Source organism: Bradyrhizobium barranii subsp. apii, from assembly GCF_011516635.5.
In the GTDB taxonomy this organism is placed as follows: domain Bacteria; phylum Pseudomonadota; class Alphaproteobacteria; order Rhizobiales; family Xanthobacteraceae; genus Bradyrhizobium; species Bradyrhizobium barranii.
On sequence record NZ_CP096255.1, the window covers coordinates 4,185,251 to 4,413,148 of the forward strand.

At 62.9% G+C, this 227,898-nt stretch carries 219 protein-coding genes and 7 pseudogenes (2 of these 226 only partly in view); 102 read left to right on the forward strand and 124 right to left on the reverse strand.

Going from position 1 to position 227,898, the window contains the following annotated elements:
• Positions 1–1,297, reverse strand: partial view of a TRAP transporter large permease gene (locus tag HAP41_RS19710; protein WP_206706228.1) — the 5' portion only. It extends 614 nt beyond the left edge of the window; only the first 1,297 of its 1,911 coding nucleotides appear in the window; the start codon lies at positions 1,295–1,297; its stop codon lies beyond the left edge, outside the window.
• A gap of 5 nt (positions 1,298–1,302) precedes the next feature.
• On the reverse strand, positions 1,303–2,319 hold the full coding sequence (locus HAP41_RS19715) for a TRAP transporter substrate-binding protein (protein WP_166097649.1): 1,017 nt from the start codon (positions 2,317–2,319) through the stop codon (positions 1,303–1,305).
• Between the two features lie 136 nt (positions 2,320–2,455).
• Here HAP41_RS19715 and HAP41_RS19720 point away from each other — a divergent pair, with 136 nt between their 5' ends.
• A complete protein-coding gene (locus HAP41_RS19720) occupies positions 2,456–3,511 on the forward strand; it encodes a LacI family DNA-binding transcriptional regulator (protein ID WP_166097642.1) in 1,056 nt (351 codons plus the stop codon).
• 307 nt (positions 3,512–3,818) lie between these two features.
• Here HAP41_RS19720 and HAP41_RS19725 read toward each other — a convergent pair whose 3' ends face one another.
• A complete protein-coding gene (locus HAP41_RS19725; RefSeq protein WP_063984375.1) occupies positions 3,819–4,550 on the reverse strand; it encodes a DUF3750 domain-containing protein in 732 nt (243 codons plus the stop codon).
• A 121-nt stretch (positions 4,551–4,671) separates the two neighbouring features.
• On the opposite strand from HAP41_RS19725, the gene HAP41_RS19730 reads away from it, so the two are divergent.
• Positions 4,672–4,932: a hypothetical protein gene (locus HAP41_RS19730; RefSeq protein WP_166105903.1), complete on the forward strand. Its 261-nt coding sequence runs from the start codon at positions 4,672–4,674 to the stop codon at positions 4,930–4,932.
• Positions 4,933–5,077: 145 nt separating this feature from the next.
• Here the strand turns inward: HAP41_RS19730 and HAP41_RS19735 are convergent, their stop codons facing one another.
• Positions 5,078–5,278 carry a hypothetical protein gene (locus HAP41_RS19735; RefSeq protein WP_166097637.1) on the reverse strand — a complete coding sequence of 67 codons (201 nt, stop codon included), beginning with the start codon at positions 5,276–5,278 and terminating at the stop codon, positions 5,078–5,080.
• Here HAP41_RS19735 and HAP41_RS19740 point away from each other — a divergent pair.
• Positions 5,277–8,381 (forward strand): DEAD/DEAH box helicase, encoded by a 3,105-nt coding sequence (locus HAP41_RS19740; RefSeq protein ID WP_166097633.1) that lies wholly within the window; start codon positions 5,277–5,279, stop codon positions 8,379–8,381. The genes HAP41_RS19735 and HAP41_RS19740 overlap by 2 nt on opposite strands.
• 7 nt (positions 8,382–8,388) lie before the next feature.
• Here HAP41_RS19740 and HAP41_RS19745 read toward each other — a convergent pair whose 3' ends face one another.
• The 12 genes from HAP41_RS19745 to HAP41_RS19800 form a co-directional block, all read right to left on the reverse strand.
• Positions 8,389–9,363 (reverse strand): tripartite tricarboxylate transporter substrate-binding protein, encoded by a 975-nt coding sequence (locus tag HAP41_RS19745; RefSeq protein WP_166097625.1) that lies wholly within the window; start codon positions 9,361–9,363, stop codon positions 8,389–8,391.
• Between the two features lie 26 nt (positions 9,364–9,389).
• Positions 9,390–10,103, reverse strand: a complete 714-nt coding sequence (locus tag HAP41_RS19750) for a GntR family transcriptional regulator (protein ID WP_063984371.1) — start codon at positions 10,101–10,103, stop codon at positions 9,390–9,392.
• A gap of 23 nt (positions 10,104–10,126) precedes the next feature.
• A complete protein-coding gene (locus HAP41_RS19755) occupies positions 10,127–10,867 on the reverse strand; it encodes an SDR family oxidoreductase (RefSeq protein ID WP_166097621.1) in 741 nt (246 codons plus the stop codon).
• A gap of 24 nt (positions 10,868–10,891) precedes the next feature.
• On the reverse strand, positions 10,892–11,662 hold the full coding sequence (locus HAP41_RS19760; RefSeq protein ID WP_166097615.1) for an SDR family oxidoreductase: 771 nt from the start codon (positions 11,660–11,662) through the stop codon (positions 10,892–10,894).
• Positions 11,663–11,677: 15 nt separating this feature from the next.
• Positions 11,678–12,058 (reverse strand): carboxymuconolactone decarboxylase family protein, encoded by a 381-nt coding sequence (locus HAP41_RS19765; protein ID WP_014496467.1) that lies wholly within the window; start codon positions 12,056–12,058, stop codon positions 11,678–11,680.
• A gap of 35 nt (positions 12,059–12,093) precedes the next feature.
• Positions 12,094–13,329 carry an ABC transporter substrate-binding protein gene (locus HAP41_RS19770; protein ID WP_166097609.1) on the reverse strand — a complete coding sequence of 412 codons (1,236 nt, stop codon included), beginning with the start codon at positions 13,327–13,329 and terminating at the stop codon, positions 12,094–12,096.
• Positions 13,330–13,363: 34 nt separating this feature from the next.
• Positions 13,364–14,614 carry an ABC transporter substrate-binding protein gene (locus tag HAP41_RS19775; RefSeq protein ID WP_166097606.1) on the reverse strand — a complete coding sequence of 417 codons (1,251 nt, stop codon included), beginning with the start codon at positions 14,612–14,614 and terminating at the stop codon, positions 13,364–13,366.
• 33 nt (positions 14,615–14,647) lie between these two features.
• Positions 14,648–15,355 carry an ABC transporter ATP-binding protein gene (locus tag HAP41_RS19780; protein ID WP_166097603.1) on the reverse strand — a complete coding sequence of 236 codons (708 nt, stop codon included), beginning with the start codon at positions 15,353–15,355 and terminating at the stop codon, positions 14,648–14,650.
• Positions 15,342–17,114, reverse strand: coding sequence for a branched-chain amino acid ABC transporter ATP-binding protein/permease (locus tag HAP41_RS19785; RefSeq protein ID WP_175618103.1), 1,773 nt, complete (start codon positions 17,112–17,114; stop codon positions 15,342–15,344). Before HAP41_RS19785 ends, HAP41_RS19780 begins: the two co-directional genes overlap by 14 nt.
• Positions 17,115–17,116: 2 nt before the next feature.
• Positions 17,117–18,052, reverse strand: coding sequence for a branched-chain amino acid ABC transporter permease (locus HAP41_RS19790; RefSeq protein ID WP_166097596.1), 936 nt, complete (start codon positions 18,050–18,052; stop codon positions 17,117–17,119).
• Positions 18,053–18,164: 112 nt separating this feature from the next.
• A complete protein-coding gene (locus tag HAP41_RS19795) occupies positions 18,165–19,559 on the reverse strand; it encodes an MmgE/PrpD family protein (RefSeq protein WP_166097593.1) in 1,395 nt (464 codons plus the stop codon).
• A 30-nt stretch (positions 19,560–19,589) separates the two neighbouring features.
• Complete coding sequence (locus HAP41_RS19800; RefSeq protein ID WP_166097589.1) at positions 19,590–20,483, reverse strand: NAD(P)-dependent oxidoreductase; 894 nt, start codon at positions 20,481–20,483, stop codon at positions 19,590–19,592.
• 251 nt (positions 20,484–20,734) lie between these two features.
• Between HAP41_RS19800 and HAP41_RS19805 the strand changes: the two genes are divergently transcribed.
• The 10 genes from HAP41_RS19805 (at position 20,735) to HAP41_RS19850 (ending at position 29,850) form a co-directional block, all read left to right on the forward strand.
• Entirely contained in the window at positions 20,735–22,087 is a 1,353-nt protein-coding gene (locus HAP41_RS19805; protein ID WP_225048757.1) for an MmgE/PrpD family protein, read from the forward strand.
• A gap of 28 nt (positions 22,088–22,115) precedes the next feature.
• On the forward strand, positions 22,116–22,502 hold the full coding sequence (locus HAP41_RS19810; RefSeq protein ID WP_027575101.1) for a carboxymuconolactone decarboxylase family protein: 387 nt from the start codon (positions 22,116–22,118) through the stop codon (positions 22,500–22,502).
• 21 nt (positions 22,503–22,523) lie between these two features.
• Positions 22,524–23,885, forward strand: a complete 1,362-nt coding sequence (locus HAP41_RS19815; protein WP_166097578.1) for an FCD domain-containing protein — start codon at positions 22,524–22,526, stop codon at positions 23,883–23,885.
• 245 nt (positions 23,886–24,130) lie between these two features.
• Positions 24,131–24,892 carry an ABC transporter substrate-binding protein gene (locus HAP41_RS19820; protein WP_248577215.1) on the forward strand — a complete coding sequence of 254 codons (762 nt, stop codon included), beginning with the start codon at positions 24,131–24,133 and terminating at the stop codon, positions 24,890–24,892.
• Between the two features lie 5 nt (positions 24,893–24,897).
• Positions 24,898–25,653: an ABC transporter permease gene (locus HAP41_RS19825; protein WP_166097568.1), complete on the forward strand. Its 756-nt coding sequence runs from the start codon at positions 24,898–24,900 to the stop codon at positions 25,651–25,653.
• Positions 25,632–26,438 (forward strand): ABC transporter ATP-binding protein, encoded by an 807-nt coding sequence (locus tag HAP41_RS19830; protein WP_224580799.1) that lies wholly within the window; start codon positions 25,632–25,634, stop codon positions 26,436–26,438. Before HAP41_RS19825 ends, HAP41_RS19830 begins: the two co-directional genes overlap by 22 nt.
• Before the next feature lie 7 nt (positions 26,439–26,445).
• Positions 26,446–27,243, forward strand: a complete 798-nt coding sequence (locus HAP41_RS19835; protein ID WP_166097561.1) for an ABC transporter permease — start codon at positions 26,446–26,448, stop codon at positions 27,241–27,243.
• A gap of 9 nt (positions 27,244–27,252) precedes the next feature.
• Positions 27,253–27,912, forward strand: coding sequence for a polysaccharide deacetylase family protein (locus HAP41_RS19840; protein ID WP_166097557.1), 660 nt, complete (start codon positions 27,253–27,255; stop codon positions 27,910–27,912).
• Positions 27,913–27,915: 3 nt separating this feature from the next.
• A complete protein-coding gene (locus HAP41_RS19845; protein WP_166097552.1) occupies positions 27,916–28,770 on the forward strand; it encodes a fumarylacetoacetate hydrolase family protein in 855 nt (284 codons plus the stop codon).
• A 36-nt stretch (positions 28,771–28,806) separates the two neighbouring features.
• Complete coding sequence (locus HAP41_RS19850) at positions 28,807–29,850, forward strand: 5-methyltetrahydropteroyltriglutamate--homocysteine methyltransferase (RefSeq protein WP_206706229.1); 1,044 nt, start codon at positions 28,807–28,809, stop codon at positions 29,848–29,850.
• 162 nt (positions 29,851–30,012) lie between these two features.
• Here HAP41_RS19850 and HAP41_RS19855 read toward each other — a convergent pair whose 3' ends face one another.
• A complete protein-coding gene (locus HAP41_RS19855; RefSeq protein ID WP_175618449.1) occupies positions 30,013–31,020 on the reverse strand; it encodes an alpha/beta fold hydrolase in 1,008 nt (335 codons plus the stop codon).
• 299 nt (positions 31,021–31,319) lie between these two features.
• Between HAP41_RS19855 and HAP41_RS19860 the strand changes: the two genes are divergently transcribed.
• Positions 31,320–32,183: an alpha/beta fold hydrolase gene (locus tag HAP41_RS19860; RefSeq protein ID WP_166097549.1), complete on the forward strand. Its 864-nt coding sequence runs from the start codon at positions 31,320–31,322 to the stop codon at positions 32,181–32,183.
• 158 nt (positions 32,184–32,341) lie between these two features.
• Here HAP41_RS19860 and HAP41_RS19865 read toward each other — a convergent pair whose 3' ends face one another.
• The gene (locus HAP41_RS19865) at positions 32,342–33,100 is read right to left on the reverse strand and encodes an SDR family NAD(P)-dependent oxidoreductase (protein WP_166097545.1); all 759 of its coding nucleotides are present in this window, start codon (positions 33,098–33,100) and stop codon (positions 32,342–32,344) included.
• 170 nt (positions 33,101–33,270) lie between these two features.
• On the opposite strand from HAP41_RS19865, the gene HAP41_RS19870 reads away from it, so the two are divergent.
• The 6 genes and pseudogenes from HAP41_RS19870 to HAP41_RS19895 all read left to right on the forward strand — a co-directional run bounded on the left by HAP41_RS19870 (position 33,271) and on the right by HAP41_RS19895 (position 39,134).
• Positions 33,271–34,533, forward strand: a complete 1,263-nt coding sequence (locus tag HAP41_RS19870; RefSeq protein ID WP_166097542.1) for an extracellular solute-binding protein — start codon at positions 33,271–33,273, stop codon at positions 34,531–34,533.
• 2 nt (positions 34,534–34,535) lie between these two features.
• Positions 34,536–35,474, forward strand: a complete 939-nt coding sequence (locus tag HAP41_RS19875; protein WP_071915383.1) for a carbohydrate ABC transporter permease — start codon at positions 34,536–34,538, stop codon at positions 35,472–35,474.
• Complete coding sequence (locus tag HAP41_RS19880) at positions 35,467–36,315, forward strand: carbohydrate ABC transporter permease (RefSeq protein ID WP_085403202.1); 849 nt, start codon at positions 35,467–35,469, stop codon at positions 36,313–36,315. Before HAP41_RS19875 ends, HAP41_RS19880 begins: the two co-directional genes overlap by 8 nt.
• Before the next feature lie 22 nt (positions 36,316–36,337).
• A pseudogene (locus HAP41_RS19885) lies at positions 36,338–37,433 on the forward strand (Gfo/Idh/MocA family protein).
• Positions 37,434–37,443: 10 nt separating this feature from the next.
• Complete coding sequence (locus HAP41_RS19890; RefSeq protein WP_166097478.1) at positions 37,444–38,088, forward strand: ThuA domain-containing protein; 645 nt, start codon at positions 37,444–37,446, stop codon at positions 38,086–38,088.
• On the forward strand, positions 38,085–39,134 hold the full coding sequence (locus HAP41_RS19895; RefSeq protein ID WP_038934164.1) for a LacI family DNA-binding transcriptional regulator: 1,050 nt from the start codon (positions 38,085–38,087) through the stop codon (positions 39,132–39,134). Before HAP41_RS19890 ends, HAP41_RS19895 begins: the two co-directional genes overlap by 4 nt.
• Before the next feature lie 71 nt (positions 39,135–39,205).
• On the opposite strand, the pseudogene HAP41_RS19900 reads toward HAP41_RS19895, so the two are convergent.
• A pseudogene (locus HAP41_RS19900) lies at positions 39,206–39,409 on the reverse strand (NAD(P)H-dependent oxidoreductase); the annotation flags it as partial.
• 90 nt (positions 39,410–39,499) lie between these two features.
• Between HAP41_RS19900 and HAP41_RS19905 the strand changes: the two are divergent.
• Positions 39,500–40,446, forward strand: a protein-coding gene (locus tag HAP41_RS19905) for an IS630 family transposase (RefSeq protein ID WP_166097476.1) whose coding sequence is annotated in 2 segments (ribosomal slippage) — positions 39,500–39,839 and positions 39,839–40,446 — 948 coding nt in all. Because the reading frame shifts where the segments join, the coding sequence is not laid out codon by codon here.
• A 14-nt stretch (positions 40,447–40,460) separates the two neighbouring features.
• On the opposite strand, the pseudogene HAP41_RS19910 reads toward HAP41_RS19905, so the two are convergent.
• The 20 genes and pseudogenes from HAP41_RS19910 to HAP41_RS20005 all read right to left on the reverse strand — a co-directional run.
• A pseudogene (locus HAP41_RS19910) lies at positions 40,461–40,886 on the reverse strand (FMN-dependent NADH-azoreductase); the annotation flags it as partial.
• A gap of 3 nt (positions 40,887–40,889) precedes the next feature.
• Complete coding sequence (locus HAP41_RS19915) at positions 40,890–42,464, reverse strand: isochorismatase family protein (RefSeq protein WP_166097474.1); 1,575 nt, start codon at positions 42,462–42,464, stop codon at positions 40,890–40,892.
• A 22-nt stretch (positions 42,465–42,486) separates the two neighbouring features.
• A complete protein-coding gene (locus tag HAP41_RS19920) occupies positions 42,487–43,335 on the reverse strand; it encodes an N-acyl homoserine lactonase family protein (RefSeq protein ID WP_166097472.1) in 849 nt (282 codons plus the stop codon).
• A 30-nt stretch (positions 43,336–43,365) separates the two neighbouring features.
• Complete coding sequence (locus HAP41_RS19925; RefSeq protein ID WP_166097468.1) at positions 43,366–44,250, reverse strand: amidohydrolase family protein; 885 nt, start codon at positions 44,248–44,250, stop codon at positions 43,366–43,368.
• The gene (locus tag HAP41_RS19930; protein ID WP_166097464.1) at positions 44,247–45,368 is read right to left on the reverse strand and encodes a vWA domain-containing protein; all 1,122 of its coding nucleotides are present in this window, start codon (positions 45,366–45,368) and stop codon (positions 44,247–44,249) included. The genes HAP41_RS19925 and HAP41_RS19930 overlap by 4 nt, the downstream gene beginning before the upstream one ends.
• Entirely contained in the window at positions 45,365–46,246 is an 882-nt protein-coding gene (locus HAP41_RS19935; protein WP_063984347.1) for an AAA family ATPase, read from the reverse strand. Before HAP41_RS19935 ends, HAP41_RS19930 begins: the two co-directional genes overlap by 4 nt.
• Positions 46,247–46,254: 8 nt before the next feature.
• Positions 46,255–47,277, reverse strand: coding sequence for a xanthine dehydrogenase family protein molybdopterin-binding subunit (locus tag HAP41_RS19940; RefSeq protein WP_014496431.1), 1,023 nt, complete (start codon positions 47,275–47,277; stop codon positions 46,255–46,257).
• Complete coding sequence (locus HAP41_RS19945) at positions 47,277–48,869, reverse strand: xanthine dehydrogenase family protein molybdopterin-binding subunit (RefSeq protein ID WP_166097462.1); 1,593 nt, start codon at positions 48,867–48,869, stop codon at positions 47,277–47,279. The genes HAP41_RS19940 and HAP41_RS19945 overlap by 1 nt, the downstream gene beginning before the upstream one ends.
• Positions 48,870–48,880: 11 nt before the next feature.
• A complete protein-coding gene (locus HAP41_RS19950) occupies positions 48,881–49,357 on the reverse strand; it encodes a (2Fe-2S)-binding protein (RefSeq protein ID WP_166097460.1) in 477 nt (158 codons plus the stop codon).
• Between the two features lie 6 nt (positions 49,358–49,363).
• Positions 49,364–50,182: an FAD binding domain-containing protein gene (locus HAP41_RS19955; protein ID WP_166097458.1), complete on the reverse strand. Its 819-nt coding sequence runs from the start codon at positions 50,180–50,182 to the stop codon at positions 49,364–49,366.
• A gap of 2 nt (positions 50,183–50,184) precedes the next feature.
• Entirely contained in the window at positions 50,185–50,628 is a 444-nt protein-coding gene (locus HAP41_RS19960; RefSeq protein WP_166097456.1) for an SRPBCC family protein, read from the reverse strand.
• 5 nt (positions 50,629–50,633) lie between these two features.
• A complete protein-coding gene (locus HAP41_RS19965) occupies positions 50,634–51,071 on the reverse strand; it encodes an SRPBCC family protein (RefSeq protein WP_014496426.1) in 438 nt (145 codons plus the stop codon).
• A gap of 9 nt (positions 51,072–51,080) precedes the next feature.
• The gene (locus HAP41_RS19970) at positions 51,081–53,996 is read right to left on the reverse strand and encodes a flotillin family protein (protein WP_248577216.1); all 2,916 of its coding nucleotides are present in this window, start codon (positions 53,994–53,996) and stop codon (positions 51,081–51,083) included.
• Positions 53,997–54,021: 25 nt separating this feature from the next.
• Positions 54,022–54,855: a phosphoenolpyruvate hydrolase family protein gene (locus tag HAP41_RS19975; protein ID WP_038955857.1), complete on the reverse strand. Its 834-nt coding sequence runs from the start codon at positions 54,853–54,855 to the stop codon at positions 54,022–54,024.
• Between the two features lie 3 nt (positions 54,856–54,858).
• On the reverse strand, positions 54,859–57,069 hold the full coding sequence (locus tag HAP41_RS19980; protein ID WP_166097451.1) for an ABC transporter permease: 2,211 nt from the start codon (positions 57,067–57,069) through the stop codon (positions 54,859–54,861).
• Complete coding sequence (locus tag HAP41_RS19985; RefSeq protein ID WP_028147232.1) at positions 57,062–57,844, reverse strand: ABC transporter ATP-binding protein; 783 nt, start codon at positions 57,842–57,844, stop codon at positions 57,062–57,064. Before HAP41_RS19985 ends, HAP41_RS19980 begins: the two co-directional genes overlap by 8 nt.
• Positions 57,837–58,946, reverse strand: coding sequence for a branched-chain amino acid ABC transporter permease (locus tag HAP41_RS19990; protein ID WP_166097450.1), 1,110 nt, complete (start codon positions 58,944–58,946; stop codon positions 57,837–57,839). Before HAP41_RS19990 ends, HAP41_RS19985 begins: the two co-directional genes overlap by 8 nt.
• 1 nt (position 58,947) lies before the next feature.
• Complete coding sequence (locus HAP41_RS19995; RefSeq protein WP_071915371.1) at positions 58,948–59,958, reverse strand: branched-chain amino acid ABC transporter permease; 1,011 nt, start codon at positions 59,956–59,958, stop codon at positions 58,948–58,950.
• Positions 59,959–60,197: 239 nt separating this feature from the next.
• Complete coding sequence (locus HAP41_RS20000; protein ID WP_166097448.1) at positions 60,198–61,025, reverse strand: helix-turn-helix domain-containing protein; 828 nt, start codon at positions 61,023–61,025, stop codon at positions 60,198–60,200.
• Positions 61,026–61,161: 136 nt separating this feature from the next.
• Complete coding sequence (locus HAP41_RS20005; protein ID WP_166097446.1) at positions 61,162–62,412, reverse strand: ABC transporter substrate-binding protein; 1,251 nt, start codon at positions 62,410–62,412, stop codon at positions 61,162–61,164.
• 452 nt (positions 62,413–62,864) lie between these two features.
• Between HAP41_RS20005 and HAP41_RS20010 the strand changes: the two genes are divergently transcribed.
• Complete coding sequence (locus tag HAP41_RS20010; RefSeq protein ID WP_166097444.1) at positions 62,865–65,135, forward strand: MHYT domain-containing protein; 2,271 nt, start codon at positions 62,865–62,867, stop codon at positions 65,133–65,135.
• A 205-nt stretch (positions 65,136–65,340) separates the two neighbouring features.
• On the opposite strand, the gene HAP41_RS20015 is transcribed toward HAP41_RS20010, so the two are convergent.
• A complete protein-coding gene (locus tag HAP41_RS20015; protein ID WP_063984337.1) occupies positions 65,341–65,892 on the reverse strand; it encodes a hypothetical protein in 552 nt (183 codons plus the stop codon).
• 1,031 nt (positions 65,893–66,923) lie between these two features.
• On the opposite strand from HAP41_RS20015, the gene HAP41_RS20020 reads away from it, so the two are divergent.
• The 3 genes from HAP41_RS20020 to HAP41_RS20030 all read left to right on the forward strand — a co-directional run bounded on the left by HAP41_RS20020 (position 66,924) and on the right by HAP41_RS20030 (position 71,881).
• Positions 66,924–68,294: a RodZ family helix-turn-helix domain-containing protein gene (locus tag HAP41_RS20020; protein ID WP_175618100.1), complete on the forward strand. Its 1,371-nt coding sequence runs from the start codon at positions 66,924–66,926 to the stop codon at positions 68,292–68,294.
• Between the two features lie 207 nt (positions 68,295–68,501).
• Entirely contained in the window at positions 68,502–70,343 is a 1,842-nt protein-coding gene (locus HAP41_RS20025; RefSeq protein ID WP_166097440.1) for a type I secretion system permease/ATPase, read from the forward strand.
• Positions 70,343–71,881 carry an HlyD family type I secretion periplasmic adaptor subunit gene (locus HAP41_RS20030; protein WP_224580798.1) on the forward strand — a complete coding sequence of 513 codons (1,539 nt, stop codon included), beginning with the start codon at positions 70,343–70,345 and terminating at the stop codon, positions 71,879–71,881. Before HAP41_RS20025 ends, HAP41_RS20030 begins: the two co-directional genes overlap by 1 nt.
• A 102-nt stretch (positions 71,882–71,983) precedes the next feature.
• On the opposite strand, the gene HAP41_RS20035 is transcribed toward HAP41_RS20030, so the two are convergent.
• The 4 genes from HAP41_RS20035 to HAP41_RS20050 form a co-directional block, all read right to left on the reverse strand.
• On the reverse strand, positions 71,984–72,670 hold the full coding sequence (locus HAP41_RS20035) for a N5-glutamine methyltransferase family protein (RefSeq protein ID WP_166097437.1): 687 nt from the start codon (positions 72,668–72,670) through the stop codon (positions 71,984–71,986).
• 61 nt (positions 72,671–72,731) lie between these two features.
• Positions 72,732–73,229 carry a hypothetical protein gene (locus tag HAP41_RS20040; RefSeq protein WP_166097434.1) on the reverse strand — a complete coding sequence of 166 codons (498 nt, stop codon included), beginning with the start codon at positions 73,227–73,229 and terminating at the stop codon, positions 72,732–72,734.
• 119 nt (positions 73,230–73,348) lie between these two features.
• Positions 73,349–74,371 (reverse strand): TAXI family TRAP transporter solute-binding subunit, encoded by a 1,023-nt coding sequence (locus tag HAP41_RS20045; protein WP_166097432.1) that lies wholly within the window; start codon positions 74,369–74,371, stop codon positions 73,349–73,351.
• Between the two features lie 47 nt (positions 74,372–74,418).
• A complete protein-coding gene (locus tag HAP41_RS20050; RefSeq protein WP_166097429.1) occupies positions 74,419–76,842 on the reverse strand; it encodes a hypothetical protein in 2,424 nt (807 codons plus the stop codon).
• 215 nt (positions 76,843–77,057) lie between these two features.
• Here HAP41_RS20050 and HAP41_RS20055 point away from each other — a divergent pair, with 215 nt between their 5' ends.
• Complete coding sequence (locus tag HAP41_RS20055) at positions 77,058–77,594, forward strand: DsrE family protein (protein WP_166097427.1); 537 nt, start codon at positions 77,058–77,060, stop codon at positions 77,592–77,594.
• 131 nt (positions 77,595–77,725) lie between these two features.
• Here the strand turns inward: HAP41_RS20055 and HAP41_RS20060 are convergent, their stop codons facing one another.
• From HAP41_RS20060 to HAP41_RS20150, 19 genes are all read right to left on the reverse strand, one after another.
• Positions 77,726–80,458, reverse strand: a complete 2,733-nt coding sequence (locus tag HAP41_RS20060) for a non-ribosomal peptide synthetase (protein WP_166097424.1) — start codon at positions 80,456–80,458, stop codon at positions 77,726–77,728.
• A gap of 138 nt (positions 80,459–80,596) precedes the next feature.
• Complete coding sequence (locus HAP41_RS20065; RefSeq protein WP_166097422.1) at positions 80,597–82,474, reverse strand: GumC domain-containing protein; 1,878 nt, start codon at positions 82,472–82,474, stop codon at positions 80,597–80,599.
• 10 nt (positions 82,475–82,484) lie between these two features.
• The gene (gene asnB, locus HAP41_RS20070; RefSeq protein WP_166097419.1) at positions 82,485–84,473 is read right to left on the reverse strand and encodes an asparagine synthase (glutamine-hydrolyzing); all 1,989 of its coding nucleotides are present in this window, start codon (positions 84,471–84,473) and stop codon (positions 82,485–82,487) included.
• 3 nt (positions 84,474–84,476) lie between these two features.
• A complete protein-coding gene (locus HAP41_RS20075; protein ID WP_166097416.1) occupies positions 84,477–85,733 on the reverse strand; it encodes an O-antigen ligase family protein in 1,257 nt (418 codons plus the stop codon).
• Positions 85,730–86,953, reverse strand: coding sequence for a glycosyltransferase (locus HAP41_RS20080; RefSeq protein WP_224580797.1), 1,224 nt, complete (start codon positions 86,951–86,953; stop codon positions 85,730–85,732). Before HAP41_RS20080 ends, HAP41_RS20075 begins: the two co-directional genes overlap by 4 nt.
• Before the next feature lie 239 nt (positions 86,954–87,192).
• Positions 87,193–87,855, reverse strand: coding sequence for a helix-turn-helix transcriptional regulator (locus HAP41_RS20085; RefSeq protein ID WP_166097414.1), 663 nt, complete (start codon positions 87,853–87,855; stop codon positions 87,193–87,195).
• A gap of 289 nt (positions 87,856–88,144) precedes the next feature.
• Entirely contained in the window at positions 88,145–89,416 is a 1,272-nt protein-coding gene (locus HAP41_RS20090) for a polysaccharide biosynthesis/export family protein (protein ID WP_085401006.1), read from the reverse strand.
• Positions 89,417–89,481: 65 nt separating this feature from the next.
• The gene (locus HAP41_RS20095; RefSeq protein ID WP_166097412.1) at positions 89,482–90,522 is read right to left on the reverse strand and encodes an NAD-dependent epimerase/dehydratase family protein; all 1,041 of its coding nucleotides are present in this window, start codon (positions 90,520–90,522) and stop codon (positions 89,482–89,484) included.
• Between the two features lie 12 nt (positions 90,523–90,534).
• Positions 90,535–91,272, reverse strand: a complete 738-nt coding sequence (locus tag HAP41_RS20100; protein WP_166097410.1) for a sugar transferase — start codon at positions 91,270–91,272, stop codon at positions 90,535–90,537.
• Positions 91,269–92,408, reverse strand: a complete 1,140-nt coding sequence (locus HAP41_RS20105; RefSeq protein ID WP_071915351.1) for a DegT/DnrJ/EryC1/StrS family aminotransferase — start codon at positions 92,406–92,408, stop codon at positions 91,269–91,271. The genes HAP41_RS20100 and HAP41_RS20105 overlap by 4 nt, the downstream gene beginning before the upstream one ends.
• 45 nt (positions 92,409–92,453) lie before the next feature.
• Positions 92,454–93,170, reverse strand: a complete 717-nt coding sequence (locus tag HAP41_RS20110) for a nucleotidyltransferase family protein (RefSeq protein WP_166105892.1) — start codon at positions 93,168–93,170, stop codon at positions 92,454–92,456.
• 341 nt (positions 93,171–93,511) lie between these two features.
• A complete protein-coding gene (locus HAP41_RS20115; RefSeq protein WP_166097407.1) occupies positions 93,512–93,790 on the reverse strand; it encodes an acyl carrier protein in 279 nt (92 codons plus the stop codon).
• 50 nt (positions 93,791–93,840) lie between these two features.
• Positions 93,841–95,403, reverse strand: coding sequence for a class I adenylate-forming enzyme family protein (locus tag HAP41_RS20120; protein ID WP_166097404.1), 1,563 nt, complete (start codon positions 95,401–95,403; stop codon positions 93,841–93,843).
• Positions 95,400–97,427, reverse strand: coding sequence for an asparagine synthase (glutamine-hydrolyzing) (asnB, locus tag HAP41_RS20125; RefSeq protein ID WP_166097402.1), 2,028 nt, complete (start codon positions 97,425–97,427; stop codon positions 95,400–95,402). The genes HAP41_RS20120 and asnB (HAP41_RS20125) overlap by 4 nt, the downstream gene beginning before the upstream one ends.
• 5 nt (positions 97,428–97,432) lie before the next feature.
• Entirely contained in the window at positions 97,433–98,443 is a 1,011-nt protein-coding gene (gene nadE / locus HAP41_RS20130; protein ID WP_166097395.1) for an NAD(+) synthase, read from the reverse strand.
• A complete protein-coding gene (locus tag HAP41_RS20135; RefSeq protein ID WP_223153623.1) occupies positions 98,397–99,299 on the reverse strand; it encodes a thioesterase domain-containing protein in 903 nt (300 codons plus the stop codon). The genes nadE and HAP41_RS20135 overlap by 47 nt, the downstream gene beginning before the upstream one ends.
• Entirely contained in the window at positions 99,292–99,450 is a 159-nt protein-coding gene (locus HAP41_RS20140) for a hypothetical protein (RefSeq protein ID WP_223153622.1), read from the reverse strand. Before HAP41_RS20140 ends, HAP41_RS20135 begins: the two co-directional genes overlap by 8 nt.
• A gap of 56 nt (positions 99,451–99,506) precedes the next feature.
• Positions 99,507–100,811, reverse strand: a complete 1,305-nt coding sequence (locus HAP41_RS20145; RefSeq protein ID WP_166097390.1) for a lipopolysaccharide biosynthesis protein — start codon at positions 100,809–100,811, stop codon at positions 99,507–99,509.
• A gap of 259 nt (positions 100,812–101,070) precedes the next feature.
• The gene (locus HAP41_RS20150) at positions 101,071–101,988 is read right to left on the reverse strand and encodes an FkbM family methyltransferase (RefSeq protein WP_166097388.1); all 918 of its coding nucleotides are present in this window, start codon (positions 101,986–101,988) and stop codon (positions 101,071–101,073) included.
• A 358-nt stretch (positions 101,989–102,346) separates the two neighbouring features.
• On the opposite strand from HAP41_RS20150, the gene HAP41_RS20155 reads away from it, so the two are divergent.
• Positions 102,347–103,345, forward strand: coding sequence for a glycosyltransferase family 2 protein (locus HAP41_RS20155; RefSeq protein ID WP_166097385.1), 999 nt, complete (start codon positions 102,347–102,349; stop codon positions 103,343–103,345).
• An 18-nt stretch (positions 103,346–103,363) separates the two neighbouring features.
• Here the strand turns inward: HAP41_RS20155 and HAP41_RS20160 are convergent, their stop codons facing one another.
• Both HAP41_RS20160 and HAP41_RS20165 read right to left on the reverse strand, forming a co-directional pair.
• Positions 103,364–104,611 (reverse strand): hypothetical protein, encoded by a 1,248-nt coding sequence (locus HAP41_RS20160; protein ID WP_071915345.1) that lies wholly within the window; start codon positions 104,609–104,611, stop codon positions 103,364–103,366.
• A 314-nt stretch (positions 104,612–104,925) separates the two neighbouring features.
• Entirely contained in the window at positions 104,926–105,732 is an 807-nt protein-coding gene (locus HAP41_RS20165; RefSeq protein ID WP_166097380.1) for a LuxR C-terminal-related transcriptional regulator, read from the reverse strand.
• Positions 105,733–106,353: 621 nt separating this feature from the next.
• Here HAP41_RS20165 and HAP41_RS20170 point away from each other — a divergent pair.
• Positions 106,354–107,007, forward strand: coding sequence for a LuxR C-terminal-related transcriptional regulator (locus HAP41_RS20170; protein WP_248577217.1), 654 nt, complete (start codon positions 106,354–106,356; stop codon positions 107,005–107,007).
• Between the two features lie 115 nt (positions 107,008–107,122).
• Here HAP41_RS20170 and HAP41_RS20175 read toward each other — a convergent pair whose 3' ends face one another.
• Positions 107,123–107,359: a DUF6894 family protein gene (locus tag HAP41_RS20175; protein WP_028147263.1), complete on the reverse strand. Its 237-nt coding sequence runs from the start codon at positions 107,357–107,359 to the stop codon at positions 107,123–107,125.
• Positions 107,360–107,751: 392 nt separating this feature from the next.
• Positions 107,752–108,759 carry an NAD-dependent epimerase gene (locus tag HAP41_RS20180; RefSeq protein WP_166097372.1) on the reverse strand — a complete coding sequence of 336 codons (1,008 nt, stop codon included), beginning with the start codon at positions 108,757–108,759 and terminating at the stop codon, positions 107,752–107,754.
• Positions 108,760–109,135: 376 nt separating this feature from the next.
• On the opposite strand from HAP41_RS20180, the gene HAP41_RS20185 reads away from it, so the two are divergent.
• From HAP41_RS20185 to HAP41_RS20195, 3 genes are all read left to right on the forward strand, one after another.
• Positions 109,136–110,122 (forward strand): aldo/keto reductase, encoded by a 987-nt coding sequence (locus HAP41_RS20185; RefSeq protein WP_175618099.1) that lies wholly within the window; start codon positions 109,136–109,138, stop codon positions 110,120–110,122.
• A 300-nt stretch (positions 110,123–110,422) separates the two neighbouring features.
• Entirely contained in the window at positions 110,423–112,246 is a 1,824-nt protein-coding gene (gene glmS / locus HAP41_RS20190; protein ID WP_166097367.1) for a glutamine--fructose-6-phosphate transaminase (isomerizing), read from the forward strand.
• A gap of 467 nt (positions 112,247–112,713) precedes the next feature.
• Positions 112,714–112,914: a hypothetical protein gene (locus HAP41_RS20195; RefSeq protein ID WP_166097364.1), complete on the forward strand. Its 201-nt coding sequence runs from the start codon at positions 112,714–112,716 to the stop codon at positions 112,912–112,914.
• A gap of 120 nt (positions 112,915–113,034) precedes the next feature.
• Here HAP41_RS20195 and HAP41_RS20200 read toward each other — a convergent pair whose 3' ends face one another.
• Both HAP41_RS20200 and HAP41_RS20205 read right to left on the reverse strand, forming a co-directional pair.
• Complete coding sequence (locus HAP41_RS20200) at positions 113,035–113,436, reverse strand: hypothetical protein (protein ID WP_166097362.1); 402 nt, start codon at positions 113,434–113,436, stop codon at positions 113,035–113,037.
• A gap of 283 nt (positions 113,437–113,719) precedes the next feature.
• Positions 113,720–113,968 (reverse strand): hypothetical protein, encoded by a 249-nt coding sequence (locus tag HAP41_RS20205; RefSeq protein ID WP_071915339.1) that lies wholly within the window; start codon positions 113,966–113,968, stop codon positions 113,720–113,722.
• 232 nt (positions 113,969–114,200) lie between these two features.
• Between HAP41_RS20205 and HAP41_RS20210 the strand changes: the two genes are divergently transcribed.
• The 7 genes from HAP41_RS20210 (at position 114,201) to HAP41_RS20240 (ending at position 123,034) form a co-directional block, all read left to right on the forward strand.
• Positions 114,201–114,380 (forward strand): hypothetical protein, encoded by a 180-nt coding sequence (locus HAP41_RS20210; RefSeq protein WP_166097357.1) that lies wholly within the window; start codon positions 114,201–114,203, stop codon positions 114,378–114,380.
• Between the two features lie 77 nt (positions 114,381–114,457).
• Complete coding sequence (locus HAP41_RS20215; protein WP_014496376.1) at positions 114,458–115,138, forward strand: response regulator transcription factor; 681 nt, start codon at positions 114,458–114,460, stop codon at positions 115,136–115,138.
• A 59-nt stretch (positions 115,139–115,197) separates the two neighbouring features.
• Positions 115,198–116,460, forward strand: coding sequence for a sensor histidine kinase (locus tag HAP41_RS20220; RefSeq protein ID WP_248577218.1), 1,263 nt, complete (start codon positions 115,198–115,200; stop codon positions 116,458–116,460).
• A gap of 352 nt (positions 116,461–116,812) precedes the next feature.
• Positions 116,813–117,733 carry an RNA polymerase sigma factor RpoH gene (gene rpoH / locus HAP41_RS20225; RefSeq protein WP_166097351.1) on the forward strand — a complete coding sequence of 307 codons (921 nt, stop codon included), beginning with the start codon at positions 116,813–116,815 and terminating at the stop codon, positions 117,731–117,733.
• A 138-nt stretch (positions 117,734–117,871) separates the two neighbouring features.
• Positions 117,872–121,054, forward strand: a complete 3,183-nt coding sequence (locus tag HAP41_RS20230) for an efflux RND transporter permease subunit (protein WP_166097348.1) — start codon at positions 117,872–117,874, stop codon at positions 121,052–121,054.
• Complete coding sequence (locus tag HAP41_RS20235; RefSeq protein WP_166097346.1) at positions 121,051–122,322, forward strand: efflux RND transporter periplasmic adaptor subunit; 1,272 nt, start codon at positions 121,051–121,053, stop codon at positions 122,320–122,322. Before HAP41_RS20230 ends, HAP41_RS20235 begins: the two co-directional genes overlap by 4 nt.
• A 10-nt stretch (positions 122,323–122,332) precedes the next feature.
• Positions 122,333–123,034, forward strand: a complete 702-nt coding sequence (locus HAP41_RS20240) for a hypothetical protein (protein ID WP_166097344.1) — start codon at positions 122,333–122,335, stop codon at positions 123,032–123,034.
• Positions 123,035–123,121: 87 nt separating this feature from the next.
• On the opposite strand, the gene HAP41_RS20245 is transcribed toward HAP41_RS20240, so the two are convergent.
• Positions 123,122–124,285 carry an ABC transporter substrate-binding protein gene (locus HAP41_RS20245; protein WP_206706230.1) on the reverse strand — a complete coding sequence of 388 codons (1,164 nt, stop codon included), beginning with the start codon at positions 124,283–124,285 and terminating at the stop codon, positions 123,122–123,124.
• A 124-nt stretch (positions 124,286–124,409) separates the two neighbouring features.
• Positions 124,410–127,298: an ATP-binding protein gene (locus HAP41_RS20250; RefSeq protein ID WP_166097338.1), complete on the reverse strand. Its 2,889-nt coding sequence runs from the start codon at positions 127,296–127,298 to the stop codon at positions 124,410–124,412.
• Positions 127,299–127,878: 580 nt separating this feature from the next.
• Here HAP41_RS20250 and HAP41_RS20255 point away from each other — a divergent pair.
• Positions 127,879–128,772: a helix-turn-helix transcriptional regulator gene (locus tag HAP41_RS20255; protein ID WP_166097334.1), complete on the forward strand. Its 894-nt coding sequence runs from the start codon at positions 127,879–127,881 to the stop codon at positions 128,770–128,772.
• Positions 128,773–129,479: 707 nt separating this feature from the next.
• On the opposite strand, the gene HAP41_RS20260 is transcribed toward HAP41_RS20255, so the two are convergent.
• Together HAP41_RS20260 and HAP41_RS20265 are read right to left on the reverse strand one after the other, a co-directional pair.
• Positions 129,480–130,751 (reverse strand): ABC transporter substrate-binding protein, encoded by a 1,272-nt coding sequence (locus HAP41_RS20260; RefSeq protein ID WP_166097332.1) that lies wholly within the window; start codon positions 130,749–130,751, stop codon positions 129,480–129,482.
• 356 nt (positions 130,752–131,107) lie between these two features.
• The gene (locus HAP41_RS20265) at positions 131,108–131,350 is read right to left on the reverse strand and encodes a hypothetical protein (RefSeq protein WP_063984300.1); all 243 of its coding nucleotides are present in this window, start codon (positions 131,348–131,350) and stop codon (positions 131,108–131,110) included.
• Positions 131,351–131,663: 313 nt separating this feature from the next.
• Between HAP41_RS20265 and HAP41_RS20270 the strand changes: the two genes are divergently transcribed.
• Both HAP41_RS20270 and HAP41_RS20275 read left to right on the forward strand, forming a co-directional pair.
• Positions 131,664–131,945 carry a hypothetical protein gene (locus HAP41_RS20270; protein WP_166097330.1) on the forward strand — a complete coding sequence of 94 codons (282 nt, stop codon included), beginning with the start codon at positions 131,664–131,666 and terminating at the stop codon, positions 131,943–131,945.
• 127 nt (positions 131,946–132,072) lie between these two features.
• Complete coding sequence (locus HAP41_RS20275) at positions 132,073–134,925, forward strand: ATP-binding protein (protein WP_224580793.1); 2,853 nt, start codon at positions 132,073–132,075, stop codon at positions 134,923–134,925.
• Positions 134,926–135,280: 355 nt separating this feature from the next.
• On the opposite strand, the gene HAP41_RS20280 is transcribed toward HAP41_RS20275, so the two are convergent.
• Positions 135,281–135,604, reverse strand: coding sequence for a tetratricopeptide repeat protein (locus tag HAP41_RS20280; RefSeq protein ID WP_224580792.1), 324 nt, complete (start codon positions 135,602–135,604; stop codon positions 135,281–135,283).
• Positions 135,605–135,645: 41 nt separating this feature from the next.
• On the opposite strand from HAP41_RS20280, the pseudogene HAP41_RS20285 reads away from it, so the two are divergent.
• The 4 genes and pseudogenes from HAP41_RS20285 to HAP41_RS20300 form a co-directional block, all read left to right on the forward strand.
• A pseudogene (locus tag HAP41_RS20285) lies at positions 135,646–135,840 on the forward strand (oxidoreductase); the annotation flags it as partial.
• The gene (locus HAP41_RS20290) at positions 135,837–136,319 is read left to right on the forward strand and encodes an aromatic-ring-hydroxylating dioxygenase subunit beta (RefSeq protein ID WP_166097326.1); all 483 of its coding nucleotides are present in this window, start codon (positions 135,837–135,839) and stop codon (positions 136,317–136,319) included. The pseudogene HAP41_RS20285 and the gene HAP41_RS20290, both read left to right, overlap by 4 nt.
• A gap of 7 nt (positions 136,320–136,326) precedes the next feature.
• Positions 136,327–137,943, forward strand: a complete 1,617-nt coding sequence (locus HAP41_RS20295) for an ATP-dependent acyl-CoA ligase (protein WP_166097324.1) — start codon at positions 136,327–136,329, stop codon at positions 137,941–137,943.
• A 2-nt stretch (positions 137,944–137,945) separates the two neighbouring features.
• Entirely contained in the window at positions 137,946–138,674 is a 729-nt protein-coding gene (locus tag HAP41_RS20300; protein WP_166097322.1) for an SDR family NAD(P)-dependent oxidoreductase, read from the forward strand.
• 81 nt (positions 138,675–138,755) lie between these two features.
• Here the strand turns inward: HAP41_RS20300 and HAP41_RS20305 are convergent, their stop codons facing one another.
• The 4 genes from HAP41_RS20305 to HAP41_RS20320 all read right to left on the reverse strand — a co-directional run bounded on the left by HAP41_RS20305 (position 138,756) and on the right by HAP41_RS20320 (position 143,603).
• Entirely contained in the window at positions 138,756–139,238 is a 483-nt protein-coding gene (locus tag HAP41_RS20305) for a MarR family winged helix-turn-helix transcriptional regulator (RefSeq protein WP_063984247.1), read from the reverse strand.
• Positions 139,238–139,732: a MarR family winged helix-turn-helix transcriptional regulator gene (locus HAP41_RS20310; RefSeq protein WP_166097319.1), complete on the reverse strand. Its 495-nt coding sequence runs from the start codon at positions 139,730–139,732 to the stop codon at positions 139,238–139,240. Before HAP41_RS20310 ends, HAP41_RS20305 begins: the two co-directional genes overlap by 1 nt.
• Positions 139,733–139,887: 155 nt before the next feature.
• The gene (locus HAP41_RS20315) at positions 139,888–141,447 is read right to left on the reverse strand and encodes an indolepyruvate oxidoreductase subunit beta family protein (protein WP_166097317.1); all 1,560 of its coding nucleotides are present in this window, start codon (positions 141,445–141,447) and stop codon (positions 139,888–139,890) included.
• On the reverse strand, positions 141,444–143,603 hold the full coding sequence (locus tag HAP41_RS20320) for a thiamine pyrophosphate-dependent enzyme (RefSeq protein ID WP_166097315.1): 2,160 nt from the start codon (positions 143,601–143,603) through the stop codon (positions 141,444–141,446). The genes HAP41_RS20315 and HAP41_RS20320 overlap by 4 nt, the downstream gene beginning before the upstream one ends.
• A gap of 386 nt (positions 143,604–143,989) precedes the next feature.
• Between HAP41_RS20320 and HAP41_RS20325 the strand changes: the two genes are divergently transcribed.
• The 4 genes from HAP41_RS20325 to HAP41_RS20340 are packed head-to-tail and all read left to right on the forward strand — an operon-like array spanning position 143,990 to position 147,189.
• Entirely contained in the window at positions 143,990–145,096 is a 1,107-nt protein-coding gene (locus tag HAP41_RS20325; protein WP_166105890.1) for a cupin domain-containing protein, read from the forward strand.
• Positions 145,097–145,139: 43 nt separating this feature from the next.
• On the forward strand, positions 145,140–146,048 hold the full coding sequence (locus tag HAP41_RS20330) for a fumarylacetoacetate hydrolase family protein (protein ID WP_166097312.1): 909 nt from the start codon (positions 145,140–145,142) through the stop codon (positions 146,046–146,048).
• On the forward strand, positions 146,048–146,485 hold the full coding sequence (locus HAP41_RS20335; protein WP_166097310.1) for an acyl-CoA thioesterase: 438 nt from the start codon (positions 146,048–146,050) through the stop codon (positions 146,483–146,485). Before HAP41_RS20330 ends, HAP41_RS20335 begins: the two co-directional genes overlap by 1 nt.
• The gene (locus tag HAP41_RS20340) at positions 146,482–147,189 is read left to right on the forward strand and encodes a hypothetical protein (protein WP_166097308.1); all 708 of its coding nucleotides are present in this window, start codon (positions 146,482–146,484) and stop codon (positions 147,187–147,189) included. The genes HAP41_RS20335 and HAP41_RS20340 overlap by 4 nt, the downstream gene beginning before the upstream one ends.
• Positions 147,190–148,075: 886 nt before the next feature.
• Here HAP41_RS20340 and HAP41_RS20345 read toward each other — a convergent pair.
• Positions 148,076–148,468, reverse strand: coding sequence for a cupin domain-containing protein (locus HAP41_RS20345; RefSeq protein WP_166097305.1), 393 nt, complete (start codon positions 148,466–148,468; stop codon positions 148,076–148,078).
• 209 nt (positions 148,469–148,677) lie between these two features.
• Between HAP41_RS20345 and HAP41_RS20350 the strand changes: the two genes are divergently transcribed.
• The 16 genes and pseudogenes from HAP41_RS20350 to HAP41_RS20425 all read left to right on the forward strand — a co-directional run bounded on the left by HAP41_RS20350 (position 148,678) and on the right by HAP41_RS20425 (position 160,216).
• Complete coding sequence (locus tag HAP41_RS20350; protein WP_321576416.1) at positions 148,678–148,956, forward strand: dodecin family protein; 279 nt, start codon at positions 148,678–148,680, stop codon at positions 148,954–148,956.
• Between the two features lie 145 nt (positions 148,957–149,101).
• Positions 149,102–149,407: a hypothetical protein gene (locus HAP41_RS20355; RefSeq protein ID WP_071917568.1), complete on the forward strand. Its 306-nt coding sequence runs from the start codon at positions 149,102–149,104 to the stop codon at positions 149,405–149,407.
• Between the two features lie 152 nt (positions 149,408–149,559).
• Positions 149,560–149,739 (forward strand): hypothetical protein, encoded by a 180-nt coding sequence (locus HAP41_RS20360; RefSeq protein ID WP_063984236.1) that lies wholly within the window; start codon positions 149,560–149,562, stop codon positions 149,737–149,739.
• A 149-nt stretch (positions 149,740–149,888) separates the two neighbouring features.
• A complete protein-coding gene (locus HAP41_RS20365) occupies positions 149,889–150,530 on the forward strand; it encodes a glutathione S-transferase family protein (protein WP_166097303.1) in 642 nt (213 codons plus the stop codon).
• 82 nt (positions 150,531–150,612) lie between these two features.
• A complete protein-coding gene (locus HAP41_RS20370; protein ID WP_085401706.1) occupies positions 150,613–150,942 on the forward strand; it encodes a GcrA family cell cycle regulator in 330 nt (109 codons plus the stop codon).
• Between the two features lie 391 nt (positions 150,943–151,333).
• Positions 151,334–151,657, forward strand: a complete 324-nt coding sequence (locus tag HAP41_RS20375; protein WP_044591834.1) for a PadR family transcriptional regulator — start codon at positions 151,334–151,336, stop codon at positions 151,655–151,657.
• Positions 151,658–152,230, forward strand: coding sequence for a DUF1700 domain-containing protein (locus HAP41_RS20380; RefSeq protein WP_166097296.1), 573 nt, complete (start codon positions 151,658–151,660; stop codon positions 152,228–152,230).
• Between the two features lie 45 nt (positions 152,231–152,275).
• Positions 152,276–153,175, forward strand: a complete 900-nt coding sequence (locus HAP41_RS20385) for a GIN domain-containing protein (RefSeq protein WP_224580791.1) — start codon at positions 152,276–152,278, stop codon at positions 153,173–153,175.
• A 45-nt stretch (positions 153,176–153,220) separates the two neighbouring features.
• The gene (locus tag HAP41_RS20390) at positions 153,221–154,207 is read left to right on the forward strand and encodes an alpha/beta hydrolase family protein (RefSeq protein ID WP_166097291.1); all 987 of its coding nucleotides are present in this window, start codon (positions 153,221–153,223) and stop codon (positions 154,205–154,207) included.
• A 319-nt stretch (positions 154,208–154,526) separates the two neighbouring features.
• Positions 154,527–154,969, forward strand: a pseudogene (locus tag HAP41_RS20395) (tyrosine-type recombinase/integrase).
• 234 nt (positions 154,970–155,203) lie between these two features.
• On the forward strand, positions 155,204–155,404 hold the full coding sequence (locus HAP41_RS20400) for a DUF6494 family protein (RefSeq protein ID WP_027548237.1): 201 nt from the start codon (positions 155,204–155,206) through the stop codon (positions 155,402–155,404).
• Between the two features lie 248 nt (positions 155,405–155,652).
• Positions 155,653–156,108 carry a glycosyltransferase family 2 protein gene (locus tag HAP41_RS20405; RefSeq protein WP_224580790.1) on the forward strand — a complete coding sequence of 152 codons (456 nt, stop codon included), beginning with the start codon at positions 155,653–155,655 and terminating at the stop codon, positions 156,106–156,108.
• 36 nt (positions 156,109–156,144) lie between these two features.
• Positions 156,145–157,419 (forward strand): IS256 family transposase, encoded by a 1,275-nt coding sequence (locus HAP41_RS20410; RefSeq protein WP_166064748.1) that lies wholly within the window; start codon positions 156,145–156,147, stop codon positions 157,417–157,419.
• A gap of 317 nt (positions 157,420–157,736) precedes the next feature.
• Positions 157,737–158,057: a hypothetical protein gene (locus tag HAP41_RS20415; protein ID WP_224580789.1), complete on the forward strand. Its 321-nt coding sequence runs from the start codon at positions 157,737–157,739 to the stop codon at positions 158,055–158,057.
• Between the two features lie 463 nt (positions 158,058–158,520).
• Positions 158,521–159,561 carry an IS110 family RNA-guided transposase gene (locus HAP41_RS20420; RefSeq protein WP_166097282.1) on the forward strand — a complete coding sequence of 347 codons (1,041 nt, stop codon included), beginning with the start codon at positions 158,521–158,523 and terminating at the stop codon, positions 159,559–159,561.
• A 178-nt stretch (positions 159,562–159,739) separates the two neighbouring features.
• Positions 159,740–160,216, forward strand: coding sequence for a hypothetical protein (locus tag HAP41_RS20425; protein ID WP_224580788.1), 477 nt, complete (start codon positions 159,740–159,742; stop codon positions 160,214–160,216).
• 403 nt (positions 160,217–160,619) lie between these two features.
• Here HAP41_RS20425 and HAP41_RS20430 read toward each other — a convergent pair whose 3' ends face one another.
• The 3 genes from HAP41_RS20430 to HAP41_RS20440 form a co-directional block, all read right to left on the reverse strand.
• A complete protein-coding gene (locus HAP41_RS20430; RefSeq protein WP_166097278.1) occupies positions 160,620–161,186 on the reverse strand; it encodes a hypothetical protein in 567 nt (188 codons plus the stop codon).
• 27 nt (positions 161,187–161,213) lie between these two features.
• Positions 161,214–161,582 carry a hypothetical protein gene (locus HAP41_RS20435; RefSeq protein WP_166097275.1) on the reverse strand — a complete coding sequence of 123 codons (369 nt, stop codon included), beginning with the start codon at positions 161,580–161,582 and terminating at the stop codon, positions 161,214–161,216.
• A 165-nt stretch (positions 161,583–161,747) separates the two neighbouring features.
• Positions 161,748–162,719, reverse strand: coding sequence for an alpha/beta hydrolase family protein (locus tag HAP41_RS20440; RefSeq protein WP_166097273.1), 972 nt, complete (start codon positions 162,717–162,719; stop codon positions 161,748–161,750).
• Between the two features lie 120 nt (positions 162,720–162,839).
• On the opposite strand from HAP41_RS20440, the gene HAP41_RS20445 reads away from it, so the two are divergent.
• Entirely contained in the window at positions 162,840–163,649 is an 810-nt protein-coding gene (locus tag HAP41_RS20445) for a LytTR family DNA-binding domain-containing protein (RefSeq protein WP_166097269.1), read from the forward strand.
• A gap of 139 nt (positions 163,650–163,788) precedes the next feature.
• On the opposite strand, the gene HAP41_RS20450 is transcribed toward HAP41_RS20445, so the two are convergent.
• Positions 163,789–164,178, reverse strand: a complete 390-nt coding sequence (locus tag HAP41_RS20450; RefSeq protein WP_166097267.1) for a DUF805 domain-containing protein — start codon at positions 164,176–164,178, stop codon at positions 163,789–163,791.
• 278 nt (positions 164,179–164,456) lie between these two features.
• Here HAP41_RS20450 and HAP41_RS20455 point away from each other — a divergent pair, with 278 nt between their 5' ends.
• Complete coding sequence (locus HAP41_RS20455; protein WP_224580787.1) at positions 164,457–165,215, forward strand: ThuA domain-containing protein; 759 nt, start codon at positions 164,457–164,459, stop codon at positions 165,213–165,215.
• A 25-nt stretch (positions 165,216–165,240) separates the two neighbouring features.
• Here the strand turns inward: HAP41_RS20455 and HAP41_RS20460 are convergent, their stop codons facing one another.
• The gene (locus tag HAP41_RS20460) at positions 165,241–166,128 is read right to left on the reverse strand and encodes a haloalkane dehalogenase (protein ID WP_166097264.1); all 888 of its coding nucleotides are present in this window, start codon (positions 166,126–166,128) and stop codon (positions 165,241–165,243) included.
• A gap of 317 nt (positions 166,129–166,445) precedes the next feature.
• Here HAP41_RS20460 and HAP41_RS20465 point away from each other — a divergent pair, with 317 nt between their 5' ends.
• Positions 166,446–169,313, forward strand: a complete 2,868-nt coding sequence (locus tag HAP41_RS20465; protein ID WP_166097262.1) for an ATP-binding protein — start codon at positions 166,446–166,448, stop codon at positions 169,311–169,313.
• A gap of 224 nt (positions 169,314–169,537) precedes the next feature.
• On the opposite strand, the gene HAP41_RS20470 is transcribed toward HAP41_RS20465, so the two are convergent.
• Positions 169,538–170,188: an FMN-dependent NADH-azoreductase gene (locus HAP41_RS20470; protein ID WP_166097260.1), complete on the reverse strand. Its 651-nt coding sequence runs from the start codon at positions 170,186–170,188 to the stop codon at positions 169,538–169,540.
• Between the two features lie 128 nt (positions 170,189–170,316).
• Here HAP41_RS20470 and pdxR point away from each other — a divergent pair, with 128 nt between their 5' ends.
• From pdxR to HAP41_RS20495, 5 genes are all read left to right on the forward strand, one after another.
• Positions 170,317–171,543 (forward strand): MocR-like pyridoxine biosynthesis transcription factor PdxR, encoded by a 1,227-nt coding sequence (pdxR, locus tag HAP41_RS20475; protein WP_224580786.1) that lies wholly within the window; start codon positions 170,317–170,319, stop codon positions 171,541–171,543.
• Between the two features lie 36 nt (positions 171,544–171,579).
• Positions 171,580–172,854: an IS256 family transposase gene (locus HAP41_RS20480; RefSeq protein ID WP_166080342.1), complete on the forward strand. Its 1,275-nt coding sequence runs from the start codon at positions 171,580–171,582 to the stop codon at positions 172,852–172,854.
• Positions 172,855–172,950: 96 nt separating this feature from the next.
• Positions 172,951–173,250 (forward strand): hypothetical protein, encoded by a 300-nt coding sequence (locus HAP41_RS20485; protein WP_206706231.1) that lies wholly within the window; start codon positions 172,951–172,953, stop codon positions 173,248–173,250.
• A 127-nt stretch (positions 173,251–173,377) separates the two neighbouring features.
• Entirely contained in the window at positions 173,378–173,833 is a 456-nt protein-coding gene (locus HAP41_RS20490) for a carboxymuconolactone decarboxylase family protein (protein WP_166097255.1), read from the forward strand.
• A 108-nt stretch (positions 173,834–173,941) separates the two neighbouring features.
• On the forward strand, positions 173,942–174,262 hold the full coding sequence (locus tag HAP41_RS20495; protein WP_063984222.1) for a DMT family transporter: 321 nt from the start codon (positions 173,942–173,944) through the stop codon (positions 174,260–174,262).
• A 210-nt stretch (positions 174,263–174,472) separates the two neighbouring features.
• On the opposite strand, the gene HAP41_RS20500 is transcribed toward HAP41_RS20495, so the two are convergent.
• On the reverse strand, positions 174,473–175,546 hold the full coding sequence (locus HAP41_RS20500; protein ID WP_414643386.1) for a cupin domain-containing protein: 1,074 nt from the start codon (positions 175,544–175,546) through the stop codon (positions 174,473–174,475).
• A 255-nt stretch (positions 175,547–175,801) separates the two neighbouring features.
• Here HAP41_RS20500 and HAP41_RS20505 point away from each other — a divergent pair, with 255 nt between their 5' ends.
• The 4 genes from HAP41_RS20505 (at position 175,802) to HAP41_RS20520 (ending at position 180,590) form a co-directional block, all read left to right on the forward strand.
• On the forward strand, positions 175,802–176,662 hold the full coding sequence (locus HAP41_RS20505) for a tyrosine-type recombinase/integrase (RefSeq protein WP_029085027.1): 861 nt from the start codon (positions 175,802–175,804) through the stop codon (positions 176,660–176,662).
• A gap of 20 nt (positions 176,663–176,682) precedes the next feature.
• Positions 176,683–177,909, forward strand: coding sequence for an IS91 family transposase (locus HAP41_RS20510; RefSeq protein WP_166061603.1), 1,227 nt, complete (start codon positions 176,683–176,685; stop codon positions 177,907–177,909).
• Between the two features lie 718 nt (positions 177,910–178,627).
• Entirely contained in the window at positions 178,628–179,902 is a 1,275-nt protein-coding gene (locus tag HAP41_RS20515) for an IS256 family transposase (protein ID WP_166064748.1), read from the forward strand.
• Positions 179,903–180,401: 499 nt separating this feature from the next.
• Entirely contained in the window at positions 180,402–180,590 is a 189-nt protein-coding gene (locus HAP41_RS20520) for a hypothetical protein (protein WP_166050582.1), read from the forward strand.
• Between the two features lie 3 nt (positions 180,591–180,593).
• On the opposite strand, the gene HAP41_RS20525 is transcribed toward HAP41_RS20520, so the two are convergent.
• Positions 180,594–181,868: an IS256 family transposase gene (locus tag HAP41_RS20525; RefSeq protein WP_166064748.1), complete on the reverse strand. Its 1,275-nt coding sequence runs from the start codon at positions 181,866–181,868 to the stop codon at positions 180,594–180,596.
• On the opposite strand from HAP41_RS20525, the gene HAP41_RS20530 reads away from it, so the two are divergent.
• Together HAP41_RS20530 and HAP41_RS20535 are read left to right on the forward strand one after the other, a co-directional pair.
• Positions 181,867–182,970 (forward strand): L,D-transpeptidase family protein, encoded by a 1,104-nt coding sequence (locus HAP41_RS20530; RefSeq protein WP_175618097.1) that lies wholly within the window; start codon positions 181,867–181,869, stop codon positions 182,968–182,970. The two genes, HAP41_RS20525 and HAP41_RS20530, sit on opposite strands and share 2 nt — an antisense overlap.
• 944 nt (positions 182,971–183,914) lie before the next feature.
• Positions 183,915–184,172, forward strand: coding sequence for a hypothetical protein (locus tag HAP41_RS20535; protein WP_166097253.1), 258 nt, complete (start codon positions 183,915–183,917; stop codon positions 184,170–184,172).
• Here HAP41_RS20535 and istB read toward each other — a convergent pair.
• From istB to folE, 16 genes are all read right to left on the reverse strand, one after another.
• Complete coding sequence (istB, locus tag HAP41_RS20540) at positions 184,157–184,909, reverse strand: IS21-like element helper ATPase IstB (protein ID WP_166057122.1); 753 nt, start codon at positions 184,907–184,909, stop codon at positions 184,157–184,159. The two genes, HAP41_RS20535 and istB, sit on opposite strands and share 16 nt — an antisense overlap.
• A gap of 14 nt (positions 184,910–184,923) precedes the next feature.
• Entirely contained in the window at positions 184,924–186,435 is a 1,512-nt protein-coding gene (istA, locus tag HAP41_RS20545; RefSeq protein WP_166105319.1) for an IS21 family transposase, read from the reverse strand.
• A 110-nt stretch (positions 186,436–186,545) separates the two neighbouring features.
• Positions 186,546–188,033 carry an IS701 family transposase gene (locus HAP41_RS20550; RefSeq protein WP_166105878.1) on the reverse strand — a complete coding sequence of 496 codons (1,488 nt, stop codon included), beginning with the start codon at positions 188,031–188,033 and terminating at the stop codon, positions 186,546–186,548.
• 83 nt (positions 188,034–188,116) lie between these two features.
• Positions 188,117–189,661: a phage tail sheath subtilisin-like domain-containing protein gene (locus HAP41_RS20555; protein ID WP_166097252.1), complete on the reverse strand. Its 1,545-nt coding sequence runs from the start codon at positions 189,659–189,661 to the stop codon at positions 188,117–188,119.
• Positions 189,662–189,708: 47 nt separating this feature from the next.
• Positions 189,709–190,269: a hypothetical protein gene (locus HAP41_RS20560; protein ID WP_166097249.1), complete on the reverse strand. Its 561-nt coding sequence runs from the start codon at positions 190,267–190,269 to the stop codon at positions 189,709–189,711.
• Positions 190,266–190,619 (reverse strand): head-tail joining protein, encoded by a 354-nt coding sequence (locus HAP41_RS20565; protein ID WP_166097246.1) that lies wholly within the window; start codon positions 190,617–190,619, stop codon positions 190,266–190,268. Before HAP41_RS20565 ends, HAP41_RS20560 begins: the two co-directional genes overlap by 4 nt.
• Positions 190,620–190,680: 61 nt before the next feature.
• Complete coding sequence (locus HAP41_RS20570) at positions 190,681–191,691, reverse strand: major capsid protein (protein ID WP_166097243.1); 1,011 nt, start codon at positions 191,689–191,691, stop codon at positions 190,681–190,683.
• A 53-nt stretch (positions 191,692–191,744) separates the two neighbouring features.
• A complete protein-coding gene (locus HAP41_RS20575) occupies positions 191,745–192,284 on the reverse strand; it encodes a head decoration protein (RefSeq protein WP_166097242.1) in 540 nt (179 codons plus the stop codon).
• Positions 192,285–192,434: 150 nt separating this feature from the next.
• Positions 192,435–193,463, reverse strand: a complete 1,029-nt coding sequence (locus HAP41_RS20580) for a head maturation protease, ClpP-related (RefSeq protein ID WP_166097241.1) — start codon at positions 193,461–193,463, stop codon at positions 192,435–192,437.
• 12 nt (positions 193,464–193,475) lie between these two features.
• Positions 193,476–195,050, reverse strand: a complete 1,575-nt coding sequence (locus HAP41_RS20585; RefSeq protein ID WP_166097240.1) for a phage portal protein — start codon at positions 195,048–195,050, stop codon at positions 193,476–193,478.
• Between the two features lies 1 nt (position 195,051).
• Positions 195,052–195,336, reverse strand: a complete 285-nt coding sequence (locus tag HAP41_RS20590; RefSeq protein WP_166097239.1) for a phage head-tail joining protein — start codon at positions 195,334–195,336, stop codon at positions 195,052–195,054.
• Positions 195,296–197,218 (reverse strand): terminase gpA endonuclease subunit, encoded by a 1,923-nt coding sequence (locus HAP41_RS20595; protein ID WP_248577220.1) that lies wholly within the window; start codon positions 197,216–197,218, stop codon positions 195,296–195,298. Before HAP41_RS20595 ends, HAP41_RS20590 begins: the two co-directional genes overlap by 41 nt.
• A gap of 25 nt (positions 197,219–197,243) precedes the next feature.
• Positions 197,244–197,831 carry a hypothetical protein gene (locus HAP41_RS20600; protein WP_224580785.1) on the reverse strand — a complete coding sequence of 196 codons (588 nt, stop codon included), beginning with the start codon at positions 197,829–197,831 and terminating at the stop codon, positions 197,244–197,246.
• Entirely contained in the window at positions 197,828–198,481 is a 654-nt protein-coding gene (gene queE, locus HAP41_RS20605; RefSeq protein WP_166097237.1) for a 7-carboxy-7-deazaguanine synthase QueE, read from the reverse strand. Before queE ends, HAP41_RS20600 begins: the two co-directional genes overlap by 4 nt.
• Positions 198,481–198,900: a 6-pyruvoyl trahydropterin synthase family protein gene (locus HAP41_RS20610; RefSeq protein WP_166097236.1), complete on the reverse strand. Its 420-nt coding sequence runs from the start codon at positions 198,898–198,900 to the stop codon at positions 198,481–198,483. The genes queE and HAP41_RS20610 overlap by 1 nt, the downstream gene beginning before the upstream one ends.
• The gene (gene folE / locus HAP41_RS20615) at positions 198,891–199,586 is read right to left on the reverse strand and encodes a GTP cyclohydrolase I (RefSeq protein ID WP_224580784.1); all 696 of its coding nucleotides are present in this window, start codon (positions 199,584–199,586) and stop codon (positions 198,891–198,893) included. Before folE ends, HAP41_RS20610 begins: the two co-directional genes overlap by 10 nt.
• Before the next feature lie 123 nt (positions 199,587–199,709).
• Between folE and HAP41_RS20620 the strand changes: the two genes are divergently transcribed.
• Together HAP41_RS20620 and HAP41_RS20625 are read left to right on the forward strand one after the other, a co-directional pair.
• Entirely contained in the window at positions 199,710–200,207 is a 498-nt protein-coding gene (locus tag HAP41_RS20620) for a hypothetical protein (protein ID WP_175618096.1), read from the forward strand.
• Positions 200,208–200,648: 441 nt separating this feature from the next.
• Positions 200,649–201,041 carry a hypothetical protein gene (locus tag HAP41_RS20625; RefSeq protein ID WP_166097234.1) on the forward strand — a complete coding sequence of 131 codons (393 nt, stop codon included), beginning with the start codon at positions 200,649–200,651 and terminating at the stop codon, positions 201,039–201,041.
• Between the two features lie 222 nt (positions 201,042–201,263).
• On the opposite strand, the pseudogene HAP41_RS20630 reads toward HAP41_RS20625, so the two are convergent.
• From HAP41_RS20630 to HAP41_RS20650, 4 genes and pseudogenes are all read right to left on the reverse strand, one after another.
• Positions 201,264–202,120 (reverse strand): annotated as a pseudogene (locus HAP41_RS20630) (IS5 family transposase).
• 359 nt (positions 202,121–202,479) lie between these two features.
• The gene (locus tag HAP41_RS20635; RefSeq protein ID WP_166097233.1) at positions 202,480–202,743 is read right to left on the reverse strand and encodes a hypothetical protein; all 264 of its coding nucleotides are present in this window, start codon (positions 202,741–202,743) and stop codon (positions 202,480–202,482) included.
• 529 nt (positions 202,744–203,272) lie between these two features.
• Positions 203,273–203,728 (reverse strand): hypothetical protein, encoded by a 456-nt coding sequence (locus HAP41_RS20645; RefSeq protein ID WP_166097232.1) that lies wholly within the window; start codon positions 203,726–203,728, stop codon positions 203,273–203,275.
• A gap of 130 nt (positions 203,729–203,858) precedes the next feature.
• Positions 203,859–204,206: a hypothetical protein gene (locus tag HAP41_RS20650; RefSeq protein WP_166097231.1), complete on the reverse strand. Its 348-nt coding sequence runs from the start codon at positions 204,204–204,206 to the stop codon at positions 203,859–203,861.
• Between the two features lie 223 nt (positions 204,207–204,429).
• On the opposite strand from HAP41_RS20650, the gene HAP41_RS20655 reads away from it, so the two are divergent.
• A complete protein-coding gene (locus HAP41_RS20655; protein WP_166097230.1) occupies positions 204,430–204,711 on the forward strand; it encodes a hypothetical protein in 282 nt (93 codons plus the stop codon).
• Between the two features lie 98 nt (positions 204,712–204,809).
• A complete protein-coding gene (locus HAP41_RS20660) occupies positions 204,810–205,022 on the forward strand; it encodes a hypothetical protein (RefSeq protein WP_144030618.1) in 213 nt (70 codons plus the stop codon).
• A 268-nt stretch (positions 205,023–205,290) separates the two neighbouring features.
• Here HAP41_RS20660 and HAP41_RS20665 read toward each other — a convergent pair whose 3' ends face one another.
• From HAP41_RS20665 to HAP41_RS20725, 14 genes are all read right to left on the reverse strand, one after another.
• Positions 205,291–205,500 (reverse strand): hypothetical protein, encoded by a 210-nt coding sequence (locus HAP41_RS20665; RefSeq protein ID WP_135216245.1) that lies wholly within the window; start codon positions 205,498–205,500, stop codon positions 205,291–205,293.
• Positions 205,501–206,028: 528 nt separating this feature from the next.
• The gene (locus HAP41_RS20670; RefSeq protein WP_166097229.1) at positions 206,029–206,379 is read right to left on the reverse strand and encodes a hypothetical protein; all 351 of its coding nucleotides are present in this window, start codon (positions 206,377–206,379) and stop codon (positions 206,029–206,031) included.
• Positions 206,376–207,275, reverse strand: a complete 900-nt coding sequence (locus tag HAP41_RS20675; RefSeq protein WP_166097228.1) for a hypothetical protein — start codon at positions 207,273–207,275, stop codon at positions 206,376–206,378. Before HAP41_RS20675 ends, HAP41_RS20670 begins: the two co-directional genes overlap by 4 nt.
• Positions 207,268–208,074, reverse strand: a complete 807-nt coding sequence (locus HAP41_RS20680; RefSeq protein ID WP_166097227.1) for a ParB/Srx family N-terminal domain-containing protein — start codon at positions 208,072–208,074, stop codon at positions 207,268–207,270. The genes HAP41_RS20675 and HAP41_RS20680 overlap by 8 nt, the downstream gene beginning before the upstream one ends.
• A 158-nt stretch (positions 208,075–208,232) precedes the next feature.
• Positions 208,233–208,484: a hypothetical protein gene (locus HAP41_RS20685; RefSeq protein ID WP_166097226.1), complete on the reverse strand. Its 252-nt coding sequence runs from the start codon at positions 208,482–208,484 to the stop codon at positions 208,233–208,235.
• Between the two features lie 3 nt (positions 208,485–208,487).
• Positions 208,488–209,078, reverse strand: coding sequence for a hypothetical protein (locus HAP41_RS20690; protein ID WP_166097225.1), 591 nt, complete (start codon positions 209,076–209,078; stop codon positions 208,488–208,490).
• Complete coding sequence (locus HAP41_RS20695; RefSeq protein ID WP_166097224.1) at positions 209,065–209,367, reverse strand: hypothetical protein; 303 nt, start codon at positions 209,365–209,367, stop codon at positions 209,065–209,067. The genes HAP41_RS20690 and HAP41_RS20695 overlap by 14 nt, the downstream gene beginning before the upstream one ends.
• A gap of 310 nt (positions 209,368–209,677) precedes the next feature.
• Positions 209,678–209,809, reverse strand: coding sequence for a hypothetical protein (locus HAP41_RS50060; protein ID WP_256478598.1), 132 nt, complete (start codon positions 209,807–209,809; stop codon positions 209,678–209,680).
• Positions 209,810–209,845: 36 nt separating this feature from the next.
• On the reverse strand, positions 209,846–211,912 hold the full coding sequence (locus tag HAP41_RS20700) for an AAA family ATPase (RefSeq protein WP_166097223.1): 2,067 nt from the start codon (positions 211,910–211,912) through the stop codon (positions 209,846–209,848).
• An 11-nt stretch (positions 211,913–211,923) separates the two neighbouring features.
• On the reverse strand, positions 211,924–212,361 hold the full coding sequence (locus HAP41_RS20705; protein ID WP_166097222.1) for a hypothetical protein: 438 nt from the start codon (positions 212,359–212,361) through the stop codon (positions 211,924–211,926).
• Between the two features lie 90 nt (positions 212,362–212,451).
• Positions 212,452–212,982, reverse strand: coding sequence for a hypothetical protein (locus HAP41_RS20710; protein WP_166097221.1), 531 nt, complete (start codon positions 212,980–212,982; stop codon positions 212,452–212,454).
• A 5-nt stretch (positions 212,983–212,987) separates the two neighbouring features.
• Positions 212,988–213,500: a hypothetical protein gene (locus HAP41_RS20715; protein WP_166097220.1), complete on the reverse strand. Its 513-nt coding sequence runs from the start codon at positions 213,498–213,500 to the stop codon at positions 212,988–212,990.
• Positions 213,478–213,870: a ParB N-terminal domain-containing protein gene (locus tag HAP41_RS20720; protein WP_166097219.1), complete on the reverse strand. Its 393-nt coding sequence runs from the start codon at positions 213,868–213,870 to the stop codon at positions 213,478–213,480. Before HAP41_RS20720 ends, HAP41_RS20715 begins: the two co-directional genes overlap by 23 nt.
• Positions 213,870–214,238 carry a hypothetical protein gene (locus HAP41_RS20725; protein WP_166097218.1) on the reverse strand — a complete coding sequence of 123 codons (369 nt, stop codon included), beginning with the start codon at positions 214,236–214,238 and terminating at the stop codon, positions 213,870–213,872. The genes HAP41_RS20720 and HAP41_RS20725 overlap by 1 nt, the downstream gene beginning before the upstream one ends.
• A gap of 539 nt (positions 214,239–214,777) precedes the next feature.
• Between HAP41_RS20725 and HAP41_RS20730 the strand changes: the two genes are divergently transcribed.
• The 18 genes and pseudogenes from HAP41_RS20730 (at position 214,778) to HAP41_RS20815 (ending at position 225,285) form a co-directional block, all read left to right on the forward strand.
• A complete protein-coding gene (locus HAP41_RS20730) occupies positions 214,778–214,969 on the forward strand; it encodes a hypothetical protein (RefSeq protein ID WP_166097217.1) in 192 nt (63 codons plus the stop codon).
• A gap of 2 nt (positions 214,970–214,971) precedes the next feature.
• Positions 214,972–215,217 (forward strand): hypothetical protein, encoded by a 246-nt coding sequence (locus HAP41_RS20735; protein ID WP_166097216.1) that lies wholly within the window; start codon positions 214,972–214,974, stop codon positions 215,215–215,217.
• Positions 215,214–215,507 (forward strand): hypothetical protein, encoded by a 294-nt coding sequence (locus HAP41_RS20740; RefSeq protein ID WP_166097215.1) that lies wholly within the window; start codon positions 215,214–215,216, stop codon positions 215,505–215,507. Before HAP41_RS20735 ends, HAP41_RS20740 begins: the two co-directional genes overlap by 4 nt.
• Positions 215,419–216,351 (forward strand): PD-(D/E)XK nuclease-like domain-containing protein, encoded by a 933-nt coding sequence (locus tag HAP41_RS20745; protein ID WP_166097214.1) that lies wholly within the window; start codon positions 215,419–215,421, stop codon positions 216,349–216,351. Before HAP41_RS20740 ends, HAP41_RS20745 begins: the two co-directional genes overlap by 89 nt.
• Positions 216,352–216,498: 147 nt before the next feature.
• A complete protein-coding gene (locus tag HAP41_RS20750) occupies positions 216,499–216,642 on the forward strand; it encodes a hypothetical protein (RefSeq protein WP_166097213.1) in 144 nt (47 codons plus the stop codon).
• A gap of 1 nt (position 216,643) precedes the next feature.
• The gene (locus HAP41_RS20755; protein ID WP_166097212.1) at positions 216,644–217,576 is read left to right on the forward strand and encodes a hypothetical protein; all 933 of its coding nucleotides are present in this window, start codon (positions 216,644–216,646) and stop codon (positions 217,574–217,576) included.
• Complete coding sequence (locus HAP41_RS20760; protein WP_166097211.1) at positions 217,576–217,752, forward strand: hypothetical protein; 177 nt, start codon at positions 217,576–217,578, stop codon at positions 217,750–217,752. The genes HAP41_RS20755 and HAP41_RS20760 overlap by 1 nt, the downstream gene beginning before the upstream one ends.
• Before the next feature lie 5 nt (positions 217,753–217,757).
• The gene (locus HAP41_RS20765) at positions 217,758–217,904 is read left to right on the forward strand and encodes a hypothetical protein (RefSeq protein ID WP_176400459.1); all 147 of its coding nucleotides are present in this window, start codon (positions 217,758–217,760) and stop codon (positions 217,902–217,904) included.
• 10 nt (positions 217,905–217,914) lie between these two features.
• Positions 217,915–218,169, forward strand: coding sequence for a hypothetical protein (locus HAP41_RS20770; protein ID WP_166097209.1), 255 nt, complete (start codon positions 217,915–217,917; stop codon positions 218,167–218,169).
• Between the two features lie 13 nt (positions 218,170–218,182).
• On the forward strand, positions 218,183–218,521 hold the full coding sequence (locus HAP41_RS20775; RefSeq protein WP_166097208.1) for a hypothetical protein: 339 nt from the start codon (positions 218,183–218,185) through the stop codon (positions 218,519–218,521).
• Positions 218,505–218,912, forward strand: a complete 408-nt coding sequence (locus tag HAP41_RS20780; protein WP_166097207.1) for a hypothetical protein — start codon at positions 218,505–218,507, stop codon at positions 218,910–218,912. Before HAP41_RS20775 ends, HAP41_RS20780 begins: the two co-directional genes overlap by 17 nt.
• A 278-nt stretch (positions 218,913–219,190) precedes the next feature.
• Entirely contained in the window at positions 219,191–219,478 is a 288-nt protein-coding gene (locus tag HAP41_RS20785; protein ID WP_166097206.1) for a helix-turn-helix transcriptional regulator, read from the forward strand.
• A gap of 37 nt (positions 219,479–219,515) precedes the next feature.
• Entirely contained in the window at positions 219,516–220,664 is a 1,149-nt protein-coding gene (locus HAP41_RS20790) for a tyrosine-type recombinase/integrase (RefSeq protein ID WP_176400460.1), read from the forward strand.
• Between the two features lie 215 nt (positions 220,665–220,879).
• Positions 220,880–221,715 (forward strand): annotated as a pseudogene (locus HAP41_RS20795) (IS5 family transposase).
• Between the two features lie 51 nt (positions 221,716–221,766).
• On the forward strand, positions 221,767–223,359 hold the full coding sequence (gene fliK, locus HAP41_RS20800; RefSeq protein ID WP_166097204.1) for a flagellar hook-length control protein FliK: 1,593 nt from the start codon (positions 221,767–221,769) through the stop codon (positions 223,357–223,359).
• Positions 223,356–223,619, forward strand: coding sequence for an EscU/YscU/HrcU family type III secretion system export apparatus switch protein (locus HAP41_RS20805; RefSeq protein WP_028151179.1), 264 nt, complete (start codon positions 223,356–223,358; stop codon positions 223,617–223,619). Before fliK ends, HAP41_RS20805 begins: the two co-directional genes overlap by 4 nt.
• Before the next feature lie 88 nt (positions 223,620–223,707).
• Positions 223,708–224,565: a class D beta-lactamase gene (blaOXA, locus tag HAP41_RS20810; RefSeq protein ID WP_414643288.1), complete on the forward strand. Its 858-nt coding sequence runs from the start codon at positions 223,708–223,710 to the stop codon at positions 224,563–224,565.
• A gap of 63 nt (positions 224,566–224,628) precedes the next feature.
• Entirely contained in the window at positions 224,629–225,285 is a 657-nt protein-coding gene (locus HAP41_RS20815; RefSeq protein ID WP_166097202.1) for a carboxymuconolactone decarboxylase family protein, read from the forward strand.
• A 158-nt stretch (positions 225,286–225,443) separates the two neighbouring features.
• Here the strand turns inward: HAP41_RS20815 and HAP41_RS20820 are convergent, their stop codons facing one another.
• From HAP41_RS20820 to HAP41_RS20830, 3 genes are all read right to left on the reverse strand, one after another.
• A complete protein-coding gene (locus tag HAP41_RS20820; protein WP_166097201.1) occupies positions 225,444–226,439 on the reverse strand; it encodes a dienelactone hydrolase family protein in 996 nt (331 codons plus the stop codon).
• 73 nt (positions 226,440–226,512) lie between these two features.
• Positions 226,513–227,106 carry a hypothetical protein gene (locus tag HAP41_RS20825; protein ID WP_166097200.1) on the reverse strand — a complete coding sequence of 198 codons (594 nt, stop codon included), beginning with the start codon at positions 227,104–227,106 and terminating at the stop codon, positions 226,513–226,515.
• 144 nt (positions 227,107–227,250) lie between these two features.
• Positions 227,251–227,655: a DUF4260 domain-containing protein gene (locus HAP41_RS20830; RefSeq protein WP_166097199.1), complete on the reverse strand. Its 405-nt coding sequence runs from the start codon at positions 227,653–227,655 to the stop codon at positions 227,251–227,253.
• 149 nt (positions 227,656–227,804) lie between these two features.
• On the opposite strand from HAP41_RS20830, the gene HAP41_RS20835 reads away from it, so the two are divergent.
• On the forward strand, positions 227,805–227,898 hold the start of the coding sequence (locus HAP41_RS20835) for an acyl-CoA carboxylase subunit beta (RefSeq protein ID WP_166097198.1). It continues 1,439 nt past the right edge of the window; the window shows 94 of its 1,533 coding nt (coding positions 1–94); it begins with the start codon at positions 227,805–227,807; its stop codon lies off the right edge, out of view.

Consider the following 227,898-nt stretch of genomic DNA (forward strand, 5'->3'; position numbering starts at 1 on the left):
TGGCGGGCAGGGCGATCATTGTGAGCTTTGTGATCTCGCGCTTCGAGGCCCGCCGCACATGGCTCAGGTCCTCGTTCCGGTAGCGCCGCCACACCACGACGCAAAGCGCGGTGCCCACGACCAGGGCCGGCAGCAGCCCGCCCGTGAACAGCGCCGCGATCGAGACACCGGTCACCGAGCCGATGGTGATCAGCACGATGCTCGGCGGAATGGTCTCGGTCTGCGCGCCGGTGGCCGACAGCAGCGCGACGAGGTCGCCGGGCTTGGCGCCGCGCCGCTGCATTTCCGGCAGCAGCACCGGCGCGATCGCGGCCATGTCGGCGATCTTCGAGCCGGAGATGCCGGAGACCAGATACATGGCCCCGATCAGCACGTAGGACAGGCCGCCCCTGACATGCCCGAGCAGGCTGGCCAGAAACTGGATCATGGCCCGCGCCATGCCGGTCATTTCGATCAACGCGCCGAGGAAAATGAACAGCGGCACCGCGAGCAGGATCAGGTGCGACATGCCTTCATCGAGACGGCCGACCATCACCATCATCGGTACGCTGGTTGTCAGCGCCAGATAGCCGAAGGTCGCGAGCGCAAAGGAGAAGGCGATCGGTACGCCGGCGAACACGTTGGCCGCGACCACGCCGACGAAGAAAATGATGAGGTTGTAGCGTCCGAGCGGGGCGAGCAGCGGTCCGGCAAGCCAGAATGCGGCAATCAGGAGGGCGGTGGTGACGAGGGCCGCGACGACCAACGCGGGGCGGTGATGTGTCGCGAGCCGGATTGCGGCGACGACGGCCATCAGGGTCATCCCGACGGGAATTGCGGCTGCGCGCCAGGCGTTGCTGATCTCCAGCGCCGGGGTCACGATGACCTGTTCCTCGCTCGCATAATCGAAGGCGGGATGCAGGATCAGCGCCAGCAGGGCTAGCGGCGCCACCGCCGCGATCGTGTCGAGAAAGGCGCGCGCGCCCGGGCCGACATGGCTGACGAGCCCTGTCATGCGCATGTGCTCGCCCCGGCGCAGCGCGATCACCGCGCCCAGCATCGAGAGCCAGAGAAACAGGATCGAGGCCAGCTCGTCCGACCAGATCAGCGGGCTGTGGAAGACGTATCGCATGATGACGCCGGCGAGCATGATGCCGATCTCGACCAGCACGACAGCGGCCGCGGCGGTCTCGACCACCGCACCGAGCCAGCGGTCGACGGTGCCCAAGGCGCTCGCAAGCTTGCGCGTCCCCGCAGCGGAAGCAGGGTGCGCGGCCGCCGCCAGATAGTCCGTCATCTGATGCTCTGCGATCGTCATCGCGCTCAGGCCAGCTTGCCGACTGCGCCTTCGAGCAGCGCCCAGGCTTCGTCGCCGAAGCGGCCCTTCCATTCGCCGTAGAAGCCGGAGTCGCGCAGTTTTGCGCGGAACGAGTCCGGTGAAGGCGTGGTGAATTTCATTCCATTGCTCTGGAGATCGGCCTGCACGGTCGCATTGAACGTCTTGATGTCCTCGCGCTGCTTCAAGCCGGCATCGTTGATGGCGTTGCTGACGATGGTCCTGAGATCGGCGGGAAGGGCGTTGAAGGCGCGGGCGTTGGCGATGAACCAGAAGCCGTCCCAGATGTGGTTGCTGATCGCGCAGTACTTCTGCACCTCGTAGAGCTTCGCCACCTGGATGATCGGCAGCGGATTTTCCTGCGCGTCGACAATGCGTGTCTGCAGCGACGAATAGACCTCGCTGAATTGCAGGCTGGTCGGCGAGGACGAGAGCGCCTTGAACATGGAGATGCTGAGCGGAGACACGGGCACGCGGATCTTGAGGCCGTCCATGTCCTTGGCGCTCTCGATCGGCTTGGCGCCGCTGGTGATCTGGCGGAAGCCGTTGTCCCACATCTTCTCGAACGTATGGAGGCCGACCTTGGCCATGGCGGCACGGATATGCGCGCCGAGCCCGCCGTCCATTGCTTTCCAGACCTGATCGTAATCGGCAAAGGCAAAGCCGACCGCATTGATCGCGGCGATCGGCACCAGGGTCGCGACCACGAGCGCGGAGGGCGTGAAGAAGTTCAGCGCGCCGTTACGCACCTGGGCGAGCATGTCGGTGTCGCCGCCGAGCTGGTTGTTCGGGAAGATGGCGATCTCGACCCGGCCATTGCTCTCCTTGGCGACGCGGTCGGCGGCTTCCTGGGCGCGGATGTTGAGGGGATGCGTCAGCGGCAGGTTGTTGCCGTATTTCAGCGAGAACTCGGCCGCCCGGGCCGGGCGCGAGAGACCGCCCATCAAGCCCGCGGCGGGGAGGGCGGACAGGGCTTGCAGGGCGCGCCGACGGGTCAGGGACATGGGCTTCTCCTCCAACAGCGATTTGATGTTATTTGATGTCTCTGCGACAATGTTGATGCGAAAATTGCGACTTTAAGCTAGCATGTCAAACGATAAAGATGATGGTTTTTGAGGTATTCGACGATTGGGCCCCGGAATGAATAAACCAGTGGTTCCTTCGCTGAGCCGCATCGTTGACGTGGCGCGCCGGGCCGGCGTCTCCACGGCGACGGTCGACCGCGTGCTGAATCGTCGGCCCGGTGTGCGGGCGATTACGCAGCAGCGGGTGCTCGCCGCTGCGTCCGAGCTCGACTACATGCCGGCCGAGAACATCCTGGCGGCGATGCGGCCGAAGCCGATGCGGCTCCTGTTCCTGCTGCCGGCCGGCACCAACCGCTTCCTGTCCACGCTCGGGCAGCTGATCGCCCATTCCGACGGCCGGCTCGCGCCCTTCAACGTCCATTGTCAGGTCGACACCATCAAGGGCTTCAATCCCGACCTGCTGGCACGTCAGCTCTGGCGGGCCCGCGACAAGGCTGACGGCATCGCTTTCATGGCGCTCGAGCATCCCGTCGTGAGGGAAGCGGTCGACCGATTAGCGGAGCACGGCGTGCCGACGGTGACGCTGATCTCGGATATCCTGAATGCGCGCCGCGCGGCCTATATCGGACTGGACAATCGCTCGATTGGGCGCACCGCCGGCTATCTGATCGCGCGCTTTCTGGGCGAGCGTCCGGCCAAGGTCGCGATGATCGCGGGCAGCCGCAGCTACCGCGCGCACGAAGAACGCGAAATGGGCTTTCTGCACGTCTTCGAAGAACTATTCCCGGCCATCAAGGTCGTGGGCCTGCGCGAAGGCCATGATGACGCCGACCGCAACTATCGCCAGACGCGCATGCTGCTGGGCCAGCATCCGGATCTTGCCGGAATCTACAACATCGGCGGCGCCGCCGATGGTGTCGCTCGCGCCCTGAACGAAATGAACCGGGCGCGTGACGTGGTCTTCATTGGCCATGGTCTGACCTCGGATACGCGCAGCTTTCTGCTCGATGGGACGATGGATGCCGTCATCACTCAAAATCAGCTCAACACGATGATGAGCTGTGTCGGCATCTTCGACAATTTGCGCGCCGGCCGCAGCGCCATGCACGGCATCGAGGCGCCGCGCAGCGAGATCATCTTTCGCGAAAATATTCCGGCGCTTGGGGGCTAGGATTCAAGGAGGCTTGCTGGACCCATGGTCGGCCTGGTCGAGCGCATCCTTGGCCTGATTGCCACGATACAATTTTGCCAGTGTTTTGCCCGACGAGTCAAATGACCGGCGTCTGAAGACATCGGGCTCGTCGAGCAGCCCACCGTGCGTTGCAGGAGAGATGCCTCTCGTTCTGCGCGCGCAAGGCAATTCACCCAAGCCTCTTCTCGACTTAAGCCGCGCCACCGCGACCAACCGGCCAGGGGCGGTTCTACTGTGCATGGGGTTGTTTTTCAGTTTTTTGTTTGGCGATGCGCCGGCAGGCGCTCTACAGGCCGGCCGCGACGCCCAGGCGGCCGATGCCGGGGAGCTTGAGCGCCGGCCGCCGGATGTCGATCCCCAGCACCGCGCCGAAGAAATTGATCTCGAACCCTTCGACCCAGCCGACCGTCATGCCGAGGTAACCCGACAGCGAGGCGTAGGCGCCGGTGCGGGAAGGGGTGATGCCGGCCCAGCGTCCGCTGTACGGATAGTCCTTGCCGACCGCGGTGGGTGGAAGGACGGCACGAAGCTCGGGAACGGCGTCCAGCGCCGCCTGCACGAAGGTGTTGGAATTCGGTCCGGGCCAGGCGCTGTAATCGCCGTAGGCGCGGAACTTGTAGGTCTCGACGACGTGGCGGATCTTGGGGATCAGCGCTTCGGCCCGCGCGCCGTCGACCGCCACGACGGTTTCGGGCATGGCGCCGAACCAGCGGCCGTCGGGTGCAAATCCGTTGCTCCGGATCGGGTCGCCCCACGCCGTGTAGTCGTATCGGCTGTAGGTGCTGGCACCTTTCTCCTTGACGACGATCCAGCTGTGGACGGCGAAAATGCTGCGCCACCGCACCGTGCGCGCGGCAAAGACCCGGATCAGCGCGTCCGGATTGGCCGATGCCGGCGGCAACAGGCCGGCGCTCGAGCGATCCGCCGTCTGCCAATTGCCCCGGCCATCGCCGAACAGATAATAGCGTCCGGCCGACAGTCCTATCGGCACGGAGACCAGCAGCAGGAAGAGAATCAAGAGTTTCCTCAAGGGCAGACGGGGGCAGGCGGGACAACACGATTAATATAGTTCGCCCGGCGGGTCGCGCCAGCACGCTTCTGCTCTTGCATTTGGGAGGTGCGCCCCCATGTTCCCGATTATGATGAAACTGTCCCTCATCGAAGACCAAGCCATCCAGGCGCGAATCGCGGGCATCGCGGGCGCCGAGACGTTTGATCGTCTTTTTGCCGGTATCCGATTCGACGAGATCGACGGCAATCTGCTGTTCGCCATTGCCAGGGACGAAGACTGCGCGAGCGAGATCGAGGACGAGTTCTCGCATCACCTCGCGGTGGTTGCGACTCAAGTCCTCGGGCAGAGCGTCGACGTGGTCGTGGTGCTGCCGAAGGTCCTGCAATAGGCCTTATTTTGGCGTGCAGGCCGGTCGTCCGGGCTTGCGTCTCTGCTTTTCAACGCAATCGCGAAATTGTAATGACGTCATTGGGCGCCTAGGCCCGATGTGCGTTATCGACCGAGCTCACGGGAGGGCTCGTCGGCGCACGCCTCTATTTGCGAAACAAAGTTGGATACAAATTGGCGCCCACCAGGAAAGCCCGGGCTGCGACCGGCGCGAAAAAGACAAAGGCCAGCTCTAAGAGCAAGAGCTCTAAAAGCCAGAGCCCGAAAAGCCGGAGCTCAAAGAGCAAAGGCTCGAAAGGCAAGAGCTCGTCGCGTTCTACGGTTTCGTCCACATCGCCGCTCGGCATGCTGGCGCTGCATCTGCGCGAGCAGTGGGAGAAGTCCGGACGCGACGGCCTCGTCTTCCTCTGTGACAATGAGAACAGGGCGGAGCGGCTGGGTGGCGTGATCCACGCGCTCGACCCTTCGGTCGACGTGCTGGTGTTCCCGCGACTGAACAATCTGCCATTCGATGGTCTGGAGCCGTCGCGCGAGATCGCGGGCAGGCGGAGCTCGGTGTTGCGGCGCCTTGCCAAGGCGAGGAAGCCGGTCTTCCTCGTATCGACCGCAGAAGCCATCATGGAGCGGCTGCCGCTGCCGGCGAGCTGGTCAAAGACCAGCCTCAGCCTGAAAGTGGGCGCGGCTTATTCGGAAGCCGAGCTGGAGCGCCGCCTGGAAGCTCTCGGCTACGACCTCGACGAAGAGGCGGAATATCCGGGCGGCGTCCTGTTCCACGGCAAGACGTTCGAGGTGTTCCCCGCGGGCGGACTTGGTCCTTTCAGGATCGAACATTCCGACGGTGTTATCCGTAAGATCGTTGCCGTCGATCCGGTCGAGCATGAGGTCGTCTACGAGACCAGGGAATTGCTGATCGATCCGATGTCCGAACAGATTGCGCTCGGAGGCAAGCGCGGGCAGCGGGCGACGTTGCCGGATTATTGCGCTCGCGCACGGTGGATCGTGGATGCCGGCGTACCGGGCCATGCCGATATCTGGCTGGGCACCATCGAGGAGGCCGCTGGCCGCAGGGATGCGGAGCGCGAGTATCTCGGACGGGCGGATTGGAAGCGGATGAAGAAGCGCATCAGCGTGCTTCCGCAAAAATCGGCCTTCACACCGACGCCCGATTTCTCGAAAGCCTCATCGCCAAGAAAGATCCTCCGCGCATTTATTGACGACATGCAACGCGCCGGGTCGCGGGTGCTGTTCGTCGCGGCCGTCGAGGATGACCTTCGCGCGATGGAGCGGATGAGTGGCATCAAGGCGGAGCGCTGTGCCGATTGGAGCGAGGCGACAGAGGGACGGGATCGCGAAACGGCGTTCCTGGCCGACTTCGATGCCGGCTTCGTCGGGGCCGGCCGCAAGCCTCTCGTCATCGTCACCGCGTCGGACGTGCTCGGCAGCAGAGCCCATCATCCGCAGCCGATGGCGAGAGCCTGGACGGCCGCGTTCGATCATCCCGACGTCCCGGAGCGCGGCGCGGCGGTGGTCCATTTGCAGCGTGGGCTCGCTCTGCTCGACGGCTTGCAGACCCTCGCGATGGGGACGGGATCGCGGCGCGAGATGGTCAGGCTTGCGTTCGCGGGAGACAACGCCGTTCTCGTGCCGCCGGCCGATCTTGCCTTGATCTGGCCGTATGCGGCCGAGCCCGGCAAGCTGGCACGGGACAAGGCGGACGGGAGCACATGGTGGGCGCGGCGGACCGAGGCCGAGGCGGAGATTCAGGTCGCCGCCAAGGCGCTCGCAAAGCACATCAGCCAGCGCCACCGCCGCCGCGCGCCGAAACTGGCCGCACCCGGGCCGCTCTATGAAAGGTTCGTTGCGCGTTTTCCGTATTTCCCGACCGTCGATCAAGCGAAGGCCATTCAGGACGTGCTCGATGATCTCGCGGCAGGTCATCCCATGGACCGGGTGGTGTGCGGCGACGTCGGATTTGGAAAGACCGAGGTCGCGTTGCGCGCGGCAGCCGCCGTGGCGCTGTCCGGGAAACAGGTGGCGATCGCGGTGCCGACCACGGTCCTGGCGCGGCAGCATGTCGAAACCTTCCGCAAGCGCTTCGGTCCTCTCGGTATTGACGTCGGAAGCCTGTCGCGAGCGACCTCCGGCCCGGAGACGCGAGGGATCAAGGAGGGCTTGCGAAGCGGCAGGCTGAAAGTCGTTGTCGGCACGCAGGCGCTCTCTGCACAGGATGTGAAGTTCGCCGATCTTGGCCTCGTCATCATCGACGAAGAGCAGCACTTCGGAGCGGCGGAGAAGGCGAAGCTTTCTGGGCTGGCAAAGAATGCCCATACGCTCTGGATGAGCGCGACGCCCATCCCGCGCACGCTCGCTGCTGGTCTTGCGGGCTTCCGGGATCTCAGCGTGATCGCAACGCCGCCGGTTCACCGGCTTCCGATCGTGACCAAGATCGCTCCGCTTTCGGATGCGGCCATTGCCGGAGCATTGCTTCGCGAGCGGCGGCGGCATGGACAGAGTTTTCTGATCTGCCCGCGCATCCAGGATCTGGAGCCGATGCTGGCGCGCGTGCAATCATTGGCGCCCGACCTCCGCATCGTCTGCCTTCATGGCAAGATGCCCGTCGACGATCTCGACGACCGCATGATGAGTTTCGTCGATGGCGAAGCGGACGTCCTCCTGGCGACCAACATCGTGGAAAGCGGTCTCGATATCCCGCGCGCGAATACCATCGTGGTGTGTTGGCCCGAAAAGTTCGGCCTCGCACAGCTCCATCAGCTCAGGGGGCGGGTGGGACGCGGCGGAACGCGCGCCTTCGCCTATCTGCTGACGGAGTCGACCTCGGAACAGTCCGAGAAGCGTTTGGCCGTTCTCGAGGAGTTCAGCAAGCCCGGCGCCGGCTTTGCCATCAGCGAGCGCGACCTGGACCTCAGGGGCGCCGGCGACCTGTTTTCCGAACAGCAGTCCGGGCACGTGCAGGTGTTCGGACCGGTGCTCTACAGTCATCTCCTGAAGCTCGCCTCGGAAAGAGTGAACGACTCGGGCGCCTTTCTGTGGGTGCCGGATCTGAATCTGCCTGTCGGCGACATGTTGCCTGAAGGCTATGTGCAATCGGAAGCAATGCGGCTCGAGATCTATGGTCGCGCCGCCAGATGCCGGAGCGACGACGATCTGGAAGACCTGGAGGAGGAGACCTCGCGCCGTTTCGGCAGGCTCCCGCCGGAGGCGCGCGATTTTTTTGCGGCCGCCAGGCTCCGGATCGATTGCAAGCGGCGTGGCATCGTCAGGCTCGATGTCGGGCCCGAGGCCGTTGCTGCCACTTTCCTCCCCGGGCGGCTGCGGAAATCGAGAGCGCGATCGCTCCAGCGCGACGGCGATCGCGTCGTCTGCGCCGCCCGCGGGCATGCGGATCCGTTCGGCCGGATAGAGGAATTCCTGGAGCTTCTGGACGAGTGAGGCAGGCCTACTGCGGCTCGATTCCGGCTGCCTTGATGATCCGGCCCCATTTGGCGATCTCCGCCTTCAGGAAGGCTTCGAGCGCAGCCGGCGTCGCGCGCTCGGCCTCAACCGGAGCCATGCTGAGCTCGGCAAAGCGGCTGATCAAAGCAGGGTCTTTGAGCGCCGTCTGCAGCGCACCGACGAGCTGGTCGACCACGGGCTTCGGCGTGCCGCGCGGCGCGTAGAGGCCATACCAGGTCGTCACATCGAATTCGGGAACGCCGGCCTCGGCCGAGGTCGGCACGCCGGGGAGTGTCGCGACGCGCGTCTTGCTGGTGATCGCGTAGCCCTTGATCGTGTTCGACTGGATATAGGGCGTCGGTCCCGTCGCGGGATCGCAATAGACGTCGATATGGCCGGCGATGACGTCGTTCAGTGCGGGCCCACCGCCCTTGTAGTAGATTTGCGAGAGTTTCGTGTCGGTGGTGCTCATGAACATCAGGCCGCAGAGCTGCGAGGCTGAGCCGAGGCCGACATTGCCGAAAGTCATCTTGTCGCCTTCGCTGCGGATGCGCGCGATCATCTCGCCGAGGTCCTTGGCCGGGAAATTCGGCCGGGCCACCAGGATCATCGGGACATCCGTGACGAGCCCGATCATGGCGAAGTCGCCGACGGGATCGAACGGCAGTTTTGCGTAAAGCGCGGGCGCAGTGGCCTGGCCGACATGCATCAGGAGCAGCGTGTAGCCATCAGGCGCGGCCTTGGCGACGCGGTTGGTGCCGAGTGTGCCGCCGGCGCCGACGACATTCTCGATGACGATGGACTGCTTCAGCGTCGCGCTCATGGCGTTGCCGAGAATTCGCGCGATGACGTCGCCGGGGCCGCCGGCGGAGAACGGCACGATCATCGTGACCGGGCGGGTGGGGTAGTCGTCTGCGATTGCCGCGCCGCAGGGCGAGAGCAGGAGACACAGGATCAGCGATCGTACCAGAGACAACATCGAACACTCCCTGAATTCTTGTTTTTCTAGTCGTCGGAGGACGTCGCCTCCTTGGCGGCGTTTCGTTCAATCATGTCGAGCGCGGCCACCGCAGCCGCATTGATGTGATCGACGCAGCAGCGCTCGGCGAGATCCGGATCGCCGTTCTGGATCGCGCGCCAGATCGCGGTGACCTCGCGCAGGCTCTTGTTGATCCGTTTCGGCTGCGACATCGACGTGATCCGCAACAGTTGGATCCGGTCGTGCAGCGGCTTGAGCATGCGCTCGATGAAGGCGTTGCGGCAGCCGCCGATCAGCGCGGCGTAGAAGTCGGTCTTGGCTTCGAGGCTCCCGACGAGGTCCTGCTTGGCTGCGGCCGCCTTCAGCCGTGCCAGGGCTTCCCCGATCCGTCGAGCCACTTCCGGATCGTGGAGCCTGGCGCATTCGCGGCCGGCGAAACCTTCGAGCACCGCGCGCGCCGCGTAGAGCTGCCGGGCTTCCTCGAGGCTGATCGTGGAAACCACGGGGCCGCGGTGCGGGACGATGTTGACGAGGCCGTCGGCTTCGAGGGCACGCAGCGCTTCACGGATCGAGGGCCGGCTGACGCCCATCATCTCGCAAAGCTCGCGCTCGACCAGGCGCTGGCCCGGTTTGAGTGTTCCGGACATGATCGCCTCGCGCAGCTTTTGCGCGACCATCGCCCGGACGGTCGGGACGTCCTCGATGCGGAGTGTCGACTGCAATTCGCTACGTCTTTCCATGTCCGGACCCTGGTTGGGAAAAGTCAGTACCGGTTTACAGGCAGAATCATCATTTCGGCAATTTGAACGTGCGCGGGCTGGTCCAGGGCGAAGACGATCGAGCGGGCAATATCGGCAGGCTCGAGCGCCATCCTGAACTGGTCGAAATAGTCCTTTTCCTTCTGCCTGTCGCCGCGGTAGCGGGTCAGGATGATGTTGGTCCGGGTCAGGCCTGGCTGGAGTTCGGTGACCCGGATCGCGGTTTCCGCCAGCTCGCCCCGCAGCGTCTCGGTGAACATGTGCACGCCCGCCTTGCTGGTGCTGTAGGCGGCCATGTCAGGGACGATCCGGACGGCGTTGATGGAGCTGATGTTGACGACATGGCCGGCGTTGCGCCTGACCATGTCGGGCAGAATCGCGCGGGTGACGCGCATCAGGCCGATCAGATTGGTCTGGATGATGTTGGACCAGTCGTCGGCGGAGCCGGCATCGAACCGCGTCCGCCCGCCGATATCGTGCCCGGCGTTGTTGATGAGGACGTCGACCGGCTTGAACTGCGCGGGAATGGCGTCCGGCAGGCGATCCACGGCCTGCCCATCGCTAATGTCGAGCTGGATCGGAAACACCGCGTTGCCCGCCGTGGACGCGAGTTCCTGAAGCGCCTTGGCGTCGCGATCGACCAGCACGACGCGGCGGCCGCTTTCCAGCAAGGCCTTGGTGATGGCGCGTCCCATGCCGCCGGCGGCACCCGTCAGCACGACACTCTGGCCCGATTGTTCAGTCATCACAACGCTCCCATTCCGGTGTTCTCATGCAACCGACCAGCCGCCGTCGATCGGCAGGCTGGCGCCGGTGATATCGTTTGCTGCGGGCCCACAGAGAAAGACGACCATGGCGGCGACCGCATTCATTTCGATGAAACGTTGCGTCGGCTGGCGCTCACCGAGATATTCCTTGGTCACTTCGTCGACCGGACGGCCGCTGTTCGACGCGATCGTTGCGATCTTGTTCAGGATCGCGGGCGTCGGCAGGGTGCCGGGGCAGAGCGTGTTGCAGGTGATGCCGCTCCGCGCCGTCTCGATCGCCACCGCGCGGGTCATGCCGAGGATCGCAGTCTTGGTGGTGACGTAGTCGATGCGGTCCTCGACCGCGCGGCTCGAATAGATCGAGCCCATGTTGATGATCCGGCCCCAGCCGCGCTGCTTCATGGCCGGCAGCGCCAGGCGGATCAAATGGAACGGCGCCGACAGGTTGACGGCCAGCGCCTGCTCCCAGCGATCGGGCGGAAACTGCTCGATGGCGGAGAAATGCCTGACCACGGCGTTGTTGACGAGGATGTCGATGGCGCCGCAGCGGTCGAGCAGATCGGCCATCATGGCCTCGATCGCCTCGCGCCGGGACAGATCGACGCCCGCAGCGACAACCTCGACGCCGAAGCGGGCGCGGAGGTCATCCGCCGCCTGCTTCGGCGCGACGAGATCATGAAGGACGATATTGGCGCCCGCGCCGGCAAGGCCTTCCGCGACGGCGAGGCCAAGGCCCGCGGTCGCACCGGTCACGAGTGCCCATTTGCCCTTCATCGTCGTCACGCTCCGTTATTTCTTGTCGAGCTCGGCGAAGACTTCCTTCGCGTTCCGGAACGCATCCACGCCGGCCGGCACGCCGCAATAGATCGCGACCTGCATGAAGACCTCGCGGATCTCCTCCTTGGTGGCGCCGTTGGCGAGCGCGCCGCGGACATGCGTCTTCAGCTCATGCGGGCGGTTGAGCGCGCAGAGCATCGCCAGATTGAGGAAGCTGCGCGTCTTGCGCGTCAGGCCGTCGCGGCCCCAGACGTAGCCCCAGCAATACTCCGTGGTGAGGTCCTGCATCGGACGGTTGAACTCGTCCGCGGATGCGATCGCCTTGTCGACGAACTCGTTGCCGAGCACGCTCTTGCGGATTTCGAGCCCGCGGTCGTAGGTCGCCTTGTCCATGTTGTTCTCCGTTTCTCTTTTGGGCGTTGTCTAGGTCAGTTCTTGGGCCAGAATGGCTGCGCCAACGCGAGCTGGGGCGGGAACACCGTCAACGGCACGCCGGACTGCCACTGCACGATGGTCATGCCGGCGCCGACGCGGCGGCCCTTCTCGTCGAACTTGATCTCGCCCAGCGGATAGTATTTCGAGGGGCCGGCATCCATGGTGCGCAGCGCCTCGCCGACGGCGACGCGGTCGGCCTTGCCGGCCTTCTCGAGCGCGTCCTTGATCACCCACATGTCGCCATAGGTGGAGATCGCGTTCTGCGTCATCCACGGCTCCTTGTAGCGGGTCTTCAACTCGGCGATCAGCGCCTCGTGGCCCTTGGCGCCCCAGCTTGCGACGCAGGTCAGCACGCCCTGGAGGAGTTCGGGACTGACGGTTTGCAGCATGTCGGGCTCGGCGATCGCGATGCCGAACGAGATGGTCGGAATCTTGCCCTGGCCGAGGCCGAACTCGTTCATTTTCTCGAGCAGCAGTTTTGCGTCCGAGATCACCGTCGGCAGGAAGAACAGCAGATCGGGTTTCGCCGAACGGATTTTCTGCACCAGCGACGTCGCATCGGCCAGCGGCGGCGTGAACGTCTCGTCGACGATCAGCTGCAACTGGTTCTCCGCCAGCAGGCCCTCGCGCATCGCCTTTGCGGAAGCGATCGAGGCCCCCGTGTTGTCGGTCAGGATCGCGACCGTCTTCGGCCGCTTGCCTGAGGCCGTCTCCGCCAGCTTGATGATCTGGGGCAACGCCTGCCGTGCCTGCGAGCCTGCGGTGGCCGCGGTCTGGAACACGTATTTGAAGCCGCGGTCGGTGATGAGGTCGGAATAGGAGAGGGTGAGGACGGGCAGGCTGGCGCGCTCGGTCACTTCGGTCACCGCGAGCGTGAACGAGGACAGGTATGCGCCGCTGGCCGCAACCAGATCGGTCTCCTGCGCGACCATGCGCTGGGCGGCGTTCTTGGCCTTTTCCGTGGTGTCGCCGGAATCGAGCACGACCAGCTTCAGCTTGGCGCCGCCGAGCGCCTTGATGCCGCCTTGCGCGTTGATGTGGTCGACCGCCATCTCGGCGCCCTCACGCATCACCGTTCCCGGGCGGGCGTAGAGGCCGGAGATCGGCACCAGCAGGCCGACCTTCACCTCGGAAGGTTGCTGCGCCCAGGCGCGGGATGCGATCAGCGTGCCGGAGGCACTGGCAAGCAATGTTCGCCGCGAGATCGTGATTTTGCTCTTTGCAGTCATGACAATTCTCCTCCCTGAAAAAGATCGCGACGCCTTATGATTTCTTCGGCCAGAACGGCTGCGCCTGCGCGAGTTCGGGCGGATAGACGGTGACAGGCACGCCCGATTGCCATTGCACGATGACGACGCCGGCGCCGACGCGGCGGCCCTTCTCGTCGAATTTGAGCTGGCCGCCCGGATAGTATTTCGACGGGCCGGCATCCATGGTGCGGAACGCCTGCGCGACCGAGTTGCGGTCGGCCTTGCCGGCCTTCTCCAGCGCTTCCTTCATCAGCCACATGTCGCCGTAGGTCGAGATGACGTTCTGCGTCATCCAGGGCTCCTTGTATTTGGCCTTGAGCTCGGCGATCAGCGCCTCGTGACCCTTCGAGCCCCAGTTGGCGACGATGGTCATGATGCCCTGCACGGTCTCCGGGCTCACGCTCTGGAGCATGTCGGGTTCGGCGATGGTGATGCTGAACGACACCGTCGGGATCTTGCCCTGGCCGAGGCCGAACTCGCTGATCTTCTCCAGCCCCAGCTTGGCATCCGACACCGCATTCGGCATGAACAGGAGCAGATCGGGCTTGGCCGAGCGGACCTTCTGGATCAGCGGGGTGGCATCCGACAGCGGCGGGGTCCAGACTTCCTCGACGACGAGCTGGAGGCCTTCCTGTGCGAGCAGTTTTTCCTTGAGCGCCTTGGCGGTGGCGACGGATGTCGCGGTGTTGTCCATCAGCATCGCCACGGTCTTGGGCTTCTTGCCCGACGCGTTCTCGGCGAGCTTCATCAGCGTCGGCAGGCCCAGCTCGGACTGACGGCTCGCGGTCGCGGCGGTCTGGAAGATATATTTGAAGCCGCGGTCGGTCAGCAGGTCCGAATAGGACAGTGTCAGCACCGGTAGTTCGGCGCGCTCGGTGACCTCGGTGACGGCGAGGGTGAAGGAGGAGAGATAAGAGCCGGTGGCGGCGACCAGATCGGGTTCCTGCGCCACCATGCGTTGCGCCGCGTTCTTGGCCTTCTCGGTGGTGTCGCCGCAGTCGATCACCACCAGCTTCAGCTTGGCGCCGCCGAGTGGCTTGATGCCTCCTTGCGCGTTGATGTGCTCGATGCCCATCTCGGCGCCCATTTTCATCACCTGGCCGGGGCGGGTGTAGATGCCGGACAGCGGCACGATCAGTCCGACCTTGACCTCCGCCGGCGCCTGCGCGCGTGCCACGCCGGCGAGGCCGACGGCGGCAGCGCCCGACAGCACGGTCCGGCGCGTCAGTCCTTTTGATATCCTGCCCTTCGATGTCTTGTTCATTTTGTTGTCTCCCTGCTCTTTGTTTTTTGTTCGTCACATGCCGAGATCGGCTTTGCGCACGCGATCATCGGCGCGCAGCGTGTCGTTGTTGCCTTCGAGCACGACGTGTCCGGCTTCGAGGACGTAGCCGTGGTCGGCGGACTCCAGTGCTTCCGCCACGCGCTGCTCGACCAGCAGCATGGTCAGCCCGGACTGACGCCGGATATCGATCAGCCGCTCGAAGATGAAGTCCGCGGTCGACGGCGCGAGCCCCATCGAGGGCTCGTCCAGCATCAGCAGCTTCGGCGAGGAGGCGAGGCCGCGGCCGATCGCGAGCATCTGCTGCTGGCCGCCGGACATCGTGCCGGCGAATTGGTTGCGGCGTTCCTTCAGCACCGGCAGCCATTCGAAGATGCGCTCGATGTTGGTTTGCCAGTCGCGCCGGCCGCTTTCGGTCATCGCGCCCATTTCGAGGTTCTCCATCACCGTCAGCGATGGGAACACCTGGCGGCCCTCGGGGACATGGGCGATGCCGAGATGGGCGCGCTGCGGCGGCGGCACGGCAAGAAGGTCGACGCCGTCAAACGTAATTCCTCCGCCGCTCGGCTTCACGATGCCGGAGATCGTCTTGAATAGCGTCGTCTTGCCGGCACCGTTAGGCCCGACGATCGCAACGAACTGGCCCGCGCCGACATTGATCGACACGTCGTTCAGGACGGGCTTGGCCGAATAGCCCGCGCTCAATCCGTCAATTCGCAGCATGGCCCACCCACTTCTTGCCGAGATAGGCCTCGATTACCCGGTTGTCCCGCGTCACCACTTCCGGCAGGCCCTCGGTGATGACGGCACCGTGGTCGAGCACGAGGAATCTGTCGACCAGGCGGACCATCGCCTGCATGGTGTGCTCGATGATGGCAATGGTCGTGCCGTCGCGTGCGAGCTGTTGGATCACGGCGACGACCTCGTCCGCCTCGCCGTGGCCGAGGCCCGCAAGCGTCTCATCGAGCAGCAGGATGCGGGGCTGGCCGGCGATCGCGCGGGCGAGCTCCATCAGCCGCAGCTCCTTGGTCGAGAGTTCGCCGGCGACACGGTCGGCCACGGCGGAGAGCCCGACGCGGGCGACCGCGTCGGCGGCAAGCTTGCGTGCCTCCGCGTCGGAGCCGGCGCGCACATAGGCTCCCACCACGACATTGTCGAGGATCGACATGCGCAGGAATGGGCGCATGACCTGGAAAGTTCGCCCGATGCCGGCCTCGCAGATCACGTGCGGCCGTTGGCCGGACATGTCGCGGCCGTCGATCAGCACCTCGCCCTCACTCGGTTTCAGGAAGCCGTTGAGGAGGTTGAACAGCGTGGTCTTGCCGGCGCCGTTCGGGCCGATGATGCCGAGGATCTCGTTCTTGTGCAGCTTGAAGCTGACGTCCTGAACGGCTTTGAGGCCGCCGAAGGAGCGCGAGAGGTTGCGAACCTCGAGCACCACTTCGCCGGTGGCCGCACGCTGCCGCGCGGCGGGCTTCAGCGCCGTGACGTTGGCGATGGCCGTTTCCGAAGTGACGCTAGCCGTGCCCTTGGACGCATTTCGCTTGCGCAGGAGATCGCGCAGTTTCCAGAACAGGCCTTCCGGCGCGAGCAAGATGACACAGACGATCGCCAGGCCGAAGATGACGCCCTGAATGCCGGGGATGCGCGCACCGGCCTCGGCGTGCAGGATCTCGGCGAGTGGGATCAGGATCACGGAGCCGATGACCGGTCCCCACACCGTGCCGACGCCGCCGAACATCGCGACCGTGAGCGCCTGTGCCGACACCAGCATGCCGAACACCGATTGCGGGGTTACGACCAGCAGCACCTGCACATAGAACCCGCCGATGGCGGCGGCGATCGCGCCGCTCAACGTGATCGCGCGCAGCTTCCAGGCCAGCGTGTTGATTCCGGCCGCTTCTGCCGCAGCCTCGTTCTGCTTGATCGCGAGCAGCGCCATGCCGAAACGGGATCGCTCGATCACCTGCGTCAGCACGATGGTGGCAAGCATGATGGCCAGCCCCAGCAGCGTGTAGATGTGGGGATCGGAGAACTGCATATAGGCGATCGGCGCGTCGCGTTTGATCGGAAGCGTGACCTCCTGGAAGCCGAGCCACTCGAACACGTAGAGAATGGCGAGCGGGTAGGCGAGCATCGCGAGCGCAAAGTAGTGACCCTGGAGGCGGAAGGTCGGAAATCCGATCAGCAGCCCGGCGATGCCGCCGAGCATGGCGGCGACCGGGATCAGCAGCCAGGGGGAGATGTCGAAATAGATCTGCCCCAGCGCGGTCGCATAGGCGCCGATCCCAAAGAAGGCGGCGTGGCCGAACGAGATCAGCCCGGTGTAGCCGCTGAGCAGATTCCAGGACAGGCCGAACACCGCCCACACCGGCACCAGCGTCAGGATGAGCTGGTAGTAGGAGTTGGTGACGCCGAGTGATATCCCGGCGTAAGCGAGCGTGAAGAGCAGGGGAGGCAGCAGTGAACGCATCCGGAGCATGGTCACGTCCTCTCGACCATGCGCCCGAAGAAACCTTGCGGACGGAAGAAGATGATGAGGAGGAACACGGCGAAGATCGCGGCGTTCTGCAATTGCGTCGGCAGGATCAGCGTGGACATCTGCTGCACGAGGCCGATCGTCATGCCGCCCCAGAAGGCGCCGATGATGCTGCCCATGCCGCCGAGCACGACGCCGGCATACATGACGATCACGTATTCGAGGCCGACGAAGGGGTGGAACGGATAGTTGGTCGCGAGCAGGCCGCCGGCAATCGCGGTGATGCCGCAGCCGAGCGCGAAGGCCGTGCGGTGCGCGCGGTCGACGTCGATGCCCATGTAGGTCGCGGCGGTCGGATTGTCGGCCGCGGCGCGCAGCGACTTGCCGATCCGGGTCCGCGTGATCAACAGCGAGAGCAGAATCATGATCGCGAGCGAAACGATCGCGTCGATGCTGCGCGCCTTGTTGAGGAAGATTCTGATGTCGAAGAAGGGAACGAACTCCCAGGCCGAGCTCGACAGCGGCGTACGGATCGAGGCCAGCACCGATCCGAAAACGATGAGGCCGCCATTCTGCAGGATCAGCGCGATGCCGAGCGTCAGGATCAGCTGGGCGTAATGGCCTTCGGCTTCCAGCGAGGCGGTGCGCGTGCCCGAGACGCGCGAGATCAGGGCCAGATGGACGAAATAGCCGAACACGGCGAGTACCGGGCCAGCCAGCAGGATGGCCACGAACGGACCGACCGTATTGCCGAACAGCGCCTGGATGCCGGCGGCGGTGAAGAGATAGAAGGCGGCATACATGCCGAGCATCATGAAATCGCCATGGGCGAAGTTGATGACGCGCATGACGCCGAAGATCAGGCCGAGCCCGACGCACATCAGGCCGTAGACGGCGCCGATCAAAAGGCCCGCAGCGAGCGCTTGAAAGAAGCCTTCCATCAGCCCCGCCTCCGCGCGGCGTGAGCGCCGGCTTGCTGGCGATTGTGCGCCGTCGGCACTGCTAGGCTGGTCTCCCGGTCGACCATATTTCCCCCGTATTGTTTGGCATTTCTTATGATGCCGATCGTAAAGCCTGTTCTGGCGTGTTCAGACGACACTGTGCTGCGATGTCGCCGGCATTGCCGAGCTGCTCGCAGCCGTCGATGAGTTGTTCGAGCCGGTGCGCGCGATCGTCGCCAAGGACTCTGGTTGCGGCGGCGCGGAAGCGCGCACGAATATCTGAAGGCGTTGCGGCGATGACGTCGGGCAAAGCGTGCCGGATGGTCCGGCCGCTGCGCAGATGCACGGTCACCTCCGCGCCCTGCTTGCCCGGGAAGGCGGCGGTGAAGCCGGGATCTGCCCCGAGATCGGTGACCGCGACCAGGCGGATGATGTCGGCATCATCAAGTTCGGAATAGTTCTCTTCCTCGATCTCGCCCCGCGCGAGCGTGGCAGCAACGCTGAAGGGAATGCTCATCTTGGCCTGGAGCGCGTTGCGATAGGGCCCCATGGAGTCGCAGCCGGGATAGCGAACCGCGGCGTCGGGTGCGCGAATGATGACGCGGTCGATCTCCTCAGTGCTGGCGAGCTCGTGCGAGACGCGAAGCGCTGCTTGGGCCGCGGTCTGCGCGAAATTGCAGGCCGGGACCGGCTTGTTGTAGACGGCCATGATCTCGCTCTCGCCATCGGGGAAGAGCGTGATGCTGTCGGGCGCGGCCTGGCGGCGATAGGCGGCGAACAGGCCGGCCTCACCTTCGAGGATCGTTTCCGAGCCGAAGGCGCCGGCTGCCGCAAGACCGATCGCCTTGATCGCGTTGCTGGCCGCAAAGCCCGGATGGAAATACATGTCGGAGCCTCCGGCATGCGGCCACTCGTTCAGCCCGCTGGACGTATTGGCCGCGATCGCGACGGCACTGGTCGCGGCATCCTCGGAGAGACCAAGCGCGAAGCTGCCCGCCAGCGCCGCGCCCGGTGGGGCCACGAGGCCCGTCGGGCGGTAGAGCCGCGCGAGGTCGGAGGTCAGGAGCGCGCGGCCGATCCGCGCGCCGGTCTCATAGCCGATGATAGCGGCAGCGAGCAGCCTGGCTCCGTGCAGCGGCGTCTGCTCCGACAGCGCGAGCAACGTCGGCCAGATCACCACGCCGTGGTGCGCGATGCTGGCCGCATGCATGTCCTCGCGGACGAGGCCGTGCCCCATGACGGCATTGGCAAAGGCGGCATCGGCCGACGAGGAGAGTTGTGACGTCCCGATGATCGTTGCGTTGCCGCCGGCCTGCGCGATCGCAACCGCCTGACGGCTCCAGGGATGATGGCCGGCCTCGAAGGCGCAGGACAAGAAGTCGAGCAGACAGAGCTTTGCCTTCGCGACGACCTCCGGCCCGAAATCTCCAAGATCAAGCGCAAGCACGCTCCGCGCCATCTGGCGCGCGAGCGAGACCTTGCCTGATCCGGTCGGGCCGATCGTCATCGCAATCGCTCTCCCTGAAGGCCTGCGTGATCAGCCGCGCATCTCGACCCCGGCCCATTCCTCGAGCACCTTGGCGATCGAGGTGAAGTCGGACGACGCGCCATACTTGGCGTTGGTGATCGCGAGCATCTGCCGCACCACTGCGCCGCAGACCATCGGCACGCCCATCGCCTCGGCCTCGTCGACGCAGAGCCGGACGTCCTTGTAGGAGAGGCCGGTGGCGAAGCCGAAATCGAAGGTGCCGGGCAGCACCGCGCGGGGGAATTTGTCTTCGGACGCGCTGTTGCGGCCGCTGCTGGCGTTGATGATGTCGATCAGCACTTTTGCGTTGACGCCGCCCTTGACGCCCATCGCGACGGCCTCCGACGTGATCACCAGCGCCGCGGCCGCCATCAGATTGTTGGCCAGCTTGGCCGTCTGTGCCACGCCGGGCTTGTCGCCGGTGTAGAACAGCTTGCCGAAATTCTTCAGGATCGGCTGCACGGTCTCGTAGGTCGCCTGCGGGCAGGACACCATCACGGCCAGCGTGCCGTTGACGGCACCCTTGATGCCGCCGCTCACGGGCGCATCGACCAGCGTCATGCCCTTGGCCTTCAGGCCTTCCGCAACGATCTTCGCAGCACCAGGCCCCGAGGTCGAGAGATCGATGACGATCTTGGCGCGGTTGCCGCTGCTGATGCCGTCTTGTCCGAGCGCGACCGCCTTGACGATGTCGGGCGTCGGCAGGCTGGCGAGCACGATATCGGCGCGGGAGGCGACATCGGCCGGCGATTTGCCAAGCTGGGCGCCGCGACTAACCAGCGGCTGGGTAGCTTCAGTCTGCGTGTCGTATATGACGAGCGAATAGCCCGCGTCGATCAATCGCCCCGCCATGGGGCCGCCCATGCGGCCCGTGCCGATTACGCCGAGAATCTCTCCCGCCATCGTCTACTCCCTGTCGCGCGATCCCGTGACGGGCGCGCCTTCTTGATCTCGTTGGTCAAACGCTTTCGCCGGCCGGCCTTCTCGGCCGCCGTCGTCGTGGCAGCGGGATCCCGCGCCAACGGACCGGAGTGTTATGCTTGTCAGACAAGCTGTCAAGCATAACATTTGGGGTCGACAGTTTGCCGCGGATCGTCATATGGTCCGGGAAAACGAGGAAGACGCCCCGCGTGCCGCAAGCTTCAATTCCGAGTGTGAGCAAGACGCTCGCCGATTTCGTCGCGTCCTCGTCGTGGGCGGACGTGGAGGCGCAGAGCCCTGAGGCGAAGCGATCGATTCTCAATTTCTTTGCGACCGCGCTCGGCTCCGCACGCGATCCGGTGGTCACGGCCGCGATGCGCACGCTGTCGCCGTTCAGCGGCGCCGCGACATCGACAATCATCGGTCATTCGGAGTCCATGGACGCGCTGTGCGCGTCGTTTCTCAATGCCATCTCGGCGAATCTGCTCGACTTCGACGACACGCACCCTGAAACGATCATCCATCCGGCCGCGCCGGTCGCCGCGCCGATATTGGCGCTGGCAGAGACGCGCAAGCTGACGGGGCGCGCGGTGCTGACCGCGTTCATCCTTGGCGTGGATGTGGAGTGCCGCATCGGCAACGCAGTCTCGCCGCGGCATTATGCGCGCGGCTGGCACATCACCTCGACCTGCGGGATTTTTGGCGTTGCGGCGGCGTGCGCGAAGCTGTTGGGGCTGCCAGCGGAAGGGATTGCGAACGCGATCGGACTTGCGGCGAGCCAGTCGGCCGGCAATGTCGAGAATCTGCCAAGCGCCGCCAAGAATGTCAGCGTCGGCAATGCCGCGCGTAACGGGTTGTTCGCCGCGCTGCTGGCGCAGCAGGGCTATGAGGCTGCGCCCCGCGCTATCGAAGGTCCGCTCGGCTGGGCGCGTACCATGGGGGACGAGCCGGATCTCGCCCGCATGCTCGCCGGCCTCGGCAAGACCTGGGAGATCGCGAAGAACACCTACAAGCCCTATCCCGCCGGCATCGTGTTCCATTCGGTCATCGACGCCTGCCTGCTGTTGCGCGAACGAATTGGCCGACGCGTTGACCAGATCGAGTCGGTGACAGTGCAGGGTTCGGCACTGCTGCTCGCGCGCGGTGATCGCCCTGTGAGCAACGAACGCGATGCGCGCGTCAGCATCCATCATTGCGTGGCTTGCGGACTGCTGCTCGGCGCGGCCGGTGTGGCCGAGTTCGCGCAGGAGACCGTGGTCCGGCCCGATATCGCGCGACTGCGGCAGAAGGTGAGGGCGGAGCTTGATGCGCAGATGCCCGATGGCGCTGCGCGCGTCACCTTGCGCCTGTCGTCTGGTGAAATTCTCACAGAGACCGTGACTTCGCCGCGCGGCAGCCAGGCTGCGCCGCTTACAGACGGCGATCTCGAGGCCAAGCTGCGCGAAGGCGTGCGGACGGGTCGAAGTGACTGGGACGCGGACCGAGTTATCGATGCAGTCTGGCGGCTCGACGCGGCGGATGACGTCGGCGCGCTGCTGCAATCATTGCGGCCGCCATCGGCGTCGCGCCAAACAATTTCCAACTAGAATCTCTCAAGACCGGAAAGGGACGATCATGAGCAAGACCGAACTGTTCGAAAAGGGCCTCAAAGTTCGTAAAGAGGTGCTCGGCGAGGACTACGTCAACAAGTCGATCGCCGGTGCCGACGAGTTCACGCGTACGATGGCGGAGTGGTCGACCGAGTTCTGCTGGGGCGCGCTGTGGACGCGGCCCGGCGTCGATCGGCGCACGCGCTCGATCGTCAATCTGGCGATGCTGGGCGCGCTGAACCGCCCCCACGAACTGAAGCTGCACGTCAAGGGCGCCCTGAAGAACGGGCTGACCAAGGAGGAGATCAAGGAGATCCTGCTCCAGGTCGCGGTCTATTGCGGCGTGCCCGCCGGCATCGACGCCTTCCGCAACGCGCGCGAGGCCTTCAACGAGGTCGATGCGGGGTCCTGAGCCCGTTTGATGGAAGCTCTCATGGCTGACCCGGAATACGAGCTCTTCGCCATCCGCTATGCAACGCGAGATGCCCAGCGGAGCGAGCACTTCATCGGCGGCGATCCGCATGACGGGCCGATGCCGATGGACTATTTCATGTGGCTGGCGAGGGGAGGCGGTCGCACCTTCGTCATCGACACCGGGTTCAACGCCGAAATCGCAAGGCAGCGCAGGCGAACATTCCTGCGCTGCCCAGTGGAGACGCTTGCCGCGTTCGATATCGACGTGGCCGACGTCAAGGATGTGATCCTCACGCATCTGCACTACGATCACGCTGGCAATTTCGACCGGTTTCCGAATGCGCGGTTTCATCTTCAGGAGCGCGAGCTCGCCTACGCCACCGGGCGCTATATGCAGTATCCGAGGCTGTCGCATTCCTTCGAGGTCGAGGACGTCTGCGGGATCGTGCGGCTGAACTATGCGCGCCGGGTGCTGTTCTACGACGGCGACGCCGAGATCGCGCCCGGACTGACGGTTCATGCGGCCGGTGGGCATTCCGCCGGTCTTCAGTTCGTCCGCGTCAACACGCGCCGCGGGCCGGTCGTGCTCGCCTCCGACGTCAGTCATTTCTACGAGAACATGACGAGCGAGCGTCCGTTCACGACGGCATTTCATGTCGGTGACATGCTGGTGGGCTTTGACAAGCTGCGAGCCGCAGCGCCGGACGCGGACCACATCGTTCCCGGCCATGATCCGCTCGTCATCCTGGCGACGCGGCTGCCTCCGGGCCAGAAGCTGCATATCGCGGGGCTCGCCAAACAGTTTTCCGTGAGCCTCGCCGCCGTGCGCGAGGCGCTGTCGCGACTTGTCGCGGACGGGCTCGTGCAGGCGTCGGACCAGCGTGGCTTTCGCGTGAGCCCGGTGTCGCTCGCCGATCTTGCCGACGTGACGCAGACCCGGATCGACATCGAGGGGCTTGCGCTCCGTCGCTCGATCGAGCGGGGCGATGAGGCCTGGCTCGCATCGGTGAAATCCGCCTGGGCGGATTTGAAGGCCGTTCCCCATCGTTATCCCGACGATCCGACCGTGCACTACGAGGAGTGGGTGATCCGTCACCGCATCTTCCATCGTGCGCTGGTCAACGCGTGCGGCTCGCCATGGCTGCTCGGCTTCCGCGACGTGCTGCATGAGCAGAGCGAACGATATCGCCGCCTCTCGATCCGCCGCGAGGTTGGTGGCAAGCCGCGCAACGTCGAAGCCGAACACAAGGCGATCGTCGCCGCCGTGATCAGGCGCGACGCGGATGCGGCAGTTCGCGCCTTGTCAAAGCACTTCGGCACCACCAAAGAATTCGTCGAGCTCGCCGCCTCTCGCATTGCGGAGGTGAGCCGTACGACCTGACGATCCGGAAAAATCCGGCACACAAAAAACAGAGACCGGGAGGAAGCCAATAATGAAGATCAATCACGCGCTGATGTCGCTGATCGCCGCCGCAATTCTGGCGGGGCCTGCGAGCGCCGCCGACACCATCCGCGTCGGCCTGCCGACGAAAACCTATTGGCCGACCACGATCGCCGAGACGGCGGTGCGGCAGAAACTGTTCGAGAAGGAAGGCATCCAGGCCGAGTTGACGATCTACCGCAGCGGTGCCGAGACGTTCGAAGGCATGTGCGGGCGCGGCCGACATCATTCTCGATCCGCCGTCGCTGGTGTCCGCCGGACGCAAGAAGGGCGTGATGTCGCGGATCGTCGCCAATGCCGCGATGGGCAATTTCGGCTGGCAATTGATGGTCCCGACCAAGTCGACGCTCGACGTCAAGGACCTCAACGGCAAGAAGGTGGCGATCACCGCGGCCGGCTCCGGCTCCGACCTGCTCGCGCTGTGGACCATCCAGGACAAGAAGATCGATTTTACGCGCGTTCCCGTCGGCGGCGGTGGCTTGGTGCCGAACCTGCTGGCCGGAAATGTCGAGGCGGCCGTGGTCTATTCGCCACTGAGTTTCCAGATATCGAAGTCCGGCGAGGCGAAGCCCATCCTCGATTACGCGACCGCGGTCCCGCCGAACCTCACTGCGGGCTGGATCGTGCTCGACAAATTCGCCGAGGCCAAGCCCCAGATGGTGCAGAAGGCGGTGAACGCCCTCTACGGCGCGGTCGCGTTCATGCGGGCCAACCGCGACGTCACGGTCAAGCTGATTGCCGAGCTCTATGAAATGCCGCCGGAGATCGCGGGCCTGGAGTACGACAACACCATCATGAAGCTCGAGACCAGCGGCGACATGGGCGCGGCCAACGTCAATGCGGCCGTGCAGCTGTCGCTCGATCTCGCCAAGCTCGGCGGGCTCAAGGACATCGTGCCGGTCGAGGATGTGATCTCGGCCAAGTTCAAGCCGGTTCCGACCAAGTAGTCACGATGCAAAGCACGTTCGTCATCAACCTTGCGCGGATCGCGATCATCATCGCGGTCCTGGCGCTGTGGGAGGTGCTGTCGCGCACCGGCATCGTCAATCCGCGACTGCTGCCATCGGCGTCCGATACCTTCGTGACGCTCGGCGATCTGCTGCAGCGCGCGGCGGTGCGGAAGGATCTGATGGTGACCGCGACCGAGGTGCTGGCCGCGTTCGCGCTTGCCGTGCCGTTCGGCGCAGTGATCGGCTTTCTGGTCGCGGAGAACCGCTACTTCGCGGATGTGGCGAAGCCACTGCTGTTCTTCGCCTTCAGCATCCCGAAGTCGATCTTCCTGCCGATGTTCATCCTGGTGTTCGGCGTCGGCTTTGCCCAGAAGGTGGGATTCGGCTTCTTCTCGACGATCTTCATCGTGATCATGTCGACCACGACGGCGGTGGAATCGGTCAAGGTCGAGCATTTGACGGTGGCGCGCTCCTATGGCGCAACGCCATGGCAGACGGCGTTCCGGGTTTATCTGCCGAGCATGCTGCCGGTGCTGCTGGAGGCGTTGCGGATCTCCATGATCTTCAACCTCACCGGCGTGATTTTGGCGGAGATGTACGCCTCGCGCGACGGCATAGGCCACCAGATCGCGACTTGGGGCGAGAACTTCCAGATGAAGCAGCTCCTCGCCGGCGTCGTAATGGTCGCCGCGATCGCCATGACCTTCAACGAACTTGTCAGATGGGTGGAAACGCGATGCAGCCATTGGCGAACGTGACCCCGTTGAAACCCGCCGCGCGGGCCGGCGCGATCGAGGTGAAGAATGTCGGTCAGGTCTTCAAGACGAGATCGCAGGACGTCGTCGCGCTGGAGGACGTCTCGCTCGAGGTCAAGCCCGGCCGTTTCGTCGTGCTGGTCGGCCCGAGTGGCTGCGGCAAGTCGACCCTTTTGATGATGATGGCGGGACTGCGCCAGCAGACCTCCGGCACGATCGCCATCAGCGGCGCGCCGATCCTGCAGCCCGACCCCGACAGGGTCGGCGTGGTGTTCCAGGAAGCGAGCTTGTTCCCGTGGCTGACCGCGGAGGACAATGTCGAGTTTCCGCTGGCGCTGCGGGGCGTGCCCAAGGCCGAGCGCCGCGCCAAGGCGCAGGATGCGCTCAAGCTGGTCGGCCTCGACGGCTTCGGCAGGCGTCATCCCCACGAACTGTCCGGCGGCATGAAGCAGCGCGTCTCGATCGCGCGCGGGCTGGTGCAGGATCCGCCGGTGCTGCTGATGGACGAGCCGTTCGCCGCCCTCGACGAGCAGACGCGCATGACCATGGGCGACGAGCTGCTGCGGATCTGGGCTGCGACGGGCAAGACGGTCGTTTTCGTCACGCACAGCCTCACCGAAGCCGTCTATCTCGCCGACGAGGTGATCGTGATGTCGGCGCGGCCCGGCCGCATCGTCGACCATCTCCAGGTCCAGCTGCCACGGCCCCGCACCTACGAGATGCTGAGCGGCGGCGCCTTCGGCGCGCTGCGCGACCGCATCTGGCGGCACATCCGCAAATCGGCGTGAGGCGGAGATGAGCGCCAAAACGCTGCGATATCTGATCGTGATCGGCCTGATTGCGCTGTGGGAGCTGCTGCCGCGCACCGGGCTCATTCCCGAGCTGTTCCTGCCGTCGCTGTCGTCGACGCTGATTGCTGGATGGACCGATGCCGCCGAATACGGTCATGCGCTCGCGGTGACGCTCTACGAGGTCGTGGTCTCCATGGCATTCGCTTGCGGCGGCGGCATCCTGCTCGGCGCGATCGTCGGCAGCCTGCCGCGTCCGCGCGTCCTGATCATGCCGATGGTGTCGAGCCTGTATGCGGTGCCGCTCGTGATCCTCTATCCCGTCTTCACGGTATGGCTCGGCATCGGCTCGGAGTCCAAGATCGCGTTTGCCTCGATCTATGGCTTCCTGCCGACGATGCTTGCCACCGCCGCCGGAATCCAGACCATCGACCCGCAGCTCCTGCTCGCCGCGCGCAGCATGGGCGCCACGCTCAGCCAGCGGTTGATCCGCGTCATCATCCCGGCGGCGATTCCAACGGTGCTGTCGGGCCTGCGTGTTGGCGGTGCGCTGGTCATCGTCGGTGTCGTCGTCTCGGAGATGCTGATCTCATCGGCCGGCATCGGCTATCTGATCTCGCGCTACCGCACAATTCTCGACAGTCCGCACGTGTTCGCGGGCGTGCTGCTCGTGCTGTTCCTCGCCATCGCCTTCAACGCCGCGATCCGCTGGATCGAGCGCAAGGCGGCGATCTGGCAGACCGGCACGCGCGCCGGTCAGGCCAATGACGAGATCGCGTCGCGCGCGATGCAGCCGGCGACCTGAGGTACTGGCGTGTACGATCTGACCCTGACATTCGACAACGGCCCCGATCCGGGTGTGACGCCGCGTGTGCTCGACATTCTCGCCGAGCGCGGCATCAAGACCACCTTCTTCGTCATCGGCGAGAAGATCGCTGACCCCGCGCGGCGCGGCCTTGCGGTGCGCGCGCACGGGGATGGGCACTGGATCGGCAATCACACGTTTACGCACACCATTCCGCTCGGTGAGCAGGCGGATCGCGAGACGGCAGAGAACGAAATCGGCCGCACGCAGTCTGCGATCTCCGATCTCGCGCATCCCCAGCGCTGGTTCCGGCCGTTCGGTGGCGGCGGCAATCTGGATGCGCGGTTGTTGAAACCCTCCGTCGTAGACTATCTCGCCCGCAACAAGCACAGCTGCGTGCTCTGGAATGCGATTCCGCGCGACTGGGACGACCCCGAGGGCTGGACCGAGCGCGCACTCGACCAGTGCAGCCGGCAGCCCTGGACGTTGATGGTGCTGCACGATCTCCCGACCGGCGCGATGGACCATCTCGAGCGTTTCCTCGACGCTGCCGAGGCGGCCGGCGCCCGCTTCCGCCAGGACTTCCCGCCGCAATGGGTTCCGATCCGCAACGGCGAGATCGCGCTTCCGATCAACGACTATGTTTCCTCCATCGAAGAGAGTGTTTGACTGATGAAAGTTGCAAGCTTCACGATCGCCGGCACCGCGAGCTATGGCATCGTCACCGACAAGGGCGCCATCGATGCCGGCAAGCGCCTGAAGGCCTATCCGACGCTGAAGGCGCTGCTTGCGAAGGGATCGCTCGACGAGCTCAAGAAACTCGCCGGCGAGAAGCCCGATTACGCGCTGCAGGATGTCGCGATGCTGCCGACCGTGCCCGATCCCGACAAGATCTTCTGCATCGGCGTCAACTACGCCACGCATCTGGCCGAGAGCGGCCATCCGACGCCGGCGCATCCAATGATCTTCACCCGCTTCGCCAACAGCCAAGTCGGCCATGGCCAGCCGATGATCCGGCCGCTGGAGTCCGAGCGTTTCGATTACGAAGGCGAGATGGCCGTCATCATCGGCAAGGCTGGCCGCCGCATCTCGCGCGAGGCTGCGCTGAACCATGTCGCCGGCTATGCCTGCTACAATGACGGCAGCATCCGTGACTGGCAGCGCCACACCTCGCAATTCGCGCCGGGCAAGAATTTTGCCGGCACCGGCGGCTTCGGGCCCTGGATGGTCACGGCCGACGAATTGACCGACGTGACCAAGCAGACGCTGATCACCCGGCTCAACGGTGTCGAGGTGCAGAAGGCCCCGATCTCCGATCTCGTTTTCGACGTGCAGGCCTTGATTGCTTACTGCTCGACGTTCACCGAGCTTGCGCCCGGCGATGTCATCGTCACAGGCACGACCGGCGGCGTCGGCGCCTATCGCACGCCGCCGCTGTGGATGAAGGGCGGCGACGTCGTGGAGATCGAGATCTCCGGCATCGGCATCCTGCGCAACCCCGTCGAGGACGAGGGACGCGCGGCCTGATCGGCTGCACTCAACAACAATAAGAAGGAGAATCCCATGCCCATGCCAACGCATATCCTGCCGACCACGGTGGTCGGCAGCTACCCGCAGCCGGAATGGCTGGTGAATCGCGCCATGCTGTCGAAGGTGGTGCCGCGCACGCGGTTGCACGACATGTGGCGGTTGCCGGCGGAGCATCTGGAGGAGGCGCAAGACGATGCGACCATCGTCGCGATCCGCGACATGGAACGCGCCGGCATCGACATCGTGACCGATGGCGAAATCCGCCGCGAGAGCTACTCCAACCGCTTCGCCACCGCGCTCGACGGCATCGACGGGGACAATCCCGCGATGATCGTGGCGCGCACCGGCAACACGCAGACCCCGGTGCCGCGTGTCGTCGGTCCCGTCAAGCGCAAGGGCCCGGTCGAGCTGCACGACATGCAGTTCCTGCGCAAGAACACGGATCGGGCCGCCAAGATCACTTTGCCGGGCCCGTTCACGATGAGCCAGCAGGCCAAGAACGAGTTCTACAAGGACGAGGAAGAGTTGGCGATGGCGCTCGCCGAGGCCGTCAATGCCGAGGCGCTCGATCTGCAGAAGGCAGGCGCGGATGTGATCCAGCTCGACGAGCCCTGGGTGCGCAACAATCCGGATCTTGCCAAGCGCTACGCCGTCAAGGCGATCAACCGTGCATTGCAGGGCATCACGGTGCCGACGGTCGTGCATCTCTGCTTCGGCTATGCCGCGGTCGTGCCGGGCTCGAACAAGCCGGCCGGCTATTCCTTCCTAGCCGAGCTTGACGACACCATTGCCGACCAGATCTCGATCGAGGCCGCGCAGCCGAAGCTCGACCTCGGCGTGCTCAAGGACCTGTCGTCGAAGAAGATCATGCTCGGCGTGCTCGACCTCGCGGATCCCGCGATCGAGAGCGTCGACACTGTGGCCGCCCGTATCCGCAACGGCTTGAAATACGTCTCGCCGGACCGCCTGGTCCCCGCGCCCGATTGCGGCATGAAGTACATGCCGCGTGCAACCGCGTTCGGAAAACTGAAGGCGATGTGCGATGCGGCGGCCATAGTCCGGCGGGAGATCGACTGAACAAAGCTGGGCCGGCGAGGATGGTTCGTTCGCCGGCCATCGCCTGGCTGTGGCCAGCTTGGTCGAAATCTGCGCGGGCGTTGGCTCAAAGACCAGTTTCACAACGTTGAACATTCGTCGTCATTGGCGAGGACGACATCGCCGCGGAGGTGCAGCCGCCATTCAAGCCGAGAGGAATTTGGTTAGAAGCTCCGTTGTGTCGGTGGGGTTTTCCTCAGGAAAGAAGTGGCCGCCCTTGACGGCCCGACCTTGTACGTTGTCGGCCCACTTCTTCCAAATTCCCAATGCGCCGCCATTCTGCTCGTAGAATGTATCGAGTGGCCCGCCGGAGGCCCACAGGTGCAGCATAGGGCACTTAATGCGCCGGCCTTCCTTCTGGTCCGCCTTGTCATGCTCGATATCCAGGGTTGCGGCCGCGCGGTACTCTTCGCAGATCGCATGCACCCGGGCCGGATCGCGGTAGGTTTCGATGTATTCCGCTTTCACTTCGGGGCCGAATGAGCCCTGGCCGAAGGGATTGTCGAATACCGCGTCTGGCGCACCGATCAGGTATTTTTCGGGAAGCGGTGCCTTCTGCGAGAGTAGGCTCCATGGCCAGTAGGTCAAGGCGAATTTTGCGTCGGCGTGGCCCCAGGCTTCCGAGATCGGAAGCACGTCAAACACTGCGAGACGCTGCACCTTCTCCGGGTGATCGAGCGCAAGGCGGTAGGAAACGCGACCGCCGCGATCGTGTCCAACCAGATCGAATTTGGAAAAGCCAAGCTTATCCATCACGGTGACGAGCTCATTCGCCATCGCCCGCTTTGTATAGGGATAGTGATCCTCCGCAGAGGCGGGAACGCCGCTGCGGCCATATCCACGAAGATCGACGCAGATGACCGTGCGATCGCCGGCGAGATGCGGCGCCACATGACGCCACATCAGGCTGGTTCGCGGAAATCCATGGACCATGAGCAGTGGCGATCCGCTCCCGTAGCGCCTGATGAAAATGGTGTTGTCGTCGGTCTCGATCTCCCTTGTCTCGAAGAGATCGGAAGCGTTCGAGGTGGAATTGTCTGGGGATTGGCCGGCCGCGCGTCGCGGTAGAAGCGCCAGTGATAGAGCGGCGCTCGATGCAGCGGTCATCACCTGGACGAAGGTGCGGCGCTCGATCTTTGTCTTTTCTGTCATCCCTGAGGTCCTTCGAGGTTCGCGCGACGCCCCTGGCAAACGCCCCCCTCAATGACGACGCGGTGAGACATGTTAGCACCTCCGTGGAAGCGCGCTTTCGCAGGATTAGCGTCACTGAACCGTTCGTGCTGATGATTTCGGTCATCCCGCTGGCGCGATGGGGCAGAGGCGGGAGCAGTCGAGAAGTGATCGTTGGAATGATCCTCCGCCTGTAACCAATGTGGTCGCGTCGCCGAATAGCGGGAGGTCAGGGTAAGCGGAGGTGCGTCAACGCAAGCCGCCAGAGCAATGGAGGATCCATGTCCGACGAAATCAACCACGATCGCCGGCGTTTCGTTGGTGCTGCGGCAACGACAGTAGCTGCAGCACAATTCGGCGTAATCGCGCCGGCGGTTGCAGATCCCCGAGCGAGCAAGAAGGTCGCCCGCGACGTCAGCAGAAGATCGGAAGCGGCGGGGACGGACGCCACCGTCGTTCTCGTCCATGGCGCCTGGGCCGACGGTTCAAGCTGGGCGCACGTCATTACGCTACTGCAGTCCGAGGGACTGAAGACGATGGCGGCGCCGATCCCGCTCACATCGCTATCGGATGATGTTGCGGCGCTTGAACGCGCGCTGGAGCGGACCGACGGGCCGGTTGTCCTTGTCGCGCATGCCTATGCCGGTGCCGTGATTGGTGCGGTCACTCAGGACAGAGTGCGGTCGCTGGTCTTCATTTCGGCTCTCTCTCCCGACGAAGGCGAAACAGTCGCGCAGATATTCTATCGCGACAAGCCGTCGCCGGAGGCGCCGAAACTCACCCCCGACAGTCATGGTTTCCTCTGGATGCCGAACGACCGGTTTGGCGCGGCCTGGTGCCAGCATGCCCGACCTGAGCAGGCTGCGCTCCTTGCTGCGGTCCAGCGTCCCATTGCCGTCGCGGCAATCCAGGAAAAGGCTCCGAAAGCCGCATGGAAGGCAAAGCCGTCGTGGTACCTGGTCGCCGAGGAGGATCGAATGATCAATCCGGCGACACAGCTATTTCTGGCACGACGAATGGGTGCGCAGGTTCGCTCCGAGAAAGTCGATCATGCATCGCCGATCACCGCGCCGAAGCTGGTCGCCGGAATGATACGCGAGGCTGTCACCAAATCACGTCCGAGCGTCACGCAGCAACACGGCTGAACTGTCGCGGTGTGAGCTGATTGAAAGTGCCATTGGCATCTTTCCAATAGGCTTCGTGACCTCGGCTTGTGCAAACAACTGGACGGAGCCACCCGCTGACTGTTAGTCAGCGGGGCCCAGGTTCGAGCTCTGGTCTCGCCCACGACCCTCAAAGCATCTTACACCCAGCCGCCATCCACGACGTAGTGCTGAGCGGTGCAGGCGGAGGCCTCGTCGGACGCGAGGAACAGAGTGAATTTCGCGACCTCGTCCGGTACCAGCCGGCGCTTCAGGCACTGTCGCTGCTGCAGTTCGATCTCGCCCGCCGGCGTCATCCATTTCTCGAGCTGGCGCTCGGTCATGATCCAGCCCGGCGCGATCGCGTTCACGCGGATGTTGTAGGGACCGTAATCGCGCGCGAGGGAGCGCGTCAGACCGACCACGCCCGACTTGCTGGCCGTGTACGCGGCCATGCCGCCTTGTCCGGCCATCCACGACACCGAGCCGAAATTGATGATGGCGCCGGCATTCGCCGCCTTCATGTCCGGCAGCACGGCTTGCGCGGCGAAGAACTGGTGCTTCAGGTTCACCGCGATGCGGTCGTCCCAGTATTCCGGCGTCATCTCCTCGGTGTTGTGCCGTTCGTCATGTGCGGCATTGTTGACGAGGATATTGATCGCGCCGTGTGCCTTGCGCGCCTCGGCGACGCCGGCGCGCAACGCGGCGATGTCAGTCAGGTCGACGCGCTGGAAATGCGCAGCCAGACCCTGATCCGACAGCTCGCGTGCGAGGCGTTCGCCCTCGTCGGCCTTGATATCGAAGAACACGACATTGGATTTCTGCTGCGCGAAGCGCCGTACGATCGCAGCCCCAATCCCCGATGCGCCACCGGTGACGAGAACGACCTTGCCGGCAAGGTCGGAATAAACGGCGGCCATGGGCACCTCTCAAGTTGCGTTGCGGGCGGTGCGAGGCGCCGCCGCCCAGTTGTCCCGCCAACCTTAGCCATTCCCGACGTGAGGTGCATAGATCAGAATTTTAGTTGCGTACCTCAAAAATCGAAGGCAGGATTGCAGCCAAAGAATAAGAGCCGGTTGGGAGGAATGTGATGAGACTGCTCGGGAAGCTGGGACTCGCCGCCGCCGCCGCATGCCTGCTTTGGGCCAACTCCGCCGCGGCCGACACGACGGTCAAGTGGTTGCATATCGAGGCCAATCCGGCCCAGGTGAAGATCTGGGAGGAGGTTGCGCGGGCCTATGAGGCGTCGCATCCCGGCATCAAGGTCGAGATGCAGTTCCTCGAGAACGAGGCCTACAAGGCCAAGCTGCCGACCATCCTGCAATCCAAGGACCGACCGAACATCATCTACAGCTGGGCCGGCGGCGTCCTGAAGACGCAGATCGAGGCTGGCGTCCTCGACGACATCACCGATCAGGTGAAGGGTTACAGCGACAGCCTCACGCCGGCAGCGCTCGCCGCCTTCACGGCCAACGGCCGCGTCTATGGTCTTCCGACCGCGCTGTCGCAGGTCGGCTTCCTCTGCAACAAGGAGCTGATGGCGAAGGCAAAGGTCGATCCTGCGCGGATCAAGAGCTGGGACGATCTGCTTGCCGCGGTGAAGACGTTGAAAGCCGCCGGCGTGACCCCGATCGTGGTCGGTGGCGCCGACAAATGGCCGCTGCACTTCTATTGGACGCATCTTGCAGTGCGCATCGGCGGCAAGCCGGCCTTCGACGCTGCATTGCGCAGCGAGGACGGCGGCTTCGCCGGGGAGACCTTCCGGAAATCCGGCGAGCTGTTCAAGCAACTCGTCGATCTCCAGCCGTTCCAGAATGGCTTCCTCGGCTTCAAGAATCCGCAGGCAGTCGGCTATTTCGGCGATGGCAAGGCGGCGATGACGCTTGCCATCAGCACGGTCTATCATTTGCAGCGCGCGCTTGCCGCCGACAAGGTCGGATTGAGCGAAGACAAGATCTGCTGGTTCGACTTCCCGGTCGTGGCCGGCGGCAAGGGCGCGCCAACCGATACGCTCGGCGGTATCACCGGCTGGCTGATCACCAAGGGCTCGCCGAAGGAGGCCGTCGATTTCCTGAAATACTTCGTCTCCAGGGACGTGCAGACGCGGCTTGCTGGTGGCAACTTCATCATCCCGGTGGTGCAGGGCGCGGATGCCGGTCTCAACAACGCCTTCATGAAGCTGATCGCAGCCAATCTGGCGAAGTCGAACTACCACCAGAACTTCTATGACCAGAGCCTCGGCCCCTCGGTTGGCCGCGTCGTCAACGACGTCACCGCGGAGATCGCCGGCGGCAGCATGAGCCCGCAAGACGCGGCCAAGGCGATCGAGGCGGCGTGGAAGCAGGGTAACTGACGGTGGCACGCCGGGCCGCGAGCGTATCGGCGATGGACGTTGCCGGTGAGCTCCCGCAGGTCGCCGAGCGCGGCCCGAGCTGGGACGGCAGGCTGACGGTCCTGATCCTGTTCCTGCCGCCGGCGCTGCTGTTGTTCACGCTGTTCGTGGTGCTGCCGATCGGCGAGGCGGCCTGGTACTCGGCCTTCAACTGGAACGGGTTCGGCAGGCCGACCAACTGGATCGGCTTCGACAACTACCGTTTCGTGCTGGAGACACGCGCCTTCTGGCTTGCGCTGCGCAACAACGGGCTGATCATCGCCGTTTCGCTCGCCATCCAGCTGCCGCTTGCGCTCACGCTGGCCTTGATGCTCGCCGAACGCTTTCGCGGGGCGGTGGCGCTGCGCATGCTGTTCTTCATGCCTTATATCCTGGCCGAGATCGCGACCGGGCTGATCTTCAGCTTCGTCTATGACGGCGATTACGGCCTTGTCGCCTCGATCTGGCGTACCTTCGGCGCCGAGCCCCCGCATCTGCTGGCCTCGACCGATACGGCAATGCTGGCCGTGCTGATCGTCGTCGTCTGGAAGTACTTCGGTTTCCACATGATGCTGTTCATCGCGGCGCTCCAGGGCCTCGACAAGAGCCTGATCGAAGCCGCGCGCATCGACGGCGCGACGCGTTCGCAAGCCCTGCGACACGTGGTCATCCCCTTGCTCTATCCGACGATTCGCCTCTCGGTGTTCTTCGCCATCGTCGGCTCACTGCAGCTGTTCGACCTCGTCATGCCGCTGACGCGCGGGGGGCCTGCGGACTCCTCGAACACGCTGGTGAGCTTCCTCTATAACAACGGCATCTCCCGCATGCGGGTCGGATATGGCAGCGCCATCGGTGTCATTCTGTTCACGATCTGCGTGACCTTTGCCTTCACCTACAAGCGATGGTTCATGCGTGATGAGTAGCACCGAGACCAATCGTACGCCGTTCGATCCTGCCGTGCTGTTCAAGGCGGTGTTCCTTGCCGTCGTTGCCGTCTTCGTGCTGGTGCCGCTGCTCGCGACCTTGCTCGGCGGCTTCAAATCGCTCGGCGAATTGCGCGTCAATCCGTTCGGCCTGCCGCGTCACTGGGAGTGGCAGAACTATGCCGACATCCTGTTCTCCGCGCGCTACTGGCAGCTCTTGCGCAACTCGCTGATCATCTCGACGCTCACGGTGACCCTGACCCTGATCGTCGCCTCAATGGCGGCGTTCACCTTCGCCCATGTCAGGTTCTACGGCTCATCTATGCTGCTGAGCTACCTGACGCTCGGCCTGCTGTTTCCGGCCGCGACCGCGGTGCTGCCGCTCTTCATCAAGGTACGCGATCTCGGGCTGCTCGATACCTATTTTGGCGTGGCACTGCCGCAGGTGGCCTTCAGCCTCGCGATGAGCGTGCTGCTGCTGCGGCGTTTCTTCAAGGACATTCCCTATGAACTGCTCGAGGCCGCGCTGGTCGACGGCTGCAGCTACATCAAGTTCTTCCGCTATGTGACGCTGCCGTTGTCGCGGCCGATCCTGGCGACCGTCGGGACTATCACTTTCGTCAACAGCTGGAACGCCTATCTGTTGCCGCTGGTGATGCTCAACACCGATGCGCTCTATCCCTGGCCGCTCGGCATCATGGTTTATCAGGGCGAGTATTCGTCCGAGTGGCACCTGATCCTGGCCTTCATCACGCTGACCATCCTGCCCACCATCATTCTCTTTCTTCTGGCGCAGAAGCACATCGTCGCTGGCCTCACCGCAGGCGCGGTCAAGGGATGAACGATACCTTACGGAGATCACAATGAGAAAAGTCGGCATCGGAATCATCGGCTGCGGCAATATCAGCACCGCCTATCTGAAGGCGGCCCAGCGCTTTCCGGTCATGGAAATCAAGGCGCTTGCGGATATGCGCAGCGATGCGGCAGAGCGGCAGGGCGCCGCCTTCGGGCTGCCGGCGATGCGGGTCGATCAACTGCTCAAGCGAGAGGATGTCGAGATCGTCATCAATCTCACGGTGCCGCTCGCCCACACCGACGTCAGCCTCGCGGTGCTGAACGCGGGCAAGCACGTTCATTCCGAGAATCCGCGGCATCAACGTTGAGGAAGCCCGCAAGGTGATGGATCTCGCCGCGCAGAAGGACCTTCGCGTCGGCTGCGCGCCCGATACGTTTCTTGGCGGTGGGCACCAGACCGCGCGCAAGCTGATCGACGATGGCGCGATAGGCACGCCGGTCGCGGGCAGCGTCTTCTTCGGCTGCCCTGGCCATGAGCGCTGGCACCCGTCGCCGGGCTTCTATTACCTTCGCGGCGGAGGGCCGATGCTTGACATGGGGCCGTACTACATCACGGATCTCGTGCAGCTGCTTGGTCCGGTCGCGAGCGTGATGGGCTCGACGGCGCGCCCGAAATCCGAACGGTTGGTCACCAGCCAGCCGATGAACGGCACCCTGATTCCGGTCGAGGTTTCGACCCATGTCGCCGGCACGCTCGAATTCGAGAGCGGGGCGGTCGTCTCGATCGCGATGAGCTTCGACGTACCGAAGCATCGGCACGCGCCGATCGAGATCTATGGCGACAAGGGCAGCATGCTAGTGCCGGACCCCAACCGGTTCGGCGGCGAGGTGCAGGTCGCGAAAACGGGCGGTGAATGGGAGCCGGTGCCGCTGACCCACGGTCATGTCGATGGCGAGTTTCGTTCCATCGGTGTCGCCGACATGGCCTCCGCGATCCTGAACAACCGTCCGCATCGCGCCAGCGGCGCGCTCGCTTTCCATGTGCTCGAGGTGATGGAGGCGTTCCAGACCTCCGCCAACGAAGGACGCCGCGTCAAGATCGGCAGCTGCGTCGAGCGGCCGGCAATGCTGCCGGCCGGACGTGAAACCGGACAGATCGACTGAGGGAATGACCATGCGCAAGGCAATGATTGTATGGGGCGGCTGGCCGGGACACGATCCCGATCTCTGCGCCTCGATGATCCGCGGCTGGCTGAAGGCGGAAGGATTCGAGGTTCGGGTCGAGACCACGACGGCCGCGTTCGCCGATCCCGCGATCCACGATCTGTCGCTGATCATCCCGATCTACACCATGTCGAAGATCGAGAAGGCGGAAGCGCTCAATCTCTGCGCGGCCGTGCGTGGCGGCGTCGGGCTGGCCGGCCATCATGGCGGCATGTGCGATGCGTTCCGCGAGTCCGTCGACTACCAGTTCCTGTGCGGCGGGCAGTGGGTCGCGCATCCCGGCAACATCATCGACTACAAGGTCGACTTGACGAAGCCGGATGACCCCATCATGAAGGGGCTGAAGAGTTTCGAGCATCGTTCCGAGCAGTACTACATGCATGTCGACCCCGCCAACGAGGTGCTGGCGACAACGACCTTCACCGGTGAGCACGCGCCCTGGATCGACGGCGTGGTGATGCCTGTGGTCTGGAAGAAGCGATACGGCGCGGGCAGGGTGTTCTACTCCTCGCTCGGCCACCGCGTTTATGAGCTCGACGTACCGGAGATCCGAACGTTGATAACCCGCGGCATGCTGTGGGCGGCGCGGGAATGACAGCCGGTGCGACGCAGCCGGCGGTTCGCGCCACGCTGGAGGACGTCGCGCGTGCGGCGGGCGTTTCGCTCGCAACCGTCGACCGCGTCGTCAACCGGCGCGAGGGCGTGCGCGCCAAGACCGTTGCGCGTGTCGAGGCCGCGGTGGCAAAACTCGGCTATCGGGGCGACGTCGCGGCCGCGCGCCTCGCCCGCGGGCAGACGTTCCGCTTTGCCTTCGTGCTGCCGAGCGGCAGCAACAGCTTCATGACCAACCTGGCCGAGCAGGTCCAGCGCACCGCGGACTGGCTCGCCGGCCACCGCGGCTTCATCGATATCCTCCATGTCGACGTGTTCGATCCGGATGTGCTCGCCGGTGCGCTGGAAAACCTGTCGCCGGCCTATCAGGGCGTCGCCGTCATCGCGCTGGACCATCCCAGGGTGCGCGCCGCGATCGACGAGCTCGCCGCGCGCGGGGTCGCCGTGGTGACCCTTGTGTCGGACGCGCCGAGTTCGCGGCGGCTGCATTATGTCGGTATCGACAACCCGGCCGCGGGGCGAACTGCGGCAACGCTGATGGGACGTTTCCTCGCCGGCCGCGAGGGGAAGGTTGCCGTGATCGCGGGATCGTTATCGCTGCGCGATCACACCGAGCGGCAGTTCGGCTTCCACCAGATCCTGTCCAGCGAGTATCCGAACCTGCTCGCGCTGCCGGTGATCGAAGGTCGCGACGACAGCGAGCGCACGCGGGAGCTCACGGCCGCGCTGCTGGCGCGCCACGCCGATCTCCGCGGCATCTACTGCTGCGGCGCCGGGAACCGCGGCATCGCCAATGCGCTGGAGGCCTCGGGCCGCGCGCGCGAAGTGGTCTGGATCACGCACGAGCTGACCCAGTACACGCGGCGTTTCCTGGTCCGCGGCACGCTCGATGCCATCATCAACCAGGATCCCGGTCACGAGGCGCGGTCTGCGGCGCGAGTTCTGCTCGCGCATTGTTCGGGTGAGCCGATCAGCCCCGACCAGGAGCGCATCCGCATCGATATTTTTCTGCGGGACAACCTGCCGTGATTCGCGTACGCGGGTGATGCGCAGCTTGCTTCGATAGGTGTCGCGAAGCGCCGGAGCGTCCTCAACAATGCTCAGAAGTTCGCTGCCATTGCGGCGAGGTGCTGATGGGCTCTTTCGCGGGCAGCCTCGATGGGCTGTTGCGGTCCGGTGGTTGGCCCGATCGGTACGAAACGGACATTGCTGATACCGATAAAGCGCAAAATTTCCCGCAGGTAAGGCGTTGCCATGTCGATGCGCCCGCGGTTCATTCCGGTGGCGAAATCGCTGCCACTAGAGCATTTTCCGACCGGAAAGAATCGGGTGGGGATTCCCAAAACGGCGCGAGTCAGATTCAAGCTGCATGCTGGCGAGGGAGGCCAGCATGTATGGCCAGGGCGCTTTCGGTTGATCTTCGCCAAAGGGTGGTAGCCGCGATTGACGGTGGCATGTCCTGTCGACAGGCTGCTGAGCGCTTTGGTGTCAGCGCGGCCAGTGCAATCCGCTGGCGCGGTCGCCTCAAGAAAGTTGGCGACATCGTTCCTAAACGCCAGGGCGGTGACCGCAAATCGCAGCGCATCGAAGCGCATTCGCAATTGATTCTGGAGGCGGTGACAGCGAGGCCGGATATCACGCTTGCCGAGTTGCGAGAACTGTTGAAACGTCGTGGAATATCGACTGGCATCGCGTCGCTCTGGCGTTTTTTCCAGCGCAGAAAGATCACACTTAAAAAAAGACAGCGCACGCCGCCGAGCAACGGCGCGGCGATATAAATGCCGCACGTGAGGAGTGGTTCGAAGGGCAAATCGACCTTGACCCTGAGCGTCTCGTCTTCATCGACGAAACCAGCGCCAACACCAAAATGGCGCGGCGTTACGGGCGCTCGCCACGCGGCGAGCGATGTCGTGCAGCTATCCCACACGGACATTGGAAGACGACGACGTTCACCGCTGGATTGCGCTCCGACGGTCTGATCGCGCCGCTTGTTCTGGACGGTCCAATGGATGGCGACGCTTTCCTGGCCTACGTCGAGCAATTGCTCGCCCCATCGCTGCGGCCGGGCGATACCGTTATCATGGACAACTTGCCCGCTCACAAGGTCCATGGCGTTCGAGAGGCCATCCAGGCGGTCGGAGCTAGCCTGCTCTATCTTCCGCCCTACAGTCCAGACTTCAACCCGATTGAAATGGCCTTCTCCAAACTGAAAGCGCTGTTGCGGGCCGCCGCAGCCCGCACCATGCCCGATCTCTGGCAAGCAATCGCCAACGCTCTCAAACGCTTCTCACCCGAGGAATGTCAAAATTATCTCGTCGCGGCTGGTTGCGACGCAACGTGATCGGAAAACGCTCTAGCGAGGATCACCGTGGTCGGCCGGTCCTTCAGCAGCGGGAGATATCCCAGGGAGGGATCGAACCGAAAGGTGAGCCCGGGCTGGACGATGATATCGAACCATTGCTTGAGCTTGTAGGGAATGCTGAAGTTCCACATTGGCGTCGAGATCAGAACCCGATCGGCCAGTGAAAAGCGCAGCGCCATCCGCTCGGGCTCCGCAAAGCTGTCCCGTTGCGCGTCGTTGAAGGGCTGCGCCTTCATGCGCGCATATTTGGCCTCGACGATGGGACCTGCGAATTCCGGCAGCCGCTCGCGCCAGAGATCCACGACGTCGATGTCCCAGTCCGGACGGGCCTGCCGAAACCCGTCAAGAAACACGCGCGCGCCGGCGCTCGACTCGGAGTCGGCACGGGGCGAGCAGGAGAGGTGCAAAAGCTTTGCCACCACTCATCCCAGCGCTCTGATGACGGCGTCCGCCCGGGTGACGACGGCGACGTTCTGCATGGCAAAATTGATCGAGGCGGAGTGCCAGTCGGCATTCATAGTCGAGCAGCAATCTTCCGGCACGATCATGAAATAACCCTTGTCGGCGCCGGTGCGCGCGGTGTGCTCGACCGACATGTTGGTCCATGCGCCGGTATTGATGATCATGTCGCGCCCGGTGGCTTTGAGGATCGTCTCCAGCCGGGTGCCCTCCCAGGCGCTCATCCGCATCTTCTCGACGACGAAATCGCCGGGCCGCGGTTCGAGGCCCGAGACCGGGGCGGCGCCCCAGCTGCCGCGCACCATCGCCTTGCTGTCGACGAGACCCTCGAACAGCGGTGCGTTCAGCGTCACGCCGGGGGCGCCGGGCTCGACCACGAACCAGACGTGGATGATGGCGACGCCGCGCGCGCGAGCTGTCTCCGCCAAGCGCCTGACGTTCTCGACCACATGCTGTTGCTTCGCATGCCCCGGTGCGCCTGACTCGGCGAACGCGCCGCCATCCATGATGACGTCGTTCTGAAGATCCTGAATGATCATGGCGCAGCGGCTTGGATCGAGCCGCATCTCGCCGTCGGCGAGGATGGGTGTGGCAGCCGCGGGGCCGGCACTTGCGCCGCCGCTGCTGCGTTTGCCGCTCATATAGGGCTCGTGGCGCGGCCCGGCCTTGGTCGGGATCGCATAGACCGAATGCGTCGACGTCAGATAGAGCGTGCGGAAATCCGGGCCACCCCAGGCAAGGTTGGCGACGAGCTCAGGCACGCGGACCTTCCCCAGCAACTCGCCGCGCGGCGAATAGACCCAGACGCCGCCGGGGGCGGTGACCCAGACATTGCCATGCTGGCCGCACTTCATGCCGTCGGGCAGGCCCGGCTCCAGCTCGGAGCGGATGGCGCTAGCGAACACGCGCGCGTTCGACAGCGAGCCGTCGCCGTTGACGTCGAATACGCGGATCAGCGCCTGCACGGTGTCGTTGACATAGAGCAGCTTTTCGTCCGGCGAGAAGCACAGCCCGTTCGGCTGGTCGAACAAATTGCGGTCCACCACGAGCTTCGGCTCGCCGCCGGGCATGACGCGATAGACGCCCTGGAAGCCGAGCTGGCGCGGCCGCTCGACACCATAGACCGGCATGCGGCCATACCAGGGATCGGAGAAATAGATGGCACCGGAGGAGTGCACGCAGACGTCGTTGGGGCTGTTGAGCTCCTGTCCCTGGAAGTGCGAGGCCAGCACCTCGCGCCGCCCGTCCGGCCGCTCACGGATCAGCGACGAGGTCGCATGCTCGCAGACGATCAGATTGAGCTCGGCATCATAGGTCATGCCATTGCACTTGTTCGACGGGCGCTTGACCTCCGCGACGCCGCGCCGCGCATCCCAGCGCCGGCGTACGTCGCCCGGCATGTCCGAGAACAGGAGATAATGATCGACCGGATGCCAGATCGGCCCTTCCGTGAAGTCAAAACCCGTTCCGACCTGCGCGACCGGCGCATAGGGGTCGATCAGGCTCTCGAATTCGGAGCGCAAGGTAACGTGCGTCATCGGTCGATATCCTCAGCTCACGTCAGGCAGGGAACCAGTTGCGCGCGGGCAGCGACTGCACGATCGGGCCGGGGACCTGGTCGTGCAGCCGTCCAACAACTATGCCGCCCTCGATCTTGGCCGGCCTGTCGTGCACCGGCAGCAGATAGCGCGAATTGCTGAGCAGCTTCTTGATCGAGGCCTTCTCGGCCCGCTTGCTGGTGCCGTGGTTTCCCGTCGTCCGCGGCTCCCAGTCGTGGATCTCGTTGAAGGGCGTGACGATCTGGTCGTTGAAGTCGTAGATCACGTCGCCGCAGATCGTCGCGATCCCGTCGGCAGTCTCGACGATGACGTTCATCGATCCCTCGGTATGTGCATTGGCCGCATCGCAATAGACGCCGGGCATCAGCTCGATAGGACCCGTGATCTCGAGGTCGAGGAAGCGCAGCGCACTCTTGGTGTGCAGTCGGTCGATGAGATGCTTGATGTCGGGCGCCGGATATTGCGGATGCATCAAGCCGGAGACGGAATATTCGAGTTCTTTCCGGTTGAGGACGACGGTCGTGTTCATCGGAAACAGATCGTCCTTGCCGGCGTGGTCGATGTGCAGATGGGTGTGGCAGACGAAGCGGACGTCGCCCATGCGTACGCCGTGGCGGGCGAGCTGGTTCTCGATCATGTGCTCGTGGTATTGCAGGCCGCGCATCCCGAGCGTTTCCATGATCTGGTTGGAGCGGTAACCGGTATCGACCACGACCGGATATTTGCCGCCGAGGATCAGAAAGCCGAGGGTGAGGACGCGGCGAGTGCGGCCGCAGTCGCGGCCGAGGACCAGAAAGCTCGATTCCAGCTCGATATCGCCATAGTCCAGGATCTTGATCTCCAGCGCCATTCGTTTCCCTCCCTGTTCTGTTCTTGTCTGTCAAAGCCGGTAGACGCGCGTCGCCGTCGTCCTGAAAATTGCGTCCTGCTGCTGGGGCGTCAGCTTCGCGGCCGCCGCACGAAAGGCGTCGACGAGCTCCCGATAGCTGGTCCACAATTTCTCGATCGGAAAATTGGAGCCAAACAGGCAGCGCTCCGCGCCGAAAATCGCGACGGTATCGGTAAGGACGGCCGCGATGTGCGCGGGATCGTTGCGATGGATGAAGGTGCCGAGCCCGGAGAGTTTTGAGACCACGTTCGGACAGACCGCGAGCCGGGCCATCCCGGCGCGCCAGGCGGCCCGGCCCGCCGGCGAGAGGTCTTCCAGCATGCCGGCATGCTGGAGGATGAAGGTCACCCTGGGGCAGGACTCGGCGAGTTGCGCCGCGTCCGGCATCTGCGGCGTGAAGACCTGGAGGTCAAAGCTCCAGCCGTAGTCGGCCAGGCGTGCGATGTTGCGGCGGACCATGGGATCGACGCAGAGATCGGGCTTGGTCGCGAAGCGATAGAGCGGATTGTCGTGCCAGTGCAGCTGCATGCGCACGCCGCGCACGAGCGGGTAGCGCTTCAGGCGATCGAGTTGCGGGCGCACGTCGTCGACGGCGAAATCGGCGTGGGCGACGATGGCATGCGGCCAGCCGTGCTCGTCGGCAGTCTGTTGGACCCAGGCTGCCTCGTCCTCGAAACGGTCGTTGGCCCAGTTGGTCTGGACAAAGACCGAACGGGTGACGCCGGTGCCCTTGAGGTCGTCGAGATATTCCCGGATCGGATAATCGCGACGGATCGGCTCGTAGGGTCCAAAGATGCGCGGCTGCATCGGGCCGGTCAGCCAGGGCAGGTCGGCCTGCCGCCAGATGTGATGATGGCCGTCGACAATGTCGCTCACGCCGCTCTCCTCCGTCCCAACGTCAGAATGTGCGCGACAATCGACGCGCTTGAACCGCCATCCACGAGATCATCGACGAAGCGCTGGATGGCCAACAGCGCCTCGGTCTTCGGGCGGAAGTCCGGGCCCGTCGCGAGCGGTGTCAGCCAGCTCACGCGCCAGGCGCGCCGCGACAGCTTTGCGACCGCGTCGCGTAACGCATCGACTTCGCCGCGCTCCAGCCCGTCCGACACGACGACGACGGCCGCGCCTCGCGCGTAACCGCCGAACCGCGGTACCGCGAGGAAGGCTTGCAGCGCGTCGCCGATGCGGGTGCCGCCATCCCAGTCGCTGACGAGGTGCGCCGCCGCGTTCAGCGCCTGCTCGCGACGCTTCAGACGCAACGACCGGGTGACGCGGGTCAGCCGCGTGCCGAAGGTGAAGACCTCGACATTGGGCGCGGCCTGCACCAGCGTATGCGCGAGCTTCATGTTCTCTTCGGTGCGAGTCTTCATCGAGCCGGAGACGTCGATCAGCAGCAGGAGTTTTCGTCGGCGCGGGCGCCGCTTCAGGTGCCCGAGCCGCAGGATCTCGCCGTCGCTCCGGACACACTCGCGCAAGGTCCGGCGAAGGTCGGCAAACGGCCCGCGGCGGGCGCGCATGCGCCGGTGGCCGCGACGCTGCGGCAAGCGTCGCGGGGCCTCGGGCGCCAGGCGCCGGAGCGCGTCGGTGGTGGAGAGCTGGGCGAAGCGGCGCTCCACCAGCGCCTCGGCGCGCGTCGCGGCGAGGCCGGATTCGTTGGCGTCGTCGGAGAACAGGGGTTCCTGTTCGCCGCGGCCCTCTTCCTGGAGCCGGACAGTCTCGTCGTCGTCGCCGTCATCGACATGTTCGATGGCTTCGCTGCCGCGGAAGTGCAGGTCGAACAGCCGGTCGAAGGTCGTGCGGCGCTCGGGTGGCGGGGCGAGCGTGGCCAGCGCCGATTGCCTGATGTCGTTGAGGTCGCGCGGCCCGAGCAGCTCGATCGCGGCGAGATAGGAGGTGGTCTGCTCGGGCGCGACGGCAAAGCCGTTGGCGCGCAGCAGCGCGACGAAGGAGACGAAGATGCGGGCAGCGCGCGGAAGCTCCGGCTCGGTGCTCATGCGGTTGCCTCCGCGAGCATGACGTCGAGCCGTGGCGAGATGAAGTGCAGGTCTTCCTCGTCTTTCAGCGCCACGCCGATCGAGCGCCTGAAGGCGTCGGGCCAGCGCGCACCGCCCTTGTGAAGGAGCGTCGCCGCTTCAGCCCAGTCGACGGCTTCCGCGATGCCTGGTGCCTTGCTGAGCGGCTCGCGGCGCAATTTGCCGACGGCCGCGACGACGGCCCGCGCGGTCGCCTCGGCGACGCTGGAGGCCCGCAGCATCACGATACGCGCCTCCCGCTCTTCGGTGGGATAGTCGATCCAGTGGTAGACACAGCGGCGGCGCAGAGCTTCGTGCAGGTCGCGCGTCCGGTTCGATGTCAGCACGACGACAGGACGTTCGGCCGCGCGCACCGTGCCGCGTTCCGGGATCGAGATCTGGAAGTCCGAGAGAAACTCGAGCAGGAACGCCTCAAACTCCTGGTCGGCGCGGTCGATCTCATCGATCAGCAGCACGGTGGAGTCGGGTGCGCGAAGCGTCGCCAGCATCGGCCGCTCAATCAGAAACGTTTCGCCATAGATGTCGATGCTCTCGTCGCCAGCCTGGCGGATCGCGAGCATCTGGCGTGGATAGTTCCACTCGTAGAGCGCGGCCGAGGCGTCGATGCCCTCGTAGCATTGCAGGCGGATGAGGCGACGGCCGAGGACGGCGGCGATGGCTTTCGCGGCCTCGGTCTTGCCGACACCAGGGGCGCCCTCAAGCAGGAGCGGTTTGCCGAGGGCAAGGCCAAGATAGGCTGCGGTCGCGAGCCCTTCATCGGCGAGGTAATAGGCTGCCCGAAGCGCCTTCTCCAACGCCTCGGGGCTGTCGATGCCAACGATGTTGCTGCGAACTGCCATGGCCGGTCTCAGCGTCGCGCCTGTGGCCGCGCGCCGCCCTGGGTCTTGATCGCGCGCAGCACCTTTTCCGGCGTAATCGGCAGATCGTCGATGCGTACGCCGACGGCGTTGAAAATCGCATTCGCGACAGCTGGCAGCACGGGATTGGCGCACATTTCGCCCGGTCCTTTGGCGCCGAACGGGCCATCGGGCGCGGGGCGCTCCAACACGGCGATATCGTGCGGGCAAATGTCACCCGGGCCGGGCATCAGATATTCGACGAAGTCGCGGGGGCCGTGAACAGGGTCGGGATAGTGAGGCTCCGTGGTCTCGTACAGCGCGTGGCTGATGCCCATCCAGGCGCCGCCCACGAGCTGCTGCTCGACCAGGCGCGGATTGAGCGCGCGGCCGAGCTCATAGGCGGAGTCCATGCGGACCATCGCGACTTCACCAGTCTCGTCGTCGACCTCGACCTCCGCCACGAGACAGGCATGGGCGTAGCAGGTCGCCGGCGACATCTCGCCGGTTTCGGGGTCGACGTTGGACAGAGGCACGAGGAATATGCCGCGGCCGGAGATGGTCTTGCCCTGCTTGAACTGGGCGGCGATGGCGACGTCCTTGGTCGAGATCGAGCGATGCGGCGCACCCTTGACGTGGATGTTGCCGCGTCCGTCGGTTTCGAGATCGGCGGCGTTGACCTCGAGCTCCTCGGCTGCCGCCTCCATCATCACGCCGCGCGCCTCGCGCGCCGCGGCCATCACCGCATTGCCGACGCGATGGGTGCCGCGCGAGGCGAAGGAGCCCATGCAATGCGGACCGGTGTCGGAATCCGCGGTGTCGACATAGACGTCCTCGACGGGAACACCCAGCGTCTCCGCGCAGATCTGCCGCGTCACCGACTTCATGCCCTGGCCGAGGTCGATCGACGACAGCGCCACCGTGAACTTGCCGCTCGGGTTGGAATGAACCAACGCCTGGCTGGGATCGCCGCCGAGATTCATGCCGATGGGATAGTTGATCGACGCCATGCCGCGTCCGCGATGCCGGGTCATCAGCGCCTCCTGGTGCCGAACACGGAGGAGAAGCGGGGCGCGCCATGCGAGGGCGCGGCCGGCCGCGGTGGAGGTGGCGACGGCGCAGGGGGCGGCGGCTCACGCGGAGGTTCGCGGGTGACGGTGGACGGGAGCCGGTCATAGCTGGTGCGCTGCTGGACTGGCGCGGCCGGCCGGCTGAGCGAATCCGTCGGTGTCGGCGGGATCACGGCGCGGCTGCCGCCGCCGTCCTTGCGCGACGACGCTCGCTTGAACTCCTCGCGGATCGGCCATTTCGCCTTCTCGGCGGCGACCTGGACGCATTCGATCAGCGCGGTGTTCTTGGCTTCGCGCCGATGCGCCTTCATGTCGCCGTCGCGATAGGCGTTGAGGATCCGGAACTCCATCGGGTCCATGCCGACGAGGTTTGCCAGCTTGTCCATCTGGCACTCGATCGCAAAATCCATCGCGGTGACGCCGAAGCCGCGCATCGCCGTAGCGGGCGTCCGGTTGGTGAAGACGCAATAGACGTCGCCAAAGACGTTCGGGATGGTATAGGGCCCCGGCAGATGCGCGGCGCATTTCACGGCGGCGTAGCTGGAGAGCCTCGTATAGGCGCCGCTGTCGAAATAGGCGCGGATTTTTCGCGCGATGACACGGCCATCCCGCATCACGCCGTCCTTGATGTAGATGCGCTCGGCCCCGCGGGGCGGGCCGTATTGCATCTCCTCCTCGCGCCCGAACACATAGCGGACGGGCCGCCCGGTCAGCATCGCGCCCAGGATTGCGAGCGGCTCGGTCAACGTATCCACCTTGCCGCCAAAGCCGCCGCCGACCGTGCCGCCGATGAAGTGAAAGGTGTTGGAAGGCAGATCCAGGATCTTGGCGCAGGTGTCGACCGAGAAGAACAGTGCCTGCGTCGAGGTGTAGACGACGTAGCGGCCGTTGGTGTCGGGCGCGGCGATCGCGCCATTGGTTTCGGTCGGCGCGTGCTCGATCGGAGACATCTGGTAGCGCTGTTCGAGCACGTGGTCGGCGGTCGCGAGCGCAGCGTCGGCATCGCCGAAGCGCAGCTTCTGGTGATCATGGACGTCGTGATAGATGAAGGCGTTCTTCGGATAGGTCTCGTTGACGACGGGCGCCCCGGCCTTGAGCGCGTCCTCGACGTCGAGCACGACCGGCAGCGGCTCGTAGTCGATCCGCACCTTTGCGATCGCCTCGAACGCCTCGCGCTCGCTGTCCGCGACGATGGCGACGACCGGTTCGCCCTTGTAGCGGACCTTGTCCGCCGCCAGCGTGGGCTCGTCGTCCTTGCCGAAGTTGATGAGGCTGAGAAGCGTGTTGAGATTGCGCGGCACGTCGGCGCCGCGGATGATCCGGCGTACGCCGGACGAGCGTTCGGCTTCCGTGGTGTCGATATGGCGCAACCGCGCGTGCGCCTGCGTCGAGCGGACCACCTTCAAATGCAGCATGCCCTGAAGCTTGTGATCGTTGAAATAGCTCGACGTGCCCGTGACATGGCCGAGCATGTCCTGGCGCTGCGTGCCCTTGCCGATCTCATTGAGATTGTCGTCGCGCTCGTCGGCGAAAATGTCCTTGCGCAGTTCCAGCATGACAAGATCCTTTAGGCACTGGCCCGGCCGCCCGAAGCGGCGAGGATGGCATCGATGATGGGTTCGTAGCCGGCGCAGCGGCAGATGTTGCCGGAGATCGCCTCGACGACCTCAGCGCGGCTAGGCTGCGGATTGCGATCGAGCAGCGCCTTTGCGGCCATCAGCATGCCCGGCGTGCAATAGCCGCATTGGGCGGCAAAACTGTCGGCGAAGGCGCGCTGGAGCGGATGCAGGTTCGGGCCCTGCTTGAGGCCGTCGAGCGTCTCCACCGATCGGCCGGCGACGGTTTCCGCCAGCGTCAGGCATGACAGGTGCAGCTCGCCGTCGATCAGCACACTGCAGGTGCCGCAGCCGCCCTGGCCGCAGCCGAATTTCGGCGTCATATCGCCGATCAGTTCGCGCAGAGCGACCAGCAGGTTGGTGCCGCCATCGACGAAGATCGCGACGTCGCGGCCGTTATGACGAAATTGCAGGGCGGTCTTGGCCATGACGAGCTATTCCTGACCCGAGAGGAGACGGCGCAGGTGGACGCCGGCGATCTCGCGGCGATACCAGGCGCTGCCGAGCGCGTTGTCGAAGGGGGAGGTGCCCTCGGTGACGGCGGACGCCGCGGCAGCGATGGTCGCGGCATCCAGCGAACGTCCCTCGAGCACACGCTCGGCGGCGCGTGCCCGAATCTGGGTCGGCGCCATCGAGCCCAGCGCGATCCGTGCCCCGGCGATCCGTCCACCGCTGATCGGCAGATGGGCTGCGAGCGTAATGACGGAGCCGCCCTTTGGCTTGATACGGGCGACCTTGTGGTAGCGGAAGGCGTCCGCGCTCGTCGGCCGTGCGCAGGACACCGAGAGCACCAGCGTGCCGGCCTGCCGCTCGCGCGACTGCAAGAACTCTTCGATGGCGATGTCGCGCGTGCCAAAGCCGCCCTGCACGGCGACGGTGGCATCGAGCGCAAGCAGCGCCACCGTGAAGTCGCCATAGGGACTTGGCGCGAACAGGTTGCCCCCGACCGTGCCCATGTTGCGCACCGCAGGTCCGCCGATCGAGCGGGCAGGGGCGTGCAGGAAGCCGAGGTCGCGCTCTGCGAGGATTTTTGCGAAGGTGATGCCGGCCCCGAGCGTCACGCGCGGGCCCGATGCGTCGATCCGGGTCAGGGCTTGGTCGCTGGCGCGGATGACGGTCGAGACAGAGACGTCACCCTCGTTCAGCGCCCGCATCACCAGCGTGCCGCCGCCGAGATAGCGTGCGCCGCGATCTGCCGACAGCGCGCCGGCCGCTTCGCTGGTGCTGGCAAAAGTCTTCACTGTCACGGCCATTGCTATGCCGCCTCCTTCAGGTGCCGGCGGATCGCCTCGAAGCCGGCTTGATAGATGTCTTCCGCGACCATGTGGACGATGCGATCGCGGTCCTCCGGCCTGGTGCTGAAGCGCGACTCCCAGTGCCAGAAGGTGCGGTCGCCGTCGGTCACCGGCAGCAGGCGGACGTGCGCCACGTAGTTGAACATCGGCACCGGCGTATCGAGCAGGCAGTAGCTGAAGGTCTGCTCGAGATCGGAGAGCGCCAGCAATTGCTCGCGCAGCTCCGATCCGTCCTGCAGCTTGAAGCGCCTGACACAGCCAATTTTATCAGGGGAGTGCGCGCGCTCGATCGTGGAGCTCGCGACCGCCGGATGCCAGCGATCGTGTCCGTTGAAATCGCGCAGCACGTCCCACACCGCATCGGTGGGCGCATCCAGGATCGTGCTCTTGACGATATGCGGCACGGAGCTCACCCTCCGAACTGGCGCTTGAGGGCGTCGAAGCCGCCCTGGAACACGCCGCCGCCGATATTGCCGACGAGCTCCGCTTCCCGTTCGGGGGCGCAGTCGAACTCGGCGGTCCATTCCATGAAGGTCTGGTCGCCGTCGGTGACCGGCGTCAGCCGCAACGTCGCGACGTAGTTCTCGACGCCCATGGGGGATTCCAGGATCGAATAGGTGCAGAACATGTCATAGTCGGAAAGGCCGAGCAGCTTCTCGCGGATGCGGTCGCCGTTGCGCAGGCGGAAATCCCTGACACAGCCGATCTTGTCCGAGGGCTCGCCGCCCTCGATACGGCTTTCCGCGATCGCGGGATGCCAGTTCGGCATGCCGTTGAAGTCGCGCACCCGCGCCCAGACGCGATCGTTGCGCGCATTGACGACGGTTGAGACATAGACGCGGGCCATGATGTGACCTCAGCTCTTCTTCCGGGGGCTGCGCTCCGCGGGCGGTTCGCCCTCGGTGGAAGGCGTGGGCGCCGCAGCCGGCTTCTCGCCGCCTCCGCCTCCACCACCGCCCTTGCGGGCGGACTCCTTGATGCCTTGCATGTCGCGGGCCTCGCGGATCAGGCCCGGCATCTTGGCGAGGCTGCCCCCCTCGACGCCGATATCCGCCAGAAGGGAATCGATCAGCGGCGCCTGGACGCGGTAGCGTAGCGCCGAGTCGATCACCTCGTCGGTGGCGCTGCGGCCGCCATTGCCGCCATGGCCGTTGCCGTTGAGGCCGTCGACCTGGAGGATGCGGATGCCCTCGATCTTCTCCATCGGCTTGACGCTCTCGCGCACGATGCCTTCGATGCGGTCGAGCAGCTTTCTGCGGAACAGCGAGTAGCGAGCCTGGTCGGTCAGCACGTTCTCGGCCTCGTTGAGCAGCCGCTGCGCCTCGGCCTCGACGGCCGCCGCGCGCACGCGCTCGGCTTCGGCTGCAATTCGGGTCTCCTCGGCCTGCTTCTCGGCGATCACGATTTCGACGCTCTTGCGACGCCGGGCGATCTCGTTTTCACGTGCGGTGATGACGCGCTCGGTGGCCTCCGTCGCATGTATCCGCGCTTCCTCGGCCGAGGCCCTGGCGGCGGATTCTTCCAGCGACTTCAGGTGGATCGCAATCGCCTTCTCCATCAGAACGGTCTCGACCTCCTTCTCGCGATTGACTTCGAGCTTGCGCAGCTCGCGCTCGCGGCCGATGCGGGCTTCATCCAAGCCGCGATCGGAGGCAATGCGGGCGCGCTCGACCTCCTCGCGCGCGGCAATCTCGGCTTCCTGGAGCGACTGGACGCGGGCGACCTCGAGTTGCTCGATCGAGCGGCGGCGTTCGATCCGTGCCGCCTCCAGCGCCTGCTCGCGCGAGACGTCAGTGGTCTCGACGTCCTTGCGTGCGACGATTTCGGCCTGCTTGACCTGGCGGTCGGCGTCGATGCGTTCGGAGCGCTTGGTGGAGAGCGCGATGACGCGGTCTTCGTCCGCGATCTCGATTGCCTTCTTCTGCTCGATATTGAGCACTTCGCGCTTCTTGGACGAATTGATCCGCTCGGACTCCAGCGCGAGATCGACGCCGATGCGCTGGCGCTCGATCACGTCGCGCCGTTTGAGGTCAGCCGCCTCGACTGCGGCGGTCCGCTCGATCTCCAGCGCCTTGGTCTCCCTGTCGGCCTGGATCCGCTCGGCCGCGATGGCCTTCTCCTGCGCGATGCGCGCGGCCTCGATCGCTTCGCGGGAGGCGATATCGGCTTCCTCGACGGCGCGGTTGCGGGCGATCTCGAGTGAACGAACTCGTTCCTCCTGGGCGATACGGGTGGCTTCCGTCGCCTCGCGTGCCGTGATTCCCGCGACGTCGAGTGCCTGGTTCCGCTCGATCTCCAATTGCCGCGTATTCTGCTCAGCGGCGATGCGCTCTGCGGCAAGCGTCCGCTCACGGGCGATGCGCGCAGCCTCGACCGCGCGCTGGGCCTCGATCTCGGCTTCCTGGATCGTGCGCACCTGCTGGATCTCAAGCGCGCGGGTGCGCTCGTCTGACGCGATGCGCTCGACATTGACAATCATGGTCTGGGCGATGCGGGCCTTTTCGGTCGCTTCGCGGGCGGCGATCTCGGCTTCGTCGACGGCGCGGGTCCGCTCGATCTCGCGGCGCCGTGTCTCTTCTTCATTGGCAATACGGGCGTCGGTCACCACCCGGTCCTGCTGGATACGCGCCTTCTCAATCGCCTCGCGGGCGGCGATCTCGGCTTCCTCGATGGTACGCATCCGCTCGATTTCGCGCTGGCGCACCTCGCGCTCAGAGGCGATGCGGCTGGTGTCGATCGAGCGCTGGTTGGCGATCCGGGTCTTCTCGACCTCCTCGCGGGCGAGCAGTTCCTTCTCCTCGATGGTGCGGGTGCGTTCGATCTCCCGCTGGCGTGTCTCGCGCTCCGAGGCGATACGGGCTTCCGCGATCGCCTGGTCGTTGGCGATGCGTGCCTTCTCGATGGTCTCCCGCGCGGAAATCTGCGCCTGCTCGGCCTCGGTCTCGCGCAGGGCCCGCTCACGCGCGACCTCGGTGCGTTGCAGGGCGCGGCGCATCTCGATGTCGCGTTCCTGCTCAAGGCGCGCCGTCTCGCTTTCGCGCTCGATCTCAAGGGCCTGTCGCTCGGCCTCCAGATTGCGGGAGCGGATCTTGATCATCGAATCCTGCTCGATGTCGTTGCGCAGCTTGCGCTTGGCCTCGATGTCCTCCATCAGGCGTGTCAGACCTTCGGCGTCGAAGCGGTTCGAGGGATTGAAGAATTCGAGATCGGTCTGGTCGAGATCGGTGATCGCGACGGATTCCAGCTCGAGTCCGTTCTGAGCGAGGGCCTCAGCCGCGTTCGCCTTGACGCGAGCCACATACTCGCCGCGCTGCTCGTGCATCTGCTCCAGGGTCATCTCCGAGGCAATCGAACGGATCGCGGAGATGAATTTGCCGGCGAGGAGGGCGTGGAGCTTCTCGGGCTCCATGGTGCGGCGGCCGAGCGTCGCGGCGGCGATGGACACGGCTTCACGGGTCGCCTGAACGCGGACATAGAAGTCGGCCTCGATGTCGACGCGCATGCGGTCCCGGGTGATCACGGCGTCCTGCCGGGAGCGCACGATGCCCATCGGCTGCACGTTCATGTTGACCGGCGTGTAGTCGTGGATGAAGGGCAGCACGAACGCGCCGCCGTTGATCACGACGCGCTCGCCGAGCAGGCCGGTCCGGACGAATGAGGTCTCCTTGGACGAGCGATGGTAGAGCCAGTTCACGATGTAGACGCCGACCACGATCACCACGATGGCGACGATCAGCCAGAGGATCAATTCACCGACCAGAGTCCCTGACAAATTTCCCTCCCTCGACCTTCCGGCGTTATCGCGCGCCGATCGCCTTGAATTTGCGTACCTGATCCGTCAGCGCCCGCTCGACCGGCAGCCGCTCCATCGAGGAGGCGCCGTAAAAGCCGTGGCAGTAGCGGGTGTTCTTCATGATGAAATCGGCGTCGTCCGGATCGGCGATCGGTCCGCCGTGGGCGAGCACCAGAATGTCCGGATTGACGCTGAGCGCCGCGGAGGCCCAGGTGTCGATGCGCGCCGGGCAATCCTTGAGCTTGGGCGCGGTCTGCGCGCCGATGGTGCCCCCGGTCGTGAGGCCGAGGTGACAGACGATGATATCCGCGCCCGCGATCGCCATCGCGGCGGCTTCCTTCTCGGTAAAGACGTAGGGCGTCGTCAGCAGGTCCTTCTCGCGCGCCTTGGCGATCATGTCGATCTCGAGCGCGTAGGACATGCCGGTCTCTTCGAGATTGGCGCGGAACACGCCGTCGATCAGGCCGACGGTCGGAAAGTTCTGCACGCCGGCGAAACCGAGCGCCTTCAACTGGTCCAGGAAAACGTCCATGTCGCGGAACGGATCCGTGCCATTGACGCCAGCGAGCACTGGCGTTCTGGTCACGACGGGCAGCACTTCGCCGGCCATCTCCAGCACGATGGCGTTGGCGTCGCCATAAGCCATCAATCCCGCAAGCGAGCCGCGGCCGGCCATGCGATAGCGGCCGGAATTGTAGATGACGATGAGATCGACGCCGCCGGCTTCCTCGCACTTGGCCGACAGGCCGGTGCCGGCGCCGCCGCCGATGATGGGCTCGCCGCGCTTTGCCATGTCGCGGAAGCGTTTCAACAGTTCTGCGCGTTCAAACCGGGCCATCGGTCACCTCGCTAGTCTCCGGCGCGCCCCGGTGCGGCCGAACAAGGTCCGGAACGCGCTGACAATGGTGGAGGCGAACTCGGGATCGTTGATGTTCTTGGGGACGCGGATGAGTTGACGGTTGGCGGTCTGCCGCACGTTCCGCTCCAGCGCACGGAACAGGGCCGCATCGGCATCGGGATCCCAGAATGGCTGTCCTCGCGCGTCGAGCGCGGAGACGCCGCCCTCGGGCAGGAAGAAGCGCACCGGGCCGTCCATCTGGTTGAGCCGATCGGCGATCCAGCGGCCCATGCGTTCGTTTTCCTCGGCCGTGGTCCGCATCAGGGTGACCTGGGGGTTGTGGACGTGGAATTTGCGGCCGCGGTAGCGCTCCGGAATGGTGTCCGGGGCGCCGAAATTCACCATGTCGAGCGCGCCCACCGAGCCGACATAGGGCAGGCGGCTGCGGATGATCGCACCCAAGCGGTCGTCGGTTGCGGGGAACACGCCACCCATCAGGAGATCGCAGATTTCCGTGGTGGTGAGATCGATGACGCCGGCGATCTGCCCGGAATCGACGAGCTTCTCCATTGAGCGGCCGCCAACGCCGGTGGCGTGGAACACGAGGCACTCAAAATCCTCGCGCAGGTCGGCCGCGATCTTCTGGACCGCCGGCGTGGTGACGCCGAACATGGTGATGCCGACCGACGGCAATCCGCCATCGCCGAGATCCTTCCGCGCGTGCTGATCGAGGCGCGCCCTGACCATGCCGGCCAGCGCATTGGCGCCATTGGCGAGCACGGCACGCGAGATCGAGTTGAGGCCCTGCACGTCGGTGACCGAATGCATCATGGTGATGTCGGCGGGGCCGACATAGGGTCCGACGTCGCCGGAGGCGACGGAGGAGATGATCAGCTTGGGCACCCCGACGGGGAGGGTCCGCATCCCCGGCGCGACCAGTGACGCCGCGCCCGAGCCGCCCGCCGAAATCACGCCGGCAATATTGCTCTGGCGTCGCAGCCAGCTGGCGAAGGCCTCGGCCATCGCGGTGACGGCGGCGCCGCGGTCGGGTCCGAACACCGCCGATCCGCCGCGCCCATGGTTCAAGGCGATCTCCTGGGCCGAGACGTCGCTGGTTGCGTGCCGGCCGCTGGTGGAGACATCGACCAGTCGCGTGCGCAGGCCGCTCCCGGCGATGATGTCGCGGATGAAGCGAAGCTCCGTGCCCTTGGTGTCGAGCGTGCCGACGACGAGCACGACCGGGGGTCCCTGCGTTTGCGCCGCGACCGGCTCGCGCCGGCGCCGGGCGGTCTCGTCGAGACGCGCCACCTGTGTCGAGAGCGTGCGGGCGGCGGCCTCGATGCGGGCGATCGGGACCGGCTGCGACCAGCGGGTGGGCGGTGTCGGGTTGGAGATGTAGACACGGATCGGGCCGCCTGGACGGGACGGCTGCGGTGCGGCCTTCGCCCCGGTGCCTGCCGCCGGCATGTCGACGGCGGGCTCGAGCTCGGCGTGGAGGCCGACGCCGAGCAGGCGCTGCTGCAACCCCCGGTCCGCGGCAAGGCGCGCGGAATCGATGATGCGGTTGATGCGGCCGTTGACCATGATCGCGACGTTGCGCGAGACGGCCGTGGCCACACCGATGTTCTGCTCGATCACGAGCACGGACATGTCGCCGTCCTCGCCAAGCCGTACCAGCATCTCCTCGACCTGGGCGACGATGACGGGCGCAAGCCCCTCGGTCGGCTCGTCCATGATCAGGAGCTGCGGATTGGTGAGCAGCGCGCGGGAGATCGCCAGCATCTGCTGCTCGCCGCCGGAGAGCTGGCCGCCGCCATGGTCCTTGCGCTCGGCCAATCGCGGAAAGGTCTCGTAGATGCGCTCGACCGTCCAAGCCCCGCGCCGCAGGCCCGCGGCAAGCTGCAGATGCTCGTCGACGCTGAGCGAGCGCCATAGCCGCCGGCCCTGCGGCACGTAGCCGACGCCGAGCCGGGCTATGTGGGCGGGCGGCCGCCGGGTGATGTCGTCGCCGCGGACGCGGATCGAGCCGCCGCTGACCGGCACCAGCCCCATGATCGCCTTGCACAGCGTGGTCTTGCCCATGCCGTTGCGACCGACCACCGAGAATACGCCGGCTTCGAGCGTCAGGTCCACGCCCTGCAGCGCATGCGAATGCCCGTAGTAGACGTCGAGGCCGCGGACTTCGAGGGCGGCGGAGCGGCGGACCTCATTCATGGCCGCCTCCGAGGTAAAGCTCCTGCACCTCGGGATCGGACTCGATCTCCTGCGGCAGGCCTTCCTTGAAGATGCGCCCGTTGTGCATCATCGTGACGCTCTCGACGACGCGTAGCGCCACGTCCATGTCGTGCTCGATGATGATGTAGCCGATATGCGCCGGCAGCGAGGTCAGGATCTCGACCAGCTCGGCACGCTCGGTCGGCGACAGCCCCGCGGCCGGCTCGTCGAACAACACGAAGCGCGGCGCGCCGGCGAGCGCCAGTGCGATCTCGAGCTGGCGCTGCTGGCCATGCGCAAGCTCTGCGACGCGCTGGTCCTTCACGCCTGTGAGATGGACAGCCTGCACGAGATTGTCGGCCGCGCTCATCAGCGCGTCGTTCTGTCCGGGGCGCAGGAACGAGAAGCGGCCGCGCGAGACGCCGCGGCAGGCGAGGTAGACGTTGTCCTGGACGGTGAGACCAGGAAAGAGCGCTGAGATCTGGTAGGTCCGGCGCAGGCCGCGGCGGATGCGCTCGTAGGGCGGGAAGTGGGTGACGTCCTCGCCGAAGAACCGGATTGTGCCGGAGGAGGGCGGGAAATCGCCGGTGATGCAGTTGAACAGGGTGGTTTTTCCGGCACCATTCGAGCCGAGCACGGCGCGCCGCTCGCCGGGGCGCACGGTAATGGTGACGTCGGTGAGCGCAGCCAGCGCGCCGAACAGGCGCGTCACGCCGCGAAGCTCCAGCGCCGCGCCGGCGCCGACGGCTGAGAGGCGTTGCGCGACGCTATCCATGACCGGATCCTTGACCAGATCCTCGGCCGTGACGTTCGCTTGAACGGGCCGCGCCGGATCGCTGGCGCTGTCGCCAGCTCTGCCAGAGCCCGATCACGCCGTCCGAGGACCAGAAGACGATGGCGAGGAAACCGAGGCCGATCAGCAGCCGGAAGCGGTTGCCGTCGAGCCCGAGCTTGACCAGGAAGTCGAGCGCGAAGGTGCGTAACAGCACGAAGATCAGCGCGCCGATGAACGGACCGATGGGACGCGTGATGCCGCCGACCACGGCGATGATGAGGATATCGATGCAGGCGCCGACGCTCACGGATCCGGGCGAGATCTGCCGGTAGTTCCAGACCTGAAGCACGCCGGCCAGCGCCGCGACAAAGGACGCGAACGCGTAGGCGGCGACGCGGTGCGCATTGACGTTAAAGCCGAGCGCCGCCATGCGGCGGGGATTGTCGCGCACACCTTGCAGTGCCAGGCCGAACGGTGCGCGGGAGATGTATTCAACGGCGAAGTAGCACAGCGCAGCAACCGCGAGCACGATATAATAGAAAGGAATGTCGGCGCGCCAGTTGACGCCCCAGAAATGCGGCGTGGCGACGGTGTTGATGCCGGTATGGCCGTTGAAGATCGCCCAGTTCTGATTGGTGAAGTAATAGAACGCCGCGCCGATCGCGAGCGTGATCATGATGGTGTAGATGCCCTCGGTGCGCACCGCCAGCGCGCCGCCAAGCGTGCCGAACAGGGTCGCGAGCGCGAGCGCCATCGGGACTGCGAGCCACCACGGCCAACCCAGGCTGATATTGGCATTGCCGCTGACGCCGAACACCGCGACCATATAGGCGGAGAAGCCTGCGATGGTGAGCTGCATCAGGCTGACCATGCCGCCGTAGCCGGCGAGGAACATCAGGCTCAGCGCCATGATGCCGAGGATCAGCGTGGTCGCAAAGATCTCGATCAGGAAGAAGCCGTTGGCGATCAGCGGCATGATCAGGAGAATGGCCGCGACGATCCAGGCTGCAGGATTGTTGATCTCCGGCCATCCGCGCAAGGTGGGGCGCTGCGCGGCTACGGCGGGACGAACGGTGACGCGGGCGTCGTGGGCGAGCGACATCTCAGCGCCTCGCCAACAGGCCTTGCGGCCGGACTGCCAGTACCAGCACCATGATCAGGAAGGTCACGACGATGGCGTAGGTCGGGATGTAGACCGAACCGAGCTGTTCGGCGAGGCCGATGATCAGCGCGCCGAGCGCGGCACCGGGGATCGAGCCCATGCCGCCGACGATGACGACGACGAGCGAGGCAAGCAGGAAGCGGATGTCTTCGCCGGGCGAGAGTGACTGGAAGGTGCCGCCGACGACGCCGGCGATGCCGGCAAGCCCGGCGCCGAGCGCAAAGACCAGCACGAAGACGAGCTGGATCCGCACTCCGGTCGCGGCCAGGATGTCGCGATCGTCGACGCCGGCGCGGATGATCATGCCGATGCGTGTGCGGTTGAGCGCGAGCCACATCGCCAGGCCGATCACGACGGAGGCGGCGAAGATCACCAGCCGGACCAGCGGATAGCGGAGATAGACCGGTTCGCCCGAGGATTTCACCGCAGTGACCAGCGGCAGCTCGATCGGGCCGATCAGCCAGTTCGGTGTCTGGATCTGATAGAAGTCGCCGCCGCAAGCCCACAGCATGAGATCGGCGAAGACGATCGAGAGACCGATCGTCACCATGGTCTGCCGCAAGTCCTGGCCCTCCATGCGGCGGAAGACGATGAGCTGAAGCAGGACGCCGACCAGCGCCGTCAGGATGAAGGCGACGATGAAGCTGAGGAGCCAGGAGCCGGTCGAGGCGCTGATGGCGTAGCCGACATAGCCGCCGAACAAATACAGCGAGCCGTGCGCGAGGTTGACGTTGCGCATCAGGCCGAAGATCAGGGTGAAACCGCTGGCGACAAGGAAGTAGAGGCCGCCGAGCGTGATGCCGTTGAACACGGCGTTCAGGAAGACCCGCTTGCGGCCGATCGCCTCTTCAAGTCCGGGCGGCCACACCGCCAAGGTCAGCCACAATGCAAGCGCGATCGCGACGATCACGATCAGGGCCCAGGCCGGATGACGTTCGACGAAGCGCGTCATGTCAACTGCCTCATCGCCGCCTCGCACCCCCGCAAGCGGAAAGCGGGAGCGATCAGGCCACTTCGACCTCGCCCTGTCTCATGTTTTGAACGCTGGTCGAACAGCCTTGCGTAGGCTGCGTACCTCGCCATGGACGTGCGTCCTCCCGGACTTGCGATCCTCTTTTCGGGATCGCGTTCCGACCATCTTAGCGAGGGCACAAGGGGAGCGTTTGATCGTCAGTATCTTTTCGCGCGCTGTCAGGCCCGCAAAACCTTGGCGGCGCGGCGGTAATCGGTCGGCGCCATCCCGACATTGGCGGTGAAGAAGCGTGTGAAGCCGCTTTGCGAGGAAAAGCCGAGGTCGAAGCCGATGTCGGCGATCGGTGCTTCGCCGGCGACAAGGGCTTCCAGCGCCTGTTCCATGATCAGGGTGTTGAGGTAGAGATGCGGCGTGACGCCGGTCTGGGTGCGGAACAGCCGGTAGAAATGCGGTCGCGACAGGCCGGATTCGCGCGCGATCGTGTCGAGCTCCATTTCGGCGCCCGGACTTTCAGACATCAGCTTGATGCATTTGCGCACGCGGAAGTCGGTGACGGCGCCGGCCGTGCGTGCGTCACGGGCGATCTCGGCCTGCTGCCAACTTTCGTCGTAGCAGATGTCGATCAGCCGCCGCAGCTCGGCATCGAGGCTGGAGAGTGACGGTGCGCCGCACACAAGTGCTGCGGTTCGTCTGATGTGCTTGTCGAGTGCGACCGTGCGCTTGAACTGGGTGCGGCCGAAACGCAGGCGGTCGGCTCCGGGCGCGTCGGGCGCGAACCATTCCGGATTGACGTAGAGCACGAAGAAGATCGCGCCACCGTCGAGATCGGACGGCAGGAAATTGTGAGGCTCCCAGGGATTGACCGCAACGATGGAGCTTTCCGTAAGGTCGTAGTGCCCGTTAGAGACGTCGATGCATGCGGACAGGCCGCCAACATGGAAGATCAGATGACCTTCGCGATGTGCGTGCACGTTGAAGGGGCGGTTCAACTGATAGACCGTCGCCCGACCGAACCGGCCGTGAAAGACGGCAAGCGCCCGGCTCATGCCTTCCCTCCTGAATGTTCTTGTCTTTTCAGTCAGCGTTCAACAACCGGGGCGAGATTGCAAGAGCGCAAGATATCGCGCCTGCAAATCGCTCCCGGTTGCCGGAGAGCATGCGAAACGAGCGACGGTGAATGCGTCAGTACTTCTTACATTCCGGGACCGTACGGCTCGGCAGTCCGATCTTGGCGAACACCGCCGGATCGTAACCGAGCGTCTGGTTCACGTTCGGGATCACCTTCACGACTTTACTGAACAGCGCACCCTTGCCGTCATCGACGACCTCGGTGACGAAGTTGGTGCCGATCGCCTGGCGGTTGGCGTCAAGCTTGATCTTGCCGTTCGGTGCGTCGATCTCGATCTTGGCCAGCGCCTCCTTGTACTTGGCCTGGTTGTTGGAAAGATCGCCATTGACCTCACGGAGCGCGAGGATCAGCGCCATAGTCGAGCCGTAGTAGTTGGTCGCAAGAAGCGACGGGCTCGGGAAGCGCTTGTTGGGTGGAAACGCGTCCTGATACGCCTTCACGAACTTCTGCCAGCCCGGATCCTCCCAAGTGTCGGCTTGGCCGCTCGCCGCGATGGTGCCGACCAGCGCATTCTTGGCGTTGCCTTTCGAGGACAGGATGGTCTGGTCGATCATGATGGAGCCACCCATCAGATGCGCCTTGCCGCCCGCCTGCTGGTACTGGTTCAGGAAGTTGACGGCATCCGCACCACCGAGGCCGAGATAGATCGCATCGACATCGTCGGGCAGCGCCGCGATGACGGAGGCAAAATCCTTGGTGCCGAGCGGCACCCATTGCCGGTTGGTGACCTGGCCGCCGGCGCCGCAGAATTCGAGCACAAGGCCGAACACCTGCGTATAGATGAAGGAATAGTCTTCGCCGACGGTCGCGATCTTGCGATATTTCTTGGTTTCATAGGCGTATTTGCCGAGGCCGACCTGCCACTGCGCGCCGTCCATGTTGTAGCGGAAGAAGTTCGGGGCGGGATCGACATAGGTGGTTTCTTGCGCGCCGGATGCCGCATTGATGAAGGTCAACTCGGGATGGGTCTTGGCGAAGTTCTTGACCGCAATGCCCTCGTCACCGGAGAGCGGCGACAGCAGGATCTGCACCTTGTCCTGCTCGATCAGCTTGCGTACGGCGCGCACCGCGGAATCCGGCGTCGCGTCGGTCGAAGCAACGATGAATTCAAGCTCTTTGTCGCCGACCTTCTTGCCAAGCACATTGAGCGCCGTCTGGTGGCCGCGCATGCCGTCCTCGCCTAGCACCGTGTAGGTGCCTTCCAGCGTTGCCGTGACGCCGACCTTGATCTTTTCCTGGGCGATTGCCGCGCCTGAAAGGAAAAGGGTGCTTAGCGCGATCAGTCCCACACTGCATTTCAACATTTCATTCCTCCCTCTATGGCCAAATTTTTCGCTGAATTGGCGCGGCGCCGTGGCTCCCGAAAGGCGCCCGGCTGTTGAACGAAGGCTAACCGAAGTCGGATGCAGTGCACGTATGGGCGCATCGTGCGGCTTGACGGGCAGTCTCATTTTGAATGTTGCGGCGCAATTGGCTTCGCGGTGCAATAGGCGGCCGGCTTGCCCAATTTGCAGGGCGGTGCGTGAGCGGCACGATCCCCTCCGGTTGATCCGTGCACGGAGCCTGATCCAGCACAGGCCTGGTCCGGTTCAAAATCCCCAAGGGAAGGTAGGGTGGAAACAGCCCCCCGACGGCTGGATCCAGCTTGAATTTGCCGACAGGGTGCCACGGATCGCGGCCGGCCGGGCCTCGATCCCGGCGCCGCTATTCAACCTAGGGTGAATTTGCCCCGGATTTCCATTACCATCTGGTGGAAATGAATCACCATACGGCCTCTCACGATCCCGTACTTGTGGCGCTGTCGATCCTGATCGCCGCGCTCGCCTCCTACACAGCGCTCGACCTCGCGACCCGGATGCGTGCCGCGTCTGGGCGGGCTCGTCCGGCTTGGCTTGCAGCCGCGGCCACCGCTATGGGGGGCGGCATTTGGTCCATGCATTTTGTCGGCATGCTGGCTTTCAGGCTGCCGGGGGTCGAGATCTCCTACGATCCATTCCTCACCTTTCTATCGCTTGTCGTCCCCATTGTTGTCGCGGCCGCGGCCTTTGCCGTGGTCGGAAGACGCCCGCAGGCGCTCCTGGTGTCCGGCCTGGCGATGGGGCTCGCCATATCCGGCATGCACTATACGGGCATGGGCGCGATGAGAATGGCGGCATCCGTCGCGTACGATCCTCGGTGGGTCGTGCTCTCGGTCGTGATCGCGATGTGCGCTTCGGTCGTGGCGCTCTGGCTTGCCTTTCGCAAGACAAATGCGACGCAGCGGCTGTTTGCAGGACTTGTCATGGGTCTCGCGATCTCCGGCATGCATTACGCGGCTATGGAAGGTGCCTCGTTCGAGCCTGCGAACACCATGGCGGGACACGCTGGACATTTCGTGGGTCGGGCGCCGCTGGCATTTCTGCTCGCCGGCGCCACCATCTTGATCCTGAGCATTGGGATTGCCGCTGCCGTCTATGATCGGGCCTCGGCGGAGCGCGCCCAACGCGAGGCCAGCGCGCTGAGGCGAAGTGAAGAACGCTTTCGGCTCCTGGTGGAGGGCATCGCCGATCACGCCATGTTCATGATCGAGCCGAATGGGGCCGTGGGAAACTGGAATCTCGGGGCGCGCCGGTTGATGGGATATGGCGACGACATCGTAGGGACCAGCTACGCGATCCTTCATACCGACGAAGACCGCGCGTCCGGGGCGCCAGCACGTGCTCTCCTTGAGGCGGAGCGGTACGGCAAGTCAGCAGTGGAAGCCTGGCGCGTGCGCCGGGACGGCAGCCGTTTCTGGGCAGAGGCAACCCTGGTCGCGGTACGGAACGAAAGCGGCTTGATCACCGGGTTTGCCAAGATCGTGCGCGACATCAGCGAGAGGAGGCGGGCACAGGAAGCGCTGGATCGGGCACGCGAAGCGCTGACGCTGTCGCAGAAAATGGAGACCATCGGTCAGCTTACCGGCGGCGTGGCCCACGATTTTAACAACCTGCTCGCCGCTGTTCTCGGCAGCCTCGAGCTCCTGAAAAAACGCCTGCAAACAGACGATCCGAAGATACAGCGTCTCGTGGACAACGCGATGCAAGGCGCGCAGCGGGGCGCTCTGCTAACCCAGCGCTTGCTTGCCTTCGCTCGCAAACAGGATCTCAAGCCGGCTGTCGTCGATATCGCCGCACTGGTGCGGGGCATGGCGTCACTGCTGAAATTCGAGGCAGGCGTCCGTATCGACACACTCTTTCCGCTGGATCTGCCCAACGTAAAGATTGACGCCAACCAGCTCGAACTAGCCATCCTCAATCTCGCGGTAAACGCGCGTGATGCGATGCCGGCCGGTGGCCTGATAACCATCTCCGCCAGAGACGAGCAGCACGAAGCTGGCGCTCCCCGCTACGTGGCGCTCTCGGTGAGCGACACGGGCTGCGGCATGGACGAGGAAACGCTCAAGCGCGCTCAGGAGCCATTCTTTACGACGAAGGGTATCGGCAAAGGCACCGGGCTCGGACTATCGATGGTTCACGGCCTCGCCGAGCAGTCCGGCGGCAGGCTCGTCCTGAAGAGCCGCCTTGGAGTGGGCACGACGGCCGAGATCTGGCTGCCGGTGGCTGAGGAGGAGGCCGCGGTGCCAGCGCCGCGAGCGGAGTCCCCGGCACCCATGCTTCGGGCCGACCACCGGCTTTCCGTGCTTCTGGTCGACGACGACCCTCTCGTGCTGGAGAATACGGCGGCAATGCTGGAGGATCTCGGGCATGCAGTGGTCGAGGCACGCTCGGGCGAAGAGGCATTGGATCTCCTCCGCCGCACGCAGACCATCGAACTGGTCGTCACCGACTATGCGATGCCGGTCATGACCGGCCTGCAGCTTGCTGAAGCCGTGGTCGTGGAGCGTCCCGGTACGGTCATCCTCCTGAGCACCGGGTATGCGGAGCTTCCCATTGACGCGCGTTCCAATCTGCACCGCCTGTCGAAGCCGTTCGATCAGGCTGCCCTTGAGAAGGCTATCCAGGGAGCGATGCGAGAGCGGGAGCGCGCGAGATCTGTCGTCGCCTGACGGTGTCGGGCTGACGGCCGCCGATCGGTGCCGCCAGCACATTTGCCTCCAGCTCCCCGACCAACCAATATGATTGCGTTGAGCCATTAGATCGTGTTTCGACCGGAGAGAATAACGGCGCCTCAGCGACGAGAGATTGCCGCTGTCCCGGCGAAAGCATGCCGGTGCTTGGCAACCGTGTTGCCGATTCGATAAAGGGCTAAATTCAAGTCAGCGTCGCGCGCGGATTCACAACCGTGTACCCCCTCAAAGAACGCGCGTGTATTCTCGTTGCGCGTCCACCTGAGTTGCCGTCGTACGCCATCCAGACGTCGCCCCCGATGTGCTGCTCGAGGACGAAAACGTGCCCGCGTCTTGCCGCGACCATTCCTGGTGCTGGCGACGTACGCGGAAATCTCAGCCAGTTTGCCGCGAGATTCAATTCCGGAACGATGCGACCAAACAGGCGCAGGGCTGCGGCACAACCGCAGAATGAGGAGGGGCAGCCCGCGGGGCGGCCGCCAACGATCCGAGTGCTGACGGGACTATCAGACGCCGCAATATTTGTATTGGCGACGACGGAGAGTTGTTTGGTTCGGTGTATCTGCAATGAGTCTCGCACCTCTCTTCGCTGGTTCGGGATTTGCGCGTAGTTCGAGAAGTCGCATGGCATGGTGACGTTGCATTCAGAGGCGTGCTGCATGCGATAGGGTCGTGCATCGGAATTGAGCGAGGTGATCACAACGAGGCAGCACGCAGAAATAACTTGCTTGAACATCGCAGGCTCCGGGATTGATGGATCCTGCCCCCAGCAACGAGCAACTAACAAAGATTGGCTGAAATGGGTCAAAAGAGCGGCCCAATGCGGGATCAGGGGCCGGCTATACTTCTGGAGTAACTCAAAACGCGTCGTTGAAGAGCGCCTTCTGCCGCAAGTGGGGCCGTGAACGCTGCGCCCGCTTCACGTGTCGATCATGGCCACGTAGTCCACGTGAAGAGTAATTGGTCCCTTCGATCCGTCCAGAATGACGCGGAGGCTCTTCGGATAGTATCCAGCCCCAACCACGGTCCCGGTCTTTCCAGATAAGCGAGGACCGGCTGCCGGCTTTACCTGAATTCGTGAACCCGGCGGAAACTTGACGTTCGTTTGGGCCGACCCTGACATGACGTCCTCGGCAGCAAATGAGCTGATTCCACTCGAAAAATCGCCAGCGCGCGGCACAGCGAACGGGTGCGACAAATTCGCTTCGCGTGCGCTATCAAAAAGAGCTCTCCAGCCACGGTGCTAAAGAGCGGCAAGGCAACCCAGCGCCTAATACTTCCGCGATTCGCAATTGCCCCCGCAAACGAGCTCGCCTTTGGTGCTAAAATACCGGCTCACAGGAGCGCTGATCCGCTTGGATTTTCTCTCTATTTGCGCCACGCCCTTTACTGAACAACGGAAACGCTTCGATGAGAACATCCGTCATCGGAGGTAATCCACGGACATCAATCCGGTTTGCGGCCTGCTACCGGCATTGAACAATTTCGTCGGCGTTGTGCCAGATTCAACATTGATCTTCTCGGCCTCGATTGGCCGCATATCGTTGAATCGTCTTTCAAAACAAGTTTTCCCGCAGATCCGGCGATCAGCGTTGGCGCGTTGTTGTGCAAACTTTCAGCACAATAATCCCTTGGTTACGCCCAATGGAACGGAGATTCCTGCCTCAAACGTAAACATACGTTCACCTCGGTGGGACGCACGATCGGTTGTCGGGCGCTCAGACCTACAGGTCACTGGGGGCTTTCAACACTGACAGGGGAATATCATTGGCAACATTACACTACGCTGCGGGCGGGGGTCTGGACTCGCAAGGTAACTTCGCACCAGCTGAAGCTGGCTTTAATCTCGCAGATGTCCAGTATGTCGACCAGGTGAATGCACTGCCCGACGGTGTGCAGGGTCTGGTCTGGCTCGATCAGTACCACGGCGTGACTCAGGACTTTATCGACCAGGTGACGCCGTTCCTCAACAATCCGAAAGTGTTCGGCTTCTACCTTGTGGATGAGCCTGATCTGACCGGTCAGTGGGGACCGCAAGCCGACCCCGCGGATCTGAAGGCTGAATCCGACTGGATTCATCAGCACGATCCCGGGGCCAAGACGTTCACCGTCCTGATGAACACTGGATCATCGGACGATCCGAACTACATGAACAGCTACAACCAGGCGAACACCCACATCGACTACTTCGGTCTCGATTGGTATCCGGTGTGGACGGACCGTCCGAACGTCGACCTCAGCACGATCGACAAGTACGTCTCTGCCGCTGAGCAAGCCGGAATCCCGCTCGACTCCATCGTTCCGGTTTATCAGGCGTTCGGCGGCGGCGGCTGGTCCACCGAAACCGGCAGCAAGGTCGCTGTGCCGACTGCCGCGCAAGAGCAGGCAATGATCGATCATTGGGCGGACCTCGTTCCCAATCCGGCCTTTGACTATGCTTACGCGTGGGGATCGCAGAATGGCGACACTGCGCTCGAGAATTTGCCGGCACTGCAGCAGGTGTTCCTTGCGCACAATACGAGCCATGGCACGGGGGGCGCGACCGCTCCGCCTGTTACCGATCCCGTTACCGATCCGGTGACCGACACGCCGCCGCCGGTGGACGCTGGCGGTAGCACCGGCACGGACGGCAGCACGCCGCCGGTTGACAACGCTGGTGGTAGCACCGGCACGGGCGGCAACACGCCGCCGGTTGCGGACGGTGGTGGTAGCACCGGCACGGACGGCTCCACGCCGCCGGTTGCCGATGCTGGCGGTAGCACCGGAGGCACCCCTCCCGTGTCGGGCTCGGACGGAACGACTGATCCGTCAACCGGCGGTTCGACGGATACTGGCGGCTGGGGTGGTCATCACCACGGCGGCGGCTGGTCGGGCGGTTCGTCCTGGCAGGCGGGCAACGGCGGTGGCGGGCACAACCACAACGGTGGTGGGCTCGATTTCTCGCAGTGGCTCAATAATGCCAGCACGTCGTCCGCATCCGGAGATCATTCCTGGTGGCGGGGTCACACTGCGACGTCGAACACGACTGCGGATGCCGATTCTGGGCAGACGGATACGCCGGACACAGGCTCGTTCGTAGCGCATCTGGCTGATTGGATGTCTCACCACAACAACGATCATCACGGGTGGCACTCGTAAGCTCGTAGGTCGTCTACATCGACAAGGACATGCGCGCGGTGCGCTGCGCGCATGTCCACTCTGGGGAGTTCCTCGCGATCACCGGGGCGGTCGAGAGGCGGGGCACCATTCCGCGCACGGCGGAATGTTGAAATGCGGGCGTCTTGACGCTCGATCGCATGCAATTTTTCAACCGTTTACCGTCGCCCGGCGAAGGGCGGCCCGGATATGCACATGCACGCTTCGGAAAAACAGTCTGCGCTCGCGGATGTCTTCCGTCGGATACGTCCCGGCCTGCTCGCGGCGGGTGGACTATCCATCTTCATCAATCTGCTGGTGTTCGTGTCGCCGATCTACACCATGCAGATCTACGATCGGGTGCTCACGAGCCGAAACGGGATGACGCTGCTGCTGCTCTCGCTCATCGCGCTCGTTCTCTTCATCAGCTACGCGACGCTCGAGCATTTTCGCAGCCGGGTTCTCGTGCAGACTGGATTGCGCTTCGATCGGTTCGTCTCGGGCGAGACGTTCGAGACCGCGCTCGGACAGGCGCTGAGCACGAGCAGCTCGCATCATGTTCAGCTGCTGCGCGATGTCGACACCTTGCGTGAGGTGCTGTCGGGCGGCGTCATCACGTCGCTGATGGACGTGCCGTGGACGCCGATCTTCCTCGCGATGTGTTTCCTGCTTCATCCGCTGATCGGCCTGGTCGCCCTGATCGGCGCGATCATCATCCTGACGCTCGCCTTCCTCAACGAGCGTGTCACGAAGGCGCCGTTGAATGCAGCCGCATCGAAGAACCTTCACGCACTGGACCGGTTGACGTCCTCGCTGCGCAACGCAGAAGCGATCCGCGCGCTTGGAATGGGACCCGCGATCCGCGCCGCCTGGGCTGTAACTCATGGTCAGGCGTTGCTGGAAAGCGCGACGGCCGGAGAACGGGGCGGGACCTTGCTCGCCATCTCCAAATTCCTGCGCATGGCAATTCAGGTGGCCATCATGGGAGTGGGCGCTTATCTCGCGATCCAGCAAGAGATTTCGGGTGGCGTTCTGTTCGCCGCTTCGCTGATCATGGGGCGCGCGCTCGCGCCCGTCGAGGCGGCAGTGTCGCAATGGAAGGCGCTGGTTGCCGCGCGCACATCATATGCCCGGCTGGATCGCGCGCTTGCGAACCGCGCGACTGAGCGACAGCCGACACGGCTGCCGGCCCTGGTCGGCGAAATCTCCGTCGAGGCGGCGACGGTACTCGTCCCCGGATCGCAACTGCCGGCCATCGCCGACGTCTCGTTCCGGCTGGCTCCTGGCGAAGTCGTCGCCGTGGTCGGCCAGTCCGGCTCCGGAAAATCGTCGTTGGCGCGGGCCCTGGTCGGCGCCTGGCCGCTGGTGCACGGCTGCGTGCGCATCGACGGCAACGACGTCAGGCATTTCGATCCCAATTTCCTTGGACAGAACCTCGGCTACCTTCCGCAGGACGTCGAACTGTTCGCCGGTACCGTGCGTGACAACATTGCACGTTTCCGCGACGACGCCTCCGACGAGGCGGTCGTCGAGGCAGCGCAGCTGGCGTCGGCGCACATGATGATCCAGCGTCTTCCCAAGGGCTATGACACCGTGATCGGGGATAACGGCGCAGGTCTTTCGGGCGGTCAGCGGCAGCGCATCGGGCTCGCGCGCGCACTGTTCGGCAAGCCGGTGCTGGTGGTGCTCGACGAGCCGAATGCAAATCTCGACGGCGACGGCGATCGCGCCCTGGCCGATGCGATCCAGCGACTGAGGCAGAGCAAGGTGACGATCATCATCATCAATCACCGCCCGAACCTGCTCGCCGCGGTCGACAAGATCGTGTTCATGCACGAGGGACGGCTCGGGCAAATCGGCACACGCGATGAAATGCTGCCTGCACTGCTCGGCAAGACGGTTGCGCCGATGCGGCGCGACGTGCGCGAGCCCGCCGAACATCATCGCGCCGATCGTCATCACCATGCTGACGGCAACCATCGAACCGATGGCGCTCACCGTCCGGCACAGCTTTCAAATCAAGTGCGTCAGGCGCACGCGACGAGGCAATAATGGATAATCTATTGCGGCGGGGACCGGACGCTCTTCACGACGAACTGGCGGAGCTTTTGAAGCAGTTCAACAAAGCAGATAAAGTGGCGCAGGAGCCGCTACCTCCGAGCAAACTCCTTGCGAAGACGGAGACCATGACAAGGTCGCTGGTCGATCTTGCCAAGCTGGTAGATCTTGCCAAGCTGGTCGATCTTGCCAAGGCGAAACTGCCGACCTTGTGGCCCCGGGGGGCAATGGGCAACGATGAGGATCCGTCGGGCGATTGGCAGACCCCCGCGCGGCGAGGCTTCCTGGTCGTCTTCCTGACCTTCGGCGTATTTGGCGGCTGGACCGCCCTCGCATCGATCGACGGTGCCGTGGTGGCCCCCGGCTCCGTCGTTGTCGAGAGCGACCGTAAGGTGGTGCAGCATCTCGAGGGTGGCATCGTCCAGAACCTGTTGGTCACAGGCGATTCTCATGTCGCGGAAGGTCAGGTCCTGTTGCGGCTCGATCCGACCCAGGAGCGGGCCAAGGAAGAGATCGCTCGCTCGGCGGTGTACTCGGCGGTTGCCGAGGAGGCGCGCCTGCAGGCGGAAGCCGAAGGCAAGGACAGCATCACGTTTCCGACCGAGCTGCTCCAGAAGACGTCCGATCCGAACGCGATACGCGCAATGGGCGACCAGAAGCGGCGCTTCGATGAACGTCGCGCTGCGCGAAAGATCGAGATCTCGATCCTCGAGGAACGTATCGCGCAGGCGCAGCGGCAGATCCAGGGGAATACCGCGCAAAACAAGGGGGCGCGCGCGCAGTTCGACAGTGTCAGTCAGGAATACACCAAGCTCAAGCCGCTCGTTGATCAGGGCATCGTTGCGTTCGCACGCGTCGCCACGCTGGAGCGCTCCAGAGCCGAACTCGAGGGCAAGATCGGCGCATTTGAAGCGGATATCGCTCGCTATGGCCGCATCATCGACGAGTCGCGGCTCCAGATCGATCAGGTCGGGCAGAAGGTGCTGGAGGAAGCGACCGGCAAGCTCGCCGATACGCGCGCCCAGCTTGCCGATGCGCGAGAGAAGCTGCGCGTCGCGGTCGATGTCCTGGCCCGGATGGAAGTGCGCGCACCGCGATCGGGGCGGCTCGTGAACCTCAAGGTTCACACGATCGGTGCCGTGATCAAGGCGGGCGACGTGCTGATGGAGATCGTGCCGGACAACGATGTTCTCGTGGTGGCCGCAAGGGTGTCGGCGCTTGATATCAACCACGTCCAGCTCGGCCTTCCGACGGAGGTGCGGCTTCCCTCGTTCAAGGCGCGCTCCACCCCGATCGCTGTCGGCGAGGTTCTTTCGATCTCGGCCGACGCCACGCGCGACGATGTCACCCATCAGCCCTATTACGAGGTGAAAGTCTCGGTCCAGGTGACGCAATTCCCCGACAAAGTCCGCGAGAAGCTCAAGCCGGGCATGATGGCCGACGTCCTGATCGCAACCGGAGAACGCACAATTCTTGCTTATCTGACCCAGCCGATCACGGACGCGATCCGGCGCGGGATGCGGGAGAGCTGAGAACGTGTAGGCTGTCGCTGGCCGGCCCGTGCGAGGGCCGCTGGGTTCAGGGTGCTACGCTGCAATGCCAACGATCATTGTGGAGGAAGTGCTCGAACCCGGCTATCTCTTCGCGTACGCCATGACGACGCGACCTGCGCCCGCGTCGTCCAAGACCACGCTGACATTCTCGTAAGCATCGTTGCGTTCGAGCAGGGTTGCCACCTGTCGATCCTGGTCGCGGCCCACCTCGAACAACAGGAGTCCTCCCGGCCGCAAGTAGCGAGGTGCGTCTTTTGTAACGCGCATATGGATGCTCAGTCCGTAGGGCCCGGCGGCGAATGCCTCGCGCGGCTCGTTCATGAGTAGAGAGGCGCGATCGCCTTTGAGCCGGGATTCCGAGATATAGGGTGGGTTGCAGACGATCATATCGATGGTTTGCTCGAGTTGCAGGCCTGCGAGAGCTTCGAACAGATCGCCCTGGAGCACGGTGATGCGGGTCTCGGCGCCCTGGCTCGCGGCATTGCGTCGCGCGAGCTCGACACATCCGTCAGTCAGATCGCTCGCCCAGACGCGAGCGTCGGGAATATTGAGCGCGATCGCACATGCAAGATTGCCGGCGCCGCAGCACATGTCGACGATCCGCGGCGAGGGGAGGTGTGCTCGGCGCAGTGCTTCAACCGCGGTCCTGCCAAGCAACTCCGTCTCCGGCCGGGGCACTAGCGCGCCGGGAGCAACCTGCAGTTCGATTCCCATGAATTGGGTACGTCCTCGCTCGTAAGCCTCGGTTACATTGAGCGTCTCGCTCATCGCATTCACACCTCTCGCGTGACGTCTTCCCTGTCAGCCGTGCAGTCCGACTTGCGGCTATTCAGCTGGGCGGCCAGGTGCAGACCTTTGCAAATCGCCGGCGAACGGCGTCCAGACCCGTCAGTTCAAATGTTTCCTCGTAGGGCGCAGCCGTTCCAGCATACACTTTGGTCAGAAGCCGGCCCACCCCTGGCATGGAGCTCATGAAGCGGGCGGCGTCGCCCGGAAAGGCGAGACTTCGTCCGCCATCAACAACCCTCCAGCGCTGATCGACAGGCGGTTGATCATTGATCTGGAATACGACCCTCACGTCGGTGCCTGGAGTTTTGGTCCAGGAACTCGCCGCGGAAAGCAACACCTCGGTCCGATTGGCGCGACAATGAATGGCGAGCGACGAGGGCCCATCCTTCGCGCCGGCTCGTGCGGTGGTCCGGGCGGCGATCTGCGGCTTGTGGTCCACCGGTGATGTCGTTTCACTCAAGATCCAGTTCGGACTTGGCGGCGGAGCTTGGAAGGACTGCTCAGGTGCTTCCCCAATCTGCTCGTCGACGCATGTCATGTGCTCCATTCCCTGAAACTGCGCACATGCCCTCGAACGATCTGGCGTGTCGCCGGCTTGCGCGCAGCTTAGATGACCGGTACCCACGAGAAAGACGGCCGCAAGGGTACCGGTTCGCTTCATCGCGATAGTCCGACTGTCGCGCTGGGCGAGCGATCGAGCCATTCCTGCGCCGGACCAAACCGGGCAAGAGTGGGGACGCTGGCGCGGAGATTCACGTCCTTCCATTTTGTATCGAAGCCAGCGGATTGCAGCCGGTCGAGCCGTCCGAACAGGTGGTCAACAAAGCGCACCATGCGCCGATAGCGATCGGTCTGCGGCTGCCAGTTGTAGGCGGCAAGAATCGTCGGGACGGCAATGGTCGCGATCCGCTTGCCCGCCGGCACGAGGTTTGGATAGTCCTTTGAATCGAGGGACGACGGAAGATAATAGTCTTCAAATCTGGGGTCGTATTCGATCGGCAGGAACTTGAAGCCATCATCCCAGCGTCCTTTCAAGAAGGCGTCGACCGGCTTTGATGTGATGAAGACGACCGCTGCGATTTCGCCGCTCTTCATCTGCTGCAATGCGACCTGGTGGGGAATGAACATCTTTTCGACGTTCAGTCCCAGCCGGCTGAAGATCAGCGGACCAGAATATGCGGCTGCCGTACCCTGGGTGTTGAAATTGACCTTCTTTCCCTTGAGGTCGTCGAGCGACTTGATCTCGGGACGCACGAAGACGTGCAGCTCGGCCGGGAAGAGGTTGAGAACATAGACGATGCGCTTTTCGATCGACGGAACCTGCGCCTTGTACTCGTCAAGGGCATCCATGTTGATGATCGCGGCATCAACGCCCTTGAGATAGAGCAGCGAATTGACGTTCTCGGTCGCACCGGTCGTCACGATGGGAATGACGTGAAGCTTGTCCTCCTCGTTGGCGACGCGTGCGATCTCTGCGGCGAGCCGAAGCGGTGCGCCCTCGATAAGTCCTCCGGCGAGTCCCACCGTCCATGCATTGATACGTTCCTTTGCGGTCGTATCGGCATTCCGTGGCGCGGTCGGCGCCGGCGGGTCGCGCGGCGAGCGAGATTGGGCATTGGCAGCAAGCTGCAGGCCGACCAGTGCCAATGCGACCGTGAACGCGAGCTTACTCAATGACATGGGGCCTCTCCATTCTCTGGTCTGGCTTCCGGGGCTCGCTCCAGCCGCTATTTGAGCCCCTTGATCCGTCCTTCTGCATCTCGAATGCCGCCGGCCTGGGCTCGTTCATACAGCTCGCGCGCCTTCGCGGAATCGCCGGCGACGCCGCGAGCGTCCCAAGATTGCAGTACGTGAGGATCGTAAGTTTCGGCTAGCATAAAGGCTGCTTGCGCGCTGCCATGTCCAAGCACGTATTCCAGCAAGCCGCGGGCACCGTTGATGTCGGACTGCCGCAACAATGCGCGGGCGCGCGCGAGCAGTCGCTCCTCGTTCGCAAGCGGGCGCGGTACTCCGCTCGCGGCGACCTGTCGCTCCACCGAAGCCTTGGCCTTCGAGTCGGCGCCGGGCAGGGCGGTCCCCTTTGTGATCTGCGCGCTCGGTGGCATCGGCGCGGAGGCTGACGGTGCGGGCGGAGGCGAAGCAGCGGGCTGGAGGCTGGTCTGGCTCGGTGCGCGGCCGGCGGGCTCACGCGAGGGCGCCGCTACAACTGTGGAAGCATTCCATGCGGCCAGATGATCCCGGACGGATGCGGACGTCGGGAGCGTTGCCGTGCCGCTGCCCGGTTGCTCCTTTTCGCGCTTGGGTGCGGCCTTTGCGGCGGCCTCGGCAGCTCGTGCAGCCTCCGACGTTTCAGCCCGCGCCAGGTCGCGTTGATCCTTCAGCGACGCCGCCTCGCGCGCGAGAGCGTCCGCGCGACCGCGCTGCTGTTCGACCTCGCGTTTCAGTGCCAGTTTTTGCTCGGCGTCTGCAGCTCGGGCCGCAGCCAACTCGGAGCTCGCGGTTTGCGCTGTACGGAGTTCAGCCTGAAGGGGCTGCAGCTGGCGGTCCGCGCTTTCAGCTCGGTCGCGCTGCTTCTCGACCTCTCGTTTCAGTGCCAGTTTTTGCTCGGCGTCTGCAGCTCGGGCCGCAGCCAACTCGGAGCTCGCGGTTTTCGCTGTGCGGAGTTCAGCCTGAAGGGGCTGCAGCTGGCGGTCCGCGTTCTCAGCTCTGTCTCGCTGCTTCTCGACCTCTCGTTTCAGTGCCAGTTTTTGCTCGGCGTCTGCAGCTCGGGCCGCAGCCAACTCAGAGCTCGCGGTTTTCGCTGCGCGAAGTTCAGCCTGAAGGGGCTGCAGCTGGCGGTCCGCGTTCTCAGCTCTGTCCCGCTGCTTCTCGACCTCTCGTTTCAGTGCCAGTTTTTGCTCGGCGTCTGCAGCTCGGGCCGCACCCAACTCAGAGCTCGCGGTTTGCGCTGCACGGAGTTCAGCCTGAAGGGACTGCAGCTGACGGTCCGCGCTCTCAGCTCTGCCCCGCTGCTTCTCGAGCTCGCGCGTCAGCGTCAACTGTTGATCGACATCTGCAGCGCCGACCTTCGCGGTCTCGGAGGCCGCGATCCGAAGGGGGCCGAGTTGGCTGATCAGGGCTTCTGTCTTGTCCTGCTCCTGCTTTAGTTCGCGCTCGAGAGCCTGCCTTTGTGCGGCCTCCGCCGCGGCAGACTTCGTGGCTTCGGATGCTGCGCTGCGCGAAGCCTCAAGCTCCGAGCGAAGCGAGGCAAGCTGGAGGGCAAAGCGTTTGGCCCCATTCCGTCGGTCGACTGGACGCTCCTGCTTCGGTTCGGGTTCGGGCGCCTGCATAGCCTTTGAAGCCGCAACCCTTGCGACGTCGAGCTCCGCCTTCAGGAAGGAGATCTCACGTGACAGATGATCGGTCTTTTCCCGCTCCTGTTCGAGCGCCTGCGTTTGCTGAATACCAATCTCCATGGCGCGGACAGTGTGCGTCTGGGTCTGCCGCGCCGCGTCGAGCTCCACTCGAGCCGCAGCCAATTCGCGCGCAAGCTTGTTCGCTCGTTGCCGCTCCTGATCCAGCAACAGGTTCTGGTTGAGCCGCTCCGTCTCGGAAGCTGCTTGAGCCGCATTTGAGACCGGGGGCGGCGTAGACGTCATGTCCTGCGCAGGGGCATCGGCAGCCGCGCGGGGCTGCTCGGTCGCGGTCCTCGCTCCGCGCGGTCCGGTCGCGGCGGGCCTGCTTCCAGCGGGCTGTGTCGCGGCGGGTCGCGCCTCGTCCGCGCGTTGGACGAGCTTCAGCCTTTGTTTAATCCCGTCGATCTGCTCTGGTCCGCGCGTACATCTGCACAGATCGAGCATCGCCGGTGTGATGTAGGAGGCACCCCGGTCGCCGTCGTCCTGGGATTTGGCATCGGCAGTTCCAGTCAGAACCGGCAGAAAGCAGGTGATCAGAACCACCATGAGCCGGCCGGCTCTGTCGCATGCGCGCGAGCCGTCAGCGATGTCGAACAATCCGAGTTCGCGGAACGCAAATTGCCGGTGCCTGGGCCGGCGCGTAGCTTTGCTCAGCGCGACGGCTGTTCCTTTCGACAAGTCGAATCCGTGTACCCCCATTGCGACGCCCAACTGCTTGGTAGGGACCATGATGCTTGGTAGCTTGGTAGGGATCATGATGCTTGGTAGCGATCATGGCATGTCGTTTATGACGGCGCTTTCATCGACGCGATGTCGATGTCGCAGTTGCGGTAGCCAAAACGGAGTAGTGCGCCGACAATGGGAATTAAGTAGATCGGGCGGGGCTTTGGCCAAAGCTGCTTGCCCCCACGGTTGCGCTTAAATAGCTTGCGACGTGCACGCTTCATCACACACGCAGGAAGCACCCAGCCATGAGCAGATCATTTGCCATTTTTGCCGGCGTGGCGGCTGTCGGACTGGTTCTCATTAGCGGCATCGAAACCCGCGGTTCTGCGCAATCCACCCTCTCCACCAAGAATCCCGGCACTACCGCCAGGAACGCAAATGCCAAGATGGGTGTTGCGACACCTCGGAAGCAGCCGCCGCATCGACTTGTCATCCATGTCGACGTCAACGATCCGGCCGTCATGAATCTCGCTCTCAACAACGTCAGCAACGTCGTTCAGCACTACGGCGACCTCAGCCAAAAGGTCGAGGTCGAAGTCGTCGCATACGGGCCAGGACTGCACATGCTGCGAGACGATACCTCGCCCGTGAAGGGGCGCATCAAAATGATGACCGAAACAACGCCCGAGCTTACGTTCTCGGCCTGCGGAAATACACGAGAGAACATGACCAAGAATGAGGGCAAAGAAGTGCCTCTCATCACGCAAGCGAAGGTCACCAAATCCGGGGTTGTTCGCCTGATGGAGCTTCAGGAGCAAGGCTGGAGCTACCTGCGGCCCTGATGATCGTACTACGCGGCATCCCCAAGCGCGAGACGGCGGGTTCGAGCCAGGTTTGAGCCGAACCCGCGTGATATCTTCGTGCTGTCCTGTGGTGGGCAGGACCGGCCCCCCAAAAAGCATTGTGTTGTGGATCAGGAGCAGGACGCCCCGATCGCGCGCTCGATGACGGGGCGATTGATCGAGAGGTGGGGCTCGACCACCAGATCAAGATGTCCGCCGGCGATCGGAATCACGTCCAGTTCTTCAAACAGGGAGTCCCATCCGAGGCGCGGCGTCACGCCAGGCCGATGGCAGGCAAAGACAGTTCCCTTGATGGCTAGACGAGGCTTGGCATCCTCGACCCAGCGTCCGAACGCGCGCATCCGGAGAATCTCCTCGAGCTCGAGCTTGAGCATGAAGCGCGTGTTTGCCAGGCGAGGCCATGTAATGGTGTCGATGAGCCTGCAGAATCGAGCCTCCTGGCCCAAGCGAGCGGCGAACTTCGCCACCGAACGACAGAACATGCGGTAGATCGTCACTCGATGGGATCGAATCCGCTGTAGCGTGCGAGAGAGGGCTTCTCGGTGATTTGCTCTGCGAGGGCCGACATTGGTGTCGAGGATGCCCAGGAATTTGACGGCACGACCTTGTTCGATCAACCGGCTTGCGACTTCGAAGGCGACGCCGCCGCCCAGGGAATAGCCGATCATTCGGATGTCGCCGCGTGGTTGGGCTGCATTGATCTGTTCGACGGCCATCGCGGCCATCTCCTGCACGGAATCGCGTCCCGCGAGGCTCCAGCTCAGATCTGGATAGCGAATCGGAATCACCCGCGCCACCTTGCCGAGCTGAGCGCCAAATGCGGCCATGCTCGGGCCATAGCCCATGGAGCCGGGCAGAATGACAAGACCTGGGAGAATCTCGTCGTTTAGACGCTGCCGCACCGGTGGCTCCACCGTCGCGATAGCCCGGATCATGTCTTCAGCGCTCATATCGACCGTGAACGCTTCCATGCTGACTTCGCGGCCGATGAGGTCTTCGATATCCATGACGCAGCGCAGGAGCTTCAGGGAATCACCGCCGGCCTCATCCCAGCGTCCGGCAGCTTCCGGCACGCCGAGGATGCTGCTCCACACCTGCTGCACGATCCTGTTGGCCTCAGCCATTCCTTGCATCGTCGGCACAGGCGCGGGCGAGGTCGTTTTGCTTTCGAGATCGAGCAGCTTCAGCTTGGCGTGATCGATCTTACCTCCTGGAAGGCGCGGCATCTCCGGTATCTCGTGCAGCCTGGTCGGATGCAAAGCCGCAGGAACAGCCTGCCGGATGCTGTTGCGAACGTCGGTCCGGAAGTGCGCTTTTTGTGGATCGGCCGGCGATGCAAACAGGACCAACTCGTTCGCGTCCGTCACGACGGCGACAGCGTCCTTCACATAGGTGAGCTTGCGCAACGCACTCTCGAGCTCGGCCGGCTCGACACGCTGGCCATTGATCTTGAGCTGGCGTCCCTTCCGTCCAACGATCCGCATCAGTCCGTGCGTATCCACGGTGACGAGGTCGCCGGTCTGATAGATGCGAGACTTTGGGGCATCCGGGGAGGGCGATGCCGGAGAAAGCCGCCCGTCTTCCCAGTATCCGAGCATGACGTACCTGCTCTTGATCACCAGTTCGCCGACTTCACCCTGCTGTGCGGGCTTCCCACTTTCGTCGACCACGGCGTACGATATGCCGGGAAGCAGGTAGCCAACAGGAACGCTGACGCCGTCCTCCCGCCATTGCTTGGGAAGAAACCACTGGGTGCCGGTGGTTTCCGTCGACAGATAGCTGACCTGGATGAAGCAACCCGGTGGTATCGCTCGCCGAACGAGCGCGATATCGGTCCACAGGACCTTCTCCCCGCCGATGCGGATCATGCGAAGCGAGTCGAGATCGCCTGGGCGGCTTGCGTTGATCAGTGCACGCACCAGGGCTGGTACAACGTATGTAATCGTCACCTGTTGCGTGGTGATCTGGCGAAGAACGCCGCGCAATCCGAGCGCCTCGACGTCGACGATGTGCAGTTTTGCCCCCGTCAACAAAGCCGACAGCATCTCCCGGCAACCGGCGATCGTGGTAGGGCCGCTCAGAGGCATGACGACGTCTGCCGCACCTATGTGGCAGGCGTCCACATATTGCTGGACGCGCTGGAGCAGGTTGCGTTGGCTGTTGACGACCCCTTTCGGAGCTCCGGTGCTGCCGGAGGTATAGAGCACTACGGCAGGCGCATCGACCGAAACCTTGGGGAGTGTTGAAGTTGCTGCGGAAGGTTCGCTGGCGCCGGCGACGTCGAGCCAGCGCAGGCCGTGCTGTTGGATCCACCCGGCGGAGCTGTCGCCGTCTTGCCCGATCAGCACGGAAATCCGGGCGGCCGCGGCGATAGCCGTGAGCCGCTGAACTGGATCGCGGGGATTGAGTGGGACGAGGACGCGTCCGGCTGCCATGCATGCCAGCATAGCGATCGGCTGCCAGGCCGAGCTGCGCAAAATCCACCCGACGGCTTCCTGCTCCGGGATCAGCGCGCTGATCGCCTGGGCCAAGGTCAAGACGCGGGACAACAGCTGCGCGTACGTGAAGCTGTGATTGCCGTCGCTGATTGCGACCCTGTCGGCGAACTTCGCCGTCACCGCAATCAGGTGTTCGATGGCGGGGACGCAGGCAAAGCCGGCTTCCAGGGGATCGAATGATCGATCGACCGGACCGTTCAGATCGAGAGGCACCCCCACGGGGCTCAGCCAGCTCAGCGTCGCTGGAGCTTGCTGAACGGTCGAGGGCAGGTGCGCGTCAAGGGTGTCGCATGGATCACCCGACGGATCGCCAGATATCTGAAGCCGCATCACCGTACCCGTCATTTTGCTGTCCCAACGTACTTAATCAGGCCTGGGCACGCATACTTCAAACGAAGGATGCCGGTTTCGCAGCCACCGTCTGGTCGATCGGCTGGCTGCCATATCGAAAGACCCGGGTGATTAACCCAGGCCGCCTGGGGATCATTGCCGTGGTCTCAGGCCAGATGCAGCGTGGTCGGAAACATTGATTGCAGGTTCGATGCTTGTCCACCGTACCGCCGTTGTTTTGAAGCGGCGATAGTAATGCATCAAAGTCGATGTTGATGACGGCTCCAGATCCGAGGGCGCGAGCTCGGACGGTACTCCGTGCGTCAGGACACACCAGAGCTTGATACGAGAATCGAGATCCGACGTCCCGGCAAACCGGGTCAAAGTGCTTCGCACGACGTCGCGGCTCGTGCTTCCGGCGCGGACGGCAAGCAGAACGTGATCCGCCCAGGAGGCGAGGAGGCGCACTTCCGGCGCATCATCCAGCGATGGTGCGTTGATGACGACGAGATCGTAGGTGTTTCTGAAGTGCTCGAACAGCGAGGCGACTTTCGGACCGGCCAACGGCCCCAGGCGACTGCCCTCGGACAATCTTGACGATATGTAGTCGAGTCCGAGCTCCGGGATGTGCTGGACGGCCTTGGCGGCCGCTCCGTCGTGCGCCAACAGCTTGAACAGATCTGCAGCCTCACCGCCGACGCGCCGGGGCAATTGAGAGAAATCCAGGAACAGAACGCGCTGTCCGAGTTGCGCCGCACAAAAGCCGAAACTCCAGGCGATCGCGCTCTTGCCTTCACCGTGCAAGCTGGATGTCACCAGGATGACATGCGGCGTCTGTGGCGAGACCGGATCGGCGGCCATGAGGGATACGACGGTCGAGCGAACGGCCCTGTTATGCGAGACAGCCGATTGCTCTACGAAGCGCTGCGGCGAGATGCTCAGCTCCGGCGGGATCGAGGGGATCAACCCGACGCACGGGATGTCCAATGCCTCTGCAGCTTCCGCCTCGGTGTGCAGACTTCGATCGAAGTGCTTCAGGATGATCGCGACGAGACATGCCAGGAGCGCGAAGATAATCGTGATCGGTGGAACAAGGAGGAACGGGTTCAACGAGCTCGGAAAGTCGGGTGGTGAGGCGTCCGCGATGACGGTCACGTCTGGCTCGGCGACCACGCCCTTCGTGGTGAGATCCTGCCGCTTTCGTATCAGTGTTTCATATTGCTGCGCCAGCGTGGTTATTTTCCACTCCAACGCGGCGGCGGCCTGTGCGGCTGCCGGTGATGACGAGATCTGACCTGAGTGACTGGCGTCCCATTCCGCCTTCGCCGTCGAAAGTTCGCGCTGAACATTCGCCGATTGTGCTGCGATGGCGTCCAGAGCCTGGAGCTCCACAGCCCGCTTTTGCCGGACAAGCTCGTCAGCGTAGGATCGGGTGACCAGGTTTGCGACGTCTGCGGCCCGTTGTGGATTGGGGTCGCTGGCAATTACGCTGATAACTCTGGACCGGCGCTCCTGGCTGACCTTCAGGCGCCCTTTCAATGCTGCCACCGCCGCGCCGTCGCTCGGGTCTTTCCGGAAGGAGAGGAACCCCTTTATCTTTGACAAGGCAGTGCGGAGCACCGAACCGTTCTCGTTGGCCGGGTTGTCGAGCATCCTCAGTGCCGGCAGGAGCCGCCGCAGATACGCATCGGATGACATGACCGTTACGTGCGTATCGATCGTCGGGTCGTCCGAACCGCCAGTCGGCGAGGAATTTCCGGATGCACCGGCATTGTCGGCCGCTCCGCTTCGAGCGCTCACGACAAGCTGTGCCGTTGCGAGATAGGTGGGCGACATGAAAACACTACCGAGCACCGCGAGCAGCGCGCCCGCGCCGATCATTTTGACGATGAAGAGCTTGTATCGCCTGATGCTCTCGAAGACATGCTTGAATGCCGCGATGGCGTCATCGGGAGGTGACTCGTCGCCCTTTGACCGGCCCTGGGTCAGGACAGTCACCGGCAGAATCCGTTTATTTGTGAACGCTTCCATCGCCTGCTCCTTATTGCGCCGGTTCCATCACGCCTGCTGTTCGCGAAGGCCCGGAGGTAACTGCTGAGTCGAGCCAGGACTGCAGCATCAAGACAGCCCACAGCGGTCGTGAGAAATCGCGGCGACCGCTAAGATGTTGAAGCCAGCACTCCTGCACGCGGGAAACGTCCAGAAGATGCTTGTTGCGAAGGCGCGACTCCGAAAGGAGGTCCGACGCCCACGAACGAAGCGGTCCCTTCAGCCAGGAGCCGATCGGCACGTCAAAGCCCTGTTTCGGTCGCTCGAAGAGGTGGCGCGGCAGGTAACGGCCAAGGACCTGGCGCAGGAGCCATTTTCCCTGGCCATGACGCACCTTCGCCGAATTCGGCAGCGCCCAGCTGAATTCGACAACGCGATGATCCAGAAGCGGGCAGCGAGCCTCCAGGCTCGTGGCCATGCTCGCGCGATCAAGCTTCACGAGAATATCGCTCGGGAGATATCCAAGCATATCCCGAACGATAAAATCAGACAGCAGATCGTTGAGCGGCGGGATCGAGTCCGGCTCCGAGCCTGCCTGGGTTCGCGTCAACTGCAGTTCGGAGAGCCGCGTCGACCGACGGTACATCTCGCCGACGTCGTTGCTGCCAATAAGGTCTGCCAGGCGGTTGATCCGGTCGCCGTGCGTCATCCGCTGCAACCAACCTGGAAGACGAAGTGTTTCGACGACGCTTTCGCGCATGCCGCGCCCGAGCAGCGCCACACCGCCCGCGGCCATGGTCCGGATCGATCGGTTGGAGTTCAGCAGAGGCGCTAAGCGGGCGGAAAGTACGTGCCTGGAATACCCTCCGAAACACTCGTCACCCCCGTCGCCCGAAAGCGCAACGGTGACGTCCTGCCGTGCAAGTCGAGATAGAAGCAGTGTCGGGATCTGCGATTCATCGGCAAACGGCTCGTCCCAGATGGTTGGAAGTTCGGGGATGACCGCTCTGGCGTCCGCGGAGGTGAGACGTAGCTCGGTATGGCTGGTGCCGAGGTGCTGCGCCACGGCCGCAGCATTAGCCGTTTCATCAAAGGCGCGCTCACCGAATCCAATCGTGAAGGTCCGTACCGGGCGCGCCGATTGGGCCTGCATCAGGGCCACGACGGTCGAACTGTCTATTCCGCCCGACAGGAACAGCCCGACCGGAACGTCGGCAACCATTCGGTCGGCGACCGCGGCCTTGAGCAGATCGCAAGCCTGGGAGACGAGTTGCTGGTCATCTGCAGTGGCGAGCGCTGCGCGGCCCGTGTGCGCGACATCGGCCAACGACCACCAGGAGCGCGCGCGTTCTTGTAGAGCTGCGGCATCCCGGCAGACCAAGAGGTCCTCGGCACGGATCGATAGGGCGCCCCCGGGTGGAATCTTGAAGACGCCTCGCCATATGCACTGGTCTTCCGGCAACCATCCGCGCGATAGAAACTCCGCAACCGCGCCCGGGTCGATCTCCTGGTGAAAGTCGGGGAATGCCGCGATGGCCTTCAACTCCGACGCGAACACGACCGCATTTGACGTCCGCGCGACGTAGAGCGGCTTTTTCCCCATTCGATCGCGGGCCAGGTGCAGCGAGCGGTTCCGGCGATCCCACAGGCCGATTGCGAACATACCATTGCAGCGCTGGAGAGCCTTCTCCAGGCCCCATTTCTCGATCAGGGCCAGCAAGACCTCCGTATCACTATTGCCGGTGAAGCGCTTGCCTGCGCCCTCGAGCTCTTGCCGCAATGGCTTGTAGTTGTAGATCTCGCCGTTGAACGTAATGACGAAGCGGCCGTCGCTCGAAAGCATTGGCTGCCGGCCCGCATCGGAGAGATCGATGATGGACAGCCTGCGATGCCCGAACGCAACGCCGGCGTCACGATCGCTCCAGAACCCGTCCGCATCAGGACCGCGGTGGCGCAGGCGAGCCGTCATCGGCCCGATCGCCGCCAGGTCGGCGGATCGAGAAGCATGCGGCGTCTGAAGTATTCCTGTAATTCCACACATTGCTTAACTTCCAACTCGCGCTTGCGCCAATGAGCGCCGATCCGAGCCCAGGATGAGGCCCAGCGTGACGGCAAACCACACGGTCGGGTGCCGCAGAATGAAATGGCTGATGCTGAAGACGGCGAGTGCAAAGATCAGGACAGCCAAGGCGTCGAGCCGTGCGCGAAGCAGGAGCGCAAACGTGCCGACAAGCAGGCTGACAATGGCGATCACGCCAGGCAGTCCACCTTGGGTGAACACGTCCAGGAGGGTGCTGTGAGCTTCCACCGGGAGTGCTACGCCCTTGTCCGTGATTCCGCTTGGCTTCTCCAGATGCGGCCCGGGCCCAAGGCCAAGCGACCCGGACTCCAGTCCGGCATGCAAGGCGTCTTGCCAAAGACTTAGCCGCAGATTGGCGGTTGCCTTCGTTGCCTCACCGCCACGATCCTTCATCATGCCGGCGGCCAGCCCCTCGACATCATTCGCCGTTGCCATCCCGTAGGGGAGCAGTGAGAGCGAAAGGGGAATTATGGCGACAACGACGATCGCTGCAGCTGCGAAACGCAAACTCCATCGATGTTCGGGGGATGTCAGCCAGCTTCGCAAGCGCAGCGCAATGAGCAGCGGTATCGACAGCGACATCGAGATAAGAAAGGTATCGCTCTTCGTCAGCCGGCCGACGACGAATGTTACGATGCAGCTAAACACTGCGACGATCCGGCCAAACCGCTTGGCCGTCAGAGCCATATGAAGCGAGAGTGGTGTCAAAACCGCACAGTAGATTGCGAGCTGGTTTGGATTCTCCGACCAACCGCGGAACCGGTCCCAATACCATGGATCGACCGACGAGATGCTGAGGTAGCCCCAGCCCAATGCAAGTTGCACCGCCACGGCGACGATCCAGAATCCGATCAGGAACCATAGCGATTGGCGTAGGGTATCCTCGGGTCTCAACGTTGCAGCCACCAGGCACGTGAGGGCCGCCACGAGGAGATATGCGAAGATGTCGTGCACGACGAGCTCTGGGTCGACGATCTCCGGGCGTAGCAATGCAAGGAAGCCCCCGAAACTCTGAATCAAGACAAAGCAGCCCCAGAATACAACGAGCCAGAGCAGAGCTTGGGGGTTGTAAATTCTTGAACCCACCAAGAGATGCAGGGATGCGAGACCGAGCCAGAGGACGAGGCAGGCCTCCCCGATGCCCAGGGGGAAGCTGGGAAGACGCAGCTGCGAGGCTGTCCCAAGCACGAGGCCAAGCGCAAGAAGGGCACTGCCGATCATTGTATTTCACTGCTGCTGTGCGCCGCAGCCCGCCAGCCACTGGAATAGCTGCGGGAAAGCAGCTGCGTGTAAAGCTCGGCATAGCGATCGGCGACGACGTTGAGGTCGAACTCCTTGCGCACCACGTTGATCGAGCGTTGACCCATCGTCTTGGCACGCGCGGAATCCTGAAGAAGGTCGAGAATTGAGGCGGCGAGCGCGCGCGGGTCGCGCGGCGCTACAAGTTTGCCGTTCCAGTCCTCGCGGACAACGTCATCGCACCCCGGCATGCGGGAGGCGACGATTGGCACGCCAGCCAATCCGGCTTCCAAAAGAACACGGGGAATGCCTTCACGATATTCGGTCGGAAAGGCAAAGAGGTCGGCGATACCCAGAAGCGCGGGAATATCCGATCTGGCGCCGGTCGCAATCACATATGGTGCGTGCGCCTCGATCAGCTCCTGACCTACGGCGAATGGACCCTCGCTTTCGCGCGGACCGACGAGCAGAAAGCGGACGTTCGGGCGGACTTCATGCACGAGCTTGGCCGCTTCGAGGAGCGTTGTGATTCCTTTTTGTACGGTTAATCGGCTTACTGTCAGAACGATCTCGGCATCGCCGAGCCCGAGTTCGGCGCGCAGCTCGGCAGGCGAGGTCGTTCGCGCTTGCGCCGCTTCGAACGCGCCGACGTCGATCCCCGAGCTTCCGATGATGACAGATGAGCTCTTTCCAAGCAGGCGGTGTCGTTGAAAGAAGCTGCTGTCGGCCTTGTTCTGGAAAACCGTCGCCGCGGTCCAGCAAGCAGCCAGGCGTTGCATCGCCAGATAGACGGGGCGGAAGGCCAAGGCTCTCAGTTCTGTCGATGAGAATACCCATCCCATTCCGTTGATCGTGCGCACAACCGGTACGGAGCCACGAAGCGCCAGCGGCGCAAACAGGTTGGGCTTGGTATCAAACGTCTGGATCACGTCGGGCCGAGCGCTCTTCACGAGCCGCGCCAGTTGACCCATGGCCGCGCGATCGGCAAAGCCGACGCCAAATCTGTCGAACTGATATTGATGATACGGGATTCCGGTCTTCGCGAATGCAGATGCTGCACCAGTGCCGGCCGCGCTCACGCGCAGGCCGCGGTTCTGCAGAGCCGCCAGGAACGGGATACGCAAAGCGTGATCCTCGCCTCCTACGCAAAGCAAGTGCAGCGCCATGTTGGTTCCTTCCAGCCCTTTGAGCAATTCCGCCAAGATGTTAGTCTTTGCGGAGACCCCCGGTTTTCCCGGCGAAAGTTTGACAGGATCAGGTTAGGACGTGGCCGCGGCCTGTCTTCATTCATTCGCATGACAGCGGAAGTGAGCGGTTGGCGGACGTGCTCGAACAGGGCTGAAAAGACGACGCGGCGCGAGTGCATGTTTGCTGAACGCGCCGCGAAGCACGTCGATCTCCGACCAGTCGAGACAACGCGACACCGTATTCCGCGTCCACGCTAGGGCAGGACGGCGAGGCGGCCCAACAACGCGATCAGGTCTGCTTGCCGGCGTGTCTGTGTTTTAACAAACAGGGAAGCCAACTGGGAGCGTACTGTCGTTCGACTCAATCGTCGCGAACGAGCAATGTCGATCAGGTTGTTGCCTCGCGCCAACTCGAGAGCAAGCTGGGTTTCGGCAGCGGTGAATCCAAACAATCGCTGCAGCGTCCGCGGCGAAGGCTCCGGATGCGCGTCGAGATCCAGCAGGATCAATGCGATGGTCTCGTCGGACCACGCATTCGCGACCTGGTTGATCAGCGCGGTAAATCCTTCCTTGGTGGATGTTGCCAACCAGGAAGTCGAGCCTGCCGGAAACTGTGCGCCGGCGCGGTGGACCAGTTGCTTGACGGCGCCATAGAGCGTTTCGTGGCTCGCATCCACGCGCGCTTCGCGTTCCAATATTGCACGGCCGGCCGGACTGAGCTCGATAACCTTGCCGCGTCTGAGCAAGACCTGTCCGCAGCCGATCCGCGCGAGCACCCCGCGCAAGCCGTCCTGCTTGGGGTTCTGGGCGTCAGAGTGAGCAGATGAAACGGGACTGGAAATATTGAATATCGATTCAGAAGAATGATGCTGTAGAGCAATGGTAGACCTTGGCAATGCTTGGCTTAAGTTCAACATTTTATTCCCCCGGCCGCGCTGACCCGATGGAGTGAACGTGCCACAAAGATTCCCAACTTCTGCCACGCCTGGCAACGTTGAATGGGGGGTAACCCCGCGGCCGTCGGAGGGGGTGAAAGTTGCCGATCTTCCGGGCATCGACCCGGTTGTGATCAACGAAGAGGTAGCAACGCGGGTTGAAGGGGTAGCAAGGCGGGTTTAAGCCTCGCGGGAGCAGCCATGGAGGTATGCGGAAGCTACTCCGGAAGGAGCGCCCTGCTTACTCTTAAGGGAGTACCTCTGTTCGTGCTCAGTTCGAGAAGGCCGGCGCAGGGCGCAATGTGACTTCGATCACATCGCCTGGCTCCACGTCGAAGTCGACGGATGCGGTTATCCTGTCCCACTGTTGACCGAGCCGCCGCACGACGACCACGTCGGGATTGAGCTCGCCTGAATTGACGGGGATGGCACCCGAGCCGCCGATGGGCTGCAGTTTCTGGCTGAGCGCCTGCATTCTCACGCGCAAGTCCGCCAATCGAACGTTCGAGTCTTTCTGCTCCCTGAGCAGATTGATCGTGCGCTGGCTGGTGACACGTCCCGCTTGCCGCAGGAAGTCCTCACGCTGGCGCTGGAGCCGCATGAGTTCGACGCTGGTCTGCAGGCGTCGGGTCGAGGACAGCAACAGCGCGCGCCGGCTTTCGCTGACACGAGGACTTGCAAGCAATCCGGAGCCGAACGCCTTCATGACCCGTTCGAGCTCCTCTTCGTCGGCCTGCACGCCCTTCTCTTCACCTTCCTGTTGCTTCTTGAGCGTAGCGAACTGCGCGTCCGTTTGCTTTACGGCGTCGTCCAGGAAGCGTTGTTCCGTGCGGTAGTCGCTTTGTGAGGTCTTCAGAGAGTCCTTCTCGGCTTGAACGACCGAACCGATCACACCCGCGGGCAGCGAAATGTCGCTTGGAGGCGTGGCGTCGAACGTGTCGCGGCCATCAAGCTCCGCGCCGGTTCGGACGATATGGAAGTATTCCTTGGTGTATTCGGTGGCGAGGGACTGGTAGTCCCGCACAAGATCCGCAGGGTCGGTGGCGCCGGGCTGCATGCCACGCGACCGCAACAGGCTGAAGCCGCCGGCCACTGCCACGGCCTGGCGCACGGTCATTGAAGCCCGATACGTCTGCTGTCCGGGCGTGAGAACATCGCCGGAAACATAGACCGGCCGATATTCAACGACGCTTGCTATGACGTCGCCGGGCTTGACCACGAATGCCTGGTCGCGTCCGTCGGTCAGGCGTTGACGCAGTATCCGTGCCTGCAGCAGCGTCTCGATGCGGTTCTGCATCTGCGCCGGGGTCAGGCCGGCAACTTCAACCGTCCCCCCTCCCGGAAGCGGGATGGTGCCGTCGATCTGGATCTGCGTGCGGTTGCGTTGATCGGGGAGGCCACCGATCGAAATCTCGATGGTATCACCCGGTCCCAGCTTGTATGGCGCGGCAAGGGATAGCCCGCTTGTCGCGAAAAACAGAACTGCCGCGCATGAGCCCAGCAGGAGGGTGGAAGAGGGTCTGCCTTGCTTCTTGCACTTCATGGACGAACTCCCGATGTAACCGAGCCTTCGCCGCTCGCGATTTAGGGACACCGATATCGGATCCTTCAGCCGGCTCTCTTCAAATCCGGGATGAGGGCGGTCGGAAGGAAGATCTCGTAGTTTCCGAAGAAGTGCCTCTGCTCCTCGACGTGGTCGAACAGGCCCTGGCTCAAGGCAGCGAGGATTTCGCTGATCCCTTGCTGAACGCTGATCTCGGGCGTGAAATTCAATACCCGACGGATCTTGTCGAAGTTCACGCGGTAATTCCGGGGATCGGCGCCGCGCTCCTGATAGGTCACCTTCGATCGCGGAATGTGCCGCATGATCTCCTCAACGACCATCAGCTTGGTGAAGTTGTTTTCCTCGCAGCCCACATTGAAGACTTCGAAGGCGACCTTGCTGGTGGGCGCGCGGAGCACTTCCTCGATCGCGCGGGCAAAATCACGAACATGGCAGTAAGGACGCCAGGTGTTGGGATCGAATACCAGCAGTTCTTTTCCCAGGTGCAGTTCACGCACAAATTCGTTCACCGTGAGATCGAAGCGCATTCGCGAGGAAAGACCAAAGGCCGTCGCAAAGCGGAGAACCGTTGGATGGAATCCAGCCTTTCCCTTGAGACCCAGGATCTTCTGCTCCATCTCCACCTTGTGCTTGGCGTAAAGGGAGAGTGGTGCGAGCGGGTAATTCTCGTCGACGGCCGTGTCTACTTCCACTAGCCCATAGTTCGAGCAGGTGGACACGAAGATCAGCCGATCGACCGGATGGTGTTGCATCGCGTCGATGAAGGACGCGACGCCATTGCGATTGATGGCGTGACTTTCATCGGGGTACTTGCTCGTGATCGGATCGCCGACGAGCCCGGCGAGGATAACGACGTCATCCACCCCCTTCAATGCTTTATTGGCGAAACGGGGATCGCGAATATCGCCTTGCATGAACTCGTATTGCGGAACGCTCAGATAAGGCCAGGCACAGCTCTCGTTCTTGTAGATGAGCTGATCCAGGCAACGGACGTGCCAACCCTTTCTCAGGAGATGGCCCGTGATCACTGAGCCCACGTAACCAGCACCGCCTACCAGAAGCACAGTTCGCTTTTCAGTCACCATTTGATCACCCGTCTACTTTTGAAATAAGTTCGCACCGACAGATCCGCCAGTTGGCGCTATGCCGCTCTGGCTCTCCGGTCGGGGTCTTCGCATGCGGTTGAGAAGCGGCTCCCCCACGGCGATCCAGCCGGCCTGAACGATCCACCGGAGATCGGACGTGACGGTTCGATTGGAATAATATGCCAGGTCGATCTTCGCCTTCGCGGGAAACAGAACCTCCCGATAGAAATCCGCCACATTGCCGTCCGGCGGGAACAGCTCATTTTCATGCCGGAAGAGAACCTGGCACGGCCCGACGAGGCCTGGCCGGTGTTCCAGGATCTTTTCGAATCCGTTCCTGAAACAGTCGGCAAATACGAGCGTCTCGGGTCGCGGGCCGACGAAAGACATGTCACCCCGCAGAATGTTCCAGAGCTGCGGTAGCTCATCCAGCTTGAATGCAGCCAGCAGCCCGCCGATCGTCGTCATGCGGTTGTCGTTCACCATCGTGAGCGGACTTCCGCGATCGTCGCAATCGGCTCTGAACTTCCGGAACTTGTACATGCGGAACGGCGCCCCGTTCAGCCCGAGACGGAGTTGCGAATACAGTATCGGTCGCCCGCCTTCGATCCAGACTGCAAGCGCAATGACCAACAGGATCGGCAGCGAGACGAATATGGCCGTCCCGGCACCGAGGACATCGATGACGCGCCGCAAACGCACGGCCGGAGCCGCCGGCCCAGCGCATCCCGTATTGACCGTTTCGCTCATGCCTGTTCGACCTCCGCGGGACAGGTTACCCGAAGTCCATCCGCGAGGCTGTCTGCCACGTGATCGACGTCGGCGGGAGTCATCGCGGGATGGAGCGGCAAGGTGAGCTCACGTCCGCAAAAATCCTCAGTGTTGGGTAGGCTGATGCCCGGATACTGGTCCTGGTAGAACGTCAACCGATGCACCGGCGGATAGTGAATGGTCGTCTGAACGCCGCGCTTGCTGAGCTGCTCGATCAGGGGCTGCCGCGCGCTTGCCGCGGGGAGAAGAACCGGCATGAGATGGTGGGCCGATACCCACGACGCGTTGAATGGCACCAGGACCGAAGGGCAACGCTCGGCGAGCCGCCGCCGATAGTGCAGCGACAGATGCCGCCTGGCGTCGTTCCAACCTGCCAACTTACGCAGCTGCACCAGGCCGACCGCGGCGCGCAACTCGTCCATGCGGTAGTTGAATCCAAGAAGCGTCACGTCGTATTCGGGGCTGCGGCTGACGAGGCGCTGGCGCGTGTTGGTGGTCATGCCATGCGACCTGGCGCGCTTGATCATGTCGTTCAAGATCCGGTGACGCGTTATGATTGCGCCGCCTTCAGCAGTCGTCATGTTCTTGTTGCCGTAGAAGGAAAATGCGGCTGCATCGCCAAACGTGCCGACCCCCTTGACGCCGGGCGCATGCGCGGCGTCCTCGATCAGGAGCAGACCCTTGCTGCGAGCGAAGGCCTGCCACTCGTCTCGATCAGCGAGGTAGCCCCCAAAATGCATGAGGATCACCGCTTTCGTCCGCGAAGTGCACTTGCGGAGCGCATCGGCCGCGGACATCAGGGGAACTGCCCCGGATTGGACATCGACGAACACGGGCCGTGCTCCGACGTAGAGCACGGCATTGGCCGTGGCAACGAACGTGAGAGATGGAACGAGGACTTCATCGCCGGGGCCGACGCCGAGCGCATGCAGGATGAGGTGAAGTGCGGCCGTGCATGATCCGACTGCAATCGAGTCCTCGGCGCCGTGCATGCGTGCAAACGTTTGCTCGAACTCCCGTACGCGATCCCCCATGGTGATCCAGCCGCTATCGATCGCGGCAACAAGAGCTTCCTTTTCATCAATTCCCAGGGCCGGTTCTGATACCAACAGCATGTGTTCCTCTTCCCGTTCATTCCCCATGCGAAGGGTGACGCTGCGTCACGCAGCCGCAGTTGCGAATGCAGTCGATTGCTCGTCCCACGCAATGTCCTGGGCTTTCAGGAAGTCCTCGACCCGGCCAATGTCGAGCCACAGGCCAGTGTGCTTGAAGACGTTGACGCGGGCTTCTTCCTCGAGCATCTGGAACATCAGGTCGTCGAATCCGAAGGGGACGCCCGACGGAATGCGCTCGAGGACGACCGGATTCATGCAGTAGAGTCCCATGCTGACGAGGTTCGTCAGCTCCGGCTTCTCGCGAAATCCGGTCACGCGTCCATCGATTTCATCAATCACACCGAAGTCCATCTTCGTGCTCCGAACGGAGGTTCCGATGGTGATGTTGGCGTCTGATTTTCGGTGATTGTGGATCAGCTGGTTCAGGTTCAGGTCTGTCAGGACGTCACCGTTGAGGACCAGGAACGGCTCGTTGAGCTGTTCTCGCAGCAATGACAGCGGGCCGATCGTGCCGAGCGGCTCGAGCTCCTGCGTATACGTGATCTGCATGTTCCACTGGCTGCCGTCACCACAGACGCTGCGGATCAGATGGCCCAGATAACCGGTGGTGACGAAGACCTCTCCGATCCCGTTCCGTCTCAACCATTTGAGAACGAGCTCGAGGACGGGACGGGCGCCGATTGGCATGAGGGGTTTTGGCAAAATGGACGTATGTGGACGAAGTCGAGTTCCTCTGCCGCCGCACTGAACTACCGCTTTCATCTGAACCTCCATGTACTCAAAAAAATACGCATCAAAAAAAACGAGATATGCTTCTCACGGAAAAAGGTAGGAGCAAACCATGCCTGCGTCTTCGTTCGTTTGCATGAGAGCGTTGGAATCGGACGGCAGAGGAATGCCGGCGGGTAGTCCACGCAGTCGTGCAGTCGAGGCGTGCCTCTCCGGAAGACACGGGATTCGCCTTGACCAAGGGGCTCATGCGGAAGGCTTCGCGAAGGGCGAAAGAACGCCGCACTCGGCGGCCGGGTGAACCCCCGGGGCGCCAAGCCGCGATCGAGTCACAGGACAGCTCGTTTCCTTTGCTTGCCGAACGCGCCGATCGGTCAGGTATCGGCGGCCAAGTTAACCTTGCTGGCGATGTAGCGTGCCATGCCCCGAATTGAATCGAGATTCTCGGGCAGGATCTCATTGTCGTCGACGGCGATGCCGAAGGTCGTCTCGATGAACCCGACCACCTCGAGCACTCCGGTCGAATCGATGATCCCCTGGTCGAGCAGGGACGCGTCGTCGTTCAGCGCCGCGATGTCGCTGATGTAGAAATTCGATGTCAGAAAGGCGCGGATCTGCTCCTTGTAGCGGTCGGGTGCCAAGACCAGTGTCATTGCGTTGGTGCTCCATATGAAAGCGGGTGCGTCGATTGGTCGTCCACAAGCTATCCCGTGATGAGCTCTCTCTTGTTGATCTTGCCGGTGTCCGTGCGCGCCAGTTCCGGCACGATAACGACGTACTTGGGGACCATGAAACTCTCGAGGCGCTTGTGACATTCTCGCTGGATCTGCTTGGCGTCGATCGGCCGCACCTGGTCGATGACCACGAAGGCCTTGATCGCGTGGCCGAGCAGATCGTCGGGAACGCCGACGACTGCCGCTTCTCTTATGCCGGGAATGTCGAGCAAAGCGCTCTCCACCTCCTTGGGCGCGACCTTCTCGCCGCGTGATTTGATGACTTCGTCGCTCCGGCTGACGAAGTACAGATATCCGTCGGCGTCCATCTGACAGTAGTCGCCGGTGTAAAGCACCTGCTCGCCGGGAAGCGGTCCGGGCTTGAGTTTCTTGGCAGTAGCTTCGGGCTTTCGCCAATAGCCCTTCATGACGGTCGCACCGCGGATCACCAGCTGTCCGGCTATGCCGGCGCCGACCCGTTGATCACGCTCGTCGACGATCCACATTTCGGTATTCGGGATGGCAATTCCTACGCTCGACGGCTTCCGATCGAGATCCTCCGGCGGCAGGTAGGTGCAGCGTTTGCATTCGGTAAGACCGTACATGGAGTAGATGCGGGCGCCGGGGAACGTGTGTCTCAGCTGCGCCAGGTGCCGGACCGGCAGTGTGGCACCGGTGCTTGTCACGTAGCGAATGCTGGATAAATCGTAGCTCTTCAACGACTCAAGGTGCAGCAAAGTCGAGAACATCGTCGGCACGCCGGGAAAACCCGTCACTCTCTCTTCCGCAACACGCCGAAGCGTCTCGGCGGGGAAAGCAAACGAGCGTTCGAGAACAAGGCGTGCTCCGGCGCGTACGGCCATGATCATCTGATACAGGCCGTAGTCGAAGGCGAGTGGCAGAGCGTTGAGGATGACCTCATCGTCACGGACGTCCAGATACGACGAAACCGACGTACACGCCGTCATCATGTTCCGATGCGTCAGCATCACCCCTTTGGGCTCGCCGGTCGAGCCCGAGGTGTAGACAATGGCGGCGAGATCGATATCGATGCAGCGGCGCGCTGGTGCCGCGTCGTGCTCGGTGGCCGTTACAGTGCTCCATCGTACCGCATGCGGCAGCGCGTTCAGATCGGCGTCGTCGATAGGGCCGGACACGATCACGCGGCGCAAGGAAGGGCAATGTCGTGCAGGTTCGCGGAACGTAGCGTAAAGGCGCGTTTGCGTAATGAGCGCTGTCGGCTGGCAGTCGTTGAGGAGATAGCCGAGCTTGTCGGGTTTCGTGAGAGAGTTGATGAGGCATACGATCGCGTTGGCCTTGAGGACGGCCCAGAAACTGACGGCTGCCTCGACGGTGTTGTCGGCAAAGATCATCACACGATCGCCGCGCTCGACGCCGGCCTCGACCAGGTGGTGCGCGACCGCATTCGACCACGCCTCGAACTGGTCGTAGGTGACCCGATGACCGTCGCATACGAGCGCGACCTTCGCGCCGTTTTGATGGGCCGAGTTGATCAGGTAATCGTGCAGGAGCGGCACGGGATTGTTGATCATGCGTAAACTCCCGGTACGTCCTGGTGGTCGACGTCCACACTGAGCTCGAGGCGATGCGGTGCTTCCGGCCGGTCCGCGACGAACTGCTGGAACAGGAGCTGAGTGGACAGGACGCCGACGAGCGCCATGTTGTCGAAATTGGACAGGTCGCCATCGCCGGCGTGTGCATGGGCTTGGCACTTGGTGCGCAGCCGCTCGACCGCCACCGGGTCGAAGATGTTGGCGGCGCGGACGCTTGCGCCTGAGAGCGCTTCGTCGACATAAGGGGGGGCATCCCTGTCGACGAAGCAGAGCGCATTGGGGGTCCGGTAGGGCTGCTTCTTGCGTGTGACGATCTCTGGTGGAACCTGCGACTGTGTGACACGCTTAAGGACGTGCTTCTCGTCGAGGATACGAAGCTTGCAGGCGTCCGGAAGGGAGTTCGCGAGCTCGACGACGTCGTCATCAAGGAATGGAAAGCGTCCCTCGACCGAGTGCGCCATCAGCATCCGGTCTCCCTGGGAGGAGAGCAGGTATCCGGCCAGGAGCGTCTTGGTCTCGAGGTACTGATCTTGTGCGAGCGGCGTCCAGCGGGAGAAATCCGGCGGCAGACGATCGAGCAATTCGGTTACCGGGTCGGCTCGCGAGGTCGCCGCGCGCATGTCTTCGGAGAACAGGCGCTTGATCGCGCTGGTGCTGCGCCAACGCGGAGAGTGAGCAAAGCCGGGCGCACCCGGGGCAGAAATGCCGTGTCCGAAGAACTTTAGCGCGATGGCCTGCATGTGGACCGGCGATCGCGAGATGTAGGGATAGAGCCGGCTCAGGAGGGCGGCGCGCCGCGTTGAGGCCGGCTGGCGGCCCCAGAAACGGCGGATCTTGCCTTCGCGAAACACATCATAGCCGGCGAACATTTCATCTGCGCCTTCGCCGGTCAGCACGACCTTGATGCCGCGCTCGCGTACGAGCTTCGAGAGCAGGAACAGCGGTGCAGGGGCGGTCCGCAGGATTGGCCGCTCAGTGTGGTAGATGACCTTGGGAAATACCTCGGCGATATCCTGTCGCGAGACCATGAGCTCGTGGTGCTCGCTCGCAATCGTGCGTGCCATTAGGTGCTGATAGGAGGTCTCGTCATACTCAGCGTCGGCAAAGCGCACGGAAAACGTCTGGAAGCGCCTGCCTGCAAACCGGCTTCCCAATGCCGCAACAAGCGAACTGTCGAGACCACCGGAGAGATAGCCTCCCACGGGGACGTCGGACCGCACCATTCGGAGCGCCGTAGCCGCCTCCAATGCTCTACGCACAGCATCGATCACATCATCATTGCAGCCGGCAGACAAAATGCGATGCTCGTCGGACCGGGTCGCATAGGACGGAGTCCAGAATGCGCGGTCCCGGACCGCGCCGCGCACGTAACTGCGGACGTGTCCCGGTTCAATTTCCGTGATCCCCTGAAACACGCTTTGCGGCGGCACGCTACTCCAGAAGGTAAAGGTCTGGTCGATGCCTGCCGGATCGAACGCTCGAGGGATTGCCGGATTTGCCGCGAAGATGGCCTTGATCTCACTGGCGAAGTAGAGTTGGCCTTGATGGTTGCAGATATAGAGCGGACAGATTCCGGTCCGGTCACGGGACAAGACGAGGCGGCCGGCGGAGGCGTCCCAGATGGCAAGGGCCCATTGCCCGTTCATCCGTTCGAATGCTGCCTCGCCCCAGGCGCGATAGGCCTGAATCACGACCTCCGTGTCGCTGCGGGTGCGGAAGCGATGGCCGAGCGAGATCAGCTGCTCGCGCAGCTCGACATAGTTGAAGATCTCGCCGTTGAACACGATCCAGGCGGGCCCGCCGGGATCGGAGAGAGGCTGTTGTCCGCCCGCTATGTCGATGATCGAGAGCCGGGCGTGCGCCAGGCCCGCGCGTTGGTCCCGGTAGAGGCCTCGCTCGTCTGGCCCGCGATGTGCAAGCGCCCCGACCATCCGCAAGAGCGCTCTCCGCGAAGGACTCGGAGCGTTCGCACTCAGCGCCACGATGCCGGCGATGCCGCACATGCCGTCTAGTCCTCGATTACCGCATCAACGAGTAGAGGCGGGCTGTGAAGATAGCGCGTCGCCCGACGCTTGGAAGTGATGTCCTTGAATACCTTCTGCACCTGCGCTGTGGCCAGACCTACGGCCTCGGCCACGTTGTCGGCGGAAATGCCGTGGTTGACCGCGTACATGCAAACGTCAGTCAATCGATACGGGGCAGCGAAATAGAACTCCTCCTGGCTCTGCGGCAGCGAGAATGTGTCGGATGTCGGCGGCCGTCGCCTGATCTCGTCGTCGATGCCAAGGTATTCGGCCAGTTGGTAGACTTGGCTCTTGTAGAGATGCGCAATCGGCATGACGTCCGCATCCCCGTCACCCTGCTTCACGAAGAAGCCCTGATCGTGCTCGAGCCGGTTTGGCGTACCTATCACGGCATATTTCAGGCGGTCCGCGTGATAGTACTCGGTCATCTTCCGGACCCGTTGCTTGTAGTTGGTTGCAGCAACGATCTGCAGGTAGACCTCGGGCGGAAGACGCACGGTGGAGGTTTCGCCGTCCGGGTCTTGTACGGTCAGACGGGTGATGTTGATGCCGGCGCTCTCCGAGCCCGAGCCAAGCACCAGCTTGCACTTCCAGTCGATTCCATACTCGGGTACGACGGCTTGGATCGCCTCTCGCTGCCGGCGGTACGCGCCCAATGCTTCGAGCGCCGGTGCGATGTCTTCGACGACCGTCGTGAGGCGCAGTTGCGTGGCAACGGCCCGGCCGAGTCTCAGCGAATCGGACGACGAATCGCGCTCGGGCATCAGCAGGCCAAGGACCTTCGTATTTCCAAATGCGCGCGCACAGAGCGCTGCGACCACCGAGCTGTCGATGCCGCCGGAAAGCCCGACGATGGCTCCGCGTCGGCCAAGCACGCCAAGGACACGGTCGCGCAAGAACGCGACGATGCGCGCGACCTCGGATGGCGCATCCAGGACCAGGGCGTCTTTACTGAACGCGGGTTCGGTTTGGCTGTGTGCTGCTTGCAAGGTCACTTGAACAATCCGCCTCTCTCTGGGGAAACTCGGCCGGTGAGTAGGTTTGCGACAGCGCCTTCTGGACGAGGTGCAAGTTCATCGCGAGGTAGGGCGGCATGACCAGATCGGTGTGAGTGCCTGCGCTTGGGACGACATCGATCTGGGCAAACGCACGATCCCATCCCAGAGTTTGCGGCATCTTCTTTCGCTGGCATCGGAACAGAACGGCGGAGAACGGCAGCATCGATTTCGGCTCCGCCAACCAGCGGAAGTAGGCCTTCGCGCGCAAGACTTCCTGCAATTCCTGCTTGAGCCTGAACGACGTGAGATCGAACTGCCCCTTCGCGCGGCGATCGAGCATCCGGGCCAGGTTAGCTTCATGGCCGATCGCAACGGTTGCCTTGGCGAGGGCCCGGCAGACCATCCGGGGCGCGGTGACCCGGTTGTTGCGGATTCGACGGATCGTGCGGGTCAACGTCTCCCATGCAGAACTGCGCTCGCCCATGAGGCTGGTGTCGAGAATTCCGAAGAACTTCACCGAGCGGCCGGCGGCAAACATTCGCGTCGCGACCTCGAAGGCGACCGCCCCACCGAGCGAATGACCGAGAAGTCTGATGTGGCCGCGCGGCTGGATGCGATTGATCTGCTCCACGGCAGCAGCAGCCATATCGCAAACGCTGTCCTGACCCTGCAATATCTTGCCGAGATCCGGGTAGCGGATCGGAACGACATGTGCAATTTCGCGTATTGAGGCTGTCAGGGCGGCGAGGCTGGCTCCATAACCAAGTGAGCCGGGCAGTAGGAAAAGCACGGGCGGCGCCGCCGCCACAATGCACGAGGGCGGAGAAGCCAAATCCTCGCCTGTATCAATCAATGGCCGTAGCTTCATTGGCATGCAACCGACTGACCGAGCTCCAAAATTGGAGTATGAAGACGTTGAAAATCCTCTCATCATTCATTTGCATGAAGCACATGGTCGCGCCCAGGAAATTGGTTATTTTCGCTCCAGCGCGTCTGTCGTCCATGTGCCGCCTCCTCGAGCGGACGCGAAGTTCGGGGCGTGCTCTTTCGACCCTCTGGGTCACACAGGCCCATTGATCGGTGCGCCCGACGTCCGCGCGCCGCCAGGCCCATTCAAGAGAAACAGCGCCACGATAATTCCCAGGGCGTAGCCGGTAGCTCCTCCGGCGGCCATCATGTAGATCACCTGCAACGGGTCGAGGCCGAGGTGAGCACCGATGAGAAGCGGGCCAAATACAAACACGGCCCGCACCAGATCAACAAGCAGACGCAGTTCCTGACGGCGAAAAAGAGTCGGAACTTCCTGAATGGGCGTCGACAAGGCTTGTGCGGCGCACATGAGCGCCAGGGCGCCCATGATCTGACCCGTAGGTATCCAGGATTCTCCGAGCAGCGGAACGACGACGTAGGGGGAGATAAATCCAAGGCCGAGCACCGGCAGAACGATCAGGCCGGCCGCAACGACCAACAGGCCGCATGCGGTGCCGAGCAGATGATGACGGTCGAAGTCTTTGCTGGCCTCGGCGACGAAGACATTGCTGAGCGGCAAGGCGATCAGGGTGACCGGACCGGTCACGAGACGGGCGGCGACGCCAAAATGCCCCGCGAATGCGGTACCGAATAGCGAGCCTATGAAGATTGCGGGGAGATTGATGATCGCGAATCCCGCAAGGGCCGAGGGCAGCTCGAACAGGGGAAATTTGTACTCTCGCCGCGCCGTCGCCGCGACCGAACCCCACGGGGCTTGCGCGATGCGGCGGATGTCCTCCCATTTCAGGAGCCGGACGCAGAGAAATGCGATCAACACAGCCTGGCTCAGGATGTGGGCTTGGATCATTGCGCCGTCCCCGAGGTGCGCGAGGCCGAAGCTCACCTGGAGCACTGCCATCGACGCCGGCAGGATCAGGCGGCCCATGCCGAAGTCACGCATATGATTGAAGCGCAAGCACCAGCAGTTCATTGCGTCGGCAACGCCGACCGCAGCCATCCCGATGGGTACGAGGTAGGTAAGATGTTGCAGTCGTGCTGGCACCACGTCCGACAGCAGGTATCCCGCGGTTAGCACAACAGAGGTCGTAAAGCAGACCGCCACGAGCGTGAGCTTGAGCGCGACCAGCGCGTGAGCTCTGTCCTCAACCACATACAGAGACGTGCTGAAGCGAAGTCCGGCTATCGCGCCGACGATGTTTACGATTGAGAGATAGATCGTGAATATTCCAAAATCCTCCGGCGAATAGAGCCGGGTAAGGATGGGAATGGCCGCTACGAGCATGAGCTGGCCGGTGAGTGCGAGGGCGGAGACGCCCGCCGCTGCACGAACAAGAGCCCCTGTCCGCGTCGGACCGGTCGCCGGTTTCGCGGCCATGAAGAACTTCCTCGGTCCAGAATTCATTTCAAAAACGGCAAGATCGTCGCGATGACGGTGCGATCTATTTCGATTCGATCGTAGGATGGAGAGGGGCGCGCGCCATCATTCGTTCGCATGACGCTGACTGAAGTGTCGCGGAATCGAAGGAGAGTTTGCATGAACAGCTCGTGCTTGCGGAATAGACGACGCATGGAGCCCGATCGTGGGGCCGGAACCCAGCTGTGATGCGCGTGGCTTGTGGGCGGATGATGGATACTCACGCAAGCCGCGCCGACGGGAGACGCCGATCTACAGGCGATGGGGACGTGAGCTGTGCAAGCCGAAGGCCGGTCCGCGCGAGCAAGTCCGACAAGGCGGATGGTCTGACGGCGATCAGGTTATCGTCGTCCGGTCCTGGTATGTCGGGAGACGCTGGCTCGAGTCGTCCCGCCCTGAGATGGAAGAGCTCAAACCCGTGATCGGTCAGTCGGTCATACAGCTCCGCACGCGAGGTGCCGGCCCGCCGAAGGTTGAGCTCAGAATCCTCTATGTACAGACATCGGCAATTGGAAATGGTCTGGGCGGCGCCCTTGAGAAGATCGACTTCGAACCCTTCGACATCGACCTTCAGGAGATCGATCGCCCGATTTCCGACGATCGAATCGAGCGTTCGTACTGGAACTCGGAGCGCCGCGATGCCGGCCGGAGGAGTAGCGCATGCGAAGTTCATGTCGTCACTCCGAAAGTCCGTGAAGACGAGCTCGCCTTCCGTGCTGCCGATCGCCGTGTTGTGGACCTCGACGGTCAATCCGTTCAGGCGAATGTTGCCCAGCAGGTATTTGCAGATGCGCGGATGTGCTTCGATAGCGATGACTCGTCCGGATCGGGCAACCCGCATGGCGGCCGCGAGGCTCAACTGTCCGACATTCGCGCCGACATCGACGAAGGTTTCTCCGGGCTGCAGGTAAGATCCGACGAAGTCGGCGTCTTCGGCGCGAAGGTTCCGGTTGCGCCAGAGTCCTGCGGACATGGAGCTGGGATAGAAACGCATTCTGTATCCGGCAGGAAAGCCGAAGGTGATAAAGCGGCACAGTCCGCTCACCCACAGTCCGCGCGATAGCAGGAACCGAGCCTTGTCGGGCTCCTCTTGAATTCGAGCGAGCAGTTGATGCAATTTGTGCAAGGGGCCACCCATCTCTAGCGGTTAGCTGCTCGGGAGAGCGTAGGCTGACCGGGGCGCCCGGCCATCCTTCATTTGCATGATGGTATCGATCGTTCGATTCCGGATCTCCCGGTCCCGCAGTGATCCTGCCGACCGAGCTGACCGCTTCGAGACCTCGCGTCTGGGGATAATCATCGTCATGCGAATGAAGGATGACCAGTCCCATGCCGCTACCTAGCGTTCGTCGTGTGTAATTCGGTCGGTCTTGACGTTCACTGCTCATCAAGAAGGACGCGGTGCAACGCGATGAGGTCGGTGTTTTGCGGAGCCGATCGCGGGTTCGTCGGGGCCGACTGCTTGAATGACATGAACTGAGCTTGAGGGAAAAGCAATGAACCTGTTGCAGCACGACGGGTCGGAGGGCATTCGAGATCCGGACGCCCGCCCCATGATTTCGGTGGCCATACCAACCTTCCGTCGACCGGATATGATACGCCGTACGATTGAAAGCGTGCTGCAGCAGAATTACGCCGACTGGGAAATGGTGATCAGCGACGACGAGGGTCCAAAAGGCGTCAGTTGGAGCATTCTGTCTGAATACGCTCGGAGCGATTCCCGTATTCGAATTGTCCAGAACCACCGAGGACGGGGCCAGGTTGAGAATACGAACAGCGCGATGCTCGCATGTCGCGGTCATTGGATCAAAGTGTTGCATGACGACGACTGGCTGGTGCCGGGATCGCTCGAGACTTTTGCGGAATTGGCGAGGACGTACCCCACCGCTGCGTTCATGACCTCCACATCTCATCTCGTTCAGGATGAAGGCATAAAATACCGCCGGGGAGGGCAGGTTACGCGGTATTCGAGCCAGCAGTGCCTGACTGATCTCTATTTGGTCGGCAAGACCCGGGTGCTGGGAATTGTTCCGTCGACCCTGCTGATCAACAGCGAGGTCATCCAGGCGGGTTGTCTGATGCGAAACTACAAGTCGATCCGGTGGGGAGTGGACCAGCTGTTCTTCGTCGACCTCGCCTGTCATGGCGACATGGTGGCGATCGACGACGGCCTGATCTTCTACGATATGACGGACCACGCGAACATTACCGCTTCCAAATCGTTCTCTCAGATCGATGAGGAGACCCTTGATCTCAAGAATCTGACCTGGAGCCTGGTCGAGGACAAGCAAGGGCTTCCGGATCCCGAAACGGTCGTGCGTGCATTGCGGGTTGCAAGATTGCGCGGAAGATTTCGCCACCAGTCCTGGGGGGCGACGATCCGGGACGCGCTCCAGATCCTGCGTCCCTCGGTTATCAAGGCAGCCAACAAGGCGATCCGGGCGCGAGCGCGTACATCGGCAGCGGGCTCACTAGCTCGTGTGGGTCACGCCTGACGGAGCCGCCGCCGATCATTATCGGGACAGGGCGCTGGTCCGATCGGGGGCATCGAGACGTGTTACGAAGTCGAACACGGGGCCGCCCGCTACCCCCCAATTGCTCGACCAGATCACCTGGGAACCGTCAGGCGACGGCGAGCCGTGAGTCTCGCTCCAGTAGTCGTGCGGGACGTTGCGTGTGTACGCAATGCGTCGGAATTCGCCACTGCCGTCAATTCGCAGAGCAATGACTTCCCGAGCGAAGGGCGCAAACTTTGGTAGCTGGGCGATCTCGGCTGGATCGCCGCCATAGCTTAGAATCACCCAGCCGGGCCAGTGGATCGCGCGCGTGGACGCATGCGAGGCCTCTCCACGCGGAGCAAGGGCGGTAACCACGCCGTCATCCAGCCGGCGCTTGATCACCTGGTATATGTCGGGATCAGCTTTGCTGATTCCGACGTATATCTCGCGTCCGTCTGTGTCCACGGCCATGTCGCCATGACTCGGACGATGATGTTCGGTCCAGCTCTGCACCAGATCGCCTGCGACGGTATAGATGAATGCCTCATCCTTTCCGTCGACCCAGCGGCTGCATCTGATGTAGCTGCCCAGGGCAGATATCTCGCAAACGCCGTCTCGCCCGGGCAGTTTCCCCACTTCGATATCCGGAAACTTCTGTCGGCTCACGAGGTCAAACGCGAATGCGACGACGACGCCGTCGGCGCGCGTGCCCCGCACGGCGATGCGCCGGCCATCCTGAGAGGGATTGCCCTTGCCCGGTCCGAACTGAAGGCCGCGATAGCCCTCGGCCATCAGCATGATCTCTTCGGCATTGGTTCGCGGCGTCCAGAGCGAGATCTTGCGCCCGATCACGCATATCATGCGCTCGGGATCGCGCGGGTGCCATTCGCACTCGTCTTCACGCTGCCGGCGGAACAGCGGAACGTATGTCCGTCCGTCCAGAAAGCAGAGCCCGTTACAACCGTTGGCGATCAGAAGCAGAGTCTGGTCTGCGTTCCAGGCCTGCGCGCTCGAATATCGGTGGGTGCAATAGGCTCGTTGGCAGGCCAGGCCAGCGCCCAAGGGCCCCGGGGTTGTTATCCGGACGATCGTGGCGCCGGTGTCGGGATCGGTGACCGGAACGAGATAATCGGGCAAGTTCATGCTGCTGGCAGTAGTCAGCTTGGTCTTTGCAAGCGTCTGTGCGGCGGCGATGCCCGCCAATGCAAGCACGACGGCCACGGCGCCGGCCAGGCCAATTCGCGTGTAGAGGGACGGAGACATCCGTATCTTGCTCCATGGCAAGCAGGGGGCTCGGATCATCCGGGTGGGCAAGCGATCGATACAAGGTTCGATGCTTGCCGGTCACCAGGCTCCTGCGGGGACCAGGACTATTGGTTCGACGATGCGTTCTAGCCGCTCGGTCCCAGCGCGCATCATTTGAATGCAGGAGACGCCCCACGAAATGTTGCCGCTCCACGGGCAGGTTCTGATCCTCTCGATCGATAGATCAGTCCGGCGCGGTTAGCTGGGCGGCGCGTATAGGCGCCGCCCAGCATTTGTTGAGGGCTTGATGGGCGTCAGGCCGATCCGCCAGGCTAGTCCGGCTCTGCGGCGCCGATTTCGTGACGTCCGCGGTCGCTTGACACGAGGCTGAGCGTAGGTTCCCGATCGATTGACAACGGCAGCGCGTGACCATTCGAGACCCGCACCAGTGATCCGTTGTTCATTCCCCAAATTGCGGCCTGCGTCCTGTTCTGGACCCGTATCTTGCGCAGGATCGCCTTGACGTGAACCTTCACGGTCGCCTCGGCAATATCGATCTTTCGCGCAATGCACTTGTTGGAATTGCCCTCGATCAGATAGGAGAGAATCGCCCGCTCTCGCGGTGACAGATGAGGTGCTATCCGTTCTTCGGCCGCAACGAGGAGATTTGATCGCTCTTCGATCGCTGGCTGAAGCTGAGGCTCGCGATCGAAACCGCTATCGAGCACGAATGACAGGAAAGCCGGTGGAAACACCGTCTCGCCCATCGTCACGAGTTCGATGGACTTGATGAAAGCGTCGCATGAATTGACGTCGACGAAGTAGCCGCTGGCGCCGGCCTTGTAGGCCGCGATCAACTCATCCGGCCGGTAGTGGTCCGAAACGATCGCGACGCGCGCGTCCGGATAGTGCTCTCTTACAAACCCGATGTGCTTCATGGCTGCATCGAATTCGCCGGTGCTGTGGATAATCACAAACAGGAGCTGCTGATGTGCCTGGAGTATGCTTGTAACTTCATCGGTGCTCGAGGCCGAGACCGCAATTTGAAAATCTGCCGCATGCAGTATTTGAGAAATTCCCTCTCGCAGCAAAATATTTCGTCCGATCAAAACAACTTTGCAGGATTGCCGCCTCCTCATCTTACCCTCCGCAACCAACGCAATGACACAACTTGAATGAAAAACACGCAGGAAAAGGAACAAAGCGTCTCATGGCCCGGTTTTTCTGATTTGCAGAAGCCGGGCGCCGTTTAGTTAATAATTGCTGAAGGTTAGATTCGATCTTTCGATTTTGCCTATATACCTTTGGTTATAGGCCGATGGGTCCCCAAGCTGTTGGTGAACGGCCGTCAGAGATTGACTTGGGGGCGAAAGAGAATACTGATTCAACCTTTGAATGTTCGCCCTGAGCGGGTGAATCCGTTCGCGAAAGCCTTGCTCCATCGCGATGCTTTCGAACTTGCCAAGTGGCAAGACCGCTCTCCAGCGGTTGTGAGCCGTGACCACCGGGTTCATACGGCCCTTTGATCCGGCGAACTTGATGTATATTGCGATCACAGACTCGTGCGGTTATTTGCCTCATAGGTCCGCTACGCCAAATGATACTTTAGGGAATTGCTCGAAGTTTATTTGTTGGTGATCAATTGATGTTGGAGCGGCAAGGGCGGGGGCCTGTAGCTTCAATCGCGGGAATTTTGGGGGCGGCAGGTTAGGGAGCGCCCGATGCGTCGTGCGACTGTAGTGATTGCAGACCGACACCCAATGGTTTTGCAGGGTCTCGCAAGTGTTCTCGGTTCAGAATCCGATTTTGAGGTCGTTGCATCCTGCGGCGATGCTGCGAGTTGCATCCAGGCAATTTTGACGCTTGCGCCCGACATAGCGATCATGGATGCGGCAATGCCGGAGCTGACCGCGCTGATGAACAATTCGCTCAGCCATTCGGACAGCCGACCAACGCGGTTTGTGTTCTTCGCGCCCAGCGAGGACTATGATCTTGTGTTGGCGGGCGCCCCCGCCGGGTACAGTGTCCTTCTCAAGGAGATGACAGGCCAAGCCGTGGTGCAAGGCTTGCGAGACATTGCCAACGGTCAGACCGTTGTTCCGTTATCACCCACCGATCAGGCCGCGCCTCGCGAGCACAGTCCGAATCCGGAAAGTGCGCTCGCGGCGCTCACCGAGCGCGAGCGGCAGATCATGCGCCTGGTCTCTCGTGGCCTGTCCAACAAGGAAATCGGCCGCCGGCTCAACATTGCGGACGGCACCATCAAGGTTCACCTCCACAACATTTTCCAGAAGCTTGAAATCGGGAATCGCACTGCGCTTGCGGCCCTCGCCATCTCGCAGGATGACCGCGCCAATTCGGCGCAGGACAAACCGGCGCATGCTGGATCGGATCCGGTGCCCGGGGAACGCTAAGACATCATCTCGCACTGTTTGCAGTGCGATATGCGGGCATTTCGCCGAAGCCCAGCCGAGCGACTATTGCACCTTCAGATTGCGCAAGCGCCGGCAAAGCTGCGTTTTCGGTCTCTTATCCCTCGATGGAGAACTGAAGAACGAACAGCGACCGGCCGCCAAGCTCGGGGCTGTCGCTGACTTCCACCTGCCAGGAAATGTAATGCAGGAGTGGGTCCATCACGTCGTGCTTGAGGATCTCGCCGCTCAGTTCGATCGCAGTGGTCCGTGCCGCGGAAATGTCGGGGAGATCAAGTCCGACATCGTCGAGCACTGAATGACCGTCGTGGATATGAAAGAAATACCGCGGCATGGATGTCTCCGGACAACGCGAACATTCCGATGACTGCAGCGAGCCCCCCGCATCACGGTCAAGATTTCGCATCGCAGGGGCGCGCATAGCAAGCGGCTATTCTAGGAGGGCTCAATCATCATTGATGGGTACCCCGACGTTGATCTCTATGATCACGAATTCAGAATGAACAATTGCTTCTCGAGGACTACGATGATGTTGCGTCGACGGAGCCCACTTCGGCGCAGCGTTGCGGCCCCGGCCCTGCGAATCCCCAATGCCCCCGCCGGGGCCGCGCTCTTTTCTTCGCAAGTCCCGCCTGGTCGTCCATCACCGCCGCGCAGAAGTTGCAACCGATACTCCGATCGATCGGGAGCGGACGGTTTGACCCTTGGGGAGATGATCTCGAAAAATCATATCCGGTAGTAGTCGCGATACCAGCGGACGAAATTGGATATGCCGGTTTCGATAGGGGTGGAGGGCGAAAAGCCGGTATCGCGCATGAGATCGCCAACGTCGGCAAACGTTTCCGGAACATCCCCAGGCTGCATTGGCAGCATTTCCTTCGCCGTGGTTCGTCCCAGCTCTTTCTCGATCAATTCGAGGACGTGCATCAGCGCTTCCGGGCGGTTATTGCCTACATTGTAGAGCTTGGCCGGTGCGCCCGCCGCATCGGCGTTGTCCTCCGGAGCGCGCTCGATCAGCCGCGAGATGACGCGCGTGACGTCGTCGACATAGGTGAAGTCGCGCCGCATCTTGCCATGGTTGAAGAGCTTGATCGGCTTGCCTTTAACGATCGCGTCGGCGAACAGGAATATCGCCATGTCGGGCCGGCCCCACGGGCCGTAGATCGTAAAGAATCGTAAGCCGGTGACCGGGAGCCGGTACAGGTGGCTGTAAGAATGGGCCATCAGCTCGTTGGCTTTCTTCGTCGCGGCATAGAAGCTGACGGGGTGGTCGGCCCTATGCCGGGTCGAAAATGGCAACTCGGCATTGGCGCCGTACACGGACGATGACGATGCGTAGATCAAATGACCACAGGCGTTATGCCTGCAGCCTTCGAGGACGTTGAGGAACCCCTCAAGATTGGCGTCGACATAAGCGTGCGGCTGATCGATCGAATGCCGGACGCCGGCCTGAGCGGCCAAATGGACCACTCTCGCAAAACGATGTTTTGCGAACAACTCGGCCATCGTCGACCGATGTCCAAGATCGATCTGCACGAAGGAAAAACGCGGATCGCGGCGCAGAATGTCGAGACGCGCGCGCTTCAAGGCGGGATCGTAGTAGCTGTTGATGTTGTCCAATCCGACGACCCGGCGTCCCTCGTCGAGCAGCCGACGGGCGACATGAAAACCGATGAAGCCAGCAGCTCCGGTCACCAGAACGTCGTCGGCAACTTGTTCTGAGCGAGATGACATTCGCTGTCCAAGTTAGATGGAGTTTCGAACGGCGAAGAAGGCGCCATCGATCGCAGAAAGTTAACTCTCAATCGCGCCGCATCTCGATTGCGCAAATGAGCACACCTGACGATGGCGGCGGAGCCGAGCTGCCAGCAGCCGTTCGAACGGACTACTCCGCGCATCCCCGCCACTGTCTCAAATTCCAGGGGCGTAGCGTATGTAATGTCCGAGCGAACCCCGTCATCATCCATTTGCATGAAGATGAAGCCAGGCAAACCTGCAGAGATGTTTCGGCGGCGGGCTTGCCCGACGTGGCCGTCGGCTTGGAGTACGCGCTGTCGAACGATCGACGTCGGTGACTTGAGCGCAAACGGCGTGGTCAGGGGTGCTTGCGATGAAGATGGTCCGTGTTGATGCTCTCGGCGCGAATGTATCGAGCATCGGTTTCGGCTGCGCGTCGCTCGGGGGGCGCGTTGGGGCTCGCAGGGGGATCGAGGGGCTCGAGCGCGCATACGACGCCGGAATAACCTGGTACGACGTGGCGCCTTCGTATGGCGATGGGATGGCCGAGTCTATTTTGGGCCAGTTCGTATCCAGCAAGCGCGGCAGCGTCCATATCTGCACAAAGGTCGGGATGCGCCCGCGTGATACCTCCGCCGTTAAGCGGATCCTGAAGCCGATCGCGCGCGCCGCTCTTGCGGTGTTTCCCGGGATCCAACCGCGCCTCTCCGCAATGAAATCGAAGCCCTTCAAAGTGCCGCTATCGGCCGAGCTGATCAGGACGAGCATCGAGGACAGCTTGAGGCGACTCCGCACGGATTATGTAGATGTGCTTGCTCTCCACCGTCCCACCCGCGAAGAGGTCGTTCGCGAAGACATCATTCGAGCGGTCGAGCGCATCGTCCAGGACGGGAAGGCCCGCGCCATTTCGATTGCGGGCAATAACGAGGGCGGAATTGACGACCTCCATGAATCGCTACCATACCGGCTGATACAGATCGCGAATAATCCGCTCGAGCCGAATCTTCAGAGATCGACGGAGATTGCGCGGCGCAGGACGCTTGTCACGTATGGATCATTTTCGAGCGTCGATCCGCTTGTCGCGAGGCTGGGATCGGAGAAGGAAATACTGAACGGCCTTTACGAGATGGGATACCGGGGCGACCTCACCGAGATCGCCGCTGCCTTCGCCGTGGATTATGCGCTGGCAACGAACTCGGCAGGAGTCTCACTGTTTTCGATGTTTCGGAAAGAGCATCTCGCGTTCAATCTGCGCCGGTCAGCGCAAATCCCGGCGCTTCATCTGCTCAATCGCATCGTCGCCGAGCTCTCGAACGGGCCGCGGCAAACCGAACGATTGGTCAAGCGTGTGCCGGTGTAGCGATCAAGTGCAGAGCCAATGGGCATGAGGTCTACTCCGTCATCATCATACAATCGGCGGCCACGTGTGTTAGAATTCACGTCCCACGATACTACTCGCCAATCTTGTCGACGATGTTCGACAGGCGCGCGGGCGGCCGGGAGGCGGCTAGCTTGAGCGTCTCGCTGAAGCATGCGCAGCAGGTCAGGCCGAAGGTGAGGGGGCCAGGCCGCTGCCGTCGCATTAAGGAGGTTGCCCCAATCGGGGTTGCGCCGGGCGGCGCGCTTCGTGGGGTCGTTGGTAGATGCTCGGAGAGAGGCCATGTGCGGAATTGTTGGTGTCGTCGGGCGGGGTCCTGCTTCTGCTCTCCTTTTGGATGCGCTGAAGCGGCTTGAATATCGCGGATATGACTCGGCCGGTATTGCCACTCTCGAGGACGGTTCGCTGACGCGACGTCGTGCGGTCGGAAAGCTCGTGAACCTCAAGATTCGGCTCGACTCGGAGCCGCTTGCCGGGCGGATTGGAATTGGTCACACGCGCTGGGCGACGCACGGCCGTCCCGATGAGACGAATGCGCATCCTCACATGGTTGACGGTGTGGCGATCGTGCACAATGGGATCATCGAAAACCACCGCGAATTGCGCAATGACCTCAAAGCGGCCGGTGCACATTTTGCGACCGAAACCGACTCCGAAGTGGTCGCGCATCTCGTTAGCCGCGAGCGGAAGAACGGATACGAGCCGGTCGCAGCGGTGCGTAAGGTCCTCCCGCGCTTGAACGGAACGTTCGCGCTCGCCTTCCTGTTCGAAGGGCACGACAATCTCCTGATCGGTGCCCGAAAGGGCTCGCCGCTTGCTGTCGGCTACGGTTGCGGCGAAATGTTCCTGGGTTCGGATGCGATGGCGCTCGCGCCTCTGACGGACATTGTCGCCTACCTTGAGGACGGCGATCTCGCCGTCGTGACCCGGGAGCAGATCGAGTTTATCGACGTGAACGGCGCGCGCCTGCGCCGTACGTCGGCCAAAATCGCTGGTGCCGCCGTGATTGTTCACAAGGGCGAGCATCGCCACTTCATGGCGAAGGAGATTCACGAGCAGCCGAAGGTGGTTGGTCAGACGCTTGCGCAGTATATCGCGCGCGACGGGACAATCAGGTTGCCGGCGGGCGTGGATGCGGACCTCAGGACAGTCGATCGCGTGTCGATTGTAGCTTGCGGGACCTCCTTCTACGCCGGTCTGATTGCGAAGTACTGGTTCGAGCGCTACGCCAAGCTCCCGGTCGAGATCGATATTGCTTCGGAGTTCCGCTATCGCGATGTTCCGTTCGGCGCGGGCAATCTGGCGATTTTCGTGTCGCAGTCCGGCGAAACGGCCGACACGCTCGCTTCGTTGGAGTTCGCCAAGACCCACGGCCAGCGCGTTCTCGCTGTCGTCAACGTGCAAACCTCGACGATGGCTCGTTCGAGCCACATCGTACTGCCCACATTGGCCGGTCCGGAAATAGGGGTCGCATCGACAAAGGCGTTCACCTGTCAGCTGGCAATCTTGCTCTGCATTGCAATCGCGGCCGGTCGCAGTCGCGGTGTGCTCTCGGCCGAAGACGAGCGCTCACTCGTCCGGGCCCTTGCCGAGATTCCAGACTATATGGCGCACGCGCTCGAACTGGAGCCGAAAGTCCATGAGCTCGCGCGTGAGATCGCCAAGGCCAGAGACGCTCTATTCATAGGCCGGGGCACCAATTATCCGCTGGCATTGGAGGGAGCCCTCAAGCTCAAGGAGGTCACTTACATTCACGCAGAGGGCTATGCGGCCGGCGAGCTCAAACATGGACCGATCGCGCTGATCGACAAGGGCCTGCCGGTCATCGTCATCGCGCCGTACGACGCGACGTTCGAAAAGACCATGTCGAACATGCAGGAGGTGATCGCCCGTGGGGGCCGCATTATCCTCTTGACCGACGAGAGAGGTGCTTCACTCGCCGCGTCCAGTGGTTGCTCGGTCCTGGCGTTGCCGGATATGCCCCCGATCGTGGCGCCGCTGGCTCTCGCGGTGCCGCTCCAGCTCCTTGCCTATCACAGTGCCGCGATTATGGGGACCGACGTGGACCAGCCGCGGAATCTCGCGAAGTCCGTGACCGTCGAATAGTCGGTCCGGTCGCGCCACTTCCGCTTCAGCAAGAGGTGCTGTCGAAAGCAGGATGCTGGTCTGACAGACCGGGACGCTCCGAAATGAGTGCCTCTTTCGACCAATCCGCGTTCTCGGCGGCTCGGGGTAAAATCTGGTGGCCTTCGGGCCCAGGTTAAGCACCGACGTCCGTAGGGCAGGCGGCCCCGCTATATTGTAACCGCGTTGGCGGGGCCGCTGCTGCCAAGAAACGAGCTAGGACCTGTGCGGCGCGGACTTGAGATACGCAACTCCTCAGAACCAGCCGCCTTGCGCGCGCTCCGCAGCCGGATCTTCGCAGACTCTTCGGCATCAGGCTGCAAGGGCAGCCCGATCAGGGAGTAGTCCTTTCGGGTTATTGGAAGACCGTTCCGCTTCGAGATAGCTTCAGACAAGCCCGTCCGGTCGACGAGCTCGTTTGGCATCCTACGTGCGCTTCGCGAGGGATCATGTCGGTTTTGACGGGAACAGCCGGCGCGGACATTCGACGTGGTGATATGATTAAGGTGATCAAAGGGAGGCTGTTCCCGGCGCTCCTTTACGAGCAATATGAGGGCGGCGCCGCCGAAGATATTCCCGAGGGCGCCCGTGCCTATTGCCTCAAAGACAAAGTCTGGCGAACGATGCCTCCGGGCTACCGCCCCTCCTAGACCTTATTGGCAAACCAGCATCGCAAAATGGCCGAGCCAGGCTCGGCCAATTCGTGAGCGGGCCGGGACCGCAACCTCCGCGGTAGGTCTGGACCGACGGCGGAGCGCCGTGTGTGCAGACTAGCTGCAGCTCAGCGGCAGCGGCTGGTCGGGGTGCAACTCGTACCAATCGTAGCAATCTGGATAGGCGCCGTAGAATCCGTATCCGGGCCGATCGCGACCAAAGCGGTGAAACGCGTGCTGGCGCAGGCCGATGCCGCCAGCGCCGGCGTGACCGCCGAATCCGAGATGTTCGCCGCCAAAGCCTCCCTCATGCGCCATGCCGCCGAAATGCGCGCCGCCGCCGCCGAAGCCCATATGTCCGCCGCCAAAGCCACCACCGCCAAAACTGGCGTGGCCGCCGCCGCCAAAGCCACCACCGTGGCCGCCGCCGCCGCCGCCGCCGCCGTGCGCCTCGGCCGCGCCGATGGCCAGGGTCGAGGCAAGCGCCGCTGTTGCCAAAATCATGATTGCTCGTTTCATGGGACACTCCTTTCGTGTCGATCTGCCTGGTCATCCATGCAGTCCGCTTCCGCGTCGTGCCGTCGCCGAAGCTCCTGATGACAAGGCTCGTGATGAAAGGAGAGGTAAGAGCGATGCGCAGCATTCCCACTAAATTCGACTTCAGGAACAAGGCGCGCCGGTAGGGAAGATGATCCTGCCGCGGGGGCCGCGGCCCACAAAGGGGCGGGCTGAACGTTCCAGCCCGCCCCCGTCGTTCGATGAGGCCGACCGAGGCGCCCGGCCGGCCAGGGAAATGCCGCGATCAGAAGCTGCCTGTGCCGGGCTCGCAAGGCACGTTGTTGCCGGTCCACGGCGCCGTCGCGAAAGCGCCGACGCGCGGCGCGGGAACGCAGACGCGGCCTCCCTGCTGATAGAAGGGCGCATCCGGTGCGGCCGTATCGGTTGTCATCGCGGGCTGTCGCATGACGGAATGGTGCTCGCGCGCCATGACGGGTCCCCCGAGCACGGCGGCTGCAATCAATCCCGTCGACAAGAGTTTGAGAGTGGTCATTTCGGCTTCTCCTTTGATGACATCAGGCCGACCAAGCGGCTCACCATCAACGTATGGACGGCCGGGCGTCGTCCAAATGCACGAATTGCTCACCTGATTTCAACGGCCTGTGACCCGGCGCGGCGCTGCAAGCACGATCGTGCGAATGCGCAACATCCGTTGCCTTGAGAGTAACGGGGAGCGCATCGCAGGCATATGTTCATGAAAGCGCAGTTCAGAATGGAGGCGGAAGATGATCACGACGACAGCGAGACGTATGGCCATCGCGCTGGCCCTGTTGGCGACGGGCTCGGCGCGCTTCCTGAATCGCTATTTAGTGGTACCCCATGCTCCGCAGGACTATCTCGTCAGACAACGAGTGGCCTATGGCAGGCTGGCGCGGCGCCGCGCGTTCAGAGCGGGCGGGCATTGAACATGACGCTCCGGACCGCCGAGCCCGTGCTCCTCCGCCGCAGGCCGAAACGCCTCGCAGAACGTGGGAGCAGGATCATGACGCGGATTCTTCTGATCGAAGATGATGCCGAGACCGCCGAGGTGATCGTCGCCGAACTCGCCGATCGCGGTTTCGAGGTTCAATGGGCCCCTGACGGCGTCGACGGTCTCGATCGGGCGCGCGCGGCGTGTCCGGATGCCATGATCGTCGATCGCATGCTGCCCGGAATGGACGGGCTGACGGTCATCGAGGCCCTGCGCAAGGATCGGGTCGGGACACCGGTGCTGGTTCTGAGTGCGCTCGGCGCCGTGGACGATCGGGTGCGCGGATTGCGCATGGGGGGAGACGACTATCTCACCAAGCCGTTTGCAATCATCGAGCTCGTCGCACGGATAGAGGCATTGCTGCGCCGTCCGATGGACAGCCGCGAGACCACGTTGCATGTCGGGCCGCTGGAGCTCGACCTGATCGAGCGGACCGCGCGACGGGACGAGCGAGAGATCGACCTGTTGCCGCGCGAGTTCCGCCTGCTCGAATACATGATGCGCCGGAGCGATCAGTTGCTCACGCGCGCGATGCTGCTCGAAGAGGTCTGGAACTACAAGTTCGTTCCGGCAACGACGAATCTGATCGACGTGCATATGGGCCGGCTACGCCACAAGGTCGATGGTCCCGGCGATACGCAGCTCATCCACAATGTTCGCGGCTCCGGCTTCATTCTGCGTTCGCGCGCATAGAGGCGCGAAACCCAGGGGGGCGCGGAGCACATCTCGGACGAATATCGAGTGCGGGTTCGATGCGCCAAATTCAGTTCATCCGTTCGAACACGTTCCTCTGGGCCCTGGCGGTGGCGGCCGCATTTGCGCTGTTCGTGGTCGGGCTGTTCGCGTTCACCTATTGGAAGCTCGATGACTATCTGATCGCGCGATCCGACCGCATGATCATGACCCGGATCAATTTCATCGCCGATTTGCCGTCGGCGCGCCGCATCGGAGCGATCTCCGATCATCTCGAGCAGGATTCCAGAGGCGTGCAGTACGCGGGACTTTTCAATCGTGCCGGCACCCGGCTTGCCGGCAACATCGACAGCTTGCCGCGCGCACTCGATCTCGGCGGAGCGGCGCAGGGTGTGCGGCTCGACCTCATTGAGAAATCGGCGGTCCACGGACCGGTCATCAGGGTCGTGGGCAGGCGTCTCGAGAACGGCGATGTCCTGGTGATGGGACGGAATGTCGATGAGACGCGCGAGATCTCGAGTGTCGTGGGGCAGGCGCTCGCGCTTGGCCTGCTGCCGGCGTTCTGCCTCTGTCTGCTGGCCGGAGCGTGGCTGAGTGTTCGCGCCCAGAGACGCGTGGAGGAGGTGAACCAGCGGGTACAGCGGATCGTGGCCGGGGAGTTGCGCGAGCGGCTGCCGGAGGACAATTCCGACGATCCGTTCGCGCGACTGGCCAGGATCGTCAACGGCATGCTCGCCGAGATGGAGACCATGATCAACGCGCTTGCCGGTGTCGGCAACGATATCGCCCATGATCTCAGGACGCCGCTCACGCGCGCACGCCTGGCGCTGGAGCGCGGCCGAACGCATGCGACCACTTTGGAGCAGCTCCAGGAGGTCACGGACAAGGCAATGGCCGGAATCGATCAGTCGCTCGCGATCGTCACCGCCTTGCTGCGCCTCACCGAGATCGAGAACAGCCGCCGCACCGCCGGTTTCGGTAACGTTGCGCTCGACGAGATCTTGCGCGAAGTGTGCGACGTCTATGAGCCCATCGCCGAAGACAAGGGCATCGGGCTTGGCGTCGTCATCGATCGCAATGTGCAGGTGTGGGGCGATCGGGACCTGTTGTTCGAAGCGATGGCCAATCTCGTGGACAATGCCGTCAAGTTCACGCCGCCCGGCGGCCAGGTGAGGCTCGAACTGGTGTCGGAAGACGACACGGCGCTCGTGCGCGTAAGTGACACCGGACCCGGCATCAGCACGCAGGAGCGCGAAGCGGTGCTGCGGCGATTCTATCGTTCCGACAAGATGCGCAATACGCCGGGGGTTGGGCTGGACTGAGCCTGGTGGCTGCCATCGTCAAGCTGCATGGCTTTCGATTGATCATCGGTCCGGCTCCCGGCGGGCGGATCGAGATCCTTGCCTGGACCGGGAGGGCGAGCAAAGCCGCCGCATGCCGGTCCCGGACCCCAACTCTCGCAGCCGTTAATCAGATGTGATGCCCCTCATGATGCGTGATGTTCTCGATGCCATGACATGCCGAGTGACATGCCGAATGTCTGAAGGCGAATTCAGGTTTGTTACGCTCAATTCAGTGGCCTCCGCCTTCGGAGGCTTCCTAGAGTCCGCTCGCCGGTTTCGTATGTGGGAGTGACAGATGCAGATCCGCCCCGAAGGCGTGAGGAATAGTGCCATGGCTGTCGCGGCCGGAGCCCCATCGCCCTCCTTCCTCAGCGCCTATTCCGCGGCCATCAAGCGCTATGAACTGCTTGAGCCCGGTCACGAGCAGCAGCTTGCACGCCGCTGGCGCGAGACGCGGGACCGTGGTGCCGTGAACGCGCTCGTCACGAGCCATCTCCGGCTCGCAGCCAAGGTGGCGCGCGGCTACAAGGGGTACGGTCTGCCCTTGGCCGATGTGATTGCGGAGGCAAATCTCGGCCTCGTCATCGCGGCGTCACGCTTCGAGCCCGGCCGCGGTGCGCGGTTCTCCACCTATGCGGTTTGGTGGATCAAGGCCTCGGTTCACGAATACATCCTGCGCTCCTGGTCTCTGGTCAGGATCGGCACGACGGCAGCGCAGAAGAAGCTGTTCTTCAAGCTCCGTAGCGAGATGAGGAAAGCCGCGGGCGGCGCGATGGCGGCGCTCACGCCCGATGTCGCCGAGACGATCGCGGAAAGGCTCGACGTCACGGCGCGTGAGGTGATCGAGATGGATTCCCGCCTGAACGGTGACATGTCGCTGAACGCGCGCGTTGGCGACGACGAGCAAGGAACCGAATGGGAAGCGTTGCTGGTCGATCAGGCGATCGACGCGGAGACGGTGCTCGCCGATCATGAGCAGACGGAGCGCCGTACCAACGCCTTGCGCGTTGCGCTGGGCATGCTCACGGCGCGCGAGCGTCATATTCTGGAGGCAAGGCGGCTGGCGGAATGCCCGGTTACGCTGGACCAACTCGGCTTCGAGCTTTCGATCTCCAGCGAGCGGGTTCGGCAGATCGAGATCCGCGCCTTTGCCAAGGTCAGGCGAGCCGCAATTCTTGCCGCGCAGGATGCGGCACGCAAGCGCCGCGACGGCGCCTCGGGCTCACGGCCGCGGGAGCTCACCGCTCCATGAGCGATCGAGAAGCGGTGATGCCGGTACGAATGATGTCTGTCCTTCCGCGGAGCATCTGAATTCGTTTTCATTTGAACGGATGCTCTCCCGTCCTCATCTGTTCAATGATCCGCGCAACTTGCTTCAGGCAGAACCACCATGGGAATTGTTCGCTTCGCGCTACGGTTTCCGCACACGTTCTATGTGCTTGCGGCGCTGATCCTGTTTCTCGGCGGCATCGCGATCTGGTCGATGCCGACGGACATGTTTCCGGAGATCCGCATTCCCGTCGTCACGGTGGTGTGGAGCTACACCGGCCTGTCGACGCCTGAGATGGAGCAGCGCGTCAGCACCTACAGCCAGTATTCGATCAGCGCCAATGTCAGCGGCATCAAGAACATCGAGGCGCAAACTCTCAACGGTCTGTCGGTTCAGAAGATCTACTTCCAGCCGGACGTGAATCTCGACCTCGCAATCTCGCAGATCGTCTCGGCAACCAACGCCATCCGCGCCCTGATGCCGCCGGGCATTCAGCCGCCGATCATCGTACAGTTCAATGCATCGAGCGTGCCGGTGCTGCAGCTCAGCCTCGAGTCCAATAGTCTGAACGAGCAGCAACTATACGACTTCGGCATCTACCGTATCCGGCAGCAATTGGCGCCTGTTCCGGGCGTAACGCTGCCCACGCCTGCCGGCGGCAAGTACCGCCAGATCATGGTCGACATCGATCCGAACAAGCTCCTGTCGCGCGGATTGACGCCGCTCGACATCGTCAATGCGGTAAACACCCAAAATCTGACGCTGCCCACCGGGACGACGAAAATCGGCGACACCCAGTACACCGTTCGAACCAATGCCACGCCGGCCTCGATCAAGGATCTCAACATGATCCCGGTCAAGTTCGTGAACGGGGCCACGATCTTCCTGAAGGACGTGGCCCAGGTCCGGGACGGCTCCCAGGTCCAGCAGAACATCGTGCGCGAGGACGGTCATCGCGCCGTCCTGCTCAGCGTGATCAAGAACGGAAATGCCTCGACGCTCGCCGTCGTCAACGGGGTGAAGAAGGCCTTGAGTTCGATTCGCGCGTCGGCTCCTGCAGGGCTGAAGATCAACGAGCTGTTCGACCAGTCGGTCTTCGTCACCCATTCGGTCGATGGCGTGCTGCGCGAGGGCGCGATCGCGGCGGGCCTCACGGCGCTGATGATCCTGCTGTTTCTGGGATCGTGGCGATCGACGCTGGTCGTCTTGATCTCGATCCCGCTGGCGATGCTGTCTTCGCTGGTCGTGCTGTATTGTCTCGGCGAGACCTTGAACACGATGACGCTCGGTGGGCTTGCACTCGCGGTCGGCATCCTGGTCGACGATTCCACGGTGACGATCGAGAACACGCACCGACTCTGGACCGAGGAAGGCATGCCGTTGCCCGATGCGACGCTGCACGGGGCGGCTGAAATCGCGGTGCCGACGCTCGTCTCCACGCTCGCAATCAGTTGTGTGTTCACCTCGGTCGTATTTCTGGAAGGGCCGGCCAAATACCTCTTCACCCCGCTGGGTCTGGCGGTGGTGTTCGCGATGCTGGCGTCATATGCGTTGTCGCGAACGCTGACGCCGATCACCATCGGCCTGTTGCTGAAGGGCGAGCGGCGCCATGGCGAGGGCGGAAGCCCGTCGGGCATCTTCGGCCGCGCCTCTGCGATGTTCGAGCGCGGATTCGAACGCCTGCGCAACGGCTGTTCCGATTTGCTGTTGACGTTGCTTCGGCGTCGCGTCGTCGTGCCGATCGTCGCGGTGCTGGTGCTGGCCCTCGGCGCCATCATGTTCGTCTATGTCGGCAGGGACTTCTATCCCCTGATCGACGGCGGCCAAATCCAGCTCCACGTTCGCGCGCCTGCGGGCACTCGCATCGAGAAGACGGAAGCAATCTTCCAGGCGGTCGAAGACAAGATCCGCCAAGTGATTCCGGAGCGGGACCGGGCGCTGATCGTCGACAATATCGGGCTTCCGGCGCGTCCCTACAATCTCGCATTCACGGACGGCTCGACGATCGGTGTGAACGACGGCACCATTCTGGTGTCGCTCAAGGATGGGCACAAGCCGACCGCGGACTACGTCAGGAAACTGCGCCAGGTGCTGCCGGCGGCGTTCCCGGAGGACACGTTCTATTTCCAGGCGGCCGACATCGTGACGCAGATCCTGAACTTCGGTCTTCCGGCGCAGATCGATGTCCGCACGGTTGGCTATGGCGACAACAATCTGGCCGTGGCCAAGGAGCTGCAGAAGAGCCTCGCGGCGATCCCCGGTGTCGTCGATGCGCATCTGCAGCAGGAAGTCGATGCTCCGGCGTTCTATGCCGACATCGACCGCACGCGGGCCGCCCAGCTCGGGCTCAACGCCAGCACGGTGGCGACCAATATCAATGTCAGCCTCAGCTCGTCGGCTCAGGTCTCGCCGAACTTCTGGACCGATCCGACGTCGGGCATCCCGTATTATCTGGCCGTGCAGACGCCCGAATACAGGGCCAATTCGATGAACGCACTGGGAAACACGCCGGTGTCGGCCTCACTTGCCGCGAGCGGGCAGACGGTGCCCGGTCTCCTCAGCAATGTCGCGACGTTCAAGCGGGGGAGTGTCCCCACCAATTCGAACCAGGCCAACGTCCAGCCGGTGTTTGACGTCTATGCGAGCGTCCAGGGTCGCGATCTCGGCGGCGTCGCGGCCGATATCAACAAGGTCACGTCCACACTCCAGAAGCAGCTCCAGCCGGGTAATTCGATTCAGGTCCTGGGACAGATCCAGAGCATGAATCAGTCGTTCCGCAATCTCGGAATCGGCCTGCTGTTTGCCGCCATCCTGGTCTACCTGCTGATGGTCGTGAACTACCAGAACTTCGGCGATCCCTTCGTCGTCATCATGGCGCTGCCGGCGACCTTGTGCGGCATCTTGACGATGCTGTTCATCACCGGAACGACACTGAACGTGCCTTCGCTGATGGGGGCGATCATGGCGGTCGGCGTTGCCTCCGCGAATTCGATCCTGCTCGTGACGTTCGCGCGTGATGAGCAATTGAAGGGACATTCCGCGTTCCAGGCGGCGCTGAGCGCGGGCCGCACCAGGATCCGGCCGGTCCTGATGACTGCTGCCGCGATGATCGTGGGCATGATCCCGATGGCGCTCGGAGGTCCGGGCGAGGAGCAGAACGCCGCGCTCGCGCGCGCGGTGATCGGCGGACTTCTGTTCGCGACCCCGACGACTTTGCTGATCGTGCCGTACCTCTTTGCCATGCTGCGCAAAGGTAACGATGGCAAGCCTCACCACGGCGTATTCGAGGAGCAACCGGAATGAGCGACGTTCGTGTGCGGACCAATGACGACGAGGCGAGGGACCCGCCCGATGCGGAGAGCCGCCGCATCGTCGAGCTCCCCGGCAAGGCCGCGCCATCCGGACGCCGTTACGGCGGCGCGCTGCTCGGAGGAGGGATGCTGCTGCTGCTCGCGGGCGGTCTCGGCATTGGCGGCTGGCGGCACTATCAGGCGGCGCGTGAGGTCGCTGCAGTGGCGGAGCAGGTGAGAACCGCCATTCCGGAGGTGCGGGTGGCGGTGGTCCGGCCCAGCGGCGACCTGATGAAGGTTACCTTGCCGGCGACGACGACCGCGTTCGAGGCAGCCAATATCTTCGCGCGGACCAGTGGCTATATCGAAAAGCGCTACGTGGATATCGGCGATCGGGTCAAGAAAGGCGATCTTCTCGCGGCAATCACCGCTCCGGAGCTCGACCAGCAGATCGCCCAGGCCCAGTCGACGTTGGCCCAAAACCAGGCCGCCTTGCAGCAGGCGCAAGCGAGCCGGGAGCTCGCCGACGTCACCAATGCGCGCGACAGCAATCTGGTCAAGCAAGGCTGGCTGACGGCACAGCAGGGCGACAACGATCGTCTCACCCTGCGTGCACAGCAGGCAGCCGTGGGCGTCGCCCAGTCGAACATCACAGCGCAGCAAGCCCAGATTCGGGTGCTCCAGCAGGAGAAGGCCTATCAGCGCGTGGTGGCGCCGTTCGACGGCGTCATCACACAGCGCAACGTGGACAATGGCAGCCTGGTGCAGGCAGGGTCGACCTTCATGTTCACGCTGATGCATTCCAACGTGATCCGAACCCAGGTCTTCGTGCCGCAGGACGAGGCCTTCGGAGTCGGGCCGGGCGTCGACGCGGATATTCGCGTCCCCGAGATCCCGGGGCGGACGTTTCCGGGGAAAGTCACACGCATCGCAAGCGCATTGCAGCCGGGAAGCCGAACTCTGCTGACCGAGATCGACGTGCCCAATCCGGACGGTGCCTTAAGTCCCGGTATCTACTGCACGGTCGAGCTGTCGATCCCACGCAAGACGCCGTCGATGACCGTCTCGTCCGATGCGCTCGTCTTCGATCAGAACGGTCTTCATGTCGCGGTCGTGCGGAATGGCACCGTTCATCTGCAGCACGTCTCGATCGCGCGGGACTTGGGCACCACAATTGAAGTGCGCGAGGGCCTACAGCCCGGCGACCAGGTCGTGCTCAATCCGGCGGTGAACCTGGCGGAGGGCAGCAAGGTCACCATTCGCAAGGTCGAGGTCAGTTAGGAGCATAGAGATGATCCGGATCGTGCTCGCAACAACGATCGCCCTGCTGTTGGGCTGTTCTTCGAGTAAGGCGCAGGTCTCAACGATGGGCACCACGGCGATGGGCCTTCCAACCGTACCGGGTGCGATCGTCACCTCGCCGCTCAACAGTCCGGGTCCGTTTTCCGCATCAACCGAGCCTGGCGTTCCCGACACGACGCTGGCGCCTGTTCCGCTCGCCTCGGATCCGACGACGCCGGGTACGGTCGTCGTCTGCGCCACGCCTTCGACGTCCCCGATGCCGGTGCCGGCGACCCCGATCGTATCGAGCATCGGCGCGTCACCGTCGGGCATCGGCGCCCCGCTACTGCCGGTCACCGGGCAAATCGGCAGCTCCACCGGAACGATTCCCGCAGCGGCACCGGCGGGAACGGGGACGACGGTCGCATGCAGCTCGACGCCGGGAGGGCTCGCGACAAGCGCTGCGTCCCTGCCACTCTCGATCCCGCAAGTGCCGTCCAGTCTCGCGCCCGGCACGATCCTGGCGGACACCAGCGCCGCCGGCGGTACCGGCATCGATCCAAATGCCGCCGTCGTGCCGAGCCCGAACAGCACGGCCTGCGCGGAGGGAGTCTCGATGAACCTCGCAGCGCCTGCGACTGTGTTGCCGGCCAACGCCTCAGGCGCGGCGCCAACGCCGGGAGTGTCGCCGATCTTGCCGCCCGGATGCTGAGGCGACGCCGCTACAGGACTCTCGTCGCACCGCGTGCGGATCGGGGGATGACACGTCGGCTGGCGTAGCCTTGGCCGTACCAGCGCTTCACGTTGCCGGGCGTAGCTTCAAAACTTCGGCGTCGGGCGGCAGCATCGTTCCACCGTCCCGGTATTTCCAGTCCACCATCACGCCCTTGTTGCCCCGTACAGTGGTGCGGCCGACGAAGGTCCCCATGGTGCTCTGATGATCGATGGAACGCCAAATCGCCGGGCCGAACGGCGTTTCGAAGCCGACATTGCCAAAGCCGTCGGCCATCGCCTCGGTATCGAATTTCCCGAGCTTTGCGATCGGCGCCACGATGGAGCTGATCAAGGCGTGACCGACCACGGATCCCATCGTGGGAGCCTCGCCATATCGCGCGGAATAGGCCGACACGAAGGCGCTGTTGGCGTGATCCAAGACCTCGGTCACCGGATAGCCGGTCACGATCCATCCCTCCGGTGCGTCCTGCCCGAGGGGAAGAAGGTATTCGGGTTCGCCGGTCGTGAACGACACGACGTGTCGCCCTTCGAACAGGCCGCGATCATTGCCTTGCCGGACAAATCTGGCGAGATCGGGTCCGAAAGTGACGTTGAGGATCGCTTCGGGTTTCTGCTGCGCGAGGGCGTTAACGACCACGCCGGCATCAATGGCGCCCAGCGGCGGCCATTGACTGTTGATGAACTCGACGTCGGGGCGGCGGCGGCTCAGAAGCTGCGTGAACCATCTTACGGCCGACTGCCCGTATTCGTAGTTCGGGGCGATCGTCGCCCACCGCGTCGCCTTCAATTGAGCTGCCTCCTCCACCAGCATGGCTGCCAGCATGTATGTCGAGGGGCGGAGCCGGTAACAATATCGATGCCCTTGCTCCCAAACCAGGGCGTCGGTGAGCGGTTCGCTCGCCACGAACAGGATCCGGTTTTGCCGGGCGAAGTCGCTGATTGCCAGTCCGACATTCGACAGATATGCGCCTGCCAGAAGATCGACGTCATTCCGCCGCACCAGTTCTTCGGCGGCACGCAGCGCGACGCTCGGCTTGCCTTCGTCGTCCCGGCTGATGACCTGCAGCTCTCGCCCGAGGAGGCCCCCGCTCGCATTCAGCTGTTCGACCGCCAACTGCCAGCCGCGACGATAGGGCAGGGTAAACGCGGGCGCGCTGCTATAGGAGTTGATCTCGCCGATCCTGATCGGTCTCGTGCCCTGGGCGCGGATGATGCCGGGCGAAAACATCGACGCGCCAACACTGCCTAAGACCTGTCGTCGAGAGATGCTCATCTGGTGCGACCCGGAGGATTGAGTGCGAGGGCTGGTCCAGCGCTGCAGGACATGTCGTCCTGGTCGATAGATCAGCAACCTAGTGGCAGGTGCAGGACGGGGGCCGGTCGTCGCCGCCTGTGCCCGGACTTGCAGCGAGACCGCGCGCAAAGGCGAGCGCGGGAAGATCGACCTCCCGATCGAACAGAGCGCTGACCGGACCGACCAGATCGAGCGCGGTCTGCTGGCGGTCCGACGCCGCCATGATCCTTGCCCAGGCTGCCGCGACTTTCAGTTCGTAGAAGCGGCATTGCTGCTCTCTGGCAACGGACAGGCCCTCGGAGAACAGGATTTCCGAGCGGGACCGATCTGACGAGCCATCGGCAAGCAAGATCTCGCCCTTGATCCGCAGCAGATCAGCAAGGCACCACAATTGCTGGCCCTGCCGGGAGATAGTCAGGGCATCTTCCACGGCGGCCAGGGCCTGCGCAGTCTCGCCGACCGCGAACAGTCCTTCGGCGAGCGATCCGAGAAATTCGGGATTGCGCATCAGCCAGCCGTTCTCGGCCCGCGCTTTCAGTCCGCTGCGCAGCAGCTCTATTCCATCGTGATGTCTGCCTTGCAGGACGAGCAACTGCCCCTTCAGGCAGGACGTCCAGCTCGTCCAGAAAGCTATTCCCTCGCGCGTGACGAGCTCGAGGAGCGACGCTATCGCCTGATCGGCAGTGGCGACATCATGCGTCATCAGCGCAATGGGGCACACGGCGTTCCGCAGCGCGTAAGCGATCGCAAGCTTGTCCTTCTCACGCTGCGCCTCCTCGAGGCATTCCGCGGCCAGGGATCTGCTCTGGGCGATCTTTCCCTGGAGCAGCAGCACGCGGGCTAACATGGCTTTTGCCAGGACGCTCTGGTTGAGCAGGAACCACATCTGGTTCCCGCCGTCCTTCAATCCGTGAGCCGAGTGGTCCAGGGAGAGGGTCAGTTCGCGTCGAGCTTCCTCCTGCGCGCCGTAAAAATGGGTGGCGGCGCCGATCAGGCGGCGGCCTACCGTCTCGTTGGCGGGGTTTCCCGTGCGAAGGGCGATCTCCAGATATCGCTCTCCGACACTCTTGGCCGCGTCGTATTGGCCCGAGTTGAGATTATAGCTCCACAGCGTCCAAACAGCCTTGAGCTGAAGCTCGAGATCGGACAGCTCTTCGCCGAGCGCAAGGCCGATGTTCAGGGCCGCCTTCATGCGATCCGCCGAGCCAGTCGTATTGAGAAGCGCGAACCCCAGCGCGACGTAGAGCTGCGCCTTGAGCCTTGGATTGCAGGTCAGCTCTCCGTCAAGATGGGCGAGAGCGTGCTCGATCCGGGTCGAGCATTCCATGAAGGATAGCAGTTGCATCCACACCGGCACAAAGCCGGCTGTCAACTCTACGCCGAGCGCGGCATCGCCGCCGGGTGCGAAGGCCCAGTCGAGCGCCGCATGCACGTTTCCAATTTCCTGGGCAAGGCGAGTGAGATCGTCGGAGGCGGGGGAGGCATCGCCAGGTGGCATGATGAGCTGCCTGAGAAAGCCCGCATGCCGTCTGCTGGCCTGCGCGCAGAGCCCTGCTTCTGCCAGCTTCTCCAGAGCATAGGCGCGGGTGGTCTCCAGCAGACGCCACCGCCCTTCGAAGGAGGGATCGAGCGAGACCAGCGATTTTCCGACCAGATTGAACAGTGTTTCGATGACGTCCGACCGGGACAACGCGTCGTCCATCATTGCAATGGCCGCATCGAGTGTGAAACCTGCCGGAAACACCGCAAGCCAGCACAACAGCCTTTGCTCGTCGGGCGATAACAGATCGTAGCTCCAGTCCAGCGTCGCTCGCAGGGTCTGGTGCCGTGGCAGTTGGTCCCTGCGGCCGCCGCTCAGCAACTCCATTCGCCTGTCCAGGCGAAGCAAGACCGTGTCTACCCCAAGATTCGCGGTCTGAGCCGCGGCGAATTCCAGCGCGAGCGGAATTCCGTCGAGCCGGCGACAGATGGCAGCCACTTTCAGCAGATCGTCCGCGCCTGGAGAGAAGTTCGCTCGTAGCGCCTGTGTGCGAGCGACGAAGAGCTGCACGGCGCTTGCCTGCAACAGCAAACCGGGATCACACAAACCAGAGTCCGGAACCGACAGTGGCGGGATGGCCGCAACGTATTCGCCATCGATGCGGAGGCCTTCCCGACTGGTCGAAAGAATAGTGACATTGGGACAATAGCGAAGTGCAGCACTCGCGATCTGTGCAGCGATGTCGATGACATGCTCGCAATTGTCCAAGATGAGAAGCAGACGCCGTGACCCGATAGCCTGCGCGATGCAGGCGGCCGAAACCTCCTTGTCACTCAGGGCAAGCTTGAGCGCACGCGCGGTGGTCGATGTCGCAAGTGCCGGATCATGCAAGGTCGCGAGCTCGACCAGCGCCACCGCACCATCGAATGAGGATGCGACCAGGCGCGCAAGTTCGATGGCCAGCTTTGTTTTCCCGATGCCTCCCGGGCCGACCAAGGTCACGGCCCGATATGCGAACATAAGTTCGGCAATTTCGCTCAGGCAATCCTCGCGCCCGATAAGAGGAGCGCGCGTGTTCGGCAGGTTGTTCGAAAAGGATTCGATGGCCGGGACGGATACCGATGTCGCTGCGGGCTGATCCAAATGCCCGCTTCGCCAGGTCCCGGCGAGGGTATATCCACGGCCCGAGATCGTCTTGAGGAGATCGCGATCTTTGCCCAGCGCCTTGCGGACGGCGGAGATATGGACCTGTAGCGTGTTGTCCTCGACGGCCAGGCCTGACCAGACACTTCCGATCAAATCATCCTTGGTCACCAGGTGACCGGCGCAACCCGCCAGTTTCTCGAGAATCTCGAATGCGCGGCTTCCGATCGGGACCGTGATGTTGTCGCACTTCAGCTCTCTCCGCTGGCAATCGATGAGCCAGTTACCGAAAGTGTAGGTTCGTACGGCGGGCGAAGGCGACATAAGGGGGGTCCGTGGATCAGCCTCACTGCCGCAATCTGGGAGAGTGACGAGACCCCCAAAGATCACCGCCCCTGCAAGATTCTGAAAGCGTCAGTATGCCCAGGTGTCCTACAGGGGAGGCCGTTGGGGTGTCAAGACGACCTTCTCAGTAGCCGGCTGTTCACCATGGCTAGCTCGTTGCCTGCTACACGAGTTCGTGAGGACGAATGGGAGTGCCAAAATGGGAGAGCGGGCCGGAAGGAGCGTGCAGCACATCCCGACAGCAACACGGGGCAGGGGATTTCGCGTCGCGACGGTTCGGAAGCTCGGCGGCCTGCTTGACCTCTTCGTTGTCGAGCGGTCGAAGCAACACCTGTTCACATCGCGAGCTGCAGAATATTCGCGCGGTATCTCGATTGAAAGGATGGCACGACGCATCGCTTCGACGGTGTCGGCATGTCGGCGAAGGAGAGCCTGAAGTTTCCTGATTTTGCGCCTCTTCACTCGCGATCGGGCCATAGCTTGCTACCTTGCTCTGCGATCGATGCGCTTCGCCGGAATGGGGCATCATCGTTTGGATTATCCTTGCCAGAGTAAGATCATGTCTCAGCCATTATTACTGTCGCCACAACCGAAGCATGGCGACACCCAGGCGACCGTCACCGCGGACGAAACAGATTTCCGCTCGGCCATCGCAATGGCCTCGATCGCGCCGCTTCCGAAGGTCATCGCGCCTACCACCGTTTCGCGCAGAGACGATCTGTCCCCCCTTGACGCAACGACGATTGCCTTCGAGCGGCTTGGTCTGGTCATTGCGATCGAAGGGCAGCCACGGCGCAGCTCCAGCATATCCTCGTGTAATCCGGCGCGCGACACCGGCTGGCTGCGCGTCGAAATCCCGTGGCAACGCGCGGCCATGACTGCACCTAGCTCTCTGACAACTGCGCCCATTTGTGACGACGATCCGGTAGTTCAGCGCCTGTCCGAAGCTCTCGTCGCGATGGAGCGATTGAAGGCCACCGATAGCGCCCTTTGCGTCGACGCCCTGCGATTTGCCGTCATTGCCCGGCTCCTTGCCTTGCGGTCCGAGGCGGAGCCGAGGTTCGACGAGCGAACCCGCGTCGGCCAATGCACTTCTGAAAGGCCGGTCCACGGATTGCAGAAGTGGCGGCTCAAGCGGGTGCTCGACTATATCGAGACTCACTTCCGCAAGAAAATCGTGCTGGCGGATCTTGCCGCGGCCGCGGGCCTGAGCCGGATGCATTTCGCCGCCCAGTTCCGCGCCGCGACGGGTTGCAGGCCTCACGAATATATCTTGCGGCACCGGATACAGCGTTCCAAGGATCTGCTGCGGGACTGCGAGATGCCGATTGTTGAGGTCGCGCTCACAGTGGGTTTTCAGAGCCAGGCCCACTTCACGACGACGTTCAGGCGCTTCGCGGGTGACACGCCGAGTCGATGGCGAGATGCCGCTGCGGCGGGATTCGATCTTTGATGCCCTTGCCTCGAGCGAGTAGGCCTCGCCCCCGTGGGGCCTGAGACGGCAATGGCGAGGTTGGTGGAGTCCGCGATGGAGCTGGCTTCGCCATCCATCATTCCACATTCTTATCGTATACGCGGCAGATTCCGGGGCTACGCCGATGGTACGGATCAATGCGCCTTCGGACATAGCCGGTCGGAAGAACGGGGCTTCATACGGCCGCCATTCTTCCTCCAGTGATGTCCGTGAGAGGCCCCCGAAACGCTGAGATGAACCTCTTCAAGTCAGCGCTGACGATTGCCTTGCGGCGAAGGGGCTCGCCTCGGTTGGCGTGCTCAATAGCCCGACTTGGGCTCGCACGGAGGCCGACGCCAGGGGTCGCTCGCGTACGCACCGACGTCGGGAGCGCGAACACAGTTGCGCTTGGACGTCACCGGAACGCGCTGGACCGACGCATAGGCGTCGTCATTGGTTCGGCGCGCGTTGTTGCTGCCTTCGCGAGCCATCGCGGGGGAGGCGATCATGGCCGAAACCATCAGTCCGGCCGACAAGAGCTTCAGTGTAGTGATTGCACGTCTCCTTGACAAAGCGACGCCGGGAACGCCTCGGCTCGCCTGCCAGACATGTGTACGCATGTGTCGGATGAGCAGTATCAATTGAACGATCATTTTCGCCTTTGCACGAAGTCGGCGCCCGCGCTTCATCTCGAAAGCGATTGCTCGCTAGTCGGGCGAAAGCGTTATCTGGTCCGAATGGCCATTCATGAGCGGACCGAACCATTCCCACTTCTCGCCGGTGAAACGCATCATTTGGAGATGCTCGATCGGGCGAAAGTCCGTCGGCGATGTCTTGACCCGGATGCCGGGAATATAGGCCGCCCCCTCGATGTCGAGATTCGTCGCCACCTGCATGATCCTCTCGCGCGTGAGATCGTCGCCACAGCGCCTAAGCACCTCAACGAGCGCGCTCGACATATTGAATGCCACCAGCGGGCCGCTTTCGGATCGATCTGCGTCCGGATAGTATTTCGCCATGAGCGCGCGAAAGTGCTGCATGCCCGGGTATGAGTCCCACTGCGGGTCGGTCACGTCCATCTGGTACCCGGCACTCAGGACTCCCTTCGCGTTGTCCAGTCCGGCGAGCTTCAACACAGAGCCGACCGAAACCGAGACGTTCGTCATGATGTGGACGGGATGCCAGTCCAGTTCGGCGAGCTTCCTGATCGCCTGAGCCGCGAATTTTGGCGTGGCGACATTGATGAAAATGTCGGGGGCGGCCGCCTTGATCGCCACGATCTGCGAGTCGATTGTCGGCTCGCTGATTTCATATGGCAGGCTCGCAACCACCATTTGCGCGTACCTGTCTTGCAGCACCTCCTTCAGGCCAGCCAGATAATCGCGTCCGAAGTCGTCGTTCTGGTAGAGGATGCCGATCCTGGCGCCAGGGTGATGCGTCAGGACATAGTCCGCGTAGATGCGTGCCTCGGTTCGGTAGCTCGGTAGCCAGCCGATCGTCCACGGAAAGTGGACGGGATCAGCCCAGCGAGATGCTCCCGAAATGGCGAACAATTGCGGCACGTGGCGATTATTCATGTACCTTTGAATGGCGGCGTTGCTCGCGGTACCGAAGGGGGCGAAGATCGCGAGCACTTCGTCGGCCTCGACGAGCCGCCGTGCCTGCTCGACCGCTCGGGACGGATTGTAGCCATCGTCGTAGGAGATGAACTCGACTGTCCGGCCGTTGATGCCGCCATTGTCGTTGACCATGCGAAAATACGCACTCATCGTCCTGCCGATGATGCCGTAAGCCGATGCCGGGCCGCTATAGGGCATGATGTTGCCGATCCTGATCTCGGTGTCGCTCGCACCGGGATCGTATCGCTGTTGCGCAGAGGCGCTGGCTGCGCCGGCCGCAAATATGACGGCGACGATCGCTAGTTTTCGCAGGCGCCTCGCAATGTCCGGACTCAAATGGCCACTTCCACCGGTGATCAAGCGATGCCTCCATAGCGCTGCTGGTCATCGTGCCTGCCGGGCGGCGGTATGGCGCCAATGGAGGGCCTGCTCGTCCAACAGTCGATAGCCGGAGTGTAGCGCGGGACCCGACGCGAGCCGGATTACAGAAGCTGAAGAACTGTGAAGTTTTACAATGGTGTGCGTAGAATTGACCCGTCACCGGCGCCCGATCTGGGGGAGCGTTCTACGCCGTCGTCGCGAACAAACGTTCGGAGCTGATGATATCGATCGAGGCTCCGGACCCGCGGGGTGCGCCGCATGGCGCGGTCGCACGCCGAGCGGGGTCACGGACAGGCATGGTTACGCGGCAATTTGCCTTTGCGCGTTGCCGCCGCTCACCGATGCCCGTGGCGGTTGTAGATGTGGCCCGCTCCAAACACCGGAGCCGCGCCACCGGACCGCTCGAGACCCATTCGCCCTGCCGGCGTCAATGCGCCGCCATTCAGCACGTCGCGATTGGGATACATTGATGCAAATGCGGCGGGCTCCTGATCGGCAAAGGACCAGGCCGCGGAGGCGGATGATATCGTTGCCGTTGAGAGCAGCACTGCGGCGATCAGGGTTTTGAATGCACTCATAGCGAATCTCCATTGTTCGTGACGTGCGGAGAGTCGCTTGGCGATGATCGCTGCTCGGCTGATGGCGTTTCCGGAATTGCTTTCTATACCGGGCTATATAGGCAGTCCGGCCGGAAAACCCTGCTTGTCACGCATCACTCTTGCGAGAAGATGACGGGAATATCAGGCAGAGCGCGCGGTTACGAAGGTCTGATGCGTCTTCGAAGCCGAACTCTGTCACAATTGTCATAGTTGCTCGCGCGATCGTGCATGGTCGAATCGTGTGCGACGCCCAGTTCAGGGTGCAGGTCATACAACATGAGGAGTGTGAGCCATGAGACTGCTCTGGTTTCTCTGCGTCGTTGCCAGCCTTGCGCTCTCGGGCGTTGCATCTGCACGCGGCGGCATGGGATCTCACATGTCGATGGAGAGCGGCGGCGCGCTCGGTACCAGCGCTGCTGCGCCGGGAACGAACTCGCTCGGCACCGCGCTCCCGTCATCGGAGGGGGTTGGTCATCCGACGAAGGGACCGCTGCTCGGCTCGGATGCGACCATCGACAAGGAGGACGCACGGGTCGAGAAGACGCTGGAAGGATCCATCTGTCGCGGCTGCTGACGCGCGAGCATTGCGATATTTGCGGCGAGTGTCTGGCGGCCCTGGTCGCCGGACAGATTGTGTATTTTGAAAGCGTTGGTGATACGCTGGGCGCAACATCAAGCAACCGCCTGGGGCTATGCCGATGATGGCCGAGCCAAACCAGCGCCCCGTCTACGCCTGCGCTGAATGGGAGATCGATCTTGCCAGACGCGAACTGCGCTCGATGGGAGAGTCCGTTCCTCTGGGCGGTCGTGCCTTTGAGATTCTTGCGGAATTGGCTCAGGCCGAAGGCGGGCTGGTCACCAAAAATGACCTGACAGAGCGTGTCTGGCGCGGCGTCTTCGTCGAGGAGAGTGCACTTCGGGTCCATATCGCGGCGATCCGGAAGGCCTTTGGTTCGGATCGTGACATGCTGGCGACAACGGTCGGCCGGGGCTATCGCCTGCTGGGTTCATGGCGGACCCGGCAGATGGATGCCCCGCTACAATCTGCCGCACCCCAGCCACTGCCGTCGACCAACATTCCCAATGCATCATTCGTTCTCATCGGCCGCACCACCGCGGTCGCGCGTTTGTGGGAGCTTCTGTCGGCTTATCGCGTCGTGAGCCTCGTCGGGCCTGGCGGGATTGGCAAGACAGCCCTTGCACTACAAGCCGCCAGGACGCTGCCAGCCGGTTTTGCGGCCGACCGGTTGCTGGTCGAATTGGCCTCGCTGCCCGATCCCAAGCTCGTGCCCTCGGCCGTCGCCAGCATGCTCGGTATCAAGCTCGAAGGGGAGGAGATCACCCCGGGCTCCATAGCGCGCGCGATTGGCGCCAGGCAGTTGTTGCTCATTCTCGACAATTGCGAGCACGTCGTTGATACCGTGGCCCATTTGGCCGAGACGATCGTCAGCCAGTGTTCCGGAACGACCGTCCTGGCGACAAGTCGCGAAGCGCTGCGCATTGACGGCGAACATGTCTATCGCGTTCCGCCCCTGGGTGTGCCGCCCGAAGTCCGGCTCGGGTCTGACGCCGCATCGGCCTACACGGCGGTGGAATTGTTCACGACCAGAGCGAAAGCGCTGGGCTCCAGCTTCGCGCTCGACGAAGAGAACCTCGATGCCGTCGCAGCCATCTGCCGCCGGCTGGATGGCATTCCACTCGCGATCGAGTTCGCGGCGGCACGCGCCGTGATGCTCAGTCCGCCGAAGATCGCGGCACTTCTCGACGACAGGTTCAAGTTTCTGACGACCGGCCGGCGTACTGCGTTGCCCAGGCAGCAAACGCTTCGTGCGACGCTCGACTGGAGCTACGATCTACTGCCGGACGCCGAGGCGCGGGTCCTGCGGCGGCTCGGCGTGTTTGCCGGAGAGTTTCTGCTCGATGCCGTGATCGCGGTCGCGAGCGAAGGGATGGGCGATGTCACCGCGGAGCTTGCCAACCTGGTGGCAAAGTCGCTCGTCCTTGCGGATATTCGCGGCGAGCGCCCGTACTATCGCCTGCTGGACACCACGCGCGCCTATGCGCTGGAAAAGCTTCACGCCAGCGGCGAATTTCCCGGCGTCGCGCGCCGCCAGGCCGGATACTATGGCGGGTTCTTTGCGAATGCGGAAGCTGACAGCGAAGTGAAGCCGCAGGCGGAGTGGCTCGGCTTCTATGGCCAGCACATCGACAACGTACGATCCAGCCTCGATTGGGCTTTCTCGCCCGACGGAGATGCGCAGATCGGAGTGGCGCTGACCGCAGGGGCCGTCCCGTTGTGGGTACAATTGTCGCTCCTCGCCGAGTGCCGCGAGCGGACCGAACTGGCGTTGGCCAGCCTCGACGGCAGCGCCGCGGGCGCTTTGCGGCTCCGCATGCAATTATCGGCCGCGCTTGGCTGGTCACTGATGTACGGCGTTGGCAGGGCTCGAGAGGCCGGTCCGGCCTGGGCGGCGACCCTGCAGCTGGCCGAGCAGCTCGGCGACAGCGACTATCTGTTGCGTGCGCTTTGGGGGCTCTGCATCGATCAATTCAACAACGGCGAGTTCCGCAAGGCGTTGGAATTCGCGCACCGCTTCGCGGATATCGTGGCCGATTCCCAAAATTCGGTCGACCGGATGATGGGCGATCGGCTGCTTGCCACCACGCTGCACTACCTCGGCGACCAGCGGCTGGCGCATCATCACATTGGGCGGACCTTGTCTCGCCTTTCCGATCTGGCGGCGAAGCCGCAGGTGATCCGTTTCAGGTTCGACCTGCGAGCCTCGGCACGCTATTTCCAGGCGCGCATCCTGTGGCTTCTCGGGTTGGCGGATCAGGCACTGAGCGTCGTCGAGCGCAATGTCGAGGAGGGCCGAGCGAGTGGTCATGCTCTGACCTTCTGCAGCGTGCTTGGCCAGGGTGCCTGTCCGATTGCTTTCCTGGCCGGCGATCTCGATGCGGCGGAAGGCTATTGCACCATGCTGCTGGAGCATACCGAACGTCATCCGATCCGTCTGTGGAACGTGTGGGCGCGCGCCTTCAGGGGCATGGTGATGGCGCGGCGTGGCGATGTCGCCGCCGGACTGACGTTGCTGCGCAAGGCGCTCGAGCTGGCGGGCGAGGCGCGTTTCCTGCCGCGCTTCCTGCTTCCTCTCGGCGAACTGGCGGCGTGTCTCGGAGAGGTCGGCGAAGTATCGCTGGGGCTCGCGACCGCGGACGAGGCGCTTGCGCGCTGCGAGGCGAGGGATGAGCGGTGGTACGCAGCCGAGCTCTGGCGCATCAAGGGCGAGTTGCTCCGGCATCCCGGCGAGCGTCGCTCGGCTATCGCTGCCGAGCAGTGCTTCGACAAGGCGTTCGAAGTGGCGCGCGGCCAAGGTGCGCTGTTCTGGGAGCTGAGGGCGGCCATCAGCCTGGCACGGTTGAGGACGAGTCAGGGCCGTCCCGCCGATGCGCACCAAATCCTGGCTCTTGTGTACGGCAAATTCACCGAGGGTTTCGAGACCACGGATCTCAGGCTCGCGAGAGCGATGATGACGGAGTTTTCGACCTCATAGTACGGGCGGTGCTCCAGGATGCCCCGGGGGCGGCGTCCGATACATGTCATCGGACGCAGGTGCGGCCTCGGCGAGCGCCGCATCCCCCGTGCTCCAGAACGTTGGCTTCGAAGTCCTATTGCCGGACCAAGAATGCGTCGGCCCCTCGACGCGGTCTTTCCATGCCGCGCGCTTCTATCCGGATTGCACGGCATCGCGGCCAGCCGCACGACCTGGGCCACTGCGGGTTCGCGCCCCCCACGCGAGTGTGTCAGGGCTATCAACTCGCGGCGAGCGAGCCCGAAGGCGGAGACGCCAATTCGGCCAGCAATTCGCTGGCCGCTTTCAGGACGGGCGTATTGAACCCCTCGGTGAATCATCCATAGACGGGCGCAAGCACGTCTTGCGCTTCACTGCGGCGGCCCCGCCGCCGCAATAGCCTTGCAAGATCGATTGTCGTGCGCAACTCAAAACCGAGCGCCCCCTGATGTCGGGCCAGGTCAAGTGACTGCGCCAGGCTCCGCTCCGCCTCCAGGAAGTCGGGATTGTCCTTGCGGATCAGCACTTCTGCCCTTGCCCGCAACATGTCAGGCATCTCCACCATGAAGTTGCGACGCCGGCCCCGGGCAATCGCCTGATCGAGGATGTCGAGTGCTTCATCTCCACGACCTGTCGCCGCCAGAGCTTCCGCGAGCGGCACGCAAAGTCCGGCCGCCGCGCCGTAGCGCTGGCTCTGCAGCCGAGCGGGCGCAGGAAGGATTGAAGTCGAACGGCAACCAATGGGTCAATCTGCGGCGCCTTTATGAGAGCCATGAAGAGCAGGACGTCACGGCCGTGATCAACGGCACGTCTGAGCGACAGATGCGAAACCAGTTCCACGCCTGGTCGAAATTCATGACCATGGACATGGACAAGCGTGTCGAGGCCGCGGAATGATCGACGAGAAGGCCATCACGGACTTCATCTATCTGGAAGCCGAGCTGCTCGACACGATGCAATGGCAGGCCTGGCTCGATCTGTTTCACCCCGAAGGGCGCTACTGGATGCCGCTCGAATGGCAGCAGCAGGATCCGGTGCTCCAGCCCTCGTTGATGTACGAGGATCTGCTACTCCAGAAGGTGCGGGTCGAGCGGCTCGCCGGCGAGCGGACCTTCAGCCAGAAGCCGAAGAGCCGTTGCCATCATCTTCTCCAGGCACCGCGGATCGTGGCGTGCGACCCGGCTGCGGGCGTCTACAAGGCGCGGACGTCCTATATCTACACCGAGACCCGCGGTGATCTGCTGGAGCGCTATTCGGGATGGGCGTCGCACGAATTCGTAGAGGTCGGCGATGCCCTGAAGATCAAGCTCAAGCTCAAGCGGGTCGATCTCGTCAATTTCGACGCGCCGTTCGGCAACATCCAGCTTTTCATGTGAGTACGCCTTGACCGCTGCGACCACAGTCTACGCCTGCTTTCGCGAGACCGCCCTTCGCCGGGAGGAGGCGGGCTTCCTCAACGTGCTGCCGGAGACCGCCGATATCTATGGCATCGCGGCAGGCGAGATTTCCTACCGCGCCATGCTCGACCGGGTCGAGCGCTGGCGCTCGGCTTTTGCAAGCCGGGGGTATGGCGAAGGCCACAGGGTCGGGCTGCTGCTCCAGAACAGGCCAGTGTTCGTCGAGCTGTGGTTCGCGCTCAACGCGCTCGGCGTGTCCGTCGTGCCGATCAATCCCGATTTGCGGATCAGCGAGCTCGAATACATCATTGCGCATTCCGAGATGAATGCGGCGTTCGTCCTCGCCGAGCGGCGCGACGAGTTGGAGACCGCGGCGCGCCAGGCCGGCCGGCCGATCCCGGTCGTGACTGATCAGGACGACGTTCCCGTACCCTTCGGAGGTGCGCGGCCTTCGACCGCCGGAAGCGAGGCGAGCGAATGCGCGCTGCTCTATACGTCTGGAACCACGGGACAGCCCAAGGGCTGCGTGCTCACCAACACATATTTCCTGCATTCCGGAAACTGGTATCGCGATGTCGGCGGGCTGATCGATCTCAAGCCCGACTTTGAGCGCATGATCACCCCGCTGCCGCTGTTTCACATGAACGCGATGGCGGTGTCGCTGATGGCGATGCTGTCGGTCGGCGGCAGCCTCACCATGCTCGACCGCTTCCATCCGCGCACCTGGTGGGCTTCGGTACGCGACAGCCGCGCGACCTGTCTGCATTATCTCGGTGTCATGCCCTCGATGCTGATGAGCGCGCCGGCGTCTGAGCAGGACGGGGCGCATACCGTGCGCTTCGGGTTCGGTGCCGGCGTCGACAAGCTCCTGCATGCGCCGTTCGAGGAGCGCTTTGGCTTTCCGCTGTTGGAGGCCTGGGCGATGACCGAGACGGGAAGCGGCGGCGTCATCGCCGCCAATGTCGAGCCGCGCAAGATCGGCACGAGCTGTTTCGGACGCCCGACCCCCGAGGTCGACGTTCGTATCGTCGACGACAGCGGCAACGACGCGCCGGTCGGGACGCCGGGCGAGCTCTTGGTGCGGCGCGCAGGCGCGGACCCGCGTTACGGTTTCTTCCGCGAGTACCTGAAGAACGAGGCCGCCACCGCCGAGGCGTGGGACGGCGGGTGGCTGCACACCGGCGATATCGTGTCGCGCGATGCGGACGGCGACCTCCATTTCGTCGACCGCAAGAAGAACGTGATCCGCCGTTCCGGCGAGAACATTGCCGCGGTCGAGGTCGAGTCCGTCCTCAACCGCCATCCCGCGATCAGGCAGGCCGCGGTTGCCGCGACGCCCGATCAGGTGCGCGGCGACGAGGTTGCGGCGGTCATCATCGCCGAGGAGGCCGGTGCGGACCGCGCGCTCGCCGAGGAGATTGTGCGCTGGAGCCTGGAGCAGATGGCCTATTACAAGGCGCCGGGCTGGATCTGTTTCGTCGACAGCCTTCCGTTGACCGCGACCGAGAAGATCCAGCGCGGCGGCCTGAAGGATTTCGTCGCCAGGCTGATGCGCGACGGCGCGTTCTTCGACCTTCGCGACCTCAAGCGGCGGCAGGTTTGACCATGAGCGAGATCCGCACCACACTCATCACCGGCGGCAATTCGGGGATCGGCGAGGCGCTGGCGAAGAAGCTCGTCGAGAGCGGGCAGCGCGTGGTCTCGGTCGGGCTGGAGAAGCCGGACTGGACGCATGATCTGCTCGCGGCCTATCGCGCTGATCTCTCCAATATCGAGGAGACGCGCGCGATCGCGCAGGAGATCTGCCGCGATCACGCCGTCGATCGCCTCGTGCACAATGCGGGCGTGATCCTGCCGAACCTGCTGCCCGATGCAAAGCCGGAAGATATTTTGATGCTGGCGCAGCTGCATCTGGGCGCGCCGATGCTGCTGACCCAGGCGGCGCTGGAGGGGATGCGTGCGCGCCGCTTCGGCCGCATCGTGTTCGTCAGCTCGCGGGCCGCGATGGGCGCGGCGACGCGGTCGGCCTATTCCGCGACCAAGGCCGGCGTGCACGGCATGGCGCGGACCTGGGCGCTCGAGCTTGCAGCGAGCGGCATCACGGTGAATGTCGTCGCACCAGGGCCGATCCTGACCGACAATTTCTGGGGCATCATCCCCAAGGGCTCCGAGCAGCAGGAGCGGATGGCGCGCAACGTGCCGGTCGGGCGGCTCGGCTCGCGCGAGGATGTCGCGCACGCCATCAGTTTCTTCCTCGACGAACGTTCCGATTTCGTCACCGGCCAGGTGCTCTATGTCTGCGGCGGCACCAGCCTCGTCGGCCTTGGCCCGTAGAGCATGATCCGGACCCGGAGGGCCGCGTTAGCGCAAAGTGTGAAGCGGTTTTCCGAAAAGATCATGCTCCAATAAACAAGATCAGATCTGGTTCTGGCGGATGTTCTCGACCATCTTGGCCAGCACGCGCGCGCAGACCTCGATGTCGTCAGGCTCGATGCCTTCGATCAGCTTGTCGTAGTTGCTCGCCATGATTGGCCAGATCTTGCGCAGCAGCGCCTCGCCGTCCGGGGTCAGACCCACGACCCGGCGACGCTGGTCTTCCTCCGCGATCTCGCGCTTGACGAGGCCCGATGACACCATGGACTCGACCATGCGGCTCGCCGTCGACTGCTCGGTCACCGCGAGAACGGCGACCTCGTTGACCGTGAGGGTCTTGTAGATGAACAGGACCGACAGCGTCCGGAACACGACATTGTTGATGCCGTGGTCGCTCAGGTCGCGGTTCTGATCGAGATTCCAGCGATTGGCGAGCCGGTTGAACAGATACGGGATGTAGGTTTGCAGCTGGTCCCTCGTCCTCGGCGGACCCGACTTCCATCTGCTCTTGGATTCTCTGGCCATTATCTCTTGCGACTTTGCTTCTTGCTCTCGGTATGAAGTTTTGAAGAAAGGGATTTCAGTACGGACAGCGCACCGTCCAGCTCCCGGGCCGAAACATTCTCGAGCCGTTTGCCGAGATGCTTCTTGTGGACGTCGGCTGCCTTCCTGAACAGCGCCTCGCCTTTCGGCGTCAGGCGCACGATGAAGGACCGCCGGTCCTCGCTCGACATTTCCCTGCTGATGAGGTCGTCGGCGAGAAGACGCTGCACCAGGCCCGAGACGTTGCCGCCGGTGACTTTCAGATTTTGCGACAACTGCCCGAGCGCGAGGCCATCGCTATAGCGATCGAGCTGGGCCAGCACGTCGAATTTTGCGAGCGACAGGCCGAACTCGGAGTTCAGCATCGAATTCAGCGACGCGAACAGCTCGCCATGCAGCGACAGCAATTGGAGCCAGAGCCGGGTTTCGATCTGCCCAGGGACGGGAACAATGTTCTCTTTGAGTGCTGCCGGCATTGCATGACCATCGAGTACAAGGTGTCTCGTCGATTGGAGGGATTATCGCGGGTCTTTCGCTCCGATTAACAATTTGAGAATCGTAGTCAAGTCGCCTGATCCTGACGTCTTGGGGGGCGAACGGCAATCCACTCCGGCGTTCCCCTCCGATGGAATCATGCAAAAGTCTTGATGGTCTGGATCACGCCGTCGAGCTCCTTGCCAGCGCTGTCCTTCAGCGCGGCCTCGCGCAGGCGGCGCGCCCAATCGGCGGCATCCTCGCGTCGTTCGACCAGCTTGATCGCCGCCAGCGTCCTGTCGAATTTCGACAGCCCGCGGCTGTGGGTATCGGAATAGCCTTTCACGAGGCGTCGGCATTGCAGGATCTCGACACCGAGCTGGTAGTTGGTGGCGACCGCGTCGGTTGCGGCCTTGAGCCATCCGTCCCGATGCGCGGTCTCGACGGCGTGACGCAGCGAGCGGCGTCGCAGGCCGCGTAGTCCGGCCACGACGTAGAGGGTCAGGAACCAGGGCAGCGAGTAGGTCCGCACCCGGCGTCCCCGGTTGACGCGGCGATCGAGCCAGCCGAGGAGGCGCGGCCGCGCGCCGAGCCAGCGGCTGAAGCCCGCGGGCAGCACGCCCATGACCTCCTCCATGCGCGGATGCATGAACTCGGTGGTCTGGAGCACCTGGCCCTCGGACATCTCGAGCTCGCTCTCGATGCGCGCGCGGCGACCGGCGCGCGTCTTCAGGTCGGCCACGCGGATGACGTCGTCATAGCTCATGGCGTTGGCGAGGTACTTTGCCGCGGTCTCCGTGAAGGCATAGGCGTGCGCACCACCGCCGGCGCTTCGGTCGGCCGCGTGCAACGTCTTGAGAATGTCGAGATACTCGGCGCCATAGGCGACGTCCTGGAAGTCGACGACCTTCCTCAAGCCAACGCGCGCCATGGTGAGCGCAGGCTCGGGGAGTTCCTGCTTCAGTCTTGCGATCAGCCCGGCAAGATCTGGATCGGGCGTTGCGGGAGAGGGGACGTGATCGGCCTGCTTTGATGGCGCTGCGACCTCGGGTGAGCCGGTCTTGACCCGGTCGAACGCGGCTTCAAACGTCTCCACGCTAGCCTTGGCGCCTTTCCCACCTGCGCGGATCACGTCGAGATAGCTGTCGCGGCTGAACGGCAGCACAGCGGCCGCCGCGAGCGCACCGAACATCGCGGCCGAGATGACGCTTCCATGCGCGATCGCCAGCGCGTTCAGATCGAAGATGATCTCGGACTTGGCGGCAACCCCGATGGCGCCGGTGACAGCGCCGCCGTCGGCGATGCCGTTGCCCGGTGCGATCTTCTCGCCGATCGCAAACGACCGGTGGTTGGATGCGATCAACGTGGTGCGATCCGGCGTCACGAGGCCGCGCAGGATCGACCGGCCGGCCTCCATGAACTCCGCCGCCATCACCACGTCGACGTCGCCGGGCGTCGGCATCAACGACAGGATCGGCTTGCGGCCGTCGAGCGGCGGCATCGCCTCGATATAGTAGATCGTGGCGCCGGTGCGCTGGGCGACGCCGGGCACCGAGGTCGACTGCGCGACCCAGCCATGGTTCTCGGCCAACTGAACGATCCAGTCGGTCAGCACGCCGCCACCCTGGCCACCCATCGCGACGATCGCGATGGAGATCGGCCGCTCGGTTGCCTCGCCGGCGGCGGGGAGGGCCAGCCGGACCGTCTCGTCTCTCATGCCAACGCCTCGAGTGCCGGACGCCGGCGATCACGCCGCCGTTGCAACCAGCCGATCACGGCCATCGCGACCCTGGATTTGAACCTGTCCCAGCCGGTCGGATTGTGAATGACGTCCGCGCGATAGAACGAGGGGCAGAGCACGGCGGCCTCGGATACCTCGCCGCAATTGCCGCAGCCGACGCAGGAATTGTCGATCGCCGCAACGGGATCGTCGCGCAGGGGATCGTCCAGCTGCTTCACCGAAAGCGACGGGCAGCCCGAGAGCCGGATGCAGGCATGGTCGCCGGTGCACACGTCCTCGTCGACACCGAAGCGTTCCTTGACGATGCGCACTCCGTCCTTGATGGCCTTGTTGATCTGCGGCTTCACGCGGCGCTGCTTGTTGAGCATGCATTCGGAGGACGCGACGATGACCTTGGGGCCTTCCTGCTTGGTCGTCAGCGCCTCCTTCAGCGTGTCACGCATCTTGCCGACATCATAGGTGCGGTCGAGCTGACGCACCCACTGGCCGCCGATGCCCTTCACGGCCTTGACGATCGAATTGTTGGTGTCGCGCCGCTTGTTGATCGCGCGCGAGGACAGGATGTCCTGACCGCCGGTCGCCGAGGTGTAGAAATTGTCGACGATGACAAACACGCCGTCGTGCTTGTTGAACACGGCATTGCCGATGCCGCTGGTCAGTCCGTTGTGCCAGAAGCCGCCGTCGCCCATCACCGCGATCGAGCGTTTGTCGGCCTTGACGTTGAAGGCCGAGGTCGAGGCCGGGCCAAGGCCGAAGCCCATGGTGGTCGCGCCGATATTGAAGGGCGGCAGGATCGAGAACAGATGGCAGCCGATGTCGGCCGAGACATGATGCTGGCCGAGCTCTTCCTCGACGAGCTTCATGGCGGCGAAGATCGGCCGCTCCGGGCAGCCGGTGCAGAGCCCGGGAGGGCGCGCCGGCACGACCTGCTTGAGCTTCTCGACCGCGGGGTGATTGAGCACGGGAACGGCGTCCGGCGCCGGCGGCCGGTTGCCGAGCAGCCGCGGCTCGGTCTTCTTCAGGAATTCCCTGACGCCGCCGAGCAGAACCTGCGCGGTGTAGTCGCCGCCCATCGGCAACACGTCCTTGCCGTGGATGCGCGCCTGGATGTCCCTGCGGCGCAGCACGGTGTTGATCGCCTGCTCCAGATATTCCGGCTGGCCTTCCTCGACGATCAGGACGGCGTCCTTGTCGACGCAGAACTCCGCGACCTCGGTGTCGATCACGGGGTAGGTAACGTTCATGACGTAGAGCGGAACCTGTGTGTTGCCGTAGGCATCCGACAGCCCGAGATATTGCAGCGCGCGGATCACGTTGTTGTACATGCCGCCCTGCATGATGATGCCGACCTTGCCCTGCTTCGGCCCCATCCATTCGTTCAGCTTGTTGTCCCGGATGAAGCTGATCGCCGCGGGCAGCCGCGTCTTGATCTTCTCCTGCTCGTGCTCATAGGCCGCCGGCGGCAGCACGATGCGGTTGACGTCGCGCCTGGGGTTGTTGAGAGCGTCCTTGATGGTGTGTGCCGGCTTGACGTTGTCCTTGCAGGCGAAGCTGCCGTGCATGTGACAGGCGCGGACGCGGACCTCGAGCATCACGGGCGTGTTCGAGACTTCGGAGAGCTCAAAACCCTTCTCGATCAGATTGACGATGCATTCATGATCGGGGCGGGGATCGAGCAGCCACATCTGCGATTTCATCGCAAAGGCATGGGTCCGCTCCTGCATGATGGAGGAGCCTTCGCCATAGTCCTCGCCGACGATGATCATGGTGCCGCCGGTGACGCCGCCCGAGGCGAGGTTGGCGAGCGCGTCGGAGGCGACGTTGGTGCCGACCGTCGACTTCCACGCCACCGCGCCGCGCAGGGGGTACATCACCGAGGCCGACAGCATTGCGGCTGCGGCCGCTTCGTTGGCGGAGCTCTGGAACACGACGCCGAGATCGTCGAGCACGTCCTTGGCGTCGGCGAGCACGTCCATCAGGTGCGAGATCGGCGAGCCCTGGTAGCCGCCGACATAGGCGACGCCGGATTGCAGCAGCGCCTTGGTGATGGCGAGGATGCCTTCGCCGCGGAACGTATCGCCATCGCCGAGCCGGAGATCCTCGACTTCGCGAGCAAAAGACCGTTCAGCCATTGCACCCTCCAGAAATATGCGATAGCATACGTTTACATGTGAAGTAAGTCAACGCCGCGCCATGCTATCACGCTTGCGGACCTCTGCTCCGACAAGGCGGTCATGAGCCAGCGACAGGGTAGGGCCAATGCTGAAGCTGCCTCGCTCTAGAGCCGCCGCCGTCCAGGCTTCACCTGTCTATCTCAACCCGGGCGCGACAGCCGACACGGCGGCTTCACTGGTCCGTGAAGCCGCAGCCAATGCACGACATCATCAGGCGCTACAACCGGTTCGACATCTTCGATCTGCGGGTCAATCGCCGTCGGCCGGCGCCGCTTGGCAAATCGGAACGAGAGTTCGGGACGCGTCGCGTCAACGGTGCCAAAGGGCAGGACTTGGAGGATAGGATGCGCGAAAACATCGTCGGTCGGGCCAATGTCGAGGACACCCCCGAGCTCAAGGCCTATTACAAGGACCTCGAAAAGTACGAAGCCGGCGCGCTGTGGACGGTCGCCAACAAGATCGAGCCGTGGGCGCCGCAATCGGCCTCCGTTCCCGTGCTCTGGCGCTACAACGATCTGCGCGAGCACGTGCTGCGCTCGGTCGAGCTGGTCTCGCCGGAGAAGGCGGGGCGGCGGGTCATCTATCTCAACAATCCCGGCCGCCGCGACGTGTCGGCCGCGGTCGGCTGGCTCTATTCGGGATTGCAGGTGATGCATCCCGGCGAGGTCGCAACAGCGCACGCGCACTCGGCTTCAGCCCTGCGCTTCATCATGGAGGGGGCGGGCGCCTACACCATCGTCGACGGGCACAAGATGACGCTGGGGGCGCGGGATTTCGTGCTCACGCCGAACGGAACCTGGCACGAGCATGGCGTCGAAGCTAACGGTTCGATGTGCATCTGGCAGGACGGCCTGGACATCCCGTTGGTCAACGCGCTGGAGGCGAACTTTTTCGCGGTCCATCCCAAGGTGCAGCAGGAGGACTCCGGCTATCCCGTTGACGACATGACCAAGACCTGGGGCAATCCCGGGCTTCGGCCGGCGGCTTCGAAATGGTCGAAGGGCTATTCTCCCATGTTCAAATACGAGTGGGAGCCGACCTACGAGTCCTTGCGCAAATACGCCGCCGCGACCGACGGTTCGCCCTATGACGGCATTCTCATGAACTACGTCAATCCGGTCACCGGCGGGCACGTGATGCAGACGATCGGCGCGAGCATGCAGCTGCTGCGGCCGGGCGAGAAGACGAAGTCGCATCGGCACACCGGCAGCTTCATTTACCAGGTCGCCAAGGGGCGCGGCTATTCGATCATCGCCGGCCAGCGTTTCGAGTGGCAGGAGCGCGACATCTTCTGCGTTCCCTCCTGGGCCTGGCACGAGCACGGCAATGCCTCGGGCAGCGAGGACGCCTGCCTGTTCTGCTTCAACGATCTGCCCGTCATCGAGAGTCTCGGCTTCTACCGGGAAGAGGCCTATGGCGACAATGCCGGCCATCAGCCAGTCGCGGCCTGACGTCCCCGCACAGAATTCAACCGAAAGAGCCGGATAAAGCTTCATGCGCCTTGTTACCTACACCTTGGGCTCCAGTGGTGCCCGCCTCGGGGTCCTCGTTGACGGATTGGTCGTGGACGTCGAGCACCTCGGTGCGTCGCATGGCTTTGCATGGCCGAGCGACATGTTGTCGTTCATCGACAACAGCGTGACACTGCTGCCGGCGCCGAAGGAGCGTCTGGACGATGCCGATGGACGCTTGCCGGCCGGCTCCGCCGTTCCGCTCGAGGACGTGAAGCTGCAGGCCCCGATCCCGCGGCCCCGCAAGAACATTTTTGGCATCGGGCTGAACTACCGTGCGCATGTGGCGGAGTCCGCCAAGAGCCTGGACACGGACAAGGATCTGCCGAAGCAGCCGGTCGTCTTCTCCAAGCCGCCGACGTCGGTGATCGGCCCCGGCGGCGCGATCCAGCACAATGCGAAGATGACGCAGCAGCTCGACTGGGAAGTCGAGCTCGCCGTCATCATCGGCAAGACCGCAACCCGGATCGCGACCGACAAGGCGATGGACCACGTCTTCGGCTATTCGGTGATGATCGACATTTCCGCGCGCGACAATCGCCGCGCCGGCCAGTGGATCTTCTCCAAGGGCATGGACACCTACGCGCCGTTCGGCCCCTGCATCGTGACCGCGGACGAAATTCCCGACCCGCATGACCTCCGGCTGTGGCTGACGAAGAACGGGGTCATGAAGCAGGACTCCAATACCAAATACATGATCTTCGATATTCCGGTCCTGATATCGGACATTTCATCGGGCATGACGCTGGAGCCGGGCGACATCATCGCAACGGGAACGCCGGAGGGCGTCGGCGCCGGCAGGACTCCCCAGGAATGGTTGTGGCCGGGCGACGTGGTGGAAGCGGGGGTCGACGGCGTCGGTGTCATCAGGCATCCGGTCGTTGCGATCTGATGACGTCGTTCTCGTTCGATCGCGAGCTGAGGTTCGGAGACTGCGATCCCTCGGGGATCGCGTACTTCCCGTCCTACCTGAACATCCTCAACGGCGTCGTCGAAGACTTCTGGGCGAGAATTGGATTTCCATGGCCGGAGCTGATCACGGTCCGGAAAATCGGGACGCCCACGGTGCATCTGTCCTGCGACTTTTCCCGGCCGTCGATGTTCGGCGATCTCTTGACGTTCGGATTGCGCATTAGCCGGGTCGGCGGATCGTCGCTCCATCTGGAGCATGTCGTCTCCGGCGCGAACGGCATGCGCTGGCGCGCCCGCCAGATCCTGGCCGCGACGTCGCTGGTGGATCACCATGCGATCCCGTGGCCGGATGACATTCGCGCCGCGCTGATGGCGCATGTGAGCGCGGGCGAGGGCGCTGAGGCAACGCCCGCATGATCTCGCTGTTCATGACCTTCTCCGATCCGGCAGGCGAACGGCGAATTCATCCTGACGAGGTTGACGCCGTGGCGGAGCTGGTCGGATCGATCCCTGACACGACCGAGGGCTTGCTGTTCACGCCGCTCGAACAGTCGGTCGATCATCCCTACAAGGCCGATGGCTCCGGCCCGGTGTTTGCGCTTCAACTGCGGTTTCCGGACCTGCTCGCCTGCGAGGCGGCAATGGACCGCGGCGGTGTCCTTGCCGGTCTCGCGACGGGGGCCGGACTGGCGAGCCTCACCGGCTTGGACGTCACGCACCAGGTGATGCTGACGCGCGCGTTTCCCGTCGAGGTCGCCGAACATCCGGCAGGCACGACCGCTCCGTGCAGCTACCTTGTGCACTATCCCGGCCCGGCCGAGGACATGAACGCCTGGAACCTGCACTATCTCGAGCATCATCCATCGATCATGCGAACCTTCCCTGATGTTCGCCAGATCGAGATCTACACCCGGATCGATTGGGTCGACCGGCTGCTGTCGCAGCGCGTCGAGCACATGCAGCGCAACAAGCTGGTGTTCGACAGCCCGCAAGCCCTCGCGCACGCGCTCGGCTCCGACGTGATCCAGCGCATGCGCGCAGACTTCGTCCAGTTCCCGCCATTCGCAGGCGGCAACAAGCATTTTCCGATGCTGACGCGGGTGGTGCGGCCGAAGCGCTAGAGCCGAGAGCGTGAAAACGATGGCGTGAGCCGTGAATTGAGATGGATCGCCAGATGTCCGCTTTGGCCGTCAGATCGCGCCGGACTCGCTATGCCGGTAACCTTTGTAAACACTCCAAGGTTGCGACGAAACGACATAGCAATCTTAGCGCATGCTCGTGTGAATTCTGCTATCATCGCAACGTGGGGCGACTCTGATGCGGGGATTGTCATGCCTCCAGGGAGGGACCGACCATGACTACGATAGCGAAACCATTTGCTCTCGTCGCCCTGGTTGCGACCATGAGTGTCGGAGCACTTGCGCTCAGTATCGCCTCTGCCTCAGCGCAATCGCCTGCAGCATACAAGAACTACTGCATCACCAGGATCAAGTGTAACAACGGCTTTCTATGGAAGTGCAACCGTTGTGACGGCCGCTATTCATGGCGGCAGGGGTGCCGTCCCACCTTTAAGGCGTGCTGACACTGACGTAGTTCGTAGGATGGGTAGAGCGAAGCGAAACCCATCAAACCTGATCCTCGCAACGGCATCGAGCTAAAGAATGACACGGGCGCTGCATCGGCGTGCCGGGGGCGATGGGTTTCGCAAGAGCTCTACCCATCCTACATCTTGGCGCAAGCGACGCCGGTTTCGGCACGGCCTCTATTCGACACGATGGGGCGCGATTCCGAGTCTTGCCATCGCCTCCCGCTCAGCGCCACGCGAGCCCTTAGGATTGCAGCCGTCACCAACAGAGGCATAGCGACCGTGGTCACCGAGCGGGTTTGCCGGCATCGACGGTTGACGTCCGCTTTGGGGCAGATGCTGACAACAGCCGCGGCCCGCCTTGTCGGCGATGAGCCCATTTGCAGATTTTCGGCGTCGTGGGCGAAGGCGATCCCTGCGAACTATGGGGACGGCAAATCGAGGCCGTTGGGTAGCCTGATCCAAAGAACGGTTTGCTCGTCTGGGGAATGACGAGACAGATGGCCCTTTCCGTGTGTGTCCTCCACCAACACGAACTCGCCCGCAGAGACGTGCCGCACCTCGCCGTCGCTCGTCTCGTATTCGACCGCGCCGGTCAGTCTCACAGTCAATACCCGCGCGGGAACGGCGTGCCAATCGACCTGTCGCATACCGGCAGGAATTTGAGTAACCTCCATGCTTGACGCGGGATAGCGCTGGGACACCTGAAACGGCTTGGCACCGGGAGCGACGGTCAGCTTTGCCGTCATGGGGATTTCCACCTCACCGAAGTGAGATTCACCGTCCGGGGTTACGTATATCCGAAGACACTTCATCGGCTGTCACCTTTTGGCTCGCCAGCAAGAACAAGACCACCCTACCATGACCGCGGCGAGGGTGATCGCGGCTCTGACGGGTTGGTCCGCTACGGGCGACTTCCCGCTTCGGGCCAAAAGCCGCCATCCCCGCCAAATGCGGTTTGTCCTTATCGGGCCCCCGGGCGGCGTCCGAGACCGTATCGCGTCGTATCAGCGCCGACATCCTGATGCTAGATTTCACAACGGCGGGGAGCACCTGCTTCCTGCTTCAGACCGAACAGGAGGACGATATGCCTGATAGCGTCTACAAGGTCATTGAACTGATCGGTACCAGCAGTGACTCATGGGAGAAGGCGGCCGCCAATGCGGTCGGGCAAGCTGCAAAAACTCTCCGGGATCTTCGCATTGCAGAGGTCGTCAAGCTCGATATGCAACTGGATGAGAAGGGAAACGTCGAGTCCTATCGCGCCAAGCTCAACGTCTCGTTCAAGTTCGAGGGGTCCTGAGCCTCGGCACCTCGCCCCCGCTTGCGGGGCGAGGTTGGGCTCGCTGGAGAAAGGCGCGCGGCCGTTCGGGAAGCAGCGCTCTGGTCCAACCGGGACCCGGTATGCTTTGATGCGTGGGGCGGGAACTGTAACGCGCGGTGACCTCATGTACATCGTCATTCGCAAGTACACCAAGGTTCGTTCGGTTGCGGACGCTGCTCGTCGCGCCAAGAGCGGCGTCGGTCAGATCCTGAGGCAATCGCCCGGATTCAGATCTTACTACGTGCTGGATGGGGGCGACGGCGTCGGTGTCGCCGTGATGATATTCGAGGACCGCGAAAGCGCGAATGCAGCGAACGCCAGGATAATGGAGTTTATTCAAGCAAGTCTGCATGACCTCGATCTTGGGGATCCCGAAATCACTGCCGGCGAAGTGTTGGTAAATATGGAACCTGATGCGTCCTCGGCATGAAGTACTCGTAAACGCCGCCAGTTGTGTGGGGTGCCGGCCCCTGCCACTGCTGTGGATCTGATCGCCGTCGCGCAGGGGCGATCGCGCCCTGGACATCCGGATGTCGTCGGTCAGGAATATTCGACTGCTCATGCTTTTCGAGGAGTAACAACATGAGGCAACACGATTTCGAAGCATTTTTCATCACAGCCACCGTCTGGACGCCGCTCGTAGCTATGGGCACCGCGATGCCGCCCCGAGATCCTGATGAAGACGAGGAGGACGAAGAGGGCGACGAAGAGGAGGATGAAGCCGACGAACCGGCGGTCGTACGCGAGCCGGATGAAGATTAGGCCGTGAACCCATAAAGTAGGGCGGACCGGCGCTGCATGATGCCGAGTATTCGACGAACCTTGTGCATATCGTGTCAGAGCGATAGCAGTAGGGGGAAATCTCGCTCTTGCGAATTAAGGCACTTAAGCCAACGTAAGGACGCTGAAGTATGCTCACTGTCTATGGCGAAGGTCGTGGGTTCCGCGTCGTTTGGCTGCTCGAGGAATTAGGGGTGGCTTATCGGCTGCGCCCGGTCGATCTGTTCGCTGTCGAGAATGATCCCGATTTTCTTGCGATCAACCCCGCCGGCTTTATCCCGGCGCTGCAGGACGGCGAGATGATCATGGTCGAGTCGATCGCGATCCTCGAATACCTGCTCGCCCGCCACGGCCCGAGCCCGCTCGCCGTCGCTCCGGATGATCCGGTTTTCGCCGCCTATCTGCAATTCCTCCATTTGGGAGAGGCCGGGCTCGCTGGACCAATGAACGCCGTCATCGTCGGTCGCGCATTCGCCCCCGCAGCAGAGCGAAACGCCCGGGTCACAATCTGGGCACTGGAGACCTTTCATAGCCGGCTGGGATTGGTCATCCAGCGTCTCGCAAATCGTCCATTTCTCGCCGGAGACCGCTTCACTGCTGCTGACATTTCAGTGAGCTACGCTCTCCTGCTTGGTCTGCGAACCAGCAACTATACCCCGGGTTCAGTCGAGCGTGCCTATCTCGCCCGCACGACGGCACGCCCCGCCTACGCCCGGGCGATGGAAATCTGCCAAGCCACCAAGGCTTGGGCGGAGCGATCACCGGCGTTGTAGAGCCAAGTCGTGAATCCATAGAAGGGATTCCCACGAGCGGCCTGGACTAGCCAGCGTCGGCCAGTCCGCGCTATAATCTCTCATGGGCTGGGATGCGAAAGACGTAGCGCTGCTCAAAAGGCTCTGGGCCGCAGGACAGAGCGCGGCACAGATTGCGCGCCGTCTCGGGTGTAGCCGTAACGCGGTCTGCGGGATGCTAACCCGTTCGGGCTTGAAGCGTGGCCACAAGCCGCCAACAGCAAGACCCAAGATAAGGCCGCCCCCGAAGCCAAGGCCGGCGTCGTCGGCCGCCCTGGTACGTCGAGTAGAAAAGAAAGTGTCGCGGAGCACCGCAGAGAGGCAGCAGCCCAAGGAATTCAGCAAGCAGCAGCTGTACGCCATTCTAGCTGAGGCGGTCAGGAACACAGGCTAAGCGTTAACCACGACGGGCGTTACGCTCCGCGTCCGTGCCCTGATCCAGCTCGAACGGCTCGGCTTGTTGTGACCATTCCCCAAGCCTTGGTCTGCTTCGGGGCAATCGCGTCGGTTTGGTTTTCCCGAGACGACTTCCGGTCAGCCCCAGTGAGCGGACATCTTTAGTACCCCTCGCCAGGTCTCAAACGGGCCAATTCCGGACGTAAGAAGGCTGTCGCTTGTCATCCTCAAACGATGGCCGCTTTGTTCTTTTCCCTCCGCCTAAGGAAACGTCATTGCTCTGGCTGCGCTCGCGATCTCCGAGGGACTACCTTTCATAAACTCGTACCTTGCAATAAAAGGTACCTTGTAATATATTGTCTTCCAACCAGGCCAACCGTGCGGCTGCCATGACCGAACAGAACCAGGTCCAGCTCAAGAAAGGCGCGCTCGAATTGTGCGTGCTGGCGCTGCTGGCGCGCGGCGAGAGCTATGCCTACGAGATCGCCAGCGCACTCGCGGCCGGCGTCGGCATGGGAGAGGGAACGATCTATCCCCTGATGCGGCGCATGCAGGATGACCGACTGGTCGAAACCCGCCTCGCCGAATCGAACAGCGGCCCGCCGCGCAAATACTATCGGCTGACCCCGGCCGGCCGCGCTGCCTTCGCAGCGCAGAAGCGCGAGTGGCGGACGTTCACCGATGCCGTCAACCAGTTGCTGGGAGAACGCTGAATGAACCGCGTTGCCTTCTTGACCATTCTCAATGATGGGCTCGCCGGACTTCCGGCGCGGGAGATCGACGATATCCTCGCCGACTACATGTCCTATTTCGACGAAGCCGAGGCCTCCGGGCGAAGCGAGGCCGAGGTGGCTGCAGCGCTCGGCGATCCCCGGCGGTTAGCGCGCGAACTGCGCGCCGAAACCGGGCTGCGCCACTGGGAAAATCATCGCAGCCTGCGCAATTCTGGGGCCGCCCTGCTGGCGCTGGGCGGATTGGCAACGGTCGACATTCTGTTCCTGCTGCCGCTGCTGTTCGCGGCGATGCTGATCATGCTGGTGATGGGCCTCATCGTCGTCGTGCTCGGCATCGTCGGCATCGGGTTGCTGCTGAGCCTCGTCAAGCTCGGGCATTTCGCCTCAATCGCCGCGATGCTGCTGCGCGCGGTCGCCGGCATCGGGCTGATCGCCGGCAGCGTCGGGGGCGGCGCGCTGCTGCTGCTCGCGCTCAACAGCGTGGTGAAGATGCTCGGGAATTACGCCCGGCTGCACTACCGGCTGCTCAAGCCGGAACCGGACCTGGCTTAAGAAGGTAGGAGGCGCGTCATGAACAGACGTCTTGCGGGGATCGCGGTGGTGTCACTGAGCATTGCGGCAGCGTGCGCGATATTCACGGTTCTGATCTCGGCAACGGACTGGATCGACGGTGATTCCCGATCCTGGGCCGGCACGTTGCGGGGCTGCGCGACGCTGCCATGGGCGAAAAAGACCGGCTCAGGCGAGCGCCGCACCATCGATATGGGATGGCTCGGCAGCGATGCCGTCAACATCAAAATTCCGGCGCAGGTGCATTACCAGTCCTCACCCAAGCCACAGGCGAGCGTCAGCGGTGACGCCGACCTGATCAGCCATGTGCGCCTGCGCGATGGCACGCTGGAGTGGGACACGGTGGAGTGGGACCGCCTGGTCGACTGTTTTCCGGCGAACGATCTCGTCGTCCACTTCGCCGGCCCGGCGGTCACGGCATGGACATTGAACGGCTCGAGCCAACTCGACCTGTCCGACATCAAGCAGGATGTGCTGCGCATCACCATGCACGGCAGCGGCACTGTGACAGCAAGCGGCGAGGCCAAGGAGGTATCGCTCGATGCCGCAGGCTCCGGCCGCGCCGACCTCGGCCGGCTCGTCGCCCAAAAAACCAGCGTGAACATGAAGGGCAGCGCGGATCTGAAGCTCGCCGACATCAAACAGGACGTGCTGCGCATCACCATGCACGGCAGCGGCGTCGTCACCGCCAGCGGAGCGGCCCACGAGGTGTCGCTCGAGTCCGCAGGCTCCGGCCGCGCCGACCTCGGCCAGTTGATCACCGAACGAGCCAGCGCGCAAATCCACGGTAGCGCCGACGTCGATCTCGCGCCGCGCCAGGATGCCGATATCTCGGTCTCCGGCAGTGCCGTCGTGAAACTGCATGGCGCCGTGGCGCGGATCAGTTCGCACGTGTCAGGTTCAGGAAAGATCAAGCAGGTGCCGTAGGCTCGTTGCAATCAGGCAGCCCTGCGAAATACGGAGGAGATGTCGATGCACGCTTCCAGCCACGTCTGCAGGTTCCTTTCCGCCATCGCCTTCTGCCTCACGTCGACGCTGGCGCAGGCCGCCGGCCTGCGATTGATCGATATTGCCGCCGACGCCGATGGTCCGGCGATCCACGGCATGATCTGGTATCCCTGCGCCGAACCGCCGGGAGAGGTGAAGATCGGAAGGGTCATCCTGCCGGGGGTGCAGGACTGCCCGCTCGCAGGAGACCATCTGCCGCTGATCGCCGCTTCCCATGGACAGCGCGGCACATTTCTCGGCAATCACGACACCGCCGAAACCCTCGCCGACAACGGCTTTGTCGTTGCAGCCGTCAATCACCCCGGCGATACCGCGCAGGATCCAAGCCGTTCCGGCGACCTCTCGGTCTTCGTCGAGCGGCCCACCGACATCAAGCGCCTGATCGACTTCATGATCGGGGTGTCGCCGTTCGCCGCAAGAATCGATCAAGCCAGAATCGGCTTCTTCGGCTTCTCGCGCGGTGGCTATACCGGACTTGTGCTGCTCGGCGCCAATCCGGATTGGGCCGGAGCGGCCTCGAACTATTGTCGCCAAAGCCAGCTGCTGTTCTGCCAACAGATCCTCGGCAGGACATACCCGTCGCAGCCGCTCACGCACGATCCGCGGATCAAGGTCGCGGTGCTTGCCGATCCCCTGGCCATCTTCTTTTCCGCGGAGAGCCTGGCGCCTCTCAAGGCGCCGGTTCAACTCTGGGCATCGGAACGGGGTGGGGACGGCGTGCTGCTCCACGATGTCGCGGCTGTGGACGCAAACCTTCCGGCCCAACACGAATATCGCGTGGTTTCGAACGCCGGACATTTCGCCTTCTTCCTATGTCCGCCGGCGCTGGTCAAAGAGCGGCCCGAACTCTGCGCGGATGCGCCCGGCTTCGACCGGGGCGCGTTCCATGCAGAGTTCAACGCCGACGTGCTCGCATTCTTCCGGAAATGGCTGGTCCGGCCAGCGGAGTAAGACCAAGGGAGGTCGTTGAGATGCGCGGCCTCAAGGCGCCAGTAGCAATGGACCTCCCCATCCTTTCGTATCGTGGTGTGGCGCTCCACCTCGGATCATTGAAACTCAGCATCCGCTCGCTCTCCGCACCAACCGCATGCTCCGGCACTACGCCGCGATTTGCCAGAACCGACCTGGTGGCATGTCCGGAAGGGGTCAAAACCGCCACCTGATCGGTTGGATCGAGCCTGAACCACGTCTCGAACGATCTGAAAGCCGACGTTCTTTCAGGAGTTTACCGGCTCCAATATGGCGCACCTCACTAACTGAGGAAGCCATCATGCCTGACATCTCAAGTGTTACCGAAGTGGTTTCGAAGCGCATCCCCTGGAATAAGGGGAAGATCGTTGGAGCGAAGCCGCCACTCCGGCCCAAGCACGTGTGGTCCATTCGTACGAAGCTTCAAGTCGAGGGGCGCGTTCGGGACCTTGCTATGTTCAATCTCGCCATCGACAGTAAGCTCCGCGGCTGCGACGTTGTGGCGCTTAAGGTCGGTGATATCGCCCCCAGCTCGCTGGGTGGATCGCCAGCGTCGGCTTAGACCCCCACATCTTCGGGACACACTCACTGCGTCGAACAAAGGCAACCCTGATCTACAGGCGGACGGGCAACTTGAGAGCCGTCCAACTCCTGCTCGGTCATACCAAGATTGAAAGCACCGTCCGGTATCTGGGCATCGAAGTCGATGACGCCCTGGCAATAGCGGAACAGATTGACGTCTGAAGTGCCCGGGCAGAGCGTACATGCTCTGCCCGTCGTCTCTCCGCTGCTTCGGGCCACGAGCGGAAGCACTCCACTGAGTGAGACTTTCGCTTCCAGGTGTAGTCTTCAGCTTCGGGCCGAGGTTGCAGGCAATCAGGTTGAGGAGGAAGTCGGCGGCGACGCGAGCGGGGCCTCGGTGTTTCGTCATTGCTCGCCTCGTGTTAGACTTTACCTGCCCAGTCAGGGAGAGCAGCCATGACCGCCGAGTTCGATGAAGACCGCTTCAATATGGCTATCCGTAAATTTCTGAAGCATGTCGGAGTTACATCGCAGCGTGAAATTGAGAACCTAGTGCGTAGCGGGGAGGTGAAGGGTGGCAAGCTCAAACTGCGAATGACCCTGTCCGCTGAGGGGACGCCGCTGAAACATGTGGTCGAGGAAACAGTCGCGCTCTGACGATTGTCCCGGCTGTGGGAAGTCGTGGCCCTGATCCTCACGAAGGCTATCATTGCGGTCGCCGGCCGAACGTTGCCTTCGGGTCAAAGCGCGAAAGACTCAATGCGAAAGTCCGCTAAGCCCCATTGAACGGACCTCAATGAGGCGTGCTGCCACTTCGCTGATGGGCCACATCCGGACATCTAGGATGTTGCCGCTCGCCGAGAACTGTTATTGTTGAGCGGTCTTGCGTCTAGGGGATGATGATTGTGTCTCCAGCAGAACTGTCGAGCAGCGAGGCGGAACTCCGGTCGTTCATTTCGGTCGCGATCCCAACCTTTCGACGTCCTTTTGGGCTGCAACGCGCGATCGAAAGCGTGCTGCAGCAGGACTTCTCCGATTGGGAAATGGTGATCAGCGACGACGAAGGGTTAGTGGGCGAGAGTTGTCGCCTCTTGTCCGAATATGTCAGCACAGAACCGCGCATCCGAGTCGTCGAGAACCGCAGAGGCCGTGGTCAGGTCGAGAACACGAACAATGCGATGCTTGCGTGTCGCGGTCCCTGGATCAAATTGTTGCATGACGACGACTGGCTCGCGCAAGGGGCGCTTACGTCTTTCGCGAGACTTGCGTTGGCCTACCCCGCCGCGGCAGTCATCACCGGGGATGTCCCGGGTTCTGTTGAATTTCTGAAGAGGTCGGCGTTGCCCACCTTGAGCCGGTAGGCTCGGGGTGCTGATTCCACAAAGGAGAGCAACGCCATGACGAGAGATATCACACCGGCTGGTTGGCCGGCGACCGGGGCTGTGGAGAAATCATTTGCGGAAGTGCGAGCGAGCTTCGATCGGTTCTGCCTTGCGGCAGGAATCGAGGCGCTCGGCACGATGATGGAGGCGGATGTGACAGCGGCCTGCGGGCCGCGCCACGGTCGTGATGCGGCGCGGCGGGCGCACCGTTGGGGCCGAACGCGGGGGCGGATCGGTTTCCACGGCGGCAAGATCGAGGTCGATCGCCCGCGGGTCCGGGGCATGGACGGCCGCGAGGTCACGATCCCGAGCTGGGAAACGGCGGCGCAGGAGGACTGGCTCGGTCGCTGGGCGATGAACCTGATGCTGATCAATGTGTCGACGCGCCGGTTCGGCCGCGCCGTCCGGCTGCCCGAGGGTGACGTGCCGGCACCGCCCGGATCGGGGATTTCGAAGTCGGCGGCCTCGCGGAGGTTCGTGGCTCTGTCGGCGGCGCGGCTGGCCGACTTCATGGCTGCCGATCTGTCCGCGCTCGACCTTCTGGTGGTCCAAATCGACGGGCTGCATCTCGACGACGATCTCGTGCTGGTGGCCGCGATCGGGGTTGACGGCGAAGGCAACAAGCATCCGCTGGCGCTGGTGGAAGGGGCGACCGAGAATGCAGCAACGGTTCAGGCCCTGCTGGACAACCTGGTCTCGCGCGGGCTCGACCCGACGGTGCCAAGACTGTTCATCGCCGACGGCGCGAAGGCGTTGTCGAAGGCGATCCGCCGCACCTTCGGTTCGGCCGCTGCGATCCAGCGCTGCCAGATCCACAAGGCGCGCAACATCATGGAACGCCTGCCGAAAGAGCATCATGCGGCCACCCGCCGGGTGCTGCGCCAGGCCTGGGAGCTCGATGACGCCGACAAGGCTGAAAAATTGATCCGCAATCTCGCGCGTCGACTCGACCAGCAATGGCCCGGCGTTGCGGCCAGTATCCTCGAAGGCCTCGACGAAATCCTGACTGTCGTCCGGTTGAAGTTGCCGAAGGAGCTTCGCCGATCGCTCGCCTGTACCAATATCGCCGAGAACATGATGGGCACCATTCGCCGCGTCACGCGCAACGTTAAACGCTGGCGGGATGCCGGTATGGCCTTGCGATGGGTCGCGGCCGGTATGATCGAGGCCAACAAGGGCTTCCGACGATTGAAGGCGCATAAGCAATTGTCGGTTCTGCGTGCGGCCCTTCAAGCTCACCACGATCGCATGACAATCAAGTCCGTTGCCCACGTCACGAGGGCTGCGTAATATTCATTCCGGCAACGTCGACCCGACGTAGTTCAACAGCGATCGGGACATCCCCGTCATCACCTCCACAAGCCATCTGGTGCAAGACAAAGGCATAAAGTACCGGCAAGGGGGTGAGATTTACGTGTATTCGGGCCAACAGTGCCTGACTGATCTCTATTTGGTGGGCAAAACGCGGTCGCTCGGAATTGTCCCATCGACGCTGTTGGTCAATAGCAACGTCGTCAAAGCCGGCTGCCTGATGCGAAACTACAAGTCGATAAGTTGGGGGGGGGGGCGACCAACTGTTCTTCATTGATCTGGCCTGCCATGGTGACATGGTAGCGATAGACGATGGTCTTATCTTTTACGACATGACCAACCACCCCTGCATCACGGCAGACGGGTCGTTCAGTCACATTGACCAAGAGACAGTCGATCTCAAACGCCTCACTTGGAGCCTTTTGGAAGATAAAGGAGAACTTCCCGATCCTGAAACGGTCGTGCGTGCGTTGCGGGTTGCTCGACTACGCGGACGGATCGGCCGGCAGCCACTCGGCGCAACGATCCGTGACGCAATCCAAATCCTGCGCCCCTCGGTCCTGATGGCTCTCAACAAGATCATCCGTGCTCGGGCGCGCGCGCCGGGTGCAATTTAATTCAACCTTTCTGCGGGAACGCTCTGATCTGATAGCGCAGCTAACTGACCGCCGCTCGAAATGGCAAGGTCCGCTATGGGTCAAAAGCAGCAGTGGGCGCCAAGCTGTATCGGCGTCCGGTTTGCCCCTGACAGCCGACATGACACGCGCTCAATTGACCTTCGGCTAAGGGCCATAAGCGAGCGCGGCAAAACATGCCAGCGCATGCTCCGGCAAATGCTATTGGTCCACGCCTGGGCGGGGTTAACGCTGCGCCGGAGAGCCAGAAAGTCCTTGACGCAACAGAACACCACGGATTTGGATCGGTCGGAAGACCTTGATTGGACGATGGACGGAGCCGACCCGTGGGAGTTTTGCTGAGAATTATGCTCGTAACCGCTCTCGTGTTGGGGTGGACGGCCCCCTTCCGCCACACTGCATGGCAAGAAGAGGTCGTCGCTGACCTCAAACGAAGGAGCCGCCCGTGGAAACGATTGTTCGCATCGGTCTGGATACGTCGAAGAGTGTGTTTCAGCTGCATGGCGTTGACGAGACGGAGCGGCCGATTCTACGGCGTAAGTTGAGACGTGGGCAGGTTTTGGAGTTCTTCAGTCGTTTGCCGCCTGCACTTGTCGCGCTGGAGGCTTGCGGGGCATCGCACTATTGGGCGCGGGAACTGCAATCGCTCGGGCACGAGGTGGCGATGATTCCGCCGCAATATGTCAAACCGTACGTGCAGCGCGGGAAATCCGACGCTGCGGACGCCGAGGCAATTTGCGAGGCGGCAAGCCGGCCGAAACTGCGCAAGAACTTTGTGCCTATCAAGAGCCCCGAGCAGCAGGGCGCACAGATGCTCGCGCGTGTGCGCAACCAGTTCATAGGCAGGCGGACCCAACTTGCCAATTCTATCCGCGGCTACGCCGCTGAATTCGGCTTTACCGCGCCTAAGGGACTTTCGCGGCTTCCGCAATTGCTGATCGATATCAAGGCCGATGCAACAGTCCCCGACTTGGCGAAGGAGTTGGTGGACGCCTTGGCGGCAGAACTGGCGCGCGTCGACGACCAGATCGCCACGCTCGACAAGAAGCTTATGCAACTCCACCGGAGTAACGAGATGAGCCGACGGCTGGCGGCTATCCCGGGCGTTGGTCCGATCGGTGCGACGCTGCTTTCAATCAAGGTCGTGGATGCTCGCGGGTTCAAGTCGGCAAGAAACTTTGCCGCCTGGCTCGGCCTGACCCCAAAGAATCACTCGACGGCCGGGAAGAACAGGCTCGGCGTGATTACACGCGCCGGCGACGGCATGTTGCGAACCGTTTTGGTGGCTGGCGCGACGGCCGTGATCGCAGATATGCGCCGACGGGAAACTCGGTCCTGGCCCTGGCTGAAAGACATCATCGCACGCAAGCCGCCGAAGCTCGTGGCCATAGCGTTGGCAAACAAGCTGGCGCGGATTGCCTGGAAACTGATGGTCAGTGGTGAGCGGTATCGACCTGCAAGCAGCGTTATGCCGATGCCAACATAGCCTTGAACGAAACGTAGAGCTTGGCGGCCAGACCGGCAGGTTTGACGCCGAGGGCGGAACTTGCAGGACAGGAAGAGGTGGTACGTTCGGCGCAAGCCGGTCAGTGAAATGCTCCGCTCGGTTTACCGGCAGAAAATGCCGCTCTCGTGTTTGGATCTCACTGTCCGCGAAGCCCATCTTGGCCGGTGGTCGCAAGACCCGAAAACAGGCCGGACATATGAGCGCAAGCGATCCGAGCATGCTGCCAGAGCCGTTCTTGCAAGTCGGGGGCCGTCCACATATGAACCTTGCTCCAGCCGTCGCCCAGGCGCCGAAGAAAGCCGTCGCTTCTCCTGCCTTGCAGAAGGAATTCGATGGCTTCATCGAGAAGTTTCGCGCGGCGCTGAGGACAAACGATTCCGCCGCCGTCGCCGGTATGACACGATTGCCGTTCATGAACGACAGCGCAATTCGCGACGCCGCGCAATTTCGCGCAAAGACCTATCCGACCTCGTTCACGGCGAAAAATCGCGCGTGTATCCAGCGCGGCAAGGCCGTCTACGATCGCAATCAGGAGAACAATGACAATTACTTCGTCTTCTGCGGCGAGCTCATCTTCGTCTTTACCAAGACGCCCGCGGGCTTCCTTTTTACGGAGGTAGGCGCGAATGACTGATCAGGCAACAATGCTATCCACTGCCGCCGGACGTATGATCGGCGCCTCGCTCAGCGACGTATTGGATACCGCAACCTAGGCGATGGGCCGCACTCATCAACGGAAAGACTCGCCGCGAGCACAACGAGTCGGCTCAGCTCCCCATTAACGGACATGCAAACGGACAGCGGCGACTTCGCCTTCGGGGCACACGCGGAAGAACTCGGGCTGAGCATATCAAGTCTGCTCACCCCCAAGGAGCGGACATCTAGCGGACATGCCGGGTCGACCGCTTGGGGCCACAAGCGGACCATCTGCCCCAAATTACGAACAGAAGAAGAACCCAGCTGTGGTGGGCTGGGCTCTCGTTCAGCGATTGATGGCCGCCTCAACAACCGTCTTTACGGCGACATCGGGTTCAGGATCATTTGATTTCCCAGGACGTGTTGTGCGGGATGTCCATCGCAAAATAATCGCCAGAGCCAGCCAGCGCAGGCATAGCTATGCACGCAAATGGTTCGCTTCCGGTGATGCCCTTATACTTACCGGTGCCGCCGGTGATGATATGCGTTCCACAATCCATCTTCGGCTGGGCCTTGTCGAGGTCTCGAGTATCGAAGGTCGAGAAAATCTTGTCGCCGTCGCTGTCGGCGAGCACGCAAGCGCCGTCAATGTATTTCTTGTCTCCGGACGCGACGTTCAGCGCCACGCAGCGTGCTGACATCTTGTCCAGCATCTTCTCTCCCTTCATGTTTTGAGTGGTCCCGACCGCCTCCAGCGTTGTGGCCTTGCCGAGTTCGGCGGTGTCAATGCTCATCAAGGGCCGAAAAATAAAGTGCGTCACATAAGGAGTAGTCCCCTTCTTTTCAATCGGCTCTCCCCCGACAGCCGCGGGGGCAAAGGAGACGAGCGCTGCAGCAAAAGCCGTTGCCTTGGTGAGTCTCATCGCTGCGGTGACTGTGGGGACTATGCGCACGTTGATGGAGTTCATGAGTGCCTCCTTAGATCAAGCGGCGGTTCAGGTCTCCGCCGTGAACTGCCGCGAGTTGAAATCGACCTGCGTATGCTTTCTCCTGTCAAATCGAGTTTGCACGCCGGCGCCGAGCGTCAACGTGATCATGCTTTCTTGATGCTTCGCCTTGGACTGACGAAGTATGTGGGGATGGTGGCTCCAATCATCGGTTTTGACCTCAATACAAGGCTCGACCGAACGACCTGGAATATTAGCATAATAGCATGGAACACGGCGAACGTCAGCGTCATGCCCGGAATACGCAGCGCGCACCGTCAGCTGTCCTGACCGAATGCGCCGTGAAAAATGCAATTCTCCTGTTGTTCGGATGAAGCACGGGGCACATGGGTGCAGCGGCTCTGTGCCGCTCTTCATGCTTTGCGTCGTTCCGCTTGCAACTCAGGAGGTGAGCATTGAGTCACGTCTATTTCCACAGCCACCAATATCCGTAATGTCCGCTTCGGGTCACGAGGGGACGTTCGCTCTGAGCGCGGGAATGTCAACTAACGGCCAAGAACGGACATCCCACTTCAAAACCTGCTACTGCAGCGTCCGCTTGAAGAAGGCGACGATGTCGTGATCGAAGCGCTCATGAAACGCAGCGCGGTCGAAGCCCGGCTTGCTTGTGCAGATTGCCGGCATGCGGGTTGCCAGGTCCGCAGAGCACGGCTTCAAAAAGTCGTAGTGCCCGGCGTCAGCCACGACGTGCGTCTCGGGTGGCGTCGGCAAAGCGAGCCGAACGGCTTCCGCATAATAGGGGTGTGGTAGCACTTGATCATCCTCGGCCCGCCAGAGCTGTACCGGCTGGAGCACCGCCGCCAGACCGTTGGTCCCGAAGGCAAAACCGAGAGCGGGCGCGGCGGAGACCACCGCCTTGATTCGCGGATCGTGGGTCCAGACGATATCGGTATCCGGCAGCAACGGGTGCTCCGCCATGATCTGACAGTCTTCGAAGGCCGGATGCGCCTTGCAGTGACTCGGAAGGGTCCGAAGGTCCGGCTCGCCGCCGGCGGCCGCTAGCACCGTCAAGCCGCCAGCCGAGAAGCCGAACGCGCCAACGCGATTGGCATCGAGGCGCCCGTGGTCGCCCCACGCGCCCAGCATGTAATCCGTGAGCAGCTTCAATTGCCGTGGCCGTTCCCAGATTGCGGTAGGACGGCTTTGGTCGCGCCAGCTATCGCCATTATGCGTAAGAGCGGCGACGACGAACCCTGCATTGGCCAGGGCCGTGGCGGTGTCGAGGTGCCCAGCATAGGAGCCTCCGTGACCGTGAGATATGACCACCAGCGGAAGACCGGTGCCCTCAACCGGCGCGTCGCGGGCGATCATCTGTCGATCGGTCTCGACCGCCTCCAGCTTCGGGGTCATCGTGGTCGGATACCAGACGCCCACCTCGATAGGTGGGCCTTGCGGATCGTCGATGCTGAAATGCCGGAACCCGACCGCGGCGTCGGCCTGGCCGGTGGTGACTGTGATGAGTACGGCGAAAAAATATGCAATCGTGTAGCGCATGGGAACCTCTCGGCGAGTGGGACGCCAAGGATCCAGCAAACGGTACAGGCCTGCGCCAGCACTCGTTCGCCAACGGGCGAATGGGTTCGCCGGCGGGCAAACCGCCACTATAATGGCCCTATGAGCGAAGCGCGCCGGAGTGACTTTCTGCGGGATTGGGCCGTTGACCTCGCGATCGCGAGCGTCTGCGCCATCTTTTTCGGCCTGATCGGACCGTTTGGTAGCTATCTGAACGGACCGACCTGGCAGCGCGTAGTGTTTCAACTCGCCTGCTTCTTACCCGGAATCCTCCTTTTCGGATCGCTCATCCGGGTGGTGCTGCGGCTCCGCCTGAACCCGGCGATGACCTGGATGTCGATCCTCCTCGGCGTCGTCATCCTGAACGCGCCATTCCAGATCTGGGTCGTGTCGATCGCCGTATCGATATGGCCTTTCCTGAAAATCTTGCGACCACTCGATTGGTACTTGCAGGGGCTGATCACCGCCTTGCCGATTGTGCTGGGTTTCACCCTTCTCATGCAGGCCCGGTTACATCGCCGGCAACAGGCCAAGGAAGCCGGCGAAGCGCCGCCAACCGCTTTCGGGCTACTCGGTGCGCCACCTTCCGCGGTGCTTTGCCTGCAGATGGAGGACCACTATGTACGCGTCCATACCGCCGGCAACTCTCGCCTTGTACTGGCGACGCTCAACCAGGCAATGATGGCGCTCGAAAATGCCGATGGCCTGCAGGTACATCGCTCCTGGTGGGTCGCGAGGAAGGCGGTTGTGCGGGCCGTTACCGAGGGCCGCAATCTGCGACTGCAGCTCGTCAATGGAATGACGGCCCCCGTCGCCCGGTCAGCCGTCGCCATCGTGCGGGAGGCGGGCTGGTTGACGAACGAGAGCTCGACGGGGGGCCGCAGCACCGAAACAGAAATATTGCCCCTATGACGGAGGCCATGTCCGTTGTGGGTCAAAAGCTGGCGGTCGGCAGCAGCGTGGCAACGTCGGTTGGGGGCCCAGCAGCGGACATTGCGGCTGACTTTCGCGCCACCGTTCGAACGCCCGGCCGGTCTGCTTTGGGGGCGCGCTAGACGCGCGTGCGCGGTAGCGAGGTCGAGCCGAACCGATTGTCGCCAGGCCGTCCGGGAAATGCACTCAGGATTGCCGCCAATAAAAGATAAGGAAGCCAATACGGAATGCTGAGCGCGTCGACGAGGAGAGGAATTGCGAGGATTGTGAGCGCCCACCAACCCGAGATGTTGAAGTCATGTAGTCGCTTCACAAGGATTGCAGCAAGCGGCCAGAGCGAGATAAAGAGGACAGCCGGGACGATGGGCCAGTCGAGCGGAGGGTTGACGCTATAGTATTGGGGTCCTGAATCAGTGAGCTTCCTCGCGATGCGCACGACGAGCATGTCGACTAGCACAAGTCCCAAAAGTCCCAATCGAAATTCCTGCGGACCGATGCGGCCTTTCATGGATAAGAAATACCAAATGAAAGCTGAATGCATGCGCCTCCGAGATCATCCTGTCCGATAGCTGTAGTGCAACGCTTAAGCAGCATAGGCTATTCAGCCCAACACTATCCGAATAGATAACCTAAAATTGTGCGCACGGGCGGACAATCGCCGACGGTCACAATAGGATCAGGCCAGCAGCGTCGCATAGGACGCGAGAGGGCGATGCCCCCCGGTCGGCGCTGGGCTGATCTGTGCTAGGCTTCGTCAACACATGGTTGGTTTTGGCGGAGGCGGTTGTGAGGCGACGTGAGTTCATCGCGCTCCTCGGCGGCGCGGCGGCAATCCGACCACTCGGCGCGCATGCGGAGCGTCCGCGAGAGCGCATCCTCTATTTCACATACTCCGCCGGCTACCGGCATGATGTCATACCGCTTTCTAAGGTTATCCTGACCCAGCTCGGAAGCCATTCGGGTGTTTTTGAAGTCACTGCAACGGAAGACACGTCGGAATTTTCTACCGAAAACCTCGAGCGCTATGCAGCGGTGATGTTCTATACGTCAGGAGAACTTCCGATGAGCGACGCGCAAAAGAGAGCTTTTCTCAACTTTGTGCGCTCGGGCCGCGGGTTCCTCGGCGTTCATTCGGCGACGGACACATTCTACACTTGGCCGGACTATCTCGATCTGGTCGGCGGCTACTTTAATGGTCATCCTTGGCATCAGGCCGTGAAGATCGAGGTGGTTGATCCCGGCGATCCCCTGGTGGCTTTTCTTGGGAATTCGTTGCAAATCGAGGACGAGATCTACCAAATCGGCGACTTCGACTATCGTGGTTCACGCGTGCTCCTGCGCCTCGACCCAAGCTCGGTGGACCTTGGCAAGACCGGCGTACATCAACGATTCTATGGTTGGCCTCTCACCTGGACCCGATTCTATGGCGAGGGACGAGTATTTTATTCGGCGTTAGGCCACGAGCCGTCAGTTTGGCGGGACGCCCGCTACCAGCGAATTCTCACGAACGCTATCCTGTGGTCTATGCGAAGGTCGCCTTGGTAGACGCCGCGGCACTTCGCATTTGCGGTCAGCCCAACGCCTCCATCCAGCCGGCGACGGCCCGTCCGATCTCGTCCGGCGAATCTTCCTGGACAAAATGGAGTCCCGAGATCGTCACCTCGGTCTGTGCCGGGAGGCTGCGGGCCAAATCGAGAACCGGGCCATGGGCGAGGATCCCACCGGGCTCCGCCCTCAGGAACAACTTGGGTATATGGCTCGTCTTAAGCCAGTCAGCGTAGGCGGTCACGATCGCAGTCACGTCGGCGGGCTCGCCCTCGATGGGGATTTGCCTTGGCCACGTCAGCGTCGGACGCCGGCCCTCGCCGGGCTCGGCGAAGGGCCGTCGGTACTCCGCCATATCCTCGTCGGACATCTTGCGAAGGATGGCTCCCGGCAGGATCTTCTCGATGAAGAAATTGTCTCGCAAGACCATTTCCTCGCCTTTCTCGGAACGCAGCCCCTGCAAGGCGTGACGCATTTCGAACTTGTCCCAGTGGTCCCAGTATTGCGGCCCCATGATCGCCTCCATGTACGCGATACCCTTCACGGCCTCGCGGTGGCGGTTGGCCCAGTCGAAGCCGAGCGCCGAACCCCAGTCATGGATGACGAGGGTGACCCGTTCGCGCACGTCCAGGGACTCGAGCAGGGCGTCGAGATAGCGGCGGTGCTCCACGAAGCGATACGAGTTGGGACCGCTGTCAGGCAGCTTGTCGGAATCGCCCATGCCGATCAGGTCGGGGGCGATGCAGCGACCCAGCGGCTTCAGGTGCGGCAACACATTGCGCCAGAGATACGACGAAGTGGGATTGCCGTGCAGCAGTACGATGGGGTCGCCCTTTCCCACCTCCACATACGCCATCTCGCGGCCGAGGACCCGCCGCCGCTCCTTCTTATAGGGAAATGCCGCAGAGATCATGTTCGCTCTCCCGTTTACATGTGGGCGCAGCGAGACTGCGAAGCCTGCGCAACAGCGCGCCGCTGGGCTCGAGAGTGATCTTACTAGGGCCTTGCATCAATCGCTTGCCCGCCATTGATGCTGTTGTGCTAATCTTGCTCAGAAGATCACCCAAGCAGATGCTGGGTATCAAGCCATTGATATGCCGCGCGTTAAGCGGATAGTTCGACGGCGCTTGCCCACTGCCCAGATCAACGTTTAAGCTGCTTTCCTGGAGCGGTTCCCTGATCTGATGCTGAGATTTTCTTAGGATTACTCAACCGACGGGGCAGGCCGTGATGGTCGAGCAAGGCCTACGAGCCGTCTATGAGTCGAACGGGTGGGAGATCGATCTTACCCAGCGTGAGTTGCGGTCCCGAGGTGTTTCCGTTCCGATCGGGAACCGCGCATTCGAGATTCTGGAGATTCTGGTTCAGTCGGGCGGCGAGCTTGTCACCAAGCGCGATCTTATAGATCGGGTGTGGCCGGTTGCGACGGTCGAAGAAAACACGCTCCAGATTCATATATCCGCCATTCGCAAGGCGCTCGGCGCAGATCGCGAGTTGTTGCAGACGGTGTCCGGCCGCGGCTATCACCTGCGCGGCATCTGGACCATGCGGCCAGCAACCGGACCGGGACATCCACTCTACCTAAAGGAAAGTGCGTCGGCGCAGCCATTAGCGTCGACCAACCTGCCGCAGCCGGTTTCAGCGTTGATCGGCCGCACCGCCGAGGTCGAGGAAATCTCGAAGCTTGTCCGTGCCGGCCGGCTCGTCACCCTGACCGGGGCGGGGGGCATCGGCAAGACACGGCTCGCGCTCGCGGTCGCCCGTGAACTGGTGCCGCATTTTCCAGAGGGGGTGTGGCTGGCCGAGTTCTCGCCGCTCGCTGATCCCAGTCTGGTTCCCATAGCGCTCGCTGCCGCGATCGGACTCAAGTTCGGTGGCGGTGAAATTTCGACGCAGCGCGTGGCGCTGGCACTGGCAGCGCGGCGCTTGTTGGTGGTGTTGGACACCTGCGAGCATGTGATCGACGCCGCGGCGAGGATGGCTGAGGGCGTGCTGCGAGCCGGATCCTCGGCTCAGATCATCGCAACCAGCCGCGAGCCGCTCCGGGCCGAGGGGGAGCAGGTCTACTGGGTGCAGCCGCTCTCGATTCCGACGGAGGACGCGGACGATCTCCTGGAATACGGCGCCGTCAGACTATTCATCGAACGTGCACGAGCAACCGAGGCTGGGGCGGTTCTGGATGGCTATCAGGCAAAGACGATCGCGGCGATCTGCCGGCGTCTTGATGGCATACCGCTCGCGATTGAAATGGCGGCGGCACGTGTCACGGCACTCGGTGTCGAAGAACTCGCCGCTCACCTTGACGATCGCTTTCAGCTGCTGACCGGAGGGCGGACGGCGCTGCCGCGGCACCAAACTCTGCGGGCGACCTTCGATTGGAGCTACGAGCTACTGACTGAGCCTGAGCTGGTGCTCCTCCGCCGGCTCGCGGTCTTCGCCGGCGCCATCGACCTGGAGGCGATCTGCGCGGTGGTAACGGGCGCCGGGATCGCTTTGCCGGAAGTGGTCGATGGAATTTCCAGCCTGGTTTCGAAGTCGCTAGTTGTGGCGGAAATCGATGCCACCACGGCGCGCTACCGCTTATTGGATACGACCCATACGTATGCCCTCGAAAAGCTCGGCGAGAGCGGGGAACGGGAACGGCTCGCACGTCGCCATGCCGAATATTACCGGGACTTGTTCGAGCGGGCTGAAGCGGAGCTGGAGATGCGCCCCACGGTCGACTGGATGGGCGACTATGGACGGCACATCGACAACCTGCGCGCGGCGCTGGGTTGGGCCTTTTCACCCAGCGGTGACGTGCAGATTGGCGCGGGGCTGACCGCGGCCGCAGTGCCTCTATGCGTCCACTCGTCGTTGCTGGAGGAATGCCGCGGCCGCGTGGAGCGGGCGATCGCCGCCCTTGGGGCTGCCGTCAATGGCGACGCGCGCCTCGAGATGAAGCTGTATACCGCGCTCGGTACGACCCTGATATTTGTCACCGACGCGAAAATTCCAGCGATCGGCGAAGCCTGGACAAAGGCGCTGGAGCTTGCAGAGAGGCTTGACGATGTCGAGCACCAATTGCGGTCGCTGCTAGGCCTGTGGTTCTTTCACCGGGTTGCCGGCCGCCTTCGCGCCTCCTTGACCGCCGCGCAACGATTCAGCGCCCTTGCGGCAAGCCGGTCGAATTCCAACGATCGGCTGATCGGTGAGCGATTGATCGGCATCTCGCAGCAATGCCTCGGCGATCAAGCGAGCGCGCGGTATCACCTCGAACGCATGCTCGCGCACTATGTTCCTCCAGTCCAAAAGTCGCGGATCAGCCGTTTCCGGAGCAACCAGCGGGTGACCGCCGGCGCCTTTCTGGGCCGGACCCTATGGCTGCAGGGACTTCCGGATCGCGCAATGCACGTCACCGAAACATACCTGCATGAGGCATCTGCCAGCAGACACGTCAACTCGGTGTGCTACATCGTCGCCAACGCAGCATGCCCGATCGCGCTGTGGAGCGGCCATATGGATGTCGCAGACCATTACGTGGCAAGGCTGATCGACCTTTCGACCAGGCATTCGCTGATGCGCTATGTTGCCTTTGCCCGCAGCCATCAAGGACTGCTTGCGATCAAGCGCGGAGATACCGCCGGCGGATTGCCGCTGCTGCGGTCAGGCATCGACGAACTCGGCGACGAAGTCAACGCATCGCATCGCTATTTCCTGTTCGTTGGTGAGATGGCGGAAGGCTTGGGGCGCGTCGGGCAAGTGGGCGAAGGACTTTCGGTGGTACACGATGCGATCGCACGCGCAGAGGAGACCGAAGAACGCTTGAGCTTCGCCGAGCTGCTGCGCATCAAGGGCGAACTGCTGCTGTTGCAAGGTGCGCCGGACGCTGCGGCAACGGCCGAGGATCAGTTTTACCAGGCGATGAAGTGGGCGAGCCTGCAGGGCGCTCTGTCCTGGGAACTACGCGCCGCCACAAGCTTGGGACAGTTGTTTCGCGATCGGGGACGCCCGGCTGAAGCGAAGGCGCTGCTACAACCGATTTACGACCGGTTTACCGAAGGTCTCAACACCGCCGACCTTAAGCGGGCAAAAGGTCTCTTGCGTGATCTCGGTTAAGTCAATCTCCGTTCTTAGCGAGGCTCTGATGTTTGGGGGAAGTTTTGCTTGCTCAATTGAGGAGGCAAGTACCTCAGCTTCCCGGGCGCTGTACTGGTCTCGCTGGTAGGGAATCCCGCGAGGTGCAGGCGTCCCCCAGCTTCCGCGCGAAGCGGCAGCGTCTGCTCAGGGCCAGGAACGGACGTATCGGTGGCCGAACTGAGCGCGGGAAGGCCGTTGCGCGTTCATACAGCTTGCTGAAACACCCCCGTTGAATTGGGCGCGAAACGGAGGAAGAACCTCTGCATTGCCTGATCCGCCTTGGTTCGGGCTGCGACCAATGCATCAGGACCAAGGGCCGATCCTTCAACGGAGAAGAACGTCAAATCATGCAGCCCGATGGTGCCGAGGATAGCTTTTAGATACGGCGTGAGAAAATCGGGCTGATGCGCGCGATCGCCGGAAAATCTTCCGCCCGAGGACACTGCGACAAAAACCGGGCGGTCGCGCAACGCCCCCAGTTTTCCTTGGGCAGTCACGTCGAACGTTCGACGGACTCGAACGACGTGATCTATCCAAGCTTTGAGAGCGGCAGGCACGGTGAAGTTATGCATCGGAGTTGCGATGACGACGAAGTCCGCGCTCTCCAGTTCCTGGATCAGTTCTTCGGACCGGGACATGGAACCCTCGACGAACATTTCCAGGCAGGATCGCTCGGTCGCGCCAAGAGCAGTTGCGTAGCTTTCGTCGATGTCGGCGACGCCGCTGATCGGCCGAATTATGACGGTTGCCGTCGGCTCGCCATCCAGCAGGTGGTCGACGATTTTCTGAGATAGCCTGTAGCTCTCCGAGGCCTGCCCGCGGGGGCTGCAAATCAAATGCAGTATTTTCGTCATCTGCTTTCCAATCGCTGTTGTCCGAACTCTGATCATCAACAAAGAGCAATTTCGGCCTGCATCCAAGGACCATGAATGAGCTTTGCGACTGGTCCATGATTTGTCGGCGCAGGCTTGACCGCTGTCGCGTGCGAGAACTGGAGACCGATCCGAATCGTTATGGCAGAGTGGGCTTTTCGTTCATCGAAGGATCGGACCGGGCCATGCCTGCCGCGAATCCCCGAAAGCTCGCGCCGCTTGATCCGAAGGCGGCAGCACCGTTCTATCGGCAGATTTACGATCGGTTTCGCGACGCTATCGCCACTGGAATGTTGAAGCCTGGTGACCGCATTCCGTCGGCACGGGCGTTGACCAAGGAATTGGGGCTGGCCAGAGGTACCATCGACACGGCTTATTCCTTGCTGGCCGCTGAAGGGTATGTCGAGGCGCGCGGGCAGGCAGGAACCATTGTAAGCCCAGATCTTACGCCGCGAATATCCATTGCGAACCCGACGCCGCGGGCGGATCCCCGGATGGACGCAGTCAGTTTTCGTCCGGATTCCATCCTGCCGTTCCAGATGGGTTTGCCTGCCCTGGATGCGTTTCCCCGGAAGATCTGGGCGCGCCTTGGCGCGCGTAGCGCGCGGGCCATGCAGCCTTCCGATATGATCCATCCCCCTGTGTCCGGCTTGCCTCCGCTGCGTGCTGAGATCGCGAGATATCTCCAGGTTTCCCGTGGGATCAACTGCTCCCCGTCTCAGGTGTTCGTTACCTCGGGATACCGCCAAACCGTGGAGCTGGTCGGTCATGCCCTGCTGAAGGCGGGTGATCGCGTCTGGCTTGAAGACCCGGGATATCCGCCCACGCAAGAAATTCTCGAATATATGCATATCGAAGGCGTCTCGGTTCCGGTCGATGCGGAGGGCATGGTCGTTTCGGACGCCATCAGGCTCGCGCCCCGGGCGCGTGTGGCGGTGGTCACGCCTGCGCATCAGAGCCCGCTCTGCATGTCCCTGTCGTTACCCCGGCGTCTGGCGCTGTTGGACTGGGCCGCGCGAAACAAGGCATGGATCATCGAAGACGACTACGATGGCGAATACCGCTATGTCAGCCGCCCCCTCCCTGCATTGAAAAGCCTCGATCGTGACGGGCGGGTGCTCTATGCGGGTACCTTCAGCAAGGTACTTTTTCCAGGCATGCGGCTGGCCTATCTCGTCGTGCCGGAAGCGCAGGTCGAGCGGTTTGCGGAGGTCACCGAAAGCCTTTCAACTGGCTCTCCGGGGCTTACGCAAACCATCGTCACTTCATTCATCGGGGATGTCCCGGGTTCTGTTGAATTTCTGAAGAGGTCGGCGTTGCCCACCTTGAGCCGGTAGGCTCGGGGTGCTGATTCCACAAAGGAGAGCAACGCCATGACGAGAGATATCACACCGGCTGGTTGGCCGGCGACCGGGGCTGTGGAGAAATCATTTGCGGAAGTGCGAGCGAGCTTCGATCGGTTCTGCCTTGCGGCAGGAATCGAGGCGCTCGGCACGATGATGGAGGCGGATGTGACAGCGGCCTGCGGGCCGCGCCACGGTCGTGATGCGGCGCGGCGGGCGCACCGTTGGGGCCGAACGCGGGGGCGGATCGGTTTCCACGGCGGCAAGATCGAGGTCGGTCGCCCGCGGGTCCGGGGCATGGACGGCCGCGAGGTCACGATCCCGAGCTGGGAAACGGCGGCGCAGGAGGACTGGCTCGGTCGCTGGGCGATGAACCTGATGCTGATCAATGTGTCGACGCGCCGGTTCGGCCGCGCCGTCCGGCTGCCCGAGGGTGACGTGCCGGCACCGCCCGGATCGGGGATTTCGAAGTCGGCGGCCTCGCGGAGGTTCGTGGCTCTGTCGGCGGCGCGGCTGGCCGACTTCATGGCTGCCGATCTGTCCGCGCTCGACCTTCTGGTGGTCCAAATCGACGGGCTGCATCTCGACGACGATCTCGTGCTGGTGGCCGCGATCGGGGTTGACGGCGAAGGCAACAAGCATCCGCTGGCGCTGGTGGAAGGGGCGACCGAGAATGCAGCAACGGTTCAGGCCCTGCTGGACAACCTGGTCTCGCGCGGGCTCGACCCGACGGTGCCAAGACTGTTCATCGCCGACGGCGCGAAGGCGTTGTCGAAGGCGATCCGCCGCACCTTCGGTTCGGCCGCTGCGATCCAGCGCTGCCAGATCCACAAGGCGCGCAACATCATGGAACGCCTGCCGAAAGAGCATCATGCGGCCACCCGCCGGGTGCTGCGCCAGGCCTGGGAGCTCGATGACGCCGACAAGGCTGAAAAATTGATCCGCAATCTCGCGCGTCGACTCGACCAGCAATGGCCCGGCGTTGCGGCCAGTATCCTCGAAGGCCTCGACGAAATCCTGACTGTCGTCCGGTTGAAGTTGCCGAAGGAGCTTCGCCGATCGCTCGCCTGTACCAATATCGCCGAGAACATGATGGGCACCATTCGCCGCGTCACGCGCAACGTTAAACGCTGGCGGGATGCCGGTATGGCCTTGCGATGGGTCGCGGCCGGTATGATCGAGGCCAACAAGGGCTTCCGACGATTGAAGGCGCATAAGCAATTGTCGGTTCTGCGTGCGGCCCTTCAAGCTCACCACGATCGCATGACAATCAAGTCCGTTGCCCACGTCACGAGGGCTGCGTAATATTCATTCCGGCAACGTCGACCCGACGTAGTTCAACAGCGATCGGGACATCCCCCATTCATCGCCGAAGGACATTTTGCGCGCCATATCCAGCGGATGCGGAGGCTCTATGCCGAGCGCCGCGCGGCAACCGCGGCGGGGCTGGAAAGCGTGCTGGGAAAAAATGTGCGAATAGATTTACAGCCGGGGGGCATGCACCTGATCTTGCGTCTGCGAGGCAACCGTTCAGATCGCCGGCTCGCTGCGAGCATGCGGGAACAAGGCCTGTACGCGGAGGCACTTACGGATTGGACGAGGCGCAATGATGGGGCTTCCGCCCTTCTTTTGAACTTCACGAATATCGCCTCGCGGCGCACGGCCGAAAATTTCGGACGGCGCATTTTGGGATTGATGTGACTGAAGTTCGAGCGTGACCTGCTGGATTATGGAAATCATGGCCCAGCTACAAACGCCTATCATGGACCTTCTTGAATAGGCCAAGATGCGAAACGATGGAATCCTTCAACCAGATGAGGATTCAATCATGAACAAGCGCATCGATTACGCCAAGGCTTCACCGGAAGGCTTCAAGGCTTTTGGAGGGGTCTACGTCTATCTTCAAAAAAGCGGCCTTTCAAAGCAACTTGTCGATCTCGTCTATCTGCGGGTTTCGCAGATCAATGGCTGTGCCTACTGCATCGATATGCACTCCCGCGACCTGCTCAAGTCTGGTGTCGCCGCGGACAAGCTCGTGCTGGTGCCTGTGTGGCGAGACGCGGGGGAAGTCTTTAGTGAGCGCGAACGCTCTGCGCTGGCCTGGACCGAAACCGTGACGAGGGTGGCCGAAACCGGCGTTCCCGATGCCGACTACGAGGCCGCCGCCGGCGAATTCAGCGACAAGGAACTCGCTGACCTCACCTATGCCATCGGCCTGATGAGCGCGTTCAATCGATTGGGAATTTCGTTCCGCTCCATCCCCGCTGCCGCCAGTAGGGCTTGAGGCGCTCATCAGCAAACGCGTCGCGCATGGAAATTGGTCCATGCGCGTCCAGCCCCTTACAAGCAGCCCGGCCGTAACGCCCGGTGACCAGCGAATGGATTGACCCACATGGCATGGATGATATTGGCCTCCGCCGGCCTTCTCGAGATCGGATTCGCCTTCGGCATGAAGTGGTCCGCAGGCTTCACTCTGCTGATACCCGCGCTGTTTACGGCTGCCACCGGTTTGTCGAGTGTCTTTCTTCTCTCGCTGGCGCTCCGTACACTTCCCGTAGGAACGGGGTACGCGGTCTGGACCGGTATCGGTGCCGCGGGTACCGCCGTTCTGGGTATCGCAGTGCTGGGCGACTCTGCGTCGCCAGCGCGGATACTTTGCATTGCTTTGATTGTGGCCGGCGTGATTGGACTAAAGCTTGTCTCTGCAAACTGAGGATGCCACTGACGCTCGGGTGCCCGTTTCGGCCTGACCGTTTGATGCTAAGGCGGATCCGGCGACCACCAACGCAGGGCGGCCCAGGTCAGAACATTCATGGCGTTCTCCTTCTGCAGCCGGAGATGGCGCAATCTTGCCGGCGGTCCGCCAGCGGCCTGCCCACCGGGCGCCGGACGAGTGCGCCGCGATGGGCTCCGACTTAGGCGGTTATTCCGGCACGACCAGAGCCTTGTTCGTGCGCAGCGCGCTCATCACCTTCGGATCGAGTTTGAGATGGGCTTGCACCAGTCCCGGCGGTGTTGCCGCCATCCAGGTATCGAGAGAGAAATCGATAAAGCGGTCACTCTTGAACGTCTCGAGAAATCGAAAGTTGGTCGAGCCGGTATTCTCGAGATAGTGGCCCATCGCCACCGGGACGTAACCAACGTCGCCGGCCTGCAGATCAAATGTGCGCGCCTGCCCCTGGCCGGCAAACACACCCATGCGCGCCTGTCCCTCGATGACGTAGAGCCACTCGTCTCCGTTAGGGTGCCAGTGCACCTCGCGCAATCCGCCAGGTTCGAGTTCAACCAGGGCCGCTGCGGTCGTGGTGCTGATTGGAAACAAACGGGAATCGGTGATCCGCACCGTTCCGCCCTTCGTCTTGATGGGCACCTGCTCCATCATCCGCCACGTGTAGCTCGTCTCCGACGCCTTTGCGCCCGATATGGCTTCCGATCCGAGCGGCCCCGGCAACGGGGCCAGGAAAATATAGCGCTCGCTTTCATCGGGAGTGTGGCCGAACAACGAGGCAGGCACTCCGAAATTCTTGCCCAGCACATCGGTCGGTATGCGCTTGAACCAGTCGTTGAGCAGGAAGGTGTTGTCTTCGTCGAAATCGCCATCGTCGAACACGAGAAGAAATTCGCAGCCGTCGGGGCCGAGGCCCTGGATCGAGTGCGGGGTTCCGCCCGGGAAGAACCAGAGATCTCCGACGCCGACGTCATCGACGAAATAGCGCCCCTCGGAATCGACCGCCGTCACGCGAGCCTTGCCATAGAGCATGTAGGCCCATTCTGACGCCTTATGCCAATGCAGCTCACGCACACCGCCCGCGTTCAGGCGCATATTCACGCCGGCCATGGACTTGGCAATGCCCAGCTCACGCTGCGTGACCTGGCGGGTCCAGCCGCCCGGCTCAAGCCGCATATGGGCGTCCGAGAACGAGAAGCGCAGGTTCGGCAAGGTGCCATGATCGGTCGACGGCGGAACCAGCAGATCCGGGTTCTGCCGATCCCGCATGAGATTGCGCGGACCGGGATCGGTGCCGCCGTGACCCGGTCGCTGTGGCTGAGGAATCGCGCCGTCCGCGGTTTGCGCGTGCGCCAGCCCAACGCTCGTTAGAAGACCTCCGGTAGCAGTCGCTGCAACATATGGCGACGAGAAATGGATTGAACGAAGCCGCTGCCGCGGCGTAGGGGGCAAGGTGGCATAGATCGCCTCCTGGCTGAGAGGATGTGGGTGTTGGAGCCCACCCCCTCAGACAGGAGTATCGAGATGGCCGATTTGAGCCCTCTTCGCCGCCGCATGATCGAAGACATGACCGTCCGCAATCTGTCGCCGGCGACGCAAAGATCCTACATCAGCGCGGTTTCGAAGTTCAGCCGCTATTTTGGCCGATCGCCTGACCGGTTAGAGCTGGAAGACGTCCGCGCCTTCCAGGTGCATTTGGTCTCGACCGGCATCTCATGGCCGGCGCTGAACCAGATCGTCTGTGCGCTACGGTTTTTCTACGGCGTCACGCTCGGCGAGGCGCTCATCCCAGAGCGCATTCCCTATGCGCGAGAACCGCGCAAGCTGCCGGTCGTTCTCAGCGCCGACGAAGTGGTTCAGTTTCTTGAAGCGGTATCGAGCCTGAAGAGCCGCGCCGCGCTCACCACCGCCTATGCGGCCGGGCTCAGGGCCTCGGAGGTTGCGGGACTGCGGATCGAAGACATCGACAGCGCCCGCGGCGTCATCCAGGTGCGCCACGGCAAGGGCGCGAAGGATCGCAACGTGATGCTGTCGCCCCAGCTGCTGGGCATCCTGCGCACCTACTGGCGGCTCGCCCGGCCGCGGCTTTATCTGTTCCCTGGTCGTGACGAAGATCATCCGATCGATCAGACCGTGCTGCATGCCGCCTGCCGGTCGGCGGTGAAGGCTGCGGGCCTGACCAAGCGCGTCACGCTGCACACGCTGCGCCACAGCTTCGCGACACATCTTCTCGAGAACGGAACCGATATCCGGATCATCCAGGTCTTGCTCGGGCACAATAATTTGTCGTCGACAGCGCGCTACACGCAGGTCGCCACCGATACGATCCGAGCGACGCAGAGCCCGCTCGATCGCCTGTCGCTGGAGGTGACGCCACCTGGATGACCCGCAGCGGGATGCGGGTCATGACCCGCTCCGACATCCGCTCCAACAGGCCCGCCATCGAGATTGCCGATATTCTGCGCCGGCATGGCGACGCCTATCGCCGTGTACATGCCGGTCATCTGGGGCGGGTCGAGCGGCGCGTGATGAGCGCGATCGTTGCGTGCCGGACCGAGGCGCTCGGCGGCCACATGCAGGCTTGCGACGACTGCGGCACGACACGCGTTGCCTATAATTCCTGCCGCAATCGGCACTGTCCGAAGTGTCAGGGGAGAGCCCGAGCCGCGTGGCTCGCCGCGCGTCAAGCCGACCTGCTTCCGGTTCCCTATTTCCACGTCGTCTTTACACTTCCCGCACCGATCGCCGCGATCGCTTTCCAGAACAAGGCCGTCGTCTATGCCATCCTGTTCAAGGCTGCCGCCGAGGCGATGACGACGCTCGCCGCCAATCCACGCCGGCTCGGCGGTGCGATCGGCGGCGTCGCCGTCCTCCACACCTGGGGACAGACGCTGATGCATCATCCCCACGTCCATTGCGTCGTTCCGGGTGGCGGCCTCTCGCCCGATGGCGCGCGCTGGACCGCTTGCCGACCGAACTTCTTCCTGGCCGTCAAACCGTTGTCCAGACTATTTCGCACACTTTTTCTCAAACGTCTGTCGGCAGCCTTCAACTCCGGTGCCTTGCGTTTCTTCGGCGATCTCGGAGCTCTGGCCGAGCCGGCTGCCTTTGCGGCCCACCTCGACGCCATGCGACGCATCAACTGGGTTGCTTACGCCAAGCGGCCCTTCGGCGGACCCGCACAGGTCCTGGCCTATCTCGGCCGCTACACCCATCGCGTCGCGATCGCCAACAGCCGGCTCGTCGCACTCGACGACGATCATGTCGCCTTCTCATGGAAGGACTATCGCCAAAACAGCGCGACAAAGATCATGAATCTCAAGCCCGATGAGTTCATTCGCCGTTTCCTGCTTCATACGCCGCCTGACGGCTTCCACCGCATCCGCCACTTCGGCTTCATGGCCAACCGCCATCGCGCTGCCAAGCTCGCCCTTTGCCGCGAACTTCTCGATCATGAGCGAACAGCCCCAAACGATGGCCAGCCGTCGCCTGTGGATTCGGAGGCTCAAACCTGGGCCGAGGTTCCTGCCTGTCCCGATTGTGGTGGCGTCATGCGCATCATTGAGCGCTTTCGACATAGCTTCAGACGCCCCAGCCCTCGAACATCACCGTTCCGATGCGACACATCGTGAGCCAAGTCATGTCGTGCACGACGATCATCATTCGTCATTTCGCTCCCAGCGTCTCGATCATCGCGGACGATGTCGAATCCGTGCTGTCACACTGCGCGACAACAACCGTCCGATGCAGCAAAAGGCCTATCGCGATCTCAGGCGAAGCGCGTCTGATCTCAACTCTTCCAGGATGCGCACTCCTGTGTCTCTGCCTCACGCGCCGAGCCAGCAGATCGGGCATGGCGATCTCGAACAATCCCCATAGCTGCAAAACCGCGAATAGCCTCCCGCGCCTTCGTTCAATCCGGCTTCAATGAGGTCGCGTCATAAGCGCCTGCCGCGCCCTCGCGTGAGCGCGACCTCACAGAACCCTCCAGAATCCATGCGCGGTTCTCCCATGATTCCAGGCTACAATGCTTCTGCGCACGCTATCAAAGCAGTACACTTCGATATTTCTCGTTAGCACGAGTTCCAGCGGCTTCCGGCAGGGCGAGCGCCAACATTGGCACTGTCCGCCTCGATGCTTCGATAACCGTATCGGTTTTCGAACCAGGCCGTGAACCCATACCCCCGCTGCGATCGGCGAAAGACCAGGGGATCACGATGCGGCGCTCTATGCTCGTGCGGGTGCCATCCAGGGGATGTCCCGGGTTCTGTTGAATTTCTGAAGAGGTCGGCGTTGCCCACCTTGAGCCGGTAGGCTCGGGGTGCTGATTCCACAAAGGAGAGCAACGCCATGACGAGAGATATCACACCGGCTGGTTGGCCGGCGACCGGGGCTGTGGAGAAATCATTTGCGGAAGTGCGAGCGAGCTTCGATCGGTTCTGCCTTGCGGCAGGAATCGAGGCGCTCGGCACGATGATGGAGGCGGATGTGACAGCGGCCTGCGGGCCGCGCCACGGTCGTGATGCGGCGCGGCGGGCGCACCGTTGGGGCCGAACGCGGGGGCGGATCGGTTTCCACGGCGGCAAGATCGAGGTCGATCGCCCGCGGGTCCGGGGCATGGACGGCCGCGAGGTCACGATCCCGAGCTGGGAAACGGCGGCGCAGGAGGACTGGCTCGGTCGCTGGGCGATGAACCTGATGCTGATCAATGTGTCGACGCGCCGGTTCGGCCGCGCCGTCCGGCTGCCCGAGGGTGACGTGCCGGCACCGCCCGGATCGGGGATTTCGAAGTCGGCGGCCTCGCGGAGGTTCGTGGCTCTGTCGGCGGCGCGGCTGGCCGACTTCATGGCTGCCGATCTGTCCGCGCTCGACCTTCTGGTGGTCCAAATCGACGGGCTGCATCTCGACGACGATCTCGTGCTGGTGGCCGCGATCGGGGTTGACGGCGAAGGCAACAAGCATCCGCTGGCGCTGGTGGAAGGGGCGACCGAGAATGCAGCAACGGTTCAGGCCCTGCTGGACAACCTGGTCTCGCGCGGGCTCGACCCGACGGTGCCAAGACTGTTCATCGCCGACGGCGCGAAGGCGTTGTCGAAGGCGATCCGCCGCACCTTCGGTTCGGCCGCTGCGATCCAGCGCTGCCAGATCCACAAGGCGCGCAACATCATGGAACGCCTGCCGAAAGAGCATCATGCGGCCACCCGCCGGGTGCTGCGCCAGGCCTGGGAGCTCGATGACGCCGACAAGGCTGAAAAATTGATCCGCAATCTCGCGCGTCGACTCGACCAGCAATGGCCCGGCGTTGCGGCCAGTATCCTCGAAGGCCTCGACGAAATCCTGACTGTCGTCCGGTTGAAGTTGCCGAAGGAGCTTCGCCGATCGCTCGCCTGTACCAATATCGCCGAGAACATGATGGGCACCATTCGCCGCGTCACGCGCAACGTTAAACGCTGGCGGGATGCCGGTATGGCCTTGCGATGGGTCGCGGCCGGTATGATCGAGGCCAACAAGGGCTTCCGACGATTGAAGGCGCATAAGCAATTGTCGGTTCTGCGTGCGGCCCTTCAAGCTCACCACGATCGCATGACAATCAAGTCCGTTGCCCACGTCACGAGGGCTGCGTAATATTCATTCCGGCAACGTCGACCCGACGTAGTTCAACAGCGATCGGGACATCCCCGCCATCCACGATGCCTTTAGCGGACAGTTTGCTGCCTTCATTAAGGACGGCGAGGACAACAAAGCGCTGTTCGCAAAGACTGGAAAATTGCCGATGCCGGTCTTGGCTACCGGTGGCGATCACTCCTTCGGCACATTGATGAGCTCCGACTTGGCCGATGTCGCGAGCGCCGCCAAGAATGCTGTCATAACCAATGCGGGCTTTTTGCCTAATTGTCTCCGGAACTGCTTGAGGTCAGCTTTGGGTTAAAAGAAGTCCTCGGCTGAACCGATCGGGCAGGTCAGCTATGGGCCAGAAGCGGACGACGAGACCGAGCGTCTTTGCATCCCCAAGGCCAACGATAAGCTCGAACTTCTCCGGTGGCTGCGTCCATCTGGGCTTGCCTTACGAACCCACTGACTACACGCTACCCAAATGAGCAGAGTCCACGCCCGAGGTAAGGTCATGATCGGCGCCACGGCACTCCGTGCGCTTGTGCTGACTGCAGCTTTTTTCGCGGCGTTGTCGCCGGCCACCTGCCTTGGCGAAAACAGCAACCGCTTGCCGGCCAAGGCTACAAAGGAGCTACCACCCGAGTTGCTGGGGATGTCCCGATCGCTGTTGAACTACGTCGGGTCGACGTTGCCGGAATGAATATTACGCAGCCCTCGTGACGTGGGCAACGGACTTGATTGTCATGCGATCGTGGTGAGCTTGAAGGGCCGCACGCAGAACCGACAATTGCTTATGCGCCTTCAATCGTCGGAAGCCCTTGTTGGCCTCGATCATACCGGCCGCGACCCATCGCAAGGCCATACCGGCATCCCGCCAGCGTTTAACGTTGCGCGTGACGCGGCGAATGGTGCCCATCATGTTCTCGGCGATATTGGTACAGGCGAGCGATCGGCGAAGCTCCTTCGGCAACTTCAACCGGACGACAGTCAGGATTTCGTCGAGGCCTTCGAGGATACTGGCCGCAACGCCGGGCCATTGCTGGTCGAGTCGACGCGCGAGATTGCGGATCAATTTTTCAGCCTTGTCGGCGTCATCGAGCTCCCAGGCCTGGCGCAGCACCCGGCGGGTGGCCGCATGATGCTCTTTCGGCAGGCGTTCCATGATGTTGCGCGCCTTGTGGATCTGGCAGCGCTGGATCGCAGCGGCCGAACCGAAGGTGCGGCGGATCGCCTTCGACAACGCCTTCGCGCCGTCGGCGATGAACAGTCTTGGCACCGTCGGGTCGAGCCCGCGCGAGACCAGGTTGTCCAGCAGGGCCTGAACCGTTGCTGCATTCTCGGTCGCCCCTTCCACCAGCGCCAGCGGATGCTTGTTGCCTTCGCCGTCAACCCCGATCGCGGCCACCAGCACGAGATCGTCGTCGAGATGCAGCCCGTCGATTTGGACCACCAGAAGGTCGAGCGCGGACAGATCGGCAGCCATGAAGTCGGCCAGCCGCGCCGCCGACAGAGCCACGAACCTCCGCGAGGCCGCCGACTTCGAAATCCCCGATCCGGGCGGTGCCGGCACGTCACCCTCGGGCAGCCGGACGGCGCGGCCGAACCGGCGCGTCGACACATTGATCAGCATCAGGTTCATCGCCCAGCGACCGAGCCAGTCCTCCTGCGCCGCCGTTTCCCAGCTCGGGATCGTGACCTCGCGGCCGTCCATGCCCCGGACCCGCGGGCGATCGACCTCGATCTTGCCGCCGTGGAAACCGATCCGCCCCCGCGTTCGGCCCCAACGGTGCGCCCGCCGCGCCGCATCACGACCGTGGCGCGGCCCGCAGGCCGCTGTCACATCCGCCTCCATCATCGTGCCGAGCGCCTCGATTCCTGCCGCAAGGCAGAACCGATCGAAGCTCGCTCGCACTTCCGCAAATGATTTCTCCACAGCCCCGGTCGCCGGCCAACCAGCCGGTGTGATATCTCTCGTCATGGCGTTGCTCTCCTTTGTGGAATCAGCACCCCGAGCCTACCGGCTCAAGGTGGGCAACGCCGACCTCTTCAGAAATTCAACAGAACCCGGGACATCCCCCGAGTTGCTCTCGCTGCTCCGACAAAAGAAGATGCCAAAATACTCGCCTATCCTTGTGCGCGTCTTCAAGCAAGAGGCGGAGCTCGAAGTCTGGAAACAGGACACCACCGGCCTCTTCAAAATCCTCAAGGTGTACCCGATCTGTCGGTGGTCGGGGGATCTCGGGCCGAAACTGAAGGAGGGTGACCGTCAGGCTCCAGAGGGGTTCTATACGATTACTCCCGAGCTGATGAATCCCAACTCCGATTACCATCTCGCGATCAACGTCGGCTTTCCCAACAGCTTCGACAAGGCAAACAATCGCGACGGCAGCTTACTCATGATCCATGGCGACTGCTCATCGAGCGGTTGCTATGCCATGACCGACGAACAGATAAGCGAGATCTATTCGCTAGCGCGGGACTCCCTCGGCGGCCGACTGTCCTTTCAGGTCCAGGCTTATCCATTCCGCCTGACGCCGGCAAACCTGGCGCAGCATCGAAATAGCCCGAACCTCTCCTTCTGGAAAATGCTCAAAGTCGGCAACGATCACTTCGAGACGACGCATCTCGAACCTAAGGTGGACGTGTGCAATCGACGCTATGTGTTCGATGCGCAAGCTCCACCAAATTCGCCGTATCCTCTCGTGTTCAGTCCCACCGATAAATGCCCCGCGTTTGTTGTGGATTCCAAAATTGCGCGGCGGGCGCTTGAGAAGCAACGTACCGACGAACTCGAATTCGCGCGATTGCTCAATGACAACGTGCCGGCAGCCCCGATCTACAGCGGACTGGACGGCGGAATGAACGAGGCTTTTCTAGCAAAGTATCTGGTCAGAGCGACGCTTGCGAAAGTGATGCCGTATGCATCTTATCTGCCGCAACTGCCGCCAATCCCCTGGGTCACCAACGATGGTTCGTTGACGAGTAGATGGTTTGGCACCTCGTTCTCGAAACCGATTGCATGTGATCTGGCTCGTTCCAGCTTCCTGTCGACCGTCGTGGAAGGAGACGACGGGTGCTAGAGCGCCCGGTCTACTTCAGGCTTGCATCCAGAGTCAGCTGCCGGGTCACTGCCAGACCTCGCCAATGCTTTCTCAAGGTCTGAATACGCCCGGAAGCGGAGTGCGATGAAGCGCTGCGCGAGTCGGCTCGGGCTAGGTGTGGACCCATGCGTCTCAGCTAAGAGCGAGTTATTCGATCAACTCGTCGGCGCGGGTGAGCAATTTCGGTGGGAACGCCTTCGCGCAAATTAAGATTACGAAGTGCACTCGCGCGTTAACTGCTTTCCATCCCGCTGCCACTGCGAGGTTAAGGCGGCCACTCGGCGAATGCTCGGGTGCAGGTCTGCTATGGGTCATTCGCGTCATTTTTGGCCTGTTTGCCGGATGTCTTCTTCTCCCCTGACAGCCGCGGAATAGCACACATCCACCAACCGCTGCTTGGGGCCAATAGGCGACATCGCCGATCAGCCTTTTGCATTCAATGACCTCGTCGTTTCCATCAACACCTGACGGGCAGGTGAGCTTAACCATCCAGAATCGGTCAAGTGCATTGCCCCTTCGGTGCAAACTGTCTTCTGGCGAGAGATGGGCGTCAACGGTAACATTGCGCACACTGTTGGAGCGGGGAGAGACGAATGATCTCTGCTTGTTGGCTTGCCGTTTGGATCGCGTGCTTCGGCTTAGGAATGGCCGTGGTCTTCCGGACGGGGCTTGGTATTGAACGTTGGTCTCCCGCTCTCGGCTTGGCCTATCTCGTAATCATTGGCCCTTCAGTTCCGATCGTAGCTTGGTTGGCCGCGGATCAGATCGTAACTGTAGAGCAGGCCAGTTGCGCGGAGTTGGACCCAGCAGCGGATCGGCTGAACGGCATGTCGCCATCCGAATTCCGCGTGCGCTGTATCGCAACCCAAGACAATTCGGGTTGGCTTGCTCGTCGCAGAACATGAAAGCTCTGGAGACAAATCATGCCGGAAGCGCTTGAAGTCGAGATATCTGCCTTCTTCAACAAATACATGGAGACATTCACCACCTGGGATGGTGATCAAATCGCCAAACTCTACTGCGCTCCCTGCATCACCATGCGGATTCCGACGAAGCCGGCCATGCATTCCAATTCGAAGCCGGCCGGGTATTCCGATCTGAAGCCGGCCACCCGTGGCGTCGTTCGCATGGGTCAATTTCATGATGTCGTCGAGGGCTGGGAAGGTCAAGAGACCGGTTGATCTTGAGCGGGTTGCTTCTGCTTCCTGAGGCTCTCTCCTTTGAGTTCGATGCGGTAGGCATTGTGGACGAGGCGATCGAGAATCGCGTCGGCGATGGTGGGGTTGCCGATGATTTCGTACCAGCGATCGACGGGCAGCTGGCTGGTGACGATAATCGAGCGGGCTTCGTATCGATCCTCGACGATTTCGAGCAAATCACGGCGCTGGTCGGCGTCGAGAGGTTCTGGTCCCCAGTCGTCCAGGATCAGCAGATCAAGTCGTGCGATCGCCCGCAGCATCTTGGTATAGCGGCCATCGGCGCGGCCGAGTGCGAGAGCGGCGAAGAGACGCGGCACACGATGGTAGGCAACTGAGAAGTCGTCTCGGCAAGCCTTGTTGCCGAGGGCACAAGCGAGCCAGCTCTTGCCGACGCCGCACGGCCCGGTAACAAGGAGATTATGTCGTGCCCGGATCCAGTCGCCAGCGGCGAGTTTTAGAAAGAGCGTGCGGTCGAGGCCGCGGATAGCGCGGTAATCGACATCCTCGACGCAGGCGGCATGACGCAGCTTGGCGGCTCGAGCTCTGCTTTCGAACCGCTTTTGCTGGCGCAGCGTTTTCTCGTGTTCCAGGAGCAACGCCAGCCATTCGGCGTGTTCGAGGCTGCGCGCTTCGGACTGGGCATCGAGGTCCTTGAAGCCTTTGGCCATACCGTGGAGACCAAGGCTATGCAGCAGGTCGAGGGTGGGATGGGTGAGCATGCTGGATAATCCTTTCAATGGAAGTAACCGGGGCCGCGCAGATTGGGATGTTCGATGATCGCGTCCTCGGTATCGCGAGAACTGCGTTCGAGCTTGTTGGCGATGATGGAGGCGATGCTCTTGTAGGTCAGTGCGCTGACCGCGACCGCGCGGGCCGCGATCAGCTCGGCGCGTTCGGGATCAATATCCTTGAACAGCCGAAGCACGCCGAGACAGGTCCGGAATCCCTGTTCGGGATGAGGCCGATTGGCCAGGATGGCGAGAACGAGCCCCTCGGTGTTGGGCCCGATCGACCGCCCCCAGCGCCGGAATCGATCGGGAGTCCACTCGGCGTAACGCCGATGCGCACTGGGCATGTGATCGGGATCAGTGCCGTGCCGGCGGCCGCCATAACGGCGCTGGTGAGCAGCAACACGCAAACCCCGATGGAACAACTCGATGGTCCGGGTGGTGGCGCGAACGTCGACCTGCTCCCGGATCAGGCCGTGTGGAACTGAGTAGAAGAAGCCGTCGACCTCGACGTGATAATCGAGCGAGACGCGGGCCAGGAGCCATTCCGCGAACTGATAGTCGGCATCCGGCAACGGCGCCAGGACAGGCATCTCGACGGTCTCGAACAATTGTCGGCGGCTGACGCCGATCCGGCGCATGACGTGGGCGTTGATGCGCTCCAGCGCGGCGGCGATTGCCGCATTCGCCTCAGCCAGCGAGAAGAAGGTCTGCCGGCGAAGCCGCCCGAGGATATAGGTCTGGGCAAAACGCACTCCGGCTTCCACTTTTGCCTTATCCCGGGGCTTTCTTGGCCGTGCCGGAAGGATGCCAACGCCGTAATGGGACGCCATCATCCCGTAGCTGCGATTGATTTCGGGGTCGTAGAACGACGCCCGGTGCACGCCGGACTTCAGATTGTCAGGGACGACGAGGCGTGGCACCCCGCCAAAGAACCGGAACATTCGGACATGAGCCTCGATCCAGTCCGGAAGTGTCTGCGTCCAGGTCGCCTCGGCGTAGGTGTAATTCGAGGCGCCAAGCACGGCGACGAAGATCTCCGCGTCGCGCACAACCCCGGTTGCGCGATCAACGATCATGATCTTCTTGCCGGAGTAATCGACAAAGACCTTGTCGCCGGCCGGATGGTCCTGCCGCATCGTCGGAGACAGCCGCCGCTCGAATTCCCGGAATAAATCGCAGAACCGGCTGTAGCCATAACCTTCCGGATGGACCGCCCGGTACTCCTCCCACAGCACCATCAGATTGACGCCAGGCCGCTTCAGCTCACAGGCCAGCGAGGCCCAATCCGGCTCCCGGCGCCGGCGGAAGCCGCGCCTGACGCCGGCATGGGCAAACAGACGTTGTTCAAGAACGGCGTCGGTCAGATCGCCCGCCAAAGGCCACGCCAGCCCGGCAGTCGAGGCACGCTTGAGATTGTCCTGGATCGTGCTGCGCGCCACCCCGAGCGTGCGCCCGATCTCCCGGGCGCTCACCCCATCACGGGCAAGCCGCAGCATCTGTCGTATCTGTCGCATGGTCAGTTCTCTCTTGGCCGGCATCCGCTTCCCCTCGTGGATCAACGAGGGACTTGATGCCTGAAGGACTGACCCAAACGAAAACGCCGACTTCCAAAACCCGGCCGGCTTCAAATCGGAATGCCGGCCGGTTTCATTTCGGAATCGTGGCCGGAATAAATCGGAATCCGCACAAACGGTGGTCTGTGAAATGGGCGAACTTGATTGCACAACAAGGACATCTCGACAACGTTCGGACCAGCCCTTGTTCGAGTCGCCGTCGCATCGTCGTGATCGAATTTGGAATGTGACGTTGGGTCCGTAGCGGCAGAACCGCGGGGTCTGTAATCCGCGGAAACGCGAGCGAGCGGGATCGGCCGGGCGCGCCGAGCGCCTGAGGGGGGAAACGCCTCCCGCTCGGAGATCAGGAATCCGAAGGCTGCAATGCACATCGTTGCGTGATGATGAAAGCCGCGCCAGCCGCGTCCCTCGAAGTGGCCAAGCCCGACCTCCTGCTTGAGTTCCTGATAGTCGCGTTCGATGCGCCAGCGCAATTTAGCCGTCTCTACGAGAGTCCGGAATGCCACATCCTCCGGCAATGTCGAGAGCCAGTATTTGGTAGGCTGGTCCTCGCCTTTCGGCCATTCGATCAGCAACCATTCCTCCAACCGCTGGGTGGTTTGCCAATAATCACGGTGCGCGGCACGGACCCGCACGCGGGCAAAGCGCGAGCTCAGCTTTTCGTTCGTTCCTTGCCGCCACGTGATGGTGCGCCAAGCTTTGGCCGGCAGGCCGATCGCGAGCGCTTTAACGGCGGCCGGCCGACGCTGACGGTTGCGGCGCATCAGTTTCGGGGGACGGCCGCGGCCCGACCATGGCTTCGGCGGCAAGGGACCGGTGCCGGGCGCCCATACCGTTGTGCTCGACAGAAGACCCGCCACATAGGTCAATCCCAGCGCCGTGATCTCCGTGCGCAGATCGCTGTTGTTGCCATAGCCCGCGTCCATCAGCACGACACCACGCGGAAGGCCGGTCGCACAGGCCCACCGCAACTGCTCCAGCGCGATCTCCGGCTTGGTCCGGAAGCCGACTTCGGCAGGAATGCCCACCTTGCGCCGCCGATCGCAATCCTCAGTCCATTCCTTCGGAAGATAAAGGCGGTAGGCAACAGGCAGGCTGGCGTGGTGATTGGCAATCGATAATGACACCGCCACCTGGCAATTATCCTGCTTGCCGAGCTGCCCGCAATATTGCCGTGCAACTCCAACCGAATGTCGCCCCTGCTTGGGAAATCCGGTGTCATCGATGATCCAAGCTTCGATCGGGCCCTGGCGTTCGATCGCCGGCAGGACCATCTCTCGTACCTTGCCCAGCACCTTCTCATCCGACCAGGCGCCGCTGCCGACGAAATGCAGCAGCGATTGATGTTGGGCGGCCGTCCGTTCCGGAGCCGTCATCGCCGCCATTGGCTCCACGCTCTTACGACCGCCACAGGCCATGAGGCCGACGCAATAGTCGCGCAGCGGTGCCTTCCGATCAGCATGACCGATGACGCTGGCAAGCCCTTCCAAATACGTCGCAAATCGCATCTCACTGGTCTTGGTGCCACGCCCGCTCATGTAGCCTCCTCGGCTGATGGTCCATGCTTCAACCATCGCTGATTCCGGCCGGATAAAGCCTGCGGTTTTGTGACTCAGTCGTACTAGATCGCAATCGCGGTATCGATCCCCCTGTTATACTGAAGCCTGAATTGCGCCAGCACTGCGAAGATGCGGAGCTGGTTGATCAGGTCCGGCGGGTAGAGCACGTTGATGCGGTTCGGATCGTTGCTATCGCGCTCCACGATCAGGTTGGCCTTGAACGCCATCGCGTTCTCGACCAGCCCGTTGAACTCATCCAGGCGATACTGTGCGATCAGTTCGATGGTCTTCGGCGTCACGATGGCCTGACCTGCGCCAAACCGCGTGCCGTCATCCGCCAGCTTGTGCCTCGGATACTTGCTGGTGATCGCATAGCGCTGGTTGCGGAACAGCCTCGCCAGCGTGGCCAGCGTTGGCACCAGCTCGTAGGCATCGTCACCCTGACCATAGAGGTTCTTCTGGTAGGTCGTGCTCTCACGCCTGATTGCCGGGACACCGTCAGCGTTGACGCCCTGCGTTGCGATCCCGACGCCGGACAGGTCGTTGCACTGCTTCATGGTGAAGCGCTGGTGCTTCGGCGCGGGCAGGCAACCCTCCATCGCCAGCGTCTGCAACGGGCGCGCCGGGTCGTTCAAGAGAGCGCGCGCGGCCTTCGCGGTGTAAGCCGCCGCCCAGCAGTAAGGCGGCGTCGGCGAATGATGCTCGACCCCCATGATGGACAACACGCCGCTATTGTTGTTGGGACCGTAAGTCAGCAGATCGGTGTGGCCGGTCTGGTCGCCGCCCGCGACCGCGCCAGTGCGCGCTCCGAAGACGTGCCCGTAGAGCTGGCGCATCCAGCCCCAGCGCCCCTCGTCGCCGAACCCGTACTCCTCCTCCAGCAGCGCCAGGCACGTGCTGTCGGTGAAGCCGGTGGCGACGTATTCGTAGATTTTGTCGCCAAGGTTCGTGAGCGCCTGCGAGATGTCGGGCGTCCCGGTGCCGCCGGCCAGCTTGTTGCCGGACAGCGTGATTTCGAGCCCGAACGGCACCTGTTCGGCCGCGAGCAAGCCGCCATAGGCCATGCGTACGTCGATGTCGTTGCCTTCGACGCCCTTCCACTTGCAGGTAAGGGTGACCACGCCTGCCGCAGCAACTGCCGTCACCGGCATCGACAGATCAGCGGTGATCGCGTCCGCGATCTTGGTTGCGGTATCGTCCACGGCTTCGCCTGCCGCGACGAAAATCTGCACCCTGCGACCGGCGATGTAGACCGGCAGCGTGCCAGCCGAAGTCGCCGCGGTGGCGACGGTGATGGTGCCGGTGGCGACCACGCCCGCTGCTGGCTGCGCGACCGGGACCACCCACAGCTCCTGCGCAAAATTGTTCTTGGTGAAGAACTCGACCATGCCGTCAAGCATCGAGCCGAAGCCGAACAGCCTGCGCGCGTCTGCCTGCGATGGCACCGGGATCGGCACGTCGGGCAGCGCCTCGCCGTCGTCGTTCATGGAGCCGATGATCAGTGACGTCAGCCGCGAGCGCGGATAACCGGCCATGCTCGGATCGACCTCGACCCAATAGAGCGGCATCCGCCAGCTTTGCGGGATTGAATTGAATGACACGGGCATGAGCGCGGTCTCCTTCTTCGCCAGTGGTGACGCGGGCAGCGCCCGCTTTAGGGTGTCGTCTCGATGTCGTAGACGCGCTCGATCTGCTCGGTGCCGCTCTCGACGTGTTCCTTGTCGGGGAATTGCGTGGTGATGTGCACGGTCTTGAGGTCGTCGACGACCTTGGGCGGGTAATCCGTCCAGTACCGCGTTCCCATTTCCAGCCTGATTTCGTAGAGCGTTGTTTCGCCGACCGTGGCGTACTGGCCGACACGGTCGATGCCCGTCATGCCTTCGGTCAGCTTGACGAACTTCGGATTGGTGAGAAGAATTTCGAGCAGCTCGCCCATCCAGTTTTCCAGCTGACTGAGCTGGTCCTGCTTGTCGGTCTCGACATGAACGCCGCCGGAAAAGCCCAGCGTCAGCTCGGTGTCGAACTTCGGCTCGGCGTGATTGTACGATCCATGTGGAAGGTGTCTCTCGCGCAGAATGTAGACGCCCAGGATCGGCAGATCGCCGGGCTGCACCTGCAGCATAGGGGTGAGGCGATAGGTCTTGAAGCGCGCGCCGAACCCAGCCTGCAGCAGCTCCATCGCCTTTGCCTGAATGTCGATGGCGAGCTGTGTCATGACGGCGGCTCCTTGGTCCGGAGCAGCAGCATCGCGCCGCCTTGTCCGTCTTCGTCACTGTCACCGACCCAGTATTGCTGACCGAAGGCCGGATGCCGCTCGTCGATGATGTTGATCAGATCGCCCTGGTCCGGGGGGATGACGAAGTCTCGCAGCCGGATGCCAAGCGAGACTTCGTGGTCGGAGAAGATGGTGCCGTCCTGCATCTCGACATCGAGGTCGCGCTTGTTGTAGACGCCGTTCGCTTCGTAGGCAGGCACACCCGGCTGCGTCACCAGCGGGGTGACGCTGATCCTGATCTGGAAGATGATGCCTGCCGGTTTGAGCACCAGTGCATCGAAGTCGATCACGAGCTGCGCCTCGAAGGAGGTAACCCGGTGCAATAAGCGCCGGGTTCAGTCTCAGGGTAGGTTAGGTGAATGACCCCTTCTGCAAGGCCAGCGGGCGCGAGCAGAAGTTCAGCGCATTCATCTGGGTGTCCATGTGGACGCCCTTATCGTTGGGCATCGCGTACTGCTTGACGTAGCGCGGCAGGCCCATCGTGTTGACGGTCTCGATGTAGTCGGCTGGCGCGTAGACCGTGGGGAACAGGTTCGGCACACCTGTCGGATAGAAGTACGCCATGTTGGTTTCGACCATCGGCTGGCCCGCAGCGTAGCCACGATAGTTCGTCCACAGGATGCCGCCGAAGGTGAAGCTACCCCAGGTCTGACCTGCGCTGACGTACTGCGTGCGCAGCTCGCTGGCGTCGGCCTGATTGAGGTAGGTCGCACGCACTTCGGGGCACATGATCATCGCGTCGAAGAACGCATCGCCGCAAATCGCCTCGACGCCTGCGAAGCCCTGACCGTCGAGATTGTTGCCCATGGTGCGGATGAGCTGCTGACACGTCTTGCGGATCGTCCCGTCGTTTGCGGTCGTGAACGGGAAGTTGATCGCCGCCGGAGCCGCGATGCCGTACTCGACAAACAGGTTCAGCACCGTGCCGTCAGCGTAGGTGATGATGCCCTTGATCGCGCCGACGCGGGCATGCTCCTGCGTGTACTCCAGCGACTGGCCAGCGGTCTGCATCCGCTCGCCGACCTTCGTCATCACCGCTTCTGTGCCGGTCTCCTCACCGAACGGGCGAACGCCTTGCACTTCCTCGGCCATGATGGCGTCGTTGATTTCAAAGTGGGGAACGCCAAGCATACGCATCGCGCGCCGGGGCTTCGCAATCGTGGTGCCCGGCGCGCCGCGAGGCGTCGGGGCGACCAACGTGAGGACGTTGTTCTTTTCCTCGATTGCGACCGATGTGGCGGCGATGCTGGTCGTGGTAAAGATGCCCCGGCTGCTGATGTAACCGGGAATGAACTTCAGGTTATTGATGGCGAGCGACAGCGGGATAACGCCGAAGGCATCGCCGCGAAATACGTCAAGCATTTCCGTGTTCCTTGTTTAGCTGCCTGTCGGCGAGCGTTGATGGGATCGCCCGACTAGCGGGCGATGATGCCGTTGGTCGCGAGCGTCTGCATGCCGATGACCTGCTCGGGTGCGGTAATCGCGCCCCAGGAAATCAGGTTCTTGTTCACCTCGGCATCGCGCACGATGACTGCGGTGCGCAGACCTTCGCCGGGGATGGTGCCGCCAGCGTAGATGCAGAGCGCCATGCAATCCGCGCCAACCGCTGCCGGAACGTAGGTCGCCGGTTGCGTTGCGGTTGCCTCCGCCGTTTTCTTCACTGGCATCCCGACATAGATGGTTGCCGGGTCAGCGAAGTACGCAGCCCCGCGCGAACGCTGACCGTTGGCTTCGCTCAGAATGAACTCCGCGCTGTGATGCGGCTCGTTCAAGACAGGGAAGTGCGGGACGGTCGCAGCGAACGGAGAGACTTCGGCGGCCAGCTCCTCCGGGCTCATCTTGGCGCGGCGCTCGGCTTCCTTCTCTTGCTCCGCTTTGCGCTCGCGCTCTGCCGCGATGCGCGCCTCGTTCTCCTTGAACTCGTCTTCGCGGCGCTTCTGCTCGCGCTCATACATGGCCTTGCGGCCTTCCTCGGCTTTCGTCTCCGCGTCGGCGGCGGCCTTTGCGTTGTCGGGCTGCGCGGGCTGGGGCTTCGGCTGCTCGCGCGCGGGTTCGTCGCGCTCATGCTCATGGGGGGGCGTGCCATTTTAAAGCTCCTCTCTGGTTTACTTCCTGAAGCGCGCGTTGATCTTGTCGGTGATTGTGTTCCACGCCGTTGCCGGAGCCGCTGGCGGCACCAGCGGGTGATGCGGCATCACCGTTTCTGCCGCGCGCACCGCCAGCAATTCCTTGCGGACCTGCTCGATCGGCGTATTCGCGCGCACGTACCCGCCGACGCGCTCCGGCGTTGACGCCAGCGTGCAGAGGTCGGTGACGCTGGCGACATACGCCCGGTGCTCCTCGATGCCTTGCTTCTTCGCGGCATCGAGCGTGATGACCTTCGCCGACGATGCGGCAGGCACTGGCTCGGTCTCTGCGGGCGGCGCTTCCGCCGGAGGTTCTTCTTTGGGCGGTGCCGGAGGCGCAGGCGGCACCTCCGGCACCTCGGGGTCGGCAGGTGAAGGCTCACCCGGTTCGGTCCCCGTCTCGGCGCGGAAGCGATCGGCTGCCGCCTTTGGGAGAAGCCGCAGGGAGAACTTCGCGGCCATCTTTTTCTCTGAGGTGACTTCGTCGGCAAAGCCCCACTGCTTCGCTTCGGCTGCATCCATCAGCCGGTCCTCTTTCATCAGCGCCTTGACCTTGGCGGTGGTGCTCTTGGTGCGCGCCACGTAGGTCGAGGTCAGCGACTTGTCGATGCGGTCGAGGTCGTCTGCCACCGCGCGCATGTCGTCGGCGTTCCCGATCGACAACCCGGAGGCGCCATGGATCAGCATGAAGCTGTTGCTCGGCATCACGATCTTGTCGGCGGCCATGGCAATGAAGGACGCGGCAGATGCCGCGATGCCGTCGATTTGCGCGGTCACCGTGGCCTTGTGGTTCTTCAGCGCGTTGTGGATCGCGACGCCGTCGAACACATCGCCGCCGGGCGAGTTGATCCTCAGGGTGACGTTTTCGACATCGCCCAGCGCGGTAAGGTCATCCAAGAACTGTTTGGCGCTGACGGTCTCTTCGCCCCACCACGACTTGCCGATCTCGTCGTAGATGACGATCTCGGCGGTCTTGTCCTGGGCCTTCATCGTGAACCACTGGCGCATGTGCGTGCTCCTTCATGCCGCGTCGGAGGCTGCGGCCTCGTCGGCTTGTTCCTGTGCTGCTTGATCGGCGGCATCCGCGGCGTCTTGCGCGGCCTGATCCGCTGCTGCTTGATCGCCGGGCTGGGTAGCCGCCGCGTAGACCACGGGGAAAATCAGATCGAGGTCTTCCTCGCGCGCTTTGTCTGCAGCAATGCGCCGGTCGTTTTCCTCCGGGTCGTTGCCTTCGGCTTCGACCACGTCGCTGCGGCTCTTGAAGCCCGCATCGACTGCGAGTTTTTCGGCCTGCCGGTCCTTGAGCGGATCGACCCAATCATTGCGCTGCGGTATCCATTTCGCGCGCTGATAGGTCGCCTGCTCCGCAAGATAGGCGCTGGCGTCGAGCGGGATCGCCTGGGCCAGCACGGCGGTGTCGAGCCAGCGGCGCCAGATCGGCACGCACATCTGAAATACGATGATGTTGTGCTGGAATTGCTCCAGCTTGCGCCTGAACTCGACGATCGAGCCGCGCAGCGACGAATAGTTCGCGCGCCGCAGATCGCTGGTGCAGACCGAATAGGGCATGCCAAGCCCACTGAACAGCGCGAGCTGCTGGCGATACTGGTACGCCTCGTAAGCGCCGCCGACATCGGCGGGCTCGGAAAACTTGATGTCTTCGCCGGGCAGCAATGTCTGCATGGTCCCAGGTTCGAGACCGCTCAGCCCGATGTTGTCCTGCGGCGCGCTGGTGTCGGTGCCGTCGATCGGGATCACGTCTTCCGGCGTCGGCGTGGTGATGAAGCCCGCGAACATCGCGGAGATGCGCTTCCGCTCCAGCTCGGCGTCGTCGTACTGGTCGAGCAGGAACATCCGCACCAGGGCGGGCGTGATCAGCGGGACGCCGCGCATCTGGCCGGGCCGGGTGCACTTGAAGACGTGCAGCACCTCGGATGCCGGGACGCGCACCGGCTGCATCGAGCCGCTGATCTCGATCGGCGCGTCGCCGGGGTGGACGGGATAGAACCAGTACGCCGCGCGTTTGCCCAACAGGTCCAGCTCGACGCCGTTCATGATCCAGTTGCCGTTGGGCGCCTGCATGTTCAGCCAGTACGGGCACATCTCGCTTTCGAGCAGTTGCACCTGGAGCGGCACGGCGTAGCCGTCCTCGATCCGGCGGCTGCGGAAGCGGATGAAGCACTCGCCAGCTTCGAACAGCGCGCGTGCGACGATCGTCTGCAAGCCGTACAGATCGGCCAGCCCATCGGCATCGGCGTCGTCGGTCCAGTCCAGCCAGAGCTGCATGATGGTGTCGCGCAGTTTGGCGTTCTCGGTCAGGAGCGATGACGGCTTGATGCCGGTGCCGATCAGGTTGGCGACGAAGCTCTCGCAAGCGGCGTTGGCGTGCGGGTTGTTGCGCAGCGCATCCCGCGCCCGAGCGCGCAACAGCGCGCCGGTCGAAGACAGGATCGTGTTAGTGGTGTACTGCGTCGGCTGCCAGCTCTTCAGCCGGCGCCGCTGCGCGCCGCCGTCGTAGTAGTTGCTGGCGCGCTTGCTGGTGCTCGGTATGAACCGGCCCAGAATTCCCTCCGACAGGATGTCGCGCAATCCCATCTCACAGCCCCTTGTCGGCTTGAGTGGTCATCCTGATCTGGCGAATGCGCCCGCCCAGGCCCAAGGCATCGGCGAGGTCTTCTTCGAGGCCGGAGAGGATTTGCCGCAGCTCGGCGAGCGAACGGAATTCGGTGCGCTTGTCACCATAGCCAGCGCTGTTGACGCCAGAGACGATGAGCGTCTTCAGGACAGTGATCTGCGAGACGATCTCTTCCGGCGTGGCTTTGGCTTCGCGGCGGCGCGGATCAAGCGCACGGGCGAGCGCAAGCTGTTGCGCGCTCGACAACTCTGCACGGGGTTGGTCTGCCGGCACGGCACGGAGCCACTAGGCTCCGAGATAGCTCGATCTGACGATGCGCCTGATCCTGCGACCGCGCGTGAGGGACTGGGGGCGCTTCGCGAGCGCTCTCTACCTCGGATGGGGTTTCCGGCTGCGTGCCGACGCCATCCTTATTCCTGTCATGAGTTTTTTGCAATGGGATGCGCTGCACGTTGAGCAGGTAGCCCGCTGCCGCCTGCATCGCCTCGCAATCGAAGAAGTGGTTGTCGCGCGAGCGCTGCACCCACTCGACCCTGCCGGTCGGCTGCTTGAGCCGCGCTTCGCTGACGAGCTGGTGGCAGTAATCGTCATCGATACCCTTGAAGACGTGCCAGCCGCCGATGTGATCCTCGGGCCAGCGCAGCCGCTCATGCACCCAGCTTTTCCAGTGGTCGGTGTCCAGGCGAACCAACTCCAGGCCGTACTTGGCCGCACGCCCGTCCTTGCGGCTGACCTCGAGCTTGGAAAAGATCAGTGGCGTACGCATCGGCGAGCTGCTGCCCTTGGTTGGCCGGACCCGGCGCATGAAGCGGCGGCAGAATTCGTAGACCCGGTTGAGCGGCAGGGTGTCGGTCTTGCCTGGGCGAAAGCCGCTGTCGATGAAGGTGAGCCGGATCGGCAAGCCATCGATTGGCTGTGTCACCAGATCCCCGAGCGCGGCCCAGATTTCCGCCTCGGAAGTGTCGCCACGGAGATAGCCGTAATTGATCAGCCACGAGGTCGCGCGTGCGCCCCAGCCGCGGATCACCCACGGGATCGACTGCCGCTGCACGTCGCAGGTGAGGGTAAGATAAAGAACGTCCTCGGGCACCTCGCCGCGCTTGTAGGTGGCCTGCTGCGACTTGGTCTTGATTTCCATCCATTCGGGCACCTCGCCGCCGCCGGGTGAGTACAGCTCGCCGAAGCCTGCGTTGATCGCCTGCTGCACCATGGCGGGGTCGCCGCTCTGCTGCGCCTCGACCAGCACCGCGACACGCTCGCCGAAGCTGACGAAGGGCGACGCCAGGCCACTGACCCAGAACGATGCCGCCATGGCGTCAGGCGGTGCGCCGTGGACGATGCCGTCCTTGTCGATGGTCTGCCCAGGCGCGACATAGCGACCACGCGCGTTCATCTCGGTCTTGTGATGGTCCTCGATGACACCATGGCAGCGCGGGCATTCGAGGAAGGTCTCGCGCGCAGCTTCCAATGGCGTGGCCTTGAGCGGGAAGCGCAACAGGTCGAAGCGCGGCACAAAGTATTCGTCACAATGCGGGCACGGCCAGCTCCAGTGATGCCGGGTGCCCTGTTGCCAGAGTTGCCAGATGGGGCTTTCGATGTCCTCGGCCACCGCGACCTCCCAGAAAAACAGGCCGCTGGTCTCGTCCTTGACCGTGGCCAACCTGCCGCGCTTCGGCGTCGAGGTGACGACACAGACGAAGTCGGCATAGGTGTCGCCGCGTCGCTCGACCAGTCCGAGCGGGCCGCCCTGGTGGTTCACGTTGTTCCTCATCTCGTCGTACTCGTCGACGAGCGCGAGCGCGGCGGGATCGGATTTCAACGCGGTCGAGGACCCGGCATGCGCCAATCGAAACGGGACGCCGCCGACGACCTTGCGCGTCTTGGTCATGCGTTTGCCGCGCGCGACCTTCGCGGTGAGCGTCGGCGCCTCGTCGAGCAGCGCCATGACGCGGGGCTCGAACTGCTCGCTGAGGAATTGCTTGTTCGGCCCGACATACAGGATCGGGGCTGGCCGCTGGTCCAGGCGCTGCCCGACGACGTCGAGGATCATTTCGGTCTTGCCGGTCTGAGCTCCGAACGCGAGCACGATGCGCTTGTATTCGGCCGACGCGATGAGGCTCGACGGCATGACGATATAGGGCGTCAGGAGAGGATCACGCGGTCCCGGTATTGCCGCCGTGCGCGGATAAATGCGGTTCTCCGATGCCCAAACGTCCGGGGTCACTTGCTTGGACGGGACCAGCAGCAGCGCTGCGCGCGCCCAGAAGGTTTGCCTTTTCGTTGAAAGCATCCGCGAGGCGATTGAGGATGTCATTTAGCGCCTGATCTATCGTTCGGCGGAAGGTTAGGTCGCGCGTGACGCGGGCCGACAGCCCTGCCAATTCGGAACGGAAGGTGCCGACCATCTCATCAACGAGGCCATTCACGTCCTCGATCTCGACCAGCCGCTTCTCGTTCTCCAGATTGCGCAATTCGATTTCGCGAGCGCGGGCATCGCGCACCCGGCTGTCGGCGGCACTCTTGCTGCTGCGACGTTCGCTGTCACGCAAAAAGCGGATCAGGGCGCGGACGCCTGCGATGAACGGGATCATCCCTCGGCCGCCACGAGGCAATGACCCTTCACGCTGGAGCTGGCGAATATAGGTCGCCGTGTAGTCGGCGAATGCCGCGAACTCGGTGACGGAGACGAACCGATCGCCCGCGGGCGGCTGGTCGTCGCCAATGTCTTCTTCGTTGCTCACCGCACGCCCAGGAATTTGTGGGTCTGAACGCTGATGCGCCAGCGATTGCGCCGTGCCGCTTCGATGCAGAGCGCGGTTGCCTTCTCGCTCATGGATAGCGGCTGAAGCCAGACCATCGCCGGACCATACAAGGCGATGAGTTCAAGCAGCATCTGGACATCAGCGGGCTTGCCGACCGGCATCTTGATTTCGTTGGCGCGCTGCCACGCATCGGAGCGGAAGATTTTTCCGCCGGGCATGCGGATCTTGGGCGAGACGGTAACCCATGCTCTCGGGTCGATGCGGATCGGCTCGGTGCCGCTGGTCTCGACCTGCACGGTCCAGCCGTCGGCGATCATGCGGCCCGACAATTCGGTGAGGTCATACATGCACGGCTCGCCGCCGGTCAGGACCAGATGCCGGGATTGCGATTGCGACAAGGTCTGCACCAGCTCGTCGATCGACACGGCGGCAAAGCTCGGGCTTGGCTCGATCTTGCCCAGGATGACGGCGAGCGGATCGGGGGGCGTGTGGTTCAGCTCCCAGGTGTATTTGGTGTCGCACCAGGGGCAGCCGACGTCGCAGCCCTGGAGCCGCACGAACGTCGAGGGCATGCCGGTGAACGCTGCCTCGCCCTGGACCGTTTCAAACAGCTCGTTGACGGGGAGCATCAGATCACTGCCTCGCATGAGCATTTGCGGGTCTCATCGACTACGACGCGGACCAAGCGGACGGTCGGCGGCAACACCTGGGGGCCGACGACGGTGAGGAGATGCGCCGCGATGTTCTCGGCGGTCGGGTTGAATGGCACGGTGACGATCGAGGGATCGATCAGAAGCAGCGAGGTCAGGTAGGGGTCGGACTTCCAGAGCATCATGCGGTGATCCCAATTGTCCTCCAGCCACTGGCAGAGCGTGGACTTGATCACGCCGAAATCGATGATGCGGCCCAGGTGATCGAGGGCATCGGCCTCGCAGTGGAAGTGCACGCGATAGTTATGGCCATGCAGGTGCTGGCACGTGCCCTCGTGATCGACCACGCGATGGCCGCAAGAAATGTCGTGATAGCGGGTGGCCCGGATTACCGGCATCGGAAGCCCTTGGCTTGGATGAGCGACAGCACCTCGGCGCGGGCGGCGGGACCGTCGCGGAAGATGCCGCGCATCACGGATGTGGTCATGGTGGTGCCGTCTTCCTTCACGCCGCGCCATGTCATGCAAGAGTGGCGTGCGCTGAGCACAACGGCAAGCCCACGCGGCGCGATGATGCTCTCGACCTCGTCGGCGAGCTGCATGATGGCCTCCTCCTGTATCTGGGGCCGCGACAAAATCCAGTTGGCGATGCGCGAAAATTTCGAGATGCCGATCACGCGCTCGCCAGGAATAACGCCGAACCAGACCTCGCCCTCGATCGGGCAGAGATGGTGCGAGCACGCTGAGCGAACGGTGATCGGGCCAACAACGTAAATCTCGTCCATCGATCTGACGTTCGGAAAGTCGGTGCACGTCGGCGGCGGCAGATAGCGCCCAGCAAACACCTCATGCACGAACATTTTTGCGAGCCGCTTCGCGGTGCCGCGCGTGTTGTGATCGTTCTCGGTGTCGATCACCAGGGCGTCGAGCATCGCACCAGTGCAGCGCTCGACCTCGTGCTCGATGGCGGCGAGATCGCCGGGCAGCAGGGCGTCGGAAATGTTGTCGTTGGCCAGATAGGTCCGGCCCGCCGATTTGAGCCGATTTCGGACGGTGTCACCCGGCCTGGGGAGCAGAACAGACAAGTTGTGCTTATCTTTCAACGGATTAGCTCGCATTTTTCATCGTTGTCGGTGGTTGAATGGCCGTCTAGATTCTCGGCAGGCGAGTAATGCCGCTCGCCTGGATAATCCGAAAAAGGACTGACAATGAACTTCGAAACCAGCAAAGAGCCCGTCTCCGTCATCAGCGAAAACGGCGACGCCCTGGTCCCCGGCACGGAAGCACGCGCCGCCGCCGACAAGGAAGCGAAGGCAACCGGCAAGCCGGTGACCATTCGACACGCGGTCACCGACAAGGTGCTCGCCACCGTGAAGCCGCCAAAGGCCAAGGTTCTGAAGAAGGCGGCGGCGAAGAAGAACACGAAGCCAGCTAAGAAGGCCACGACAGCGCCCGCTAAGAAGGCCGCCGCGACCAAGCGCGACAGCGACAAGCCCAGCGGGATGACCGCTGAGCTTGTGAAGCTAGCACTGCGCGCGAGTGGCGTCACGCCCGCCCAGCTCAATGAGCATTCCAAGTGGAAGGGCGCGCCGTGGAAGTGGTTCTTCTCCAATCCGAAGAAGACCGGTGTCGCCGATCGCTTTGGCTACAAGCTGAAGGTCGAGCGCGATGGTCGCGCAGTGACCTACTTCCTGACCGCGAAGTAACAAAACAACTGCATACCGCATGCGCAACGTTGCGACAGGTGCTGCCGGTGGGGCAACAACGCCATGCCTCGGTGAGCGGACCTCGTGGAGGGGCGCCGCTACTTCGCTGATGGGCCAAGAGGCGACATCGCTCACTTGGTTGTCGGTTCGAAATCTTTGCCGACTTCCGATAACATTGGCGCTGTTACCTTCTTTCAGGCGCCGCCCGAAGCGATCCGCCAGCCTCACTTCAGCCTCGACGTAACACCGAGCAAACACACCAAAGCGCGCGACGCAGCAACATCTCTCGACTGACTTTGTGCACGGTTGCGTGCATAAACTCCGTGATTCACGTTGAAATTTGGTCACGAGCTAGGTCAGGCCCGTTGATCTTTGTCAATGTCGGCATCAACCGACGGGCCTCCTTATGCAAAGGGGGCGAGACAGGATAGGAGCAAAACGATGAAGCGGATGTTTTTTAGAAATTTTGCAATTGCAACTTCGGCTATCGCCTTTGCAACACTGTTCACCGTTGACTGGTCTGAGCAGCGCGGGATTTCGCTGTCAGTTGAGAGTGCCCAAGCGAGGCGGCTCTATGTCAACCCGTATCCCTATAGTCACTACATACCCGATCAGTCCGGTCTGCCTTGGTACGCAGTGCGGGCCTACTACGCTGGCGGCCCCTGGTGTGGTGCCGGCGGCACGACCGGGTACGGCACGGCTGTGGGGGTCTTTGGGCGTGCTTCCTACACCTGCTACGACGGTTGGGATAGCTATGCGAAGCTCAATGGCATTGGTTGCACGCCCGGCACCTTGATCAAGGGCGGTGACGGAATCATGTACGTCTGCCAGTAAGCACGCGGACCACAAGGAGAGGCGGCGCAATCGTCGCCTCTTTCAATTCGAAAACGATATCCGACAGCCAGGGTCACGGGCGGACGTTGGGATCGGGGGCCCAACTCGGTCGGCTCGTCACGCGAAACCGGACCACTGCGCCACGCTCGGCCGGGGCCGCCTATGGGCCGATTGTGTTGCAAAAGTCGAAAGTTGCAGGGCTCAAGATTTTTCGCGAAAACACTAAGAGTCTGTCCGGAAAGATTGCCTTGGATTGCATAGCTTTCGCATCATGAGTCGGATGGAGGCCAGCTTGAGAAAGGCGAGCGCCCTGTGATTGAAGCATTCCCAATCTTTGGACAGTCTTCGGCATCGCCCGAGCCAGGCAAAGGTACGCTCGACGATCCAGCGTTTGGGCAAGACGACGAAACGGTGAGCCTGATCGGAGCGTTTGACGATTTCGAGGTTCACGCGCTTCAGAGCGCTACGCAGCCCCTTCTGGAAATGTGGCCCTTGATATCCGCCGTCGGCGTAGAGCTTCAGAAGAAAGGGATAGAGGCCGAACAACGTTGCCATCAGGAGCACGCCGCCGTCGCGATCCTGGATGTCCGCCGCATGCACGATGGCGTGCATCAAGAGGCCTTGCGTGTCGACGAGAATGTGCCGCTTCTTGCCCTTGATCTTCTTGCCCGCGTCGTAGCCATGGAGATCATGAGGCCCCCTTTTTCAGCGCTTTTCACGCTCTGGCTATCGATGATGGCGGCGGTGGGAGAAGCCTCGCGCTCGGCCCTTTCGCGACATTCGACATAGAGGGCGTGATGAATTTTATCGAGCGTGCCGTTCCAGCTCCACAGATCGAAGTAGCCATACAGCGTCGAGCGCGGCGGCAGGTCCTTGGGGATCGCGCGCCACTGGCAACCTGTGCTCAGGATGTACATCAGCCCGTTGGCAATCTCGCGCAGGTCCACCGTACGCTTGTTGCCGCCGCGCTTGGCCGGCGGGATGCGAGGCGCGATCAGCGCCCACTCCTCGTCGGTCAAGTCGCTCGGATAGCGCAGGCGGCTGCGGTCGTAGCGTGCACGGTTCTCGGTAGTCCACATTGGCGGCGCGTCCCCATCGAATCAGGCCGCTCACCTTGAATCACAACCGATTCATTCGACTCAACATGTTTTGGAACAGACACTAAGCAGCGAGCGATCGCTGATTCGTATGACCTCAATCGCGCTACCGAAGTCGCCTGTGAATTTTGCGTGAGGCCGTGAGGTCCCTCGCATCTTGTACGCGAAAGTCGCGCCCACGGCCCGCAGAATTTTGGTCATCGGCGAAAATCGACTTTTGCAACAATATCGGCCAATAACCGACATGCAAAGGGAGGCACGCTGCATGGCCGAGAAGTAGTGCTACCGCGGGCCACGATGTTGGTTTATGCACCAAGGCTAGGGGCCCGCCGGCACATCCTCTATCGACGCGCTCCGACGCGATTAACGCCGCCATTGGCATTACCGCCGACGTTATGACGGACTGCAGCGCGCGCAACGGGTCGTGGCCGGAGGCCAACGCCAGCCCGGGCAACGCAACCCACCGGATAGTCGACGTACTGGCAATACACGATCGCGCGGGCCGGTGATGGAGCAAGTGTGGCCCCTGCAAGTCCCAGAAGTGCGCTGGCAGCGATTCCTGTGACCGTCACTGACTTGATCGAAAGTCGCATCTTAGCCTTCATGATGTCCTCCTAAGGGTAGCAGAAGCCGCATTCCTACGGCTTACGATAGCGTGTGCCCGGACACATGAGCGACATTGACGTACATCAAGGGTGAACTGGGCTGTACGTTAACTCCGTCGAACATCCTCCGTGTTCCCTACCGCCCGTCGCCTAGTTTACTGACAGCACCAACCGCGATCTTGATTCAGATCAACCAGCTTCATGATACCCGCACCAAAACAAGAGACCGACTGGGCTAGGGCAATTAGTTGGTGCGTGCGATGACGCCGACTTGGTATGTCACCTTCGAGGTTCGTAAACGCGGCACGCTGCCGAAGCAGCGGAGCCCTCGGGAAACAAGGACCTTCGCTACGGAAGCAGAGGCCAAGGCATTCGTTCGTGCAAAGCTCGACGAAGGTCTCGTTGTATTTGCGGGCACGATCAATCCGCACGTCCCCAAGCAACTCATTACCGTCGTCCCGCATCCAAGCTTGGCTTGTCGATGAACAATGGAACGCTGAGTGAGATACAGGTCCCGACCGGACGCCGATCACCAGGTTCTGAAGCCGAACCAGCCGAACTGCCCTTGTCGTGCCGCCAGAAGCATCTGCGGCTGGACGTTTCGCCTCGGTCGAGCCACAACATGCAACATCTTGCGTTGTCGCTTGCGATCGACGGTTTCAGGCGGGCGTGTATCCGGCTTCGGCAGCATAGCGAAAGAATTCGCCACCGCCGGGCTCAGTGGGACGGTAACGGGCGGTTCGGCCACATCCGATGAAGTTGCGACCTCGGTCGCCTCGGCCACGGGCGCAGCGGCGACGATCACCGGCGACTGGGTATCGAAGACAATACGCTCGGGCCATTTGCGATCTGAGTGGATAAGTATGGCCGGCCGGTCCGCAGCCGCCTGATCGACGGTCGGGGCCCTCGGCAGCCAATAATCTGCAACAAAGAGCAGTGCGAGCAACACTGCTCCGACCTTCCAGAAATATGCCGCCAGTGGCATGCCGGTCGCTCCGGTGCGCCCCCGAAACATTGACCTGGGCTCGTCCTGCTACGTCGTCTGTTACCTGCTGCAAGATGGCCACAAGCTGCTTGATATAGATCAAGCGCGTTCGATCGCTCGCGAACGCGCTCTAACTGCAGCCGGTAATGCGCGCAACTGCCTTCATGTACTTGAGATGAAGTGCGGCGTCACCTCCGTCTGACGGAGAGTTGCGAGCGGTCAGGCGGTCCGAATTCAAACAGGTCTCAAGATCGAACCTGATATGCGAGCACCATCCCAGGGCGCTCTTCTCTGCCTCTTCCCTGGAGGGGCCAAACCCCACAAAGGTCTGAACGTGCCCGGCCTCGCCGTCGGCCGTCGATACGAGATTGATTTCCGAGATGTAGAAGGACGAACACTGGGCGGCCTGGGGCTCGGCGCGTGTCCCCTGGATCACCCCGAGAGCGACAATGGTCGTCATGAGGACGGCTCGCTTCATTTTCTCCTCCGACAAACCGAATCCATTGCGGCTATCCATCTGATCGCGACAACTTCATTCGGCGTGCGTTGCGCGCTGTGTGCCCCCCCGAACATCGGACCTGGCTGTCCGATCGGGCAAGCCAACCAACGCCAATCGCCGCTCAGGGACTTGAGATAGATCAAGCTCGGCCCGACGAGGGGACGCAGGTTTCGATAGGGTCTGGTTGCCAAGGTGACAGATAATGAGTGACCGGATCCGCAGTCCTCTTTGCGTTGGCCTTTGCTCTGGAAATGGGTGGAGCGACCGGCGGCTTAAATTGAAATTTGTTCATGGTCGTTTACCGCTGCGCGAGGTCGGCGGAGGAATCGATCACAAATTCCGGCCCGCGATCGTCACGCGCCGTTGCGCGTGTACGCGCCATCGGCGGCTAAAAATCTATTCACAGTCCGGAGAGAGTTTTCAACGGCTTTGCGAAACGCGGCCGGTTGCCGACATCAGCATCACGCCGATCGACGAAGCGTGATTGCGCCACCCCTGCGCGAGGGGAATGCCAACGCCTAACTGTCATTCATGTCAATGGACAGCACGCGCATCGTGCACGCCAGTAAACAAGAGGATACCATGACCAGCTTCAAAGTTTTGGGCGCAGCGCTCGTTTTTTCCGCGCTCCTTGCGACGCCCGCCTCGGCATGGGAACCCGCCGCGGCATTAGCCGCGGACCCGACCTTCTCCATCTATTCGGGCATGCGTGGCGACATCAATTCGGGCATGCATGCAGTACGGCCACATCGCGGAAATCATACCACCGGCGTCAAGCGCTTTCGATCGCGCTGATCGCCCGGATACCAAACCTGCACCAATCTTGTCCGCTATGCCCGACTGAGCAGACTTTAACGGGAGCCGCCGCCACTTGTGCTCCTTTCAGATCATTCCAATTAGGATGAAAAGAGCGACCTCTGTCAGGAAAGTGGCACTCATAATGGCGACCGTAAGGAACGCGTCGCCCGCTGGTAGAGGGGTCATAGCATGCCTCGCGCGCTGCGACGACTGGAACCGGTTCTGGCTCTCTGCCCGCGCCAACACCCTTGCCTATCGCGCTCCGTTAATAAACACCACGCCGCACGGCGCGACGCGTATAGCGGTAATCGCGACGGTCGACACGACGCGCCGTCACGCGGGCGCGCCGGTACGTGACGGCCTGCGCTTGATCAACGCTTAACTCCACGCCGCGCGGTGTCACCTGCGGCGAGACCGGAATGATCGCCAACATCACTGCTGCAAACAGCAGTCCGACAATCGAGGAGACTCTCATTGCACCTACTCCCTATTTTCCACCATGGCCGTGTCACCAACAAAAGCTGTCTGGTCTGTGTGCCTATTTGTTTTGTCGGCCTGAGATCGCCCTATTCCGCCAGGATAGAGCGCGAGAGGCTCCAACTGAGGTCGCCTTAGGGCCTGTTCCGGCAGAGAGAACGAAGCCGAGTGCATCGTCTCTTTCTGCGGCTCCATATCGGAGCTTGCAGCATTGGGGCACGAAAAGGTTGCGCAGGATGTTCTTTTTTATACACCCCGGTTGATTTTCTTGCGGCCAGCCGCCGTTGCTGCGCGGCGAAATAACAGCCATCACGAGCAGGCGCGGCTTCCGGTTTGGGTCAAAACCGGAAAAGCTCAATGAGAGCAAATGTTTTCCGCTATTCCCCGAAAGCGGACATCGCCACGTAGACTAGGAAAGCCACGCTTCGGCGGGGATTTATTGTCTCTTGCCTCTTCCGCGCGCGATAAGCCCAGCGCTGCCTGCGCAGCTTATTCTTGCGGCGCGTGCTTCCGTTTTTGTTTTTGCTCATGCGGGTGCGACCCCGACCTGCGCCCCGCACTCGTTGTCTTCCGAGACGATGATCGTCACGCACCGCCGATAGTGCTCGACCAGCCCCCTGCCGAGTTCACGGGCCAGCATCTCGCACGAATGCGCGCCGAAATTTCCATCGACGCTGAAGCCCTCGAAGATGAGGCGTGAGCGATCGAGCAGATCGTGAAACTCGACCTCGCGATTGTCGTGAGCGACCTGCATGCGCACCTCGACGTGGAAGAGATGGCGATGCCGGTCAGCGAGATACGATCGCCCGGCGGGTGCGCCTGCCCAGCGATGGAAGCCCGCGGAGGTAAACCGGACAAAGATCGTGGCATCGCTCATGTAAGTGCTCCTGTCGGGTCAGCGCCGACCGCCTGCCGTGCTTCCTCGACGATCTGCTTCATTGTGCGCGTGACGAAATGCGCTTCATAGCCGCACATGGTGCGAGCTGCCTCGTGGCCCATGGGCGCGCTGATAGGTTCGCTCGGCTGATAGTTGAAGCCAGAGCCGACATGCCAGCATCGCTTGTTGGCGACCGTGGCGAAGTGCCGTCCCCAGCGAACAGCGGCGAGCCATGTGGAGCTGTCGCACGAGTTGAGCGGCCATGCCGTGGTGAGTTCCGACGCGGTGAGGCCCAGGGCGTGTATCCAGAGCTTGGGATATTTGCGCCGCCGCTCCCAGGCGGTGGCGATCAAGCGCCGCCGGGTCTCCATGTCTGCCTGCACGACGTTGCCGAAGCAGATGCGATCGTACCGCTCGGCGAGATAGTCGAAGTAATCCCATCCATCGTTGAAGGGGTGATAGACCGGGATCGGGCGCAGGCCCATCTCTTCGAGCTTGGTGCGGGTGCGGATTTTGTTGTCGCGCCCGCCCTGGTCGATCTCGATATAGCCCCAGACCCGATCGCCGATGCGGCGAGCAATCGCGACGTACCGGTCGAATAGGTCCGTGAAGTCGTCGATGTCATCCGGGGCAAGCGACAAGGCGCGGTCCATCGACATGCGGTGCGCGTGCGCATGCCGGGTCGCCAGATTGTAGACGCCGCTGTCTATGAAAACGTCGGCACCGGCCGCGATGAACATGTCGAGCATGTCGAAATGCTCGTCGGTGTGGATCTCATTGACGGCGACCAGCAGGTGCCTGTTGACGGTGTAGGCATGGGCGAGCGTCTTGGGCTCGCTGGCGATGAAGTAGATGGGCCACGCCTCGGGGTCCCAATTGCCGCCGGTCCTACTCATTGGTGATCCTGACGACGGAGCCCGCGCCGTGAATGTCCTCGTAGCGGTCGAGGATGTGGCCAGCGGTGTACTGGTCCGGCTGCACCATCAGCAGGTCGTACTTGTCGGCCTTTTCACCGAAGGCGACGAACGGCCCAGGATAGGGGCAGAAGATGGTGGTGCCGGTCAGCAATGGTTTCCAGCGCTCCCATTCGACCATGACGCCGCAACACAGCAGGTGATGACGACGGCCCAGGCGATAATGGTCACCCCGTTCGATGGCATGGCGGGGATCGGCGATGGTGATCTCCAGCCGGGCGAGAAGGTCGCCCCGATTGTCGATCGTGCCCTGCAACGGATCGACCAGTTGCTCGTCGTGAAACTGACGGGCCGCGAGCATGCTGCCCAAATCCTTGTCGGAGAAGCCCAGGCGGTCGATCGGCATGTCGGTGAGCCGCAATGCCTCGACCTCGAGCTTCACAAGGTTGAGGTCCCACGTCGCCAGCTCGGGCAAACGGTTATCGACCAGCGCGTATGCGCGGATCATGGCCTCGGTCCAGCCCCGCGCCACGATCACCGGCACCTCCAGCAAGCCCAGATACTTCGCTGCGTCGAGCCTGCCGTGCCCCGCAATGATGGTGTCGTCCTCGGTGACGAGCAGCGGGACGGTGAAGCCGAATTGCGAGATCGACGCGGCGATCTGCTCGATCTGCGCGTCTGAGTGCAGACGCGCATTGCGAGGCGATGGGATCAGCTCGTTGACCCGCCGTGTTTCGATCGCCCAGGCGGGGCCGGGAGCAGTTTTGACGCGCTCATTCACTGGTTTTTCCTGGTTTTAGCGGAACGAAACCTCAAAAATGAAAATCCGAAATATCCTGAAAGCCTGCGGTCGTGCGGTCCCCGCGTTTAGCCCTGGTCCCCGAGGGACCCGAAAATCGAATAGGGCGGCCCGTGGTGCGGGTTTGGGTTCATTGCATCTCACTGCATCTCATCACGCTTGCCCGCTCCACGACCAGCCCGCCGCGTTACGATTGCCCTGCGCACCTTCAACATGCCTCGCTTGGTGCCGACGTAGCGAACGCCATCGGCATCCGGCACGAGGTGCTTGCGCTTCCGGTTCTGCTTCTGCTTGGCTTCGATGCGCCTTTCGTCGGCGCATGGTGCGCAATAGCGCCTTGAGCCGCTGACGCCAGCACCGCACCGTGCACATGCCCTGATGATGTGCGTCACGTTTTAACGCCTCCGCGTGGCCATCGCCTTGCCTACAGCGAGCGGGATGGTTCTCTCCAATTCGCGCGACATCGACGCGGCGAAGTCCTCATAGAACGGGACGCGCTTCGGTATCTTGGTCTGGTGCTTCAGCACATAGAGGAGGCGCAGGCGGCCCTTCTTGTCCTTGGCATAGAGCACGTCGCCCTTGCGGACGGCGGCCGGCATGTTCTTCGGACGCAATCGTGCGGGCACGCCACGCGAGGTCTTTGGCACGTTGCTGGCTGGCACGGCGAGGTTCGATCCACCCTGTGGCGACCGGGTGCCGCCCTTGGCCTGCATATGAAGATTACCCCGGTCCAGCTTGTCGTATATCTCGACCGCCAGGGACTGCTTGCTTGCCCGTGCATCCCGAGTGGTGAGCGATGCTGCGATGAAGGATGCGTTGCGCTGCTTCACATGGGTCGGCCATGTGGACCTGATCAGCAGGTTGCGGGTGACGTCAGCGGAGCGGTTCATGGCAAGCGATAAGGCAAAGGGTAATTGGTCGGCGACGCCCTCGATGCTCTTGGCCTGCTGCAAGAGCTGGTCGTAGTCGAACTCAATTCTGAACATGGCGCGGCTCAGCCCGGCTGATCTTGATGCGCAAGAGGTCACCGCTCTCGATCGCGGGCTTGTCCTTGCCGATCCAGAGCGCCAGCCCGAGGCGCTTGATCACCAGCCACCAGCCCAAAGAGACAAGCTCGTAGTCCATCTGGCTCTCGACCTTGGCGCTGCCGACCTTCTGCGCGTCATAGGCGCGGCGAAACCGCTCCTCGACGCTGGTGGCGACCTCCTCGAATTCGAATTCGCTGAGGTTTGGGGCATCGCCGCCGTTAGCCAACGCAGCTTGGACATCGCCCATATGTCATTTCCCTTTCCTCAAGACTTCGTCAAACGGCACCGAAACGGCAAAGGGGCGGCGCCGTGCGGCACCACCCCTCCGATCAGCGCGCAACATGGAGCAAACACACATGGCAGCGCCGGATGCTGCGACTGTAGCGCATCACTCCATTCCCTACCATCTTTTGGCGCCCAGTTTGCCCGGCTCATTTCAACACCTTCCCCAGCTCGCCAAATTGCCGCTTGATCTTGTCGGCAATGCCGATCAGCCTCATGGTTTGGCCTCATTCCGTTAGGCGGCGCCGTTACATCCCGTTACACGCGCCTGCAAGTCATTGCGTGTTTTGCTTTTTTGCCGCCTTGGCCTTGTTACGCGCCTTGCGGATGCGCGCCGCTTTCCGTTTGACGATCTCGATGCAGGTCTCGATGTCTTCCTCCATGCGCTGGGCCACGTAGCGCTTCATGCTTCTTCTGTTCCTTGCGTTCACGGCGGAGCAGGATCAGCCTCCCATCCCGGCGACGGGCTTGCCCGTCGCCCACCAATAGGGTTTCTGGATGCCGATGATCCCAGCATCGCGGAGCCGGTCCCCGGCGCGCTTGAACGCACCACGAAAGCGATTGTCGGCGGCTTCCTGATTTTCGTCAGCATCGACCACCTTTTCCCGCATGCGCATGCGCACGTAGTTGAAATCGACCACCTTGCTGATGCTGGCCGGGAGCGGGAAGGGCGGCGGCACGCCGTATTCGGCCAGGGCTTCGTACAGAGCATGCATGAGCAAGCGCTCGTTGCTGGTCGCCTGATAGCCGCTGCGCTCGTGGCTTTCGCTCGCATCGTAGGGGACCGCCGCGCACGAGGTCTCCTCGTTGCCCCATATGTTCCGGCCGACGCTGATGATGGGGAGCGTAAACTCCCAACGAATGCCCGACTTGCCTTCGCGCTGCTTGCGGACCGTCGCCCGGTGAATGCTGCCGCCTTTGGAGGTTCGCCGGTCGGCCACGACCTCGAACTCGATCGTCGTCTCAAAATCGGCGGTCAGCGACCCGTGGCCGCGCGGCGTCGAGCCGCCCTTCGGCTTATGGTGCACGAGGATCACAGCGCTGCCGAACCGCTGCTGCAGGGCGACCAGCCGCTTCCTGACGATCGACACGTCCTGGCTGGCGTTCTCGTTCATGCCGGGGGCGAGCGCGGAAAGGGTATCGATGACGATCAGGACCAGCCGGTGGGGATAGGTCTTGGCTATGGCCTCGATCTCGGCGATCAGCGCATTGACGTCGTCATCGGAGGAGAAGAAGTCCGGGCGCTTGGTGCAGAGATAGAACGGCACCGCCGCGTCGTACTGGAGCTCGTGCTGGATGACATAGGCAAGCTTTCTTTTGCTGAAGCCCTTGCCCGCTTCCGCGGCTACGTACACGACAAGCCCTGGCTCGGTGTTCCTGCCGATGAAGGTGAGCCCGCGCGCCACGGCCATGGACATGTCGAAGGTGCCGAACGATTTGCCGCTGCCGCTGTCCCCGAAGATGAGGGTGATCTCGTCCAGAGGGACGATGTCCTCGATCAGCCAACTGTAGCCCGACGAATGGCCCAGGACCGCGATCTCTTCCCAGCGCATGCCGCCGAAGCGCGAGCGGAACGGCGTCCGTGACCAGTCCGGCGCCGCGTCGGCGAACGCGTGGAGCGCGTTAAGCGTGCCGCCAGCCTTGATCCAATCGGACACGTCGCCCTTGGGCGGCATGTGCGGCCAATGCCGGGCGAGATCGAGTACGCGCACCTTGGCGGCGGTGCCCGAAAGCGCCTTCGCGACCTCCTGGGCGTGATCCTGACCGGGCAGCACCGGTCTGCCATCCGGGTGCCAGCGCAGCGCGCCGTCGCCATTCGGCGGATCGGGGTTCTTGGCCTGGGGGTCGTTGTCCTGAATGATGACCACGTCGGCATCGCGAAAGAAGGACGTGAGGTGGTCGCTCCACTTGCCGACGCCGCCGGGGTTCGTCGTCGCGACGATGCCCTGCTTGGCGCAATTGTCGGCGTCCTTCTCACCCTCGACCACGAACACGGTGTGCCCGTTGGCGATGGCCTCCATCAGCTCAGGCAGGCGATACGGGACATGCGTGATGCCGCGCACGGCATAGACCCAGCCGTGCTTGATCTTGTCCGGTGGATCATCCGGCTGCGGCCTGCGGCGCTGCCGGAACGTCTTCGGCTCAAACCGCACGACCTGAAAGAGCAGTTCACCGTTCTCATCGGTGTAGCTGTAGTGTGCGACCTCCTTGCCGAGTTGCTGCGGCTTGCTCGCTTGCCTCTCGCGTTGCTCCAGATAGCCGTGCTCGCGCATCCACTGCATCGCGCTCTTATGATCGCGTCCCGTTTCACGTGAAATGAGATCGAGCACGCCGCCGCCGGTCTTTGTTTCGTGGTCGTAGTATCTGCCGGTCTGCACGTCGATCGAGAGCGAGCCGTGCTTGCCGTAGCGTCGATCACCATCGGATGAGAGCCGCACATTTGGTGCGCCCAGCAGTTCTTCCGCGATGGCTTCCATGTGGACCGCAAACGATGTCACCGGCTCGTGCATGTTCACGCCCGTTACGCCTTCGCAAAGAGAGGGGTGGTGACGAGCGCGAGCTGCGGCCGGATGAGCGAGCACATGTAGTGCCAGGTTGCGAGTGCGTCCGCCTCGTTGTCGTCCTCGACTTCCCAGTCCATGGCGCGACACTGGCGCATGACCATCGACTTCGCCCTGTCGCGCTTCGGATTGCAGCCGATGAAGTGGAGCCGCACGTCGCGGGTGTCGGCCTTCCGGATGTCATAGAGGCCGCAGCGATAGGCGCAGGCGCCGATCACGGCGGGGAGCCCGTAGAGCAGCGTGGTCGTGTTGACGTTGCTTCTTCCGCGGCTGAACGATGTCGGCATCGGCGCTTCCCAAACCACGGTGCTCGGGCCGAAGTCAGCGAGCTTGCTGTACATCCAGCCCCATGCATTGGAGAAGATTGCTTCGTGCGAGGCGCCCGGCTTGGCGAACAAGATCGAGCCGTGCGTTGGTGTTTGGCCCGGCTCGCCGACGGCTCAGCCGGTTCTTGATGCTAGGTCGAGGGCGAGGATGGCCTCGGGCATTTAGATCGCCGGTTCACGTTCGGCATGCGGCTTCGGCGATACCGGCGGCGGGTCTGCGATTTCATGCAGGAAGGTAGTCACCTTGCCGCGAGCCCTGCGACGGGCTTCATCCGCCGCTTTCATCTGAGCCTCCGCAGCCGCCGATGATTGAGCCGCCTTGCGCAATTTGATGGTCGCGTCATCGATGAGATCGCTGACCGTCGCATACTTGCAGTCAACCTTCTCGAATTTGTCCTCATCGTCATCATCGATGCCTTCGCCTGTGGCGAACGATGAAGGTCGCGTCAACGTCTCTGGAATAGTCAATCCGCTAATGCAGAAAAGATCGGGGCCGCGCTTTCGTGGCGGTGCCTGCCAGTTCTTGGTAGACGCTTCCATCACGGCATCGAGCACCAGGGCGGTATACTTGAGTTCGTGCGCGCGATAGTCGGCTTTGATCCGTTCGCGGAAGCCTTTTGCGGTGCCGCCGTAGGGGCCGCACGCTTCCAGATAGAGTTTCTTCTGGGCGTTCAGAATGGCGCTCAAGGTCATGGCGCTCAGTCCTTCTGGTTTGTGAGGACGTCGAAAAAGTGGTCCGCCCCTTTCCTGATGTCGGCGAGCGTAGAAGGGTCGAGCCGCAGGCGTTCGAGGAAATCGCGGCGATAGTCTGGATTGTCGGCGAGCCGCTCGGCGACCTCGTTGACGAATGCAGGGACTGCCCACGCGAGAGCGCCGCGATAGAGCGCTTCGCTCAGTCGCATCTCAACCTCGCGTTTGTTCTTCTCTTCAGCTTCCGCTTGCCGCTGGCGCGCATCGAGTGCCGCGATAGCCTCGTCCAGCTTCATGCGGTCCTCGGTGACCAACTCGGCAAGATCGGGCGCTTCCTTGTCGAGCCGCGCGAACTTGCCTTCGTCGGTCTCGACCGCCTTGCGCGCTTCCGCGACCGTTGCAAGTGCTTGATCGAGCTTCACGCTGCCGTCGCGGACCTTGAGGGCCAGCTCGCGGGAGAAGGCGAGAACGGTGCGGGCTTCACCCAAACGCTGGCGGCTAAACCCGCCGGTTTCCGGCACCTTTTTCTTGCCCCTGCCGCCCTTTTTGAGCGTCGGGAAACAGCAGCGCGTGCCCCATGGCGCGCTGCCCCTTGCTGATGTCCCGCCGTTCGCTGCGATCCTTGACGAAGGCGCGAATGGCGTCCTCATCCTCGAATTCGATCACCTCAAACCTCGGCTGGACGCCAGTCATGCCGCACGCCTTGTCGCGGTTGCGACCGTCAACGATGGCGGGCTGTTCGGTCGATCCCTTGACCTTGCCAAGGATGATCGGGTCGCGCAGACCGTTATCGGCGATGGAAGCTGCCAGCGAGCCAAGCTCCTCGTCGGTCATCATGCGATAGGCTTGGGCGGCGGGATGAACCGCGATCGGCGTGCTGTGCATGTTCATTACGCACCTGCCTGCGCGCGCTCAGCGCGCGAGAGCGCCGCCTGACCCAGCGGCAGATCGCCGAAGTCGCCCAGCTTCTCGGACAGCATCGCGTACTCGTCGCGATCGTCGTCCTCGAAGTCGTCGGTGACGGCGTCGGCCTTGCGGCGCAGGCCGCGCTCCTTGATCTTGGCCTTCAGGAGCTTCTTGCGGATGCCGCGATCGGCGGCGTGATCGAACTGGTCGGCGCGGCGGTCGCGGATGACCTTGCAGCGCTTCATGTAGGTCATCTTCTCGGCCAGCAGCTCCGCGTCGATCTTCTCGATCGCTGCGACGGCGTCCTTGATGTTCTCGGCTGATGGGGTGTTTTCGGCGGCATCCTTTGCCATTCGGTATCTCCCGATATTTTTGCGCGCGAGCGGCGTCGCGCGAGCATTGGCTCGCGCGATCGTCGTGCTGAGTAGTTGAAGGTGGACAGCCGTCGCTGATGTTGCGCCACGCGCAAATCGAAAATCAAGAGCGAAAAAAAGTTAGGACGAGTTTGAGCGTCGCCGATGTTACTCGCTGCGTCGCACGCGCTTAACGCTGTGGTGATCGCGCCGCCCAGCCGTCGCCACATTCCGTTAGGTGATCTCCGTTACATCATTTATTTTTCTAGTTTTCGGAACGACGCCGATGCGGCTGGCACGAGCTATGCAATCGCGTGTGCGCGCGCAGTAGTTTTATAACTTCTATCTGTCTTGTGGATACGGGAGCGCCTAGGGCGCGACCTCCCGTGTATCTCTACGACAAACACTGATCGTTACGCTCCTCCGGCGCTCCGTTAGATCGCGTTACACGGGATTTATTTGCAGAGAGCGTCGCCTGGGTGACGCCCGCAAATTTCTTGGCGCGCTATCATCCTGGAATTGGAAGGGGACATCGCGTCATGTCGGACAAATCGATCGCTGCAATTGGCAGGGCTCTCGCCGCTGCGCTGCTGGCCGAAGCGCATTCGGCGCCCATGCTGGCCGAAGTCGCCAAGCTGAAAAAGGCCGGCGAGATGGACGAGATCGGCGCGCTCGCCGTCGAGCTGATCGACGAGTACCGCGCCGAAATTCTCGACACGCTGAGGGTCTGACGATGCCGGGCCAGCACGACGGGATGGTCGCCTACATTGCCGAGCGCGATGCCGCGGTCACCGCAGGGGTCGATGCCCTGATCGCGTTTTCCGCCAAGTACGGGCACCGCCCGTCGAACCGGGACGTGGCCATGATCACGCTGCACAAGCTGCGCACCGCGATCCCGTCGCTGCCGCTGCCCGTGCGGCTGGCGTCGCACGAGTGGCTTTCCCAGCACGGGTTCGAAAGCTGGGGTTTTGATCCATGAGCTACCGTGGCTTCTCGCATCCCAATCTGAGGCACCGGATCGACATCGAGCAGCGGGGCAATCGCGTCGCCCTGGTGTTCACCTGCGGCAGCGAGATGCGCGCCACCGAGCTGGCCGATGACTTGCTGCGGCAGCTTGGCGGCGGCGCGCTCAACATCACCGTCATGGGCAGGCCGACCAGCATTGTTGAGGGGACGCATCGTGATCCAGAGCATCCGCTGGGACGGCAACGCGATCACGCAGCCGGGCCTCTACACGAAACTGCCGCTTCCTGCCTACCATCGCGGTGACATCTGCGACGGCCCGAGCGTGTCCTCGACCGTGTTGCGCAAGTTGTGGGACGGCAGTCCGGCACATGCCTGGGCGCACTGCGCGCTCAACCCCGCGCGGGTGGAGGAGGCCGACAACGAGGCGTTCGTCCTGGGCCGTGCCGCACATCACCTGCTGACCGCCGAGATCGGCTTCGCTGACCAGTTCGTGGTGCGGCCCGAGACACTCGAAGGCGAGAAGTGGAACGGCAACCGCAAGGAGTGCAAGCGCTGGCTCGCCGCAAAGAAGCGCGAGGGCCTGACCGTGGTGACCGCCGCGCAGGTCGAGGTGATCAAGGGCATGGCCATCTCGCTGGGTGCTTTCCCGCTGGTGCAGGCGGGCGCGCTCAACGGCCTGATCGAGCGCAGCCTGATCTGGAAGGACAAGGAAACCGGGCTCTGGCTGAAGGCCCGGCCGGACGTGACGCCGAACGATAGCGGCGACTTCATCGACCTGAAGACCACCCCTTCCGTGCTGTACCGCGACCTGCAGTCCTCGGTCGCCACGTTCGGCTACCATCAGCAGGCCGCGCTTGTCCTTGAGGGCGCGATGGCGCTGGGGCTGGAGGCCAACTCCTTCACGCTGATCTGGGTCGAGAAATCGGCGCCGTTCTGCGTGCGCGCGCAGCAGCTCAAGGACGAGGACATCGCGCGCGGCATGAAGCAGAACCGCGCAGCGATGCGCACCTTCGCCGACTGCCTGTCTTCCGGTGTCTGGCCCGGTCCCGGTGATGATCGCGACGATGCCGAATACGTCGATCTTCCCGACTGGAAGCGCGCGCAGATCGATGAGCGGCTGAAATTCGAGCTGCGGGAGGCCGCATGAAAACGATCCCCGCCATTCGCGCGCGCCTGCATGAGCTGGCCGACCTCGTCGCTGATCCCGAGATCGCGGCCGAGACTCCATGTCCTGGCCGAAGAGACCAAGCGCAAACCATCGAAGCGCCCGCGCGTGAGGGCGCACAAGCCCAGGATGAGCCCGGCGGTCAGGGCCAAGATGGGCGCCTTCGCTGCCGATCCTGCGAACCGTCATCTCGGGCTGATGGAGATCGCGGTGATGTTCGGCACCGACCACGGGCGCGTGTCGGAAGCAATCAACGGCTACAGGGACAGGTGACATGAGCGATCAATCGTTTCCGGGCGACCGCCCGATGGATGCCGACCGCGTGACGCGGCGCGATCTGGCCGAGGGCAAGGTCGAGAAGGTGCTTTCCGACCGCACCTCCCAGGTGCCAATCGCGGACTTCGGCTTCGACTTCACCAACGCAATGCAGATCGCGGAGGCGGCGAAGATCATGGCGACCGCAGGTCCGATGCTGCCGGAATGGCTGCGTGGCAACGTTGGCGGATGCTGGGGCATCATCGTCCGCGCGATCGAGCTGAACATCTCGCCGCTCACCCTGGCCAACTGGACCTATCTCGGCAAGGACGGTCGCGTCGCCTATGAGAGCCAGTTCTACCATGCCGTGATCGAGGCGAAGGCGCCGCTGAAGGAACGGCTGCAGTACGAGATCATTGGCACTGGCGACGATCGCACGTGCCGTGTGTGGGGCGTCTTCAGGGGCGAGACCATCGTGCGCGAGATCACCAGCGAGCGGCTGGGCGACCTGCGGCCGGGAACGAATGAGCGCGGCCAGATCAAGGGCTCGCCGCTGTGGGTGCGCAAGCCCGATGTGCAGATGTTCTACGACACCTGTCGCGATTGGTGCCGCATTTTCTGCCCGGACATTCTCGGCGGCGTCTACGCGCGTGGCGAGGTCGAGGAGAGCGAGGGCGTCGCAGAGCCGATGAAGGACGTGAGCCGCGACACCTCGCCGAAGCTGCGCGAGCGGCTGCGCGGCCCGACCGGCGAGGGCTTCGACAAGAGTTCGATCGAGGAGGCGATTGCAGCCGCGACGCCTGCCGATCCCAAGAGGTCCAGCAAGGGTGATGCCTCTGGACCGGCGGATGTCGCTGCATCCGCCGAGACCGCGTCGTCGTCAGACCTGCCCCCCGGCCCACCTGACGGCGGCGCGGTCGCCCTGGCATCCCAAGAAGCGGGAGGCGGCTGATGACGATGCCTTGTCCCTGCGGGAACGGGCTCGACAGCGCGTGGCAGTTCGACGCGCGCGGCATCGAGCTTTGCCGCACCTGCCCGAAGTGCCATCGCGAGAAGATGCACCGTTACCGTCCCGACGTTCTGAGCGACCCGAGCTACGCCGCCGAAGAACCGATCGAGGGGGAGTGATGAGAGTGGAGCTGGAGCGCATCACCTGCGACGGCCAGCGCAGCGTGCGCGCCGTCGCCAACGACATCGTCCGGCAGCCAGAGACCCTGCGCCAGTGGATCAAGATGCTGCAGCTCGCCGAGCGCTGGCTGCGCGAAGGCAAACCACAATGAGGAGGAGCCCATGACGACTAAAGACTTCCGGTTCACCGAAGTGGTGCAGCAGGCATCGCAGTACATCGAGGCCGGACACACCGTGCATCAGAAATTCACCTGCCACCGCTGCGGGTCTCGCCAGACCATGGATGTGCCGAACAAGTTCTTCCTGGCCGGGAAGTGCGAGGAGTGCGGCGCCGTCACCGACATCCAGGCGCGCGGCTGCAACTACGTGCTCGTGACCGGTGTCAACAAGGGCTTTTCCGCCGAGACCATCCAGTAAGGGGGGATCGCCAATGGTGGAGATCATCGATACGTCCAACGTCGTGCCGATTTCGCCGATGACGCCGCGCGCGCTGCGCCGTGCGATCTCGGAGGAGGTCGCGATCGCGTATGGCGTTGATCCAAAGCTGATCGAGAACGGCAACCGCACGCTGCAGGTCGTTGATGCCCGCGCCGAAGTCGCGAGGCGCCTGCGTGCCATGGGAATGTCGGAGCAGCGCGTCGCGGATGTGATGCACATCCAGCTCAAGACCGCGCGGAGCTATCTCGGCACGTTGGCCACGCGCCCCTGCCGTGCGCGCTACGATTTTTCGACGTTCAAAACAGGAGCCAATGATGCAACGGACCGCTGAGACACTTCCCGAGATGAGGCTGAACGGCGAGGCGATGCGTGGCGCACCGCAAGAGCAGGCAGCGGAGACCCACGACGCGCACCAGGGGCATGTCGAGCCGCCCGCCTATGGCGACAGCTCGCGCGATGCGATCAAGGCGATCGTCGTTGGCATGAGCGAGCAGAACGGCAATTCGCTCGCCGCGCTCCGCGCCGAGCTGGATGAGATGGAGCAGCTCATGCTGATCAGCGCGGCGAAGGTGCAGCATGAGATCGACGGGCATGCCTCGATCTGCCGCTACGTTCACAACGAGACCGAGCGCCTGCATGGGCTCGTCGCGAAGATGCGGCAGCAGCAGAGCGAGATCGTGCACGTCACCGATGGTGGCGAGCGCGCAAGGGCTTCGGCGTAAGGCTTCGACCCGATCTGGCCGGGGTGCCGAAGAAGGGCCAGACGCTGCCCAGCAGGCAGGTGGTGGCGGGACAGAAACAACGGCCTGCAGCCCAGTGACGGCGGCAAACCGGGCACGGGCAGGGGGGCCACGGCGGCGAATTTCTGGACGAGCCCGCCACCGTGGCGCCTACACGAAAAAGCACCGTTAAATCACTGAAATTGTTGGCGAAAGAAGTCGACAATGGAGCCTATCTCAGGTGGTCCAGGGGTGCAAATTCTAGTAAAAAGGAGGGGCGGATGGGGCAAAAACTGGCGGATGGTCTGTCATACCCACCGCGCGCCATGCGGGCAGAGCAAGCAGCGGCTTATCTCTCAATCTCGACCAGATTTTTCTACGAGCTGGTCGAGGCCGAGAAGATGCCGCCGCCAGTGAAGCTGGGGAGCGCTTCGCTGTGGGACCGCCGCGAGCTGGATGCGGCCTTCGACAATTTGAAGGACGAACCGGGGAGCGGCTCATCTTTGCTCCGACGCCTGCGAGAACTGGAGCAAGCGAATGTTGCAAAAGGTCGATACCGAGAGGACTGAATTCCTCTCCCGAAAGGTCGCCAAGGGGCGGCCTTATTTGTATTTCCGGATGCCGAGGGAGTTCGGCGGCGCGCTTCTGCCCCTGCCGGTCGATGAAGGTTCGAAGGAGTTTGCGTGGCAATACGACGCCTGCCTCGCCAAGCTGCGGAAACGGCAAGTCGACGCCAACCCGCCCGAGCCGCCGAAGCCCCGACCGAAGCTGGCCCGATTTCCTGACGGCAGCATCGGCAGGGCGATCGAATTGTACCGCGCCTCCAATGCCTTCAAAGACCTGAAGCCCAGCACGCAGCACCTCTATATCGGGCGTCTGGACAAGATCAAGGAGCAGATCGGCGCCGATCCCTTGCGGGAGGTGGACCGCGACGCGGCCGAGCGGTTCGCCGAGCTAATCTATGACGAGAGCGGCAGCGCGCAGATGTCGGACCTCTACGTCACGTTGCTCGGCAATATCTGGAAGTGCGTGCGCAAGGACGAGCAGTTCGGCATCCGCAAGCTGCCGAACCCGACGATCGAGATCGAGCGAAAGCACCGCGAGAGCGACAACCAGCCGCATCTGCGCTGGCCCGACGAGCTAAACGACCGGTTTGACGACACCGCCCCCGCCAACCTCGTGCTGGCGCGGCAGGTGCTGCACTTCACCGTCCAGCGCGGCGGGGATGCCGTCCGGATGAAGTGGACGGACTACGATGGCAAGGGCGTCAAGGTCTGGCCGGAAAAGACCACGAAGAAGGGTCGGGTGGTGGAGCCCAACTATCACCTCTTGCCGAGGGTGCTGATCCGGGCCCTGGACGCGGCGAAGAAAACGGCCACGTCGGACCACATTCTCGTCAATGTCCATGGGAACCGGTGGGCGACGCGGCGGTCACTCGCCCAATCGATCAAGGCGCATCTGGTCAAGATCGGTGCGCGCAAGCCGAAGCAGAAGAAAGGCTACACCGCGCACGGCCTGCGCCATACCGGCGCGTCCGAGGCGGCGGAACTGCCGGGCGCCAGCCTGAAGGGCATCCAGTCGCTGACCGGTCACAAGTCTGACCGCCAGCCCCTGTGGTACATCGAACAGGCCGACCAGAAGAAGGTCAACGCCGCGATGGTCGCCGCGTGGAGCGACGAGCTGGACCGGAAGGAAGCCGAACGGGAGAAGCGGCGCCGGGCCCAGCGGAAGGCGTTGCTGAAAGTCGTCAGATAATCCGAAGAACGTTGCAGAAACGAGCCGAGAACGGCGCGGTGGAAAACTACCCCCATCACGTGGAAAACCCCGTGGGAAACCATTCAAATCATTCGATTAGTTCTTAACGAGAGGTTTACGAGGGCGGCCTTAGTGTCTGTTCCAAAACATGTTGAGTCGAATGAATCGGTTGTGATTCAAGGTGAGCGGCCTGATTCGATGGGGACGCGCCGCCAATGTGGACTACCGAGAACCGTGCACGCTACGACCGCAGCCGCCTGCGCTATCCGAGCGACTTGACCGACGAGGAGTGGGCGCTGATCGCGCCTCGCATCCCGCCGGCCAAGCGCGGCGGCAACAAGCGTACGGTGGACCTGCGCGAGATTGCCAACGGGCTGATGTACATCCTGAGCACAGGTTGCCAGTGGCGCGCGATCCCCAAGGACCTGCCGCCGCGCTCGACGCTGTATGGCTACTTCGATCTGTGGAGCTGGAACGGCACGCTCGATAAAATTCATCACGCCCTCTATGTCGAATGTCGCGAAAGGGCCGAGCGCGAGGCTTCTCCCACCGCCGCCATCATCGATAGCCAGAGCGTGAAAAGCGCTGAAAAAGGGGGCCTCATGATCTCCATGGCTACGACGCGGGCAAGAAGATCAAGGGCAAGAAGCGGCACATTCTCGTCGACACGCAAGGCCTCTTGATGCACGCCATCGTGCATGCGGCGGACATCCAGGATCGCGACGGCGGCGTGCTCCTGATGGCAACGTTGTTCGGCCTCTATCCCTTTCTTCTGAAGCTCTACGCCGACGGCGGATATCAAGGGCCACATTTCCAGAAGGGGCTGCGTAGCGCTCTGAAGCGCGTGAACCTCGAAATCGTCAAACGCTCCGATCAGGCTCACCGTTTCGTCGTCTTGCCCAAACGCTGGATCGTCGAGCGTACCTTTGCCTGGCTCGGGCGATGCCGAAGACTGTCCAAAGATTGGGAATGCTTCAATCACAGGGCGCTCGCCTTTCTCAAGCTGGCCTCCATCCGACTCATGCTGCGAAAGCTATGCAATCCAAGGTAATCTTTCCGGACAGACTCTTAGGGTGGGGCCAGCATTCCCTGGGCCCCTGAAATGCCAACGCCGATAAGCTCGATCGTTCCGGTCAGTCCCGCCAGCCCCGTGGCTGATGCGGCGACGCCCGATCTTGTGCTCCAGGCCGGCAGCGTCGTGGACGCAAGGGTCGTCAGCGTGATGGCCGACAATCTGGTGCGGATCGCAATCGCCAATCTGTCGATGGATGTGATGTCCGAGGTGTCGCTGACACCGGGGCAAAATCTCCAGCTCGCAGTGTCGCAGAACGACGGCACCATCAGGCTCGCCATCATGAACGGGGCAGGCGAGGCGACGGCGGACCAGATCACGCTGACGCCGCGGGCGGCTTCGCTCGTGGACAGCCCGTCGCTCGCGCCATCTGCGACCACCGCGCGCAACACGCTGACGCCGTTGGAGCAGGTCGCCGTCACCGTGGCTTCGGCCGAGGCGGTCACGAAACAGGGCAGCCAGGCGCCGTTGTTCGCCAATCTCGCCTCCGTCGTCACCGGCAGCGATCTGCCGGTGGGACTGAAGCAGGCGGTGCTGGACGTGCTGGCGCAGCAGACGCCGCTCAACACCGCCCTCGACGGCGGCGATATCGAATCCGCCTTCCAGAAGTCCGGTCTGTTTCTCGAGGCCTCGCTCGCCGCAGGTACAACGCCGTCCTCCGGCGCGATGCCGGACCTGAAGGCCGCGCTGCTAGTGCTGCGCCAGACATTGGCCACGCTCGAGACCGCCGCGCCACAGGCGCAAGGCGCCGCGATCGCTACGGCGGGGAAACCGCAGGTCGCCGCCGTGCCGGCTCAGGCTGCATCGCCGTCAACCGAGCTCGATATGGCCCAACAGCCGCAGATGCCGCGCAGCGCCAATCTCCCAGCCGCTGTGCTCGCCGACATCGCCGGCGGCGCTCCGCAGGCCGCGATGCCGCGAACCATGTCCGCCGGCCTTGCCGCGGCCCTCCTTCAAGAGGTCACGCAAAACCTGCCGCGCATGATCGGCAACGTGCCGGGCTCCAACAAGGCCGTGCCGGATGGCCATCTCTTCGAGGCCGCGGCGCGCGCGACACCGCCGCCGTTCCGCGGCGCGCTGCCGGCGCCGCAGGCGATCGCCTCGCCATCGCTCGCGCCGGATACACCGCTCTCCACAACGGTGCACCGCCTGCTCGACGACACCGATGCCGCGATCGCACGTCAAACGCTGCTCCAGGTCGCCTCGCTGCCTGATCGCACCGATGCCAGCGGTCACCGCATCGACCCGACCGTGCCGCAGTGGAATTTCGAGATTCCCTTTGCGACCCCGCAGGGCACCGCGATGGCGCAATTCGAGATCTCGCGCGATGGCGGTAATGAGTCCTCTGATCCCGCCAAGCGCGCCTGGCGCGCGCGCTTCACGCTCAATGTCGAGCCGGCCGGCCCCGTGCATGCGCTGATCACGCTCAACAGCGACAAGACTTTTGTGCGGATGTGGGCGGAGCGGCCCGCGACCGCGCAGCAGCTCCGCGCCGGCATCGGCGAGCTCAATCAGGCCCTGACGCGCGCCGAGCTCAAGCCCGGCGACATCCTGGTGCGCGACGGCACGCCGCCGCAGCCGGCGCCGGCCCGCGCCGGCCACTTCCTGGATCGCGCCACATGAGCGATCCATCCAAGCTCGCAATTGCGCTGCATTACGAGAAGGGCAGCAACGCGCCCGTCGTCGTCGCCAAGGGCAAGGGCACGATCGGCGAAAAGATCGTCGAGATCGCCAAAGCCAACGACATCCCGATCGAAGAGAACGAGATCTTGGCCGGCGCGCTCTCCAAGGTCGAGCTCGGCGAGGAGATCCCGCCCGACCTCTACAAGGCCGTCGCCGAAGTGCTGGTGTTCGTGCTGCGGCTGTCGGGCCGGGGACGGTAGAGCATGATCCGGAAAAGCGTGCAGCGGTTTTCCGACAAGATCGTGCTCAAGAAATAACCTGTCATCGTTTCACCACGATAGCGGCCGCATGGTCGCGGCCATCTTCATTGCTCAACGGATACCGCTCTTGCTGACCCGCCGTTCCACTCTGGGCCTTCTTGCCGCAGCTGCCACCATGCCGTCACGTGCGTTCGCCCATGTCGCGCCGCCGCGCAACGAGATTCGCGACAGCCTGGCAAAGCGCTTCACCGATCTCGGCACGGCGGGCACCTTCGTCGGCTACAAGGTCGAGGACTATCTGATCGTCGCCAGCGACAAGGAGCGCTCGGGCGAAGCGAAGCTGCCGGCCTCGACGTTCAAGATTCCGAACTCGCTGATTGCGCTCGAGACCGGCGTCGTCACCGATCCCGACAAGGACGTGTTTCCCTGGGACGGCGTGAAGCGGCCGATCGAGGCCTGGAACAAGGACCACACGATGCGCAGCGCCATCGCGGTCAGCGCGGTGCCGGTCTATCAGGAGATCGCGCGCCGGATCGGGCAAGAGCGGATGCAAAAGTATGTCGACATGTTCGACTACGGCAATCGCGATATCGGCGGCGGCATCGACCAGTTCTGGCTCACCGGCAATTTGCGCATCGACCCGGTCGAGCAGATCGATTTCGTCGACCGGCTGCGCCGCCGCGCGCTGCCGATTAGCAAGCGCAGCCAGGACCTCGTCGCCGACATCCTGCCGGTGACCAAGGTCGGCGACAGCGTCATCCGCGCCAAATCCGGCTTGCTCGGCGCCGAGCGCGGCGAGCCGTCGCTCGGCTGGATGGTCGGCTGGGCCGAGAAGGGCGAGGCGCACACCGTGTTCGCGCTCAACATGGACTGCAAGGAGCCGCGTCTCGTCGGCGAGCGCATGCCGTTGACGCAAGCCTGCCTTGCCGAGATCGGCGCGATCTAGCTGGCGCGTACGAACCTGCTAGCATCCTTCCGACCAAACAAAAGAAAAGGTCGGGAGGATAAAATGAACTCAACGCCACTCTGGCTGTCGTCGCTCACGTTGGCCGCCGCCGGCGGCTGGCTCGCAGCCACGATGTTTGCCGCACCCGCCACCAGCAAGGAGCCGCGCTTTCCGCAGCTCACCATGGACCAGCTCGACGCCAAGCAGAAGCCGCTCGGCGAGCAGATCATGAAGGTGTCGAGCGTCGGCATCGGCGGGCCCTACAATCCGATGATCCGCAGCCCGGTGCTCGGCCAGCGACTGTTCGACCTGTTCTACTATCTGCGCTGGGAAACCTCGGTCCCGACCAAGCTGAACGAGTTCGCGATCCTGATCATCGGGCGGCAGTGGCGCTCGCAGGTGGAATGGTTCGCGCATGCGCCGCTGGCGGCAAAGGCCGGCCTGTCGGCGGATATCATCGCGGAGCTGAAGGCCAACAAGCGGCCGTCGAAAATGGCCGATGACGAGGCCGTGGTCTACGACTTCGTCACCGAGATCACCACGGCCAAGAAAGTTTCCGACGAGACCTACGTGCGGGCGAAGAAGGTGTTTAGCGATCAGCAGATCGTCGATCTCACCGCGGTTGCCGGCAATTACGTGATGGTCGCGATGCTGCTGGCCATGGCCGAAGAGACGGTGCCGCCGGACAAGCAGGAGCCGTTCAAGCCGGGCGAGCCCTGAGGCGAGCAGCCTTCGTTGCGGCCATCCTTCGTGACGCCCGCCTCTGGCGGGCTCCTCAGGATGAGGTCTTGCTTCGTGACGAGATATCAGACCCTCATGGTGAGGAGCGCCGCTTGCGGCGCGTCTCGAACCATGAAGGCCGAGCAGCCTCCCAGCGCCTAGCCCAGCTTGAACAGCGCCTGCAAAAATTCCTCCACCGCCTTGCGCGACTCCGCGGCCGTCGCGGGGTTGCCGCCGACATGCGGGTTGAGCTCGACGCAGGCATCCTTGTAGGTGAAGGGTGCGTTGGTATCGCCGTTCATCAGCACGCCGCCGTCGCCCTCCTTGATATGGCAGTTGCGCACGGTCTGCGCGTTGGCCGACACCGCAACGGCGCTGACGCCGAGCAGGCCACTATCGAAGCCGTGCGCGCTGTCGGGGTATTCGGTCAGCACCACATCGCGCCCGGCCGTCTTGAGCCGTCCGACGAACGCCTTGCAGCTCGTCACGGGATTGTAGTCGTCGGGCGTGCCATGGAAGATGCGGATCGGGCGTGCGGCGACGTCGCCGTCGCTCTGATACGTCGTCGAGCAATCCGGATAGAACGGGATGTAGGCGGCGAACTGGACGCCGGACTTGTTCCAGAGCTTGTTGAAGCGATCGAGGCTCGCATAGAGCGTCGCCTGTCCGCCGCGCGAGAAGCCCATCAGCACGATGCGGTCGGGATCGACGCGGGGATGCTTCGCAAGAATCTCCAGTGAGCGGTAGATGTCGACGATCAGGTTGAGCCGGCCGAGCAGGGCCTGGTTCGGCCCCACCACCGTCAGCCCGCGGCCGGTAAAACCGTCGATCACGAAGGTCGAGATGCCCATGGCGTTGAAAGCGTGCACCCAGGCCTCGGTGGTGGCGCCGACGCCGCTCGAGCCGTGCATCAGCACCACGACGGGAAGCTTGCCGGTGCCCTGGGCGACGCGGAATTCGCCGGCGACTGTCACCGGCTTGCCGGCCGCCGCATCACCGCTGAGGAATTGCTGGTCGGAGAGGGTGAGCGAGGGGATCGGATAGATCTCGGCGCGGGTGGCGACTTCCTTCGGCAGGGATTGCGCGTTGGCGCCGATGCCGGCGAGCAGTGTTGAAATGCAGAACGCCATAGCGACGCGGAATGCCGTCGGCATCGTGATCCTCCCCCATGATTTTTATGGAGTAGAACAATGGACCTGCGCGCTGTCAATTTGATGCGCGACGACCTCAGGCCTTATCCGCCTTCTTCGCCATCAGCGCCTGGTCGATCGCAAAGCCGCCGATCTCGCTCATCGCTTCCGAGATCACGTCGCCCTTGCGGGCAAAGCCGGCGGAGAGGACATCGAACTGCATCCGTGCCAGACGCAGCACCTCGAGCGGCACCGAGACCGCGGTGTCGTTGAAGCTGTCGACGGAGGCGCGCAAGCCGTCGAGCTCGGTGGTGAGCTTGCCGATATGGCTTTCCGCATCCTGCATCAGGCCGAGCAGCTTGCCGCGCTCGGCGTCGAACGCCGCGCGCTCGGCCGCCGCGGCCGCGGTTAACTCGGCGAGCTGAGTCCCCAGCGTCGCGATCTGGCTGACCATGGCTTCGGAGGCGAGCGCGGTCGTCTCGCGCAGCTCTACAAGGCGCTTGGTCTCTTCCTGTTGCTCATGAAACAGACGTTCGGCCGACATCGCCCGTTGCTTGAGCGATTCGATCAGCGCGGCCGCGCGCAGCAGCATCTCGCCGTTGCGCCCCGACACCATGCTGGCCATCCGCCGCAGGAAGTCGGTGGTCTCGGACGGGCTGTTCGGTGGCAGAGGGACGACTGTGGCGGACATGAGGGATGCTTGCAGCCAGACGTGGTGACCGCCGCCGTACCGACTGGGCTCACGCAACATTCGGCGCCTGATCGCAAAGGGGAGCAAGCCTGAATCGGCCGGCCCGGTCAACCGGTGGGGGCCGACAAAACGACGGCAATCCCCTCAGGCGTCTCTCTGGCGGCCGATCCGCCCGAGATGGGTGAAGCCGAACCCGGCCGAATATTTCAGGCCGTAGCCGAGCGCCCGGTCGATGCCGATATGGGCGAGCCAGATCATGGCGATGGACAGCGTGAGCGGCGAGGCGAAGCCGAAGCCCAGCGTCAGCAGCGCCACCGGTGCCATGTAGCTGTGGGCGGCATTGTAGACCAGCGCCCCGAATCTGGCGTCGGCCAGGTACGCCAGGAAGCTCAGATCGGGGACGAAGAAGAGCAGGGCGAACACCAGCCACGAGCCGCCCCAGGAGGCGTAGAGCATCACCATGCCCGTGAACAGGGTCAGGCCTTCCAGCCGCAGCAGGATCTTGACGCCGCCGGTCGCCGCGCCGGTCTCGGCCGTTGCTTCATTCATCGTCGTCTCCCAGGCAAAACTTTGTAATTCCTTGCGCTTTCCCGCTGCGGCAAGGCAGCCCTGCGGCGCCGAAAGCGGCTTCCCGGCCCGCAAAATGCCGTGTTAGAACCCCCGGCAATCGCATTTTGGCTAAGAACTGGCGGGAGCAAATGAAGAATATCCTGGACGCCCTTGAAGATCGTCGCGCCGGCGCAAAGCTCGGCGGCGGGGAGAAGCGCATCGAGGCGCAGCACGCCCGCGGCA

Excerpts from the sequence above, each read along its gene's own strand:
- HAP41_RS19715 (WP_166097649.1), bottom strand. The coding sequence starts at position 2,319 with ATGTCCCTGACCCGTCGGCGCGCCCTGCAAGCCCTGTCCGCCCTCCCC.
- HAP41_RS19720 (WP_166097642.1), top strand. The coding sequence starts at position 2,456 with ATGAATAAACCAGTGGTTCCTTCGCTGAGCCGCATCGTTGACGTGGCG.
- HAP41_RS19730 (WP_166105903.1), top strand. The coding sequence starts at position 4,672 with ATGATGAAACTGTCCCTCATCGAAGACCAAGCCATCCAGGCGCGAATC.
- HAP41_RS19740 (WP_166097633.1), top strand. The coding sequence starts at position 5,277 with ATGCTGGCGCTGCATCTGCGCGAGCAGTGGGAGAAGTCCGGACGCGAC.
- HAP41_RS19735 (WP_166097637.1), bottom strand. The coding sequence starts at position 5,278 with ATGCCGAGCGGCGATGTGGACGAAACCGTAGAACGCGACGAGCTCTTG.
- HAP41_RS19745 (WP_166097625.1), bottom strand. The coding sequence starts at position 9,363 with ATGTTGTCTCTGGTACGATCGCTGATCCTGTGTCTCCTGCTCTCGCCC.
- HAP41_RS19750 (WP_063984371.1), bottom strand. The coding sequence starts at position 10,103 with ATGGAAAGACGTAGCGAATTGCAGTCGACACTCCGCATCGAGGACGTC.
- HAP41_RS19755 (WP_166097621.1), bottom strand. The coding sequence starts at position 10,867 with ATGACTGAACAATCGGGCCAGAGTGTCGTGCTGACGGGTGCCGCCGGC.
- HAP41_RS19760 (WP_166097615.1), bottom strand. The coding sequence starts at position 11,662 with ATGAAGGGCAAATGGGCACTCGTGACCGGTGCGACCGCGGGCCTTGGC.
- HAP41_RS19765 (WP_014496467.1), bottom strand. The coding sequence starts at position 12,058 with ATGGACAAGGCGACCTACGACCGCGGGCTCGAAATCCGCAAGAGCGTG.
- HAP41_RS19770 (WP_166097609.1), bottom strand. The coding sequence starts at position 13,329 with ATGACTGCAAAGAGCAAAATCACGATCTCGCGGCGAACATTGCTTGCC.
- HAP41_RS19775 (WP_166097606.1), bottom strand. The coding sequence starts at position 14,614 with ATGAACAAGACATCGAAGGGCAGGATATCAAAAGGACTGACGCGCCGG.
- HAP41_RS19780 (WP_166097603.1), bottom strand. The coding sequence starts at position 15,355 with ATGCTGCGAATTGACGGATTGAGCGCGGGCTATTCGGCCAAGCCCGTC.
- HAP41_RS19785 (WP_175618103.1), bottom strand. The coding sequence starts at position 17,114 with ATGCTCCGGATGCGTTCACTGCTGCCTCCCCTGCTCTTCACGCTCGCT.
- HAP41_RS19790 (WP_166097596.1), bottom strand. The coding sequence starts at position 18,052 with ATGGAAGGCTTCTTTCAAGCGCTCGCTGCGGGCCTTTTGATCGGCGCC.
- HAP41_RS19795 (WP_166097593.1), bottom strand. The coding sequence starts at position 19,559 with ATGACGATCGGCCCGACCGGATCAGGCAAGGTCTCGCTCGCGCGCCAG.
- HAP41_RS19800 (WP_166097589.1), bottom strand. The coding sequence starts at position 20,483 with ATGGCGGGAGAGATTCTCGGCGTAATCGGCACGGGCCGCATGGGCGGC.
- HAP41_RS19810 (WP_027575101.1), top strand. The coding sequence starts at position 22,116 with ATGAGCAAGACCGAACTGTTCGAAAAGGGCCTCAAAGTTCGTAAAGAG.
- HAP41_RS19815 (WP_166097578.1), top strand. The coding sequence starts at position 22,524 with ATGGCTGACCCGGAATACGAGCTCTTCGCCATCCGCTATGCAACGCGA.
- HAP41_RS19825 (WP_166097568.1), top strand. The coding sequence starts at position 24,898 with ATGCAAAGCACGTTCGTCATCAACCTTGCGCGGATCGCGATCATCATC.
- HAP41_RS19830 (WP_224580799.1), top strand. The coding sequence starts at position 25,632 with ATGCAGCCATTGGCGAACGTGACCCCGTTGAAACCCGCCGCGCGGGCC.
- HAP41_RS19835 (WP_166097561.1), top strand. The coding sequence starts at position 26,446 with ATGAGCGCCAAAACGCTGCGATATCTGATCGTGATCGGCCTGATTGCG.
- HAP41_RS19845 (WP_166097552.1), top strand. The coding sequence starts at position 27,916 with ATGAAAGTTGCAAGCTTCACGATCGCCGGCACCGCGAGCTATGGCATC.
- HAP41_RS19850 (WP_206706229.1), top strand. The coding sequence starts at position 28,807 with ATGCCCATGCCAACGCATATCCTGCCGACCACGGTGGTCGGCAGCTAC.
- HAP41_RS19855 (WP_175618449.1), bottom strand. The coding sequence starts at position 31,020 with ATGACAGAAAAGACAAAGATCGAGCGCCGCACCTTCGTCCAGGTGATG.
- HAP41_RS19860 (WP_166097549.1), top strand. The coding sequence starts at position 31,320 with ATGTCCGACGAAATCAACCACGATCGCCGGCGTTTCGTTGGTGCTGCG.
- HAP41_RS19865 (WP_166097545.1), bottom strand. The coding sequence starts at position 33,100 with ATGGCCGCCGTTTATTCCGACCTTGCCGGCAAGGTCGTTCTCGTCACC.
- HAP41_RS19870 (WP_166097542.1), top strand. The coding sequence starts at position 33,271 with ATGAGACTGCTCGGGAAGCTGGGACTCGCCGCCGCCGCCGCATGCCTG.
- HAP41_RS19880 (WP_085403202.1), top strand. The coding sequence starts at position 35,467 with ATGAGTAGCACCGAGACCAATCGTACGCCGTTCGATCCTGCCGTGCTG.
- HAP41_RS19890 (WP_166097478.1), top strand. The coding sequence starts at position 37,444 with ATGCGCAAGGCAATGATTGTATGGGGCGGCTGGCCGGGACACGATCCC.
- HAP41_RS19895 (WP_038934164.1), top strand. The coding sequence starts at position 38,085 with ATGACAGCCGGTGCGACGCAGCCGGCGGTTCGCGCCACGCTGGAGGAC.
- HAP41_RS19915 (WP_166097474.1), bottom strand. The coding sequence starts at position 42,464 with ATGACGCACGTTACCTTGCGCTCCGAATTCGAGAGCCTGATCGACCCC.
- HAP41_RS19920 (WP_166097472.1), bottom strand. The coding sequence starts at position 43,335 with ATGGCGCTGGAGATCAAGATCCTGGACTATGGCGATATCGAGCTGGAA.
- HAP41_RS19930 (WP_166097464.1), bottom strand. The coding sequence starts at position 45,368 with ATGAGCACCGAGCCGGAGCTTCCGCGCGCTGCCCGCATCTTCGTCTCC.
- HAP41_RS19935 (WP_063984347.1), bottom strand. The coding sequence starts at position 46,246 with ATGGCAGTTCGCAGCAACATCGTTGGCATCGACAGCCCCGAGGCGTTG.
- HAP41_RS19940 (WP_014496431.1), bottom strand. The coding sequence starts at position 47,277 with ATGACCCGGCATCGCGGACGCGGCATGGCGTCGATCAACTATCCCATC.
- HAP41_RS19945 (WP_166097462.1), bottom strand. The coding sequence starts at position 48,869 with ATGCTGGAACTGCGCAAGGACATTTTCGCCGACGAGCGCGACGACAAT.
- HAP41_RS19950 (WP_166097460.1), bottom strand. The coding sequence starts at position 49,357 with ATGGCCAAGACCGCCCTGCAATTTCGTCATAACGGCCGCGACGTCGCG.
- HAP41_RS19955 (WP_166097458.1), bottom strand. The coding sequence starts at position 50,182 with ATGGCCGTGACAGTGAAGACTTTTGCCAGCACCAGCGAAGCGGCCGGC.
- HAP41_RS19965 (WP_014496426.1), bottom strand. The coding sequence starts at position 51,071 with ATGGCCCGCGTCTATGTCTCAACCGTCGTCAATGCGCGCAACGATCGC.
- HAP41_RS19975 (WP_038955857.1), bottom strand. The coding sequence starts at position 54,855 with ATGGCCCGGTTTGAACGCGCAGAACTGTTGAAACGCTTCCGCGACATG.
- HAP41_RS19980 (WP_166097451.1), bottom strand. The coding sequence starts at position 57,069 with ATGAATGAGGTCCGCCGCTCCGCCGCCCTCGAAGTCCGCGGCCTCGAC.
- HAP41_RS19985 (WP_028147232.1), bottom strand. The coding sequence starts at position 57,844 with ATGGATAGCGTCGCGCAACGCCTCTCAGCCGTCGGCGCCGGCGCGGCG.
- HAP41_RS19990 (WP_166097450.1), bottom strand. The coding sequence starts at position 58,946 with ATGTCGCTCGCCCACGACGCCCGCGTCACCGTTCGTCCCGCCGTAGCC.
- HAP41_RS19995 (WP_071915371.1), bottom strand. The coding sequence starts at position 59,958 with ATGACGCGCTTCGTCGAACGTCATCCGGCCTGGGCCCTGATCGTGATC.
- HAP41_RS20000 (WP_166097448.1), bottom strand. The coding sequence starts at position 61,025 with ATGAGCCGGGCGCTTGCCGTCTTTCACGGCCGGTTCGGTCGGGCGACG.
- HAP41_RS20005 (WP_166097446.1), bottom strand. The coding sequence starts at position 62,412 with ATGTTGAAATGCAGTGTGGGACTGATCGCGCTAAGCACCCTTTTCCTT.
- HAP41_RS20010 (WP_166097444.1), top strand. The coding sequence starts at position 62,865 with ATGAATCACCATACGGCCTCTCACGATCCCGTACTTGTGGCGCTGTCG.
- HAP41_RS20015 (WP_063984337.1), bottom strand. The coding sequence starts at position 65,892 with ATGTTCAAGCAAGTTATTTCTGCGTGCTGCCTCGTTGTGATCACCTCG.
- HAP41_RS20025 (WP_166097440.1), top strand. The coding sequence starts at position 68,502 with ATGCACATGCACGCTTCGGAAAAACAGTCTGCGCTCGCGGATGTCTTC.
- HAP41_RS20030 (WP_224580798.1), top strand. The coding sequence starts at position 70,343 with ATGGATAATCTATTGCGGCGGGGACCGGACGCTCTTCACGACGAACTG.
- HAP41_RS20035 (WP_166097437.1), bottom strand. The coding sequence starts at position 72,670 with ATGAGCGAGACGCTCAATGTAACCGAGGCTTACGAGCGAGGACGTACC.
- HAP41_RS20040 (WP_166097434.1), bottom strand. The coding sequence starts at position 73,229 with ATGACATGCGTCGACGAGCAGATTGGGGAAGCACCTGAGCAGTCCTTC.
- HAP41_RS20045 (WP_166097432.1), bottom strand. The coding sequence starts at position 74,371 with ATGTCATTGAGTAAGCTCGCGTTCACGGTCGCATTGGCACTGGTCGGC.
- HAP41_RS20050 (WP_166097429.1), bottom strand. The coding sequence starts at position 76,842 with ATGATCCCTACCAAGCTACCAAGCATCATGGTCCCTACCAAGCAGTTG.
- HAP41_RS20055 (WP_166097427.1), top strand. The coding sequence starts at position 77,058 with ATGAGCAGATCATTTGCCATTTTTGCCGGCGTGGCGGCTGTCGGACTG.
- HAP41_RS20060 (WP_166097424.1), bottom strand. The coding sequence starts at position 80,458 with ATGACGGGTACGGTGATGCGGCTTCAGATATCTGGCGATCCGTCGGGT.
- HAP41_RS20065 (WP_166097422.1), bottom strand. The coding sequence starts at position 82,474 with ATGGAAGCGTTCACAAATAAACGGATTCTGCCGGTGACTGTCCTGACC.
- asnB (WP_166097419.1), bottom strand. The coding sequence starts at position 84,473 with ATGTGTGGAATTACAGGAATACTTCAGACGCCGCATGCTTCTCGATCC.
- HAP41_RS20075 (WP_166097416.1), bottom strand. The coding sequence starts at position 85,733 with ATGATCGGCAGTGCCCTTCTTGCGCTTGGCCTCGTGCTTGGGACAGCC.
- HAP41_RS20085 (WP_166097414.1), bottom strand. The coding sequence starts at position 87,855 with ATGTTGAACTTAAGCCAAGCATTGCCAAGGTCTACCATTGCTCTACAG.
- HAP41_RS20090 (WP_085401006.1), bottom strand. The coding sequence starts at position 89,416 with ATGAAGTGCAAGAAGCAAGGCAGACCCTCTTCCACCCTCCTGCTGGGC.
- HAP41_RS20095 (WP_166097412.1), bottom strand. The coding sequence starts at position 90,522 with ATGGTGACTGAAAAGCGAACTGTGCTTCTGGTAGGCGGTGCTGGTTAC.
- HAP41_RS20100 (WP_166097410.1), bottom strand. The coding sequence starts at position 91,272 with ATGAGCGAAACGGTCAATACGGGATGCGCTGGGCCGGCGGCTCCGGCC.
- HAP41_RS20105 (WP_071915351.1), bottom strand. The coding sequence starts at position 92,408 with ATGCTGTTGGTATCAGAACCGGCCCTGGGAATTGATGAAAAGGAAGCT.
- HAP41_RS20110 (WP_166105892.1), bottom strand. The coding sequence starts at position 93,170 with ATGAAAGCGGTAGTTCAGTGCGGCGGCAGAGGAACTCGACTTCGTCCA.
- HAP41_RS20115 (WP_166097407.1), bottom strand. The coding sequence starts at position 93,790 with ATGACACTGGTCTTGGCACCCGACCGCTACAAGGAGCAGATCCGCGCC.
- HAP41_RS20120 (WP_166097404.1), bottom strand. The coding sequence starts at position 95,403 with ATGATCAACAATCCCGTGCCGCTCCTGCACGATTACCTGATCAACTCG.
- asnB (WP_166097402.1), bottom strand. The coding sequence starts at position 97,427 with ATGTGCGGCATCGCCGGCATCGTGGCGCTGAGTGCGAACGCTCCGAGT.
- HAP41_RS20140 (WP_223153622.1), bottom strand. The coding sequence starts at position 99,450 with ATGGACGACAGACGCGCTGGAGCGAAAATAACCAATTTCCTGGGCGCG.
- HAP41_RS20145 (WP_166097390.1), bottom strand. The coding sequence starts at position 100,811 with ATGGCCGCGAAACCGGCGACCGGTCCGACGCGGACAGGGGCTCTTGTT.
- HAP41_RS20150 (WP_166097388.1), bottom strand. The coding sequence starts at position 101,988 with ATGGGTGGCCCCTTGCACAAATTGCATCAACTGCTCGCTCGAATTCAA.
- HAP41_RS20155 (WP_166097385.1), top strand. The coding sequence starts at position 102,347 with ATGAACCTGTTGCAGCACGACGGGTCGGAGGGCATTCGAGATCCGGAC.
- HAP41_RS20160 (WP_071915345.1), bottom strand. The coding sequence starts at position 104,611 with ATGTCTCCGTCCCTCTACACGCGAATTGGCCTGGCCGGCGCCGTGGCC.
- HAP41_RS20165 (WP_166097380.1), bottom strand. The coding sequence starts at position 105,732 with ATGAGGAGGCGGCAATCCTGCAAAGTTGTTTTGATCGGACGAAATATT.
- HAP41_RS20170 (WP_248577217.1), top strand. The coding sequence starts at position 106,354 with ATGGTTTTGCAGGGTCTCGCAAGTGTTCTCGGTTCAGAATCCGATTTT.
- HAP41_RS20175 (WP_028147263.1), bottom strand. The coding sequence starts at position 107,359 with ATGCCGCGGTATTTCTTTCATATCCACGACGGTCATTCAGTGCTCGAC.
- HAP41_RS20180 (WP_166097372.1), bottom strand. The coding sequence starts at position 108,759 with ATGTCATCTCGCTCAGAACAAGTTGCCGACGACGTTCTGGTGACCGGA.
- HAP41_RS20185 (WP_175618099.1), top strand. The coding sequence starts at position 109,136 with ATGAAGATGGTCCGTGTTGATGCTCTCGGCGCGAATGTATCGAGCATC.
- glmS (WP_166097367.1), top strand. The coding sequence starts at position 110,423 with ATGTGCGGAATTGTTGGTGTCGTCGGGCGGGGTCCTGCTTCTGCTCTC.
- HAP41_RS20195 (WP_166097364.1), top strand. The coding sequence starts at position 112,714 with ATGTCGGTTTTGACGGGAACAGCCGGCGCGGACATTCGACGTGGTGAT.
- HAP41_RS20200 (WP_166097362.1), bottom strand. The coding sequence starts at position 113,436 with ATGAAACGAGCAATCATGATTTTGGCAACAGCGGCGCTTGCCTCGACC.
- HAP41_RS20205 (WP_071915339.1), bottom strand. The coding sequence starts at position 113,968 with ATGACCACTCTCAAACTCTTGTCGACGGGATTGATTGCAGCCGCCGTG.
- HAP41_RS20210 (WP_166097357.1), top strand. The coding sequence starts at position 114,201 with ATGATCACGACGACAGCGAGACGTATGGCCATCGCGCTGGCCCTGTTG.
- HAP41_RS20215 (WP_014496376.1), top strand. The coding sequence starts at position 114,458 with ATGACGCGGATTCTTCTGATCGAAGATGATGCCGAGACCGCCGAGGTG.
- HAP41_RS20220 (WP_248577218.1), top strand. The coding sequence starts at position 115,198 with ATGCGCCAAATTCAGTTCATCCGTTCGAACACGTTCCTCTGGGCCCTG.
- rpoH (WP_166097351.1), top strand. The coding sequence starts at position 116,813 with ATGGCTGTCGCGGCCGGAGCCCCATCGCCCTCCTTCCTCAGCGCCTAT.
- HAP41_RS20230 (WP_166097348.1), top strand. The coding sequence starts at position 117,872 with ATGGGAATTGTTCGCTTCGCGCTACGGTTTCCGCACACGTTCTATGTG.
- HAP41_RS20235 (WP_166097346.1), top strand. The coding sequence starts at position 121,051 with ATGAGCGACGTTCGTGTGCGGACCAATGACGACGAGGCGAGGGACCCG.
- HAP41_RS20240 (WP_166097344.1), top strand. The coding sequence starts at position 122,333 with ATGATCCGGATCGTGCTCGCAACAACGATCGCCCTGCTGTTGGGCTGT.
- HAP41_RS20245 (WP_206706230.1), bottom strand. The coding sequence starts at position 124,285 with ATGTTTTCGCCCGGCATCATCCGCGCCCAGGGCACGAGACCGATCAGG.
- HAP41_RS20250 (WP_166097338.1), bottom strand. The coding sequence starts at position 127,298 with ATGTCGCCTTCGCCCGCCGTACGAACCTACACTTTCGGTAACTGGCTC.
- HAP41_RS20255 (WP_166097334.1), top strand. The coding sequence starts at position 127,879 with ATGTCTCAGCCATTATTACTGTCGCCACAACCGAAGCATGGCGACACC.
- HAP41_RS20265 (WP_063984300.1), bottom strand. The coding sequence starts at position 131,350 with ATGAGTGCATTCAAAACCCTGATCGCCGCAGTGCTGCTCTCAACGGCA.
- HAP41_RS20270 (WP_166097330.1), top strand. The coding sequence starts at position 131,664 with ATGAGACTGCTCTGGTTTCTCTGCGTCGTTGCCAGCCTTGCGCTCTCG.
- HAP41_RS20275 (WP_224580793.1), top strand. The coding sequence starts at position 132,073 with ATGGCCGAGCCAAACCAGCGCCCCGTCTACGCCTGCGCTGAATGGGAG.
- HAP41_RS20290 (WP_166097326.1), top strand. The coding sequence starts at position 135,837 with ATGATCGACGAGAAGGCCATCACGGACTTCATCTATCTGGAAGCCGAG.
- HAP41_RS20300 (WP_166097322.1), top strand. The coding sequence starts at position 137,946 with ATGAGCGAGATCCGCACCACACTCATCACCGGCGGCAATTCGGGGATC.
- HAP41_RS20305 (WP_063984247.1), bottom strand. The coding sequence starts at position 139,238 with ATGGCCAGAGAATCCAAGAGCAGATGGAAGTCGGGTCCGCCGAGGACG.
- HAP41_RS20310 (WP_166097319.1), bottom strand. The coding sequence starts at position 139,732 with ATGCCGGCAGCACTCAAAGAGAACATTGTTCCCGTCCCTGGGCAGATC.
- HAP41_RS20315 (WP_166097317.1), bottom strand. The coding sequence starts at position 141,447 with ATGAGAGACGAGACGGTCCGGCTGGCCCTCCCCGCCGCCGGCGAGGCA.
- HAP41_RS20320 (WP_166097315.1), bottom strand. The coding sequence starts at position 143,603 with ATGGCTGAACGGTCTTTTGCTCGCGAAGTCGAGGATCTCCGGCTCGGC.
- HAP41_RS20325 (WP_166105890.1), top strand. The coding sequence starts at position 143,990 with ATGCGCGAAAACATCGTCGGTCGGGCCAATGTCGAGGACACCCCCGAG.
- HAP41_RS20330 (WP_166097312.1), top strand. The coding sequence starts at position 145,140 with ATGCGCCTTGTTACCTACACCTTGGGCTCCAGTGGTGCCCGCCTCGGG.
- HAP41_RS20335 (WP_166097310.1), top strand. The coding sequence starts at position 146,048 with ATGACGTCGTTCTCGTTCGATCGCGAGCTGAGGTTCGGAGACTGCGAT.
- HAP41_RS20340 (WP_166097308.1), top strand. The coding sequence starts at position 146,482 with ATGATCTCGCTGTTCATGACCTTCTCCGATCCGGCAGGCGAACGGCGA.
- HAP41_RS20345 (WP_166097305.1), bottom strand. The coding sequence starts at position 148,468 with ATGAAGTGTCTTCGGATATACGTAACCCCGGACGGTGAATCTCACTTC.
- HAP41_RS20350 (WP_321576416.1), top strand. The coding sequence starts at position 148,678 with ATGCTAGATTTCACAACGGCGGGGAGCACCTGCTTCCTGCTTCAGACC.
- HAP41_RS20355 (WP_071917568.1), top strand. The coding sequence starts at position 149,102 with ATGTACATCGTCATTCGCAAGTACACCAAGGTTCGTTCGGTTGCGGAC.
- HAP41_RS20360 (WP_063984236.1), top strand. The coding sequence starts at position 149,560 with ATGAGGCAACACGATTTCGAAGCATTTTTCATCACAGCCACCGTCTGG.
- HAP41_RS20365 (WP_166097303.1), top strand. The coding sequence starts at position 149,889 with ATGCTCACTGTCTATGGCGAAGGTCGTGGGTTCCGCGTCGTTTGGCTG.
- HAP41_RS20370 (WP_085401706.1), top strand. The coding sequence starts at position 150,613 with ATGGGCTGGGATGCGAAAGACGTAGCGCTGCTCAAAAGGCTCTGGGCC.
- HAP41_RS20375 (WP_044591834.1), top strand. The coding sequence starts at position 151,334 with ATGACCGAACAGAACCAGGTCCAGCTCAAGAAAGGCGCGCTCGAATTG.
- HAP41_RS20380 (WP_166097296.1), top strand. The coding sequence starts at position 151,658 with ATGAACCGCGTTGCCTTCTTGACCATTCTCAATGATGGGCTCGCCGGA.
- HAP41_RS20390 (WP_166097291.1), top strand. The coding sequence starts at position 153,221 with ATGCACGCTTCCAGCCACGTCTGCAGGTTCCTTTCCGCCATCGCCTTC.
- HAP41_RS20400 (WP_027548237.1), top strand. The coding sequence starts at position 155,204 with ATGACCGCCGAGTTCGATGAAGACCGCTTCAATATGGCTATCCGTAAA.
- HAP41_RS20410 (WP_166064748.1), top strand. The coding sequence starts at position 156,145 with ATGACGAGAGATATCACACCGGCTGGTTGGCCGGCGACCGGGGCTGTG.
- HAP41_RS20415 (WP_224580789.1), top strand. The coding sequence starts at position 157,737 with ATGGTAGCGATAGACGATGGTCTTATCTTTTACGACATGACCAACCAC.
- HAP41_RS20430 (WP_166097278.1), bottom strand. The coding sequence starts at position 161,186 with ATGAACTCCATCAACGTGCGCATAGTCCCCACAGTCACCGCAGCGATG.
- HAP41_RS20435 (WP_166097275.1), bottom strand. The coding sequence starts at position 161,582 with ATGAAGAGCGGCACAGAGCCGCTGCACCCATGTGCCCCGTGCTTCATC.
- HAP41_RS20440 (WP_166097273.1), bottom strand. The coding sequence starts at position 162,719 with ATGCGCTACACGATTGCATATTTTTTCGCCGTACTCATCACAGTCACC.
- HAP41_RS20445 (WP_166097269.1), top strand. The coding sequence starts at position 162,840 with ATGAGCGAAGCGCGCCGGAGTGACTTTCTGCGGGATTGGGCCGTTGAC.
- HAP41_RS20450 (WP_166097267.1), bottom strand. The coding sequence starts at position 164,178 with ATGAAAGGCCGCATCGGTCCGCAGGAATTTCGATTGGGACTTTTGGGA.
- HAP41_RS20460 (WP_166097264.1), bottom strand. The coding sequence starts at position 166,128 with ATGATCTCTGCGGCATTTCCCTATAAGAAGGAGCGGCGGCGGGTCCTC.
- HAP41_RS20465 (WP_166097262.1), top strand. The coding sequence starts at position 166,446 with ATGGTCGAGCAAGGCCTACGAGCCGTCTATGAGTCGAACGGGTGGGAG.
- HAP41_RS20470 (WP_166097260.1), bottom strand. The coding sequence starts at position 170,188 with ATGACGAAAATACTGCATTTGATTTGCAGCCCCCGCGGGCAGGCCTCG.
- HAP41_RS20480 (WP_166080342.1), top strand. The coding sequence starts at position 171,580 with ATGACGAGAGATATCACACCGGCTGGTTGGCCGGCGACCGGGGCTGTG.
- HAP41_RS20485 (WP_206706231.1), top strand. The coding sequence starts at position 172,951 with ATGCGGAGGCTCTATGCCGAGCGCCGCGCGGCAACCGCGGCGGGGCTG.
- HAP41_RS20490 (WP_166097255.1), top strand. The coding sequence starts at position 173,378 with ATGAACAAGCGCATCGATTACGCCAAGGCTTCACCGGAAGGCTTCAAG.
- HAP41_RS20495 (WP_063984222.1), top strand. The coding sequence starts at position 173,942 with ATGGCATGGATGATATTGGCCTCCGCCGGCCTTCTCGAGATCGGATTC.
- HAP41_RS20500 (WP_414643386.1), bottom strand. The coding sequence starts at position 175,546 with ATGCGGGATCGGCAGAACCCGGATCTGCTGGTTCCGCCGTCGACCGAT.
- HAP41_RS20505 (WP_029085027.1), top strand. The coding sequence starts at position 175,802 with ATGGCCGATTTGAGCCCTCTTCGCCGCCGCATGATCGAAGACATGACC.
- HAP41_RS20510 (WP_166061603.1), top strand. The coding sequence starts at position 176,683 with ATGACCCGCTCCGACATCCGCTCCAACAGGCCCGCCATCGAGATTGCC.
- HAP41_RS20515 (WP_166064748.1), top strand. The coding sequence starts at position 178,628 with ATGACGAGAGATATCACACCGGCTGGTTGGCCGGCGACCGGGGCTGTG.
- HAP41_RS20520 (WP_166050582.1), top strand. The coding sequence starts at position 180,402 with ATGATCGGCGCCACGGCACTCCGTGCGCTTGTGCTGACTGCAGCTTTT.
- HAP41_RS20530 (WP_175618097.1), top strand. The coding sequence starts at position 181,867 with ATGGCGTTGCTCTCCTTTGTGGAATCAGCACCCCGAGCCTACCGGCTC.
- HAP41_RS20525 (WP_166064748.1), bottom strand. The coding sequence starts at position 181,868 with ATGACGAGAGATATCACACCGGCTGGTTGGCCGGCGACCGGGGCTGTG.
- HAP41_RS20535 (WP_166097253.1), top strand. The coding sequence starts at position 183,915 with ATGCCGGAAGCGCTTGAAGTCGAGATATCTGCCTTCTTCAACAAATAC.
- istB (WP_166057122.1), bottom strand. The coding sequence starts at position 184,909 with ATGCTCACCCATCCCACCCTCGACCTGCTGCATAGCCTTGGTCTCCAC.
- istA (WP_166105319.1), bottom strand. The coding sequence starts at position 186,435 with ATGCGACAGATACGACAGATGCTGCGGCTTGCCCGTGATGGGGTGAGC.
- HAP41_RS20550 (WP_166105878.1), bottom strand. The coding sequence starts at position 188,033 with ATGAGCGGGCGTGGCACCAAGACCAGTGAGATGCGATTTGCGACGTAT.
- HAP41_RS20555 (WP_166097252.1), bottom strand. The coding sequence starts at position 189,661 with ATGCCCGTGTCATTCAATTCAATCCCGCAAAGCTGGCGGATGCCGCTC.
- HAP41_RS20560 (WP_166097249.1), bottom strand. The coding sequence starts at position 190,269 with ATGACACAGCTCGCCATCGACATTCAGGCAAAGGCGATGGAGCTGCTG.
- HAP41_RS20570 (WP_166097243.1), bottom strand. The coding sequence starts at position 191,691 with ATGCTTGACGTATTTCGCGGCGATGCCTTCGGCGTTATCCCGCTGTCG.
- HAP41_RS20575 (WP_166097242.1), bottom strand. The coding sequence starts at position 192,284 with ATGTATGAGCGCGAGCAGAAGCGCCGCGAAGACGAGTTCAAGGAGAAC.
- HAP41_RS20580 (WP_166097241.1), bottom strand. The coding sequence starts at position 193,463 with ATGCGCCAGTGGTTCACGATGAAGGCCCAGGACAAGACCGCCGAGATC.
- HAP41_RS20585 (WP_166097240.1), bottom strand. The coding sequence starts at position 195,050 with ATGGGATTGCGCGACATCCTGTCGGAGGGAATTCTGGGCCGGTTCATA.
- HAP41_RS20595 (WP_248577220.1), bottom strand. The coding sequence starts at position 197,218 with ATGCCGTCGAGCCTCATCGCGTCGGCCGAATACAAGCGCATCGTGCTC.
- queE (WP_166097237.1), bottom strand. The coding sequence starts at position 198,481 with ATGCTCCCCGTCAACGAGCTGTTTGAAACGGTCCAGGGCGAGGCAGCG.
- HAP41_RS20610 (WP_166097236.1), bottom strand. The coding sequence starts at position 198,900 with ATGCCGGTAATCCGGGCCACCCGCTATCACGACATTTCTTGCGGCCAT.
- HAP41_RS20620 (WP_175618096.1), top strand. The coding sequence starts at position 199,710 with ATGAACTTCGAAACCAGCAAAGAGCCCGTCTCCGTCATCAGCGAAAAC.
- HAP41_RS20625 (WP_166097234.1), top strand. The coding sequence starts at position 200,649 with ATGAAGCGGATGTTTTTTAGAAATTTTGCAATTGCAACTTCGGCTATC.
- HAP41_RS20635 (WP_166097233.1), bottom strand. The coding sequence starts at position 202,743 with ATGAAGGCTAAGATGCGACTTTCGATCAAGTCAGTGACGGTCACAGGA.
- HAP41_RS20645 (WP_166097232.1), bottom strand. The coding sequence starts at position 203,728 with ATGCCACTGGCGGCATATTTCTGGAAGGTCGGAGCAGTGTTGCTCGCA.
- HAP41_RS20650 (WP_166097231.1), bottom strand. The coding sequence starts at position 204,206 with ATGAAGCGAGCCGTCCTCATGACGACCATTGTCGCTCTCGGGGTGATC.
- HAP41_RS20655 (WP_166097230.1), top strand. The coding sequence starts at position 204,430 with ATGAGTGACCGGATCCGCAGTCCTCTTTGCGTTGGCCTTTGCTCTGGA.
- HAP41_RS20660 (WP_144030618.1), top strand. The coding sequence starts at position 204,810 with ATGACCAGCTTCAAAGTTTTGGGCGCAGCGCTCGTTTTTTCCGCGCTC.
- HAP41_RS20665 (WP_135216245.1), bottom strand. The coding sequence starts at position 205,500 with ATGAGAGTCTCCTCGATTGTCGGACTGCTGTTTGCAGCAGTGATGTTG.
- HAP41_RS20670 (WP_166097229.1), bottom strand. The coding sequence starts at position 206,379 with ATGAGCGATGCCACGATCTTTGTCCGGTTTACCTCCGCGGGCTTCCAT.
- HAP41_RS20675 (WP_166097228.1), bottom strand. The coding sequence starts at position 207,275 with ATGAGTAGGACCGGCGGCAATTGGGACCCCGAGGCGTGGCCCATCTAC.
- HAP41_RS20690 (WP_166097225.1), bottom strand. The coding sequence starts at position 209,078 with ATGTTCAGAATTGAGTTCGACTACGACCAGCTCTTGCAGCAGGCCAAG.
- HAP41_RS20695 (WP_166097224.1), bottom strand. The coding sequence starts at position 209,367 with ATGGGCGATGTCCAAGCTGCGTTGGCTAACGGCGGCGATGCCCCAAAC.
- HAP41_RS50060 (WP_256478598.1), bottom strand. The coding sequence starts at position 209,809 with ATGAAGCGCTACGTGGCCCAGCGCATGGAGGAAGACATCGAGACCTGC.
- HAP41_RS20700 (WP_166097223.1), bottom strand. The coding sequence starts at position 211,912 with ATGCACGAGCCGGTGACATCGTTTGCGGTCCACATGGAAGCCATCGCG.
- HAP41_RS20710 (WP_166097221.1), bottom strand. The coding sequence starts at position 212,982 with ATGACCTTGAGCGCCATTCTGAACGCCCAGAAGAAACTCTATCTGGAA.
- HAP41_RS20720 (WP_166097219.1), bottom strand. The coding sequence starts at position 213,870 with ATGAACATGCACAGCACGCCGATCGCGGTTCATCCCGCCGCCCAAGCC.
- HAP41_RS20725 (WP_166097218.1), bottom strand. The coding sequence starts at position 214,238 with ATGGCAAAGGATGCCGCCGAAAACACCCCATCAGCCGAGAACATCAAG.
- HAP41_RS20730 (WP_166097217.1), top strand. The coding sequence starts at position 214,778 with ATGTCGGACAAATCGATCGCTGCAATTGGCAGGGCTCTCGCCGCTGCG.
- HAP41_RS20735 (WP_166097216.1), top strand. The coding sequence starts at position 214,972 with ATGCCGGGCCAGCACGACGGGATGGTCGCCTACATTGCCGAGCGCGAT.
- HAP41_RS20740 (WP_166097215.1), top strand. The coding sequence starts at position 215,214 with ATGAGCTACCGTGGCTTCTCGCATCCCAATCTGAGGCACCGGATCGAC.
- HAP41_RS20750 (WP_166097213.1), top strand. The coding sequence starts at position 216,499 with ATGAGCCCGGCGGTCAGGGCCAAGATGGGCGCCTTCGCTGCCGATCCT.
- HAP41_RS20755 (WP_166097212.1), top strand. The coding sequence starts at position 216,644 with ATGAGCGATCAATCGTTTCCGGGCGACCGCCCGATGGATGCCGACCGC.
- HAP41_RS20760 (WP_166097211.1), top strand. The coding sequence starts at position 217,576 with ATGACGATGCCTTGTCCCTGCGGGAACGGGCTCGACAGCGCGTGGCAG.
- HAP41_RS20770 (WP_166097209.1), top strand. The coding sequence starts at position 217,915 with ATGACGACTAAAGACTTCCGGTTCACCGAAGTGGTGCAGCAGGCATCG.
- HAP41_RS20775 (WP_166097208.1), top strand. The coding sequence starts at position 218,183 with ATGGTGGAGATCATCGATACGTCCAACGTCGTGCCGATTTCGCCGATG.
- HAP41_RS20780 (WP_166097207.1), top strand. The coding sequence starts at position 218,505 with ATGCAACGGACCGCTGAGACACTTCCCGAGATGAGGCTGAACGGCGAG.
- HAP41_RS20785 (WP_166097206.1), top strand. The coding sequence starts at position 219,191 with ATGGGGCAAAAACTGGCGGATGGTCTGTCATACCCACCGCGCGCCATG.
- fliK (WP_166097204.1), top strand. The coding sequence starts at position 221,767 with ATGCCAACGCCGATAAGCTCGATCGTTCCGGTCAGTCCCGCCAGCCCC.
- HAP41_RS20805 (WP_028151179.1), top strand. The coding sequence starts at position 223,356 with ATGAGCGATCCATCCAAGCTCGCAATTGCGCTGCATTACGAGAAGGGC.
- blaOXA (WP_414643288.1), top strand. The coding sequence starts at position 223,708 with ATGGTCGCGGCCATCTTCATTGCTCAACGGATACCGCTCTTGCTGACC.
- HAP41_RS20815 (WP_166097202.1), top strand. The coding sequence starts at position 224,629 with ATGAACTCAACGCCACTCTGGCTGTCGTCGCTCACGTTGGCCGCCGCC.
- HAP41_RS20820 (WP_166097201.1), bottom strand. The coding sequence starts at position 226,439 with ATGCCGACGGCATTCCGCGTCGCTATGGCGTTCTGCATTTCAACACTG.
- HAP41_RS20825 (WP_166097200.1), bottom strand. The coding sequence starts at position 227,106 with ATGTCCGCCACAGTCGTCCCTCTGCCACCGAACAGCCCGTCCGAGACC.
- HAP41_RS20830 (WP_166097199.1), bottom strand. The coding sequence starts at position 227,655 with ATGAATGAAGCAACGGCCGAGACCGGCGCGGCGACCGGCGGCGTCAAG.